This window comes from Corynebacterium limaceinasi (genome assembly GCF_046717465.1).
In the GTDB taxonomy this organism is placed as follows: Bacteria; Actinomycetota; Actinomycetes; order Mycobacteriales; family Mycobacteriaceae; genus Corynebacterium.
This window is the reverse complement of record NZ_CP177100.1, coordinates 1-228109: the sequence shown is the minus strand read 5'-3', so window position 1 is coordinate 228109 and position 228109 is coordinate 1. Positions and strand designations below refer to the sequence as shown.

Genomic DNA, 228109 nt, shown 5'->3' with positions numbered 1-228109 from the left:
CTGCTGCTAAGCCAGCTTCTCACCCTCGGCGCGCAGATCATCTCCGCCCCGCTCATCGTGCTGATGTACCTGCCGGTCATGCTGGTGGGCTTTGTGTGGGCGCGCGAGGGCGTGCTTGCCGATGTCCCCTCTCACCGCCCCCAACTCCTGCGCTGGGTGGCCATCGCCGCAGCCGTAACGCTGGTCATTGGCACGCTGTGGTCTTTGGGCACCCTCGGGGTCATAGATCAGCGCTGGGCGAACGCCGCCAGTAGCGCCAATTCCACCCTCGGCGTGCTAACCGGGCCGGGGATCCTTGCCGGGCTCGCGCTTATCCTGCAGCCCGTGCAAGAACGGATAGCGGCCGGTGCCTCCGTGCCCGTGCTCTTGTGGCCCTTCGTCGCGCTGGGGAAGCGATCCATGAGCGGTTATGTGGGCCAGTCGATACTGTTTTTCCTTATCGTGCACCCCTTCACGCTGGACTACGGCCACGAGCTAGGCGCCTTCGGCCAAGCCGCCCTCGCCTGCGGCGTGTGGCTGGTGACCGTAATTGGTGCCTGCGTGCTCGAGGCGCTGGGCCTGCGCGGGCCCCTCGAGGTGGTGCACCGCCGGCTATCTTATGGGCCGAGCATGCAGCCGGAGCGGAGCTTACCTCGTCAGGGCCTTACCTAGTCAGGGCATCGACTAGCAGGAAGTGCCCCAGGGCAAAGGCGCCGGCCTCCGCCGCGCCCACCGCCCGGGCCACCTTCGTGGGCTTGGGATGTTTCTTGTTTTTCTTCAGTATCCGCGTCTTCTGCTGAGACTCAGCAAAAGACAGCCGCGCCCGCAGCGCCGTCAAGCCTTCCGCCGCAACCAAGAGGTTCGCGCCGTGGCTCAAGCCCTTCGTCGCATCGGTGCGCAGGCACGGATCGCCCGCCAGCGCCGAGGTCGTGAGCACCGCCGCGCCGCCGACCGCTACCGCGGTCCGGGTGGGCTGCTTGCGCGCAGCGACGATCGCCGCTACCCAAGCGATGGCGCGCAGGCCCCACCCGCGGGCATCGTTGCGCGCGCCGCGCCGATAAAGCACCCACGAATACGCCGCGTGGCTAGCGCTAACGCCAGCTACCCCGAGGAGGGAGGGGCGGTGCAAGCGGCGCGACTTTTCCGCCTGCCCCACCGCGCCGGCCAGCAGGGCGGGGCTCAGGGTAGGGTCCTGCGCCTCCGCTGCCAATAGCGGCAGAAGCGGCGCGCTCGTGGCGGCATGGGCCTTCTTCCAGCCAAAGAGGCGGGCCCACACCGTGGACTCGCCTAGCGTTAGGTACGCAAAACGCCGCCAGCCCCGCGGCGTGCGCCGGGCTGGGTCGGTGACATCAGCAAAAGTTTCGGACACCGCGCGGGTCAAGGCCGCGGTGCCCTCCTCGGTGCGGGCAAGAAAATCATTCATGCCCGCCACCTTACTTATTTCTACACTTATTTCTTGCGCGAGCCGGCCTTCACCACGTTCTTCGTGCCGGGCGAAGGCTTCGAGCTGGATTTCTTAGAAGCCTTCTTAGAAGCCTTCTTAGTGGCCTTCTTAGTGGCCTTCTTCGTCGATTTCTTCGTCGACTTCTTTGTGCTCTTCTTAGAAGACTTCTTCGTGGACTTCTTCTTCGTCTCCCCAGAGGCCTCTTTGGCGCGGCGCTCGGAAAGGAGCTCGTTGGCGCGGGCATCGGTAAGCTGCTCCGGATCGTCGCCGCGGCGCAGGGACGCATTGGTGGTGCCGTCCGTGACGTACGGGCCGAAGCGGCCATCCTTAACGGTCATAGGCTTGCCCGAAACGTCATTATCGCCGAGCTGCTTCAGCGGCGGCTGTGCGGCTGCGCGGCCTCGACGCTTCGGCTCCGCATAGATGCGGCGGGCCTCATCCAAGGTGATGCTAAAGATCTGCTCTTCCTTAGCCAGCGAGCGCGAATCCGTGCCCTTCTTCAGGTATGGGCCGTAACGGCCGTTTTGGGCGGTGATCATCTCCCCGTCGTCCACGCCCACCTCGCGCGGCAGGGATAGCAGCTCAAGGGCCTGTTCCAGCGTGACGGTCAGCGGCTCCATCGAGCTAAAGAGCGAGGCTGTGCCAGGCTTCAGCTTCTCATCAATGTAGTCATTGATGCGCTTTTCCTTCTGCTTCGCGGCCGTCTTAGTCTCCCAATTCTTGGCGCGCTTGCCTTCCTCGGCGCGCTGCTTATCCTCTTCGGCGCGCTCCTTGGCGACGATCTCCAAGGCCTCTGCCTCGGCCTTCTCCCGCTCATCATCGCGGACGACCTCGGTGACATAGGGGCCAAAGCGGCCTTCCTTCGCCACCACCATGCGGCCGTTTTCGGGATTCTCGCCCAACTGACGCCCGCCCTGCGAGGTAGCAAAGAGCTTTTCCGCCAGCTGTTCATTCAGCCCATCCGGGGTCACGGTTTCTGAGAGGTTGGCGCGCTGGTATTCCACGCTGCCGTCCTCATTGGTGCCGATCGCGCGCTCGATATAGGGCCCGTAGCGGCCGACGCGCACGAAGACCTCGCGGCCCTCAGAATCGGTATAGAGCTTGAGCGAGTTGACCTTGCGGGCATCGATGGCCTCGAGGTTGACATCGATAAGCGATTTCAGCCCGCCATGCCGCGCGATGGAGGCCGCCTTGTGCTCGTTGGCCTCAGCGTTGCCAAAGTAAAAGCCGTTGAGCCAGTCCGTGCCATCCTCCGTGCCGGTGGCAATCGAGTCCAGCTCATCTTCCATGGACGAGGTGAAGTCATAATCCACCAGCTCGGTGAAGTTCTCTTCCAATAGGCCCACCACGGCGAAGGCCACCCACGAAGGCACCAAGGCGTTGCCGCGCGAGACGACGTAGCCGCGGTCCTGGATGGTCTTGATGATGGAGGCATACGTCGAGGGGCGCCCGATGCCCAAATCTTCCATCTTTTTCACCAGGCTGGCCTCTGTATAGCGCGCCGGCGGGTTGGTGGAGTGACCTTCTGCCGAAACCTCTTCGGCCTGAAGATCGCGGCCCTCCTCCAGGTGCGGCAGGCGGTTTTCACTCTTCTTGCTCGTATCCTCGTCGGCGCCGTAAGCCTTCAAGAAACCCGGGAAGGTAATGGTGCGGCCGGTTGCAGAGAACTCGACGTCATAGGTGCCGTTATCCGTGTTCGCGGTGCCAGCGACCGCCACCTTCATGGAAGTGCCCTTGGCATCGGCCATCTGCGAGGCCACGGTTCGCTTCCAAATTAGGTCATAGAGCTTAAATTCCTCCGCATCCAGCTGGCTAGAAAGCTGGCCCGGGGTGGCAAAGGACTCACCGGCGGGGCGGATAGCCTCGTGCGCCTCCTGCGAGTTCTTCACGCGGCGGTCATAGACGCGCGGGGAATCCGAGACGTATTCTTCGCCATAAATGCTGGTCGCGGAGCTGCGCGCGGCGTTCAAGCCCTGCTGGGACAGCGAAGAGGAGTCCGTACGCATATACGTAATGTGGCCGTTTTCATAGAGGCGCTGCGCAATACGCATCGTGCGCTCCGAGGTAAAGTGCAGGCGCCGGCCCGCCTCCTGCTGCAGCGTCGAGGTCATAAACGGCGCATAAGGCTTGCGGGTATAGGGCTTGTGCTCTACCCCGGCTACACTCATGCCCGCGCCCTGCAGGGCCTTTTCCAAGGCCTCCGCCTGCGGCTGGGTAATGACGATGACGTCCTTGGTTTTCACATTTCCGCGATCATCGAAATCGCGGCCCAAAGCCACGCGCTTGCCATTAACCGCGGTCAGGCGCGCGTCAAAGGCCGACGGGCCCTCGCCGCTGCCAGCGCCCGCGTCCAAGGTGGCGAGCAAATCCCAGTAATCGGCGGAGATAAACGCCATGCGCTCGCGCTCGCGCTCGACGATGACCCGCGTGGCCACCGACTGCACGCGCCCGGCCGAAAGCCGCGGCATAACCTTCTTCCACAACACCGGGGAGACTTCGTAGCCGTAGAGGCGGTCGAGGATGCGACGGGTTTCTTGGGCATCGATAAGGTCATAGTCCAAGTCGCGGGTGTTTTCCGCCGCCTCCAGAATTGCGGACTTGGTGATCTCATTAAAGACCATGCGGCGCACCGGCACCTTGGGCTTTAAAACCTCCAATAGGTGCCAAGCAATGGCCTCGCCCTCGCGGTCCGGGTCTGTTGCCAGCAAGAGGTTATCGCACTGCTTCAGCTTGGATTTGAGGTCAGCGACCTTTTTCTTTTTATCCGGGCTGACGACGTAAAGCGGGGCGAAATCATCTTCCGGGTTAACACCCAAGCGGGCCCAAGATTCTTTCTTGAACTTCGCCGGCACGTCGGCAGCGCCCCGCGGGAGATCGCGGATATGCCCCACGGAGGCCTCCACGATGTAGTTATCTCCCAGGTACGGCTGGATCTTCTTCGCCTTAGTCGCCGACTCCACAATCACTAAAGTTTTGCCCGGCTCGGCCGCTTCTGCCACTTCGACTTCATCCCTTTCGATGATGCGAACATTAAAATTTGTGCGCTTTCAGCAATCGCCCCTAGCGTACACAGGTGGTTTATACCGTTCTTCGCACCATATACTTGGTACTACCAAAAGGCTTTGTAGGGGGCACTTCGCACCCCCACCGAACCGGTCTATACTGACCTTTTTAGAAAGTCCAGCAGCTGTGAAAGCATTGTTGGGGACGATAGCACACCCACAACACACCCCGTGGAGGATTAGATGGTTGACACAGTAACGATGTGGATTGAAGCCATCATGGGCACGGAGTGGGTGTATCCGATCGTGGGCCTGCTCATTTTCGGGGACTGTTTCTTTCCAGTGCTCCCCTCTGAAATCCCGCTGAATATGGCCGGCGCCTGGGCCGGATCGCAGGGATTTCCGCACCTGCCCACCATGTTCTTTGCGGCGCTCGTAGCCGCCATGTTGGGCGATAACCTGTGCTTTTTGCTGGGCACGCGGTTCATGCCGCTGCTCAATCGCATTCAAAAAGGTACGAAGGCCTACGAGGCCCTCACCTGGGTAAAACGCAATATGCGCCGCGGCGGTGGCGCGGCCATTATCATTGCGCGCTTTATCCCCTCAGCCAGGCTCTTTATGACCATTTTGCTGGGGTCAATGCGCTTTCCCTGGCCGGTCTTCCTTTTCTTCGACACCATTGGCGTGATGCTCTGGGCATTCCAGGCCTTGGCCATTGGTTATGTGGGCGGCTTAGCGTTCTCCGATACCCCACTGTTTGCGATGGTTATCAGCATTATCGCCGCCGTATTCATCGGCTTGGGACTGCAAAAGGCCCAAAACAACATCATGGAGTGGTGGGATACCCGCCGCGGCTACGCCGAAACGCCCTAGGGCGCTTAAAACCCTAAAGGCGTTAGAGGATGGAAACGGCCTGCGCCTGGTCGCCCTTCGGGCCGGATCCAACCTCGAAGCTTACCTTCTGGTTTTCTTCCAAGGTGCGGAAGCCGCTGCCCTGAATTTCGGAGTAGTGCACGAAGATGTCTCCGCCGCCGTCCTCGCGCTCGATGAAGCCGTATCCCTTTTCGGAGTTAAACCACTTAACGGTTCCTTGAGTCATGGTGAACTGAGTTCCTTTTCTTAAAGAGGTAGCGCGGACAACCGCGCCGGTAGTTATTCGGTAAATGGGTCCTCGAGCAGTACCGTGAAGTATAAAACCGCACCAAGACAACATTGGCCTGTCAACAGTGTGACACGTTCCACGCCAAAGCGATAGATTTAACTCACAAGGGGGTAAAAATTGTCTCACCCGGCTGGCGATAACCCCATTGGTGAAGAGCTCCTAGACCTCATCCAGCGGCGCCTTTCTGAGTCCACCCTGACGTTTCACACCACGCTCCCGGCGCAACGGGCCCGCTACGCCGATTGGCCGGAGTGGGTGCTGCCGGGGTTGAAGGAGAAGGTGGTAGATGGGGGCATCGGCAAGCTCTATGCGCACCAGGCCGAGCTCGCCGAATGCGCGTGGCAGGGCCGCGACGCGGTAATTTCCACCGGTACCTCGTCCGGAAAATCCCTGGGCTATCAGCTGCCCATCCTCACCCGGCTGGCAGAGGATCAGACCGCGTGCGCGCTCTACCTCACCCCCACCAAGGCCCTCGGATCGGACCAGCTGCAGTCCACGCTCGAGCTGTGCCGCGGGATTCCGGAGCTCAAGAACGTGGTGCCCGCGCCCTATGACGGCGATACGCCCCAGGAGTCGCGGGCGGGCGTGCGCGAGCATTCGCGCCTGGTGTTTTCCAATCCCGATATGGTGCACATGTCCATGCTGGCCGCGCACGCGCGGTGGGCGCGGGTGCTGCGCCACCTGGAGTTCATTGTCATCGATGAATGCCATTCCTACCGGGGCGTATTCGGCGCCAATGTGGCCCTGGTGGTGCGCCGCCTGCTCCGTCTGTGCCGGCATTATGGATCGCGGCCCACCATCATTTATGCCTCCGCAACCATGAATGATCCGGCGCGGCATGCCGAGCGCCTCACCGGCCGCCCGGCGCATGCGATTACTGAGGATTCCGCCCCCACCGGCGCGCGCACGGTCGCGCTCTGGGAGCCTGGATTCCTGGAGGGTGCGGAAGGCGAGCACGGCGCCCCCGTCCGGCGCGCGGCCACGACTGAGGCCGCCGAGATGATGGCGACCTTCATCGCGGAAGGCGCCCGGACCATGACCTTTGTGCGCTCCCGCCGCTCCGCCGAGGTCGTGGCGATGGTAGCCGCCGAGACTCTCTCCGGCAGTTTGGGCCGGCCGGATTTCGCGCAGCGCATCGCCGCCTACCGCGCCGGTTACTTGGCCGAGGACCGCCGCCGGTTGGAGCAGGCGCTTGACGATGCCTCCCTATTAGGCGTCGCCACCACCTCCGCCCTCGAGCTGGGCATCGACGTCGGCGGCCTCGATGCCGTGGTCACCGCCGGGTTTCCGGGCACCGTGGCCAGTTTTTGGCAGCAAGCCGGGCGCGCAGGCCGCCGCGGTCAAGGCTCGCTCGTAGTGCTCGTCGCCCGCGATGAACCCATGGATACCTACCTGGTGCACCACCCCGATGCGCTACTGGGAAAACCGGTAGAAGCAAGCGTCTTTAACCCCACGAATCCCTACATCCTCTTTGGACACCTCTACTGCGCGGCGGTGGAAAAACCGCTGGATGATGCCACCATTGCTGAGTGGGGTGCACGCGATGTCATCCACCAGCTTGCGGAGCAAGGCCTCGTGCGCCGCCGCGAGCGCGGGTGGTTCGCCGTGCCGATTCCCGCTTCCAGCGCAGAAGAGCTCTCGCCGGAAACCGCCCACTCGGCGGTATCGCTGCGCGGCGGGGCGGGCGAGGAGGTCATGATCGTGGATGCCTCTGATGGACGGCTCTTGGGAACCATCGATGCAGCCCGCGCGACCAGCCAAGTCCACCCCGGCGCGGTCTACCTGCACCAGGGCGAAAGTTTTGTCATCGAGGAGCTCCTCCTGGCCGATTATGTGGCACTCGCCCGCCCGGAGACTCCCGAGTATTCGACTACCCCGCGCTCCACGACGGATATTCGCATCGTGCGCGAGGCCGATAACCTGGTCAATTATTCCCCGGGCTTGTGGGTGGCGGACGTGGAGGTCGAGGTCACCGACCGCGTCACCGGCTACCAGGTGCGGCTTGCCGATGGCACCATCGGCGACGATATCCCCCTCGATCTCCCCGAACAGCGGCTGACCACCCGCGCCGTGGCCTATACCATCGACCCGCTGGCGCTTTCTGCGATGGGCATTACCGCCGCCGATATCCCCGGCACCCTGCATGCGGCCGAACATGCCGCCATTGGCCTGCTGCCGCTTATCGCCACCTGCGACCGCTGGGATATCGGCGGCGTATCCACCGCCCTGCACGCGGATACACAGCTTCCCACCGTCTTTGTTTACGACGGCCACCCCGGTGGTGCCGGGTTTGCCGAAGAGGGATTCCGCCGCTTCCCCGAGTGGATCGCGGCCACCTTTGAGGCGGTGCGCTCCTGCCCGTGCGAGGCCGGGTGCCCATCGTGCGTGCAATCGCCCAAGTGCGGCAACGGCAATAACCCTCTGAGCAAGGACGGCGCCATCAAGCTGCTCGGCGCGCTCGTCACCATGACGCAGGATGCCGCGGTTTAGACTGGGCCCGCCTTGGCCTTGGCGCTCTGGCCGCGCACCGCGGCAACGGCGATGATATCGGGTACATTTTCTGTGCATTCCTCGAGGCTCGCGCCGTTATCCCGCGCGGTGCTTTCTGCGGCCGCACATGCATCCTTGCCGGTGGCTAAGGCCCACGCGCCGGCCACGGCGGCAAGGTCCGCGGCCACTTGCGCTTCATGGCGCGCGGTCACACGAGATCCCACCGCCACGATGACCAGCAATAAGCTGACAATGGCGACGATGATTCCGGTGGCTGCGATGGTGGCGTATCCATCCTCGCCGCGGAGCCTGCTAGTCATTGCCGGCCACCTCGGCGGGAAAGACCGCTTCCGCGCTCATGGTGCCAATGGGAGCATCGACGCTTACCGATGCCCTGATAAGCCCCGCACTTTCCTGCACGTTCACCCGGGCATCCTCGCGCGCCGGTTGGTACTCGACGCCGATGGCGTGCGACCTAGCCGCCGCGCCCGCCATATCCACCGCCGCGATATAGGACGCCATCGTCGCGATCGCACCGATGATGCCCGCCGCCACGAGGACGAGGGAGCTTAATGCCAGGGCGGCCTCGATGGTCACGGAACCATCGTCATCGACTACCGTGCGCATGATTCCTCCTTTCTGTTTCTCTAGTGCGCCCGGCTAGCTTGGAGTATTCGATAGCGCATCGGTGATAATTCCCTCGATGGCATCGACCACGCCGCCGCCGTTGATGACCATGTACAGCACGCCGGCAAGCGCTGCGGCCGCGAGCGATCCCATGGCGTATTCAATCGTGCTCATCCCCTCATCGTTGCGGACGAGGGCGCGGGTGAGCTGGGAGTACTTAATAAATAGTGCAGACATTTTAGGAGTCCTTTCTTAAAAGGTGTGGTGGTTGAGTAGAAGTGAAAGGTGGTGTATCTAGAAAAGCTGCGCACCCAAGCTGATCACTACGGGCGCGAGGCCTAGAACGATGAATGCTGGCAGGAAGCACACCGCCAGCGGGAGGGCAATGAATACTCCTGCACGCTCTGCTTTAGCCGTAGCGTGAGCAGATGCTTCGGCGCGCAAAGAAGTACAGATTCGCGTGCATCCGGCGGCTATGGTGGCGCCGGATTGGCCCGATAAGATGACAAGCCCCGCCACGTCCTCTAGTCCCGCATGGCCTTTCATGTGGTCCCATGCAGATTCCGTGGGTACGCCAACCCCTAGGAGCGCGGATACCGTCTCCCACAGGTGCTGGGAATCGGCCTCTGCCGTGCGCGCGACTGCCGTAGCAGCCGCGTGCACCGTCAGGCCCGCACTCAGGCAAGCTGCGAAAAGTTCGATATCCCCGGCCACGAGGAGTGGATCCACGGTGGTAGAGGGCTGGAGTTTGCTCATCAATCCCCCGCGCGCTGTTGCGCCATCGCGCTTTCTTGGGCCGGCGCGCGGGGTCTTCGCCGTGTGCTGCGCTGCGTTTTGTGCCGTAGCAGGTCCCAGCCGCCCTTTGGTGGCCGGCAACCCGACGAGCACAGCCAGCGCTAAGCAGATAAAGGCCATCATGGTGCCGCCTTCCTGATAATGACGCGGGACCAGGCAAAGCCGCCGCAGGCAAGCCCCACCCCGATGACCAGCAGGATTCCGCCTAATCCCCCGCCGAGCAAGAAGCCCAGCGAATTGGCCCCCATCGCCCCACCCATGGCGATGCCCGCAATGGGCAGGCAGGCCAAGACCGTGGCCGTAGCTTGGGGCCCTTGCAGGCCGGCCGCGGTGGATTGGTGGTGGCGGCGCAGCGCATCCATCCGGCTTTGGGCCTGCTCAAAGAGGCTGGCCACCGCGATGCCGTGCTGTGTCGATAATTCGAGCAGGTGTCCCAGCCGGGTAAGTTCTGCATCCGCATGGGCGCCAGAGAGCGCCACGTGTGGGGGCGCACCGCGCGCAGCGGCGGTAGCGGTGGATTCTAAGGCTGCGATCATATCCCGCGGCGTCGTCGCGGGAAGGGACTCCGCCCCGCGCGATAGCGCGCTTGCAAGGGTTGCCCCGGCGCGCAGGTCAGCGGTGACGACCCCAAAGTATCCGGCTAGGGCTTCGCGGCCGCGCCGGCGCGCGCGGGCGGCCATGATGTCCTTGATATACCACGACACGCACCAGGCGATGATCGCTGCCGCAACCGCAATGCTCATCCGCCCGACCGAGAAGAAGACCAAGCTGCCACAGAATACGGCGCCCAAAATGACTAAGGAGCTGGCCTTTATCCGGCTGCCCTTGCCAGCAATGCGGGCCGCGCTCGAGGGCGCAGACAGCAAGAGAGCTGCGGCGAGCAATAAGAAGCTAAGCATCCGTCTGACCCCCTGCTTCTTCGTGCGGTTCATCCAGCAACGCAGCCGAGAATTCCGCGAAGCCAGGCGCGGGGCCCTCGGTTGCGCTCCAGACAATGCGCGGGGTGACCGGATTGCCCTCTAAGACGCCGATATGGGCCAGGCGCCGGCCATGTGGCGTGCGCTCCATGGTCAGCACCACGTTGACGGCGGCCGCTAATTGCGAGTGCAGGGCGCTGCGGTCCAGGCCGCCGAGCGCGCCGAGGGCCTCCATGCGGGCGGGTACCTCAAAGAGGGAATTGGCGTGCAAGGTGCCCGCGCCACCATCGTGTCCCGTATTCAGCGCGGCGAGGAGATCGACTACCTCTGGGCCGCGAATTTCACCGACGACGATGCGGTCCGGGCGCATGCGCAGCGCCTGCCGCAGCAATTGCGCCATGGTGATTTCCCCGCTGCCTTCCGCGTTTGCCCGACGCGAGACGATGCTCACGCAATGCGGGTGGTGGGGTGAAAGCTCCGCCGTATCTTCGATGACCACGATGCGCTCGCGCTCAGATACGGTCCCTAAAAGCGCCGAGAGCAGCGTCGTCTTGCCGGAACCGGTGCCGCCAATGACGAGGAAGGACACCCGCTTGTCCACCATCGCGGCAAGCAGCTGGCGAATGTCTTCGGGCACGGTGCCATTGGCCACCAACTGTGGCAGGGTGGTCTGTGCCTGGCGCAATACACGCAGGCTAATGCACGTTCCGCCCACGGCGGGTGGGCTTAAAAGGGCGTGCACGCGGAGCACGACGCCATCGGGGCGCGTGACGCGGCCATCGGCAAAAGGCTGGGCATCATCAAGCCGCGTGCCCGAGGCCGCCGCCAACCGGGAAGCGAGCTGGCGCACCTCCCCATCGTTGCGAAAGGTGATATCGCTGCGCTCTAGCCCCTCGCCGCGGTCCATAAAGACGTCTTCGGGCCCGTTGACCACGACATCGGTCACGCCCTGCCGGGCCAATAAGGCATCCAGTGGCCCCATGCCGGTGGCGTCCTGGCGCAGGCGCCGAAGCAGATCCACTACGGCAACGTCACTGATAACCCCCGCTTCCTCGCGGATCCGCCGGGCCAAGCTAGAGGCGTCGTGCACCAGACCTGGTTCGGCAGCAATGAGCCGCTGCATCTTCTCCATGGTCTTTTCCATGGTTTCGGTCGAACTATCCATCGCTGCGCTCATACCCCTACCTCCTCGCGCACCGCAGTGGCGGTTTTGGCCAAAGCCGCGGGAAGTCGGGCCGGGAGTCCGCCGATCTCGATGCTGCGGGTTAGCCCGCGCACGGTAGGCAATTGGGCACTGACCCGGTGGTGGATAATGTCTTCTACCTCCGGCGCGCTCAGCGCCGCCCACTGCCGTTGGCGCAGCACCACCACGATGTCGCGCCGGGCCTCATCCATGCGCAGGATGAGTTGTGCGGCCGCCGCTGCCGATCGCACCTCCGCAGCCACCACCAACACCACGTGCGTGCAGGCAGCCGGGATATTTTCCGCCGTGCAATCCACAACGCACAGGCCCTCGCCTGCGTGCGCCGCAGACGTCGCCGCCGCCAGAAGCGTGGCATCTAGTGTGAAGGTGTCTTTCACCGTGCTGCGCGCTGCGGATAGCACCGCTATGCCATCGGCGGTAGAAGGCAAGGCGCGGTAAAGGTCGGCGGCATCGATGCTGCCATCGCCAATGTTGAGCTCCGGCCAGCGGGCACCTGGCGCGGTTTCCACGCCGAGGAGGAGATCGAGGCCGCCGGAGTGCGCGGTGGCATCGATAAGCAGCGCCCGCGCCTGCTCACTCGCCGTGCAGTGGGAACGCGAAAGGGCTGCGGCAAAGGTGGAGGTGCCTACCCCACCGCTGGCGCCCACCACCGCGATGGTAGCGCTACCGGGGCGATCTTCCGGCGGGTGCGCTGCCTGGGCAATAGCCGCCAGCAGCTCTTTAATCTCCGCGGGGATAATAAAGGCGCGGTCCGCATGGCAGGCAAGCGCTGCCTCATAATCGATGGGCCCCGGGTCCGCGGCGAGGAAAAGCACCGGAGCGGGAGCGGTCTGCGCGGCTTGGGCCGAGGCTATAACGCGCGCCATGAGCGCGTCGACCAAGACCGTATAGGCTCCGGGGAGGCTGCGCGGGATATCGCGGGGATCGGTTGCCGTGATGACCTCGTGGCTGGTCGCGGCGGCGGCATGAACCGCCTCAGCGCGCAAGGCTTCCTCACCTATGGCAACGACGATGGTGGAGCGAGAGTGTGCTGTGTTCATGCTCCCTAGCCTGAAGCACCCGCGCCACCTGCACTAGGGACGGGACTTCCCGCCTGTGGATAAGCGGGCGAAAGCCACCACTTAGCGCTCAGTTAGTTGAATTTCCAACAAATCCTTGTGGATAACCGTAGATATAGGTGACGGCCCGCGCATCGGGGGGTGCGCGCGGGCCGTCAGTAACCCGGCCTCGGGGGGCGAGCCGGGGCAGGCCACACAGTATATCGGGGCCTTGCACCGATTATTATGACACGTTCATTACCCGATCACAACAGCTAAGAAAAATAATCTACCTGCACGGCGCTGACCTGCGCCGAATGGATGTTCACCGCCTACCGAATACGAGGATACGGCTAGGCCGCGCGGGCGATGGCATCGGCTTCTTTACCGCCTGCCGCCCAGGCTGAGAGGTGAAAAAGCACCACCTCACCGGGCCTGTCGCGGTAGTTCGCGCGGCACTCGCGGTAGTCCTTGGAATGGCGGTGGAAATACACCTCTGGCACGGCGAACCCGCGGGGATCAAAGCCGGTATGAATAGCGGCAAGGCGGGCCGCAACGCGCGCTACGACACCGCTGCGCGGGCCGAAGAATTCGCCTGCCGCGATTTCGGCATGCACGACGCTTGGTAAGAGATCGCGGAATGCGGGGCCACTGCCCTGCGCAATCAGGCGCGCCAAGCCCTGCAAGCGCGCACTATCGCCGCTGGGAATCCCAGTTCCACCAGCGGCGACGTCGATGCGTGCGAGCACCTGCAGCGGCGCGCGGGCAAAGGAGCGGACGGTAGAATCCACCACCTCAGGTGCCGCCACGGAATACGCGCTGACCGCGCCGGCGAGCGGACCGCTTTCCACATCGCCCGGGCCAGGGTGCGGGGGGATGGCATGCCCATCCAAGGCCACGCTGGCGCGCGCGCCCCGCATCAAGGACTCCGCCGAGATGACCTCATACCTGCGCAGCCCAGCCGGCCTGCGGTGGGCGCGCGCGATGGAGCCCGCGGCTTTTTCCGCACCTTCTTTCACCCCCGGGAGGCGAAATAGCGGGGATAACGCGTCATTTTCTGGCATATACATTAGGATAGCCCTAGACGCCCCGAGCCCCGAACGCCCCCTGTGACTGGCGCGGCACCATAAAACCGCGCTGTATCTATTATCATTGGGGCCGTTACAAGGTTTAGATGAAAACGAGGAGAATTAATCGTGAGCAACGATGGATTATTTACTGACGGCACCGATCAATTCGCACCAAAGGTTAATTCGATTCCTTTGAGCGATGTTGATGCATCGTCCTCCGAAACCTCCATCGGCAAGTTGGTCTCCAATGCCACCGAGCAGATGTCCCAGCTCGTGCGCTCTGAGGTAGAGCTGGCCAAGACGGAGCTGGCGGAGTCCGCCAAGAAGGGCGGCATCGGCGCCGGCTTCTTCGGCGCGGCGGGCACCATCGCGCTGTACAGCTCCTTCTTCTTTTTCTTCTTCCTCGCTGAGCTCCTCGCCCTCTGGCTGGACCGCTGGGCTGCCTTCCTGATCGTCTTCCTCGTGATGATCGTCGCGGCCGGTGCCCTCGCCCTGCTCGGCGTCAAGAATGTCAAGAAGGTCAAGGCACCGCAAAAGACCATAGATTCCACCAAGGAACTCAAGAACCTGATTCCGGGCAAGGCGCAGAAGTCGCTGGACCGCAAGGACACTCACGGCCTGTACACCTAAACCGCACGCACCATTAGATCCGCCTCAGCCTTTCCTGGGGCGGATTTTCTGTACACATAGAAAGGCGCCTTGCCCTCCATGGCCTTAGCACCACTTCCCCCCTCCACGGTTGAGCTGGAAGGACCCTTTGCGCACGAGTTTGTCCACACTCGGGGCATCCGCCTGCACGTGGCCATAGCGGGCGATAGCGCCGATCCCCTCGTCGTTTTTATTCACGGAGCTTTTGGCGGCTGGTTCGATTTTCAGGAGGTCATCGGGCCCCTCGCCCAGTGCGGGTACCACGTCGCCGCGGTGGATATGCGCGGCTTTGGCATGTCCGATAAGCCGCCCATCGATCCCGGCCAGGATATCCGCACCTTGGTCGGGGATCTGGATGGCCTCATTCAGGCATTGGGCCACGATGATGCCTATATCGTCGGCGCCGATACTGGTGGCGCGGTGGCGTGGTGCCTGGCCGCCGAGCGCCCCAATCGCGTGCGCGGCTTGGTCTCGGTCTCGGCCGCGCACCCCGTGGATATCCGCCGCGCCATCGCCGCGCGCCCCTGGGATTTTGGGTGGATGATCCTGCGTTCCCTGCTCTGCCACCTGCCAAAGGTCACCCGCGCGAATACCTTGCTGCTCAGTCCCCGGGCCTACCGCAAGGAGCTCAGCCTGGATACGGGGCCCGCGCTTGCCGATGCCACCCTAGAGTCCATCCTTGCCCTGCGCCTGCGCGCCTCCCAGATTGGCAAGGTACGCCGCGGCATCCTGTGGAATCATCGGATGCGCACCGCCGTGGTGCCCTTGAACTGGTCCGAATTAAGCGTAAAACGCCCCGTCCTTTTCATCCACGCCCAGCAGCGCTTGTGGAACCCCGTCATCCAGCGGGCCTCCCTGCGCGCCCGCGCTGGTTTTAGCGCCACTTCGATTCCAGGGGCCAAGAACCTGCCCTTCCTCGAGGCCCCTGAACAGTTCGTCGACGAGCTGCGCCGCTGGCTCGACGCGTAGGGCGCGTAGGGCGGCGTGTGGGGCGCGTAGGGCGGATTGCCCTACGCGGATCTCTAGTACGAAAGCTAGTGCGCCACGCACTCGCCCGTTTCTACCGGGCGCTTCAATTGGGTGACATCCCCAATGTGGCCGATGACCTCGTCTGCGGTCAACGCGTATCCGGTCTCAGAATCATCCACTGAGGCACCGAAGATAACGCCCAAGACCTCACCCGCGGTATTGACCAAGGGGCCGCCAGAGTTGCCCTGTTGGATATTGCCGCGCACCGTATAGGAATCGCGCTCTACCCTGCCTTGGGAGTAGATATCTGGCCCGGCGATGGTGATGCGATCGCGCACGCGTGCCATTTCCGCATTAAAGGGGCCGGAGTGTGGGAAGCCCATGACCATGGCATCGTCGCCGGTCTGGGCCGGCTGCTGCGCCCACGGCAGGGGTTGGATGCCCAAATCCGGCGCGTGCAAGACGGCGATGTCGACCTCTGGGTTGTAGTAGACCACCGTGGCGTCTTTCAGCCCCAGCTTCGTATCCAACCTCACCGTTTGGGTGCCGGCCACCACGTGGGCATTGGTGACCACATAGTCATTGTCCACCACAAAACCGGAACCCATGAGGCGGCGGGAGCACTCTTCGGCATCGCCAAGCACGTGAATGATGGACGGGCGGATGCTGCGCACCAGCTCCGGATCCTGCACGTCTGGGGCGGGGTCCTCAACGTCCTTGCCGCTGATGGAATTTTCCCACGGCGAGACCAAGGGCGGAAGCCCCGATTCATTGAGCAACGCCGCCACGCCATTGGGAAGGGAAGCCAGGCGCGTCGGGGCGGCCGCGTTGAGGTTGCTCAGGATGCGGGAATCGCGCAGCCCCTGCCCCGCGGATCCGCCCAAATTGGTGGCCACGGGAATGGAAATCATCCAGATGACGATGAGCGCGATGAAGGACTGAAAGACCGCGCCGAATAGCGAATCTATCCGCTGGGTGGTGCGCGCCTTCATGCGATCGCGCATGCTGGTGCCCAAGGAGGAACCAATGATCTGCCCAATACCCACCAGCAAAACTAGGATGCCCACGAGCAGGAGCAGGCGCAGCGAAGGCTCCTCCACTGTGCGCAATACGCTGGGTGCTACGGCGATGCCCACCACGAGGCCCGCGCCCACGCCAATGGCGGAGAGCACCGCGGCGAGCGCGCCATTGCGCCAACCACTTAGCAATGCTGCTAATACGGCAAGCACGATCAGGCCGTCAACAACGAGCGCAGCAGTCATGGCTTTGGTTCTTTCTCGATCGAAATCTCGTGCGTCCTCCGGCACCTTAAGCGCGCGGGCAATTAGGACATCTTCTCATTATTGCGGGACTTTTTGAGGGTGTCACGCAGGTCTATGACCGAATTGTTATCCCACGGTACGCTCCACCCAGAATGCTCCAATAATGCTGACAGAACTCCGGCAGTAAAGCCCCAAATCACGTAGTCATTGGCATAAAACGCCGGGCCTTGCCACTGCTTAAATCCCACCAGCAGGCGGTTGCGGGGGTCAATGAGCTCCCCGAGCGGGACGAAGAACACATCATCGGTCTCCGCCGGGCTAGCGGGATAGACTTCGCCCGGCTGGTTCCAATGGGCCAGGATGGGGCTTACCGGATTCCCCGTGGCGCGAATGTGCAGCTGTTCCCACTGCTCTAAGGGCGTGACCGTGTGGCGCTGCAGATCGGTTTCCTCCCACGCCTCCCGCAGGGCGGTATCTACCAGCGAGGTATCGCCCGGATCCCGCCGGCCGCCAGGAAAGGCAATCTGACCGGAATGCGAGCGCAGGGACGGCGAGCGGTGCGTAAGCAAAATTTCGCCATCCTCCACACTGTTCCCGCTAAGCAGCATCAGCACCGCGGCTTCCCGCTTGGTTGGCACCTCTTCCTCTGAGCCATTGAGCTGCGATGCTTGCCGCTGCCCAATAAGTTCCTGCACCTGACTCGGATCGACGCCCAGCGCGGGTTTTATCCACTCGGGTGCGTACTCGGGCCATAATTCACTCATCCGGCGAGCGCCTCCTCAACCGTTTTTTCGATTTCGGCCGCCGAGGTAAACGGCTGGGCTGCCTGCTTAACCACTTCCCCATCGCGGAGAATCACGGTCACGGGAACCACGCCCGGCAGGCCCAGCGTGCCCGCGAAGCTATTATCCGGATCCTGGAAGCTCGGCAGGTCTACCCCCACGTCATTGAGGAACGCGGCCCCGTTGGCGGCGTTTTTATCCGCGTGCACCCCAACGACCTTCCAGTCAGGGTGGGACTTTGCCACCTCGTCCAGGTGGGGCAATTCCGCGCGGCACGGCTCGCACCACCACGCCCACACATTGGCGATGGTAATGCCTTCATCCGCCTTGTCCCCTTCGCGTGCATCATCGCCGCCCAAGCATTCCAGATCCACTCCGGCGATGGGCCCTGCGGGGCAATCTGGGCGTTCGGCCACGTCCTGGTCACCCGCCGAGCCCGATTCCGATCCCGCGCCAGGGGCCTGCGCCGAATCGCCCGTGCTGTTGTCATCCCCACGCAGCTGCATGACCCCCACCACCACGAGGGCTGCGATGACAATGGCCGCAATGACGGTGCCGAAGACGTATTTTTTCATACCGCTAGCTTAATGCAGCCGGGCACAGATCCCGCACCACACAATTCCCACACTCCGGGTTCCGGGCATGGCAGATCCGCCGGCCGTGAAAAATGACGCGGTGGGAAAACATCGTCCACTGTTCCTCTGCAATGAGCTTGGCGATGTCCCTTTCTATCTTCACCGGCGTCTTCTCCCCCGTCAGCTCCAGGCGCTGCATCAAGCGGCTAAAGTGTGTATCCACGGTAAGGCCCGGTACCCCGAAGGCATCGCCCAGCACCACCAGCGCCGTCTTGCGGCCCACCCCAGGCAGGGAGGTCAGTTCCTTTACGGTCTGTGGCACCTCGCCATCGAACTCAGAAACTAGGCGCTCGCCGATACCCATGAGATGCCCCGCCTTCGCCCGCTGAAACCCCAGCGGCCGCAGGATCGCCTCCAGATCCTCCCGGCTGGCTGCCGCAAAATCGGCCGCGGTGGGATAGGCGCGAAACAGCTCAGGGGTTACCGAGTTCACGCGCGCATCCGTGCACTGCGCGGAAAGCACCGTGGCCACCAAAAGCTGGAGGGGAGAATCGAAATCGAGCTCGCACCGCGCATCGGGGTGTTCGCTTGCCAATCGCTCGTTAATGATGGGCGCTCTCTTACTCGGGGCCGCGGTGGCCGACAGTGATGAACTCATGCCGCCAAGCTTAGTAGGATAGGAATACATGATTTCACTTGTTATTTTTGTACCGCTTGGCATCGCCCTTTTCGCCCTCCTCATGGAAAAATTGGAAGCAGTTGTCTTCGCCGATTAGCCGGAAACCCGCTGGCTGTAACGCTAGGGGCGTAAGTGAACCCATTTCTGTCGTGTGACCATTATGGGGACAGTGCCCAAAAGTGACTAACTGCACTGTAAAATGGGGTACGCTAAAAATTGACCCCGCTTGTTCCGCATTAGCGTGCCTCCCTGGAGCCCGCAAAAGGATGTGGCCCAAGCACTTTAGTGACTTTTCGCAGTCGACATCCAAGGAGTAAAACGTGGAAGGCGTACAGGACACCCTCTCCCGCGCCGGAATCTTCCAAGGCGTTGATCCCGTAGCAGTGCAGAATCTTCTCGAGCAGATGGAGACAGTGCGCTTCCCGCGCGGTACCACCATCTTCGATGAAGGCGAGCCCGGTGACCGTTTGTATATCATCACCTCCGGCAAGATTAAGCTGGCCCGCCACGCCCCGGATGGACGCGAAAACCTCCTGACCGTGATGGGCCCCTCCGATATGTTCGGTGAGCTCTCCATCTTCGATCCGGGCCCTCGCACCTCGTCTGCCGTCTGCGTGACCGAGGTCCAAGCCGCCACCATGAACTCCGAGCTGCTGGATAAGTGGGTCAGCGATCACCCCGCCATCGCCCAGCAGCTGCTGCGCGTGCTGGCCCGCCGCCTGCGCCGCACCAACGCCAACCTGGCGGACCTCATCTTCACCGACGTGCCTGGCCGCGTTGCCAAGACCCTGCTGCAGCTGGCTAACCGCTTCGGTGTCCAGGAAGGCAGCGCGCTGCGCGTCAACCACGATCTCACCCAGGAAGAGATTGCCCAGTTGGTGGGCGCTTCCCGCGAGACCGTCAACAAGGCCCTAGCCACCTTCGCCCACCGCGGCTGGATTCGCCTCGAGGGCAAGTCCGTGCTCATCGTCGATACCGAGCACCTCGCCCGCCGCGCGCGCTAAAGCCAAACAATTCCCTCCGTCCCCCGTGCATAAGCACTAGGGGTGGAGGGAATAAACGTTTTAAGCCGGCTGCCTGCCGCGCAGCGCGTTAGTTATCCGTACCGTCGAGGTACTTCAACGCGGTGCGCGTGGACTGCTCTGCGGCATGGCGCAGCACCGGATCCACATCGTCATACATTTCATTGACCAAGGTGGTCAGATCCACGTCATCGCCCAGCCGGGAGCGAATTTCCCGGATCTGGTCTAGGCGGTAGTGGCGGCGGTCAATGTACTTGCGCGCCACCTGCGAGGTATCTTCCAAATCCGGCCCGTGGCCTGGGAAGAGCGGAACATCCTTGCCGCGAGATTCCAGCACATCCAGGGTATGCAGGTAATCGGCCAAATCACCGTCCGTTTCTGAAAGCAAAACGGTGTGGCGCCCCGCGATGGTATCGCCGGTGATAATGCCTTCTAGCCGGGAATTTTCTACCTCACCGCTCCACACGAAGAAGGACGTGGAGTCCGCGGTGTGGCCCGGCGTGTGCAGGACCTCCAATTGCGGGGTGATGCCTTCCAAAGTCAGAATTTCACCATTCTGCAATGCCTCCGCGCCATTGCAATAGCTGGGATCGAAGGCGCGGATGGGCGCGCCGGTCATCTGCCGAAGCCGTTGCGCGCCCGAAGCGTGGTCATCGTGGCGGTGGGTAAGCAGAATTAAAGCCACCTCACCGGCATGGCGATGCACAACGTTGAGATGGCCTTCATCTTCCGGCCCCGGGTCTACGACGATCGACCGAGAGTCTTCAGCGGCACTGATAATCCAGGTATTCGTGCCCTCGAGGGCGGTATAGCTGGGATTATCACAAAGAACTACGCCAACGGATTGGCTTACGGGACGCAATTGACTGTATGCGGGGTGCTCCATGCCTACCAGCCTAACCGATCACTCAGCGATCTCTACGATCAATTCGATCTCCACCGGGGCATTCTTTGGCAAGGCAGCTACGCCGACTGCAGAACGCGCGTGCGTGCCAGCCTCGCCGAATACCTCCCCGATGAAATCCGATGCCCCGTTAACCACCGCGGGCTGGTCCTCGTAGCCAGGGTCCGAGGCCACAAAGCCAACGATCTTGATCACGCGGGAGATATTATCCAGTCCGATCTCCGCATCAACGGCCGCCAAGGCGTTGAGCACGGCGGTGCGGGCCTGGTCCTGGGCCTGCTCCGTGGTGACTTCAGCACCAACCTTGCCGGTCACCGGCAGGGAGCCTTCCACTAAGGGAAGCTGGCCAGAGGTCCATACCTGGTTGCCCACGCGCAGTGCGGGCACATAGGAAGCCAGCGGCTTAGCGACGCCCGGCAGCTCCACCCCTAGCTCTTTCAAGCGAGCGGAAAAGCTCATTTACTCTGCCACCTCGCGCTTGAAGTAGGCCACCACGTTCTCCGGGTTTGGGCCAGGGGTGATGGAGACCAATTCCCATCCGTCTTCGCCCCAAGAGTCAAGAATCTGCTTGGTGGCGTGGGTCAGTACTGGTGCGGTTGCGTATTCCCATTTAGTCATGGGGTTCATTCTAGCGATTTAATACGACTTATGCCGCCCCTATTTCGCAGCGCTGTCGCCGCTGCAAGGACAGTCACACCCCTGACCGCCTTAAATGCCGACGAGTTCGCCACCCTTAGCCAGGTAATTGGCCCAGTCCGTGATGTGGGGGTTCTTGCGCAGGAGCGCGCGGCGCTGGCGCTCGGTCAACCCGCCCCACACACCAAATTCCACGCGGTTATCAAGGGCGTCTGCACGGCATTCCGTTAATACGGGGCAGTGGCGGCAAATGACGGCGGCTTTGCGCTGTTCAGCGCCGCGCACGAATAATGCGTCTGGGTCCTCATTGCGGCACTTTGCTTGAGTGACCCACTCACCACGCTCGGGATTTCGGGCTGTATTGGACATCCCCGCAGTCTTCACTCGAACGGTCATGGGTGAGTGTTCTCCTTCCCAGACGGAATACTATGTACCGAGGCCTGAGTCTATTCACTAGAACGCGAGATTGTCTACGAGGTCACACTTTAGGGGGTGCAGGTCACCTTCCCCATTGCTAGGCAGACCACGTAGGGTATTGGGCGTGACTGTCTTCAAATCTTTGTCCAAGATAGCCCTGTCCACGGTCTTGGTAGCCGCGCTCATCGCGCTCGCGCTCGCCCCCTTTGCGGGCATTTCCGGCGTGGCGATCGCCCGCACCAACCAGACCATGCAATCAGACCTGCAAGACCTAACAGCGGGCAATATCCCTGGTGTTACCACGGTGCAGGATGCCTCGGGCAAAGATATGGCCTATGTCTATAGCCAACGCCGCCACCCCGTAGATGGTGACGAGATTTCGGATGCGATGAAAAACGCCATCGTCTCCATTGAAGACGAGCGCTTTTACGAGCACGGCGGCGTTGATCTCCAAGGCAATTTCCGCGCTCTGTGGACCAACCTGACCTCCGGCGGGGTATCTCAGGGCGCATCCACCATTGACCAGCAATACGTCAAGAACTACCTCCTGCTCGTCTCCGCACAAAACGATGAAGAACGGGCTGCTGCGACAGAGCAGTCCGCCACCCGCAAGCTGCGCGAAATGCGCATGGCAACGCAGATGAATGAGGAGTTGGATAAGCAGGAAATCCTCACCAATTACCTCAATCTGGTCTCCTTTGGTAACCATGCCTACGGTGTGGAAGCCGCCGCGCGGACCTACTTTGATAGCCACGCCGCGGACCTCACGGTGCCGCAGGCGGCGATGCTGGCGGGTATGGTGCAGTCTTCAGAGCGCCTCAACCCTTATACCAATGAGGAAGAGGTGCTTGACCGCCGCAACGTCGTGCTCCAATCCATGGTGGATAACGGCTATCTGGAGCAGGCGGATGCGGATGAGTATAAGGGGGAAGAATTGGGCGTCGGCAAGCAGCCCAATACCCTGGCCAATGGCTGCATCGGCGCAGATGATCGCGGTTTTTTCTGCGATTATGTGCTGCAGTACCTCGAGGAAAAGGGCATAGACCAAGACCAGCTCGCCCACGGTGGATATACCGTAAAGACCACGCTGGACCCGCAGGTGCAGGATACGGCGCTATCTGCGGTGCAGTCGCGTACCAACCCGGATGCCCAGGGCGTCGCTGAGGTGATGGACGTTATCGAACCGGGCACGTCGGACCGCAAGGTCCTGGCCATGGTCTCGTCCCGTGCGTACGGGCTGGACCAGGACAATAATGAAACCCTGCTGCCGCAGACCAACTCCTTGGTGGGCAATGGCGCGGGCTCGGTTTTTAAGGCCTTTACCGCCGCGGCCGCCCTCGAATCTGGCTACGGCATTAAGAATACGGTGGATGTGCCCACCCGCTACGAGGCCGAAGGCCTTGGCCACGGCGGCGCCGATAACTGCCCCGCCAACCGCTACTGTGTGGAAAACGCGGGCAATTATAAGGCCACGATGACGCTGCAAGAGGCCTTGGCCCACTCGCCCAATACGCCATTTATCAAGCTCACCGAGCAGGTTGGCGTGGCACCCATCGTAGATATGGCGGTGCGCCTTGGCCTGCGCTCCTATGACGAAAAGGGCACCTTTGATAAGGACACCTCCATCGCGCAGCGCACGAAGGACGCCAATTCCGGTTCCTTTACCTTGGGCCCCAACCCGGTAAATCCGCTGGAGCTATCCAATGTCGGCGCAACGATTGCCTCCAATGGCCGGTGGTGCGAGCCCAACCCCATTGACAAGGTCCTGGATAAGGACGGCAATGAGGTCTACCTCAAGGAGACCCCGTGTGAGCAGGCGGTAGACCAGGATGTGGCCCACGCCCTGGCCAATGCGCTATCTGAAGATGCCAAGCAGGGCACCGCTAAGGATGCCGCCCAGGCCGCTGGCTTTAGCTCCCCCATCGCCGCCAAGACCGGTACCACCGAGTCCAACCAGTCCTCGGCATTTTTGGGATTCAACGACGGGCTCGCCGCCGCTCCTTATATTTATAACGACGGCACCGATACCCAGCCTCTGTGTACCTCCCCCGTGCGCCAGTGCACCGGTGCTGGCAACCTCTTTGGTGGCTTAGAGCCCGCGCAGACATTTTTCACCATGGCATCGCAGCTACCGCAGGCTACTCAGAGCGGTCTGCCCAATTACAATAAGAAATACGATGACGGCACCACCGGGGATAAGTTGCTCGATAGCTTGCGCGGCAAAAACGAGTCACAGGCCCGCAGCACCCTTGAAGCCAAGGGCTATGTGGTAAAAACCTCCCGCGTCGTCGGCGGGGATGTCCCCTACGGCCGAGTGGTCCGCGCGATTACCGGGAAGGATGGCAAGAAGGACGGCGCCGAGATTACCCTGCAGCTTTCCGATGGCACCTCTGCCACCCAATCCCCCTCCAGCGGCGTGGGCAGTGCGAATACGACCGGCGCACAAAATAACACCGGCAGCGCGAACACTACCGGTGTGAGCAACTGGGGAGGAAATAACGGCGGCGGATTAAACCTCAGCCCAGAGGACTTTGGAATCCGCCAAGAAGATATCGATAACTTCCGCAACGATATCCGCAATCTCCTCGGCCGCTAAAGATTAGTTAAGCTGGCCTTTTACCTCTGCGGAAAGGCGCTTGCCGTCGGCCTGGCCGGCGGCTTTTGCATTGGCCACTTTCATGACCGCACCCATCTGCTTCATGGTGGGTGCTTCACCGTTTTCCTTTTCTACCTCAGCAATTGCTTCTTCTACCAATGCCTTAAGCTCCGCATCATCGAGCTGGCGCGGCTGGTAGGCCTCGAAGAAGGGGACATCGACAAGCTCAGCCTCTGCCAATTCCGGGCGGCCATTTTCTTCATAGACCTCCGCAGACTCGCGGCGCTTTTTAATCTCGCGCGCGATGACCTTGAGGATGTCTTCATCCTCCAGCTCATGGCGGGAGCCAGTGGTTTCCTCGGCCTGGATTGCCGCGAGCAGCGCGCGAATGGCGCTGGTGCGCTGCTTTTCCTTGGCCTTCATCGACGTTTTCAGATCTGCTCGGATAGTATCTTTTAGCTCGCTCATGCCTTTCAATATACGTCCATTTAAGGCAGGTAGTGTAGAAGCTGTGAAACTTCAACGGATTCTTGGCGGCGTCGCCGCAGGCCTAAGTGTTGCTGCTTGGGGCTTTAGCGAGCTCACGAAATTCGAGCTCAAGGAATATACTCTTCCGCTCCTTCCCAAGGGCACCCTGCGCGGCGAAGAAGAGTTCCGCCTGCTGCACATTTCTGACCTGCACATGATCCCGGGGCAACAGACCAAGATCGATTGGGTCTCCGCCCTCGATGCACTGGAGCCAGACCTCGTGGTCAATACTGGCGATAACCTCTCCGATAAGCAGGCCGTGCCCGATACCCTGCGCGCGCTCGGCCCGCTGCTCGCCCGACCCGGCGTGTTCGTGTTTGGCACCAATGATTATTGGGCGCCGCGCCCGGTCAACCCCTTTAAGTACCTGCTGGGCAAAAAGCGCGAACCCTCCTACGTTGACCTGCCTTGGCGCGGCATGCGCGCGGCCTTCGTGGAGCACGGCTGGTACGACGGCAACCAAGCCCGCCACGAGTTCAAGGTGGGCAATGTCCGCCTCGCCGTGGCCGGTGTGGACGATCCGCACCACGACTTGGATGATTATTCCGAAATCGCCGGCCCGCCCCACGAGGATGCCGATCTATCGCTCGCCCTGCTCCACGCCCCCGAGCCGCGAGTGCTCGAAAAATTCGCCGCCGATGGCTACCAGCTTTCCCTTTCCGGTCATACCCACGGTGGGCAAATTTGCCTACCTGGGTCGCGCGCCATCGTGACCAACTGCGGCATCGATCGCCCGCGCGCACAGGGCCTGCATGATTTCGGCCCTATGAAGATGCACGTCTCCAATGGCTTGGGCACGTCCAAATTCGCCCCAGTGCGTTTATTCTGCCGCCCCTCGGCCACCCTGCTGAGCATCACTGAGGCGGACTAGACCTGCCGTTTTGTCGATCTCATTCACCATGCGTTAAAGTATCTCAGTACTGCTTTTAAGCAGTAGACCGGGATATGGCGCAGGTTGGTAGCGCGCTTCGTTCGGGACGAAGAGGTCGCAGGTTCAAATCCTGTTATCCCGACAATAGCCCGCAGGAAACTGCGGGCTTTTTCCATGTCTGCAGGGCCCTTGGATTCCAGGGCCCGCGACTTAGGCCAGCATTCCGGTAAAGAATGCGATGGCGACGAGGATGATGGAAAATACCCATGCGACGGGGAAGGCTATCTTCAAGTACTTGCCCATCTGACCGTCCGCCAGTCCCAGCGCCAGCCACAGCGCCGGCGAAAATGGGGAGACGAAGGTTCCCACCACGTTGCCAATAATGAGGGCGCTCGCAGCGCCCATCCCGCTGACGCCGAAGGACTCCACCGTGCCCTGCACGATGGGCAGTACCGAGAAGTAATACGCATCCGTGGAGGTCAACAGGTCTAGCGGAACCCCAAAGAATCCCACGATGAGGTGCAAATACGGTGCCACTCCTTCTGGGAGAACATTCACCAGGCTCAGCGCGATTTCTTCTAGCATCTTGGTCTCATTGAGCACGCCCAAAAACATCGCGGCCGCGATGATCACTCCGGCCATGGACAAGGCGTTGGGGGCGTGACGCCGCAAGGCATCGCCCTGCTCCATCGCGCCGTCGAAGTTCACCACCAAGGCAATGGTGGTAGCAATGAGGAACGCGGGCGCCGGCGGCAGCAGGCCCGAAAGCAGGGCGGCGAGCACAGCCAAAGCGATGACGATATTCGCGATGGTAACCCACCGGGATTTCCGGTACCTAAACCCGAGTTTCTGCTGTTCCTCGGCCTGCTTGGCGGAAAAATCATCCGCCAACGAATTCACGTCCACAGAGATGGTGCCCTTAATCTCGCCGCTTTCCTGTAGCTTGGCCAAGCGGCGGTTTTCGCGCCAGCCCAACAGGGTGGCAGTAGCAAAGATGAGGACCACTGCCACACCCTGAATGGGCAATAAGTGCAGCCAAATATCGTTCGGGTCTTGCTCAACCACCGCACCGGCACGCCCCAGTGGCCCGCCCCACGGGACCATATTCATCACCGAAGCGGCTAGGGCCACGATGGTAATTAGGACATAGCGCGACATGTGCAGCGCCCGGTACAGCGGCAGCAATGCGGGAATCGTAATAAGGAAGGTCGTGGAACCCGATCCATCGAGGTGTGCCACGATGCCGATGGCGGCCGTGCCTATGGTCACGGCCATGACATTGCCGCGGGTCGCCTTGATGAGGCTGCGGATCACCGGGGTAAAAAGCCCCACATCCTGCAAAATGCCGAAGAAAATGATGGCGAAGATGAACATCACCACGACGTTGATGACAGAACTTAAGCCTTCACCAAAGAAATCCGCGATATCTTCTACGCCGAAACCGGTTATCACAGCGCCGATGACAGGCACCAGGGTCATGGGGATGATGGGATTAACGCGGCCGCGGATGAGGATGCCCACCGTCACAAAGATGATGGCCAGTCCCATCAGGGTCAGCCCCAGGGAGGTCTGCATTGCGCTCCTTCAAAAGTCACTGGCGCCCGCCTGGCGCACGCCATTAGCCAATGGACGTATAGCTAATGTTAAACACTGCTGTGTGGTAGCGCACATTCCTGCCGTGAGCCGCACATATCCCCCTGGGCCGACCTGGATAAATAGCTTTGGGCAAAACGGGAAACGACGCGGCGCCCCTACAGCACCGCGTCGCCCCTATTCCCTATCACTCACAACGGCGCAAGCCGTTCGCCTACCCCCTAAGTAGACGGTGTGAGCACTAGCAAGAATAACACTCCTCGCATTCCAACCATAGCGATGGCAAATATTGCCAGCTTCATACAAGCTTTTGCCTATTTAAGTACACAATTTCATACTTTAGCGCCTGTTTTTGGGTTCTTCCTGGCAGGCACGATCCATTTCACTGCACTCAGACCTACAAGAGTGATAGCGCCCAATACGGCAAGGCCGGTCCACAGCACCACTGCCTCACCATCGTTGCCCGCCACGGTGACAGCCGCCGTTGTCCAGTTGAGCGGCAAAAGGTTAGCTACTACCTGCCACACCTTGTCCACCCCGGCGATGGCCGCGGATTTCCACAGCCACCCCACCAATGCGGTCTGCCCAATGCCAAAGATCGCGGCGAGGATGGATCCTACGGTCATGCCACACAGTTCGAGCAGGCCACGCACGATAAGAGCGGAGGACAGGGCACCCAAGAACAGCGCCCCTCCGGCGGCCACCGCGGCGATGGGGGTAAGGCCGATGGACAAGACGAAGAGCAGGATCTCCCCGATAGCCACCGCTGCCAGCGATCCGCCGAGAACCATCAGCCACGGGCGGAATCCCAATTTCCACGCCACTCCGGCCGCGGATCCAGCCAGCAGGACGAGCGCGGAAATGAGCATGGCGATGACCGGGCTCAGCTGGCGCGCATCTTCCTCCGCGGCCACGTGCGCGGGAGGCAGGGCGCGCTGCACCGCGCCCAGGTTCGATTGGTTTTGTTCCGCCATGCCGGTGAGCTTGCCGGCGCCATCGTCAAGCTGGCCCACCCCATCGAGAGCCTCATCCACACGGCTATTGAGCTCCGCTATGGACTGGTTGAGCTGTTGCGCACCTGCCACGGCCTGGTTGATGCCATCGTGGTAGGCATAACCGCTTACCGCCAGCTGATTGGAGAGATCGCGCGAGCCATCCTTCAGCTTCTTCAGCTCCCCAGTCAGGGATTCATCGAGGCGGAAGTTTTCCACCTGCTTGCGCAAATCCCCCAGCTGGGAACGAACTTGTTTCGCTTCCTTGGAATCATTTCCTTTCAGGTCGCGCACCGTACCGTCGATGGCTTCTAGGATTTGGCCTTGGACGGCTCCCAGGCCCACGACCTGGTCAACGGCCCCTCCGACGGTATTGGCCAGTTCCGTCGCCCCACCGCCGAGGGTATTGGTCCCTGACTGCAACTGGTTAAGCCCCGACACCAGCTCTTGCGAACCACCGGCGAGCTTTTCGACGCCCTCGCCTAATTCCCCAGCACCCTTATCCAGCTCACTGGTGCCCTTGTTTAACCGATCCGCGCCAGATTTCAGGATGCTAGCCTGCGCTTGGGCGTGGCTGGCGGCCTCGGCGGCTTCCTTAAGCTCTGGCGAGGTCGAATTCGCCTGCGGCGCGCCATAAGGCTGCGCGGCGCTCGACCACGCATGCGCCGGTTCCCACTGCGACCAGGCCGCCACTGCGGTACCAACGATAAGCGGTACGGCGAGCAATACGAGCAGTAAGAGTGTGCGCCACCGCGAGGAACTCGCGGACGCGGTGGGCGCGGTCGAGGCAAGGCGTTTGGTCATGCTAGTAACCTATCGCTGCAGGTCATTCCCTTTCTGCAGGCGCGCCGATCCCCACGCATTACAAAGAGAATCTACTATTAAGACATGTCTAATCCTCTAAAACTCTCTCACTCCCGCGCCTTGGCGTGCGTAGCCGCGTTTCCGCTGTGCATGGCATTGGTCTCCTGCACCGATGATGCCGATAACTCTGGCGATTCCAGTGAGCCCCAGTTTTCTGATGCCGTGGCGCAATCCAGCTCCAGCTCCAGCACTACAAGTTCCACGGAGCAAACGGCGACTACGACGGACTCGCCCACAACCTCCCCGGTAGAAACGGTAGAAACTACTGCACAGCCACCTGCACCACAGGAGACAACAGTCACTACCACTACCACGCAGGCCAAAGGTGATTGTTCCCCAAGTACCTTCTCGTCTCTAGAGCCCGATATGGGCAAAATTGTGGTGTCGGATTGCGACGGGGAATGGGCTCATTTTGGCAAAGACAGTACAGATTGGACCGCTTGGGCACGTTTTAGCGATGGCGCATGGACAACTATTGAACCCATCGGTGAAACAAATAGTGGTTTGACCGCACCGTGCTATGACGTAGACAAATGGATCAATCAGGGCGCGCCGAGCTTTGTTGCAGACAATATGCGCCGCTGCGATTAATCCCGCCTAACGCACAAGCCGCCTTCGACCAATTACTCCACCCAACTCACAGCAGCTCACTGTGGGGTGAGGACGCAGGGATGGTCGAAGGCGGCTTTGCTTTACGCCTCTAAGAAGCAGTACACCGCAGTAGTGGGCTACTTCTTTTCAGCGAAGACCTCGCGCACGCGCTGACCCAAGTCCGGGTGGACGTTGGTCCAGTACTGGTACACGCGCTCTTCGGTTTCTTCGGACACGCCGGCCATCGCGTTGGTGATATTGGTGACCAAGCGCTCCTTGGCGGCATCGTCATAGACGTTTTCGTACAGGTCGCGTGCTTGGACGAAGTCATCGTCTTCCGCGTGGCGCACGTATGGCGCGCGGACCAAGTCCTGACCGTGGGGGTCTGGGTTCACGTAGAGGTCCGCCGCGGTGGTGGTCTCGAGGTCCTCGCGGTTGTTGACGGAGGCATCGTCAAGCACACCCGCGCCCTTCGCATGGCGGTTGGGCGAGTACACCGGATCCTCTGGAGCATTGTAGAAATACTGCATGGGACCCTCGTGCTCGTAGGTATTGACCTTCTCCGCATTGCGCGGCTGGTTGACCGGCAGCTGCTTGTAGTTCGGCCCGATGCGGTAGCGCTGCTGGTCAGCATAGGCAAAGACGCGAGCCTGCAGCATCTTATCCGGGGACAGGCCAACGCCCGGCACAATATTGGAGGGATCCAGCGCAACCTGCTCGATCTGGGCGAAGAAGTTGCGCGGGTTGCGGTTGAGCTCAAAATAGCCCACATCGTGCAGCGGGTAGTCCTTCTTGGACCAGACCTTGGTCAGATCGAAGGGGTTGAAGCGGTAGTCCTCTGCCTCCGCAAGCGGCATGATCTGCACCTTGACGTCCCAGATGGGGTAGTTGCCCTCTTCGATGGCATTGTAGAGGTCCGCGCGGTGGCTATCCGGGTTCTTACCGGCTTCCACGGTGGCCTCTTCATCGGTGAAGTTCTCTACGCCCTGGCGGGAGATGAAGTGGTACTTCACCCAGAAGGCCTCGCCATCTTCGTTGACCCACTGGAAGGTGTGGGAACCGTAGCCGTTTTGGTGACGGGTGGTCTTCGGGGTGCCGCGGTCACCCATCAGGTAGGTCACCTGGTGGGCGGATTCAGGGTTGCGGGTCCAGAAATCCCACTGCATATCGGCATCGCGCAGGCCGTTGGAGCCCAGGCGCTTTTGGGAGTGGATGAAGTCTGGAAACTTCATGCCATCGCGCAGGAAGAATACCGGGGTGTTATTGCCCACGATGTCGAAGTTGCCGTCTTCGGTGTAGAAGCGCAGGGCAAAGCCGTGCACGTCGCGCCAGGTATCCGGGGATCCCTGCTCGCCGGCGACGGTGGAAAAGCGGCCCATCATCGGGGTGACGGTGCCCTTCTGAAAGACCTTGGCCTTGGTGTAGGCGGACACGTCTTCGGTGATGTGCAGCTCACCGTAAGCACCGTGACCCTTGGCGTGCGGGGTACGCTCGGGCACGCGCTCACGGTTGAAGTGGGCGAGCTTTTCAATGAGATGAGTATCGTTGAGCGCGACCGGACCCTGGGGACCGGCGGTCACGGACGTGTTCTCGGAAGGCACGGGCTGGCCGGACGGGCGGGTAGTATTGCCCTTACCTGCGGGACGTTGTCCCTTGTTCAGGATGTCATCAGCGGTGGAATCAGTCATGGTAAGTCTTTGCCTCCTGGCAATCAGTCGATAATTTGGGGTCAATTATCAATCACGGACAACCCATAGCTTACTACGTATAACGGCACTGCGCTACCTTTTCCGCACATATGCCGCTTGCCGATGCCCCGGCCACCGCAACCTTGGATAAGAAATGCAGGAGCTACTGGTAGATTCATTCAGGTGACACACCACTCCGCAGCAGACGACGCCCGCGTCACCGAGCTCGCCCTCCGGGCTGGGCGCGGCGACCGAGCAGCGCTTACGGAGTTCATCAAGGCCACCCAGGATGATGTCTGGCGCCTGCTCGCCCACCTGGGCGGCCCCGAAATCGCCGACGATCTCACCCAAGAGACCTACCTGCGCGTCATCGGCGCCTTGCCGCGCTTTGCCGCCCGCTCTTCTGCACGCACGTGGTTGCTCTCGCTGGCCCGGCGCGTCTGGGTGGATAATATCCGCCACGACATGGCCCGACCCCGCAAATCCGCCACGCAATACGAGGACGCCATGGGCTCCGCCGCGGAAAACTCCGGTTCCTGGAGCGATTGGATCGATGCCCGTGCGCTTATCGATGCCCTGCCCGCCGACCGCCGCGAAGCCCTTATCCTCACCCAGGTACTGGGCTATACCTATGAGGAAGCGGCCAAGATCGCCGGTGTGCGCGTTGGCACCATCCGCTCCCGCGTGGCGCGCGCCCGCAAGGACCTCATCGAGGGCGCAAATTAATACCCCCGAATGTTCGAGCGCTTGGACACATACTTTCGCCGCAATACTTATCAAAGTGCAGGTACTTAGGGCAGTGCAGCGGGCGCATGCGGCCTGAGGGCGGGGTAGAAAAATACTAAAGTGACACGATTTCAGCTGTGAAGTCACGGGTGAAATGTGATTCTATTAGATACACACACGTGATAAATCGACCGTCGATCCGGGCCCGCGCGTTCCCAAAGCCGGGCCCGGCGAGTGTGAGTAAGAGAGTTTCTCCCCTCATGATTAAACGCGCAATCGGAATCTCCATGGCGTTTATTGGCATCGTTGTGGGCGCAGGCTTTGCTTCGGGCCAAGAAGCCATGCAGTACTTCGTAGCTTTCGGTGAATGGGGCCTGTGGGGCATCGCCCTCGCCGCCGCCCTCATGATGGTCACCGGCGTGTCCATCCTGCAGCTGGGCTCCTATTTCCAAGCGGTGGAACACACCGCTGTTTATAACAAGATCGCTTCGCCAATCACCGCCAAGATCTTGGACTGGTCCACGCTTATTACGCTGTTTTCCATCGGTTTCGTCATGTTCGCCGGTGGTGGCTCCAATATCAACCAGCAATTCCCCAGCATCCCCGTGTGGGTCGGCGGCACCGTCATGCTGATCCTCGTGCTGCTGGTGGGCCTTATGGATGTGGACCGCGTTACCCGCGTCATCGGTACCATCACCCCATTCATCATCTTCTTCGTGGTGCTGGCCACCGGCTATACCATCCTCACGGCCGATGTTGACTTTGCGTCCCTGAATACCTGGGCCATCGATAACGTCAATACCTCGCTGCCTAACTGGTGGCTTTCTGCCCTGAACTACACCGGCCTGAACGTCATGACGGCCGTGTCCATGTCCATCGTCATCGGCGGTAACTTCCTGGATAACCGCGCCGTGGGCATCGGCGGCCTCATCGGTGGTTTCCTTTACCTCATCTTGCTTGCCCTGCTCGTCTTCGCCCTCTTCTTCGAGGCCAAGGACGTCAACGGCGAGGACATGCCGGTGTTGAAGCTGATTACCGGCATCCACCCAGTTCTCGGCATCTTGATGACCTTCGTCATCTACGGCATGGTCTTTAACACGGCCATCGGTATGTTCTACGCCCTGGGCAAGCGCCTGACCCGCAATAATCCACAGCGCTTCTACCCCGTCTATGCAGCATCCTGCATCATCGGCTTCATCCTGTCCTTCATCGGCTTCCAGTCCCTGGTCAGCAACGTCTACCCCATCCTGGGTTACCTCGGCCTGCTGATGATTGTCGTGATGGTTTATAACCGCATTAAAAACCGCGGCATGCTTGCCGATGAATCCGATCGCCGCATGCGCGCCCACGATCTCGTCGCCCGCAAGCTGGACCCGCGCGAGCGCTTTACCAAGAAGAACGAGCGCGAGCTGCGCATGCTAGCCGCGGCCTCTAATATGCACACGCAAGAATTCATCGATCACCTCGCCGAGGATATCCACGAGGAGCTCGAAGAGGACGATGAACTCGACTACGACCGTTCAGAGCCCGCGCCTTCCGTCACCTACGTCCAGCACACGAAGCCGGAAGTACCTTCCGTTGATAGTGACTTGGACTTTGGCAAGAAAGACGAAGACTAAGGTTTAAGCGCCACTAAACGCAATTCGGCTCCTCGCTTCCCATTACAGGAAGGAGGAGCCGAATTTTTATGCGCCGGGCAAAGCTTTGCGGCTATACCAACAGTTCTGCGATCTGAATGGTATTAAGCGCAGCGCCCTTGCGCAGGTTATCGCCGGAGACGACGAGCACGAGGCCCTTATTGTCATCTACCGTCTGGTCCTGGCGGATGCGCCCGACCAAGGAATCGTCCTTGCCGGCGGCGGCGAGGGGGGTGGGGACATCGGCAAGCGTCACGCCTGGGGCATCGCTTAGAAGCTCGGTGGCCTGCTCGGGGGTGATGGGCTTGTCGAACTCCGCGTGGATGGTCAGGGTGTGGCCGGTGAAGACGGGAATGCGCACGCAGGTGCCGGCGACCTTGAGGTCCGACATGCCGAGAATCTTGCGGGATTCATTGCGCAGCTTCTGCTCTTCGTTGGTCTCATTGCTGCCATCATCGACGAGGTTGCCGGCAAAGGGCAGTGCGTTATAGGCGATGGGCGCAACGAAGGGACCCAGGTCCTCATCATCGAGCGCAGAACCATCGTGGACCAGATCCACGTTGTGATCACCCACGCTGTAAACCTGCGCGGCCAGCGTCTGTACGCCCGCCAGGCCGGATCCGGATACCGCCTGGTAGGACGATACGTGCAGCTTGTTAAGCCCGGCGGCATCGTGCAGGACCTTGAGCACCGGCATGGCGGCCATGGTAGTGCAGTTCGGGTTGGCGATGATGCCCTTCGGCGGGTTCTTCGCCTCCTCGGGGTTTACCTCCGATACCACGAGCGGGACCTCCGGGTCCTTGCGGTAGGCCGAAGAATTATCCACCACGGTAGCGCCCGCGGCGGCAAAGACCGGGGCCCACTTCTCAGAGGTGGACCCGCCCGCGGAAAATACCGCGATATCGACATCGGCCACGGATTCTTCGGTGACCTCGGCCAAGTCCTCTACTTCGATCTGCTCGCCGCGGAATTCCAGCTCGGTTCCGGCGGAGCGGGCGGAGGCGAAAAAGCGCACCTTATCCGCCGGGAAATTGCGTTCTTCCAAAATGGAGCGCATCACACGGCCGACCTGGCCGGTAGCGCCGACGACTGCAACGGTAGTCATTGTCTTCCTTTTTTATTGCTCTGTAGTGCTCTGATTTAGCGTCCGGTTCCAGCATAGACGGTGGCTTCTTCCTCGCCGCCGAGCTGGAATTTATCGTGCAGGGCGCGCGCCGCCTTCTCTAGGTCTGCCTCGCGCGTCAGCATGGAGATGCGGATTTCGGAGGTGGAAATAAGCTCCATGTTCACTCCCACATCGCGCAGGGCCTCGGTAAAGTCCGCCGTCACGCCGGGGTGGGACTTCATGCCGGCGCCGACGAGGGAGACCTTGCCCACCTGGTCATCGTAAAGCACATTGGACCAGCCGCCCTCAGACTGCAGCTTGCTCAATAGCTCCATCGCGCGGGGGCCATCGGCGCGCGGGCAGGTGAAGGTGATGTCGGTGGTGCCGTCCTCCAAGGAGGAGACGTTTTGCAGCACCATGTCAATATTGATCTCCGCATCGGCGATGACGCGGAATAGCTTCGCGGCCTCGCCCGGGCGATCTGGGATGCCCAGCACGGTTACCTTCGCCTCGGATTTATCAGTTGCTACACCAGTAAGTACTGCTTCTTCCACGGGGATATCCTCCATCGAGCCGGTCACCAACGTGCCGGGGTCATTTGAATAAGACGAGCGAACTCGCAACGGAACATTGAAAGCGCGGGCGTATTCCACGCTGCGCAGGACCAGAATCTTGGACCCTACGGCGGCCATTTCCAGCATCTCTTCAAAAGAGAGCTTTTCTAGCTTTTGCGCATCCGGAACGATGCGCGGATCGGCGGTATAGACGCCATCGACATCGGAGTAAATCTCGCACACATCCGCCTTCAGCGCCGCAGCCAGGGCGACCGCGGTGGTATCGGACCCGCCGCGACCCAGGGTGGTCACATCGCGCGAGTCCTTATTCACGCCCTGGAATCCGGCGACGATGCAGATCTGTCCATCCTCTAGGGCCTCGGTCAGGCGGCCGGGGGTTACGTCAACGATGCGCGCATTGCCGTGGCGCTCGGTGGTGAGCACGCCCGCCTGGGAGCCGGTAAAGGATTGGGCCTTCGCGCCCAGGGACTCCACCGCCATGGCCACTAGCGCATTGGAGATGCGCTCGCCGGCGGTAAGGAGCATATCCATTTCGCGCTGCGGGGGAACGGGATTGACTTGCGCTGCAAGGTCGAGAAGCTCATCGGTGGTATCCCCCATTGCGGAGCACACCACGACGACATCATTGCCCTGCTTTTTAGTGGCCACAATCCGCTCCGCTACCGCGCGGATGCGATCTGCGGATTCGAGGGAGGAGCCGCCGTATTTTTGAACGATCAGGGCCACGGTGTGGTTGCCACCTTTCGTTTTAAAAGGCACTCCTGAGCGCAGGCACGCCACAGAAATACCTGTCGGACACTAGTCAAATTCCTATGCTACCCCGCAAGGCGCTACACCTCATCATAATTCCGAAACAATACTTTTATTTTATTCACACCCACCCCCGTGCGCACGAGGCGGCGGGGCGGGGGCGGCATCGCTAAGCAAAATGCATCTCCGGGACTTTTTTACTAGCGTTGAGCGGGTGTTAAGCAACTTCCTGGCCGTATTCTTCGCGCTCGCCTCCGCGCTTACGGTTGCTTGGGGCACGGTGGTTCGCCACCGCATTGCCCTTGAAGCAGACGATTCAGTCATGCGCTCCGCCATGACCAACCCACTGTGGTGGGTCGGCACCGGCGCGGCCATACTCGCCTACGGCCTCCAAGTCGTCGCCCTGGGCTTTGGTACCTTGCTGGTGGTCCAGCCCATTTTGGTGCTCTCGCTCATGTTTACCCTGCCGCTTTCGGCCTGGTACGCCAAGCGCCCCATGCCCGTGCACGAAACGTTCTGGTCCATTGCACTCACGATTGCGGTCGGCGTGATGGTGGTCTACGGCCGCCCCGTCGCCGGCAATCCCCGGCCCGAATGGAGCCAGTGGTGGCCCGCGCTACTATTGGGCCTGGCCACCCTGGTCGCGTTGGGCGTGGCCGGCCATAAATTCCGCGAGCAGCGCCCGCTCGCCCTGGGCACCGCCTGCGGCGTCATCTATGGCTTCGTCGCCCTGCTATCGAAGGCCGTGGTCGATATCTTCACCCACGAGGGCCTGAGCGTCCTGGTGGGCAGCTGGCAGTTCTACGGCCTCATCGGCCTCGCCCTGACCGGCACCGTGGTGCAGCAGTACTCCTTCAACGCCGGCCCGCTGGCGCAGTCGTTGCCGGCCATGACCATCTTCGAGCCCATCGTCGCCTTCGGCTTGGGCTATATGGTCTTGGGCGAAAAATTCCTCATCGATTCCACCGCCGGCTGGCTCGTCATGATGGCCGCGCTCGGCGTCATGATCGCCGCGACCATCATTTTGTCGCGCAATCCTGTCAGCCAGCGCAGTTAGATGGCCCACTCGAATACGGTCAGCATATAGGCCGAAAACCAGGCCCCGAAGAGCACCCAGGCACTCACGCTTGCCGATGCCCCCTTCTTGCCCACCCACGGCAGCAAGATCACCGCTGCGGGCAGTAAGAGGCGGGGGCGGGAGTGCATGATGCCATCGGAAAGCAGCACATTGGCCATCAGCACCGCGGCAAACAGCCAGGCAGGAAGCGGCAGGCGCCCCCAGGCCAGCAGCAGGCAGATGGGGGCGGCGATGATGACTGCGGCGCTGAGCAGATACCCACCATTCGTGGCGCTAGACAGCGTCTCCGCCACCCAGGACACCGTCGCCCGGCCGCCGTCGAAACCGGAATTCCAGTGCTTTTCCTGCAGGCCGAAGTACCCGCCGGCGCCGGATAAATGGCGATTGGCCCACCAGATATAGCCGGCTAAGGGCAGCGCCGATACCGCCACGCTCAGCCAGGCCCACCAGGTGCGCCGCGCCTTGAAGAGCACCATGAGCGCGAAGACCACGATGAGATCCACCGCGGTGAGGCGGACGAAGGAGGCAAGGAAAATGAGCACCCCAGCCGCGATCCAGCGCTTATCATGCAACATCACCACGGCCCAGATCGCGAGCGCGCCGAAGAGCGCCTCCGTATAGGGCATGACAAAAACGATGCTCATAGGCGCGCTGGTGACCACCGTCGCGCCGAGCACCTGGCCGCGCGTGCCCAGCCCCATCTGCCTAGCCAGCGCCATAACGCCCGCCGCCAAGGCGATGGTGAAAAAGAGGTTGAGGACCATTGCCGTGCCCGCAATATCCGCGCCCAGCAGGTTACTGACCGCCCGCACCGCCAGTGGGAAGCCGGGAAAGAACGCGAGGGCGGTTTCCCCGCCATAGCCCGCGCGGGCGATGTCGACATAGTAGTGGGCGTCCCATTTATTCAGCAGCCCCCAGAGGGAATCGCCCTGCGCCGCGGCCAGCGCCGCGAGCACGCTGAGGCGAATCGCCGTTCCCGCAACCGCCACCAGTGCAGCATAAAACCAGCAGCGCAGCGCGGGCGCGGCTGCGGGGCGGCGGGTGGTAGGAACAGTAGGCACATCAGCATGGTACGCCACGCGCCCGGGTGTCCCGCTGAATGAAATATGTTGCCACACCGTGAGATCCTCTGTAGTGTGACCGGTATGACATTGCGGAACGACCTACTCCTTATCTGCCGCGGCGGGATTTCGGCCTGAACCTACGGCCAGCGCCCCGTCGCGGAGTCTGGCAATCCTTACCCCAGCTGGCCGTCGCACTTCCCGACACCAAACATATTAAGGACACCGCACCCCATGTCTCCCAACGATTCCTTCATTAGCGCACCCCGCGAAATCACCACCCCTGCAGGCCCTCCCCGCGAGGGACAGCCCGCTTGGAATAAACAGCGCGGCTCCTCCATGCCCTTCGACCGCTACCAGCCCTTCGCAGTAGAGGTCGAGGACATCGACCTGCCGGACCGCACCTGGCCGGGCAAGAAGATCACCCACGCCCCGCAGTGGTGCGCCGTAGACCTGCGCGATGGCAACCAGGCGCTGATCGACCCCATGAGCCCCGAGCGCAAGCACCGCATGTTCGACCTGCTGGTGCAGATGGGCTACAAGGAAATCGAGGTGGGCTTCCCTTCCGCCTCCCAGACGGACTTCAACTTCGTCCGCGAAATCATCGAGGGTGATAAGATTCCAGAAGACGTCACCATCCAGGTCCTCGTCCAGGCCCGCGAGCACCTGATCCGCCGCACCTTCGAGGCCTGCGCCGGCGCAAAAAACGTCATCGTGCACTTTTATAACTCCACCTCGAAGCTGCAGCGCCGCGTGGTCTTCCGCAAGGACAAACCGGCCATCAAGAAGCTGGCTACCGATGCCGCCGAGCTCATCAAATCCATTGCCGCCGACTACCCCGATACCAACTGGCGCTGGGAATACTCCCCCGAGTCCTTCACCGGCACCGAGCTGGATTTCGCCCGCGAGGTCTGCGATGACGTGGTCGCCATCATGGATCCCAGCCCCGAGAACCCGATGATCATCAACCTGCCGTCCACGGTGGAGATGATTTCGCCGAATGTCTACGCCGATTCCATCGAGTGGATGGACCGCAACCTGGCCCGGCGCGATTCCATCTTGATTTCGCTGCACCCCCACAATGACCGCGGCGAGGGCGTTGCCGCAGCCGAGCTGGGCTATATGGCCGGCGCCGACCGCATCGAGGGCTGCCTGTTTGGCAATGGCGAGCGCACCGGCAACGTGGACCTAGTGACCTTGGGTCTGAACATGCTCACCCAGGGCGTTGACCCCCAGATCGACTTCACCGATCTGCCCAAGATCCGCGAAACCGTGGAGTACTGCAACCAGCTGCGCGTTCCGGAGCGCCACCCCTACGGCGGCGAACTGGTCTTTACCGCGTTCTCCGGCTCGCACCAGGACGCGATTAATAAGGGCTTGGACGCGCTGGCTGCAACGGTGCGCCCAGAGGCCAATTCCACCGACGTCAGCTGGGAAGAGCTGCGCGATGCCATCTGGGAGGTGCCTTACCTGCCCATCGACCCGAAGGACGTGGGCCGCGATTACCAGGCCGTTATCCGCGTCAATTCCCAGTCCGGCAAGGGCGGCGTTGCCTACATCATGAAGACCGACCACGGCATCAATATGCCCCGCGCCATGCAGGCAGAATTCTCCACCGTCGTGCAGGAAATCACCGATACCGAAGGCGGCGAGGTCAATTCCAAGAATATGTGGGACATCTTCGCCACCGAATTCCTGGACCGCACCACCCCGCTGCAGCTGGAATCGTTCGAAATCGACAATATTTCCGCCGAAGATACCGATGCCACCGTCACCGCCACCGTGACCTACAACGGCAAGGAATCCGAGGTCACCGGCACCGGCAATGGTCCCATCGCCGCCTACGCCAATGCGCTGGAGTCCTTGGGCATCGATTTCGATGTCATCGACTACTCCCAGCAATCGCGCTCGGCCGGCGATGATGCCGAGGCCGCCTGCTACATTGCCGCCGACGTCAACCAGAACAAGGTCTGGGGCGCGGGCATCGCCGCTTCCACGACCCGCGCCTCCATCAACGCGATTACCTCCGCAGTAAACCGCGCGTTGGCATAACGCGGGCGCGGCCGGGCATGGTAGAAGATCGACTATGCCTTCTTCTACCTACCTCATCCCCCACCGCGGCCTCGGCGCGGTGCAGACCTTGCCCATTCACGGCGCATCGGTGAAGGGCACGGAGGAATTTACCGTCACCCTGGCTCCCAGCCAGGAGGGCGGTTTAAGCGTGGAAGCACAGGGCCAGATCGGCACCATCAGCGCCGCGGACCGCGCGGAATACCCTGAGATCGACCTGCTTTTCCGCGCCGGTCTCACCCCGGCCGCCACGGCCCAGCCGCATGCCGATGGCCACGTCACCCTCCTGCTTCCCCGCCCCGGGCTCTGCCTGCCGGCGAATAATCCGCCCGGCGGGCCCTATACGATGCTGGGCTACGCCCCGCCCATCGATATCACCGATCTCCCCGCGGATCTCGATATCCCTGCCCAAGCCCGGATGCACGTGCTGGTCAACCTGGTGCCTTCTACCGACGCCGTCGATGTCTTCTTCGGCCCCACATTCCTCACCACCCTATCCCCGGGCCCCTCGCTGCCCCCGCTTGCCGATGCCCCCATCCTCGCCCACGCCTACCATGCCCCGCGCGGCAACGATCGCGTGCTGAGTATCTACGCCGGCGATCCGCGGCCCGCTTCCAACGAGGATTCCGTGGCCGTTGCCACCCCGACCACGCAGGCGGCGACCGAGACCTTCGAAACCAGCAGCTTTCGCGCCGTAACGGCTACCCCGGAACCCACGCGCCACACTGGGTGGTGGGTCACGGCCATAGCCGTGGTCGCCGTCGTGGCGCTGGTGACCGTACTCATCGTCGCGGTTTAGTTTCCACTAAACCGGATTAGGCACCGAAAAGGCACGGCGCGCCCTGTCCCGCCACAGGAATTCCGGGATACTAGACTAAGGTTGATGAATAACACACCTGGCCCCTCCCCACGGTCGCCGCAGGCTCCCTCGCCGGCGACTATGGCGTCCCAGCATGCGGCTAGGACCCACGCCCAGGCGTCCCCTCACTCCGCAGCCGACTCCGCCAATCCTGACGCCGACCCCGCGCAGCCGGGCCCGCGCCGGTCTCGGCCGCGCCGCGCCGTCCGCCCCTCCGGCGGGCCGGCGAAGCCGAAAACCCCGGCCGATACAGCTGCTTCGGCCGCTCCAAGCCCCACAGCATCCGAGGCCTCCGCATCCAGCGCGGACAGCGCGCCGCAAAAGCAGCCGGACAAAACCGAGACCGTCACCAAGCACCCCTACGTGGCCCTCACGCTGCAGACCACGGGCATCCACCCCTCGACCGGGCGCATCGTCACCATCGATGCGGTGGCCTTTGATAATGCCGGCGATATTGGCCAGCGCTTCCACGCCGTGCTCAAGCCGGATATCGACGCCGGCCCGCACCACCTCCACGGGCTGACCGTCGCGGATATCGAGCAGGCACCGGCCTTTAGCAGAGTCCTCAAGTCGCTGGATAAGCTTATCGATGGCCGCACCCTCGTCGTCCACGATATCCCCTATACCTGGGGCTTTATCGTCGCCGAGGCCCGCCGCGCGATGATGACCGCCGCCCGCCAAAACCGCGCGCGCAACCGCGGGCGCAATAAGGGCAAGCGGCGCCGCCAGAAGGTGGGCCACATGCCCGCGCCCGTGCGCATCATCGATACCTTGGCCACCTCGTATGCGCAGGGGGTGCGGTCGAATGATGTGCGGCTGAGGGGCGTCGCTAAGCAGAATGGCCTGGATGCCGATCCAAAGGCAACAGTGGAACGCGCCCGCCGCCCGGAGCAGGAGACCTCGCGCGAGGAGACGGAGCTGCTCATCCAGCTCTACCAGCACCAGCAGCGCGGCCCGGTGCGCAGCTATGCCCCGGACGAGGTCCGCGCCGACCGCTTTGGCCTACAGCGCTCGCACGTGCGCGTCGATGCCGCCGAAGCTCCCGTGCAGCACCACAACCCCGGCAAGTACGAGCCCGGCAAGGAACTGCGCCGCGGCATGGAAATCGTCGTGGCCCCCGAAATCCTGGAGGACCCGGATACCATCATCTCCGCCCTCATGCGCGAGGAGCTGAACTATTCGGAAAAGCTCACCCGCGAGGCATCGCTTGTCGTGTGCAACGTCACCACGGATCTCGTGGGCAAGGCCATGCACGCCCAGCGCAAGGGCATCCCGCTGATGTCTGATGCCGCGTTTCTCGATGCCCTCACCCGCATCGAAGACCCCACTACCGCCCAGCCGCCGGCGCGGCGCCAGCCCCCGCAAAAGAGCGGCGGAAATAACCAGAGCAAGAGCCAGAAACGGCGGCGCAGGCGCGGCGGGCGCGGCCGGGGCCGGCGAAATTCTGGCGGCTCGGCGCCCAAGAACAACGCCTAGGCCACTTCCCCGGCTACCCTAGAGGGCATGAGTTTTTCAGTCCCGGGTGCCTTTAAGAAGTTGCGCACCACCGCCGCGACATCCGCCGCGAAGCTGGCCACCACCGCTTCCCGCGCCACCGGCCGGGGCGCCGGCGGAATGATCGGCGGCCTTATCGCCAATGCCATTGATCCCTCCATCATGACCAACCTCGGCGGCGGGCGCCCAGCCGTGCTGGTCACCGGCACCAACGGCAAGTCCACCACCACCCGCATGCTCGCCGCCGCGGTCCGCGCCGAGCACCGCGTCGCCACCAACGACGGCGGCGATAACATGGACGCCGGCATCATCTCCGCGCTCATGGCGGGCAAGGACGCCTCGCACCTGGTCCTCGAGGTCGACGAGCTGCACGTGCCGCACGTTGCCGATAACCTCAACCCGCAGGCGCTCGTCCTGCTCAACCTCACCCGCGATCAGCTCGACCGCGTCGGCGAGATCAACAAGATCGAGCGCGCCCTCCGCGGCGCCGTGGAGGCCCACCCGGACATGCTGGTCATCGCCAATTGCGATGACGTGCTCATGACCTCGGTGGCCTATGACGCCAAGAACGTCATTTGGGTCTCCGCCGGCGCCGGCTGGCTCGGCGATTCCGTCACCTGCCCGCGCACCGGCGGCCACGTCGTGCGCACCGAGGATGACTGGTACGCGGTCAAGCCGCTTGCCGATGGCCGCGAGTTCCGCCGCCCGCAGCCGACGTGGGGCATCGACAAGCATGGCGTTATCACCCCCACCGCGAAGCGCCCGCTCAACCTCGCGCTGCCGGGCCGCGCCAATCGCGGTAACGCGGCACAGGCCATCGCCGCGGCCGTCGAGGGCTTCGGCGTGGACTTGGACCGCGCTATTGCCGCGGCGGAAAGCATCGATGACGTCGCCGGCCGGTATTCCACCATCCACTGGAAGGGCCGCGAGATTCGCCTGCTGTTGGCCAAGAACCCCGCCGGCTGGCAAGAGGCCCTGTCCATGGTGGACCGCAGCGCCGATGGGTTGGTCATCGCCACCAACGGGCAGGTTGCCGATGGCATCGACATGTCCTGGCTCTGGGACGTGAAATTCGAGGGCTTTAACGGGCTCAGCGTCAAGGCCGCCGGCGAGCGCGGCACCGACCTTGCCGTCCGCCTCGTCTACGCGGATATCACCCACGAGCTCATCCCGGACCCCATGGATGCGCTCGCCGCCTGCCCCGAGGGCCGCATCGAGGTCCTTGCCAATTACACCGCCTTCCGCGATCTGAAAAAGGCCCTGTCCAAGGAGGCTAATAATGCTTAATATCGGCCTAGTGCTTCCCGATGTCCTCGGCACCTACGGCGATGACGGCAACGCCCTCGTGCTGCGCCAGCGCGCCCGCATGCGCGGCCTCGACGCCGAGATCCACCCCATCCGGCTGGGCGAGCCGGTGCCCGAAACGCTGGATATTTATACTATCGGCGGCGGCGAAGACACCGCACAGATTCTTGCCGCAGAACACCTCATTGCCGATGGCGGGCTGACCCGCGCCGCCACCGCTGGCCGCCCCATCTTGGCCATTTGCGCCGGCTTGCAGGTCCTCGGCGAATCCTTCCGCGCTTCCGGCCGGGTTATCGATGGCGTCGGGCTTATCGATGCCACCACCGCCGGCATGCAAGACCGCGCCATCGGCGAGGTATCCTCCACCCCTACCGGCGCCGGCGTGACCGCAGACCTCACCGAGCCGCTCACCGGCTTCGAAAACCACTTAGGCGCGACCATCCTCGGCCCATCCGCCCAACCGCTGGGAACCCTCACCCGCGGAAACGGCAACGCCGACCAAGCCGCCACCGCGGATCTCGCCGACGGCTCCAGCCAGCGCACCTACGAAGGCGCCGTGCAGGGCAGCGTCATCGCCACCTATATGCACGGCCCGGCGCTTGCCCGCAACCCGCAGCTCGCGGATCTGCTCCTCGCCCAAGCCATGGGCGTCTCGCTCGCGGATCACGATCCGCTGGACATTCCCGCGGTCGACCGCCTGCGCACCGAGCGCTTCAACGCCGCCGAGCCGCCGCGCTCCCAGCGCTAAATCTGTGGATAACTTCCCCAATTCGCGGCCTTCACAACCAAAAAGAGCCGAATTGAGCCAAGTTATCCACAGGCTGGCCGCGGTCGCCTTGTAGCTCCCCGGCCCCAACCCTAGGCTGCGGGGCATGACGTTATTGGAGCAGCTGGGGGACATCGCCAAGCGCGGCGTAGACCTGATCGAAGAGGCCTACGCCGCCGCTGACCTGCCCCTGCCTGCGGACCAAGCGCGCGAGCTGCGCCGCACCGCCGAGGCTTTCCTCGCGCCCACAAGCCACTCGCGCTATCAACGCCGCGCCCTTGCCGCCGCGCGCCGCAACCAGCACAGTCTGGCCACGCTCGCGCTCATCGCGCGCCGCTCCCGGCGGGTGAAGAATCCCACCGAGCGCTGGCGCTTCCGCGAAACCCTGTGTGCTACCGCCGGGACCACCGCCGAAGTGTCCCGGGCCGCCACCCGCCTGCTGCGCGAAATCGCCCCGCCGCCCGAGCGCGAAGACGGCGGGCGCCGCATCCTGCACGGCGAGAAAACCACGCTGAGCTTTACCGGCCCCGCCGCCGAAATGGCCGATATCTGGGCCACCGCGAAGGATAATCCCCTCGCCTGGCTCACCGGTTCCCGCGCCGTCGCGCCGGCCAGCGTGACCACCAATGTCATCATCGAGCTGCCGGATTACCTGAAAGTTCTGCGCGGCGAGGGCTCCGAAGTCCGCCTCGCCATGACTAACGGTGCCACCATCACTGGCGCCGACCTCATCCGCCGCACGCTCGCCGGCGCCGGCCTTTTCACCCTCATCCACCCCGAAGAAGGCCCCGTCAATCTCTACCGCGCCCGCCACGCCTCCGCCAAGCAGCGCCGCATGCTCGAGGCCGAAGGCGCGCGCTGCGCGTGGCCCGCTTGCCGACGTCCCGCCGCCGAATGCCAAGCCCACCACATCTTCGAATATGCCCGCGGTGGCCACACCCATCCGGCGAATATGTGCCTCTTGTGTCCATACCACAATTCCATCAACGGCCTTCCGGGGCGCGGGCGGATGGCGCGCATCAACGGGCGCATCGCCTGGCTGCCGCCGCATCCTCGCCACGCGAATCAACCAGCCGCCCCGCCGAATTCAGCGTCACCGCCGCACTCTGCCTCGCCGCCGGAGCCGAATTCGCCTCCCCCAGTCTTCACTGGCCGCGCCCCACGCGGGCCAACCGCCGACGTGCCCTAAACGCCTAAATGGTCAAGCGCCCCGAAAGCGCACGGGACAAGGTCAGCTCGTCCACGAACTCCAAATCGCCTCCGAGCGGCATGCCGGAGGCCAATCTGGTGATCTTTAAATCGGGAAAGTCCCGCAATAACCGCACCAGGTACGCCGCGGTGGCCTCGCCCTCCGTATTTGGATCGGTGGCGAGGATGACTTCGCGGATGGTGGGGGTGTCGTCGTAAAGCGGGACCTCTGGCGTGGAATCCGCCAACTCCCTATCCGGTAGCACCCCGCCGAGGCGCTGGAGGAGCGTGGAAATATTCAAATCCTTCGGCCCAACATTGGCCAGCGGATCCAGCGCACCGCCGAGCACGTGGTAGCGGCCCTCGTACTCACCCGTGCGCTCGATAACCTGGATGTCCTTCGGCTCCTCCACGACGCAAATGGTGGAGGCGTCGCGCTGCGAATTGATGCAAATCCGGCAGACGTCCTCGCGCGAAATATTGCAACAAATGCGGCAAAAAGTAACGCCGTCCCGCACCCCGCCTAAGGCATTTTGCAGGCGCTCAATATCCTCCGGTTCCATGTGCAACACATGAAACGCGATACGCTGCGCCGACTTCGGGCCGATGCCCGGCAGGCGCGAAAACTCATCAATGAGGTCCTGCAGAGGTCCTTCAAACACCACAACTCCCAAAATTACGTCAAGGCCGCGGCCCCACTATCGGGACAACGGCCTTTTTAGAATATCGCGCAGCTAGAAATTGCCGCCGAACATGTCATCCATCGACGGTCCACCCTGGCCGCCCATGCCCTGCGAGAGGGGACCAATCTTTTCCTGTGCCAGCTTGCCCGCAGCGGCGTGGGCATCCTTAAACGCGCCCATGACCAGGTCTTGCAGCGTGTCGATGTCCTCAGGATCAACCACAGACTTATCAATCTGCAGGTCTACTAGCTCGGCGCCGCCGGTCATGGTCACCTTAACCAGGCCATTGCCCGCGCTGCCCTCAACGTTGGTAGCCAGGATCTCTTCCTGCGCCTTCTGCAGCTCGGCCTGCACCTGCGCGGCCTGCGCGATGAGGTCGTTCATGTCATTGGGTTGTGGGGTGGAATCTTGTTCAGCCATAGCTTTCGTCCTTTCTCAATAGCTTTGCTACCGCCCGAGTCTACCGTGCCACAGTCCTATACACGGCGTGCGCCTAGTTCCTTTTCCACGAGCTCTATCGCAATCTCGGTGGCGCTGCGATGGTCCATTTCGCCTGCGGACTGCGCGGCTTCGACCATGTCGCGTTCTTCGTCATCGCGCGTATAGGCCGGTTCCGGCGGCGGCTCGTCCGCGGGGCCCTCCGGCTCGGGCGGCAGCGGCACCCCGTTGCTAAATTGCGGCGTGCGCGCGAATTCTTCATCGCGTTGCTTCGCCACCTCGCTTGCCTTGGCAATGCGCGAGCGCCACCCGGGCTTACTCTCCGCCTCCTTGTCGTCGCTCGGCTCCCGCTCGGGCGCGTTGGGGTTCCATTCGGGTTTGGCCTGCGGAGCCCGCGGCGCATCGAACCCGGCGCTCTTAGGATCCGTGCCCACCACGCAGTTGACCTGAATATCGCGCTGGAATTCCTCCCGCAGCACGTCCACAATGACGGAATTATTCGCCGGCGCATTGATGCGTTCTGCCAGCGCACCGGTGGTATGCCCCAGCGTCAGCGTATTATCGCGGAATCCGAGCACGCGGGCTTCGGCAAGCATGATTTCGGCGACCTTATTACGCTTGCCGACGCTCCCCCTCAGCTCCACCCATTTCCTCTTCACCGCATCCACGAAGTCATCACCGCTTACCGATGCCCCCTGCGCAGGCGCCGCCGGCACCGGCTTCTCCAGCGGTTCCGCCTGGCCGTTGCCGCGGGCTGGCGCATTCTGTGGAATCTGCCGCTCCTGGCCCCATGGATCCGCGCCATCGTCAGTTTCTACGTCGCCGCCTGCCGCGGTAGCCGAAGCATCCTTTTCAGGCACATCGCTAGACTGCGAATCCGTGGACTGCTGCTCAGGCTGCCCAGCCTGTTGCTGCTGCCCCGACTGCGCATATTCCGCGCTCGGTTGCGCAGGCTGCGACGCAGATCGCTCCTGATTCTCAGCTGCTGCCGGCCCCGTTTGTGCCGGCTGTGCCGACTGCGCTGAACCCTCATGCTCGCCACGCGATTGCTGCGCAGTTGTCTCCGGTTGCTCAGGCCGAGACAATGGTGATGTCGATTGCGTCCCCTGTGCCTCGGTGCCCGCGGCCGCTTGATTCCGTTGTTGTCCAGGCGCCTCTGATGCAGTAGGGCCCGTGGCGGCCTGGTTTTGCTGGGCCTGGGACTTTGCGCGGCGCCGCGCGATGATGGCGGCCGCTGCCGACTGCGGGTCTTGGGCACCCGAAAAGGCTGGCCCGTTTCCCGCAGAGGGTGCCGCCTGCCCCGATTGTCCTGGCTGCCCTGCCTGCGCTGCCTGCGCCAGTTGTGCCCCTTGGCCGGCCTGGTTGTGCTGGCCAGACTGTGCGGATTGCGGTGCGCCGCTGGGTTGGGTGGCCTGAGGCAACTGCCCCGGCTGGCTCACGGCGCCGACAGCTGCACCCGGCGCCGCGCCGGCCGAGGTACCGATGAGCAGGTGCGCGCACATGATTTCGAGCAGCAGGCGCGGCGAGGTGGCCCCGGTCAGATCGCTGATGCGGTCATTGACGGTGGAGGCAAGGTAGGTCAGCTGCGGTCCGGAAAAGCGCTGCGCTTGGGCGGTGAGCACCTCGGCGCGGTCGGTAGGCGCGGAGACCAAGCCGGCATCGATGGCGCCCGGCACGGCCTGCAGGATCATCAGGTCGCGCAAGCGGTCGAGCAGATCCACGGCAAAGCGGCGCGGGTCGTGGCCAGCCTCGATGACGTTGTCGATCTGCGCGAAGAGGCCGGCCTTGTCGTTCTCGGCGAGGGTGGCGATGGTGTCATCGAGAAGCGTGACGTCCGTAACCCCCAGCAGCGGGCGCGCAAGGTTATAGGTCAGGCCATCGGGACCCGCACCGGCCAAAAGCTGGTCCAGTAGCGACAAGGTATCGCGCGGGGAACCGCCGCCGGCCTCGATGACCATGGGATAGACGGAGTCTTCAACCTGCACGCCCTCAGAGGCGACGGTCCTTTGCAGCAGCCCCTTCATCGCGGGCGGGGTAAGCAGGCGGAAGGGATAGTGGTGCGTCCGGGAGCGAATGGTGCCGATGATCTTTTCCGGCTCCGTCGTCGCAAAGATGAAAATCACGTGCTCCGGCGGCTCCTCAACCACCTTGAGCAACGCATTGGCACCGGACGGGGAAATCATATGCGCCTCATCGATGATGAAGATGCGATAGCGCGATTCCGCCGGCGCATAGTAGGCGCGGTCGCGCAGCTCGCGCATGTCCTCCACGCCATTGTGCGAGGCGGCGTCGAGCTCCGTCACGTCCAGGTTGCCCGGGCCGCCGGGCGCGAGCGACACGCACGAATCGCACTTGCCGCACGGCGTCGAGGTGGGCCCGTGCTCGCAGTTGAGCGAGCGGGCCATAATCCGCGCCGAAGACGTCTTACCGCAGCCGCGCGGGCCGGAAAAGAGGTAGGCGTGGTTGATGCGCCCCGCGTCGAGGGCGGCAGATAGCGGCGTGGTGACCTGCTCTTGCCCCACGACCTCGGCAAACGTTGCTGGACGGTATTTCCGGTATAAAGCCACGGTTAGCCAGTTTACCGGCTAACCCTCGCGCGACCAGTCCAGCAGGTCAATGCCCTGCTCGGCCACAGCTTCCTGCAGCTTGCCGACGCCCTCTTCCACCCCAAACGCATATTCCGCATCCGTCAGCATGACCAGCTGCAGCACGAGCGTCAGGCGGTCATCCTCGCGGTACTGCGGTGTCTGCCCGCCCCAGAGGTACGGGGCAATAAGCAGCCCGTGGTGCACGGTCGGCTCGCCGGGCAGATCAAGAAGCGATGGCAGCAAGACGCCGGGTTGCGCGGGCAAGAGGCCGCCCGCCTTCTCGAGCTTCGCGGCGGCGGCCCCCACAGCGGCGGCGACTTCGGGCTGGCCCACGCGCGCCACCGTCACCAGTTCGCAGCGCACATCCAGACCTTCGGCATCGCTGCGCAGGCCGGTATCGACGGCGTTGAAGGTGGTGGTGAGGGCGAGGGATTGGGCATCGGCAAGCGTGGCTAAACCCAGCCTGCGCCCGTCGACGTACCGGAACTCCAGCGGGGCCGGGATGACCTCGCTGAGCCACACGGCGGATTCGGCGGCGTTGATTTTAGCCCTCCGCCTTTTCGATGGCCGCCAGGAGCACGCAGGTGGCAACGCCGTCGATGGCTTCCTCGATTTCCTCCTGCGGCGGCAGCGACACCGCAAGTCGGATATTGCGGTCATTCTCATCGCGGCCGTGGGGGTAGGCCGCGCCCGCCTTGGTGAGCACGATGCCGGCGTCCTTGGCCAGCTCCCACACGCGGGTGGCGGTGCCGTCCACGACGTCCATGGAAATGAAGTAACCGCCCTCCGGGTCGGTCCATTCCGCGACGCCGTACTCGCCCAGGCGCTCGTCCAAGATGCGGCGAGCGGCGGCGAACTTCGGCGCCAGCAGCTCGGCGTGGCGGCGCATCAGCTCACGCACGCCGTCCGCGGACCCGAAGAACTCGGCGTGGGCGAACTGGTTGATCTTATTGGGCCCAATGCCGCGGATGCCTGCGTGCTCCAGGTACCAATCGAGGTTCTCCGCCGAGGAGCCGAAGAAGCTCACGCCGGAGCCCGCGAAGGTGACCTTGGAGCTCGAGGACATGGCCCAGAAGCGGTTGGGGTGCCCGCCCTGCTTGGCGATGTCCAGCACTGGCAAGACTTCCGGAAATTCGTCTGTCAGCGTGTGCACGGCATAGGCGTTATCCCACACGATGCGGAAGTCGGGCGCCGCGGTATCCATTTCCGCCAGGCGGCGGGTCTTTTCCTCCGAGATGAGTACGCCGGTGGGGTTGGAGAACATGGGAATGAGCCACATGCCCTTGACCTGTGGGTCCTGGGCGAGCTTAGCGATGGCCTCGACATCCGGGCCGTCGTCTTCCATCGACACCGTCACCAACTCGAATCCGAAGAGCTCCGTGATGGCGAAGTGGCGGTCATAGCCGGGCACGGGGCAGATCCACTTGACGGTTTCTTCCTCGCTCCACGGGCGCGGCGAATCATTGGTGCCAAAGGTATAAGCCCAAGAAATGAGGTCGAACATGATGTTGAGCGAGGAGCTATCGCCGGCCAGCAAGAGCTCTGGGTCAATATTGGTAAGCTCGCCCCACAGCTCGCGCAGCTTCTTGACGCCCTTCAGGTTGCCGTAGTTGCGCAGGTCAGCGCCTTCAGAATCGGTGTAGTTTCCCTCACCCGGCAGCGACAACAGCGCATTGGAGAGATCGAGCTGCGCCTTCGAAGGCTTGCCACGGGTCAAATCCAGCTTGAGGCCCTTTGCTTTCAGGTCTGCGTATTCTTCGCGGACTTTCGCGGCAAGTTCTGCCAAGGCGGACGATTCCAGAGTGAGAAGCGACATTAGTATGTCTTACCTTCCATAGTGTGGTGCGACGTTTAGCCACCAATACTAACGCACCCTGCACAAAAAAGGGACCCCGCGCACCCGTCAGAGCCTCCTGACCCTTGCTGCATTCCTGCCCTGGGGGAGTTCAGAGGATGGACGCCACGCGGAATCCTGCCCTTACTTTAACGCCCGCAACCCGCATTAGCCAAATACGCGTCTCTCGGGGCGAGACGGAAGGCTACGGGGGCATCGGCAAGCGGCGGCAGCACAGCGATCGCCGGCCCCTGCCCCACCGAAACCCAATAATTGCCCAGAAATTACGTCTGAACAGGCGATTGGCATTCTAATTGCTACGGCTGCTAATGTTTCTTCTCGGAGGATTCGACTAGCGGCCTATGTCACACGCCTGGAACGCGTGCGGGGTTCACGCCCCTCGTGGGTTCAAATCCCACATCCTCCGCCATTGTCATGAGTCGCGACATACTTGACAGGTCAGTCGCGACATCGTTGACGAACCGGCATCTCAGTTGTTTTTGTTCTGGGGTGCCGGTTTTTCGTGTTTTGGGTCTAGGGGTGGGGCTCCTTTTTCCAGTAGGGTTTTGGTAGTCGCGGGCTGTGTCGATGTAGTGCTCGGTGATGATTTCTCCGGTCGCAGCTAGTGATGTGGTGATGTGGTTGTCGGCGATGACCATGAGGATTTTTTGTTTCTTGAATGCGCGCCCGATGCCTAGGTGGAAGAGTTTGCCGGCGTAGCGGACGGTGACTTTGCCGTTGTCCCAGACGATGTCTTTTCTGGTGCGCCATTCTTGTGTGGGATTGTCGTTGGGGCTGGCTTTTGTGCCGGTGGTGTAGCTGTGGTGTGGGGTATGTCGTCCTAGTGCGCGGTGTGGGCGTTAGGGTTGCCCGCAAATCGTGGACACGTAGTAGAGCTACCTAGTGGTTAGGCAGCTAATTCTTTTCTGCTGGTGGTTAGGCTGGTGTGGTTCTCGAAATCGACGGGGCTGACCATCCCGAGGGCGGAGTGCCGACGTCGACGGTTGTAGACCACTTCAATCCAGCAAGCCACAGCCTGACGCGCAGCATCGCGGGTGGCCCAGCGCTTCCGGTCGTAGAACTCGGTCTTAAGCGTCGACCAGAACGACTCAGCCATCGCGTTATCGAAACACACTCCGGTACGCCCCACGGATTGAGCAATGCCCAAATTGCGGCACACCTCCCAGAGCTGCTCGCTGGTAAATTGTGTCCCACGGGAGAGTGTCCGATTCTTTGTGTGCGGGGGCTTGGTTTACAAGTAATCCGCGAATCGGTTGGGGTAGGCCACAGCTAGTTGGTTGATGGCTTGTTTCCACCCGGTGGCTTTCGCTCCTTCAATATAGCCGTTGCATTCAACGTCGCGTTTTGTTTTCTTCGCTCGCTGGGCAGCGCGCTTGTCTTCGATGTCGCAGATCATCAGCCACAGCGTCTTCAGTGCGGCAGTATCGTTCGGGAATTGCCCCCGGTTACGGGTAGCTTTACGCAGTTGGGCGTTGAGCGATTCGATCGAGTTGGTGGTGTAGAGCACTCGCCGCGCCGCTGGCGGGAACTGCAGAAACGGCACGAACCGCTCCCATGCATCACGCCAGACTTTGACCGACTAGGGGTATTTCCGGCCAAGTTCACTGGCCTCGAAGGCATCGAGGCTGGCACGTGCAGTGTCCTCGTTAGCGGCTGTGTAGACCTCACGCAGTACGCGGGAGACTGCTTTACGGTCCTGGTAGGACACCCACCGGTTCGCAGCCCGAATCAGGTGCACAATACAGGTCTGCACCATGGAATTCGGCCAGGTTGCCTCCACGGCTTCCGGCAGGCCTTTTAAGCCCGTCGCAGCACACGATGAACACGTCTTGGACACCGCGGTTAGCCAGATCCGCACACACCGATGCCCAGAATGCGGCGCCTTCATTGTCCGCGATCCACAATCCCAGGATGTGCTTGATGCCGTCCATGTCGACACCAACCGCCATGTAGCAAGCCTTGTTGACCACGCGGTGGCCATCGCGGATTTTAACGCGTAGCGCGTCGAGGAAGATCACCGGATAGAACTCGTCGAGCTGGCGGTTTTGCCAGATCATGACCTCTTCCAAGACCGCGTCGGTAATGGTGCTGATCGTATCCGGGCTCATATCCACACCGAGGGTGGTTGCGAGATGGTGGCAAATATCGCGCACGGTCATCCCGCCGGCGTACAGCGAGATAATCATGTCGTCGAGCTCTGTGAGCCGACGTGTGCCCTTGGGCATCATCCGGGGAGTAAACGTGCCGGCGCGATCCCTGGGCACGGTCACTTCCACCGCGCCGTAGCCAGAATTGACGGTCTTGGTGTACGACCCGTTACGGTGATTGCTGCTCTGTGCGGTATCCACCTGCGCTTTGGCCTTGCGGTCGCAGTGGCTATAGCCCAAATGCGCATCCATCTCTGCCTGGAGACCAGCGTTAATCGAAGCCTGCAACAGGCCTTTGACCAGCTCGCTGGCGTCATCGGTGGACGTCGACAGCTCGCCGATCAAGCTGGCGAGCTTAAGGATTTTCCATCAGCTTCTTACTGATCTCGTTGACCCTCGCCGGGTCATGGCTTTTCTTCGGTGACACCGTAGTCATTATCGGTGAAACTCCTTCTAGATCAGAGCCTCACACACAAACTTCCTGACACTCTCGGGTTGGCGGCAGGTGGTGCTACCTCTATCGGGCGATCACCGCCGGTGGCCAGACCTTGGGCTTTTACCTCTCTTCGAATCGGAACGTGGCCGCAGCGAAGTGTTTCCTGGCCAAGGCCGTCAGATCCAATGCGTCAGCCGGGTATCCCAGAGTGATCAACGCCGATAAAGCATCCTCCCTAGCCAGGGCAATCGCCGAGTTGAAGTCAGAGGGAATCTGCCCGCCAACAGTGGAACACCGGCAGGTGAAATACCTCAACAACATCCTGGAAGGCGACCATGGTCGGCTGAAGCGGATCCTCGGGCCAAAAGGCGCGTTTAAGAACCGGATATCTGCATATCGGACGTTGAAAGGGATGGAGGCGATGCACTCATTGCGGAAAGGGCTAGGCGCGATGTTTGCCTACGGGCAACCGAACCCGGACGCGGTGATCGTCAACCAGGTCTTCGAGACGGCCTAACAACGCCCACACGCAGCGGCCGTCAGGGAATGAGAAACTGAGTCTTCGCTGCTCTCCGCCCAACTTTGCAACAGTACCGCTAAAACAATCGGGAAGCCTACACGGACCTGACCCCTTCGTGGTCCTACTGCTAGTCGGCATAGGCCTGTTTATGGTGACTAGTACAACAAAGTTTCCCATATTTGTCCCTCTTTTTATGGGACTTGTATGCACAATCGCAATTCTCACCTCTGGGAAGCCCGATCCTGCTGAATGTAGTAAGCCCGATCCTGCTGAATGTAGTGACGTAAACATCACGAAACAGGCGGAGTCCGAACAAAAAGGGGTCGGTTGGATTATGAGGCTAACCTCCGTTCAGGTCGTTAACTTGGTCATAGCGTGGCGGGCTTCGGGAAAAATAAAAAGCACTTGGAAAAGGGGTGACTAGGAGATCTGGGGGAATGGTTGACATTATTCATGAAGCTCAGGACGCACACCTGTGCGCCCTATTCATCAAAGCCCACGGACACGGTGGAGACTACGAGTACGCGCGAGACGGCTCCAACAGCGCAGTCAAACACCTGCAAGCAATACTGGCAGAACTGCCCGCTACTTCCCCACTGGCCCGCGATGCCGGCATACTCGCTAAGTTCGTGCGTGCAGCACAGAGGAATTTGTCTCGGCAACGCCCTGACACAAACCGGTAGTATCACACCAAAATAACCATCATCGTTGCAACGACCCCTAGAATCCGCCCTGCTTGTTTAATCCATGAAAAGCCGTCAAAATAGAGATAGCCCTTTTCCCATAAACTATCTCCCTAGGACGCTCCCCATGGACTATGTCTTGGCTCTCGGCGAAAACCCCGATTTTCCTTTGTGGCTTCGCGCGACGCACCTCATCAACTTTGTACTCATCGGCATGCTCTTGCGCTCCGGGCTGGAAATGCTTTCTTCCATGCCGCGCCTGTGGTGGCGCAATGACTGCGCGCCTGGCACCGAATGGCTGCGTTTTACCAAGCGCAAGCTGCCCAAGGAAGAGGGCGTATATACCTCTTTGATGGACGAGCTTTCGTGGTCACCGGTCGTGGCGCTGCCGGGCCGCGAAAACATTGGCCTGGGCCGCCACTGGCACGGCCTTTCGGTCATGCTGTGGGTCCTCAATGGCCTGGTGTACGTCGTGCTGCTCTTTGCCACCGGCCTGTGGCAGCGCCTCATCCCCACCTCCTGGGACATCATCCCGGAGGCGTGGGATACCTTCAAGGTCTATATCAGCCTCAGCGCGCCCGGCATCGAGCACTTCACGCCATACGATGCCCTCCAGCAACTCGCCTACGCCTTCGTCATCTTCATCGTTGCGCCCTTCATGATGGTGACCGGCCTGGGGATGTCGCCGGCCATCCGCGTGCGCTTCCCGTGGTTTGTAAAGATGCTGGGCGGCCACCAAGGTGCGCGGTCGCTGCACTTTATCGGCATGGTCTTGATGTCCGCGTTCATCCTGGTCCACGTGGTGCTGGTCTTCTTCGTGCACCGCGAGTACAACATGGTCCACATCGTCTTCGGTGACGTCTCCACCGAGCGCTATGTGCAGGCCTTTACCACCGTCGTCATCACCATCGTGGCGGTCATCATCTTCTGGATTGCCCTGTCCTATTGGACCTTGGCGGACCGCGCCCGGGCGCATAATTTCTTGGTCTCGTTCACCGAAATCGGCCGCAAGCTTTCGCTGAACCACTTCCACCCGCGCAAGCCCAAGGAGACCAAGGACTCGCCGATGCCCATTTCCTCCTTCCACTGGACCAACGGCCTGCCGCCGACGGAGAAGGAATCCCCTGAGTGGACCGAGTACAAGCGCAATGGCTGGGAGAACTACGCCATTACCGTGGCCGATGATGTCAACGGCACCGAAAAGACCGTCACCCTTGAGCAGTTGCGCGAGCTGCCGCAAACGTCCTACATCGCCACGCATACCTGCATGCAGGGGTGGTCTGCGACCTCCAAGTGGGGAGGGCCCAAGCTTGCCGATGTCCTCGAGCTACTCTGCCCCCGCCCCGAAGGCGCCAATTACGTGCTCATCGAGTCTTATGGCTTGGCGCAAAAGATGTACGATAACCGCCCGCGCGAGCCTTTCTACGCGGCCTTCGATATCGAGACCGCCATGGAGAATCAGTCCATTTTGGCGATTTCGCGCAATGACCAGGACATCGATCTGCACTTGGGCGCCCCAGTGCGCGCCCGCGTGGAATCGAACCACGGGTATAAGGCCGTGAAGTGGGTATCGCGGATTGCCTGGATTGGTGATTACGCCGACTACGGCGATGGCCGCGGCGGCACCCGCGAGGATTCCGCGCTCCAGGCCTTCAACGGCCGCATCTAGCACCGAAGGATTAGAATCTGTTTCTATGACTGATAAATCTTCTGTCACCGAAACCCGCATCGCCATCGATGGCATCCGCAATGACAATGACGTGCGCAAGTGCCTGCAAAAGCTCTACGGCATCTTTGCTGATACGGGAATGGGCCAAGCCACCTTCGAGATGACCGGGGATGCCACCGCGGATGTCGTCATCAAGCACGCTGAGTCCGTCACAGTAGATCCGGAGGTCATTGATGCGGCGGTGCGCAAGGCGGGGCCGTACCGCCTGGCCTAATCGATGCGCGGCGGCTCGTAGCCGTCCTCTTTAAGCCACGCGATATGCGGTGGGGTATTCATGCCCCACTCGCTGCGCGCCCACGCGAAGGTCTGGCGCACCTCGGCCTCGGAATAACCGCCATCGCGCAGGTACTGCCGGAAGCCATTCGGCCCGGGATCCTTGATCCAGAGCCAGGCGTAGTCGTCGAGGGAGTCATCGGCAAGCAAGCTTTCTAAGCCCGCCGGAACGAACTCGCGCTCGGCGCGCACGCGGTCCGCCAAGTCCTCGTCGAGGAAATCGTAGAGGTAGTCCATCGCGTCCTCGAGCTCGGCATAGTGTTGTGGATCCATGGGCTAAATCTCCCGGTGCTTAGTGCCGATGACCATGCGGTCGATCTCTTCCAGTATCTCATCCACGATGGCCGGATTGAAGGCCCGATCCTTGCGCAGGACTAGGAGCTCGCTCTGCGCGGCGTTAAGCGCGGTGCGCCGGGCCTCCAGCGCGACGCGGCGGGCCTCCTCGGCGCGCTGCTTGCGCTCGTCGTTATTCTCGGCGGGGTTTTCGCCATCACCCAGGCGGTCCTCGAACCACTGGATGACGTTGGCGGAAATTTCCGGATCGACCGTTTCGGCCTCGCCGGTGGCATCGTCTTCGGGGCGGAATTGCGATAGCGCATCGATGCTGGCGGCGCGCGCCCGCGAAACCACCGCGGCTCGCATCTTATCGTTGGCGGCCTGCGAAGCCTCCGTGAGATCGAGCTGCCTCATCAGCCACGGCAGCAGCAGGCCGGGCAGCACCATGGTGACCAGCAAGACGGTCAGGGCGATAACGGCCAGCTCGTGGTGGAAGGCGAAGACGCCGGTGGGGATGGACAGCACCAGCGCCAGCGTCACCAGGCCGCGCATGCCGGACCAAGTCATCAGCAGCACCTCCTGCATCCGCAGCGGGGCAACGTGCGGGCGCCCGCGCGAGACGTTGAGGCGGTAGTAGAAGAACATCCACACAAAACGCACCACGAAGGCCACGAGCGATAGGATCACGCCGACCATAACGGAGTGCCACAAATCCGAGCCCACCTCCGCGATGGCGGTATTAACCGTCAGCCCGATAAGGCCGAAGGCGACACCGGTAAACAGCAGCTCCATGGTCTCCCAGAAAGACTGGCCGGAAAGCCGGTCCTCGGCCTGGATATCGGCGCGCGAGTTGAGCTCGACGGCGGCGATGACCACGGCGATAACGCCAGAGGCCTCCAGCTCCTCAGCCACGAGGAAGGTGGCGAAGGGAACCACCCAGGTCAGGGCGTTGCGCGCTACCACATCGTGGACGTGGGTAATAAACAGCGCTGTCAGCCGCCCGATGAGCCAGCCAATGGCAAGCGCGACGACGGAAGAATAGAGGAAGCTCAGCACGCCGCTGCCAAAGGAAATATCGCCGCCCTGGGTCACGGCGGCGAGCGCGAGGTGGAAGGCGACGATGGAGGCGGCATCGTTAAACAGCCCCTCTGTTTGCAGGGTGGTGATGATGCGGCGCGGGATGCCGGCGGGCTCGGCCACCGCATCCACGGCCACGGGGTCTGGCGGGGCGATGGCCGCGCCGATGAGGATGGCGGCGGCGATGCTAATTCCCGGCAGGAATGCGTAAGCGGTCGCGCCCACGGCGAGGGTGGTGGCGACGACGAGGAGCACGGACAGGCTCAGGATGGTCACCCACTGCCCGCGAATCACGCCCCAGGACGTGCGCCGCGCCAGCGCCCACAGCAGCGGCGGCAAGAAGATGGGAAGGATGAGCTCGGTGGGGATGTCGAATTGCGGCAGCCCCGGCACGAAAACGGCGCAGGCGGTAATAATCGTCAGCAGCGCGGGCCACGGCAGCCCGACCCTATCGCCGATCGCAACGACGAAGACGGTCAGCAGCATGAGCCCGATGAGAACCAGTAAAACTTCCATGGGCTCGATAGTATTACGCGCGCCAAATATACGGCTCGCGGCTCAATTCCTCTGGCCGGAATTGCGCCAAGAGCTCGGCGGCGGTTTCCGCCTCATAGCCCAAAGACTGCGCCAGCTGCTTGACGATGCCCCTCTGCTCCCCCATATCCCGCATCGTCACCGCGCCATCGCGCTTGGCCAGTCGCTTGCCCGCGGAATTCAGGACCAGCGGCACGTGCACGTAGGTCGGCGGTGTGGTCCCCAAAAGGGAAGCCAGGTAGGCCTGGCGCGGGGCGGAGGATAAGAGATCGTCGCCGCGGACGACTTGGTCGATGCCCTGGTAGGCATCATCCACAACCACCGCCAGGTTATAGGCCCAGCCACCATCCTGCCCGCCGCGGCGGAGGATGAAATCATCGACGTCGCCGGTGTAGTCGCCGTGCAGGGCGTCGTGGATGGTGAAGGTGGAGACATCGGCGCGCAGGCGCAGCGCCGGCTGGCGGTTATCGGCGGCGAGCTGGGCGCGTTTGGTGGCACGTTGGGCATCGGATAGCGCACGGCAGGTGCCCGGATACTGGCCGGGGATGGCGTGCGGGGCGCGGGAGGCTTCGCGGATATCCTTGCGCGAGCAGTAACACTCGTAGACCGGCAGCTTCTCGAGCGCCGCGGCGTAGGCGGCCTCGCGATCCTGCTGGTAGATGACCTCGCCGTCCCACTCCAGCCCCAGGGCTGCAAGGTCCGCGAGCTGTCGCTCGGCCGCCGCGCGGGAGGAGCGCTGCTTATCGATGTCCTCCACCCGCACCACAAACCTGCGCCCCGTCGAGCGCGCGTAGAGCCACGCGAGAAGCGCCGTGCGGAGGTTGCCAAAGTGCAGATCGCCGGAAGGGCTCGGGGCGTAGCGGCCCGCCCCGGTGGTCGCGGAATTCATATTCCCAGCATACGGTTTGGCACAATGGTGGGCATGGAAAAATCCCCCTCCTCTCAAGTGCGCTTTATCCCCGTTCATTCCACTCTGTATCCGTGGCTCGTCACGATCTTCGTCGTGACGTTTTTGATTTCTAATATCAACGCCACCAAGGGCGTCCAGCTTGGGCCGCTCGTGACCGACGGCGCCTTCTTCCTCTTCCCGCTGGCCTATATCGTCGGCGACGTTTTATCCGAGTGCTACGGCTTCAAGTCCACCCGGCGCGCCATCTACATCGGCTTTGCGATGGCCCTGCTCGCCGTCGTGTGTTTCTATATCGCCATCTGGCTGCCTGCGGCGGATTTCTATGAGGGCCAAGAGGCCTTCGCCGCCACGCTGGGCCTGGTGCCCCGCATCGTTTTGGCTTCCCTGGCCGGTTACTTGGTGGGCCAGCTGCTCAACGCGTGGACGCTGACTGCGATGAAGAAGCGCAGCGGCGAAAAGGGCCTTTTCTCCCGGCTGATCGCCTCCACCGTGGTGGGCGAGTTTGGCGATACCTTGCTGTTTTGCGCCATCGCCGCGCCCGTCATCGGCATCGACACCACGAGCGGATTCATCAACTACGTGGTGGTGGGCTTTGTGTGGAAGACACTGATTGAGGTCGTCCTCTTGCCCATTACCTCCGCGGTTATCAAGCTGGTGAAAAAGCGCGAGGATTACCGCGCCTTCGACGCCGCGTAGTAACGGCCCAGGAACTCATCGCGGTAGTCCTCGTAGTAGCCGCCATTGATGGCGGCGCGGATATTGTCCACTAACCGCACCATGAATTCCACGTTGTGGATGGTGCACAGCGTGCCGGCCAAAAATTCCTTCGCCTTGAGCAGGTGGTGCAGGTAGGCGCGCGAGTAATTCTCCGTGACGTAGCCGCCGAACTCCTCGTCTACACCCTTAAAGTCCCGCTTGAACCGCGCATTGGTGAGGTTCAGGCGGCCATCGAGCGTGTAGACGCCGCCGCGGCGGGCTAGGCGGGTTGGCGCGACGCAGTCGAAGGTATCGGCGCCGGCCTCGACCGCGGTAAAGATGTCATCTGGCTCGGAGATGCCGAGCAGGTGGCGCGGTTTATCGTCCGGCAGTTCATCGCAGACCCAGCCCACGATGGTGCCGAGGTTCTGCTTTTCCAGCGCACCGCCGATGCCGAAGCCGCCGAAACCGCGCTGGCCCTTCTCCCGCGCGGCGCGGTCCAGGTCCAAGAGGCCGCGGGTGGCCTGGCGGCGCAAGTCCTCGTATTGCGCGCCCTGCACCACGCCCCACAGCGATTGCTTCGGGCGGTGGTAGCGCTCGCGGGTAAGCCGGTCGTGTTCTTCCAGGCAGCGCTGCGCCCACCGGTGCGTGCGGGCGACGGATTCTTCCTGGTAAGTGCGCGAATCAATGAGCGTGGTCAGCTCGTCGAAGGCGAACATGATATCCGCGCCCAGCCCGTGCTGAATCTGCATGGACTTTTCGGGCGTAAAGCGGTGCTTGGAGCCATCGATAATCGAGCGGAAGTCCACGCCTTCCTCATCCACCTTGGCCATGCGCTCCCTTTTCGCGGCGCGAATATCCTTTTCGGTGAGATCCGCCAAGTCCATGGCGATGACCTTTTTAAAGCCCACGCCCAAAGACATCACCTGGAATCCGCCGGAATCGGTGTAGGTCGGCCCGTGCCAGTTCTCAAATTTCGCCACGCCGCCGGCCTCGTCCACGATGTCGTGGCCCGGCTGCAGGTAGAGGTGATAGGCATTGGACAAAATCGCCTGCGTTCCAGTCGCGCGAATCTGCTCCGGCGTCAGGGTCTTTACCGTGGCCTTGGTCGCCACCGGGATAAACGCCGGCGTGGCGATATCGCCGTGCGGAGTGTGGATAACACCACTGCGGCCATGCTTGCCGGGGCCTTCGGGCAGGCGCTTATCGATGTCGAAACTTAAGTCCTTCATTCCTTATCTTCCTCTTCCCTGGTCTTCTGGCCATCATCCGCGTGTTGTGCTTCCCATTCTTCCTCAAGCGCGGTGCCTTCGATGTCTACGGTAGGCAGGATCTTATCCAGCCACTTGGGCATCCACCACGTAGCGCGGCCCATGAGGAACATGGAGGCGGGGACGAGGGTCATGCGGACAAAGAAGGCATCGAAAAGCACGCCCGCCGCCAAGGCAAAGCCGAAGATCTGGATGAACGGCAGCGGCTGGTTGATAAAGGCCACGAAGACCGAAATCATGATGATCGCCGCGGCCGTCACCACGCGCGCGCCCTGGGTAAAGCCAGTGATGGTGGCCTCGTCGACGGCATTATAGGGCCCCGACGTGCCCTTCGGATGCCGCGCGATGTGCTCGCGCATGCGGGTGACCAGGAAGACCTGGTAGTCCATGGCCAGGCCGAAAGTCACGCCGATGAGGAAGATCGGCATGAACGACAGCAGCGGGCCGGGGCCCGGGACGAGGCCCCACAGGCCGTCTTGCCATACCAGCACCGTCAGGCCGAAGGCGCCGCCAACCGAAAGCAGGAAGCCCAGGCCCGCCACCAGTGGCACCAGGAGGGAGCGGAAGACAACGAGCAGTAGCACGATCGCCAGCCCCACAACGATGCTGAGGTACGGTGCCATGGCATCGCGGAGGCGCTCGGTGATGTCCAGCTGCACGGCGGTCAGGCCCGTCAGGCCGATCTCGGTGCCGGTGGTGCCTTCGATCTGCTTTGTGGCAGAGCGCAGGGCGTGCGCGACATTAATGGTTGCGGCTTCCGTTGGCGAGGTTTCCGGGGTCACCATAATTTGTGCCGCGCGCTGGTCTTCGCTGACCGAAACAATTTGCGCGTGCTTTACTCCGCCAAGCGTCTTCAGTTGATCCGCGGTGTAGAGGAAGGACGCCAGTGCCGCCTTGTCCTCGGCGCTGGTCGGCGCAGCGGCCTCTTCCTTGTCCTCGACCTCTGCGACGGGGGCGATATCCGGCTCAGCAGGTTGCTCGCTGGGCTGGTCAGCAGGGTGTTCTGCCAGTTGTTCGCCGGGCTGGTCCGCTGGCTGCTCACCTGGCTGGTCGGGGGCGTCGTTGGGCGCGGGCTCAGGCGCAGGGCCAGTTGCGTCGCCGGGCGAGTCAGCGGGCGAATCGGCGGGTGCTTCGCCGGAGCCTTCTTCGGCGTCGTCGTTTCCGTCCTGGGCCGCCACCAATGGGGCGAGAGCGGCGGAATTGGCGTTGATGGTGTGGGCATCGACAACCGCGAGGAATGGCCCGTTGACGCCGGGGCCGAAGCCCTCGGCCATCAGGTCGGCGGCCTTGCGCTGAGTGGTATCGGGATTCGAGGTGGTATCGGCAGGCAGCGCCAAATCCATGTGGAGCACGGGGGCGGTCATGGCGCCGAGGGAGAGGACGACGAGGGCCATCGCCAAGCCGGGCACCTTTTGTACCAGCCGTACCCAGCGATTGCCCATGGTCGGGCCGCGGCGCACCTTGCCCTTGCGGGAGGGGTTGCCGGCCACGCCGGGGATGCGGCCGGCAAATGCCTTGTCCCCCAGAAGCCCCAGCATCGCGGGGATGAGCGTGAGGGAGACGAGGACGGCGATGGCCACGGTTGCGGCGGCGGAAAGCCCCATGGCGGTGAGGAATTCGATGCGCGCAATGAGCAGGGCAAACAGCGCGGTAAAGACGGTGGTGCCGGCAAAGACCACGGACGAGCCCGCCGTTCCTGCCGCCATGCCGGCGGCTTCTGGGGCGGACATGCGGGCGCGCTCGGCTCGGTAGCGGGACAGGATAAACAGCGCATAGTCGATGCCCACCGCCAGGCCAATCATGATGGCCAGCACCGGCGTCATGTTGTTGAGCTCTATCCAGTGCGTGGTAATCAGCATGCCGCAAGCGCCCAGGCCGACCCCGATGACGGCCGAAATCAGCGGCATTCCAGAAGCGACCAGGGAGCCGAAGGTAAAGATGAGCACGAGGAAGGCCACGCCAAGGCCGATAACCTCGGAGGTGGAATTGACCCGAATCTCATCGCCAAACCCGGCGCCGCCGGCCTCAACGGTAAGCCCCTGCTGCCTGCCGATGTCCATCGCTTCCGTCACGATGTCCTTATCGTCCTGGTCCACGCTATAGGGCGATTCGGCGTCGAAGTCGAAGGTGGTATAGGCAATGGTCTCATCCTCATTGACCATCGCGAGGTTATCGGCATCGGCACGCGCGGACGATGCCGGCAGCCCCATCTCCGTGAACTGGTGGATAACCTCATCTTGTAGCCGCGGCGAGACCTCAAGCGGATTGCCAAAGCGCATGGTATCGCCCATCTCCAGGTTGTCCTCGAGGTGGGAAATGACCGCGTTGATGGCCTTTTCATTGGCGGGATCCGAGAGCTTTTGGCCTTCCGGGGCCTGGAAGACCAGGTTCACTGACGGCGAGTTGGCGGGATTGCCGCCTTCCGGGAAGAGGTCCATCGTCTTGTAGGTGGCATCGATGGATGGGGTGCCTTTGATAGCGAACTCGCTCGTCATCGGTTTCATCAACAAGGCGGTAGCGCCGCCGGCGGCAGCAAGCAGGACCACCCAGGTAACGATGACTTTCCATTTATTAAGGAAAGACCAACGTCCGAGCCGGTAGAGGAGTTTAGCCACGGGAAATGTACCTTCGCATTCGCGTAGTCGGACGGATTTAACTTCGCCCTAGTGTAGTTGCCGTGCCCCTTATTCCCTATTACTTAGCCACCGTGCGGCCCTTATTCACAGACGATGCCAAGGCGGCGGGCCAAAAAGAACCGTGGCCGCCCAATGCAGTCAAAGACTAGATCGGGTGGCCACGGCGGAGCGGCTTAGACGATGCAGCCGCGAGAGAGCGCGCGCTATTTAAACGAACTTCGACAAGCTCAGGCCGGGAAGAACGAGGTCAGAGAAGAAGGCGCTGATTTTCTTTACCCGCGCGATAATAGCAGCGATGGTCTCGCCTAGGTTGCCTGAGGAAGAACCGTGGAAAGAAGAGCCGTCGTCTGCAGCGTCGTCGCCCGAAGGCTTCTTTTCTGGGGTTACCTGGTCAGATGGTTTAGGGTTTTCGGAGGCGCCGTCGAATGCCACGGTGAGATCCGTGTTGGCATCGTCAAGCGGTTGCCCCACCGGGTACTTGCCCAAAAAGATGTCGGAGCCCGTCTGGGTCAGCGAGGTGGGGGCATCAGTTGTGGCGTGAGTCTTGCCGGTTTCCGGTACCAAGGGCTCAGTGAGCGTGAAGGTAGAGATTGCGGCGTCATCACCGGACATTTCAACCGGCTCGTTCTTCAGCGGGCCCGAGGCGCCCGTAAGCTTATAGTCCGCAGTGATAGTGGCGTTGTGGCCTTCTACCTCCACCTTGATATCTGAGAACGTGAGGTCGACGCCGTAGGAACCATTAGGCCCAAAGCCTGGATAGCCTTGAATCTGCACGGATCCCTGAGTGCCTATAGTGCCGTTTCCCTCTGCATCCACCGTGGTGTGGGCCGCATCGACGGGGAAGGTGAAGTCCTTTCCTACCTTCTCCGCACCTCCGGTGGTATTGACTACGCCTTTGGCGAGAGGGCTGGTGTCCACGTGGTGAATGAAGGATTCCTTGATGGGCCAGTTCAATTGGCCGGATTCCACGGCGGGGACAGTGGCTGGAGCCTCATCGGCAGAGGCTACTGGGGCGGTGACGGCGCCGAGCGCAACCGCGCCAATAGCGATGACGGATGTTGTTTTCATGAATTTCTCCTCTTGAGAGCAGTGGTAAAGCTTCGCCTTAGTGAATTAGGCGAGCCTTACCTTAATTAATAAATTGGAAAAAGTAAATCAGTGGCGTTTATCAAGCTCGGCGAATATCCCCGAGTTGAAGGCGAATGCGCGCTGCGCCTCCGAGAGCAAAGACTCGCGCTGTTCCTCGGTTAGCATGAGGCTGTCAAGGCGTTCGCGGTAGCCCTTGCGGTACGGCGGAATCTTGCCAATGGCGCTGAAGTCATAAAAGTTCAGCGCATCCGGTTCGATGTCATAGAGGGTGCCGAGGCGCGCGGCAATCACCTGGCCGCCGGAGACGTCACCGAGATACCGGACATAGTGATGGGCCACCACTTCTACCGCACTGCCGGATACTTCTTCTAGGCGGGCAACGTAGGATGCTGTGGCCGGCAGGATCCGGATCTTTTCGCGCCAGTCGCCGCCGACGAGCGCCGCCAAATCCGCCTCTAGAGCGAAGCGCCGCTCCAAGCGTGGATCGGCCACCGCACCGGCGATTGAAGTTTGCGCCACGCCGCGGACGGCGCGCTCCAAAGACTCATAGACAAACCACAATTGGCCACTCAGATCGGCAGCGGCCTCAGCGCTCAGCCGACCTGACATAAGTCGCTGCATAAACGCCGAGCCCTCCGCGTTCTCATGGGCGTGAGCGGTCTCCTCGCGCAATGCGACGGATAATGGTTTCTTGAGTGTCACAGTCACTGACTTCCTCCAAAGTAACGCTTACCTAACTTCTAAATATAAATTTAAGGTTAGGCAACCCTTATTTACAAGACTTGTGGGGAGAAATCAACCAAAAGGACTAACTCCCTACCCCACCGCCTGCGGTACGCACGGCGCGGCACCGTCCTTAAAAGGGTTTTGCGCGCGGCGTTAAGATGGCTGCCGGCACAGCGTGCTTAGCTGACCCCCTATTCCTGGATCAGCGGTGCTTTTATCGGTGGAGAAGGGCACGCACGCTATCAAGGGCGCCCGACTTTATAAACGCCTGCCCAAGGATGGCAAACATGCTGCCAATGGTTACCACGCCCAAGATGTAGTTCCACACCTTGGCAAAGCTAGAACCTGAGGGAGCGTCCTCCTCTGGTTGCTGGGTTCCCGGCTTCTTAGACTCCGAAGTCTCGGGGCTCTTTGGGGTCTCCGGCTTCTTCGGCGGTGCCGGGATCTGCGAGGTCGCTGGTGACTGCGGAGCTGGATTGCCCTTCGGTGGCTGACTCTGTGGCTTCTCTTCCTTTTCCGGCGCAGCTACCGGCGGCTGCGGAGCAGGTTCGTTCTGCGGAGTTTCTTCCTTCTTCTGGCCACAGCCCGGGGAAACCCTGAGGGTTAAGTGGGCATCATCAAGCTCAGGCTTGCTCTCTGAGCTATACATGCCCATGAAAAGTTGGTCTACGCCCTCGATTTTTCCATCTTTTGTTCCCTGCTGCTCCTTGTACCGCACATCGCTGGCGGAAAGGGTGAGTGTATCGCCCTCCTTGGTCCATTGCGCCGTGCCGTGGCCAAAGATCCCGTCCCCGGTGCGCTTATTGGCGTCGATGCGGTCGTCCTCGGTGTATTGAAACATATTCTTACCCTCTACGTGATAGACCTCGTAGCCGGAACCGAGCTGGGCTTCATTTCCGGAGGTCTTGATGAAAGGTGCCACTACCGTGGAATGTAGAGCGCCGTGGTGACCGGTGAACGTGATCGAAGAGTCTTTGCTCTCGATGTTGGACGACACCACATTGCCGTCCTCATCTACCGTTACCGTAGAGGTTGCAGGATCGACGTCGAAGCCGAAAGAGAAATCCTTCCCCTTAGGATCACCGGTTTGCGTCACTGGACCACTAGTGGACCAATCACCAGCAGCGAAACCGGATTTGAGGTAGGAACGCCACGAGTGCTTAATGCCCCAATTCAAGGAACCGGATTCGATGGTGCAGGTTTCTTCCGCAGAAGCGTGTGGCACGGTAAGGGCGGTCGCCGCGAGAGCGGTGACCAGTGCTTTTTTAAACATGGAAATCCTCCAATTTATGTGAAAAGAGTGGGTTGATGGTGGGCGTGGCACGCTGTGGATGTACCCGCAGTCCATCGACGGATATTGGCCAGCCATACACTTGAGACAATGTGGGACTGGTAAAGACCTCATCTACGCGCCCTTGGGCTGCTAATCCCCCGCACGACAGGCATACGACGCGATCGCAATATGCAGCTGCAGCGTTGAGGTCATGGAGCACCACGAGGACGGCAACACCGGCCTCGCGGGCGAGGGCTTTGACTGAACCCAGCAGTTGTTCTTGGTGCCGAATATCGAGCGCGGCCGTTGGCTCATCGAGCAAGATAACCGGGGTATTTTGGGCAAGCACGCGTGCGAAGGCCGCGCGGGCGCGCTCACCGCCAGACAACGTGCTGATGTCTCGGCCAGCTAGGTGCGCAACGCCGGCGGCATCGAGGGCGGCGTGAATAAAGTCATCGTCAAGGTCTGCATAGGCAGTTCCTTCCCACGGGCGGCGCCCCATCGCAACGACATCGCGGACGAGGAATTCAAACGACACCGAGACATCCTGGAGCATCACCGCACGCGTGCGGGCGAGCTCTCGCGCTGGTGCCTTGGGCGAAAGCCCACCCACGGTGATCTCACCGGAATAATCAATGTCTCCGGCCACGGCGGCAAGTACCGTGGATTTACCGGCACCGTTCGGACCGATAAGCCCGGTAACTTCGCCCGCTTGGGCAGCAAAGGACACTTGATCCACAAGGGTATGTTCCCCCACCCGGACGGTTAAGTCTTTGACGTTTATCATCAGTGCACTCCTTTGCGCATCATGCGGCGCAGCAAGATGAAAAACGTTGGACCGCCCACCAGAGCGGTAAAAATTCCGATGGGAAGATCCGCAAAAGGAATCATCGTGCGCGCTGCCACGTCGGCGAAACCAATAAGCACAGCGCCGCCCAGGGCGGAGGCGGGCAGTAGGATGCGGTTTTCTGGCCCGACGATGCTGCGCAGCAGGTGGGGAACGATGAGCCCCACAAAGCCAATGAGGCCGGCGAAGGAGACGGCCGCTGCAGTCAGCACTGCCGATGCCACGATCGCCACGATGCGCAGACGCGGCACGTTCACGCCGGTATGCGCGGCGGCGCGCTCGCCGAGCGCGAGGACGTCTAGCTGCTTGCCTAAGCGCAGGGCCACTGCGAGGCCTACCACCACGATGGGAAGTACCGCCCACACGTGTTTCCACTGCGAGCCGTTGAGGGAGCCCATCTGCCAGAAGACGATCGCTTCGCGGTTGGCGGTCGGCGCCAGGTACACCATGAAGGAGATGATGGCGTTGCATACCGCATTGATGGCGATGCCGGTGAGAATCAGGTGCACTACGGCCACGCGCCCGTTGTACCGCGCCAGCTGATAAATAATGAAGGTAACCAGTAACGCGGTCAGGAAGGCTGCCGCGGGAACAGTAAAGGTACCGAAGAACTCGATATTGAAGACAATGACCACGGCCGCACCAACGCCCGCACCAGAGGTAACGCCGATGATGGAAGGTTCTGCAAGGGGGTTGGCAAATACCGCCTGCATCAGCGTGCCGGCCACCCCCAAGGCCGCGCCCACCACGAGCCCTAAGACCAAGCGTGGCAGGCGGATGTCCCACACCACGCTTGCGGTCAAGGAATCCTGCGCGTGCCCGGCTGCCAAAATGGGGAAGAGATCAGACAGGGGTACGTAGTATTGCCCCAGCACGACGGAAATGAGCGCCGCGAGAACGGTGAGGATCCCCAGCAGTACGAATACCCAGGCGCGCTGAGTGCGGCGGCGCGCGAAGGTATCCGTCTCCTTACTCATTGTCTGGGTCATACACAGCCTTTGCTAGCTTCACCAGCGTCTGACCGGTCATGGGACCGAATGCCAGCGATTGACCGTCCGGAATGGTCACGATGCGCTTCTTCTGGCCGGCGGTGGTCTGAGCAACACCAGGCCTCTCCAGCAAGCCATCAATTCCGCCGGTGGATTCCAGGCCATTGGTCATCATGATGATCACCTCCGGGTTGATGCGCGCCAATGCCTCCGCGTTAGCGGGTTCTGCATGAGAAAGGTTGTTTTCTGCCGCCAGATCCACGCCGCCGATGCCTTCAATCAGGTCTTGTGCACCGGTGCCGTCACCCATGATGAAGAAGACGCCGCCGTTTCCGCGCGCATAGAGGAACGCCATCCGCATCGGATCATCGGGAACGAGTTCCTTGATGGCTTCCTTTGCCTCGTCGATTTCTTTGGTGGAACGATCCGCCAGCTCGCGTGCTTCGTCGGGCAAGCCGAGGGCATCGCCAAGCGCGGTGATGTCCTCGCCCACGGAATCAATGGTGCGCTCAGGTTCCATCACCACGGTGGTGACGCCCGCCGCGCGGATTTGATCGATGGCATCGCGCGGGCCAATGGAATGATCCACAATGACGAGCGTCGGCTGGAGCTCCAGCACCGCCTCCACGTTGATGTTGTGGCCGCCTTCGGTCACTACTGGGAGATCCGCCAAGTTGGGCTCGGTAGAAGAAATCGTGCGGCCGACGATATTATCCGCAAGCCCCAAGCCGCTCAGGGTCTTGGTATAGGTGCCATAGATATCCAACGCGAGGATGCGGGAAGTATCGGTGACGGTGACGTCATTACCATCGGCATCGGTAAGTTCCACCGGAAGCGCCGGCTCTGCTTTTTCAGTAACCGGCTCGATATCGTCAAAATCTTTGACGTCACTGACACCTTCAAAGGACCTGGGATCGGAGACATCTGCAGGATCCGGTAGCTGATCGGTATAGCTTCCCTGCACACCGCACGCGGTAAGGCTGAAGATGCACAGGAGTGGTACGAGGAAACGAAGAACGAGTTTCACGGCGATCCTTCTAAGAGTTGTTCATGACAAGGCGGCTGGTGGAACCGCCGGCAATGATCAATCCGACGATGAATAGCAGGAGATAGGTAGTCGGGTTATCCATGTTTCCGCTGGGAGAAGTCGCGGACTTGACCTTGAACTTGTTCGAGCCGTCCTCGTATCCCTGCGAGGAATCACCAGCATGCGCTGGGTCCCCGGCTGCGGCATGAGCTCCGCCCTTGGAAGCAGAGCCGCCCTTTCCGTTTCCGCCCGCGCCGGCGCCACCAGATCCAGAACCGGAGCTTGCTCCGCCGCCACCGGATACGGCGCCGCAATCAGCGCTTCCGCCCAAGGTGGCGTGGAAGCTCAATGGATCCAGCTGGGTGCCCGGTTCATAGAACTCAGCGAGGGCTTGGGAGCCGGTTTCAGAAAGCGATACCTCAGCTTCACCGGACACGGCGTCCGTGCCGACGTCGAGAGAAGTAAAGCTCAAGGTGCCAATAACAGCGTGCCCAAAGTCTTTCTTCTTTCCTTCCATATTGGAAGATCGCACGTCAGCGATAAGCTCGCCGGAATTGCCGTTGAAGGTGATTTCCAGGTTGGAGATGTTGAGGTCCAACTTGCCGTGGTGCCCGGTGAACTGCATGCTCCCGCCATACTGCACGGAGCCCGCGCCATCTTTTACGGCACCAGAGTTACCAGTGAATTGGAAACGGCCATTGTCATAGCCAACACCAGAGAGATCCCACCGGCCTTGGGCAATGGATCCGGTGATATAGGATTGGAAGGATTTCTTTAAGCCCCACTGAGCGGTGGCTTGCGTAACCCCAGTAGCCTCACAGACGGCATCGCCCCCGCCAGGTGCTCCCGCGCCCGAATTACCTGAGCCCGGGGCGCCGGAGTTCGCAGATTCGGAGTGCGCAGGACCAGTTCCCGCTGCTTTGCCAGCTCCTGAGGCGCCGCCGCCTCCGCCCGAACCAGAGTTGCTCGGTGATGAATTTCCCGCTGCAGAGTTAGTAGAAGCCGAGTTTCCTCCAGCGGAGTTCGACGTACCCGAAGCAGAACCATCCGAATTCGAGTTTGATCCACCCCGGTTGTTGAAAGACTCCAACTCATCCAGAAACGCCTGGGTATTGCCCATGAACGTAGTAATCCCGTTCATCGTGTCATTGGTTTCAGACAGGATGTCCATGGCTTCCTTGTTAAAGCCCGTGAAGGAACCTGTAATGGACGTCAATGGACGCTTCTCACCCGAACCGGAACCGGAGCCAGATCCGGATCCAGAGCATGATCCGTCGAGAGCAATGCTGCCGGAGGACGGATCTAAGGCTTCACCTGGCTGGTAGAAGCCGGTGAAAAGCTTGGCCCCGCCGGAAGTCAGAGTGGTAGATCCAGACAAATCAACCTTCCCGGCACCATCGTTGACGGGGTTGGCCAGATTAATGGTGGCGATTACCTCATCATTGCCTTGGATCTTTTTACCGCGGCTGAGGTCTTGGCGGTTCATCTCATAGGAGACGTAGTCCACGGAAATCTGCGCCTGCTTACCAGAGGCCTTGACCTTGAAGTCAGACATAGTCATATCCAAGATCCCATCGTGGCCAGTAAAATTCAGCGTTCCATTGAACGGAATCGTGATGTTTCCACCGGATGCATCGGGCTTTCCTGCAGTAAAGACAAACGCGCCTTCGCCCCGTTCATCGCCCGTGAAGCCAATGCCGTTGGCCCCCCAACCACCGTGGGCGATATTGCCTTTGACGTAGCTGCGGAATGACTGCTTGATGCCCCATTTCCATGTGCAGGATTCATCTGCGTGGGCAACCGGGGCAGAAGACAAAAGTGGGGCGAATGCTGCGACGAGGAAAGCCGCGACGATGATGCCGAACGCCGACTTCCACAGTTTTCCAATCATATTGAGAACCTTGTTTTCGTGCCTAAAAATGATATAGGCTAAGCTTGCCTTAGTGAAGTAAGTGTATCCTGACCTAACTTCTTTTGATTGTCAATAAACCACCCCCTATAAGAAACAAAAATGCACAACGATCCCCGCAAAGACATCTTCAACAGCATCTATCCAGATGTCGATCCCACACAGAACTTCCCACTCACGATCGGTGAACGCTTATCCTTAGCGCTTTCCGTCGGCGTATTCATGTTCGGCGGCGTAAGCGGCAGCCTGCTCATCGCCGGCATTGGCCTGACCTTTGTGGTCGCCTGTTCCTTCGCCCTATCTCAAAAGACCCCGCGCCGCATCCGTGCGGAGGCGCGCAGCCGGTTCCCCCGGGAACCGTGGGCCGAACGGCCCAGTCTCCTCGTCCCCGCAGTATGGGCAGTCATCGCAGTAATCGCGGCCCTGGCGTGGTGGTTCACCCCCGTGAAATACCTCGCGTGGAGCGCGGGCACCATAGCCGTCATCGCCGCCGTTGCGACGTGGTTCCTCCCCACCGTGCAGCGCCGCCGCGCCCGGGCTGAACGCACAAAGCAGGACGCTTAAGTCACCCCAACACTCCTTGCCAGAGAAAACAAAAATAGGCCCCGACCTGCATTAACAGTTCGGGGCCTTGCGCGGTGGCGGCGGGATTTGAACCCGCGGTTGGGGGTTACCCAACAATCGCTTTCGAGGCGATCACCTTCGGCCGCTCGGACACGCCACCGCTTTCCAGACTACGGGAGGACCCCCGATGCAACAAAATCGCTGCGCCGGCACTAAGCCAGCGCAGCGATTTCGCTATGAAGGGACTCTAAAATTAGTCCTTCTTCAGGCCACCGATGATGTCGTTGGCCTTGTCCTTGATGCTGTCAGCAGCGTCGGACAGCTTGTCCTTAGCCTCGGAAGCGACCTGGTCGGCCTTGCCCTCGTTGGCTACGTCTTCGTTACCGGTTGCCTCACCAACAGCTTCCTTTGCCTTGCCTGCGAGGTCGTCCTTCTTGTTTTCCAAATCGCCCATTTTCTCTCTCCTTAAATGAGTCGCTTACAGTGTGACAGCTACTATACCCACTTTTCGCGCAGTGTGGTGAAGAATTTTTCTAGCAACGCCACACAGTCCTCTTCAAGCACGCCGCCGCGGACCTGTGGGGTAAAGGGGGCGGTGGGGGCACGCAGGACATCGATAAGCGAGCCGCACGCACCCGTCTTTGGCTCAAACGCGCCAAATACCAGCGAACTTATCCGCGCGGCTTGCAGGGCGCCGGCGCACATGGCGCAGGGCTCCAAGGTGACCACGAGCTCGCAGCCGGTCAGGCGCCAGCCATCGCCGTGGACGCGCACCGCCTGGCGGATGGCCTCGACCTCGGCGTGGGCGGTGGGATCGCGCAATTGCTCGCGACGGTTGACGCCGGTAGCGAGCTCGCGGCCGGTGGCATCATAAAGCACCGCCCCAACCGGCACGTCGCCGGCGGGGGTCTGGCGCGCCACCGCGAGGGCGCGCTGCATGCGTTCCTGCGCGCGCTGCAGGGGCCTAGGCGTTATCAATGACGTCTTCTAGCTCATCCCCAAAGCCCAGGTCGCCGGCAATGCGCAGGAGCATATCGGAGGGCCAATCGTCCTCATCATCGATGATGTAGCCCACCTGATCCTCGGATAGGCCCAGGTCAGCGAAGATATCGAAGTCGCCCTCGCCGTAGGGCTCGGCCTCTTCCGGGTCCACGTCTGGAATCTCATAGTCATTGAGCTCCATGAAGTCCGCGGCAAAGTCATCGTCAACGCCGTAGGTGGCATCCGAAATTAGCAATTTCACCCCGCCGGGCACGGGCCGCACGGCAATGAAGTAGGCGTCCTCGACGCAGAGAAGGGCGAAAGCTGCGCCTTCAGCGCGCAGGGCGCGCACCGCGGTGATGGAGGTTTGCGGGTCCTCAAAGTCATCATCGAAGCTGCGCACGACCCATTGTCCCTCGTTGCGGGCGACGGTAACCGCGAAAGAGTAATTTTCGTTGCTCATACCTCGTGAGATTAGTCGTGTTGTGCCACAATTGTCACCGTGAGTTCTCAAGATGTTCAACGCCCCATCTGCATTATCGGCCTCGGCCTCATCGGTGGTTCCTTGCTACGCGATCTCGCGGGCTATAACCACGACGTATTTGGATACAACCACTCGACGTCCGCCGCCCGCACCGCAGTCAAACAGGGTTTTGACGTCAATGATGATTTGCCGGCGGTGCTTAACCGCGCCGAGGTTGAAGAGGCGCTCATTGTGATCGCCGTTCCCATGACCGCGGTGGGCAGCGTCTTGGATGCCATTCAGGAACACGCCCCTAGCTGCGGCATTACGGACGTGGTCTCTGTGAAGACCCCCGTGCGTCAGCAGGTCTGTGACCGCGGCATGGAGGATCGCTACGTGGGCGGGCACCCCATGGCGGGTACCTCGAAATCGGGGTGGGATCACTCCCAGGCGGGGCTTTTCCGCCGCGCCGCGTGGGGCATTACCTACGATTACGCCGCCGAGTATGAGGCGCGCGGGGAAAAGGTTCCTAAGAAATGGATTGAGACTTTTACGGACGTCGTGCGCATGACCCAGATGGTGCATGCAGAGGCCGTGCCCATCCGCGTGGCCAACCACGATGCGGCGGTCGCCCGCATTTCCCACCTGCCGCATATCTTTGCGGAGACCCTGGCCACGGTGGGCGATAATGGCGGCATTTTGGCGCAGTCCTTGGCCGCCGGTTCCTTCAAGGATGCGACCCGGGTGGCAAGCACCCGCCCGGATCTCGTGCGGCAGATGTGCGAGACCAATGCCCCGGCCTTGGTGGAGGCCTTGGATGAGGCGCTGGAGCTGCTTCACGATGCCCGGGAGAAGCTCGCCGCCCCCAAGCCTTCCATCGCTGAGCTTGCCGATGCCGGCTACCGCGCCCGCACCCGCATCGAAGCTAGGTCGGGCGCGCGCAAGGAATCGGTCTCCCCGGTCAAGATTTCCTCCCGCCCGGTGCTGCGCCTGCACCCCGGCGGCCCGAAGTGGGTGGCGCAGCTGCGCCAGACCGAATCCTTGGGCGGGCGCATCGAGATTTTTTAGCGGCGCGACGTGCGGGCGACACCGTTGCCAGCACCGCTAGCGAAGGTGCGCGCGGCCGCCGCGGCACCGATAAGGCCAATGGCCGCTACCGTGAAGTAGATCCACGGGCGGTCGCCGCTGGTCTGTGGCGTTGCCTGCGGAGTAGGCGTGGTCTCCGCGGTCAAGATGGCGTCCTTATCCTTGCCGCTGATTACGCCGTCTACCCAGTCCTTGGCGCCTGCGAGCGTGGTGATAGCCGCGCTTGGGGAGGGCAGATCCGGGTCCGCATTGGAGGTACCCGCGGTAGCAAGGCCCGCAAGCTTTCCGCCCACGAAGAACGGTCCGCCAGAATCGCCACCCTGCATGCCGGCATTACCGGTGGAGTGGACATCGAGGATTGGGCTGCTGATCATCGGGGCCATGCCGCCTTGGCTAGGCTGCATTACTTCCCCACCGTTGCCGTCAGGCTTGACAATCTGCGGCTGCTCGGCGCCCGGCTTGGTGGCACCTGGCGAGACCACCTTGGGCTTATCCGATCCCGAACCAGATCCTGGCATCTTGACGCCCGGCATGGCTTCCTCAGCGGGCACGGACTCGTAGCCTTCTGGGGCTTCCTTGTCGGCGCCTGGCTTCTGTGCGGAGTCATCGCTTGGCCCGCCGCCCAGGATTTCGGAGACCTTCATCTCTGCCATCGGCAGCTGGCCCTTGCGCGCCATGGAGGAGCTGCTGCTCCAGCCATACAGGGTGCCAAGGTCGCCGGTCTCTGGAATATCGGTGGAGATCTTGGCTGGTTTGATATCGGTGACGGGCTCGGTGAGGTGGAGGAGTCCGGCATCGGAAAGCGGGGATAGCGCCCACGAATCCGCGTCATAGACCTTGCCTCCCAGGCGGGCCTGGGTGCCTTCGTTATTGACAGACTGCAGGCAGTGGCGGGCGGTAAGCACCCACTGCTTATCCACCAGCGTGCCGGTGCAGTCGCCGAAGTTGCCTATGCGGCCCATCTTGAGCGCAGCGACGGTCTGGGACTCGGCGTTATCGGGGGCGGGTTCGCCGTGCTCAAGGGCGCTGGCGGGGGCCGCCAGCATCCCGATGATGCCAGCGGTGGTCAAGGCGGTAGCAAATTTACGCGACATGTTAGTCCTTCTTTCCAGCAGGAACGGCGAGTTTAACGGCGATGGAGACGGCCTTTTCAAGCGGGCCTTGGCCCAGGAATTTCCGCCAGATGGTGGCAAGCACGAGGAATAGGCCAATAAATGCCCACGCCCACGCGGTGTTGTGCAGTGAGATGTGGCTTTGCCAGTAATAAGCGGAAAGCACGTGCAAGACATAGACGGTCAGGGACATCGTGCCCATTGCGGCCAAGGGGTAGACGAGCTTGGGTACTGCGCTGCCGATGAGCAGACACAGGTGCAGCACCACGGCTGCCACTGCAACGGAGAGCAGGATTTCGCCCGCGACACCGGTGTGGCCGGTAAAGCGCAGCCAGCTGGGAATATCCGGCTCGAAGCGGAAGTAGGTGCCAACCGCGGCAATCACCGCGCTGACCGCGGTAACAATCCACTGCAGCACCGTCCGGAAGCTACCTGGGCGGATGTAGACCTCAAAGAGCAGCATGCCGGCGATGAAATACGCGATCCATGCCAGCAGCGGATAGACCTGCGGCAGGGTAAACGGCGCGTAGTGCACGGTTGAGGCGATGGCGGCGACGAAGAAGAGGGCCAGCTTCCACCACACGTTCAGCGGTGGCACCCAGGAGACCACCATCATGGTGATACCCATGGCAACGAGCACGACCTGAATCTGCCCGCCAACCGGCAGCAGCGCCAGTCCGATAAGCGTAATGATGGCGCCACGGGCAATCAGGCGCAGCAGCGTCTGTACGGAATAGTTCTTGCCGATGAGCATCATCGTCACGCCGGCGACAATGGCAAATAGGGCGGCCGGAAGGCCCGACAATATGACCTTGGTGCTCCATACCAACGAGGCCATGTGCAAAATAATCATGCCAATAATGGCAAGTGAACGAGCCAAATCCAGCCCAACGATGCGCGATGATGTACTCACCTAGCACTCTCCTTCACGATGTGATGGGACGCAGCGGTCTTCACTACGGCCCATGTTTTTAACGACTCTCTTTTTCTACAACGCGAGTCTGGTAGGTTGCTGTATCAACACTTTACATGCCCTGTACCTTATAAATGCCGTTATTGGCCTGGTCAATCCTGCAATCCCACTTTCCCGCAACCGCACACGATCGCACCCAATTTCGCGGCGGCAACACACTCCGGAGAGCCCACCGCAGCGCGCATCATTGCCAACTGCGCGCATTTAATTCACCCCAGAAACCCGCACCTACCTGCCATTTTGCTATAGATAGCCTATTGCCCTCTCCATACCTAAACCCTGATAATTTCTTTCCTGCCAGAACGCTTCCTGACACCTATGAAAAGCGCTCAAACTGCCTGGCAAATGGTCACGAAGTTGGGTCACTCTTCGTTTCTCCTCCCTAAATCAGCCGAGGTTGCGTCCACTAGTGTGGTGTATCTGTAACCCGTGGTAGGGCCTGACCCCAGAAAGTGGAGACACCACGCTTTCGGACGCAACCTACAGGGAGAGGAGCTTGAGGTTTGGAAAATTAAGACCTCAAAAATCGGGCCCCCAATAAACAACCGAGCCAAAAACAACTAACCGGATTACTCTCGCTTACGGAAGTTATGGGCCCTGCGCCAGACTGCGTAAGTTCCCGCAAGAAAAATAACCGCAAAAACTCCGGCAACCTTAAAATAAAATAAGCCGTTTTCTAGCCTGCGGAAGATGTCTGACGATGAGGTAGAATCCGTCTCGGCCAAGGTCTTAGCAACATATATCGCATTCAACCCGCCGATAACATAACCGAGACAGAGCAACAGTGATACACAAATCGCAATCTTTAACAGAACCCCTAAGGATGAATTGCGTGACACTGTTCTCCTTTATATTCTCCCATTACAAATAGACGTGCACATTCGGCATTGCCCTTAACTTCAAAATTTGAAATCCTCCATCGTGCGCATGACCGAAGGAGCAATCGTTGTGAGTTTTACCTTTGCGCGTCACATGGATCCCGTTTTCGTCCCTGTTTTGGCAGTTTCCACCAAAGACGGTTTTGAGCCCTTCTTGTCCCCCTATACTGTTTCCGCTTGAGCCATTCCGGACGAGGCAGGAAGTAGCAGCCGAGAAGACAAAAGAGAAGCGGCAGTTTTTAATGTTTTGTTTATAACTTTCCTTTCCGTACGCGACGACTTACTTAAAGTAACATAAATTGACACTCTTGGTAACGATTGTCATCATCCCGATCCTGGCACCCATTACTGGTGTTAGCAGTTCGGGCCCGACCCCAGATGATGGACACTGCGAGACTCGGGCCTTTTGCCGTTTAACCCGCCTCTTGAGTTCAGAGGGTCGTTGCAACACTTTCCCTTAGGAGGGTGTTGTTGTGCCTGGAGTTGTTGGCCCGTTTCATTCGTTGTCTGAGTCGGATCGTCGTAGCTTGGTGGCCATGGTTGGCAGTGGACGTAGCGTTCGCTCGGCTGCTGGTGAGCTTGGTGTTAGCGGACATGAAAAACTGACCGGAGGCGGACATGAAAAAGTCCGCCTATGGCCATGAGAAACTGACCAGTGGCGGACACGACGGGGGTGGGGCGTGTTCGAAGGGTTGTCTTAGCCGGACGGGGTGTGTATGCGAACTATGCCCTATGGGTTAGCGCTTTGTTGTGGCGTCGATGTAGCGCTGGGATTCTCCTTCGGTTTGGATGACGATGGCGTGGTGCATTAGCCGGTCGATGGCGGCGTTGATCTGTGTGGGGCGTACCTGCGGCATGAGGTCGGCGAACCGTGACGGATGCGAGTTCGAGGTAATCGCCAGCGAGGTGTGCTGGTAGGTCGCTTCAATAAGCGCGAGGAATCCGTTGGCTTCAGCGACGGTAACGTCGAAGTATCCCACGTCGTCAAGGATGACTAAGTCCAGTTTGGCGAGTTTCGAAAAGCCTTTATGCGGGTCCAAGTCCGCAGCGTGCCGGTTAATGAGCTGGCCGAGGTTCTTCATTGTGAGCCACTTGACCTTCTTGCCGCGTTTAATCAGCTCGACTGCAAGTGCTTCGGTGAGCATGGATTTGCCAGTGCCTTGTGGCCCGCACAAAACGAGGTTGTCGTGGCGGTCCACCCAGTCTAGGGCTTTGAGGTGTTCTTGGCGTTCTACTGGGATGGTAGACCTGGCTGGGTCCCACGCGGCGAAACTTACCCCGGTAGGAAGTCCAGCATTTTTACGCCTGGTGACTAGCGCTGACTTGGCCCTGCTGAGTGCTTCTGCTTCGACAATGGTGCCTAGAAATTCTTCCAGGCGCCGGCGGTGAGCGTCATTGTCACATGATTGAAGGTAGTCAATGGCGGCACTTTTAAGCCCGGGTACTCGAAGCCTGGTTAGTTGTGCGGCAAGCCCTGTGGGAAGCTGGTAGTTGGGTGCGCTCATTTAGAACCATGCCTCCTCGTGCTCGTCGGCCTCGTGGTGTGAGGTCTCAGGTGGTGTGGGTGTGTAGAACCCGTCCCAGGAGTTCGAGGCATGTTCGATGGTTTCAGGTTCTGGGCCCTCGATATTAAAGGCCGTGCCGATTTTGGCAGCTAGGGCGTTGACTGGGTAGTTATCTGCCATGGCTTCGATATCGGTGCTGGTGATAAGGCCCGCGTCGATCGCGGCGCGAGCGATGTCATCAGCGAACCACTTCCCGCGCGTAGCGGCCAGCGTGACGAACAAACTCATGGTGTGTTTGATTTGCGGTGCGTGGTGGGCAACCCCGAAGCGCAGCCACGCTTCGGCACCGGGTCCGATGGCAAGGAAGTCTTTTTCTAGTTTCGAGCGAGGATTGACCTTGTAGTGGCCAGGCTCAGGCCGCTGGAAGGAGAAATGGTTCGGGTCAATCCGGCTGTCGCCGCGGACTCCTTTGACATGGCGTGCGACTTCTTCCACCCCGTCGATGTCGTGGAAGTAGATTACGACCTCATTGACGTCTGGGCTGGATTGTTCTGTGATGTAGACTTGCCGGCCCATGAGTTCTTCAGGCACTGAGTACACCGCGTGCTGGTAGGTGATCATGGGCGTATTCGCCGGCACTTTCCGCAGTTCACCGAAGACACTAGGATGCGTGTCCACAGGCAGTGGGCCGAGGTGTTTAGCTTCGACTTCACGCAGTACTTCTGCAGGAACAAGCCCGGTTGTACGGTGTGGTCGGGCGTTGATCTTGTCCATAAATGCCTGGCATGCTGCTTCGAGCTGGCCGAAGGTCTCGTAGGCGTCCACGAGATTCGTATCGCGGGGAAGGATGTCGTCTTTGGCTAGGCGTACGGCGTATTCGACTCCGCCTTTCGTGGCAGGGTCTGCCGGTGCACAGAATTGGATACTAACGCGGTAGTGCGACATGAACGATTCCATTGTCGGATTGAACTCCGGCAGGCTTGCGTGACGGCCTACAACTACGGTTTTCTCATTATCCGTGAGCACAAAGTCGGGTACTCCGCCGATAGCCCGAAAGCACCGGTCTAAGGCAGCGAGTACGGTAGTCATCTTTCGGTTACGCAGGGCAAAGACGACGCGGAATCGCGAGTAGGCAACCCAGGCAACAAACAGCACGGTCTTCTTGCCATCGACTACTGGGCCGTCGCCGAAGTCGTACTGGAGCCATTTGCCTGGTGCGGTTACCCAAGGCTGGTGTGCGCGCCGCGATGACGAGAGGCGGTATTCCTGTTTGAGTGTCGCGACGATGCGACGCGTGGTGCGCTGGCTTCCTTCAAAACCACGGTCCAGCAAAGCCTCGTGGACCACGTCGGCGCGGATCTTTCCGCCCGAGTTGGTGATCAGTTCCTTGATGAATCCACGGTGCGCATCCGTAATCGACGGACGTGGCCCACGCGCTGGCGGTGCGTCAGCGTGAGCGCGCACCACGCGTAGAACCGTGTTGTGCGAGACGTTGAGCTCGTCGGCGACAGCACGCGCATTTTTTAAAATGGCGTAGCGAGCCAGAATTTTCTGGCTTCTTCTGGAAGACTGCATAAAGGGTCTTCATCCTTTCGATAGATATGTCCGGCTAGACACTTCTATCGAACACTGGATGAAGACCCCCTTTGTTTTCTACCCCCGGATAAAAACTCCCCAAACCCCTAAATCCCGTGTCCGCCACTGGTCAACTTTTCATGTCCGCCAACACTTGGCTGTCATTACGTGCATGCTTTGAATTTTTGCCATGCTCACGGAGTGCCAGTCATATATAAAGCCAAACGAGTTGATCGCCGCGGTAGCCAGGCTTTACAGCTTGTAGAACTAGTTCAAGGCGGACTTTCGGTACACCAAGCCGCCAAAACGTGTGGAATGCATCCCACCGCTGCGTATGCTGTTGCTATAGAAGCCGGGTGCATATCCGGCAGTGTGGCGGAGTTTGAGCGTTCGATTATTCGTGAGCGTCAGGCCGAAGGTATTGCCAAGGCGAAAGCCCGCGGTGTCTATAAGGGGTGTGCGAAAGTCCTCGACGAGGAACAAGTAGCGCTGGCGCGCACGTGGGTGAGGGAGGGGATTCCGAAAGCAGAGGTTGCCCGCCGCCTCGACATTGGGCGCACCACACTGTATAAGTACCTCAACCAGTAAGGCCTGACGCACCCCGCAATACCGGTTGCTATAGGTATTGCTATGCCGGTTGCTATTTGTAGGGAACGGCCTACGACGTCAGGGAGGTGACCGATGGGTAGACACTCATTGGATACGTCCGGTCGCAAAAGAAAAGACCTTGACGTCACGAAGCTTAAGCGGCTCGATGTGGCAATCAAGGTCATAGCACTTGTGACCGTAACGGTGAAGCTAGTTAACGCCTTGCTTCACTTGGGTCTTTAGGTCCGATAACCTCAACCAACTTGGACCTTGGTTGGGGTTATTTTATTGTCCCAGACCGACCGTGTACGCGACAATCAGGCTGACTATACCTATCCTAGATATTCTTGAGCATTAGCAGGAAACAACTCCATCAAACCTTGCTCTGTGGTTCAACCAGCTGCCGAAGTGATGATCGTGCGTTGCGTGAGGTTCGAGATATACGCATTCAGAATCTTTGCCGAAAGCGATTAAGACTTTTGAGGTTACCCTCGTTTAGTGGACACCCGATTAGTGCGGATCTTGTGTCCGTAAGAGAGGATGTTCATTGTGAGTCAACAACGCCAGAAATACACACCTGAGTATCGACGCGAAGCCGCGAACCTGGTAATCGAATCGCAGCGCCCAATTGCTCATGTAGCGAAAGAAATTGGTGTCGCACCTGGTCTTTTAGGCCGATGGGTAAAAAATGAGCGTCAACGCCTAAGGATCTTCCGATGGATTAAGCGAGGCTGATCTTCGTGCGGAGAATGCTCGTCTGCGTCGTGAGCTGGCAGAAGCCAAGATGGATAATGAGTTTTTGTCAAAAGCGACAGCCTTCTTCGCTTTAAGGCAACGCGAAGAGAAAAGTTCGAATTAATGCAGCAGGAGAAGGCTAACTACAGCATCAAGCGCATGGCACGCTTGTTGAAGGTATCTCGGTCTGGATACTACAAATGGACCCATATACAGCAGCAACGCTTAACCGGTAAGGATGATCGTGCATCATTTTACGATGATGTTGATCGCAAGATTCATCAGATTTGGAAAGACTCCGATGAGGTCTATGGTGCTCCGCGGATCACCGCAGAGCTAGGTGAGCGCTACCAGATCAGTGTGAATCGCAAGACTGTGGCCAAGCGGATGCGTCTGATGGGCATTGAAGGGATTTCACCGCGTGCTTTTGTGCCGGTGACAACGATTCAATCTAAGCGTAAATCTGCTCTTCCTGACCTGGTAAAGCGCATGTTTGATACCGGCGAGCTCAATCGAGTATGGATGTCAGACATTACCTACCTGCGCACCGGCGAGGGCTGGTTGTACTTATGCGCAGTTCGCGACGGTCATTCCCGCAGGGTACTGGGCTGGGCTATGGATAGCGTGCAAGATACATACCTGGTCGAACGAGCGCTGCGGATGGCACATACACTGCGTAGTGATGTTCCTGAGGGGCTGGTGTTTCACGCTGACCGGGGAACACAATTTACCAGCGAGCAGCTCTGGGACGTGTGCCGCAACCTAGGGGTTGCTCAGTCGGTAGGGCGCACTGGGGTGTGTTTCGATAACGCGATGGCCGAGTCGTTCTGGTCGACGCTTAAGACCGAGTTCTACGACCGGAAACGCTGGGCAACCCGCGATACTGCGCGTCAGGCTGTGGCTTACTGGATTGAAGTAGTCTACAACCGTCGGCGCCGGCACTCCGCCCTTGGGATGGTCAGCCCTGTCGATTTCGAAAATCACATCACCCAAACCAGAAACGAAGAAAAAATCGCTGCCTAACCGCTAGGTAGCTCTACTACGTGTCCACGATTTGCGGGCAACCCCACTTTGATTCCCTGTTTCCCTGGGCAGTTATTTGTTACTTTTACGTTGTCAGCACTTGGCTGGACGTTAACGCAGGTAGCAACCGGGGACGAAGCGGAAAAGAAACTAATTCCGCCCTTAGTTGCGTCGGGGAGAAAACCGTCTGGGTCGACAGAGAGTGGCACGGTGTCCCCAGGTTGATACTGATTATTTTCAGATGCGTGGGCGGTGACAGGGAACACTGCAGTTAGTAAAGTGCAGCCCATTAAAATGAGACCCTTTTCCATGTCATTGACAATCATCCTTTCTGGATATATTCCATAGAATTGAATTTATCCTTTTCGGGAGTTGAGGTAAGGAACATCTCTACGAAACCAGAGCCCTGAAGTATTTCATCCCACTCGATAGATTCTTCATTTCTACTTAAATCAGGGAATCTTCCCCAAAGGCGAACGACTTTTCCTTCGTGAAGTCTAGGGTTAAAGAGGTCGAAGTGGTACCAGAGCTGATTTTCGGGGGAGCCGCTGTTTCTTCCCGCTTGGATGCCGACTCCGGCTAAAATTGTTTCCTCTGGAAGTATGGTGTCTTGAAACATTTGGGTGGATATATTTTTCAAAAACTTGATTTCATCAGTCGTGATAGAAACAAATTGATTGATGACTATTCTCCTAGCGGTAGAAAGCAGTGATTATTCCGACAGGTCGGCCGTCTCCGCTTGCGGGATCTACTCGTTCTGTGGCAACAACCGTCATAACTCTTCCATTGATTGGGTAAGAGCATTTTTTCTTGCCATTTCCTGCATTTAAGCCGCCTTTGCAGTCGGGGGCGTTATGTAAAACTGTGTCAATCTCTGTAGTGGCTGGAACGAAACCGTCGTGACTGTCTTTGATGTGAGAAAGCCCAAAACCAACACTGCCGGGTTCATCTCCTTGTCCTACGCGGAGTGGAAGATCTCGCCTTTCGGGCCAATGATTGTTTGGCTGATGGTCCAGTCAATTGGCTGAGCGGCCACTGCAGTGGGGGAAACAAGTAATCCGATAAATGCCGCCAAAGTGGCGGATAAAAATTTCTTTACTTTCACGGCAACGCCATTCAAATGTGTTTGGAAGATTTGCGACGGGAGAGAATGAAACCTTTGGTGCTGATGTTGGTGTCAAGTGAGGCATGAACCAAAAAGGAAACCCTGTCTCATTAATTATGATGGTCTAACTCTCCGTTTCCCGCAAGACCTTTTTGTGAATGCATAAATTAATTTATGCATTGCTTCAATCGGGCTGCTACTCGAACGCGTCAGCCGATTTGTTGTCCTTGGCCACCTGCCAGGCAGGCACACCAGCAAAGAAGTATTCACAGCCCTGCACAAGGCTGTCGCTGGAATCGATAAAGCACTCTGGTCATCAATTACCTGGGACCAAGGAAGCGAAATGGCAGGCCATAAAGCCTTTACCATGGCCACTGACATTCCCATCTACTTCTGCCATCCAGGATCACCGTGGGAACGCGGCAGCAACGAAAACACCAACGGCAGGCTCAGGAGAAACCTTCCCAAAAACAGCGACCTGTCCATCTACAGCGCCGAGGACCTGGAGATGATCGCCAACATACACAACCACAAACCACGCAAAGCGCTCAACTGGCGCACCCCAGCCGAAGTCATGACCAACGCCCTGACACAAACCGGTAGTATCACACCAAAGTAACCATCATCGTTGCAACGACCCCTAGAATCCAAGCCTCCGACACTCCTCGCCCACTCCGAGAATAAGCCCGGAAATAAAAAATCTCGAGACACCGTCTTGGAGATGATGTCTCGAGATTCGAAATTTTGTGCGCCCGGAGGGATTCGAACCCCCAACCTTCTGATCCGTAGTCAGATGCTCTATCCGTTGAGCTACGGGCGCAGTCCGTTGTGAAGCAGCGCGTATGCTCTGCTGTGCAACGAGAATTTACTATACCCACGGACCTGAAAACTAACAAATCGCCTGTACAGAGCCGTGTTCGGCGGGATAGCCAGCGGTGTATTGTTCACCCGCCGTTCACGCTTGAGCTCGGTGTGGAGGGCGAGGGGAGGCTATACAAGGGCGGAGGCTTCGGCATCGGAAAGCAGGGCGTCTTGAAAGGCCTGCAGGGTGGATTCATGATCGAAGTCGACGCCGATGAGCACGAGCTCCGCGCCGGGGGTTACACCATTGGCGGCCCATAAAGAAGCGGGCATAATCTGCAGGTTTGGCCCGGCCTGCTGCCACGCGTGGGCCACGCGCAGATCGGTATCGATCCAGCAATACCCCTTGGACCGCACGAGGCCCGTGCTTGCCCGGAGGGCGGCGATGAGGCGCTCGCGGTTAAAGGGGCGGTCGGCGCGAAAGACGACTGAGGAGATGCCGTATTCCTCGGTTTCTGGAGTGTGTGGGTTCGCAAGCTCTTCGGCATAGCCGTGATAGGCGGCAGCGGTGGCGGTATTGAACAAATGCGCATCGAGAACTAGCCCCGGTTCGATGACCCCGTGGGTCACCGGCACCACGCGAGCCCGTGGATTCATGGCGCGGACTGCGGCGATGACGCGCTCGGTTTCGGCGGCATCGACAAGATCGGTCTTGGTAATGAGGATAAGGTCGGCGAATTCGACTTGGTCCACTAAGAGATCAGAAATGGTGCGGTCATCTTGGGGCGTAGCCTCGATGCTTTCGGAGACGAGGCTGCGGCCGCGGCGCAATTGGTTTAAGAAGGTGGAGGCATCGACGAGGGAGACCATGGTGTCGATGGGGGCGGCATCGGCAAGCGTGGTGCCATCGGCAAATTCCCACTCAAAGGTGGCAGCCACGGGCATGGGCTCAGAAATGCCGGTGGATTCGATGACGATCTGATCAAAGCGGCCGGAGCGCGCCAGCTTGCCCACGGACTCGATGAGGTCTTCACGCAGGGTGCAGCAGATGCAGCCATTCGACAGCTCCACGAAGCGATCCTCGCCGCGTTCGAGGTGGCCTTCGCCGGCGACGAGGGCGGCATCGATATTGACCTCAGAAAAATCGTTGACGATGACCGCCAGCTTGCGCCCCTCCCGGTTCGCGAGCAGGTGGTTAAGTAGCGTGGTCTTTCCGCTGCCTAAAAATCCGGACAGCACGGTAACAGGTGTAGCCATCCTTTAATGGTAACGTGTTTCATTAAAGGATGGCTACTGAGGTGCTTAATGTCTAGACCGTCAGCCCGAAGATCGGTACCGCCAGCAGGAAGACGGTAAGGGTGATGAGGAAGATACCGATGACGTTGAGTCCAACGCCGCCCTTGATCATCTCGCCAATCTTGACGTAGCCGGAACCATAAGCAATGGCGTTCGGCGGGGTTGCCACCGGCAGCATGAAGGCACAGGTTGCGGCCAAGGCGACCGGGATGGTGAGCAGCAGGACGTTGATATCGCCTTCGGTGGTCAGGCCCACGCCCACGGCGACGCCGCCCATGATGGGAATGAAGGTGGCCGCGGTGGCGGTATTGGAGGTGATCTCCGTCAGGAAGAGGACCAGGGCGGCCACGGCTGCGACGATGAGCACGATGGGCAGGGAGCTGAGCCCCTTGGCCATCTCACCGATCCACAGGGACAAACCGGAGGAGTTGAAGGCCGAGGACAAGGAGAGGCCACCGCCGAAGAGGAGGAGGACGTCCCATGGCATTTCATTGGCCGTCTTCCAATCCAGCAGGCGGATGCGGCGCTCCGAATCGGCCGGCAGGATGAACAGGAGGATACCTGCGGCGATGCCGACGATGGCATCGTCATAATTATCAAAATCGCCAAGGACGATGGGCAGGGTTACCCAGGCCAGGGCGGCTAGGACGAAGATGATGCCGGTCATGATCTGCGGGCGGGTCCATGAGCCCAGCGCCTTGATTTCCTCGTTGATGAGCTCGCGGCCGCCGGGGATTTCGGTCATTTCCGGCTTGAAGATGGTAATCAACAGCGCCCATGCGATGAGTAGGAAGACAAGCGCCAGCGGCACGCCGACGGCCATCCAACGACCAAAGCCGAGGGTGACGTCCCAGGTATCGGCCATGTACGCATTCAAGAAGGCATTCGGCGGTGTACCAATCAGGGTACCCAGCGAGCCGATGGAGGCGGAGTACGCGATGCCCAGCATGAGGGCGGTGGCGAATTTCTTCTGCTTATCCCAACCGCCAACGGTCTCTGCGGTAAGCGCCAGCACGGACGTACCAATCGGCAGCATGACGACGGCCGTTGCGGTATTCGATACCCACATGGACAAAAAGCCGGTGGCCAGCATGAAGCCCAAAATGAGGCGGCGCGGCGAGGTGCCGATGAGCTTTACCACATAAAGCGCAAGGCGGCGATGCAGGTTCCAGCGCTGCAGCGAAAGCGCGATAAGGAAGCCACCCATGAACAAGAAAATGGTGGCAGAGGCATACGGCGCGCCGACTTCCTTAATGGTGCCCACGCTTGCGAGCGGGAAGATGACCAGCGGAATCAGCGCGGTGGCAGCCAGCGGGATGGCCTCAGTCATCCACCACACACCCATGAGGATGGTGACCGCCGCAACGGTGCGGATGGCGCTTAGCGTGTAATCGGCTTCCTCGTCCACGCCGGTGGACTGCTGGACCGTATCGATGGCATTTGAAGGGAAGATGAAAAATACGAGGATGGCCAGGGCGAGGCCGATGAAAAGGCCAATGAACTGGCGGCGCCATTCATTGCGTGGGGCACCCGGATCCTCAGCGCCCTCTGATTGGGCGGTAGATTCGTGAGTATGCGGGGTGGTCATGCCGCGAACTCCTTTGCTAGAGAGACTTTTAGCAGGGCGGGGGTGTGATAGCTCTGTCAATTACCAGCAATCGAGCCGGATCCTTGGTGCATCCCGAACATCATTCAGTCCGTGCAGAGCATGCTAAGACCCTACAAAACATTTGCACCAGAAACCACAAACTTTACTGAATTCACCCCCACCGCATTTAAAATTCACACACCGCAGCTACTCACAATGTGAAATTTTCCCCACCGGTTCGCTACCCCCGCCCGGCGCGCCAGGCCCCGTGTGCCAGGGGGCCTTTATAGCCCGAGCACGGACTTGGCGATGAGGAAATAAATAATCAGACCCGTGGCATCGCAGAACGTGGAGATAAACGGATTGGAAAATACGGCAGGGTCCGCGCCAATGGTCTTTGCAACGATGGGCATCAGCCCGCCCACCGTGGCGGATATGGAGCAGATTAAAAACAGCGTCGAGCCAATGACTAGGCCAATATCTACGCCATAGACCACCGTTGCCAGGCCGAACCCTGCCAAGCCCAATACTGCACCAAGCAGCATGCCTACCCGGAGCTCGCGCCAGAGAACGGCAAGGAGGTCGCGCCCGCGGACATCGCCAAGCGCCAGCGCACGGGTGACCGTCGTTGCTGCCTGGTTTCCCGTATTGCCGCCGGTACCGGTCAGCAGCGGGATAAACAGGGAAAGCACCACGGCCTGCGCCAAGGTGTCCTCGAAGGCGTCCAGGACCCGCACGGTCAACAGCGCGGACACCGCCAGAACCAGCAGCCACACGATGCGGGACTTCACCAATTTTAATAGCGGCGTGGACAGGTACGGCTGCTGCAGGGCCTCGGTACCGCCGGCGCGCGCTGAGTCCTCGCTATCTTCTGCTTCGACGATGTCAATGGCATCATCCCAGGTCAAAAGGCCTACCAGGCGGTCCGAATCATCCACGATGGGCAATGCCAAAATATCGAGCGGCAGGAACCACCTAGCTGTGGCTTCCGCATCATCATTGGCGTTGGCATAGATGGGGCTTTGCATGATCTCCCCAATCGTGGTGCCCTCCTCCGCGGTAAAAATCTCCCGCAGCGTCACCACGCCCACTAGGCGGCGGTCCGCGCGGGTGATGGGCACCGCATAGATGGTTTCCAGCTCATCGGCCTTCGCACGCAGGGTCCGCAGCGCTTCCTCCACGCTCATTTCGGGATGGATGCCGGGGACCTCGGGCGACATGCGGCGGCCCACCGAGCCCTTGGTATAGCCCAGGACAACCCCGGTGACATCCCGCTTTGATTTGGTAAGCGAGCGCAGCAGCCGATCCGCGATTTCCGCCGGCAGCTCATCCAAAAGGGCCACGCGGTCTTCTGGCTCGAGTTCATCGAAGAACTCATAAACATCAGCATTTCCCAGCTCATCGATGATATCTGCCTGGTGCTTGGCATCCAGGGCATCAAATACCACGATGGATTTACGCCGCGGCAACAAGCGCAGGGCCAGCGCGGCGCGGATGGCATTTTGCCGCTCGACGATGGCGATGAGCTCTTGCAGTGGCACCTCATCAAGCAACGCCTGCAAGCGGGGCGCTTTTTGCGGGTCAATGGCAGAATCCTGCTTCAACCATGCCTCGACCGTATCGCTGGCCTGCTCAGTAGTATCCGCCATCGCCGTCACCTTGCCCTTCTCGCCCCTCATACCGCGGCACCGGTGGCCACCGTAATTGATATAGCCCCACATAGATTACGCGTATCTCCCATCAGCACACAGCGCTGCGGGGAAAAATCTGCCTTTAGGCAAAAACACCCCACAAGGCAAAGGCCGCAAGCAGGGAGACCAGCCCCGCGCTACTGGCCAAGACGGCGGCGCTGGGGAGGTGGCGGTGGGTGCGCAGGGAGGCATCGACAAGCGATGCCCGCTTCCTCACCGCCAAGATCAGCACCAGCACGCCCGCCGCGAGCGCCAGCAACGGGAGAAACACACTAACGCTGACCACCCGCATGACCCCTAGGAGTATCACCGCCAGCGCGAGGATGGTGCGCTGCCACGATAGGCGGGTGCGCTCGGGCTGCAAGCCGGGGTCAAAGAGCTCCCCATGCGGCTGCGGGCTAGGCAAGTAACTCTCCTACCAGCAGCACGGCCGCGATAACGACGATGGTGCCCACCAGCACCGGGATGGCGATGCTAAAGGGCAGCGGGCGCTGTTGCCGCAAGGCACGCTCAGCCCGCTTCCATTGCACCCACGCGACTATCGGCAGCACAATCGCCACCACCAGCATGAATGCGGAAACCACCGCGCGCAGGGTCGCCGGTAGCGGCACATCGAAAGCCTCCAAGGCCACTCCCCCGGCAATCAGCGCGAGCGAGGTGCGAATCCATGCGAGGAAGGTGCGCTCATTCGCCAGCGTAAAACGCGGATCAGGGTCACTTCCTACCCCAAATACCGAGCGGGGAAACCTCGAATCGCTCATGCCTTCCTACCTTATATTCAATGCACGTCCTTAGCGCGATAAGGCCGCGAGCCTGTTCGCCGGTCACCTCGTTATGATCGGGGCCATGATTGAAGTCGCAGCCATCGTTTTCCGCAATTCCTTTGGCCACGTGCTTGGCGTACGCAAGGCCTCATCCACAAAGTTTCAGCTGCCGGGCGGCAAGCTAGAAGAAGGCGAAAGCCCTGTCCAGGCCGCTGCGCGCGAGGCGGAAGAAGAAATCGGCGTGCAGGTACGCCTACCTGAACTCACTGAGCTCGGCACCTTCACTGCCCCGGCCGCCAATGAACCGGGCCAGACCGTCCGCGGGCATATCTTTACCTACCCGCGCCCCGTCATCGCCCACGCCGCGGCCGAAATCGCCGAAACCGCCTGGATCGATCCCGCCGACCCGCAGTGCGAGCTTGCCGATCTCCTGCGTAGCAAGGTTTTTCCGGCGCTGTAAAGTGGTCAAGCTCGCGTATCAACAGAGAGCCACGCCTACACCCCGTCACCTGCGGCGGGAAGAATCGTGGACCAGCGATGACGTAACAGCCGCTCTGGGGTCAACAAGGTGTGGTTTACTACTTATTTAGACTGACGCCCTGCATTCTCCGCCCACACGCGCACTCCGACAGAAGCAGCAGTCAGAACAACAATGAAGATGGTCACTAAGCCGATGCCTATTACATCGGTCAGCCACAAAACAAATATCACCAAAGAGGCGACTGCTAAAGCGAGCAAAACTCCGTTTTTGTCTTCTGCGCTTTATCCATGTCTCCATTATTCACGATAAAAACTCACCACGCGACGAGTTCATCCTTCTGAAAAATCTCCTTGAGCACCAAAAGCGCCCTCGGAGAACTACATTTCCATTTCATGCCCGTAGCGGGGGAATACTCGTATTACGCTTGCAGAATAGGGGGCCTGGCTCCTGATTGGTGGCCACCGCATTTTGTCATTTAACCCCGTTTAGGCCTGTCGTTTAAGCTGGCAAAACAACAAAATCCCAAGCGCATTCGCCCGGGATTTGTGTGGCGGAGATGAGAGGATTCGAACCTCCGGACCCCAGAAGGGTCAACTCCTTAGCAGGGAGCCCCATTCGGCCGCTCTGGCACATCTCCAAGTTCAGAAAGAACCGTAAAAGACAATACCTGCCGCATGCGCCACGGCCAAACTAACCCCCTGGTTTTGTCCCCGGTTTTCTTCCACGCGCGCAGGAGAGACGACCTAGAGTGGTAGCCATGATTCGCTCCGACTTACGCGCCATTCCGGGCTATGTGCCCGGCGCGCGCCACGATGATGCCCTCAAGCTCTCTTCTAATGAGGCCACGCAGCCACCGCTGCCTGAGGCCGCAGAGGCTATGGCCCGCGCCACCGCCGAGGCCAATCGCTATCCGGATATCGCGGCCACCGAGTTGCGTGAGGATCTGGCCGAGCACTTAGGCGTGAGCTTCGACCAGGTTGCGGTAGGCACGGGTTCTTCCGCGCTGTGCCAGCAATTGGTACAGATCACCACCACGCCCGGTGAGGAAGTGATTTTTCCGTGGCGTTCCTTCGAGGCTTATCCCATCTTTGCCCAGGTTGTGGGCGCACGCCCCATTCCAGTTCCACTCGATGCGGACCAGCGCGTGGATTTGGCCGCGATGGCGGAGAAGATTACCGCGGATACGCGCCTAATTTTCGTCTGCAATCCGAATAATCCTTCCGGCACCACCGTGACTAAGGCGGAGTTCGCCGAATTTATGGACGCGGTGCCAAGCGATGTCCTCGTTGCCCTCGATGAGGCCTATATCGAATACAACCGGAATTCCGATACCCCGCTGGGCACCGAGCTTTTTGGCACTTATCCCAACGTGGTTTTCCTGCGGACCTTCTCCAAGGCCTATGGTTTGGCCGGCGTGCGCGTGGGCTATGCCTATGGCCCAGAAGATGTCATCGCGGCGCTGAATAAAGTAGCGATTCCGTTTTCCATCAACGCCGTGGCCCAGGCCGGTGCCCGCGCCGCGCTAGCAGCGCAGGATTCGCTGCGCGAGCGCACCGAAGAGACCTGTGACCAGCGCCAACGGGTGGAAAAGGAACTGGCAGAATGGGGCGTTCCCCACTCGGAAGCCAACCACGTATGGCTGCCGGCGGCGAATATTGAAAGGCTAGGAACGCCGCAGGAATTAGCCGCACGCCTAGCCACACGCGGCGTGCTCGTTCGCGCCTTTAGCGAAGGCATACGCATTACTATTACAACCGAGGAAGAAACTAACGCCCTGCTGCAGGCGTGGAACGATACCGTAGGAGGCTAAATGCGTTCGTTGACCAATTTTGCCCTCAATGTAGTCGCCATCGCGATTGCGCTCTGGGTCGTAGTGGGCATTATCCCCGGGATTTATATCACCCCGGATAAGCTGGGCAATTTCATTGCTGTGGCCATTGTTTTCATCATCATTAATGCGGTGGTCATGCCCGTGCTGCGTTTTATCGGCGCCCCGCTGACCTGCCTTACCCTAGGGCTATTCGCGCTCGTCATCAACGGCGCCGCCCTGCTGATCGTGGAGTGGACGCTCAATACCTTTGACTTAGGAATTGGCCACCTTGTGGTCAATTCCTGGGGCTCTGCAATCTTCGGCGCCATCGTCTTGTCCTTAGTCAGCAGCTTGGTCAATTTCTTTACCAGCCCGCTGCGCGAGCCGGTCTAAAGGAACGGGTTATCCCCCGGCGAAGGGCGGCAGCACGTCAACGCGGGTCACGCCCATGAGCGGCGAGTCCGCCTGAGTGTTGCCGGCGCCATCGATAAGAAAGTTGCAGCGCCCCAGCACCTCTTTCATGCTCATACCGGCCTCCGTAGTGCCGGTGTGGTCCTTGCCCAGCTGCTCTATGAGCTGGCCTAAGGTGGTGGGCGCTTTTACCTGCTCCGAAGCTACGCCAGCCGCGGCACGAGCGGCGGCGAAATAGTGAACGGTCAACATGCTTCCTACTATGCCCGCAGGCTTCGAACGTGTCGAACTCGCGGGTAAACTTGACGCCATGCGCACTCCCGAAACCCACGCGCACGAGGTCGCGGCTGCCCTCGGCCCGCGCGAAGTCATATCCCGGTCCTTGGGCCAGGCACAGGAGATGGTCCTTGCCTCCGATGTCTATACCACCTTCCCCTCGCCGCGCTTTAGCAATTCCCAAATGGATGGCTACGCGCTGCCTGCTACCGAAGCCGGTGCGTATGAGGTGGGCCCCACCATCGCCGCAGGCGCGGATCCCGCCGAGCTGCTGGATGGCCCTTTGCGCGCCGCCAGCCCCATCATGACCGGAGCCAAGGTTCCGGAGGGCACGGCAGCCATCGTGCCGATTGAAAAGTGCCAGCCGCAGGAGTTCCTCCAGCCGGGCGAGACCATTACAGTTCCGGCCACTGAAAAGGGCCAATTCATCCGCGGGACGGGCACGGACCTCGAGCAGGGCGCTCTCCTGGCCGCCAAGGGCGATAAGCTCACCCCGGTGCGCTTGGCCGCGCTGGCCTCCCAGGGCATCGAGGAGGTCACCGTTTACCGCCCCGCCCGCATCCTCGTGTGCACCGGCGGCGCGGAAATTGGTACGGGTATAGCTGCTATTCCCGATGCCAATGCACCGCTCATCTCTGCTATGGCCCACCGCGCCGGCATTGAGGTCGCCGGTTATGTCACCACCGATGATGATCCGGAGGTGCTCACCCGCGCGCTGGAGGAGGCCACTAAGCTCCACCGCCCCGATGCCATCGTCACCTCCGGCGGTATTTCTGCGGGCAAATACGAGGTCATCCGGCAGGTGCTCACCGGCTGGTTTGGCCACGTGGATCAGCAGCCCGGCGGGCCGCAGGGCATCGCCAGTTTCCATGGCACCCCGGTCATCTGCTTGCCCGGCAATCCGATTTCCACCATGGTGAGCTTCCGCCTCTTTGTCGCCCCCACCCTGGGCTGGGCACCCGCGGCATATCGCGTACCAATCGCGCACGCCATCGAGGGGCTGCCCCACAAGGATCAATTCCGCCGCGGGTACGCCGATGCGCAAGCCCACGTTACTGGCGGTGCTAGCTCTCACCTGCTGGCCCAAGCCGCCAATGCCACCCACCTCATCCGCATTCCTGCCGGTAAGAGCCTCAGCGCAGGAGAAAAAGTAAAGGTCTATCCCCTATGAGTTCTGCTCGCACCGCCATTGTTTTGGTCGCCTCCACCCGCGCCGCCGCCGGGGTCTACGAGGATCGCTCGGGCCCCATCGCAGTAGATTTCCTGCGCCGCAAGGGTTTCGACTGCCCTGATGCCCGCGTGGTGCCCGATGCCGATATCGCCGCAGCGGTGGACCAGGCCTTCGCCGAAAAGCCCGCGGTTATCCTTACCTCCGGCGGAACGGGCCTGACCCCGGACGATCTCACCGTCGATGCCGTACAGCCCCATCTCACGCGGGAGCTTCCCGGCATCGCCATGGCCTTTTGGAATAAAGGCTTGGAGACTATCCCCACCGCAGTGGCCTCGCGCGCGGTCGCAGGCGTCAATGACACCACCTTTGCCATGACCCTGCCCGGTTCTACCGGCGGAGTCAAAGATAGTTGCGCCGTGCTAGAGGATTTAATCGTCCACATCGTCGATATGTTAGAAGGAAAACATGAGCACTGATCCTTCTTATGTCGCCGCGCAGACTGGGCTCACTGTCGGCGCCATACTGACCGAGCAGCCCCTCGAGCCCCTCCTTGCCGCCGCCAAAGCAGAGGTCACCACCTCAGCCATGGGCGCGGTGGTCACGTTCGAGGGCATCGTGCGCGATCACGATGGCGGCCGGCCCGATGTCACTCAGCTGTCTTACTCCGCACACCCTAGCGCCCCAGAAAAGCTGCGCGAGATTGTCGATGAAGTAGCAGGCCAGCACCCCGTGCGCTTGTGGTCGGCCCACCGCACCGGCGATCTACAGGTGGGCGATTTGGCCTTTACCGTCGTCGCCGCCTCTGCCCACCGCGGCGATGCCTTCCGCGCCGCGGAGTCCTGTGCCGATCGAGTCAAGGCCGAGGTGCCCATTTGGAAGGAACAAAGCCACGGCGATGGCTCCATCAACTGGGTGGGCCTCGAATGAGCACACGCTATGCCCGCCAGGAGGCCCTGTGGGGTGATAAGGGCCAGCAGAAATTGGCTGACTCCCACGTCGCGGTCATCGGCGCGGGCGGGCTTGGCTCACCGGCGCTGCTCTACCTGGCAGGAGCCGGGGTGGGCCGCATCTCGCTTTTCGATGACGACCTCGTCTCCCCCTCCAACCTCCACCGGCAGGTCATTCACACCACCGCCTCCATTGGCACCGTAAAGACCGAATCGGCCGCAACGGCGGTGCGGGCCCTCAACCCTGAGGTGGAGCTCATCTGCCACGGCCGCCTAGAATCCGCCACCGCCCTCGAGCAGCTGCGCGGCTGCGACGTGATCCTCGATGGGACGGATAATTTCGACGCCCGCTACCTGTGCTCATGGGCCGCCCACAGCCTGGGCATTCCCCACATTTGGGCTTCTATCCTGGGCTTTGATGCGCAGATGAGCGTCTTTTGGTCCGGCAAGGGCCCTGTGTACGAGGATGTTTTCCCCACCGCTCCTGCCCCGGGCGAGGTTCCGTCGTGTTCCCAAGCCGGCGTCCTGGGCCCCATCGTTGGCACGGTGGGTTCTGCGATGGCCTTGGAGGCTTTGAAGATCATTACCGGCGTCGGTGCCCCACTTATTGGCACGCTCGGTTACTTTGAGGCGCTATCTGGGACCTGGGAGTATATCCCCATCCGCCCCACCGGCGCGCAGCCTACCCAGCCAGCCGATGCCCCCGAGGTTCGCGAGATCCCCGCGCACGCCCCGCTTATCGATGTCCGCACCGACGCCGAGCGCGCCCGCTCTGCCATTCCTCATTCAACGCATCTGCCCCTCGACCGCATCCTCGCCGGCGAAAACCCGGACATCGGCCAGGGCGATGCCGCTGTTATCTACTGCGCTAGCGGCATCCGCTCCGCGCAAGCCGTCCACGCATTGCGCGGCCGCGGCTACGAGCACGTTGTTTCACTGCGCGGCGGCATTAACGCGTGGTTGGAACAGCACGATTTGTCCTAGCCTCGCCAAACAGTGTGGGGTGCCTATGGCCTTCCGTATTTGTCTTCCTTGCCGCGAACAAAGACGAACCAGATCAGCGGCCCCAAGAAAGGAAGGGCGAAGGTAGCGGCGATAAAGAGTATCTTGGCCGCAATCGTGTACCCAGAAGCGATAATAGAAATAACCGCCGCAATCCAGAACGCGACGAGCAAAATAATGGGAAGGAACCCAAGGAACCACCACGTGTCATTAGAGTTAGTAGATTCCGCTGCTGCTACATAAAGTTCCGAGGTATTCATGACGTCCTTTCGTCGAGCATTTTTATCTCTGGGACAAAGCCAGCACCGCATCGATACCTGACTTGCCCTGTACATTTCCAAGATTAAGTCTGCGCCGCACTAGGCGCGTCATCCCCCGGTATGAAATGCCACAGCAGAATCCCACTGATCTAAGAGGTCTTCCGGTGCCCTGTCATCTCTAGGTTCGCTTTGTCGCCATCTAAGGTGAGGTTTCCCGTCAGTTCCTGCGTGGCCACAGCACCCGATTCGCCTTCCCCATAGGCACGCCACGTTACTGTCACGGTATCGTCGGTCCACTCCAGCTGATTAATATGCCTGCGTGCTGGCTCCATGCCATTACGGGTCCAGTCTTCTACCTGGGTAATGTAATTCAGGTCATTGTCATAAATGAGCAAGTTATCCGGCCAGGCCACGCCGCCTTGATCGCAGACATAGGTAATAACGGCTTCATCTTTGCCATCACCGTTGATATCGGCGTAAGCACCCTTAGGGGTTCCATCCTTGTTGAGCTTTAGCCCGGCGGCAGCATTGGGATATCCAGTCTTTAAGTGCTCGGGCAAAGTCCCATCCACCAACGTGCCGGCGTCATGCTCACACAACGCTGGTACCCACAAGGAGTACAAGTCTTCCACTGGGATGATCTTATTTTCCCCTGAAGTCGCAGATTTCTGGGCCTTTTCCGTCACTGTCGCAGTGCTCGGCTCCGTCGCGGAATCTGAGGCTCCAGCACCTTCATCATCCGTGTTTGAACTGGAGGATTCTTCGCTGACCTCGGAGGTCGCGCTAGATCCGGTGAAATTCGGCTCGCTATCGGCCTTATTAGGTTCATCGGAATTAGAGCAACCGGAAACAAAAGCGACAGCGGTCACGGCCAGGATCGCGCAAGGAGAGGTGAGAGAATTAGGCATAAGCGCAGCATACAGTGCTAGGGCGGCTGGATTCGCGCCAATGGAGGTAAAAATGAGAATTCGGCAACCTGGCGGGAACCAGAAGCTAGCCAACTATCATCTTGTTGTGGGTCACTTTTGGAAAGGAAGTAGGGGGCTCCGTTCTGATTCCAGACAAATTTCTAATGCATATCAGGTTTACCATCATCGCTAGAAATCAGGATGGGTCAGCGCATGAATAAACCCCGAGACCAAATGGCCTCGGGGATTTATTTTCTCGCTTCTTAAATCTTAGAAGCCGAGGATGGAGCGGTTAAACTCGTTAACAGCGTCCGGAACCAGGTAAGGCACCTGACGGAAGAACAGGCTTGCCTGCTCAAGAGCGTCCCAGCCGGTGGAGACTGCGGAGTGTGCTGCTTCCTGTACGTTGGATACAAGATCAAGAATCATTTCAGAATTCCTTTCGAGGTTGGAAAATTCTTATACGCGTTTCCGCGCGCACTGATCATTGTATGTGGTTAGGTGCGGTGATGTGCAACTTTCGAGTAGGCAGTTTATAGATTTGTTAGAAAACAATCGTCCTGGGGTTTAAACGATCTGCATTACATTTTCTTTCTATCTAAAACTTTCGCGCAATAAATTTTAGTTTCAAAGATGATCAAGGGAAGTAGGGAAAGGTTCCACGTTTTCCCGTCCGAGGAAAGGATGAGCCGTACAGACAAGACAAAACCCCTAGTCAGCTGGGACTAGGGGAAATGCTCTCTGCGGAGACGGCGGGATTTGAACCCGCGGAGGAATAAACCTCGCCGGTTTTCAAGACCGGTGCATTCGGCCGCTCTGCCACGTCTCCATCGTGCCGAAGAGGCAACTTGGTTAGCTTACTAAACGGTCCCGCGCGAATCACATTGCCCCACAAGGAAATGGACGTGGCGCACACCACACCCCCTCCATTACATTGGCCGTATGAGTGCTACACAGATGAAGGCAATCGTCCAAACCGATCCTGATACCCCACGGTCGCTAGAGCTACAGGACGTAGACGTTCCTGAGCTGCGTTCCGGCGAGGTACTGGTGAAGGTGAAGGCCGCGGGTGTCAACCGCGGCGATATTCTGCAGACGATGGGCGCGTACCCGCCGCCGCCAGGGGCATCGGACATCATTGGGCTGGAGGCCGCCGGCGTGATTGAGGATGCCGGCGATACGGACTGGGAAGCCGACACCGAGGTCGGATGCCTACTCGCAGGCGGCGGCTATGCGGAATACGTCGCCGTCCCGCAGGGCCAGCTGCTTCCGCTGCCCAAGGGATTTAGCCTGGAAGAAACCGCGGCCGTGGTTGAGGTCGGCTGCACCGTGTGGTCCAACCTGGGCATCGAAGCGGGCCTGCACGAGGGCCAGCGCGTGCTCATCCACGGCGGTGGCGGCGGCATCGGCACCTTTGCCATCCAGGTAGCCAAGGCGTTGGGCGCCGAGGTAGCTGTCACCGCCGGATCACAGGAAAAGCTAGACCGTTGCCGCGAGCTCGGCGCGGATATTCTCATCAACTACAAGGAGCAGGATTTCGTCGATAAGCTCAAGGGCAGCTGCGATGTCATCCTGGATATCATCGGCGCGAAGTACCTGGAAAAGAACATGAAGTGCCTGGCCAAGGACGGCAAGCTCATCATCATTGGCATGCAGGGCGGCACCAAGGCGGATATCAACCTGGCCCCCATGCTGCCGAAGCGCCTGACCATTCAGGGCACGACGCTGCGCGCGCGTGATTTGGACGATAAGGCGGAGATCGTCGCCGGCACCATCAAGAATGTGTGGCCCATGCTGGAAGATGGCCGCGTGAAGCACGCGCTGCACGGCACGTACCCGCTTGCCGATGCCGCCAAAGCCCACGCCGCCCTCGACAGCGGCGAGGTCACCGGCACGCTGGTGCTTACGGTGTAGTTTCCCAGCGCGCCTTCCTTAGGCGAGCGAGGCAACGACGCGCACGAGGTGCTCGATATCGTGGTGGGTATTAAACGGGCCCAATGCTACGGTGACGGCACCGCCGATTTCTTCCACGCCCATTTCCGTGAGCAGCGGCGTTTGTGGGGCCAGCGTGGTGACGAGCCCATTATCAAAGAGGCGCTTGTACACCGTCTCCGCGGGCACGCCCTGGACCGCAAAGGTAAGGCGCGGCAAGCGATTATCGGATGCGCCCGCTGCCGCCTCGCCGGTAACACCCAGGATGTGTACGGCGGGAAGCGTGCTCAAAAATGAGTACAGATCCGCGCGCAAGTCCTCGAGGTAGGCGCTCAAGGCGGTCATGGACTTATTAAGCCGCACCCGGCGCGATCCCTTATCCCCACCGGCCAGGGCCGCGAGGTGATCTACCAGTGGGCCCACTCCGCCGGCTAAGCCGGAGGAGACGGGGGTTTCTAGCTTGCGGCCGTCTTCCTTGGAATAGATGGGATTTAGGGCATCCAGGCGGCGGAGCATGCGCGTATCGCGGAAGACCAAGGCAGCCATTTGCGGCCCGCCCAGCAGCCCGATGTCGATGCCCACGATATCCGCGCCCAGCTCATCGAAGCGGATGGGGCGGTAGGGCGCGATTGCGGAGACATCGAGAAGCGTCCAGGCACGCGAACGCCCCCGCACCGTGTCAATGATCTCCTCAGCTGGGGATACCGTGCCCAAAAGCTCATGCGCGGCGGAAAAGGAAACGAGCCTTGTAGAGCCATCGACAAGCTCTGCGAACTGGAATCCCGGCAATTCGCCGGTGCCAAGGTCCGGCTGCGCCCAGCGGATATCGGCGCGCACGTCAGAAAAAGCGGAATACAGCGTGGGAGGATCCAGCTTGGACAGCACCACCGAGGAATTGCTGCCCAATAGTGGGCGTGCCGCACGCGACAGGGATTGGTACAGCACGGGCAGGGATGGGCCAAGGACCACACGGTCTGCCTTGGAAGCGGTGAGATCCGCAATGGCCATGCGCGCTGCTGCATAGTTGCCATCGCCTGCCAACCGGCCCGGCTCGGGCGCGGCCGAGTGGGCGCCGCCTGGTCCCTCTTGCGTCGCTACCGCCGTCGCCATCCGGAAAGACCGGGCAACGCCGGAGGTCACGCGCTCCGAAATTTGGGGCACCGCGTGCGCATTGAGGTATGTCCAGCCATCAGATAGTCCGGTGTACAAACCTCGCGCACTAAAGACGTCATAGTGTGCCGAAGCTGCTGGCATTAGGTCCCCTTCTTCATCGCACTGAACAACTGCCACCACGTGGCGGTCGATTCCCTACTGTATACGCGTTTGCTCTCAGTTTCCCAAATCTGAATTTTCCCTGGGCATCACTGTTTTCCCAGGCTAGCGGCGTGTAGTTCCCGTTTGCCCAGCACGCGCGCTAGGGTGTTGGGCGTGCAAGATAACAATCAACTGCGCGCTGATATCGCCCGCATGACCTCCCAGCCAGAAGGCGAGGCTATCCCAGCGTCCCAGTCCATGACCCTCAAAGCTGCTTTCGCAGACCTTATGCGGGGTGCACAGCAGCGTGAGCTGTGGTTCAAGCTGGGCCTGCAAGATATCAAGCAGCGCTACCGCCGCTCCGTCCTCGGCCCATTCTGGATCACCATCGCCACCGGTGTGATGGCGCTTGCCTTGGGCCTCTTGTATTCCATGCTTTTTCAGATTCCCGTCGCGGAATTCCTTCCCCACGTCACCGTGGGCCTTATTATGTGGACCTTTATTTCGGGCTGCATTAAGGAAGGGTCCACGGTCTTTATTGATAATGAGGGACTGATTAAGCAGCTTCCCGCCCCGCTTTCGGTGCACGTGTACCGGCTGGTGTGGCGCCAAACCCTGTTTTTGGGCCATAACCTCATCATCTGGCTCTTGCTAATCATGATCTTCCCGCGCAACTTGGGCTGGGAATTCTTCCTCTTTATCCCCGGGCTACTGCTCCTGCTCATTAACGGCGTGTGGGTCACCATGTTCTTTGGCATCATCGCCACGCGCTTCCGCGATGTCGCCCCGCTGCTTGATGCCCTGACGCAGCTACTGTTCTACGTCACCCCAATCGTCTGGATGACCAATACGCTCAAGGACCAAGGCGGTGCGGTGGCGGACCGCGCCCGCATCGCGGAAATCAACCCGCTGTATCACTACTTGGAAATCGTGCGCGCCCCAATGATTGGTGAGCCCGTTGCCGCCTACCACTGGTGGATCGTCATCGGCTGCACCGCAATCGGCTTGTTCATCGCTGGGCTAGTCATGCGCAAGTGGCGCTTCCGCGTGAGCTACTGGGTATAGCTTCCCTTCCTTTACTCCCACCCCACCATGAGGCTCGTTGAAAGGATAAAAACTGATGGTCTCAATTGATACGTATAACGCGTGCGTGGACTTTCCCATCTTTGATGCCAAATCCCGCTCCCTAAAAAAGGCCATGCTTTCTACCGCGGGTGGTGCCATTGGGAAAAATGACCACAACACCGTGGTGGTTGAGGCGCTGCGAGATATTAACCTGCACCTGCGGGAAGGCGATCGCGTCGGGCTCGTTGGCCACAATGGCGCCGGCAAGTCCACGCTGTTGCGCCTGCTCTCCGGTATCTACGAGCCCACGCGCGGTACCGCCGATGTCCGCGGGCGCGTCGCCCCCGTCTTTGACTTGGGCGTGGGCATGGACCCGGAGGTATCCGGCTACGACAACATCATCATCCGCGGGCTTTTTTTGGGCCAATCCATCAAGCAGATGAAGAAAAAGATGGATGAAATCGCGGAGTTCTCCGAGCTGGGCGATTACTTGTCCATGCCCCTGCGCACCTACTCCACCGGTATGCGCGTGCGCCTAGCACTTGGCGTGGTGACCTCCATTGAGCCGGAAATCCTGCTGCTGGATGAGGGCATCGGCGCCGTCGACGCAGCCTTTATGGCCAAGGCCCGCGTGCGCCTGCAAGAGCTGGTCAAGCGCTCCGGCATCTTGGTCTTTGCCTCCCACTCCAATGACTTTTTGGCGCAGCTGTGCAATACCGCGCTGTGGATCGACCACGGCGAAATCCGCTCCGTGGGCGAGGTATCTGAAGTCGTGGGCCAGTACGAGGGCCCAGAAGTAGGCGAATACGTCCGCGATCTGCGCCAGCGCTTTGAGGGCGAAGAGGCGGCTGGGTAGAAGCTAGCGCAGCATCCCCAGCAGCTGCTGGCTCAGCCCGGAAACCTCCACGTGCAGGTCATCCGGGCGCTTGTAATTGGGGGCCTCCACGCGCGCAGTCACGTGCCGCTGCGGACTATTCTCCGGCCCCGCCTTTTCTTCTCCTTCAGAAACCACCTGGTAGCCCAGCTTCTGGCTCACCCGCGCCGAGGCCTCATTCTGTGCCACCCAGCTCGTGGTCATCGCCTGCGCGCCTAGGTAATCCAGCCCAAAGGCCACTACCGCGTGCCGGATGAGCGTGCCCACACCCTGGCCTTGGAACCGGTGAAAGACCCAGGAGCCCGTCGCAATTTCTCGCGTTGCAGCAAAGTCCTCCGCCCGCGCATCGATGGTGCCCAGGATTTCTCCCGAATCTGCGTCGCGCACGATGAAATCCAAGGACCATTTCTCTGGGCGCAGCTGCGCCCGGTTGCTCCACCGGAACTGGGCCGCCGCTGACGGAGTATTCATCCTGGGATTAAAGAGCCACGGAAAGGCGTAATCCGGAATGTCTGCGCCGTAGATATCCTCTGCCGCCACACCGGCGATTGCCGCAATATCCTCATCGCGCATTACGCGCAACTCCACGCCAGGGTGGGTTGTATTGCCCGCGCGTATCGTCAGCCCGAACGGTGGCCACATGCTTTCCATAGGCAGTCAGCTTAGCCCACGCGGAGTGTTTATCCGCGGCAGATCCATTCCCCGGTGGCAAGATGGAACGCATGACTGCCACCCTTGATTCCACCGGTACCACCGCTGCCGTCATTGTCACCCACCAGCGCGCGGACTTGCTGCGTGCCTCGCTCGAAAAGGTAGTCAACCAAACCCACCCCGTGCAGTGGGTCATCGTAGTGGATAATGGCGCCGAGGATGCGGTCCGTGACGCGGTGGAATCCCTGGCAGGCGATCGCGCGGTCTACGTGCCGTCCAAGACCAACCTAGGTGGTGCGGGCGGATTCGCCCTCGGTTTCCTTACCGCGCTATCACTCGGCGCCGACGCCGTGTGGTGCGCCGATGATGATGGCCGCCCCGCCGATTACGGCGTATTAGAAGAGCTCTACCGCGTGGCAGGGAATAATAACCTGCACGAGGTCTCACCTGCCGTGTGCAATATCGACGATCCCGGCAGCTTGGCCTTCCCGCTGCGCCAAGGGCTGGTGTGGCGCCGCCGCATGGAGGAACTCGAGGGAGACTTCCTGCCTGGCATCGCTTCTTTGTTTAATGGCGCTCTGATTTCCGCCGCGGCGATGCAGACCATTGGCGTTCCGGATTATCGCCTCTTCATCCGCGGCGATGAGGTGGAATACCACCGCCGCCTGGTCAATTCCGGGCTGTCTTTCGGCACCGCCTTGACCACCAGCTACCTGCACCCGGACGGTTCGGATGAGTTCAAGCCCATCCTGGGCGGCAAGATGCATACCCAGTACCCGGAAGGCGAGTTCAAGCGCTTTTTTACCTACCGCAACCGCGGCTACCTGCTGTGGCAGCGCGGCATGCGCAAGCTTTTGCCCCAGGAATTTGCTCGCTTTGGCTGGTTCTTCTTGGTCCAACGCCACGATCCGGCCGGCTTCCTGGAGTGGCTCAGGCTGCACAACCGCGGGCGCCGCGAGGATTTCCGCCGCCCCCGGTAATCGCTCCTAAGGCGTGCCGCTGGCCTATTTTTCCTTAAAGATAAAGACCCGCTGGATGGCAAAGTTGGTCACCGTCGCCACGCCTTGGGCAATGACGAAGGCGATGGTGTCTTTCACCGCGCCCTCAAAGCCTAGGGAAATCAGCGGCTCATTGAGTACCCAGTACAAGAAATTCTGCACGGCAAAGGTGGATACGTATAACACGCCCACCGTTGCGGCCGTGCGTCCGGACACCTTTGTGCCAAAGGTCCAGCGCGCATTGGCCAGATAGGCAGCGATGGTGCCAAAGACCCAACCAATCGCCTTCGCCCCAGAGCGGTGCAGACCTAAGTGGGTCAATAGCAGCGTCAACCCATAGTCAATGACGGCGGCAAAAACACCCACCGCAATAAATCGCACCAGCTGCTGCTTCAAAGAGCTGGAGGGGCGCTTTACTTCTGCAGCATCTTCAAGTGGATTAGTCACAGGCAGTTAGCTTACCCGCGCAGCAGCGCTCGGTACATGTCTAGGCGGTACACCGGCGCGGCGGCGTCCTTGCCGTAGGCACCAATCTGGGATAGCTGGTGCAAGGAGGCATCGCACAGCGCGCGAATCTCCGCACCTTTCAAGGTGTTGCCATCATCGTTGACCCAGCCTAAGGCATCCATGGTGGTTTCCACCACGGAATCGGTCAGCTCGTCACCGCCCATGCAGGATAGCGCCAAGGCCATGGACCAAAAGGCATCTTTTCCCTCATTGGTGACTTCACGCGGCAGGCTAGCCAGCGCCTCAGCCGTGGCCGCCGGCAGATCACTTCCGCGGTTTAAGTCCATGGCCTGTAAGAGCGGAACAAAGTCATAGAGCTTGGTGCGCTCGATGAGCGCCCTTACCTGGGGTTTAACCTGTGCCAGAACTTCATCGGTGATTTTTTCACCGGTCAATTCCCGGTTCACCGCAGTAAGTTCAAAGGGCGCGAAGAGGTTGCCCGAGCCGCCCACGCACAGCGCGCTGGGGGTGCCATTATCGCGGGGATAGATTTCTGCGACCACCAGCTCAAAGTCCCAGAGGCCCCACACAAAATCGATCTGGTCGCCCTCGCGCCAAAGGAATTCGGAGGCTTGACGCTCTGGGTCAAGGCGCGGGCCGCGGGCATCACTGTGCTCGTAAAAGTGCCACGGGGAGTTTTCATCCGGCAGACCAAAGCAGATGTGTAGTACTTTCTGCAGCTCATGTAAGGTAAGCGCATCGCTAAAGCCGATTTGACGGTGGACTTCCCCATCCGCACGGATATTGGAGGCTTGGCAGATGACGGTGAGCGGTTCCCGCTTTAGCGACAGCAGCGGGTCGGCACGGCGAGCCCGCGCCTGTGCAATATCGGTGACCCCTGCATTCATGGGCCCCACCATACGCAAATTTTAAGAAGCCAGTTTTTCTATATCGCGCGCTTCGAGCTCGCTGATGATAAACGTCGCCGCCGCGCCAATTGCTCCCAACAGCGTCCACGGGCGCTTAACGCCGCGCTTGCGCAGGAAAGACACCACCTTGCGGGATACGGCTACATCGGCCCACAAAGCAAGGCCCACCAAGATGAGCACCGCCGCCAAAATAGCCCAAAGTTTCAGGCCCTTATCCGCAAATTCCTGCGGTGAGCGCGGTTCATCGCCGTCCTCTTCGGCCTGGGCGTTGGTATAGGCCACCAATGCGCCAAAACCAATCGTGGACAAAACGTAGGCGGTAATAAGGCCCTTTGTGGATTTAATCCAGTCCGGGTAAGAGGTGACGATGCCCTGTGCGGCCGCTTGGGTGATGCGACCGGCCAAGGTGTCATCGAGGGCGTAATTATCGCGGGATTCTTCTGCTGCTTCGCGGTTGTTTGTCATAGCGACCACTCTAAGCGGCGGTAAGCTATTGCGCATGTACTCGGAAAAGACAGAGCATATGACACCCGCCCAGCAAGCCGCTCAGGATGAGCGGGCCGAGGACGATAAGCGCAACGGGCATTTTGAGGCAACAGAGCACACCAATCTGCCGCTTAGCCCCTTTATGACGCGCCTGATGGCAGAGGAAATGCCGATTTTGGATTCTACTTCGCGCCGCCGCGTGTACGAGATTTTGGACAGCTATGAAGGGCCCACCATTGAGTCCCAAGCGGACCTGCCGGAAGAAATCCGCGAGATCATGGATCTCTAAAGCGCCGCATTCGGGGCAGTCTGTGTGCCCCAAGCTGTTTTAAATATCACGAACGTCACTCCAGCCACCGCACTATGAGCTAGGTAGGCTGGTACATCGATACAATCCGTCGAGCAAAGAGTAAGAGATGGAACTACATACCACCGAAAAGTCCCTGCACGGCTGGGGCCGCACCGCCCCCACGACCGCCCATGTGCTGTCCACGGAAGACGTGGACGTCATCAAGAATGCAGTGGCACAGGTCGCGGACGATAACTCGGACAAGCCCGCCCACCTGCGCCGCGGCGTCATCGCGCGCGGCATGGGACGCTCCTATGGTGACCCCGCCCAAAATGGCGGCGGCCTGGTCATCGACATGCAAAAGCTGAACAAGATCCACTCCATTGACCCGGAGTCCGCGCTTGTTGATGTCGATGGTGGCGTCACCCTTGACCAGCTCATGAAGGCCGCGCTGCCCTATGGCCTGTGGGTTCCGGTCCTGCCGGGCACCCGCCAGGTCACCATCGGCGGCGCCATCGGCCCCGATATCCACGGCAAGAACCACCACTCCGCCGGTTCCTTTGGCAACCACGTGGTCTCCATCGAGCTGCTGGTTGCTGATGGCCGCGTTCTCCACCTCACCCCAGAGGGCAGCGAGGATGACCCGAGCGGTGACCTCTTCTGGGCCACCATCGGCGGCATGGGCCTTACCGGCATCATCCTGCGCGCTACCATCCGCATGACCAAGACGGAGACCGCCTACTTCATCGCGGATACGGATCGCACCGATAACCTGGAAGAAACCATTGCCTTCCACTCGGATGGTTCGGAGCACAACTACACGTATTCCTCCGCCTGGTTCGATGTCATCTCCCCAGAGCCGAAGCTGGGCCGCTCCACCATTTCCCGCGGCTCCCTGGCCACCTTGGCGCAGCTCGAGGAATTGGCCCCCAAGCTGGCGAAGGATCCGCTCAAGTTCAACGCTCCGCAGCTGATGACCGTGCCGGATATCTTCCCGTCTTGGACGCTGAATAAGCTCAGCCTGTCCGCTGTGGGCTTGGCCTACTACACCATGGGCGCGCCGGCGAAGAACCAGGTAAAGAACTTGACGCAGTTCTACCAGCCGCTCGATCTCATTGGCGAGTGGAACCGCGGCTACGGTTCCAAGGGCTTTTTGCAGTACCAGTTCGTCGTTCCCACGGAGGCCGTGGAGCCATTCAAGGAGATCATCCGCGATATCCAGCGCTCCGGCCACTACTCCGCGCTGAACGTATTCAAGCTCTTCGGCGAAGGAAACCGCGCGCCGCTGTCGTACCCGATGCCTGGCTGGAACGTCTGCGTGGACTTCCCCATCCGCCCGGGCTTGGGCGAGCTTCTCGATGACCTGGATCGCCGCGTCATGGAGTTTGGCGGCCGCCTGTACTTGGCAAAGGAATCGCGCACCTCTGCCGAGAACTTCCACCAGATGTACCCGGGCCTAGAAGGCTGGCTCAAGACCCGCAATGACATCGACCCCACCGGGGTCTTTGCCTCCGATATGTCCCGCCGCCTCGAGCTGCACTAATCACTGGACTCATCACCACCCCTCATGAAGGAGATTTTTTAAACCATGCTTAATGCAGTAGGCCAAGCCCAGCACATCCTGCTTTTGGGCGGTACCTCTGAAATCGGCCTCGGCGTCGTCGCCGAATTCCTCGAGCGCGGACCCGCCAAGGTCACCCTGGCCGCCCGCGCCCAGTCCCCGCGCATCGAGAAGGCACAGGCTGACCTGGAGGCCCGCGGCGCGGAAGTCGAGGTCGTGGACTTTGATGCCACCGACTTTGACTCGCACCCGGCGGTCATCGATAAGACTTGGGAGCGCGGCGATGTCGATATCGCCATCGTGGCCTTTGGCACCCTAGGTGACCAGGAAGAGCTGTGGCAAAACCACGACAAGGCCGTGGCTTCTGCCCAGACCAACTACACCGCGCCCGTCTCCGTCGGCGTGCTGTTGGGTGAAAAGTTCAGGCACCAGGGCCACGGCACCATCGTGGCGATGTCCTCGGTGGCCGGCATGCGCGTGCGCCGCTCCAACTTTGTCTACGGTGCTTCCAAGGCCGGCGTGGATGGCTTCTACATCAACTTGGATGAAGCACTGCGCGGCTCTGGCGCCAACGTGCTCGTCGTCCGCCCGGGCCAGGTTCGCACCAAGATGTCCGCTGAGGCCGGCGATGCCCCGCTGACCGTCAATGTCTCTGACGTGGCCAAGGCCACCGTGCAGGCGGTACTGGATGGCAAGCAGTCCATCTACGTCCACCCGCTGTTCAAGTACGTATCGCTGGCATTCAAGTTCATCCCGCAGCCCATCTTCCGCAAGCTGCCGTTCTAACCAGTTCCTGCGCGCAGGGTATGCCGGGCTCCTCAAGGCCCGCGGCCCTGCGCGCTTTGCTAGTTAATAAGCCAGCTCACACCGCGCCTAATCCCAGAAGAGTGATTAAGGTATGCGAAACTAAAGGGCATGACAAGCCCAGCTACGCCTTCCCAAGCAGTTCCCGTGAGCGAGGAGAAACGCACCACCGCCTACCACGCCGATGCCATGTCGCACCGCAGCACCCTGCTGGGCATTATTTTCGCAGCGCTGGGCGGCGGGGCAATTACGCTTTTCGGCTGGTATGCCTTCAAAACCGTCTCCCTGCCCTCCTTTAATACCTCCATGGTCACCCGCGCGCTGTGTACGGTCGGCGTGATCTTGACGTTGGCCTTGGCAGGTGGCTTTAGCGCGTGGTGGCTCTATGACCACTACAAGGAGAATTTCTCTCGCCCGCGCTGGCGCACGTGGGTGACCTACGCCATCACGTATCTCTCCCCCGCCTTATTGACCCTTGCCACCGTGGGCCTGCCGCTGTCTGCCTCGCGCTTATGGCTCGATGGCGTGCAGGTGGACCAGGCATTCCGCACCCAGTTCCTTACCCGGTCAGTAGATCAAATGGGCTATGCGGACATGAACTACCTAGACATGCCCACGTTTTACCCGCTGGGCTGGTTCTGGCTAGGCGGACGGCTCGGCTCCATATTGGGTATTCCCGGCTGGGAGGTTTATCAGCCGTGGGGCCTGATTTCCATCGCGGTTGCAGGCTGTATCCTCGTTCCCATTTGGCAACACCTCACTAAATCCCTGCCGGTGGGAACAGCTATTGCGCTTACCACCACCGCCATTACCTTGACCATCGCGGCGGAAGAGCCTTATTCCGCGGTCATCGCCATGGGCATGCCCGCCATCGCGGTGTTAAGCGCGCGCGCATTCAAAGGATCGTCGTTGTCTACCGCCGCGGTCGCTATCTACCTCGGAATCTCCGCTACCTTCTATACCTTGTTCACCGGCGCGGCAGCGCTGACCGTGGTCAGTCTGATCGCCGTTTTCACCGCGCTGTACGACCGGGCGTGGCGACCCATCGTGCGCCTAGTCATCATCGCGGTGGGATCGCTGGCCATCGCAGCCATCGCTTGGGCCCCATACCTCTGGCAGGTTCTGCATTCGACCGCACCCCTGCAAGCCACCGCGCAGCACTACTTGCCGGAAGAAGGCACGCAAATTCCGGTGCCGTTCCTTTCCTTGAGCATCGTGGGATTCCTCTGTCTTGCCGGTCTAATCTTTATTATCATCCGGTTGCGAGATGCGGAAGTCCGCGCGCTGGGGTTGTCCATCATAGGCATTTATGTATGGACGGTGCTGTCCATGGTGATGACCTTGGTCGGCACCACCCTACTGAGCTTCCGCCTTGAGGTCATCGTGGTGCTGTTGTTCGCGACGGCGGGTATCCTTGCCCTTGCGGAAGTCCGCACAGCCGGTATTCACCGCCTGTACCCCGCTAGTTTCTCCCACACGGCCAATAAGCGGATTACGGCGGTTTTTGGCATTTTCCTCGCCTTGGCTGGAGTCCATTATGCCCAGCAGATTCCCGAGGCAAACGAAGATGCCATCGACCACGCCTACAGTGATACCGATGGTTACGGCGAGCGCGCGGATCGCTTTACCAGCGATTCCGCTCATTATTATCTGGATATCCACAACTTCATCCAGGATCAGGGCTATACGGCCAACGAAACGGTAGTCCTCACGGATGAAAAAACCTTCATGGCTTACTACCCATACTGGGGCTTTAACGCCTTTACCAGCCACTATGCAAATCCCCTCGGGGAATTCAAACACCGCAATGACCAGATTGAAGCCTGGGCGGATGAGTCATGGGACTCTACTCCTGCAGAGTTCCAAAAATCCCTCGATTCCGCACCGTGGCGCGGGCCGGATGCCATCATCTTCCGCGGCGACCTCGACAATAAAGATGATGGGTTCAAGGTGCACTTGGCTGAGGATATCTATCCTAACCAGCCAAATATTCGCTACCGCGCAGTCTTCTTCAACCCCGAGGTCTTTGCGGAAGGCTGGGAGCTGGAGCAAACGGGTCCATTCGTAACGGCGGTGCGAACCAAGTAAGTTCACCCACACTTCCCCGGGGTTATCGGGGCGTGCACACGGGAACTTGGGCCAGACTGACGTACACTAATCGCCGTGTCAGATAGCCTTAAAACGAAATCGAAAGAAGCACGCCCCTCCGGGCTAAGTATCGCCACAGCCCCTGCCGGGTTGCGCTGGACCGCGATCATCGCCGGGTTAATTGGTTTCCTGTGTTTTATAGCCACCCCGCTATTGCCAGTGAACCAAACCCAGTCTTCCTTTGATTGGCCGCAGAATGATTCGCTGCAATCTATCAATGCACCACTTATCTCCGTGGCGCCGGAAAACTTGGAGGCCACCATCCCCATGTCCGCGGTGGATGAGCTCCGCGATGGCCAAAACATGGTCTACAGCACCGTCCCACCCGAGTCCAAGAAGGCATCGAACCGCGGCCTATTTGTCCGTTCCGGCGATGACGGCTTGTCTGTGGTCTCGCTCGATGAGGTCCTACTGACCTTAAGCGCTAAAGAAGTAGCGCAGCTTTCCGATGACGCCCAGCTGCACATCTCCGCCACCGGTGACGGCACCACCGTCAGCGTCGGCAAACACAAAAAGACCACCGAAGATGACCTGCGCCCGCAGGTCACCGGTGTGTATACCGAGCTTAAAGATGATGCCAATGTGCAGAACTTGGTCGATGACGGGCTGAATATCCACGTCGATATCAACTCGCGGTTTACTTCTTCTCCCTCGCTGATTAAGTCCATCGCGATGTGGCTCGGCGTCGCTATGGTGATTGTCTCGCTGTTCTGCCTGTGGCGCATTGACCGCCTTGATGGGCAAAAGTTGCGCTTCATGCCAGAAACGTGGAAGAAGATTCGCCCCCTCGATGGCGTCGTCGCCGCCGTCTTGGGCCTCTGGTACATCTTCGGTGCCAATACCTCTGACGATGGCTTCATCTTCTCTATGAGCCGCGTCTTCGATAACGCCACGTACATGGCCAACTACTACCGGTGGTACGGCGTGCCCGAGGCACCATTCGGCTCACCGTACTATGACCTCGTCGCGCTACTATCGCAGATTTCCACGGCGTCGGTCTTCGTCCGCCTGCCCGGACTAATTTCGGGGCTCATTATCTGGTTCATTCTTTCGCGGGAAATGCTGCCGCGCTTTGGGGACATCGTCGATGCCCGCCGCGTCAGCCACTGGACCGCCGCACTAATGTTCCTAGCCTTCTGGCTGCCGTATAACAACGGCACCCGCCCAGAACCGATCGTGGCCCTAGGCGTGATGGTGACGTGGGCATCCTTTGAGCGCGCCATTGCCACCCACCGGTTGCTGCCGGCAGCCGTAGGCACCATCGCTGCCACGATTACGCTCGCCGCCGGCCCCACTGGCCTTTTTGCGGTTGGTGTATTCCTCGTGAGCCTGCCGCACCTTTTCCGTGCGATGGCCGCGCGCGTGCCCGCCATGGGCGGTGGCGCTACCGGTTGGCTTAGCTTGGTTGCCCCATTTTTGGCTTCCGGCACTGCCATCATCGTCGCTGCCTTTGGAGATCAGACCTTGGCCAGCGTCGCTGAATCCACCCGGGTGCGCTCGGAGGTCGGCCCGTCGCTGCCGTGGTATGCCGAATACGCCCGTTATTCCACGCTCTTCCAAGAATCCGTGGATGGTTCGCTGACCCGCCGCTTCGCCGTACTCACCATGCTGTTTTGCTTGGTGCTCATCCTGGCTGCGTTTATCAAGGACCGCCGCGTTATTGGTGCCGCAGTCGGCCCCACCCAGCGTCTGCTCATCATCGTGGCGCTGTCGATGTTCTTCCTCATGTTCACCCCGACCAAGTGGACGCACCACTTTGGTATCTATGCCGGTGTCGCCGGGGTGATCGCTGCGCTGGCTGCCGTAGTGCTATCCAGGTTTGCGTTGCGCTCCCCGCGCGCCCGCACCTTTAGCATCGCCGCGGTGCTCTTCTTGCTCTCCATCTCCTTCGCGGGTTGGAATGCTTGGTGGTACGTATCCTCCTTCGGCATCCCATGGTGGGACCGCACGGTGCAGTTCAAGGGTATTGAGGCCAACTCGATCCTGCTCGCCATCTCCTTGGTCGTCCTCGCGGTCGGCGTGGTGCAATCCTTGCGCCACAGCCATCACAAATTGCAGGCCCAAGAGGAAGGCACGGAAAAAGAATTCAAGCAAGAAGCCGCCGCGAAGGTATCGCGCTCGGCCGGCATCATGTCCGCGCCCATCGCGGTAGCCTGCGCCATTGTGGTGGCTTTTTCGATGGCTTCTTTTGCCAAGGCCACCGTCGCCCAGGCGGATTCCTACTCAGTGGGCAAGGGCAACCTAGCATCCTTGCGCGGTGATACCTGCTCGCTAGCCAATGAAACCTTGGTAGAAACCAATACCAATGACTCCTTCCTCACCCCGGTGGATGGGGACTTGGGCGATTCCTTGGTAGACAAGGATGAAACCAGCAACGGATTCGGGCCGAATAATATCCCCGAATCCATCGAGCCTGAGGATCAGGATTCTGCTTCTGTGGGTGCCATTGGAGATAGCTCCCAAGATTCCGACTCCACCAGCCAAGACGATGCCACCGCTGGGACGGATAAGGAATCGGGCGGGGATTCTTCTGATGATTCGCAGGAGACCCGCCGCGCTGGGAAGAAGGCTTCAGAAAGCACCGATACGTCTGAAGGCGGTGTCCGCGGCACGAAGGGCGTCAATGGCTCGACCATGCACCTGCCCTTCAACTTGGACTACACCAGCGTGCCAGTCTTGGGCTCCTACACCGAAAGCCAAGAGTCGCTGTCCCAGGTAACCACGAAGTGGTATCACCTGCCGGAGACTACGGAAAATACCCCGGTTCTGGCTGTCAGCGCCGCGGGCAAGATTTATCACCACGATGTCAATGATGTGGAACAAGAGGGCATGGAGCTCACCTTGGAATACGGCACCATTGATGAGGATGGCAAGGTCACCGATAAGGGAGAAAAAGAGCTTTCCGATGTCGGCGCCACCCCCAAGTGGCGCAACCTGCGCCTGCCCATGGATGAATTGCCGGAAGAAGCCAATGTCGTGCGCCTAGTGGCCGAGGACGATTCCACCGATGAAGATGACTGGCTAGCCTTCACCCCGCCGCGCGTGCCGGAACTAGACAGCATCAATAACCAGTTCCCTGCGGAAAAGCCCGCGCTCTTGGACTGGGCGGTGGCTCTGCAGTTCCCCTGCCAGCGCACCTTTGACCACTACGCCGGCGTAACCGAGATTCCGGAGTATCGCATCCTCCCAGATGCGGCGGCGCAAACCTCCCTGACGGATTTCCAATCCTTCTCCGGCGGCGGTGCCATGTCCACTGCGGAAGCGGTGAACTACTCCTACGAAATCCCGAGCTACCTCAATAACGATTGGGCGCGCGACTGGGGCGCCATTGAAAAGTACGAATTGCGTACCGATTCACAGGGCAATACCCCGGCCAAGGCAGAGATCGATTATGAGGACGTTACTCGTTCTGGACTGTGGAAAGAGTCCGAGATGAAGATCCGGCCAGAGGGCGAGCAATAGCGACCGCCCCTAGCTGTGCAGCCAGCCGCAGCCGGTTTTATTGCGTCAGCTCACCGCGCAAAAATTCGGCTGCATCCTGCACCCGCTGGCGCGCCACGGCCGGGGTGGACACGCGGTGGGTCGAGACATAATCGCGCTCTTTAGCTTGGGGAATGTGGACACGATCGGCTATCTCATCCTCGGTCGCGGTCTGCACGAAGGTCTCAGGGAATTGTTTAGGCAGCTCATAGCCCACGCGGTAGTCCTCCGGCAGGTTGGCTAGGGCGCCGAAGTCGGGGAAGGTGAGCAAGAGGGCATCGGCAGGCGCGAGCGCTGCCAATGCACCGCCGGAAGAATATCCCCACGTGGTGACGTGGGAGGCGCCCTGCTCGCGGGCATAATCAATGGCGCGGTTGACCGCCGCGACCATGTCTTTGACCGTATGCTCCGGCGCGAGCGGATAATCCACGTCAATGATCGTGGTGCCGGAAAGCTGCGCGGCGGCGGCAACCTCGGGGCGCCACTGCATTTCCAGCGCCTTCCCATCGCCGCGCCACCAGCCGCCGGAGTGCAACGATACCGCCCACCGGCCAGTGGGCTCAGAGGGGCGAAAAATGGCGCCGACCTCGGCGGAGTCTACGGTAATGCCGTCCGTAAACGCCGTACCCGGAAGCGCATGATTAACGCCGGTGCCCAACACCATCATGGCGGCGTGGGTGATGCGGTCTGGCAGTAGGGCGCAATACTGGTCCGCCTCCGGCGAGCCACCGCCGACCCAAGGCGGGCGGAAATCCGGCGCCTCATAATGGGCGTCGATATAAGAAACCAGCTGCTCTAGCTGTTCTTCCTCGCTCATCTGGCGGTCTTGCCCGCCGATGCGCCATTGTTGGCCGGGCTCTAGCGGCCGGTGCGGATCTTTATCGTGTGCATCAGTCATATTTCCGAGCCTACGCGTGCACATGATGCGCACAAGGCAGGCTCGGGGAAGAACTAATTTACCAGATGGTGACGCGGTCCGCCGGGGCCAGGTACATCGAGGAGTCTTTGTCTACGTCGAAGGCCTCGTAGAATTCGGCGATATTCGCGGCGATGAGGTTGCAGCGGAACTCCGCGGGCGAGTGCGGATCAATGGCCAGGTACTGGGTCGCCATCTCCGGGCGGATGGCCGTGCGCCAGACGCGGGCCCAGGACAAGAAGAAGCGCTGCAGACCGTTGTAGGTGTGCTCGGCCAATTCCGGCTCGGCGCCGTCGACCACAAATTCTTCTTCTTGGCCCAGCAGGTCAATGCCCTTATCGGCGCAGTAATTCTTGTAGGCCACCACGGAAATGCCCAGTCCGCCTAGGTCACCAATGTTTTCACCCAAGGTGAATTTGCCGTTGACGCCGGAAGATTCGGTGCCAGCATCCTTTAGCACCGTAGGCACCTGGCCATCGAATTGCTCCACCAGCTTTGCCGTGAGCGCCTCAAAGTCCGCGCGGTCTTCATCGGACCACCAGGAGTTCAGGTTGCCCTGGCCATCGAATTGCGAGCCCTGGTCATCAAAGCCATGGCCGATTTCGTGCCCGATGACAGAACCAATGGCGCCGAAGTTCTCAGCGGCATCCGCATCCGGGTTATAGAACGGCGGGCGCAGGATGGCGGCCGGGAAGGTGATGTCATTGACCACCGGGTTATAGAAGGCGTTGACGGTCTGCGGGGTGGTGACCCACTCGTCGCGGTTGGCGGGCTTGCCAATCTTTGTCAGTTCATAGTCGTGGGAAAAGGCGGACCCGGCGCGGGCATTGGCAATCAGTTCCGCGCCCTGGTCAGAAATCTCCAGCCCGGAGTAGTCGCGCCAGGTATCGGGGAAACCAATCTTGGCCTTGAACTGGGAAAGCTTTTCTAGGGCGCGCTCGCGGGTCTGCGGGGTCATCCACTCCAGCTGGGAAATGCGCTCGCGGTAGGCAGCGATGAGATAATCCACCAGCTCATCCATCTCGCGCTTGGAGGATTCTGGGAAGTGCGCGTCCACGAACTCCTTGCCAATTTCCTCTCCTACCAGGCTTTCTGCCAGGCCCACCGCGCGCTTCCAGCGGTCGCGCTGCTGGGTCGCACCAGAGAGCCGGGTGCCGTAGAACTCGAAGTTCTTTGCGCCTACTTCTTCCGGCAAGAGGGCCGCGCGGGAGCGCAGGATGTGCCAGGTGGCCCACAGCTGCCAATCAGCCATGCGGTCAGCGGTAAAGAGCTTTTCCAGGTGCTCCAGGTAGGACGGCATCATATTGACCACGCGGTGCTCCGGCAGCTTTCCGCCGGCGAGCAAGGCTTGGGTGATGGAGGGCAGCTCAGAAAACTCGCACGGGTTATTGGTCTTTACCGCATCGCGGGTAGAAACCACGTCCCAGTGGCCCGCCGCCAGTTCTTTTTCCAAACCGACGATGCGCTCGGCGGCAACTTCGGTGCCGAGGCCAAATAGGCGGGTGGGCTCGATAAAGCCCAGCATCTCCGCCACGTGCTTCTCGTAGGCGGTCAGCGTTTCCGCGTGCGCTTCCTCGCGGTAGTAGGCCTCATCCGGCAGGCCTAGCCCGGATTGCACGATATAGGCAACGGCCTCTTCCGAGCCGGAGTCCTTTTCCACCCAGAACGTCGCCGGCGCCCCCACGCCCTCGCGCTCGAGCTCGCCCAAGCGGTGCGCCAATTCCGTGGGATCGGCGGCGCTCAAGCGGTCAAGGTCCGCATCCAATGGAGCCATGCCGGCATTGTTGACGCCCGCGGTATCCATGAAGGATGCATACAGCTTGCCGGGGCGAGCATCGTTGTCTTTGACGATGTCATGAACCAGTTCTTCTGCTTCATCGCGCAGCGCGTGGAAGGTGCCATCCACACCGCGATCATCTGGGACAACGTGATTTTCTACCCAAGGTCCGTTGACTAATTGATAAAGATCTTTCATGGTTGCCACTGTAGGCCAAACCTTCCAGTTAAGGTATGGACTATGGAAAAATTCCGCTTTCCACCAGCCCGGCCGCGCGTCCTCTTTATCGCCGTCCTTGCCTTCGTGACGGTGGTCCTCGCCTTGCCCGCCATCGTCCACGCGGTGCTACCGCCGCACCCCGCCGATGTGGAGCAAGTAACCCTGTCTGATCCCAGCCAGGACTGGGATATTACCGTGCCTGATCTGTACTGCGAGCGCGACTATACTTCGCTGGCTAGCGTTGGCTGGACCTGCGGTGACACCTCCGTGCAGGCGGTCATCGTGGAAGATACCGACGACGATGAACACACCCTGCGCCGCATGGTCCGGGCCTATGGCATGGCCCCAGGTCTTCCCGAGGGCGAGGTCTACGAAGGTAAAAATGGCGCCCTCGCGCTTGCCGATGCCCCCTCCTCCACCGCCGCCATCTCCATCAACGGCACCGGTGCGGACGAAAATAAGGACTGGGTGGTCACCGTCACCGGGGAATCCGCCGCAACGCGCACGACCACTCAACGCCTCTGGAAGGCCTTCGGGCAAGACGAACTACCAGAAGAAGTCACCGCTGATATCGAGGAGTTTTCTGGAAAGGCCTTGGTTTAAATGTCTAAGCTCTTTCGCACCGCGCTGTGGATTTTCTCCGGTCTGGGCCTTATCGGTTTTATCTCCCAGACGGTCATCACCCTATTGATCTCACCGCTGATGGGCATTATCAGCATCCTCATCGCGGCGATCCTCGTCGCGGTAGTCATCGCGCTATTGCGCCTGAGCCCTATGTGGGCGCGCCCGGCGCGCGTATGGGCACCGCTTGCCTTTTTATGGGGCTCCGGCATGGCCATTAGCTTGGCATCTATGAGCTCCCCGGCGGTCATGCAGCTCGCCATCAATTCAGGCTGGATCGATTCCTTCATGTCCTGGAGCGGCGCCTATCCCGAAGAGATTTCCAAGGCCACGGGCGTTTTATTCGTCCTGATGTCCTTCCGCCAACTCAACCGCCCCTGGCACGGGTGGATGGTCGGCGCCGTCATCGGCCTTGGATTTGAAGCCAACGAAAACATCCTTTACGGCTCCATGGGCGCTACCACCCACCCGGATAGCGATTTCACCGGGCTCATACAGATGTGGGGCCTGCGCCTTATCGCCGGCCCTGGCCTGCACGTTTTGCTCACGGCGCTGGCCGGTTGGGGCATCGGCTGGGCCCTCTACGCTGCCGCCAAGCCGCTCTGGTGGCGCATCAGCGTGGCACTCGGCTGCCTCGCGGTATCCTTCCTCCTCCACTTTGGTTGGAATTACCTGCACGATTCCGATATCGCGGCCGTTATCCAGGCCCTTGCCGTAGCTATTATCTTGTACCCGCTGAGCGTCTGGCTCATCCTGCGCGGCAATAAATACGCACACGACGATGACAGCTACAGCCACAGCACCGCAGAGGAGGCGCTATCCTTCACCCGCTAACCCCAAGCCGTGCTTGTTTCTCCCAAAATGTCCAAACCAACCGCATTCCGCCAAAACTTCTCCAGCTTTCAGAGAAACGCGGTTGCTTTAGACGCTCGAGCCTTCCGTAGATCCCCCCCGGCCGCAAAAATCTGTGGTTTAAGGCACATGCGGGTAGTGACTTTCGCTACACTCTCTACAAGGCGCTTTTGCCACCTATCCTCCACTTTAAGGACTGAGGACCTTCATGAATGCCCCAACCCACGAGTCCCGCACGGATGACAGCACGGAAAGTACCGAGGGGGCAGCTCCGACAAATTCCGCAGAGGAAGCCAACCGGCAGAAGGCGGTGGGCTCCGCCCTGTCTTGGGTCATCGCGCTTTTTGGCACCGGTGTTGGTGCCGGCATCCTCTTCTTGCCGCTCAACGCCGGCGCCTTCGGATTTTGGCCGCTCGTCTTCGCCACCGTGTTCATCTTCCCGCTGGTGTATTTTTCCCACCGGACCTACGCCCGCATAGTCAGCGGCGCACCACAAGAACAACACGGGAAAGACGTCCTAGAGCTGGTGCGCTACTACCTTGGCCGCAATAGCGGCCTTTTCATCGCCGTCTTGTATTGGCTGGCCATCGTGCCAACAGTGCTCATTTATGGCATCAGCATTACCAATGTGGTCGATAGCTTCATCGTCAACCAGCTCGGCGGGCCGAGCATCAACAGGTGGATACTATCCATTGCCTGCGTAGGCGTCATGACGGGCCTTTTTGCCATCGGCCGCCGCCCCATGCTGTGGCTGGCCCAGATGCTGGTCTACCCGCTCATCGTCGCCTTGGCGGCAACCTCCATTTATTTGATCCCCAAGTGGGATTTCGAAAGCTTCCTCAACGTTGAATACGAAGGCGGTATCTGGGGAATCCTTAAGGGCATCCTGCTTATTCTTCCGGTGCTGGTCTTTTCCTTTTCCCACATGGCCGCGCTATCGCAATTCTCCGTAGACGTGCAGCCGGCCTACGGCAAAAAGACGGAGAAGTTCGTCTCCCGCGTGGAGCTCTATACCGCCGCAATGCTCGTGGTATTTACCATGTTCTTCGTCTGGTCCTGCGTCCTCGCGCTCGGAGCGGACGGATTGAAGGAGGCAGCCGATCAAAACATCCCGGTGCTGTCTTATTTCGCCAACGTCACGGGCACGCCGTTCATTGGTTATATGGCACCGCTAATTACCATGTGCGCGATCATCTCTTCCTACTTCGGGCACATGCTTGGTTCCGAGGAAGGCACCGAGTACCTCCTGCGCATTGCCGTTCCCCGCATGGCCAATAAGCTTTCGCGCCGCGCGCTGCTCAACATCATTTATGTCATCGTATTCGTGGCAACGGCCCTCGTGGCCGTCTTCAACCCCTCCATCATGGACATGATTTCAGTGGTTGGCGGCATCTTCGTGGCATTCTTGGTCTATCTGGTGCCGGTCTACATGTTTAAAAAGGTCGATGACTATTCCCAGTTCAAAAACGACATCTGGAATTACTTCGTCTTTTGCATGGGACTTGTCATCATGGCCGTGACCGTCTGGAACCTGATCTAACGGCCAGTCCCTCGGCGCTTATTGGCACACCCGCACTTGGCTTACCTGCGCCAGGGCTTGATTAGCGTTCGCGCACGCTTGGCGCTCAAGATCGGCCGCGGTGCGGGTGGCATCGCGAAGCGCCTGCTGCGCAGGTTCTGGCAGGTTGAGGTCGTTTTCGATGCGCGCGCCGATGGCCTCACTGGACCCGCCGACCGGCGCATTGTCGATGCCGCGCATGACATCCGCGGTATGGGTCTGCGCATCGCCATACGTATTGGCGGCTACGGTAAACCCATGCCCGGTAGATACGGAGGCGTGGATGGTGCGGTCATCGGACCAACCGAATTTGGTGCCCCATACTCCGGGAATGTGGTCGGTGCCGAAATCCTGGCGGTACCCATCCGCAGCCACGGGAGCAGCAGTGGCCATTCCCGCAAAAATGGGTGCTGCGATGGGGTCGTGCTGGATCTCCGCGGTAAACCGCGCGATATCTTCGGTCGAGGTCTGCGTGGTTCCCCAGTAGCCGGTGTAGTGAGTTTCACTCAGCCCGAATTCTTGGATGATGCTGGGAATGGCCTGCGGGTAGCGGCGGTCCAGGTCGCTGGCCACATTATCGTCGCTATAGCGAATCATATTTTCCACTTGGGCCTTATCGGCGGCAGAACCATACTTGAGCACCCAATATCCCAGGTAGAGCTTGCTCAAGGATAGCGCCGGGCGGGACTCGTGACTATTGGCAGTCGAGACGGTGGCGCCGGAATCGTGCCTAACGGTGATCTGCGTACGATCAGGCACTGATTGGGGATCGAGGCTGACCGCTTGGGCAGCGGGAATGGTCACGAAGGAAAGTGCGGTAACGAGAGAACCAATAGCTAATTTTTTCATAACGCATATAGCGTAGCCGTGGATGTACATCGCCGCAGGCTATAAATGCAAAAAGTTTCCCTATTGTACTATCTATCGCAGCAATACTTCTAGGTCCCGCGCATCCATGCCGTGCTTATGCATGGCGACGCGCCCGTGGGAGTGCTCGATGCCCTCGCGGTTCCAGTATTCTTCCGCGCGAACGGGATCGTGGGAGGCACCATTGGCGCGGACCACGCGCCACCAGGCGGCGTTACCGCCGTGCCTATTCATCACGGTGCCGACATTGCGGGCCCCGCACCCGGCGAGTTTTGCCACCTCCCCGTAGGAGGACACATTGCCGGGCGGGATAACGGCCACGATGGCTAGCACGCGCTGTGCCAAATCAGAGGAGCCTGTCATCAACGCCTCTCTCCCCGCGCTTAGTCCCTGGTGGGGTTGAGCACGTCGTCGGATTCGGTGGGCTCATCCTCGGGGGCGTCTTCGACCTCAGTCAGGGTGACGGTCGCGCCGGTGGAATCCGCGAGCAGGCACATGCGCCCGAAGGGGGAATCCCACGGCTCGCGGATGATTTCACCGCCGAGCTCTACCGCTTTCTTGGCGGCTTCATCGATATCGCGCACCCCTAGGTAGGTCTGCCAGAAGCTCGGCACCTGGGGTGGGAACTGGCCTTCAGCATTCCACAGGCCCGCGAACGGGGCGCCGTCTTCTTCCACGGTGGCGTAAATGAAATTCTCGTCCTCAGACTCCATGGCGCGAATCTCCCAGTTGAATAGCTCGCCATAAAAGTCCATGGCCTGCTGGAATCGCGTCGTGGCGGTCAGCTCGTGCCATACCGGGGTGCCGGGTTCGCCACCGGCGACGAAGTGCTCTGGGCCAGAGGGCTGGATGAGGCCGAACATGCCACCGGCGGCATCGGCAAGCAGGGCCATGTGGCCCAGCTGCACGGGCTGGGGCGCGGCGAGGATCCTCCCGCCGAGGTTCTCCGTGCGCTGGCAATCGCCGTCGATGTCTTTGGAGAGGAAGTAGGTCACCCAGGTATCCGGCGTGGGGGCTTCCTCCGGCTGCGGGATGAGGCCGGCGATGGGCAGGCCCTGCAGGCGCGCCATCTGATAGGGGTTGTCCTCCTGGGTCTCGGCCGAAATTTCCCAGCCCAAGACCTGCTCATAAAAGTGGGCGGACTTGCGCGGATCCGAGGTGGTCAGATCGATCCAGTAGGGCATGCCTACTTCGGCTTCAAATGCGGGCATTTATAGATTCCTCCACTTTTCCGGATCAAAGTCATCGTCTGCGGTGGCTTCATCAAAATAGTCATCATCATCGTCGGGCTCGCCCACGCGCGCGCAGGTGCCTTCGATGCACACCTCATCGCCAATCTGCAGCGTAGCGCCGCGGCGGGTCTCGGTGTCACCGTTGACCGTGACCGCGCCTTCTGCGATAAGTTCCTTGGCTTCACCACCGGTTCCGACCAAGCTGGCCAGTTTAATAAACTGGCCCAATTTGATGGACTCGCCAGAAATTGCAACCTCAAGCATGCCGCCCAGCTTACCCAGAGCCCGTTGCCGCGCGGCTATGGGTGGGGGTGGACAGGCTTAGTCACGCGCGCGCAGGGAGACCGCCGTGCCCGTGGCGGTGACCAACAGCATGTCATTATTGGTGCCCATTGGGGAATAGTCGAAGGCGATGCCCACCACGCCATCAGCACCCAATTCCTGGCCGCGGCGCCACAATTCATCCAGCGCCGCCTCGCGGGCCTTGATGGCTTCGCTTTCATAGCCTGAGGCGCGTCCACCGGTAATATTGCGTATCGATGCCCCAAAGTCTTTGAGCATATTGATGCCGGTAACGGTCTCACCAGCGATGATGCGCAGGTATTTGGTGATTTCATAACCGTCGACGGTATTTGTGGTAGTAAAAATCATAAGTTCAGCCTACATCGCAATAAGCCCACGGATGCCTTCAAAGAGGATAACCACGCCGAGGAGCAGGAAGACGATGCCACTGACGATGTCCACCCACGCCGAGTTCTTGGCCATCCACTTCGATACCGCGCGCGTGCTCAAGCCGACGCCGACGAAGAGCACCAAGCTTTCCAGCACCAGTACCGCGGCGACGACGACGTTTCCGCCCACGCCCATTCCTGGGTCGATGAAATTGGCAAAGATGGCGCCAAAAAAGATGACCGCCTTGGGGTTGGAAAGATCGCAGACCAACCCCATGCGGTAGGCCGTCTTTGCCTTAATAATTCCGTCCGGGGTAAACCCTCGCGGTTGGGGTGCCTGCTTTTCCGTGCCCACGACGGTGGCGGGTGCGCGCCGTTCCCGCAGGCCGGAGGAAATCGCGCTATAGGCCATCCACAGCAGATAGCTGCCGCCGAGGACCTGCAGGAGCACCAGGATGCCCTCATGCGTAGAGATCAATGCCGAAAGCCCGGCGAGCGAAGCGATGGTCCACAGGGCAAGGCCCGTCGTGCTGCCAATGGCCACCCACACCGCCGCGCGGGTGGACCGCGCACCCAGGCGGATAATCTGCACCACATCCGGCCCCGGCGAAGCCATGGCCGCGAACCATACGCCCATCAGGGTCACAAGGGCACCTATAGCCACCTAACACCTCCACATTCGTATGCATTTTTACTAACGCATTCAACTGTAGGAAGTGTCTCACCTGCAGCGAAACAGGTAACTACTGTGATTTCAGCAGCGCGGTGGCACCCTCCCCGGCCATCACCACACCGAGCAGGCCAAAGACGAGGCCTGAGACCATATCGATGCCGGCGGAATACCGCGCCGTCCACCGCGCGGCCGCGCGCACGAGCAGCGCAAAGGCGGAAAACCACACAAAGGACATGGCCGCGAGGATTAACGCCACCGCGATAGTCCACCCCACGGACATATCCGGGCGGATGAATTGGGCGAATACCGCACCGAAAAACACCAATGCCTTGGGGTTCGACAGGTTAGTCACCAGCCCCAGCTTGAAGGCCCGCCAGTTGGTCATGTCTTCGACGTCGGCATCGCCAGCCGCCCGTGCCTGGTCCGCATAGTCTTCCGTGTCCACCTCGTGAGCGGGCGCGCGCCGCGCGGCTAACCCGCTGCGCAGGGACGATACACCCATGTACAGCAAGAAAAGCCCACCGAGCAATTGCAAGATGCTCAGCACGCCCGGCCGCGCCGTAATTAGCGCCGATAAACCGGCCAGGGAGGCGACAATCCAAAAGACCGTCCCGCTAAATACCCCCACCGCGCACAATAGCCCGGCGCATGTGGATCGTGGGGCCACGCGAATGACCTGCACGATATCCGGGCCCGGAGACACCAAAGCCGCGAGCCAAATTCCCATCAAGGTAAGAAGAGAGGAAATGGTCACGGCTTTGTCTCCTTAATGTAAGCGGGCGTTAGTAAGCACCCTTCGGTGCCTCTTTGTGGTCACGGATTGCCTCGCCTTCGGCGTAGAGCGGCATATCCTCGTGTGCCTTGTACCACGGAGTGTAGTTGGGCTCGAGCGGCGTGCGGCCGGCAATGAGGTCAGCAGCCTTCTCGCCCACCATCATAGTCGGGGAGTAGATATTGCCGTTGGGAACCGAGGGGAATACGGAAGCATCGGCAATATACAGGCCATCGATGCCCCATACTCCCATGGTTTCTGGGTTCACCACGGCCATGGGATCGGACTCATCGCCCATCTTGGCGGTGCAGGATGGGTGCAGTGCGGTTTCGCCGTCATTGCGGACCCACTCCAAGATTTCCTCATCGCTCTGGACCTCTGGGCCCGGGCTGAACTCGCGGGCGCCAACTTCCTCCATTGCCTTGGTATCCAGCAAGGAGCGGGCGACGCGGACGGCTTCTACCCATTCGCGGCGGTCCTGCTCAGTGCGCAGGTAGTTAAAGAGGATGGAGGGCTTTTGCCGGATATCGGAGCTCTTGATGTGCACGTGGCCCTTGGTATCGGAGAACATCGGGCCGACGTGCCACTGGAAGCCGTGCTTAACGTCGGCCTTTTGGCCGTCATAGCGCACCGCCATGGGCAGGAAGTGGAACATCAAGTTCGGGTAGGCCTCATCCTCGTTGGAGCGCACGAAACCGCCGCCCTCAAAGTGCGAGGTGGCCACTGGACCCTTCTTCGTCAGCAGCCACTGCAGGCCCATGAACGGCCAGCGCCACTTATCCAGGTAGGGCTGGGAGGAAGCGGTGGACTTGGTGGTCTCGTACTGGATGTAGACCTCGAGGTGGTCCTGCAGGTTCTCACCCACGCCGGGCAGGTGCTTGACGACGTCGATGCCGTGCTTTTCCAAGATCTCGCGGTCACCCACGCCAGAGACCTCAAGCAGCTGCGGGGTATTGATGGCACCGGCAGACAAGACGATCTTTTCTGCGAAGACGCGGTGGGTGCCACCCTGCCACTCGTATTCCACGCCCACTGCCTTGGTGCCTTCAAAGAGGATCTTGGTGGTAAATGCGCGGGTCCGCACCTCGAGGTTGTCGCGGTCCTGGTTAGGGTACAGGTAGGCGCGGGCAGCGGACCAGCGCTTGCCGTGCTTGATATTGCGATCGAAGGGGGCAAAACCTTCTTGGCGGTAACCGTTGACGTCATTGGTCAGGTTATAGCCAGCCTCTTGTACCGACTTAAATAGCGCCTGGAACAGCGGCGAGGTAGCAGGACCGCGGGACAGGTAGAGCGGGCCATCGTGGCCGCGGCGCGGATCATCGTCTTCTGCGGCAGCGGTGGTTTCCATGCGGTTGAAATACGGCAAGCAGTGGGCAAAATCCCAGTTATCCATGCCCGGGTTCTGGCCCCACTTTTCGTAGTCCATGGGGTTGCCGCGCTGGTAGATCATGCCGTTGATGGAAGAGGAACCGCCAAGCACCTTGCCGCGCGCATGGTAGATGCGGCGACCATTCATCTCCGGTTCCGGATCGGATTCATACATCCAGTCATAGTTCTTTGCCCCGATGGGGAAAGAGAAACCGGAAGGCATGTGGATGAATAGGTCCCACAGGGAATCCGGGCGGCCGGCCTCAAGAACGAGCACGCGGGTGTCTTTATCCTCGGTCAGGCGAGCGGCGATGACGGAGCCGGCAGAGCCACCGCCGACGACGACCACATCGCTGACCTCATCCGTCGCCCTCTTTGTCGAGCGCTTCTTAGTCAACTTGTCCACAATACCCATAAATCCCCTTCCTTCTGTGAGCCATCTCACGCGTAGTTCTCGCCGTATTTCGGGCGGATCCATTGTATCCTGCGCAAAAAATCTATACTTTTCCGCTTTCATTTATGCGCAATAGCGCCCCCAGAATACACATCTGGTGGACGTTTTCCCAGATTAATGTATATTTACGGTGTTCGGGTATGCATCTGAGTAGATGAAATCCGGGGTCTTTACGCATAGATTGCTCGCATATGATTTATGCCACCAACCTATCTCTTACCCCTCTTTTCGGGGAATTGCGGGGCAGTCTTGCGAAAGATTCGACACTTAATCGATCAAGACTAGGAGAAGTAGATGGCAAACCGTGGTCCGCACGACCATGAAGAGTCCCACACAGGGGATTCCGACACCTCTCTCGCTCACTCCACTGGGGAAACTCACCCAACTGGGGACAAGGGCCATAAACCGCGCAACCAAGTCCGCGCCATCGTCGGCAGCTACAAGGCCGAAACCGGCGACGATGTCGGCGCAGACGAGGTGGCCGCGCCCAAGCCCAATTGGCCGGTCTTTATCATTTCCGGTGTCCTGATTATCGCCATGGCCCTGTATGCGGGCTTTGGCAAAGAATCCGCGGCGAATACCCTCGCCAGCGTCACCGGATGGATCGGCACGAACCTGGGATGGTTCTACGTCCTGACCGCCACCATCGCCGTGGTCTTCGTCCTCTACATCGCCTTTTCCAATACCGGCAGCATCCGCATGGGCCCGGACCACTCCCGGCCCAAATTCAATACCTTCTCGTGGGTATCCATGCTCTTTGCCGCCGGCATCGGCGTGGACCTCATGTTCTTCGCCGTGGCCGAGCCGGTCACGATGTACATGGACCCGCCGGTGGGCGATGGCGAAACCATGGAGGCCGCAAAAGAAGCCGTGGTCTATGCCATGTTCCACTACGGCCTTACCGGCTGGGCGCTCTATGCGCTAATGGGCATGGCCTTTGGTTACTTCGCCTACCGCCTGAATATGCCGTTGGCTATCCGCTCGGCGCTGTACCCGCTCATCGGCAAGCGCGTGCATGGGCCCATTGGTTCGGCGGTGGACATTGCCGCCATGCTGGGCACCGTCTTTGGCGTTACCGCATCCCTGGGCATCGGCGTGGTGCAGCTGTCCTACGGGTTCCACCTCATCTTCGGCATCGAGCAAGGACTGGGGCTGCAATCAGGGCTCATCATTATCGCGGTCGCCATTGCGACGTTGTCTGCCGTATCCGGTGTGGATAAAGGCATTCGCTTCCTCTCCGAGCTCAATGTCTACCTGGCCATCGCGCTGATGATCTACGTCGTGGTCTTTGGCAAGACCGCCTACCTTTTCGACGCCATCGTCACCAATATCGGTGACTACGTCTCCAAGTTCCCCTCCTGGACGCTGGAGACCTTCGCCTTTGCTGAGGACCAAGCCAGCGTGGATACCTGGATGCAGTCCTGGACCCTCTTCTTCTGGGCCTGGTGGATTGCCTGGGCAACCTTCGTCGGCCTATTCCTGGCCCGCATTTCCCGCGGCCGCACGCTGCGCCAGTTCATCCTGGGCACGCTGACCTTCCCCTTCCTGTTCATCTTGATGTGGATGTCCTTCTTTGGCAATACCGCCCTGGACATGGTGCGCTCCGGTGACTATCCGGAATTTGCAGAAAACGCCATCAACGTTCCGGAGCAGGGTTTCTACGACATGCTCCAGGAATTCCCTGGCTCCGCCATCGTCATCTTCCTGACCACCTTCATCGGCCTGCTGCTGTATATCACCTCGGCCGACTCCGGTGCGCTGGTCATGTCGAACTTCACTTCCCGCATCACGGATAACCGGCAAGATGGCGCCCGGTGGCTGCGCATTTTCTGGTCCATCACCGTCGGCGCGCTCACCTTGGCGTTGCTACAGCTCGATGGCATTGCCACCGTGCAGTCTGCAACCGTGGTCATGGGCCTACCCTTCGCGTTCGTGGTCTACCTCATCATGTTCTCGCTCTGGAAGTCGCTGCGCCTGGAAATCCTCCAGCGTGAGGCCCGGAAAACCGCGTTGCACGGCGCCATCAGCAGCCGCACCGAGCGCGAGCCGAGCGATTCCAACCTGTGGAAGAACCGCCTGGACCGCGCCAATTCCTTCCCCACCAAACAGGACATGGATGACTACCTGCGGGGAACCGCCACCTACGCCCTCGAGCAGGTGGCCACGCAAATGCGCACCCGCGGCTATGACGCCATCTTGCTCACCAGTGAGCTTCCCGATGCCGAATTGCCCCAGCTCGATCTCGAAGTCCGGCTGCACAACGAGCGCCAATTCCGCTACCAGCTCTTCCCTGTTTCCGCGGAGCGCCCGGACTTCTGCGAGGGCGACGGCGAGTACTACCGCCTTGAGGTCTACGACATGACCGGTTCGCTGGGCTATGACGTCTACGGCTACTCCGAAAACCAGATCATCAATAACGTGCTGGACCTGTACGAGCGCCACCTGGCATTCCTCTACATGCAGCAAAGCCAGCCGGGCGATTCCGATGTCTCCGATGGCGCCGAGCCGGAACGCACCTGGCGCGAAGATAGTTAAACTGGCGGGCGATACCGCCGCAATTAGAGAAAGGTTGCTTGCACTTTGAGCACCCAGAACACCTTGTTCGATCCCACGACCACCGAATTGCTCCAGGGCGTGCACTCCGGTGATGCCCCGAAGTCGCTCTTCATCAACGGCCAGTGGGAGGCCGCCCAGGATGGCGAGACCCGCACCATTGTCTGCCCTGCCGATGGCTCTACCGTCGGCGTCGTCTCCGAGGCATCCGAGGCAGATACCCTGCGTGCCATCCAGGTTGCACGTGAAACATTCGATAAGGGCGAGTGGGCCGCAACGCCGTCCGCCGAGCGCGGCAAGATTGTCATCCGCCTGGCGGATTTCATCCGGGAACACAAGGAACTTTTTGCCCAAGCCGAATCCGCGGATACCGGCAAGCGCTACGAGGAATCCCTGGGCGATATGGACGATATTGCCAATGCTTTCGAGTACTTCGGCACCTTGGCCCAGCACCAAGCCGGCCGCGTGGTCGACCCGCAAGATCCCAACCTGCGCTCGCGCATCGACGCCGAGCCGGTGGGCGTCTGCGGCCTGATTACCCCGTGGAACTACCCGCTGCTGCAGGTGTCCTGGAAGGTGGGCCCAGCCCTTGCTGCCGGCAATACCTTCGTGCTCAAGCAGGCGGAGCTGACTCCGCACACCGCCATGCTGCTCATGGCGGCGCTGAAGGAATGCGGCCTGCCGGATGGCGTGGGCAACCTCATCACCGGCGCCGGCGCCAACTGCGGCAATCCGCTCTCCCAGCACCCCGACGTGGACATGGTCTCCTTCACCGGCGGCCTTATCACCGGCAAGCTGATTGCAAAGAACGCGGCAGAGACCGTCAAGCGCACCGCGCTGGAGCTCGGCGGCAAGAACCCGAACGTCATCTTCGCCGATGCCAACTTCGACGTCGCCGTGGATAACGCGCTCAACGGCGCCTTCTTCCACTCCGGCCAGGTCTGCTCCGCTGGCTCGCGCATCGTAGTGGAAGAGTCCCTGCACGATAAATTCGTTGCCGCACTGGTCGAGCGCGCCGAGAAGATCAAGATCGGTGGCCCCACCGATGAGAAGGCCGAGACCGGCCCGCTCATTTCGGCCGATCACCGCGAGAAGGTAGCAGCCTACGTGGACAAGGCCCGCGAACAAGGCGCCAAGATCCTCACCGGCGGCCGCGCCGCCACCAGCGAGGACACCAACGGCCAGCACGGCACCGGCACCACGGATCTGGGCCAGGGCGTGTACTACCTGCCCACGATTATCGATGGCGCTACCCGCGAGATGGACTGCGTCCACGACGAGGCCTTCGGTCCGACCGTGACCATCGAGACCTTCACCACTGAGGAGGAGGCCATCGAGATCGCAAACGATACCGAGTATGGCCTGGCCGGCGCGGTGTACACCTCCGATGCCGGCCGCGCCGAGCGCGTTGCCCGCGCCCTGCGCCACGGCACCATTTGGATCAATGATTTCCACCCGTACCTGCCGCAGGCGGAATGGGGCGGCTACAAGCAGTCCGGTAATGGCCGCGAGCTGGGCCCCACCGGCCTTGCCGAATACCAAGAGCACAAGCACGTGTACCAGAACCTGGCCCCTGCCGCATGGGATCAGTTCGGTCTGCAATAAGGCGCAAAAAATTATAAAGCCTAAGGCCCCTCGCTCATTGATGAGCCTGCGGGGCCTTAAAAACTATTCATTAACCCATTTTGCTGCTGTGTAATTCATCTCGATCACCGCGTTGGCAACTATAATCATGGCCTGTACTTGGCCAAATCTATTTTTTAGGATCTCTAATGAAAGATCTCAGCACCCTCGAATTAGAAATAGAGAACCCCAAAACACGAGCACTCCTCTCCGAAGTTATTAATTGCTATCATGCAGGCGCCCACCGTGCCTCACTAGTTTCGCTGTGGATCACAGTTGCCGTAGACCTTATCCATAAACTTCGATATCTGGCAGATACTGGCGATAATGAAGTGCGCAAGCACTTGGAAGGCTATGACACTGCTATTAGAGATAAAAACGTCACCCGAGCTCAAGAGTTCGAAAGGACACTCCTCAAGAAGTGCGAAGAAGAATTTAATCTTCTAACCCACCGGGAAAGAGAGGAACTCCAAAGGCTTAAGACAGATCGAGATTTGTGCGCTCATCCTGGCTTCATCGAGAATGATAAACTGTTTGAACCCGACGGAGAACTAGTACGCTCTCATATTATCGCCGCACATCGTGCAACATTCTCTCATCCACCGATAGCGGGTAAGGCTCAACTCGAACTATTCAAAAAAGAAATCTTAAGCGACGGTTGGCCCGACGATGAAGACTACTTTGTTGACCGTTTCTACCGGCATTCCACAAAATCGACACAACTGAATCTTTGCAAGCTCTTGATCAAGTGGAGCTTAAAATCCACTGCGGAGCTACCAGAGAAAGATCCGAGGGTAGGTTCACGGGCACGGTCATCAGCTTGTAGCCTGAGCACTGCAGCACCCGGTGATTTCGAAAGAGCTCTTAACAGCGTTCTTGCTAACTGGGAGAAAAGCGGAAAGCTAGATGACGCCACTCTTATTCGTGCTGTCGGGGCATACGGCTCACAGCAGACTTTTTGGGATACTATCCCCGGAACCGCCGAAAAACGTCTATCAACGGTAATCTCCGCAGCTAAAGACTCCGATCTCTTTTCAAAAGGTTACTTAGCTGGCGACCCTCCGCTCAAACAGAAATTTAGGGACCGCAGATCTCAACTAATCGACAATCTGGAAGCAAAGCAACTAGCTACATTACATAATTTAACTTCCGATCGTGAATCTTTAATTCAACGGGCTTTAGTGCTGGTCAGGGAATCTTGCAGTTTTCGTGATGCCGAGGCGAATCTTCGCGCTTTGGAACTTTTTGCTAAAGATTTAAAAAAGGATCATATAGAGACACTATTTCAGGCAATAAAGAACAATAAATACGATCAGGTTCGTCTAGCGGCGAGAACCGAAACAATTCTTATCAGCATCATTAAACAACAAGAAAATATAGATGCGTCACTGGATAATTGGAAGTCAATTGTCAACTGGCTTAGCGAACGTGGCTCAGAAGATTCAAATGATGACTACTTGTACTTAGATCTGTCAAAAGCCCTCAAGGATTTGAGTCACTAGTGACCGAGCATAACAGGCAGAGTAGTTTTGAAGTGAAACTCATCTAAACTCAGAAAACTTCACAAGCTTAATCATCCAAGCTTGGTTCCATGTACTAAGTAAAATTTGAGGCTTCGTAATTTATTTGAAAATCGCGAGCGCTTAATCCGTTTTCGCGATGTTCATCCTCGCATGTCACTCCAAGTCGACGGAACACATCAGCTAAGTAATTTTCGTTGTTCAAATCCTATTTGACTGCTTCTCGTGCAAGTTTGCACTGCTACTTAAACGCTCCAAACCTTTGGTGAACTTTCAAGAAAATTTTCAAAACTCTATAAATATTTGTCGCACAATATCGAGAACTCAGGTTCCTTTTCTCTCTTCTTCTAACTTACTTGTCGTTACAAAGGGATCGTCATTTACACTCCGGAGTATCAAAGGTTCGATGCTCGAAAGCAAGGCAGCCTAGCTTTGCGTGCGCGGCTTGATGGTCATCGTATCCACGTTGACGTGGGCCGGTTGGGCAGCAACCCAGCGGATGGCCTCGGCAATATCCTCTGCCACGAGGTTGAGCTGGCCGTCATACACCTTGGCCGCGCGTTTCTCATCGCCCTTGAAGCGCACCAAGGAAAAGTCCGTGGCCACGCGGCCAGGATCGATCTCGGTAACGCGCACATCGTGGTTTTCTAGGCGCAGCGCGCGAGAAATCACGCGCACGCCGTGCTTCGCGGTGTTATAGCCTGAACCGCCTTCGTACACCGTCCAGCCGGCAATGGAACCGACATTAATAATCAGCCCGGAAAGATCCGGCACCCGCTCTAACTTGGGCATGAGCGCCTGAATCATGCGCACGGTGCCGAGCACGTTGGTCTCGTACATCCACTGCCAGTCCTCAATGGAGGTATCGACAAGCGGCTCCAAGCCCTTGGCACCGCCGGCGTTATTGACCAAAAGATCTACGCGGTCGAGGTGGGAGACGAACTTGGAAACAGAAACATCGGAGGTAACGTCCAGCTCATAGGCCTCGCCACCGATTTCATTGGCAAGCTGCTGCAGGCGGTCTGTGCGGCGAGCTCCCACCACGACGTGCCAACCGTCCTTGGCCAAAGAGCGCGCGGTGGCCTCCCCAATACCAGAGGAGGCACCGGTTACTACTGCTACTTTCTTTTCAGTCATGCACCCCATGCTACGCAGCGCGCAGCACGGTGCAGGGCTTTTTCTACTGGAGTGCGTCCTCGAGCTCAGAAAGCAGGGAATTTGCGCGCTCGTAGGAGTCATCGCTGGGGCGGAATTCGCCGTCGTTCCAATCGGTAAAGATATTAAAGTCCAGCTGGTTGCGCAGCTGTGGCATGGAGAAGTTAGCCACGACATTGCGCCATGCCTCGACCGCGCGCACGCCGCCGACGGAACCATAGCCCACGAAGGCCACCGGCTTGCCCGCCCATTCCGCGCCGAGCGAGTCGTAAGCATTCTTGAACGCACCGGGCACGGAGTGGTTGTACTCCGGGGTCACGAAGACGAAGCCATCGCAGGCATCGACGGCCTTGGACCATTCCTGCACGTTGGCGTCATCGTACTGCTTATTCGCCGCACCCGGAACAACCTCGCTGGTGAGGATGGGGATATTGAACTTCTTGAGCTCCAACAGCTGGTACTCCACGCCATTCTCACGGCCTTGGGCGAGGTCGTTGACCCACTCGCCTACTGCCTGGCCTGCCGCCTTATCGCGGGTGGAACCGATGATGATGCCAATTCGGGACATAAGAAAAACCTCTTTTCTTCAACCTTTATGTAACCCGCCCTAGCCTACCGCGCTCGCCGAAACTTGTCTGATGGTGATATTGATTCTGCCTTCTTGCAGCCCGCATCCCTCCGGCAGCGTGCCATCATTTACCCGCACCACCCCGTGGTAGGCAAAGCGCTTCGGCCCGCCAAAGACCACCAAATCACCCGAGCACAGGGTCACATCGTCCCAGGGCTTGGTGCGATTTTCGGTATGGCCTATGCGGAAGAGGGCCTCATCCCCAATCGAAAGCGAAATCACGGGCGCGGGCGATTCCTCAGAGTCATCTACGTGCATGCCCATCGCCGAGCCGGGCGGATAATAATTCACCAGCGCCATCTCCGGCACGAAGTTATCCACCCATGGTTCCAGCTCCGGGGCAATCTGGGCCGCCTGTCGCAGCGCCGCCGGGGCCAATTCCCGCAGGCTATCCGGTACCGGCGGCACCCGCGTGCCTTCCATATTGTCCACGTACCGGTAGCTGGGATAATGCCAATACCGGCCAAGATGCAGCTGAAATACGCTCATCTGCCCACCCGATTTCAGCCGCGGCTGCACCATCGCCATCGGCGTATGCGCATACGCGCGAGCGATCTCCCGTGTCTCTTCTACCAGGGCCTTTTGCTTGCCGATGCCCACCCATCCCGGCACGTGCCCCACGCCCGGCGCGACGTACGCATTCGGCCGCGGCAGCGAATCAAAAAGCATGCCTCCACCCTAACCGCTAATCGGTTAGGCCACGCGCCCTCTACAATGGCCACCATGGATGAACAGAAGCTGCACGACCTGCAACGCTACGGCACTTGGGAGCGAATGACCGGTGGGCAGTGGCATCTGCCGGGCATGGGGGACATCGATAAGGAGCACCAGCGCACCTTTGGGTTGATTGGGCAGTTCAACGATCTGCACAACACCGATAAGGAGCAGGCGCAGGCAATCTTGCGGGAGATCTTGCCGGAGGAATCACACGTGCCGGGGGCGCACGCGCCGCTGAATATGGAATACGGTTGCAATATCGTCTGTGGGGAAGGCGTCTTCATCAACTTTGGCAGCAGCATATTGGCCCAGGCCAAGGTCACATTCGGGGACCGCGTGCTGATTGGGCCCAATTGCTCGTTTATTACGGTGGGCCACCCCGTTAACGATCACGCGATGCGCGAGGGCGGGTGGGAAATCGCCCACCCCATCACCGTGGGGCGCAATACGTGGTTTGGGGCCAATGCCACCGTCATGCCGGGGGTTACCATTGGTGAAAACTGCGTTATTGGTGCCGGCACGCTGGTGACCAAGGATATCCCGGATAATTCGCTGGTCCTGGGCACGCCCGGCCGCGTGGTGCGCACGCTGGACGGCGATGAGGATTCGTGGGAGCGCAAGGATTTGGACGGCCCCGTGGAAGGTTTTGGGGCCGCCAACTAAATGTTCGATCTCGCCAGCATCGGCGCGGGGCTGCCCGTAGCCGAGACCATCGATTCGCTGCCTCGCACCGGAAACGTCGTCATTCAGGCACCGCCCGGCACGGGTAAAACCACGCTCGTGCCACCAGCACTAGCCAATCATTCCGCAGGGCGCGGCAAGGTCATCGTCACCGCCCCGCGCCGCGTGGCCGTGCGCGCGGCCGCCCAGCGCTTGAGCACCCTCAGCGGCACCCCGGAGAAGGTCGGTTTCGCCATCCGCGGCGAATCCCGCACGGGAAGCGAGGTCGAATTCGTCACCCCGGGCGTGCTGCTGCGCCGCCTGCTAAAGGATCCGGAGCTCGAGGGCGTGGCCGCCGTAGCCATCGATGAGGTCCACGAGCGCCAGCTGGATACGGATCTGGTGCTCGGCATGTGCCTAGAACTGGCCGAGCTGCGCGAGGACTTCCGCGTCATCGCCATGTCCGCCACGGTAGACGCACAGCGCTTTTCCCAGCTCATGGGCGCGCCCGTCCACACCACCGAGGCGGTGACCTATCCCCTGGATATCCAGTACGCGCCGCAGCCGGGGCGCGCGGCGGGATCGCGGGAGTTTTACGGGGGCATCGCCAAGCAAGCGGCCCGCCAACACGAATCCACGCTGGTCTTCGTGCCCGGCGTGCGCGAGGTCAACCTGGTGTGCGAGGAGCTGCAGGGCCATAATGTTTTCCCGCTGCACGGCAAGCAGACCACCGCGGAGCAGGATGCCGCGCTTTATACCGATGAGCAGCGCATTGTGGTGGCGACATCCATCGCAGAGTCTTCGCTGACGGTGCCTGGCGTGCGCGTGGTGGTAGATGCGGGGCTGGCCCGCGTTCCCCGGCGCGATGCGCAGCGCGGTATGTCCGGTTTGGTAACGGTCTCCACGTCGAAGTCGAGCGCGGACCAGCGCGCGGGCCGTGCCGGGCGTGAGGCGCCAGGTACGGTCATTCGTTGCTATTCCCAGGACGATTACCAACACTTTTCCCCGCACACCACTCCGGAGATCCTGTCCGCGGATCTCACGCAGGCTGCGCTGTTTTTGGATTGTTGGGGCGCGGGCCCGGATTTCCCGCTGCTCGATCCGCCGCCCGCCCAGGCCCTTGCGGCCGCGCGCGCCACCCTCGAGCGCATTGGCGCGACGCAGGAGCTCGCCCTCCTGCCCACCGATCCCCGCCTCGGCGCGGCCCTTATCCGGCACGGCAGCCAGGCGGCGCCCACCATCGCCGCGCTTGCCGATGCCCCCACCAATACCACCGATCTCACCCGCCGCCCCGCACCGCAGAAGGAAGTCAAGCGCCTGTCCCGCCTGGTGGAGGATCTCGGCCCCGCAGACCCCGGCGAGGTCGTCGCCACCGCCTATCCCGAGCAGGTGGCCAAGCGCGTGGGTGAAGACTATCTGCTGGCCAGCGGCACTCGCGCCCGGCTGCTGGATAACTCCGGGCTGGCAGGCTCGCCGTGGCTCGCCATCGCGGAGGTCACCCTCTCCAATGCCGGAAACCCCATCATCCGCACCGCCGCGCGCATCGCAGAATCCGCCGCGCTGGATGCCATCGGCGTGACCGAAGAAACTCGCGCCTTCCTGCGTGGGGGCCGCGTGCGCGGGGTCAAGGTCCGGGCGGCCGGGGCGATTGTGTTGTCCGAAACCCCGGTCAAGGTCACTGGCGATGCCGCTGCGCAAGCCCTAGCCGCCGGCATCCGCGAAGAGGGCCTGGGCTTATTTACCTTCAGCGAGAAGGCCCAGAGCTTAAAAGATAGGCTCCGCCACCTGCACGCGCACTACGGCGATCCGTGGCCGGATGTCGATACCGCCGATCCCGCCGAGTGGCTCGGGCCCGAGCTGCACCAGATTGCCGCGGGAACCCCCACCGCCAAGATAGACATGTACCCCGCCCTGCAGCGCCTGCTCCCCTGGCCCGAAGCCACCCGCTTAGACGAGCTCGCACCTCAGCGCCTCCCAGTGCCCTCCGGCCGCGATGCCAAAATCGACTGGTCGGGCGAGCGCCCCGTGGTCCACATCAAGTTGCAGGAGTGCTTCGGCCTGGCCGAATCTCCGGAGTACTGCGGCAACCGCGTGCAATTTCACTTGCTCTCCCCCGCCGGCCGCCCGCTGGCGGTCACCGATGATCTTGCTAGCTTCTGGTCCGGCCCCTACGCCGGGGTGCGCGCCGATATGCGCGGACGCTACCCCAAGCACCCGTGGCCCGAGGATCCGTGGAATGCCATCGCCACCGCGCGGACCAAGAACCGGATGTAGCCTAACCCCACTGCTGCCAGGATAAATAGCAGCTCATGACCACTACCAAGGTAAGCAGGGCATAGCGGATAAACTTCGTCCCGCCGCTGAGCACCGTCCGCGCGCCCACCTGGGCGCCGAGGATATTGGCGGCGGCCAACGCGATACCAAGGGTCCACCACACGTGGCCGCCAAGGATAAAGGTCACCAGCGCGCCAAGGTTCGTGGCGGTATTGACCACCTTGGCCATCGCCGCGGATTTTAAGAAGTTCTGGGAGAAGATAAAGGTAAAGGCCATGATCAGGAACATGCCGGTTCCCGGGCCAAAGATGCCGTCATAAAAGGAGATGGCCGCGACCGCCACAAGCCCCGCCCAGGTGCGCCATCCGCCGCGGATGCCGGGTGACTCGGTGGTGCCGAAGCTCGGCTTAAAGGTCACGAAGACGCCCACCACCACTAACAGCACGATAATGAGCGGGCGCATGATGTCGCTATTTAGATTCGCCGCCACACTCGCGCCCAGCCCGGCGCACACGAGGGCGATGAGGGCGTAGCGAACGAGCTCTCCTGCCGGCGGGCCCACCCTGCGCGCCAAGGTCACGGCCGCCGATGCCGTGCCCGATACCGCCGCGAGCTTGTTGGTGGCCAGCGCCGTTGCCGGTGCCAGCCCCGGCACGACGGCAAGCAATAGCGGAATAAGCACGAGGCCTCCCCCGCCAATGACCGCGTCGATCCAGCCTGCCCCCGCCGCTCCCATAAGGAGCACCGCCCACTGCGCCACGTCGATATCCATGAGGAGATCATAAACCCCGCGGCGGGGAGGTCTAGACTCGATCGAGGACGAGCAGAAGATGGGAGAATACGTGGCTAAACGGCACTGGGGAATAAGCGTAGACACCCACACCATCCTGCGGTGGGGCATCGTCGTCCCCGTCTCCATCCTCTTGGGCTGGCTTTTTAGCATGTGGCACGTGCCGGCCGCGTGGATTTTGGCCGCGATCATCGCCTCTGGAGCCATGGCCCTTATCACCGGCGAAGACCTCAAGGTCAACCGCAAATTTTATGGTCTATCGCGCGGATTCATCGGCATCATGGCCGCGCTGCCGCTAACGGTGGTCTCCTTTGGCCAATTGGTGGGATACCTGCCGGCGGCCATAACCATGTCCTTTGTCACCATCGCGCTGGGCATCTTCTGCGGCGTCATGCTGCACCGCCAGCAGCCACGGGACGTCTCCTCCGAAACCGGCATCCTGTCCATGCTCCCCGGGGGTGCCTCGCTCATGCCCGCGCTTGCCGATGAACTCGGTGCCGACTACCGCTACGTCGCGCTCACCCAATACCTGCGGTTATTGATCGTTTCCGTATCCCTTCCCGCCGTCGTGACCTTCCTCGATACGCCTGCAGGAAGGGGCGGTGACTTAAGGCTGGAGGCGGAAACCACCTGGTGGATCATCGCACTAGTGCTCGTTATCGCGCTGGTCGGCGAAAGCCTTGGCAAATTCCTGCACCTGCCCGCCGCTGCGGTCCTCGGCCCGCTGATCTTGACGGTGCTGGCCTCGTTCTTCCTGCCGGAGGGCCATACGTTAGAGCCGATCTATGCCTTTAAGGTCATCGCCTTTTTATCCATCGGTTGGGTCTGCGGCGGCGGGCTGTCTCTCCCATCGCTCAAGGCCTTTGCTAAGCAGCTTCCCGCGACGATTCTTTTTATCGCCGCGGTCCTCGGCCTGTGTGCGGCCACGGCGTGGCCGCTGATGCACTGGCTCAATATCAGCTACTTCGAGGCCTACCTAGCTACTAGCCCCGGCGCGCTAGAGACCGTGCTCGCGCTCTCCGCGGAAGGCGGGGCTGGCCCCGTGGTTATCGCGGTGCAGCTTACCCGCCTCATCGCGGTGCTGGTCATTGCGGGGTACCTGCCGCAGCTCATTAGGGCCGTCGGCAAGTTTGCTAAAAGGCGCTAGCCGGCGCGTTTAGTTATTTAGCACGGCCTCGCGCAGCACCGACATGGGCACCGAGCCAAGAGCCAAGGCCTCGGAGTGGAATTCGCGGGCGCTCATGTCCTGCTCCTCGGCGGCGGCGCGGGTTTCTTGCCACAGGCGCTGGCCCAAGGCATAGGACGGGGCCTGGCCCGGCCAACCCAGGTAGCGGTTGACCTCAAAGTTGAGGTTCGCATCATCCATGGCGGTGTTTTCGCGCATGTAGGTCTTCACGTGGGCCTTATCCCACGCGCCGGATACGGTGCAGTCCGGTAGCTTCTTGCCCAGGTGCAATCCGATGTCCACCACGACGCGGGCCGCGCGCAGGCGCTGGGCATCGAGCAGCCCCATCCGCACGCCAGGATCGTCCATGTAACCCAGCTCGGCCATGAGCTGCTCGGCGTATAGGGCCCAGCCCTCGCCGTGGCCGGAGTTCCAGGTCACCGCGCGGCGCCACAGGTTCAGATCCTCTTGTACCAGGGCAGAACCCAGCTGCAGGTGGTGGCCCGGTACGCCCTCATGGTGCACGGTGGTCAGCTCCTGCCAGGTGTGGAAGGTGTCTTGGCCCTCCGGCACGGACCACCACATGCGGCCCGGGCGCGAGAAGTCATCGCTCGGCGGGGTGTAGAAGATGCCACCGGTACCCGCTGGGTCGATGCGGCACTCGATCTCTTCGACTTCTTCCGGAATGTCGAATTCCTTGCCGTTGAGCTCGGCGATGACCGCATCGGCCTTGCTCTGTATCCACTCCACCAAGGCATCAGTACCGCGCAGGGTATAGCGCTCCTCGTGGTTCAGCTTGCGCATGGCAGAGCGCACCGAGCACTCCGGGCCATAAAGCTCGTGCGCGATCTTTTCCTGTTCCCCGCGCAGGTAGCGCGCCTGGTCAAGGCCCCATTCATAGGCCTCGTCCAAGTCCACGGAATCGCCAACGAAAAGCTTGGAAAAGCGCTCGTAGCGCTCGCGGCCCACCGCGTCCTTATTAGAGGACTGCGGCTGCAGATCATTAGACAGCCAATCCGAGAACTCGCCAAAGGCCTCCTTGGCATTCTTCACCTCGGCGGAGTCGGGGGCGAGGCCGAGGCCCTCGAGCATGGAATCGGCATCGGCAAGCCGCTCGCACTGCACAATGACCTCAGAGATCTGGCGGTGCGGTGCCACCATGCCGTGGGAGGCCGCTTCCTTCAGGGACTCGCGGTAGCCATCGAGGGAGCCCTTGACCTTGGACAGACGGGAGCGAATGGCCTCGCGGTCCTCCTGGGTCTCCTGCGGCATAAGCAGCAGGGAATCCCGGATGGTCTGCACGGGCGAGGCAATATTATTAAGGCTGCGAATATCCTCGCCGTGGTGGTGCAAATCCAGATCTAAGCAGAGACGATCCCGCAAGACGGCGGCGGTGACATAATCCACGTCATCAAAGTCATCCTCATCATCGGATTCATCGGTGGTGTCATCCAAGGCATCCAGATCCGCAACCATATCGCGGGTGCGATCAGCGACAGCCTCAAAATAATCGGGGGAAAAATCCTGCAATTCGCCTTCAAAACCGTCAATGCCCCACGCGGTTGCATCTGTTGGGGATAGTTCGGCTAGGTCGTGAACGAAGTTATCGCACGAAGCGTCCAGTAGAGAGGGCTGGCGCTTAGCGGTCTGCTCAGAACTCATAAGAGGGAAGTCTAACCCTTTATCTTGTTGATAGGCCACCCAGCCCCACCCAAATGTTGCAAACTTGTTAGCTAATCGTTGTTCCACTTCGTGCCTGGGTAGTGCCACTGGGCAAAACCATCCAGCACGGCCGCGGGATTTTCCTCTATGAACAGCGCTTTTACAAAGCGGGGCAGGATGAAGCCCGCCTCGGCCATGGCGGCATACATGTCATAAAAGGGCTGCCAAAAGCCCTCCACGTCAACCAAGCCAACGGGCCCGCGAATGCTGCCCAGCTGTTGTTGGGTCAGTACCTCTGTTACTTCCTCCAACGTGCCCACGCCGCCGGGCAAACAGATAAAGGCGTCCGCCAGCTGCTCCATCCGGGTTTTCCGCTCGGCCATAGAATCCACTACCTCGAGGCGGGTCAAACCTGGATGGGAAATCTCTAAATCCACCAAGGATTGCGGCATGACGCCAGTGACGGTGCCGCCAGCCTGCAGGCAGGAATTGGCCACCTCGCGCATGAGGCCGATATTTCCGCCGCCATAGACCAAGTTCAGCCCGCGACGGGCAAGCTCGCCGCCCAAGTGTTGTGCCGCTGCGCTATAGCGCGGGCGAATTGCCCACGGCAGAGCCGCAATAAACCGCTACTGATCTCATGCGCCCCAGCATAGGGAATTTTTGGCCTACCTCCACCTTTAGACCATTCGGTACATACACCTATGAATATATTAGACAAAGCAGTCTGTGACACATATACTTTCTTTCATGATCAAACCTGGCCCCGTGTTCACCCGCCCCCGTACACCGGCTGCTAAGTGCCTTCACCTGGTGCGCCTGAACCCGATCATTACCCGTAGTGAGCTGGTAGAAGCCACCGGACTCTCCCAGCCCACCATTACCCGCGCTACCACCGCGCTCCTCAACGCAGGACTCATCCAAGAGCGCACCGACCTCACCCAATCCCAGGGCCGAGGCCGCCCTACGGTCCCCCTCGAGGCCGCGGATAATAACTGGGTGCTCGGCGGCATCGCCGTCGGCACCTCCGAGACCTATATCGGCCTCTATGACATCAAGGGCCGCACCATTTCGGAGGAAGAGATTGCCACTCCTGTCGCCCGCCTGACGGAGGAAGACTTTCTTGAACACATCATGGCCGGCATCAACCGCATGATGACGGGCCTGGATCGCCGCCTCGTGGCCTTGGGGATTACCACCTCGGGCACTGTGGACGAAGAGGGCCTGGTCACGGCGGATAATCTGGGATGGCACGGCGTGGATATCGCGGAGCGCTTGCGCTTCCAATTTAGCGTTCCCGTGGTGGTTACCTCCGCCATTTCCGCCATTTTGGGCTCGGAGACGCAGGCCGCCGAGATTGGTACGAACGAGCGCGTGCTCCTGCTCTTCGCGGATGATTCTTTAGGATCGGCGCTATCCGCCGATGACGAGGTAAATTCCATCATCCCACTGCCACAAACCCGCTCTGACCTACTGGGGCACGGCGCTTCCGAACACCTCTTGGCCACCCAGTCCATCCTGGAGGCCGTGCGCCGGCACGGCATCGAGGTCAACACCCTGCCCGAGGTCGCGACCATCGCCGAATCCAATTCAGCCGTGCGCGCCATTTTGGATGAGCGCGCCCGCCAGCTGGGCCAGATTACGGCGGAGATGGTCCGCGAATACTCGCCGAAAACCGTGGTCATTGCCGGCGGGGCCTTTACCGGCGATTCCCGCGCGCCCCAGCTTTTTGCCTCCACCGTCCGCGATTCCACCTCGGATGAACTGGAACTGCGCATGATCCCAAGCCACAAAGAAATCGTGCGCGCCGTCGCCCGTACCGTGGCTACCGATCAGCTATTGCGCGAACCATTGGAGCTGGGCCGCTCACTCCAGACCGCGTAAAACCTCGCGCGCGGAGTCGATCCCGGTAAACAGGTGGGCTTGCAACCCGCAATAAGTGGCGCCCTCGATGTAGTCGATGCGGTCATCGAAAAAATGCGTGTCCTTGGGCTGCGCCGCTAGCGCGTCTACCGCCACTCGGTAGGCCTCTGGGTGCGGCTTGGCCACCCCGATATCGCAGCTCAACGTTACCGCCGCGCACTCTGCCAACCACGGGTGCTGCGCGCGCACCTGTTTCGCCAAGGTCGTGGGGATATTGGATAAAATCCCCACGCTAAAGCCCTCCCCGATGAGCCCTCTGACCAGCGCTACCACCTCTGGGTCCGCCTCAAGCAGGTACTGGTTCTCGCAGGCCACGGCCCCAGCGCAGTCAATGGGCCCCATTCCCGCGCGGGCGGCTATCTCATTCCAGTAGTGACTATCACTAAAAATTCCGGCATCGTAATCCGGCCGGAAATAGTTATAGGCCTCCCAGAAGGCCTCCGGGTTCGCAGGCTCGAGGAAGCGCTCTAGTTCAGCGTGCGCTTCCGGCGTGGCGGGGCGCAGCAGCACGCCGTATAGATCAAACAGCAACTTCGGCATAATGCGTCCAGTTTATGCGCGCCTAGTAGCTTGGGTCTGCACGGCCACAATCCCTACCGCGGTGCCGGCGATAAAAATCACCAGCGCCAGCGTCGCCTGCGCCATCGGCAAAACGATGAGCACGGCCAGCGAAGCCAAAATCAGCATTCCACTCAGGGAATATAGGGAGCGGTTGACCAGCCCGCGCTTACCGATGACCCCACACGCCAGCATCACCACCCCCGCAAACGGGCTCAGCATAAGCGCTGCGGTGGTCAAAAAGATGCCGAGGGTGACGTGGCTTGAGATGACCGCAGCCCCAATGATGAGGCTTAATGCCAATACCGCCAGGGTGGCGGAGAGGGTTGTTTTGAGGTGTCCAGACATACGTCAATCCTCCCACAGCAGCGCAGTGCCATGGGAGGATTGATTTAAATCTTGATGTGTTTGTTATTCACAACTTAGGAGTTGCGGTTAGCCAAACGGGAATCGATGCGCAGCAGGCCAGCGCCATCGTTGCCCACCAGCTTGATCTGGTCGATGATCTCAGAAACGGTGTCCTCTTCCTCGATCTGCTCAGCCAAGAACCAGTCAATGAGCTGACGGGAGTCCAGGTCCTGGATGTCAAGGGCAACGCGGGCGATCTCGCGGATCTGCTCGGAGACCTTCTGCTCGTGTGCCAAGGAAGCCTCGAACGCATCCAGCGGGGTGGCAGCCTTGATGGAGCCAACCGGGATATCGTTGAGCTCTACGCGGTAGCCGCGTGCCAAGAGGTGATCCGCAAGCTTCTGTGCGTGAACGCGCTCTTCGCCAGCCTGAGCCATGAACCAATCGCGCATGCCCGGGAAGGACAGGTTGTCCATCTCGTAGGCCAGCTGGGTGTAGACCATAGCGGCGCCGTGCTCGTTAATGACCTGATTGTTTAGCAGGGTTTGCAGCTTCTCATCCATTGCTAAATCCTTTCTGTAGGAATCAATTAATTGGTTGTAGGCACTACAATACCCAAATAAAATCTCCCGTCTAGCAAGGCATGCTTAATCAAACCCGCACCTCAGGGGCATTTTTCAGATTGGATCACCTAAGTTAGTTAAGACAAAGCTGCTCCACGGCCCGAAGTTAATATCGCCTAATAGTTCGAGGTCATCGCCCTAAACGGCCAACCTCGCCGCGCTAGCCCACTCCATCCGACCCCCTACAGCCAGTACGCCCCCGCATATCAGATTTGCAATGTGATATTAATCACCCAGTTGCCCACTCAGGCGTTCTAGGCGCTGCGCGCTCGCCCCATCGAGGCCCCGAAACTCCACCTCAATGCCGCGATCCGCGTACTTTTTCTGCACCGCATCCAGCGTCGCCACCGTCGAGGCATCCCAGACCTCGGCATCGGAAAGGTCCACCACCACGAAGTCCGTATCGAGCGTGTAATCGAAGGCGTAGACCAAATCATTCGAGGAGGCGAAGAAGAGCTGGCCATGCACCACGTAGGTATATCCATCTACCAACTCAACCTCCACGAGGTGTGCCACCCGGCGGGCAAAGCCAACCGATGCCGCCACCACGCCTAATACCACACCCACCGCGAGGTTATGCGTAGCCAGCGTGCCCGCGACCGTCAGCAGCATGACGAGGATTTCAGAAAGCGGCATCAACTTCAGCGTGCGCGGGCGGATGGAATGCCAATTCACCGTCGTCGCCGCCACGAGGATCATCACCGCGACCAGCGCGGCCATCGGAATGCGGCCTACGGCCTCGCCAAAAAGCAGGCACAGCACGAGGAGGAAGGCGCCGGCGAGGAACGTCGACAAGCGCGTGCGCGCCTGGGATACCTTGACGCCGATCATCGTCTGGCCAATCATCGCGCACACGCCCATACCGCCAATGGCTGCGGCCAATATATTGCCAATGCCCTGGCCAAAGGACTCGCGGGTCTTATCGGAATGGGTATCCGTGATGTCATCGACAAGCTTTGCCGTTAGCAGCGATTCCATCAGGCCCACCAGCGCCATCCCAAAGGCGTAGGGCGCAATTACCTGCAGGGTCTCCAGGTTCCACGGAATATCCGGAATGAAAAGGCCCGGCAGCGTCGTGGGCAGCTCGCCCTGGTCCGCCACATCCGGCACCTTCCACCCCGCCGCGACGGCGATGAGGCTTACCACCACGATGGTCACTAGCGGCGCCGGAATTACCTGGGTAAACCGCGGCAAAACGATCATGATGGCTAGGCCTATAGCCACCAGCACGTAGACCATCCAGGGGACATCGATAAGGTGCGGCAGCTGCGCGGTAAACATCATAATTCCCAGCGCATTGACGAATCCGGTCATCACCGAACGCGGGATAAAGCGCATGAGCTTGGCGATGCCCACCCACGCCAACAGCACCTGGATGATACCGGCCGCAAGCACCGCCGCCACCACGTAATCATGCCCATATTCGTGCGCGAGCGGGGCCACCACCAGGGCTACCGCGCCCGCCGCCGCGGAAATCATGGCGGGCCGCCCGCCGGTAAAGGCGATGGCCATCGCCATAATCACCGAAGAATACAGCCCCACCCGCGGGTCGAGGCCGGCGAGAATGGAAAAGCTTAAAACTTCCGGGATCAAAGCAAGCGCCACCGCCAGTCCGCCAAGGACCTCCTTGCGCAAACGCGCAGGTGAGGAAAATGCAAAGCGGAAACTGGCGATGACGCCGGTGGGTGCAGGCTGCTCGTTAATCACGCCTGCACATATTAGTAGCTACTACGAGCCTTCCTGAAAGGAGCCATCCGCCGTGATCACCGGCAGCACCGACCAGGCAAAGTTGATCCACTTATCCGTCTTCTTCCACGAATAATCCGGCTCAAAGATGGTCTTCGGCTTGGTATAGACCACAGCGGAACGCACCTCATCGGCGGTTTCTTCCAAAAAGTTCACCACTAGATCCAGGGTCTTGCCGGAATCGGCCACGTCATCAACGACGAGCACCTTCTTACCCTTAAGGGAATCCGTATCCAACTGCGGGGACAAGATGATCGGCTCATCCAAGGTCTGGCCAATATCGGTGTAGAACTCCACGTTGATAGCGCCCATGGCCTTGACCCCGATGGCATAACCAATGGCACCGGCTGGGATCAGTCCGCCGCGGGCAACACCCACGATCAAGTCAGGAAACCAACCGGATTCCACGATTTGCTCCGAAAGATTCCGGCTCGCTTCGCCGAAGACTTCCCAGGTGAGGTTCTCCCGGTCCGGGTGGATCCAATTCTCAGTCACGATTGCGCGGCTCCTTTTGCGTCATGGGCTTTCTTTGTAGTTTAACTAGCGATACCTACCAAGGGAAAGCAGCTACCGGAAAGGAACCTCTCCCAACGTGCGCCGCAGCTTGCGCGTGCGCAGGCGCTCCGGGTTTTCTGCCAACTGTTCCACCGCGCGCACCGCGCACATGACGTGGGCTTCCTTGGAGTTGGAATAAAACGCCTGGGCCTGCGCCGGCAGCTTCGGCACGGCGTGCAGTGGCAGATCCGATACGGATAGCAGCGTGCCATAGGGCACGCGGTAGCGGTACCCATTTGCCGCCAAGGCGCACGATTCCATGTCCACCGCCACCGCGGTAGAAGTGCGCAACCACTCCCACAGATCCCGGCTGGTGCGCCACTCCCAATCGCGGTCATCGGTCGATAGCACCGTGCCGGTGCGCATGAGCGAATTATCGCTGCCGTAGACCTCATCCACGGCCGCCTCCAGCATGCGCTGAACCTCTGGAATAGCCGGAATTGGCGTGGAAGAAACCACCTGCCGGTCCAAAATGTGGTCGTGGCGCTCGTAGGCATTGCCCAAGATCAGGTCACCGATGCGCATGCGCCCATCCATGCCGGCGCAGTGACCAATCATGATCCAGGCCTCCGGCCGCAGCACGGCCAAGCAGTCTGTAATGGTCTTCGCATTCGAAGGCCCCACCCCGATATTGATCATCGTGATTCCATCGCCACCTGCGGTAATGAGATCGAACCGGGGCATCTGAAAGCGCGAGGTCAGCGTCAGCCCATCCAGGTCGAGGTCCACCGCATCATTGGGGTGAATGGTCTCCCCATTGGGCAATACGAGCGCCGTATATCGCGAATCTTCCTTGGTCAGCTCGCGCAGGCCAAATTTCACGAATTCCGTGGTGTGCATCGCGTAATTGGTAAACAGGATGTATTTCTGCACCGTATCGACCTCGATGCCGGTGTAGTGCTCAATGCGCGCACAGGCAATATCGAAACGCTGCGCCCCGAAGTGAAAGAGCGGCTTTTCCCCGCCGTGAAAGGCGTCCCACTCGCCATCAATAATCGCATCGTTGACCTCATCCAAGGTCGGGCGCGGGATGGGACCGCGCTCCTGCGGCGCCGCCGGGGCATCCTTGATGTATTCCGGCGGGATGCGCTCATCCGATTGGCCGACGAAGATATCGCACGGATAGTTATTAGTCAGCCGCGTCAGCTGCTCGTGCAAGTACTCCCGGATGATGTGCGGCTTGGAGACGACCGCAGAATACTTGCCAGCCTCGTCCACATAGCCAAAGGGCTCGGAGCGGTCAATCGGCTGCCATTTACGAATCTCCACTGTCACCTTGGGATAGACCACGTGGCGATAATCATCGAGGGTGCCGGAGGCAAGGGCCTCGCGCCCCAACACACACGAGGTTTCATAATGTTCAATTAAGCGAGTCACCGCTTCATCTACGGAGTGGACATGCTGCAGATCGGTCATACCGGCGAGTTTAGCGGGGACCGAGCAGCACGGCAGCGGAGTCTTTTCTACCCTGAATCCTAAACGCCCACTTGGTATCGTTAGCTCTATGCCTGCCACTAATATTGGGGTGGAGCTTTTTGCCGCCACCCGTGAATTTCCCGTTGATCTTCCCATTCCCCCGCATGAGGATGAAGCACCCGCCGCCTGCTTCGACGACTAACCCTCCCGAGGCATAAACGAAGGCCCGCCGACTGCGCATCGGCGGGCCCTCTCCCCATGACTAATCTCTGGCACTTAGCGGCAAGGAGTGGAGCGCCCTACGCCGTAAGCACCGCCCGTGATTAGGCAAGCCTAAGTTTACAAAGATTGTGGCGTGAGGTCAAGGGCTTGCCCATAAATTTCTTCAACTTTTCCAAAGAGGCCATTTACCTGCATTAACGCGTATGATTGGAAGGCATGGCTGTCGAATCTCTTGCAGAGTTGAAAAGCATTATTTCTGAACAACTCCTCAAGTTCGGGCGCGTGAACGAGGAAGATACACCCGAAGAAAAAGATTCGCCTCGCCTTGGCATCGCCTCCCCGGCCGCGGCCAGTGCTTTGCAGGATGACGTTGCCGATGAGATCGTTGACCGCCTCAAGGCCGAAAAGGATAAGTCCAGTCCCGGCGATTCCGCCCTCGACGCCGATGCCGCTAGGACGCTCCCTCTCGGCGCACGCACGAAGCCGCGCGGCGTTTTCGAAGACGATTGGGGCGCCCGCCCGAGCGACGAGCGCCCCTGGCCGGTCATCCTGGTCCACGGCACCTGCGATACCAAGGGCGTCTGGCAGATTATGGGCAATATCTTGCGCCAAGACGGTTGGGCGGTCTTTGCCCCTGACTACGGTCACCGCGCCACGCAGACCATCCCGGAATCATCCCAGCAGCTTGGCGCGTATATCGATACCGTGCTCGCCGTCACCGGGGCAGAAAAGGTCATCTTAGTAGGCCACTCCCAGGGCGGACTGCTCGCGCGGTACTGGATGCGCATGGACGGCGGCGCCGAAAAGGTCATCCACCTCATGAGCATCAGCGCGCCTAATCATGGGACGACCCACGGGGGCATCGCCAGTCGCCTCATTCGCACCCAACGCCAAGAGGCGGTGATCCGCTCCATTATCGATGGCTGGTTTGGCCCCGCCGGCATGGACCAGGTGGTAGGCAGCGAGGTGCTTCGCGATGTCAACCGCGACGGCGACCTCGAATCCGGCGTGAGCTACACCTGCATCGCCACGCGTTCCGATGCCGTCGTCGTCCCGCCCGAGACCTGCTTCCTCGACCCCGAGGGCGCGCCCGAAGGTGCGGTGCGCAATATCTATATCCAAGATTTTGACCGCCACGCCGTGGTCATGCACGAAGATATGCCCATGGATAAGCGCGTGCACGCCATCGTGCGCACGCTGCTCAGGATGGTCGAGCACACGCCGCGATAATTAAATCTCCAGCTCATCGAGCAGGGCATCAAAGGCCGGGCCCACCTGCGTGCGCCACAGCGTATCCACCTTCTTGTCCCCGCGGCCAGGCCCACCGTTAATAACGGCCACGCGCTTGCCCTGCTTCTTTGCCTCAAGCACAAAGCGATATCCACTCATCACCGCCAGCGAAGAACCGGCCACCAGCAGCGAATTAGCCTCGTTCAAGAGCGCAAAGGCCGCATCCCGCCGCGTGGCTGGCACGGGCTCGCCAAAATACACCACGTCAGGCTTGAGCAACTCCGATCCGCAACGCTCGCAGCCAGCCATTCGAAACGCCGCGACGTCTTTCTCATCCAGCGTCACGTCACCATCCGGGTTAACTTGGTCCCTTTCCACCACTAGGCACTCCAGGTAGCCCGGGTTCGCGGCAGCCAATCGCGCATCGAAGTGCCCGCGATCCTCATAGTGACCACACAACAGGCAGACCACGGTTTCCATATCGCCGTGCAGCGTGACCAGCCTGTCCGTACCCGCCCGTTTATGCAGACCATCCACGTTCTGGGTCACCACACCATTGACCAGCCCGGCGCGCTCCAACTCCACGAGCGCATAATGCGTGCGATTGGGTGCCGCGGAATCCATCACGCGCCAGCCCACGAAACTGCGCGCCCAATACCTATGGCTAGCGGCCGGGTCGTGGCGAAATTCCTGATACGTCATCGGCCGGTGCCTGCTCAGCGAGCCCCGCGGTCCGCGATAATCCGGCACCCCCGATTCCGTCGATACCCCCGCCCCGGTCAGTACCATCACCGGCCCTTCTCGCAGCTGCTTGGCGATGTCCCCCAAAGCCTGCCCCGCCTCCGTATGCGGAGCTGTCTCCTCCACGACGCGCGCAATCGATCGCAGCGCAGACTGATGTGCGTGGGCTACGGCGGGATCCATACCCACCAATCTAATCAAGCGATTGCGAGTTTTTACCAAATTTCGCAAGTAAGACGTACCAAATCTCTAAAGTAGAGCGCACAAAATTTCGCAAGTAGATTTACCTATCCCCAGCTCACGGGTATTTTTTAATAGGAAAAGGAGCCGCCTGCCTTGCGGCAGCGGCTCCTTATCTTGGTAGTGCTAGCTCTCTGGTAGCTGCTCTACGTATAACCACTCAGAATCTAGCTCCCCGTGGCGCGAGCACTTGGTATGCCAGCCATCGGGGCGCACCTGGGCCACCATGCGGCGGCCGCAGATCTGGCAGTAGCGCGGCACGTCGAGGCCGGCAGCTGCAGCAGGGTGCAGCGTGAAGACCTCTTCGATCGGCTTGCCGGTATTGGGGTGGAAAATTGGCTCGTCCCCGGCCAGGACGGCGGTTGCCAACTCAGAGTTCGGCTCGGACACTACAGAGCCTTGATCGGGAGATCGATGCGGCCCAGCATGTCCACATCCTTTTCGATTTCCTGACCCAGGGTGGTCAAGTAATTGCCGGCAATGATGGCGTTGATGCCGCCGAGCAGACCGCGCTCGGTGCCGTCATCGCCAAGCGAAAGCTCGCGGCCGCCAGCGAAGCGGAGGGTGGTGGAGGGCATCGCCAAGCGGAATGCAGCAACGGCGCGCAGGCCCTCACCCAGCGGAACCAGCGGGCGATCAGCGAATGGGGTGCCCGGGCGAGGGTCGAGGAAGTTCATCGGAACCTCGCACGGATCGATCTCTGCCAGCTGGGCTGCGAACTCGGCGCGCTGCTCCAGGGACTCGCCCATGCCGATGATGCCGCCACAGCAGACTTCCATGCCTACCTCGCGCACGTAGTCCAGGGTCTTCTTGCGCTCTTCCCAGGTGTGGGTGGTGACCACGTTGGGGAAGTAGGAGCGGGAGGTCTCCAGGTTGTGGTTGTAGCGCTGTGCGCCCATGTCCTTCAGGCGCTGTGCCTGCTCGCGGGTCAGGGTGCCCAGGGAGCAGGAAATCTCGATGTCAACGGCATCATTAATGGCGGCGATGGCCTCGCCCACCTGGTCCAGCAGGCGGTCATCCGGGGACTTCACCGCAGCGACGATGCAGAACTCGGTAGCGCCGGTCTTGGCGGTCTTCTGCGCCGCCTCCACCAGCTCAGGGATGTTCAGGCGCACTGCGCGCACTGGGGACTCGAAGAGGCCGGACTGGGAGCAGAAGTGGCAATCTTCTGGGCAACCACCAGTCTTGATGGAGATAATGCCTTCCACCGATACGTCCGGGCCGCACCACTTCAGGCGGGTCTGGTGGGCGATATCAGCAATTTCTTCCAGCTGGGAATCTGGAACCTGCAGTACTTGTAGTAGTTCTTCCTGGTTAAGGCCTTTGCCTTGCTCCAGAGCTTTCTCACGGGCGATGTCGATGATGCTCATGCAGTGAACCATACTTGAACGCCGTTCAACTTTGGCCAAAATCACAAAATTTTTTTCGCGGGATTACCCTAAGGGGCATGACGCTTTACAATGACACCCTCGAACTCCTCCAAGAACTCATCCGCAATGCTTGCGTGAACGACCTCACCCCGGATTCCGGCTTTGAGGTGCGCAATGCCGATACGCTAGAGAACTTTTTTGCCGGCGAAGACGTCTCCATCGAGCGCTTTGAATCCCACCCGGGCCGCGTCTCCATCGTGGTGACCGTCCCCGGCGATCCCGCCAAGGAACCACTCACTCTTATGGGGCATACCGATGTCGTGCCCGTCGACGAACCCAAGTGGACCAAGCCGCCCTTCGAGGCACTCATTGAAGACGGCAAGCTATACGGCCGCGGTTCCGTAGATATGCTCTTTATTACCGCCACCATGGCCGCCGTCACCCGCGAGGTAGCGCGCGCCGGCAACCCCGGCGGAACGCTTGCCTTCGTGGGCATGGCCGATGAAGAGGCCCGCGGTGGCCTGGGCGTGCGGTGGATGGCAGAAAACCACCCCGATGCCTTCTCCTGGAAGAACTGCCTCTCCGAGACCGGCGGTAGCCACCTGCCCGGCGCGGTGGGCTTCAACGTGGGAGAAAAGGGCGCTGGCCAGCGCCGCCTCCACGTCACTGGCGATGCCGGACACGGCTCGACGCCCTACGGCAAGGACTTTGCCATCGTAAAGATTGGCGAGGTCGCCCGCCGCATCGCCGAGGCCGAGCCACCCACAGCCTCCAACGAGATCTGGGAGGGCTTCGTCCGCACCTTCAAGTTCGATCCTGAGACCGAAAAAGAGCTTATCGATGGCACCGGTGACTACACCAAGTTCGGCAACCTCGATGCCTACGCCCACGCCTTTAGCCACACCACCATCGCCGAGACCGTCCTGCGTGCCGGCGGGGCCATCAATGTGCTGCCTTCCCACGCCTACCTTGAGATGGATATCCGCCCCTTCCCTGGGCAAACCCAGGAAGACTTGGACGATTTCCTCCGCAGCGCACTGGGCGATCTTGCCGATGAGGTAGAAATCGAACACCTCATTACCGAAAACGCCACCCAGTCCTCCACCGATACCGAGCTCTGGCGCACCATTGAGGCCACCGCCAAAGAGTTCTTCCCCAATAAAGACGTCGTCCCCGTCCACGCCACCGGTGGTTCCGACCTCCGCTTCGCCCGCCGCAAGGGCGGCAATGCCTATGGCTTTGCGATGCACGCCGAGGGCCGCGATATGGCCAGCGCCAACTCGCAATTACACAGCCACGATGAGCACCTCTACCTCGAGGACCTAGATCTCACCGTGCGCGCCTACCACAGCTTGGTCAACCGCTTTTTGGGTCTGAACCAGTAGCACTCTCCCCTCGCTTTTACGCGGTGACCTGAAAATAGATCCCGGCATGCGCACTGCAGCCGGGATTAAACATATGCCCACACTTCGGGCATGCCTCGACAGAGGAATACAGCCGGTAATCCATCTCGAGGCCACAGGAACCGCAGAGGGCAGCGGGGGCATCGACAAGCATGGGCCCAAACTCATGATCCGTCAGCTCCGCATGGCACAGCGCGCACGCGAAGTACTCGCCGCAGGTCGCGCACTTATTGGCCACCACGTCGAGCGGGGAATGCCAATGCTTGCACCGGCCCTCCGCATCAATCGCGCCGCGAATCTTCATGGTTCTGCCACTCCTTCTTCTTCGCCTCCGACTTCTTTGCATTGCGCACCGCCATCACCCCAAAGGCAATGGCAATAACTATAGGCATCCACACCCTGCTGTAATCCATAAGGAAAACCACCCATTCCGGAGGTACAAAGTGCACCGCAAACTGCGGCGCGGGCAAGGTAATCTGCGGTGGCTCCGGCAGGTTCGGCAAATTTGGCAGCGGAAGGTAAATCTCTGGGAAATCTACATCTGGCAGCTCCCAATCCGGCAGCAAGCGCGAGAGGATGCGGCTAATAATAGGAGCCAAAACAATCATCGCGATGGCCCACCCGGACTTCCCCAGCCCACCGAGCAGTGGATACAGCACGCGCTTGAAGGGGCTTTCTTCCATTGCCCGGCGCCGCTTTTCACCCAAGGAGCCCGGCGGCGGATCAAAGGCCACGGCCTCCTCCCCATCGCGGTAGTAGACATCCTGTATCTCCCCGAAGGGCGTGGCTTGGATATCTACATAAGGCTTAGTCAGCGGCGCACTATTCTCACTGAATGAGAGATCGTTTTCCAGATTCTTCTGCAATGAATAACGGCCGCCACGCGGCTTGTCGTGCCGGCTGCGAACCTCGCCATTGACCACGATCTGCATGCGGGGTGCAGGATTCTTGCGCCAGAGCTGGATGCGGTGGATAAAGGGGGCATCGCCAAGCACCGGCGTAAATTCCTTCGGCTCCTTGGGCCATTCGCCCTGCTCAGCGAACTCGGCATCGTAGCCGCGCTCAACCTCGAGCAGGCCAGCCTCAGGGTGGTCCAACCGCCAGATTTCCATCAGCGCTTCCTCAACTTGGCGCCCAATTTGCTAGCACCCAACGCCAAAAGGACCACTACCGGCAGGTAAATCCATGTCCCCTCGTTGAAGTACATCTCCATGGCCGCGAAATAGGCGATGCCCGCAACCCAGAAGATGGTCCATGAGTAGCGGAATGTGGCGGCATCGATAAGAGCAATAAGCACGGTAAGCCCACCCATGATGCCGAGCAGCGTCGTTCCGGAAACCGCCTGGTAAATCGCCGGCGGGAGCACCAGGAAGTTAGCGATCATCGCCAAAGGCGCCCACCACTGCCACCACGCGCGGCCGGGTTCTTCCTGCGTTTCCTGCTCCTGGCTCATACCCTCCTCAAGCTAGCACATAATTTTGTTTTTTGAGCCGGTTATCCTGACGGAAGAATATGCATTCCTACCTGCGAAAACGCGTTAAAACAGGCGAATGTCCGGCGGGTGTTCTATAGTGTTTTTCGTACACACGTTCACAACACAAATTTAGGTTTTAAGCGCCATGGAAGATCCATACTTTTCCACGACCAACACCAAAGACCCCACTACACGCTTAGCTTTTGAGATGCGAAAATCTGAATACGAGTTCTGGACTGAACAGATCCCCGATCTCGATTCTGATTTCGAATTAGTCACCCAATCCCTTTACCGCACCACCGGAGTTAATCAGGGGCGAATCGGCCATATTCTGATGGCCCTGTATCGCCTAGAAGAGCTCCCGCAGCTGAAAGAGCTGCAGCACCAGCTTTACCACTTAGATTTAGACCGCCTCATTGCCATCAATAAATCCCTTAACCGCCTGGGCAACCCGGCCCCGGAGGTAGTCGCGCGCATCGATGAGCAGCTCACCGCCTACCTCACCCCCACCCGCGCCAACCAGGCCATGCGGACGCAAGCGCAGATTAAAAGGAAGATCAACGAGCTCATCAACCTCGAAGATGACACCCTTGCGGTCAAGAAGGGGCCGACCCAGCCGCGCTACACCATGGAGAATTGGGGAAACAATACCGCAGCAATGACGCTGAGCGCGGATCCCTCGGTGATGGCGTGCGTAGATAAGTGCATCAAGGAGACTGCGCTCAAGCTGGATTGCTCGCTTGCCGATGCCGCCATTTCCCTCCTCACCGGCAATACCGAAGCACCCCAGGTCATCCTGAATGCCTACAAGGCAACCGATGTCCCCAACTCCCCCGCATTCATTGAATCCGTTGGGTGGCTCGACCCGGCGCGCTCCAACGCCCTGCCCTACTCCAAGATCCGGGAACTGAACCCGGATAAAGAGGTAAAGGGATATGTCACCCCGCCGGATATGGCAGCCTACCTCGAAGGATTCGACGGCACCTGCCGCTACCCTGGCTGCAACCGCCCTGCCACGGTGTGCCAGAAGGATCACCGCATCAACCACGCGGATGGCGGGCCGACGACTCCCGCAAACCTTGCGTGCCTGTGCCAACACCACCACAACATAAAGACCGATGGCCGGGCCTTTTACGTCATGGATCCGCACACCCGGGACATTATTTGGTTCTTCGAGGACGGCACCTGGACCGTCACCGAGCCCTCCGGCCCGCTGGCGGAAAAGAATAAGAATTGGGTGCAGACTTTTGCACAAACCATGACCGCCCACCGCGCACGGGCCTACGAAGAGGCCCACGAAGCACAGGAAAAAGAAAAAACCATCCCAAGGAAGGAGGATTAAAAACGCCCACTGCCATACATTGGTTGGCATGATGCAAAAATTATTCACGCTCGACGAGCTGATCATTTCCCAGACCAAGTCCCTCCTCAAGGATCGATTCATGATTTCTGATGTCAACGGGACCCCAGTGGGCACCATCGTGCAATCCACCAGCCTTAAGGAGATGGTGTTTAAACCCTCCCGTAGCTTGGAGGTCGCACTCACGGATGCCGAAGGCAACCCCCAACAAACAGTCATGACGATCTCGGATCCGCCGAATTTTTTGCGGGATACCTACGAGGTACACCTACCGGGAATTGAACAGCCCATGGCCGTTATCACCAAGCGCTTCTCCATGTTCAAAACCAAGATGGAATTAACAATGGGGGGCTTTGCCGACGTCGAAGTGCACGGCGATTTCTGGGATTGGAACCTCACCATCACCTCCCAGGATCGCCAGCTTGCCGATGTCTCCAATAAATGGACCGGCATGGGCAACTACTTCATGGGTAAAAACACGTATCTCCTGCGGATCGCGCCAGGCCTCAACGAGCAACAGCACGCCGCCATCATCGGCGCCGTAATGAGCATGGACATGCTGCGCACGAAGAAAAAGAAAAACAGCAACTAGGTGCGCGCATGGAAATCATTGCAAACGGTGTTTCAGGACTGGCCCTACTGTAAGCACCGAGGTTCCAATTCCGGATACGGCAAGTGCCGCTGCCGGGCCGATGGCACTTACGATAGGCGCCCCGATAATGTATCCGATAAGCATCGCAGAGCTATTTATCGATCCCATCGTAGAAAGGGCTTTGGGCTTCACCCCATCAGGTACGGTTCCCACCACGATGATTCGCAGTGCGGCCACCTGAATGGCATTGCATACTCCGCCAAGGAATGAAGTGCCCCGAGTTTTGTTCCTAGGCATTTGCCTTGATTTCTATTATTGCCTGTGGCGGGTTCTGCTTCCAAAACTCGGTTTCCACCTCGGCTGGGGTTCGGTATCCCAAGCTTTGGTGGAGCCTTACCTCGTTCCACCATGACACCCACTCGAACGTCGCAATTTCTACCTCGATAACATCATTCCACCTGCGAGTATGGATGAGTTCGTTCTTATGAGGGGCCGTTAACGTTTTCAGCCAGTACATTGTCATATAAGTCACCACACTTCCGGTGGAAGCAGTGATCCCGTGTTGGGCAAGTCGCTGGTTGTAGACCACGCTGACATACTGCGATCCGTGATCCGAATGGTGAATGAGACCTGTTGTTTCCTCAGCACACACGATTGCCTGGTTGAGAGCTTGCAGCGGCAGTGCTTCGGTGCGCATCGAGTCTGATAACGCCCACCCAACGATCCGTCGGGAGTAAACGTCGGTGACAAACGCGGCATACACAAAGCCTTTCTTCGTGCGCACGTAGGTAATGTCGGCCACCCACAGCTTATTCGGGCCCCGGGCTTTAAATTCACGCTCGACCAAATCCGGGCGCAGATCCGGCACGTTGAGGTGTACGCGTTGTGATTGGTGATCCGCCTGTGCCTGTGCCAGAAACACCAGCCAGGCGCATCAGCCGAGCGGTTTGTTCACGACCGATATCGATTCCGTCACGGTGAAGCGCATGCCACATTTTCCGCACGCCGTAAACACCGTCATTATCCCGATGAACAGCACTAATGCGTTCAACCAACGCAGCATCGCGAAGTCGACGAGCACTTAACCCACGGGCCTTGGACTGGCGATACCCACGCGAGGTGATAAACCCACCAGCCCGGTTATTTTTCAACGTCTTACAAATGAACTCGACAGAGAAATAATTCCGGTATTCATCGATGAACCGGATCATAACCGAGGCTTGGGGCCTGGTCATGAGGCGAAAAAGCTGAGGCAGCCTTCAGCAGCTCATTAGTGTCGCGTAGCTGGTGATTTTCACGGCGCAGCCTCGCGTTTTCGGCGGCCAAATCTTCACACACAGGTTCTGGGATGTTTCCCGAACGGCGGGCCTGCTGGGTCCATTGACGAGCCGTGTGCCATGAAACCCCCAACTTTGGAGCTACTGCCTGGCACGCGGGGTGCATCGACATATTTTCCGCCACGATGCGATCTTCCACGAGACGGACCACACGATCCTTTGCATCCTGGTCAAATTTTCTCGGCACGTTCCAGATTTTCCCATCTACTCAAACGGAACAAAACCTGGGACACTTCACACCAACGCCGTGTCCACTACTCGGGGGACACCCCCGCCCACCTCGGCACTCAACCCTGCTGTGGGGGTTACTCGTAGCGAAGCGAGCTGAACATCCCGGTTTCCAGGTGATAGGCGTTATGGCAGTGAAATGCCCACTCACCGGGGTTGTCAGCGATCAGGTCGGCGATCATGGTTTCACCGTGGCGGAGAAGGACGGTGTCCTTGCGTAGCCCGCCGCTGCCGGGCAGCGCCCACGTGTGGCCGTGGATGTGCATGGGATGGGGCATCATGGTTCTGTTGCGCATGACCATCCGCAGGCGCTGGCCCTCCTGCACGGTCGCGGAGGAGGATTGGCCGTCGGTGAGAATGCTCCATTCATACGGCATCATCTGCCCGCCCAGGTCGATACTGACTTCTCGGTCTGGTGTGTCCTCGGGCAGGAGTGCACGGTCTGCTGGCTTCAGGGAGGACAGAAGCAGTCCGGTGGACGACAACTCGGGGAAGTCGACATCGGGGTGGGGGGCCTGGCCGCCGGCGGTGCGGATGACGGCGAAGGCGCGGTCGTCCTTACCCACCGCCAAAGCCGTGAGCGGGAAGATGCCGTCGCCGAGGATGACCTCGACGTCGACACGCTCGCCCATCGACAGGTAGATCGATTCGGTCTCCCGAGGCTGGACGGGGAAGCCGTCGGTGTGGGTGACGGTCATGCGGTGACCACCGAGGGCCACCTTGAAGATGGTGTCACCGCCGGAGTTGATAAACCGCAGGCGGGCCTTGTCGCCCGGGCGAGCCTCGAAGGTCCGGTGAGCACGGGGGATACGTCCGTTGATGAGGTAGTGCGGATACATCACATCGCCAGCATCCCCGCCCAGTACCCGGTCCGGGGTGCCGTGCATCATCTGGCCGTGACCTCCCATTCCCTTCTTCCCGTTATGGTCGCCTGAACCCATTCCGGTGAGCTTGTCGAGCTCATCGTCGGGAGTGCCCTGAATGCCATCGACCCAGTCGTCGAGCACGATGGTCCACTCGACGTCCTGGTCCTCAGCGTCTTGCGGGTCACGGACGATCAGTGGGGCGTGGAGGCCGCGATCAAGCTGCAGGCCGGAGTGGGAATGGTAGAAGTAGGTGCCACTGTGGGGGACTTCAAAAACATAGGAGAAAGACTCGCCAGGTTCAATGGGGTCCTGGGTCATGCCGGGCACACCGTCGGCTGCGTTGTGGAGTGCGATACCATGCCAGTGGATGGAGGTGCTCTCAGGAAGTTCATTGGTGATATCGACCTGGAGGACGTCGCCGGCGGTGGCCTCAATGGCCGCATCCCCGGTGTCAGAGACGTACCCCCACGTCTTGGCTTCGATGCCGCCGATATCCAGAGAGAGGGGCCGGGCGGTCAGTGTCCGGCGCACCGTCGGCTCACCGAGCGCAGTGGGGGTGGGAGTGGGGCGAAGAGAGGAACCTGGTGCCGAGGCAGCGGGTCCAGGGTCGCTGGTGCAGGCGGCCACGGCCCCGGTGCCGGCGAGGACGAGCCCGCCGAGCAGAAACTGTCGTCGGGAAAATCCGTTCATCATGATTTAACCTTCCTTGGTGTTAGATTTCAGTGACACGGGAGACAGGCGCAGGTGAGGACCCTGCTGAGCCATCACGTCAGGTGCAGGTCTGTGACACAGGTGGCACCATCGTCGGCGGTGGAAAACTCCGCGGTGCCGGTACGCCCCTGGTAGCTGACCTCAATCAGGCCGGTGGCATCATCGGGAAGCCAGAAGCCAATAAACCCGTTGTCGAAGGTGGTTGTCGCCTCGTCCACCAGCACCTCACCGGTCGCCTCATCGGTGATCGTGATCTGGATATCCTCATTGTCGAGTTCCCCCAGGCAGGTCGTGAGGCTGTGGTAGAAGCAGTCGTGGGTGGAGGTGAGATAGGGCGCGATCGAGACATACGTCTGATTGTCGGGAAGATCGACCACGACTTCCTGGTCATCGCTCGAGAGCAGCAGTTCATCGGCACGCACTGAAGCGATCAGATCCGTGGGACGCTCAGTGACCTTCTGCCGGTCGAGGTGATCAATGATCTCCACCGCGTCCATGGCGGCCAGGCCATGGGTAGTCAGGAATGTATCCCGGGACACCGTCCCGTCGGCGGTGGGTTCCGGGTCGGCGGCCGAACACCCCGTGAGGGCGAGGGCAAGGGCGGCGGCTGCGATCGCTGCTCGTTTCACGTCAATCTCCTTGGATCGTGGTAAGACCGTGAGAAGACACCGCCTCAAGGTCGATGTCATACCTTTATCTAGCACGGGTGCCTGACGGACTAGAAATCAAAAGCCCTGCTCACAGCCTTATAACAGGGCGAAAAGGGGGTGGATTCGGTGGGCTGGGTCACCACCGGGACACCACCCCACAGCCGTGGGCGATGTCCTTCTACCCGCCCCGGGTATGCGGTGCAGGCAGTGAAATCCCTGGTGGCGCCTGCTGAACCGACCAGGGGAGGCGATGCCGCCGGCCCGGGGTGGGGCACAAGGGTGACGGCAGTCGAAGGGTGATGTTTGAAGATTTGATGAAGATTGCCCCGCCGGGCACTGAGCGAGGGTGGTATTCCCCCCTGACCGGAGCAATACTGGGGCCTATGGCTGACCGCACACCGACCACCGCCACGCCCCCGGGGCGGGTGCTGGTCGTCGATGATGAACAACCCCTGGCTCAGATGGTGGCCTCCTACCTCATCAGGGCCGGCTTCGATACCCGCCAGGCTCACACCGGCACCCAGGCCGTGGACGAGGCTCGTCGCTTTTCCCCTGATGTTGTGGTGCTGGATCTGGGGCTGCCCGAACTCGACGGCCTGGAGGTGTGCCGACGGATCCGCACCTTCTCGGACTGCTACATCCTCATGCTCACCGCGCGTGGCAGCGAGGACGACAAGATCAGCGGTTTGACCTTGGGGGCGGATGACTACATCACCAAACCTTTTAGCATCCGGGAACTGGTGACCCGGGTGCATGCGGTGCTGCGCCGCCCGCGCACCAGCACCACCCCACCGCAGGTGACCACCCCCTTGATCGTTGGTGACCTCATCCTTGACCCCGTCGCCCATCAGGTGCGGGTGGGGGAGACGACCGTGGAGCTCACCCGCACGGAGTTCGAGCTGCTGGTTGCCCTGGCCCTGCGCCCCAGCCAGGTGCTGACCCGCCACGACCTGGTCACCGAGGTCTGGGACACCACCTGGGTCGGTGATGAACGCATCGTCGATGTCCACATCGGCAACTTGCGTCGCAAGCTCGGCACCGACACCCGGGGCCGGGGGTTTATCGACACCGTGCGTGGCGTGGGCTACCGGGTGGGGCAACCATGAATCACGGACCCGGCCTGACCTTCCGCTTCCTGGCCGCCCAGGTGTTGGTCGTGGTGATTAGCCTGCTGGTGGCCGCGGCCGTGGCCACGACGGTGGGTCCGACCCTGTTCCATGATCATATGTTGATGACCGGCCAGGAGGACCCCTCGCTGGAGCTGTTCCATGCCGAGCAGGCCTACCGGGGCGCCAACCTGATCACCCTGGCCGTCGCCCTGCCCACCGCCTTGATCAGCGCCCTGCTGGCCAGCCTGTGGTTATCGCGTCGTCTGCGCACCCCCCTGCAGGATCTCACCCGCGCCGCTACCAGCCTGACGGCCGGCAACTCCCGTATCCGCGTGCCCGCCGGAAAAGCAGGCCCCGAGGTCACCACCCTGGCGCATGCCTTCAACACCATGGCCGATCGGCTGGAACACACCGAACAGGTCCGCCGCCAGATGCTCTCTGATCTGGCCCACGAAATGGGCACCCCCTTATCGGTGCTCACGGTCTACCTCGATGGTCTCCAGGACGGGGTCGTGGACTGGAATAATGCCACCCACACGATCATGGCTGACCAACTCACCCGCCTGACCCGGTTGATGGAAGACATCGACGATGTCTCCCGGGCCCAGGAACACCGGATCGATTTGGACCTGGCGGAGGAAGGGCTCGGGGATCTGCTCCATACCGCCGCTGCTGCCGCGGGGGAAGCTTATGCTGACAAAGGCGTCGATTTACAGATCGAGACCATTACACACACCGCCCGGGCGCTCGTGGACCGGCAACGCTTCGGCCAGGTGATGAGCAATCTCCTGTCGAACGCGCTACGACACACCCCGGCCGGCGGGCAGGTCCGGATCAGCGTCCACCGACAGGGGGCGTCCACCGCACTCATCCACGTCGCCGATGACGGCGAGGGCATCCCGCCTGACCAGCTCAGATACATCTTCGAACGCTTCTACCGGGGGGATGCCGCCCGCAGCCGGGACGACGGCGGGGCCGGTATCGGTCTGACCATCTCCAAGGCATTGATCGAGGCCCACGGCGGCACTCTCACCGCCACCTCCCCCGGACCCGGTCGCGGAGCGGTGTTTGCCCTCCGCCTCCCGCTGTCCCCTCCCGACAGTGAGGAGGCTGCTCGGTGACCACACCCTGCCCCGCATGAGAGCCGCGCCCTCCACCCATTGAAATTATACCCCTGGGGGGTATATGCTAGAGAGTGGCATCGCCGCATCCCACCGACTCGTAGGAGCTTTCCCATGATCACCTCCCCGCCCCGCCTCTTGCCGATGGCCTCCCACGGCTGCAGCTGTTGCGGACCTGCCTCACGTGCCGACACCGCCTCCACCCCTGCCACCAGCGACTCGTCAGCAGGAGGGTCCTCCCCTAGCTACCAGGTCACCGGCCTGACCTGCGGGCACTGCGCGAAAAGCGTGACCCAGGCCCTTCAGGCCCTCCCCCAGGTCGACGACGTCCAGATTGATCTCGCTGCTGGTGGAGTTTCCACCATCACGGTCACCGGTGCCGTACCTCCGGAGATGGTTCGCCGGGCCATCGAGGAGGTCGGCTACACCGTCTTATCCTGATCAGTTTTACCCATCATCTCGACCCCGACCGGGTTGAGCGAAAGGAACGTCATGAGCACTCCCCACCATTCGGGTGATCACCATGGTGATCACCCCGCTCCGGAAACAGACCACACCCACCACCCGGATCATGCCAGCCACGAACACCACGCAGATGCCGACCCCCACGGCCAGGCAATGCCCCACGATCACCCGCATTCCGCCCCGGACGAAGACCACCACGTTCATGGTCACGGCGAACACGCCGGACACAGCACCGCAATGTTTCGGGACCGCTTCTGGTGGTCGCTGATTTTGTCCATTCCCGTCGTTATTTTCAGCCCCATGGTCGCCCACCTGCTTGGCTACCACCTCCCGGCATTCCCCGGATCCACCTGGATCCCCCCGGTGCTGGGCACGATCATCTTCGTCTACGGCGGAACGCCTTTCCTCAAGGGCGCATGGAAAGAACTGAAATCCCGCCAACCCGGGATGATGCTCCTGATCGCCATGGCCATCACCGTGGCGTTTGTCGCCTCCTGGGTCACCACTCTGGGGCTGGGTGGTTTTGACCTGGACTTCTGGTGGGAGCTGGCCCTGCTGGTGACCATCATGCTGCTGGGCCACTGGCTGGAGATGCGCGCTCTCGGGGCCGCGTCCTCCGCGCTTGACGCGCTGGCTGCCCTGCTGCCGGATGAGGCCGAGAAAGTCATCGACGGGACCACCCGCACCGTGGCCATCTCCGAGCTGGTCGTCGACGACGTCGTTCTGGTGAGGGCCGGTGCCCGGGTGCCGGCCGACGGAACCATCCTCGACGGAGCCGCCGAATTCGATGAGGCGATGATCACCGGCGAATCCCGTCCCGTCTTCCGCGACACCGGTGACAAGGTGGTCGCCGGTACTGTGGCCACCGACAACACCGTCCGCATCCGGGTGGAGGCTACCGGCGGGGACACCGCCCTGGCTGGGATCCAACGCATGGTTGCCGACGCCCAGGAGTCCTCCTCCCGGGCCCAGGCCCTGGCGGATCGGGCGGCGGCGTTGTTGTTCTGGTTCGCGCTGATCTCCGCTCTGATCACCGCGGTGGTGTGGACCATCATCGGCAGCCCGGACGATGCCGTGGTGCGCACGGTTACGGTGCTGGTCATCGCCTGTCCGCACGCCCTGGGCCTGGCGATTCCGCTGGTCATTGCGATCTCCAGCGAGCGGGCCGCGAAATCCGGGGTGCTCATCAAGGACCGGATGGCGCTCGAGCGGATGCGCACCATCGACGTGGTGCTCTTCGACAAAACCGGCACCCTGACCGAGGGTGCGCACGCGGTCACCGGTGTCGCGGCAGCTGTCGGCGTCACCGAGGACGAGCTACTGGCCCTGGCCGCCGCTGCGGAGGCCGACAGCGAGCACCCCGTGGCCCGCGCCATCGTGGCGGCCGCGGCCGCCCATCCCGAGGCCTCCCGTCGGCAAATCCGTGCAACTGGTTTCAACGCCGCCTCCGGCCGGGGAGTCCGGGCCACTGTCGATGGCGCTGAGATCCTCGTGGGCGGGCCGAACATGCTGCGCGAGTTCAACCTCACCACCCCGGCCGAGCTCACCGACACCACCAGTGCCTGGACCGGGCGTGGGGCCGGTGTGCTCCATATTGTCCGCGACGGTCAGATCATCGGTGCGGTGGCCGTCGAGGACAAGATCCGCCCCGAATCCCGCGCCGCTGTGAAAGCCCTGCAGGAACGCGGGGTGAAGGTCGCGATGATCACCGGCGACGCGCAACAGGTGGCCCAGGCGGTTGGTCAGGACCTAGGCATTGATGAGGTCTTCGCCGAGGTCCTGCCCCAGGACAAAGACACCAAGGTCACGCAGCTGCAGGACCGGGGTTTGAGCGTGGCCATGGTCGGTGACGGTGTCAATGACGCCCCCGCTCTGACCCGCGCGGACGTCGGTATCGCCATTGGTGCCGGCACGGATGTGGCCATGGAATCTGCCGGGGTGGTCCTAGCCAGTGATGACCCGCGGGCAGTGCTGTCGATGATTGAGCTGTCCCAGACCAGCTACCGCAAGATGATCCAGAACCTGATCTGGGCCTCTGGCTACAACATCCTCGCCGTGCCGCTGGCTGCCGGAGTGCTCGCCTCGATCGGGTTCGTGCTGTCCCCGGCCGTGGGCGCGATCTTGATGTCTGCCTCGACCATCGTGGTGGCCCTGAACGCCCAGCTGTTGCGCCGCATTGATCTGGAGCCGGCTCACCTGGCTCCGACCGACGGGAAGGAGGAACACAGTAGGTCGATATCCCCCGTAACCGTTACTGACTGACCTTGTCTCTCGACCCCTAACTCACACCACCTTTGAAAGGAACGCTCATGAAACGCAGCATTACCCTCGCCGCCTTGGTACTGACCTCCACCCTGGCGCTGACCGCCTGCAGCGACGCCACCGACAACTCCGACGATGCCGACACCACCAGCACCACGACGGCAACCGCAGAGACCAACGAGACCCACCAGGAAGACACCACCACTGCCGACGAAGAGCACGGCGGGCACGACCACCCTGCCGACGGCGGGGCACCGCCGGCAGGCATTGAAGAGGCCGAGGATCCCACGTACCCGGTGGGCACCGAGGTCATCCTCACCGCTGACCACACGCCCGGCATGGACGGGGCCACCGCCACCATTTCCGGGGCGTTTGACACCACGACCTATTCGGTCAGCTACACCCCCGCCGAGGGTGGGGCCCCGGTTACCGACCACCGCTGGGTCGTCCATGAGGAGCTCGTCGATCCGGGTCAGGCCCCCCTGCCCGACGGGGCGAGCGTTGTCCTGGATGCCGAGCACATGTCCGGCATGAAGGGTGCTGAGGCCACCATCGATTACTCCACCGAGGAGACGGTCTACATGGTTGATCTCACCGTCGACGGGATGACGATGACCAACCACAAGTGGGTCACCGAGAGCGAGATCCAACCCGCCGAATAGTCCACCCACCCTGAACCGCGAGACCAGACAAGGCACCCGCTCCAGAGTCGGTCATCAATCGCTGCCGACCATGCCGCAGCACACCAGCCACACACGGAACCTGCACGCCCACAGGGCCCACGCTGAGGTAGACCTTCTGTGTCACTGCTTCTCTTAGTCAGGGAAATATGCCCTGGAATGACCCTGGTGACAGGAGTTCATTCCAGGGCTTTGGGTGCTGTTGCAAAGTTGGGGCAGTAGGAAGAGCGACGTGAAATAATCACAGCCATGGGTATCTTCTCCGGTCGTCATTTCCCCCGTGACGTCATTCTGTGGGCAGTGCGGTGGTACTGCCGCTAGGGGTGAGCTACCGAGACTTGGAGGAAATGATGACTTCAGCGGGGTGTGCCGGTTGATCAACCACGATCTACCGCTGGGTCCAGAAATACGCCCCTGAGCTGGACAAGCAAACACGGTGGTACCGGCAGGTACCTGACTGGCAGGCCAGTTCCTGGCGGGTGGTGAGACCTATATCCGGATCGGCGGCAGGTGGTGCTACCTCTATCGGGCGATCCCCGCCGGTGGCCAGACCCTGGACTTTTACCTCTCTCCGAAGCAGAACGTGGCCGCAGCGAAACGTTTTCTGGCCAAGGCTCTCAGATACAATGCGTCAGCCGGGTATCCCAGAGTGATCAACACCGATAAAGCATCCTCCCTAGCCAGGGCAATCGCCGAGTTGAAGTCAGGGGGAACCTGCCCGCCAACAGTGGAACACCGACAGGTGAAATACCTCAACAACATCCTAGAAGGCGACCATGGTCGACTGAAGCGGATCCTCGGGCCGAAAGGTACGTTTAAGAACCGGACATCTGCATATCGGACGTTGAAAGGGATGGAGGCGATGCACTCATTGCGGAAAGGGCAAGGCACTGTGTTTGACCTCACGGGCAACCGAACCCGGACGCGGTGATCGTCAACAGGGTCTTCGAGACGGCCTAACAACGCCCACACGCAGCGGCCATCAGGGAATGAGAAACTGAGTCTTCGCTACTCTCCGCCCAACTTTGCAACAGCACCAATCAAAAGGAGTCCAAATTGTGCAGCCACCCGACGATGACGTCTTCGGCCGCACCTTCGTAGTTGCCGACCCTGATGGAAACCTGTTCCGCGTCAGCCCAGTCGTTTAATTCTTAAATTGGGATTCAACAACTAGGAAATCCTCCAACAGCCCAAGGAAAACATCTCAGTTGGAGGATTCCAATTGCCCCGAAGCGGGAGCTAAAGCCAGAACGTCAGATCAAAATAACAAGCAAAATGACTTGTTGACACCATCGAAAACAAGAGTTCGACAGAAGAGAGCGGGAGTTAGGATGTAAATTCCCACACTTGCAATCCTCAACCGCCAAAGTTCAGAAAAACAAAGAAACCGAAGGTCACGAACCCTTTCGAGTTTGTTACCTCCGGTGTCGCAGTTTGTTCAACTGCTCTTTGTGCCCGGGGCGGGACTTGAACCCGCACGTCCTTATCGAACACTGGCACCTGAAGCCAGCGCGTCTGCCAATTCCGCCACCCGGGCAGGGTGTGGTTGTCAGTGCGACTAGATAAAGATAGCACAGGGAGTGCATACAATTACAAATCAGCAGGAAAAGCGGATTATTTTGCGCATTTAATGGCGAAAAACTAGGAACTTTCGCGCCGCCGTCTACGTTTGAAAGGGGTATACAAACTATAATGGCTACTACTGATCACTACTGATCGCTGTATAGCGGAAAGGAGCAAAATTCGTGGCGTTTTTAGAAAGGCTGGCGAAGCTCGATTCCGCTATGCAACGCGGCCTTGATAACGGCATGGCTTTTGTCTTCGGCGGCAAGGTCGTTCCTGCAGAGATTGATGAGCTTTTGAAGCAAGAAGCCCAGGACAATCTCGGCCACGGGGACGATGACAAACTCTATAGTCCCAATGTCATGACTGTAGGTGTCTCCTCCAAGGATTTGGAGAACTTGTCGCAAGACCCCGATTTGCCTGCCGATTGCGCAGACCAATTATCTCGCTTTATCCGCAATAACGGATGGTCCCTCGCTGGTCCCGTCATTGTGCGGATAGCGGAGGAATCGGGCCTGCGCACGGGCCAGCTTCGTGTGTCCTCGTTTATAGATCACGAGCCCACAGAAGAGACCGGTTTCGAGGCGATTTTCCACGACTTTGATGGTCAGGAGGACCAGATGACCAACCCGCACGAAAATAATGCGGATGACGCAGCTACTACCGCTTTCATTGCGCAAGATGACCAACCCGCGCCGCAAACGCAGGGCCCCGCTGTCAATTTGATGTTGCAGGATGGCTCTTCCCGCGTCTACCACGTGCAGGAAGGGTCAAATATTATTGGCCGCAGCAATGATGCGGATTTGCGCCTGCCGGATACGGGCGTGTCCCGCCAGCATGCGGAAATCACGTGGAACGGTGAAGATGCCGTATTGGTGGATTTGCAGTCCACCAATGGCACCACGGTCAATGACACTCCTATTGATAACTGGCTGCTTGCCGATGGCGATGTGATCACCATGGGCCATTCCCACGTCGAGGTCCGCATTACGGGCCTTGATTCGCATAGTTACTAATTCACACTGAGGAAGGGAGGCCGCCATGGATGCAGTCATCATGCTGGCGCTTCGCATCGGCTTATTGGCTCTTTTGTGGGTATTTGTCCTGGTGGCCTTGAATGCCATGCGGCGGGATACCAATAAATCCGCAGGTGCTATGCCACAGTCGTCAAAAATGGGTGCGTCCCCGCGCAGTCACGCTGCGGTAAAGCAGCTTTCTATTGTGGAGGGCCCCTTGCAGGGATCCCACATGGATTTGGGCACGCTCGAGGAATGTACCTTGGGACGTGCCGCCGACTGTGATTTTGTCACTGGGGATGATTACTCCTCCGGCCATCATGCACGCCTATTTCGCCGCGGCAGCGAGTGGGTAGTGGAGGATTTGGAATCGCGCAACGGAACCCTCGTCAATGGTGTGCGCATCGACCAACCTGAGGTAGTCGGCGCGAACTCCGAAATTAAGCTAGGCCGCACTACCGTGAGGTTGAACGCATGACACTGAAGCTAAACTTTTTTGCCAAGTCGGACCGCGGGCTTATCCGCGGAAATAATGAGGACTCCGGATACGCCGGATCCCACCTGCTGATTTTGGCCGATGGCATGGGCGGGCATGCCGCGGGTGAGGTCGCCTCCCAACTCATGGTCAACCACCTCGAAATCTTGGATCAGGATCCGGGTAAGGAGGACACGGAGGCGCTCCTTGCGGCTGCTGCCGATGACGCCAATGAGGCCATCAGCGAGCACGTCACCGCCCACCCTGAGACCGAAGGCATGGGCACGACGCTGTCCACGATGCTGTTCAATGGCACCACCTTTGGTGTTTGCCATGTGGGCGATTCGCGCGCTTATTTGCTGCGCGATGGCAAGCTCGAGCAAATCACCAAGGACGATACCTATGTGCAGTCCTTGGTGGATAAGGGCGAGCTGGCTGCAGAAGATGTTTCTTCCCACCCACAAAAGTCCCTCATCTTGAAGGCCTATACCGGCCGTGCGGTGGAGCCGACGCTCTTCACGTTCGAAGCCAAGGCGGGAGACCGCATCCTGCTGTGCTCGGATGGGCTTTCGGACCCGGTTACGGCTTCCACGATTGAGACTGCCCTTGGCCAGGGAAGCATCGAACAAGCGGGCTCCACCCTCGTGGATCTCGCCATACGTTCGGGCGGACCGGACAATGTCACGGTCGTCATCGGTGAGGTTACGGAAGAAAAACCCGCCACCCACGAACCATTCCGCGTCGGTGCGTTGGCAGGTTCGGTAGAAGAACCCACGCACCCGGATTCTTCTGCATCACGCGCCGCCAAACTCACCCGTAAACCCCAGGTGATTCCGCCGGCCGTCATGGCCGATGAAGACAATGCGGCTAAGGACTCCGATGAAGAAGAGGCAGAGGACGAGCCTTCTCGACGAAAAGTCGGGTGGAAGGTCCTCATCGCGCTCATCATCATCTTGGCGCTCGTTATCGGCGCGGGGCTGTGGGTCAAGAACTTCTTGTCCAATAATTACTACGCCGAGACCAACGATGCCCAGGAAATCACCATCCTGAAGGGCGCGGATTATTCCGTATTTGGCAAGGATTTAAGCTCCACGCACCAATACGTGTGCATTAATGACAAGAACTCCTTGCTGTTTTCTGCACAGAAGTGCAAGGGAGACTTCACCCCGCTGAAGGTCTCTGACCTGCCCGAGTCTGAGCGCGGCGCGGTCAACCACATTTCCGCCGGTGATCTGAGCGAGGTTCAGGATCAGATTAATGACCTGGGTGAAAAGGCACTCAAGCCATGTATCACTGCGCCGAGCCAAAAAGATAATAAAGACACCAAGGAAAACAAACCTGGGGTCACTTGTAGGGAGGTGTAGCTGATGCAGAAGTTTTTTAGCCGAAGAATCGAACTCGGCCTCCTTATTCTCGCCGCGGCTGTCTTTGCCATTACCTTGGTCAGTTTGGAGCTGTCGCAAGATAATGCGCTCACGACGGACCTGATCTACCTCATCGGTGGATTCATTGGTGTCTTTACCATTGCCCACTTGGCAATGTGCTTCTTGGCGCCCTACGCGGACCAGATCATGTTGCCTATCGTTGCCATCCTTAATGGCATTGGGCTTATCGTTTTGGCCCGCCTGGATTTGGTCAATGATCGGGGTCTCGCGGTCCGCCAGGTCATGTGGACCGTCGTTGGCCTCGTGCTCTTTGTGCTGGTCCTGGCGGTTGTCAAGGACCATCGGTCACTCACCCGCTATTCCTATATCTTGGGCGCGGCTGGCCTCGTACTGTTGGCGCTGCCGTTGGTGTGGCCACAACCTGATGACGTTGAAGCTCGCATTTGGCTGAATTTCGGGCCCTTTTCCATCCAGCCGGGTGAGTTCTCCAAGATCATGCTGATCTTATTCTTTGCCATGCTGCTGACGCAGAAGCGGTCCCTCTTTACTGTGGCTGGGTATCGCTTCCTAGGGATTTCCCTGCCCCGCTTGCGCGACCTCGCCCCCATTCTCATCGTGTGGGCCATCGCCATCATCATCATGGGAATTTCCAATGACTTTGGTCCGGCGCTGCTGCTCTTCAGCACGGTGCTGGGCATGCTATTTATGGCTACCGGCCGGGTCAGTTGGCTATTTATCGGCCTCATCCTCGTCGGTATCGGCGGCTTTGGCATTTACCAAGTTTCTGAAAAGATCCAGCAGCGTTTCTCCAACTTCTTGGATCCGCTAGCAAATTATGATGTCACTGGCTTCCAACTGTCCCAGTCCCTCTTTGGCTTATCATCCGGCGGCATTTCCGGCAGCGGCTTGGGCCAAGGACACCCCGAATTGGTGCCGGTGGCACACTCAGATTTCATCCTCGCCGCCATCGGTGAGGAATTGGGGTTGATTGGTCTAGCTGCCGTTTTGATCCTCTTTGGCATGTTGGTGACCCGCGGATTCAATACCGCGTTGCGTACCCGCGATACGTACGGCAAACTGGTCGCTTCAGGCCTTTCTCTTACTTTGGCGGTACAGGTCTTCGTCGTCACCGGTGGCATTTCCGCCCTGCTGCCGATGACCGGCTTGACCACTCCTTTCATGTCCGCCGGTGGTTCCTCTCTCATGGCTAATTATGTACTGTTGGCGATTTTGCTGCGGATCTCTAACGCAGCTCGCCGACCCATGCAGGAGAACTCGAGCAATGCTCCGAGTGACACCTCCATGTTCCCGTCGGTTCAGGAGGCTTACCGATGAACAAATCCATCCGCCTAGTATCCCTATTTGCCATCATCTTGACCGCGGTTCTGTTGGTGAACCTGACGGTCATTCAGGCATTTTCGGACGATAAATACGCGCATAATGCTAAGAACTCGCGCGGGTTTATTGAGCTGCAGAACACCCCGCGCGGCCAGATCTATTCCGGGAATACGGTGCTGGCGCAATCCACGGAAAATCCTGATGAGACCTACTCCCGGTCTTATCCCATCGATTCGCCCGCTTTTGGCAATATCACTGGCTACTTGTCCAGCCAATTTGGTGCTTCGGAATTGGAATCTTCGCAAAATGAAATTCTCAATGGCACGGATGATTCCCTGTTCAAGCAGCATTGGCTCGATACCATCGCGAATAAGCCCACCAAGGGAGCCAATGTAGAAGTCACCATCGATCCGGCATTGCAGCAGGCCGCGTATGACCAGTTGGCGGGTCCCGGATACGAAGGTTCGGCTGTGGCCATCCAGCCGTCGACGGGCAAGATCTTGGCCATGGCCTCCAACCCAGGCTTTAACCCTAATTCACTGGTGGGCGAGTCCGCTGATGAGGCCTGGACAGGTTTGCAGGAACAGGCCGGTCAGCCACTGGTCAATCACGCAGCGGCGGATACCTTGCCACCGGGATCTATTTTCAAGATCATTACGACTGCAGCCGGATTGAATAATGGATACAACCCTTCGTCGAGCCTCACCGGTTCCAACGTGATTACCTTGCCGGATACCGTCACGGAGCTGACGAACTACGGCAATGAAAAGTGCAACGGTCAGGATTCCGTGACTCTGCAGACCGCCTTCGCACTCTCGTGTAATACCGCATTTGTGCAGATGTCTGAGCAGATCGGCGCGGATGAGCTGCGCAAGTACGCGGAGGCTTTCGGCATCGGCAAGAAGTACGACTTGGGTGTCTCTTCTTCCGCGGGTACCTTGGGTGACCTTCCGGATGGTGCGGCGACGGCGCAATCGGCCATCGGCCAGCGCGATGTCACCATGAGCGCGTTGCAGGCGGCAGTCATGGCCGGCACCGTGGCCAATAAGGGCACGCGCATGGAGCCTTACCTAGTCAATCGCATTACCGATGCCCAGATGAAGGAAATCCGCACTACGAAGCCCAAGAAGGCCGATGAGGCCGTCACGGAAGAGACTGCATCGACCATTAAGGACTTGATGTTTGCCTCCGAGCGTTCTTCGTGGGGCTACGACGGCAATGGCTTCGCATCCAAGACCGGTACCGCCGAGCACGGCGAAGGCTTGGCTCCGCACGTGTGGTACGTGGCCTTTGATCCGGACCGCGATATTGCCGTCGGGGTCGTCGTCAAGAACGGCGGTAACTTGGGCGAATCCGCAACGGGCGGCAGAGTCTCTGGCCCAATTGGTCGTGCCATCCTGAGCGCATACCAGGGGGAACAGTAATGAAGAATACCGAGAACAAAGACCATCTCCAGGAACTCATCGGCAGCGACTACGAACTGCAGTGGATCATTGGCCACGGTGGCATGTCCACGGTGTGGCTTGCCGATGACACTCGTAATGACCGCGAAGTAGCCATCAAGGTTTTGCGGCCGGAGTTTTCTGATAACCAGGAATTCCTCTCCCGCTTCCGCAATGAAGCGGAATCCGCTGAATCTATCCAGTCCGATAACGTGGTGGCCACGTATGACTACCGCGAGCTGGAAGATAATGGCCGCAAGTTCTGCTTCATGGCCTTGGAATACGTGCGGGGCGAATCCCTCGCGGATCTGCTCGCGCGCGAGAACACCTTGCAAGAAGAACTCGCGCTGGACGTGCTTGAGCAGGCGGGCCATGGCCTATCCATTATCCACCGGATGGGCTTGGTGCACCGCGATATTAAGCCCGGCAACCTGATGATTACCCAGAATGGGCAGGTAAAGATCACGGACTTTGGCATCGCCAAGGCGGCTGCCTCGGTACCGCTCACGCGCACCGGCATGGTGGTAGGTACCGCCCAGTACGTTTCGCCTGAGCAAGCGCAGGGCAAGGAGGTCACCCCTGCCTCGGATATCTATTCGCTCGGCGTCGTAGGCTACGAGATGCTCGGCGGCAAGCGCCCCTTTTCGGGCGATTCCTCCGTGTCCATTGCTCTTGCCCACATCAACCAAGAGCCTGAACCGCTGTCGACCACGATCAGTGCCCCGGCGCGCGAGCTCATCCGCATCGCTCTGCGCAAGGATCCCAATACCCGCTATGCCGATGGCAATGAGTTCACGGTCGCGGTATCCGATGTGCGCCTGGGCAAGCGCCCGCCGCAGCCCAAGTCCATTCCGCCCCACCAGCAGGCCCCAGAGCCTTCGCCTTCGGCGTCGACCGAGATGCTTGCCGATGTCGCCCAGCCCACCACCATTCATCCGGCGGCGGGGACGGCGGCGAGTGCTTCCGCGCCGCAACGCAAGGCAGCACCAGCTCCGGTCAATGATTCGAAGGGCGGGAAGTCTTTCCTCAAGGGTCTGGGTATCGTCGCGGCCATCGCCCTGCTTGCCGCGGCCGGCTACGCCATCATGAACCTCATGAGTAGCGAGGGTGGCGACAGCGAGCCTTCGTCTACCCAGGAAACTTCCGTGGTCACCGAATACCGGGATCCCACAACCACGCAGGTAGAAACCCTGGAAGAGGACGAAGGTACGAACGAGACGCCGCAAGAAGTGACGGTAACGGAGACAGAACCCACGGATCAGGAAGGCAATCAGGCGCCGCGTGATAATCGCCGGCAGCAGCAGACCCCGAACCAGCAGGCTCCGACGCGAAACCAGCAGCGTCCGAATGCTCCGACGCAGCAGCGTCAGCCCCAGCAGCGCCAGCCGCAGGAGACGCACGTCGAAAATACACCTGAGCAGAAAAACACAGTAAACTCACAGCCCGATGAACTTCCTGGGGATTTATCTGATTTATTAAGACAGGATGGTGACTAAGCCATGGTCAATGACCGGTACCGGCTCGGTGAGATCATCGGCTCCGGCGGCATGTCCGAGGTATTTGCCGCAGAAGACACCACTTTAGGCCGGCAAGTAGCGGTAAAAATGCTGCGCACGGAGATGGCTCGCGATATCAACTTCCGCGAGCGCTTCTACCGCGAGGCACAGAACTCAGGCAAATTAAACCATCCCAATATCGTGGCGGTGTATGACACCGGTGAGACCGAGATGGATGGCATGACCATCCCATATATCGTCATGGAAAGGGTCAACGGGGCCACGCTGCGCGATATTATTCGCGAAGATGGCCCGCTGCCCGCCCAAGAGGCGGCGGAAATCCTCAAGCCGGTTGCTGAGGCTCTGCAGGCATCCCATGAGGCGGGAATCATTCACCGCGATATCAAACCGGCGAATATCATGCTCACCAACACCGGCCAGGTGAAGGTGATGGACTTTGGCATCGCTCGTGCATTGGACGATTCAACTTCAGCGATGACCCAGACTTCTGCCGTTATCGGTACCGCTCAGTACCTCTCCCCGGAGCAGGCGCGCGGCAAACACGCCGATGCGCGTTCCGATGTCTATGCGCTGGGCTGCGTCATGTACGAGGTGCTCACCGGCCGCACCCCATTCGAAGGCGAAACCCCCTTTGCCGTGGCCTACCAGCACGTGCAGGAGGAACCGACCCCGCCTTCGGAGCTTATCGATGATCCCTCGTTGACCCCCACCCAGCGGGTCAATATCGATGCGGTGGTACTGACCGCGATGGCCAAGCACCCCGCGGACCGCTACCAGTCCGCCTGGGAGATGGCCGGCGATTTGGACCGCCTGCGGGGTGGCCAGGTCACCAATGCTGCTCGCATGCACGTAAACGAAGATGATGCCACGACGGCGATGCCCGCACCGGCCACTTCTACTGCCCCTGCGGCTGCGTCCCACCGGGCACCGATCGAATCGACGCGTCCTACCGAAGAGGACGAAAGCGGCGGCTGGATGAAGTGGCTCGCGCTGCTTCTCGTCGCGCTGTTGATCGCCATCTTGGGCTATTTTGCCTGGGATTTCTGGAGTAGCGACGATGACGATAACCGGAACGGTCGAAACCAAACCGAGGTGGCGGAGCACAATAGCGTCATCGTGCCGGAGGTAGAAAACCGCCCGCGCAATGAAGTGGTCAAGGAGCTCGAGGACTTGGGACTTCTCGTCACCGTGAACGAGGAAGCTAACCCCGATATCGATCGCAATAATGCGATTCGCATTAATCCGGCCCCTGGTTCGGAATTGCAGAAGAATGCCTCGGTGACCTTGACCGTTTCTTCCGGCAAGGAAATCATCGATGTCCCAGATATCACCGGCATGAACTTGGATCAGGCCGCGCAGGTTTTGGGAGAGGCAGGCTTGGAGCTGAACTCGGATATTTCTGAGCGCAATGATGAGGCCCCCGCCGGCGAGGTAATTCAGCAGAACCCCGCGGGTGGTACCCAATTGTCCAAGGGATCAAAGGTCCGGGTGACGGTGTCTAAGGGCATCGAAAAGAAGCGCGTTCCTGATGTCGCTGGCTTGAACGAGGAGGATGCGCGCAGCCGCCTCGAAGCCAATGACTTCGACGTCAATGTCCGGGAAGTCGATTCCTTAGAGCCGGAAGGCACCGTGCTTAACGTCTCCAACCAGGGCGCTCAGCTGGAAAAGGGCCAGACTGTCACCATTGAGGTATCCAATGGGATGCTCATGAAGGCACCAGAGATCATGCACAAGAACCAAGGACAAGCCGAGAATGCCCTGCGTCAGGCGGGCTGGGATGGCGAGCTGCGCGTGGGCGAGCCAATTCCCACCGGCGCGTTGGTCGATAGCAATAAGATCGGTTGGGCGTCCACTAATCCCGGCGATACCATCCGCAAGGATCAGGACGTGGAGGTTCGCATCTGGAAATTCGAAGCCTCGGCGCTCCTGCCGCAGCCATAGCTGCTGGTATCGTAATTCATCAGTAAGCACTGAGATAAGAACTGAAATCTAGAGAAGGTCTCTTATGCCAAAGTCAAAGATCACCCAGAGCTCTGCCACCCAGGTATCGAGCTCTTCTGGGGCAAACCGCACCCCGGTCAAAATCAACTCTGAAGGCACCCCGAAATGGTACGTGGCCATCATGCTTGGCCTGATGGTCATTGGCCTGCTGTGGCTCGTGGTCAATTACCTCGCCGGTAAATCCATCCCCTTCATGGCGGAGCTCAGCGGTTGGAACTACGGGATTGGCTTCGGCCTCGCCCTCATTGGCCTGCTCATGACCATGGGCTGGCGCTAGGCCGCTGGTCAAGTCTGTTTGAGTGGTGTTTCTGCCTTTCGTTGAAACAAGCAGTGTTATGGGCTCAGGGGGTCAGCACGTACCCGGTGCTCTAACTGGTTCACGCGACTTCCTTGGAGGTGTCAGCGTCAATGACGTTGACGGTGATCAACGCTTTGGTCTGTTCCAGGCTCGTTAGCGACATGTAGCGGTTTTGCTGAATCCAGTCATCATGTTGTTCAGCCAAGACCGCACAGACAAGGCGCACCACAGCGTCAAGATTGGGGAAGATGCCGACGACATCTGTACGTCACCAGATTTCACGATTGAGCCGTTCAGCGGGATTATTCGGCCAGTCTTTCTTCCACACTGATGCCAGCGCGTTTGTAAACGCCAATAGTTCGTCGAGGGCTTCTTCCAGGTAGTTAGCAACGTGTGGAACTTCTGCTGGCAAAACGCCACGACCTCTGTGGCTTGGGACCACACCGATTCCGAATCTTGCTGCTGGAGTACCGTATGAAACATCGCCGATAGGGTTGGCCACTGCGTCTTGGGCACCATCGACGATAGGTTTTTGGCGAAATGGGTTCGACATCGTTGCCAGGACGCATTCAGTAACACGTCACTAATCGCGTGCTGGATACCTAAATGGGCATCACTGGTAGTGAGGTAGACATCATCAAGTCCGCGGGTGGGCCAGGCTGGTTTTTAAGACCGGGCGGTTTGAGTGCCTTCCTGGGTTTGGTGCCATTGGTTGGCGTACTCAGTCGGCGGGATAAACCCTAGGCTCGAATGAGGATAATAGGTATTATAGCGCTTCGACCACAGTCGCAGGCAACGCGACGCATGGGCGGGGTCGTCGAACATCTCGTCCTCTCACAGCTCGTCGCGTAGCCGGTTGTGGAAGGACTCCACAAACCCGTTATGCCATGGCATCCCCAGTGGGATGAACGCCTCGACAGTGTCTTGCTTAGCAGCCCAACTAGCCAGCTCACGGCTGATGAACTCCGGGCCGTTATCCATACGTAACACCCGAGGCCTGCCACGCACAGCAGCTCACGTTCTACACAAAGCCTTTCTTCGTGCGCACGTAGGTAATGTCGGCCACCCACAGCTTATTCGGTCCTTGAGCTTTAAATTCACGCTCGACCAAATCTGGGCGCAAATCAGGCACGTTAGCTTTTCGGATTGTGATTGGTGATCCGCCTTTGCCTTTGCCAGAAACGCCAGCCAGGCGCATCAGTCGGGTAGCGTGTTCACGGCCGATATCGATTCCGTCACGGCGGAGAGCATGCCACATTTTCCGCACGCCGTAGACACCGTAATTATCTCTATGAACAGCACTAATGCGTTCAACCAACATAGTATCGCGAAGGCGACGAGCGCTTAATCCACGGGCCTTGAACTGGCGATAACCACGCGAGGTGATAAACCCACCAGCCCGGTTATTCTTCAACGTCTTACAAATGAACTCGACAGAGAAACTGCTCCGGTAGTCATCGATGAACCGGATCATTTCTTAACGTTTCGGGTCGAGTCATGAGGCGAAAAAGCTGACGCGGCCTTCAGCAGCTCATTAGTGTCGCGTAGCTGGTGATTTTCACGGCGCAGCCTCGCGTTTTCGGCGGCCACATTTTCAGGCACAGGTTCTGGGATGTTTCCCGCACGGCGGGCAGGCTTAAGTCCATTGACGAGCCGTGTGCCATGAAACCCCCAGCTTTGGGGCTACTGCCTGGCACGCGGGGTGCATCGACATATTTTCCGCCACGATGCGGTCCTCTACAAGACGGACCACTCGGTCCTTTGCATCCTGGTCAAATTTTCTCGGCATGTTCCAGATTTTCCCATCTACTCAAACGGAACAAAACCTGGGACACTTCAAACAGCGTGCCAGAAACTGCGCACTCTTCCCTATCCGGTGACACATGCTGGGACGCACTCGCTAAATTCATAGCATGCTTTCTAAAAATAACCTTCCAGTTGCTAACCCCGCTCTGACACGCGCACTCTGCAAGGCACTCGTGGCAGGAGGGGAGGGAATCTCAGCTACGGAGATGCATAATGTCTTCGCCGCGGCCGGTATCACGGTGCTCGAGGGTTTTTCCTCCAAGACTGATATCGCCTACCACGCCTTGATGAACGAGCAACAATCCGCTGAGTCGAGCGGGCCACTGGCACGTTTTGTTTCAGAGGCTCTAGCTCCAGCCCGGTTCTTGAAGGGGCCACAGAAGCGTCAACGGATCATCTCCAACGTCGACACAATCCTTCGCACCTATCGGTTCAGCGTCACCGCGGAGGGGCACATCGTCCCTACAGGTGAAGGCGTCATCGGCGCCGACGCCCTGACCAGGCGGATAAAAGAGAAGCTTGTCTTGCGCGGCACTCATCCCGAGGCGCTGAGATTTTGTGAAGAAGAACTGATTAATCAGTCGATGTTCCATGCTGTAACCGAAGCGACAAAGTCACTGATGGAACGTATCCGGCCCGCAGACTGCGCGCTTGACGGAGAGAAGCTCACTCAGTACGTGTTCGGTACACGCAATAACCCTGGGCCACGATTCATAAACGATTTCTCCAGCCCAGCAGATGAGGCCGAGCATTTCGGATTCATCCATCTACTCAACGGAATCTACGGACACCTTCGTAACGATCGCGCCCATCGCGCACGTCTGGGATCGGAAGAAAAGGGACAAGATTTTCTCGACGCCATGGCGATGATCTCCTATGCACACCGGGTCATCGACAGGAGTTGGCTGAAGGGCCAAGCCTAAGCTGCGGATGGTCGAATTACCGCCACCCCTAAGGCAATATGTCAGGGGTGGGAGGCGGTGGCGTCCCTGACAGCCGGCCAGTTACGCTTTCTTCTTGACGCTCGTGGGGGCAGCCCCGCGGATTGCTCCTTGTCCTTGTCCGGAACAGAGGCCTCGGCCGCCTGAGTGACCCTTGCGGCAGCCTGCTGTTCATAGACGAACGAATTCGACACAGACAGTACCGAAGGATGCTGGTGTCCCACACATCACCGTCGGGCCGACGTTCGCCCCTCGTTGCAACAGTTCAGCAGACGCTGTATAGTCCAGTACATGCTGACTATTGCTTCGCGCTTGGACGTGATGAACCGATTGGGTCGGGCGATGGCCGATCCCACCCGATCCCGTATTCTCCTGACCCTGCTGGGCGGCCCGGCCTACCCGGCCGCTCTCGCCCGGGAACTGGAACTGACGCGGTCAAATGTGTCGAACCACCTCACTTGCCTACGGGACTGCGGAATTGTGGTCGCAGAACCGCAGGGGAGGAAGACCCGCTACGAGATCGTCGACGCCCATCTTGTCCAAGCGTTGAACTCACTGCTAGATACCACTCTGGCTGCCGACGAAAATGCCCCGTGTATTGACTCGGCATGTGACGTGCCCGGGTGTGCCACCGGAGAGGGGAACAGGTAAGTGGTAACTGGTCTCCTGGGGGCGGTTGGTCTGTTTATCGCCACCAATATCGACGACATCATCGTGCTCTCGCTGTTCTTCGCCCGTGGGGCCGGCCAAGCAGGGACCACACTTCGGATCCTGGCCGGGCAGTATCTTGGTTTCGCGGGCATCCTCGCAGCCACGATTCTGGTCACCCTAGGGGCGGATGCCTTCCTGCCCACCGAGGCGATCCCCTACTTCGGGCTAATCCCCCTGGCCCTGGGGCTGTGGGCGGCCTGGCAAGCCTGGCGGGGAGACGATGACGACGATGACGCGAAAGTCAGCGGAAAGAACGTAAGCGTCTTGACCGTCGCCGGGGTGACCTTTGCCAACGGTGGCGACAATATCGGCGTCTATGTCCCGGTTTTTCTCAACGTGGATACCGCCACCGTTATCATCTACTGCGTTGTCTTTCTGATTCTGGTGGCGGGCCTGGTCCTGTTGGCGAAGTTCGTGGCCACCCGTCCGCCCATCGCGGAGATTCTCGAACGCTGGGAGCATGTGCTGTTCCCTATCGTCTTGATCGGCCTGGGTACCTTCATCCTCGTCAGCGGCGGCGCCTTCGGCCTTTAATAAACTCATCCCCCGTGCTGCTAGGGCCTCTCTAGGTTTCCGAGCGTGTCAAGTTGTTTGTGTGTGGGGCTAGGTTTATAGGTATTTGTCGAAGCGGTCGGGAAAAGCCACGGCCATCTGGTTGATGGCTTGTTTCCAGCCAGAAACTCGGGCTCCTTCCATGAGTCTGCCGGCTGTTCTTGAGACTCGTTTGCCCTGCTTGGCTCTCTTTACAGCTCGTTTGTCTTCAATATTGCAGATCATCAACCACAGCGTCTTGAGCGCGGATTCATCGTTGGTGAACTGCACCCTGTTGCGAGTAGCTTTACGCAATTGGTTGTTAAACGACTCAATGGAATTCGTCGTATAGATGACCTTCCTGGCTGCTGGTGGGAACTGCAGAAACGGTACGAAACGCGCCCACGCATCACGCCAGACCTTGACTGAGCGGGGATATTTCTCACCCAGCTCGGAGGCTTCAAATTCGTCTAAAGCAACCTGTGCTGTGGGCTCGTCCGTGGCAGTGTAAATCTTTTTCAACGCGGCTGATACGCCCCGGCGATCCCCGTAGGCTACCCACCGGTTAGCGGCGCGAATCAGGTGCACGATACAGGTTTGCACCATAGAGTTCGGCCAGGTTGCCTCAACTGCCTCTGGCAGGCCTTTCAGCCCGTCACAGCAGACGATAAAGACGTCCTTGACCCCACGGTTAGAAAAGTTGGCGCATACCTGCGCCCAGAATGAAGCGCCTTCTTCCTTGGCAATCCACAATCCTAAAATGTGCTTAATACCGTCGAGATCCACGCCGATTGCCATGTACGCAGATTTGTTGACTACTCGGCCGTCGTCGCGGACTTTAATGCGCAACGCGTCCAGGAAAACCACGGGGTAGAACTCGTCTAGCTGGCGGTTTTGCCAGACCATAACCTCATCGAGCACGGCGTCAGTAACCGCAGAAATCGTCTCATGGAAAATATCGACACGCATCGCCGTTGCCATATGATGCTGGATATCCCTAATTGTCATCCCACCGGCATACAAGCTGACGATCATGTCATCAAGATCAGTCAAGCGCCTAGAACCTTTAGGGACCATAGTCGGAAAGAATGTTCCAGCCCGATCCCGAGGGACATCAACGGTGACTGGCCCGCAGTTAGAATCCACGGTCTTTGGATACGACCCGTTGCGGTAATTGTCTGTTCTAGCTGCAGCTTTAGCGCTCCTGTCGCCAGACTCGTAGCCCAGGTGGGCATCCATTTCAGCGTTGAGTCCCCTGGTAATCGAGGCTTGTAACATGCCGCGAACTAGGTCGTTGGCATCCGTTGTGGACGTGCCTAGGTCATCAATCAGTTTCGCGATGTCAGGATTAGCAAGCAGCTTCTTTTCAATCGCATCAATCTTGGCCTTATCAGCCGGATCTCGTCTCGCCACAGTAGTCATTCTGGTCCATCTCCTCATGCAGGTTAGGTACCCACACACAAACCATCAGACACTCTCTGGTGTGCTTTCCGGGTGAGTAAAAACAGACCACGATGCCCGGTATGTGCTGGGCAAATGAAGAAAAACGGAACCACATCCAAAGGCACAACCAGGTGGCGGTGCAAAGACCCGAACTGCGGCAGCTCCACGACACGAACCCGCACCGATCTCACTCAGGCCTGCGACTTTAAAGCCTTCATCTCCTATGTCACCTCCACAGTGACGTTGTCTGAACTCGCCGGGCCACAAAGGGTGAGTCGTTGGACACTTGATCGCCGATTGAACCGTTTTGGCTCATCGACGTCCCCAACGACGGTGCCCCGCAGCGCGTCTACGAGCAGATCTTCATCGACGCCACCACGTCATTGCTTGGCACTGGACCAAACACGAAACTGTCCACGCATACACGCAGCTTCTTCGCAAAATCGCCGAGCCGCTCTGCGTCGTCATCGACGTCGGACAAGGCGCACTCACCGCGATTAAAGCCTGCTGGCCAAACGCGATGATTCAGCGTTGTCTCGTCCATGCGCAACGCGTCATCCGCCGCTACACCACCTCACGGCCGCGCACCGACGCCGGCAAAACCATCTACGCACTGGCGCTGAAACTAACCCGTGTCACCACACTCGAACAGGCACGGGAGTGGACGCTACGTCTGCACGACTTCGGTCAGGTATTCAAAAGGACCTGACCCCCAGATGGTGGACACCTTGAAACCAGCATCTCGCTGGGGAAGTGAGGTACCTTTCCACCATGCCACGCAAGACCTACACCGAGCAGTTCAAGCGCGACGCAGTCTCGTTGTACGAGTCGACCCCCGGAGCAACGCTCAACGCGATCGCCTCCGATCTCGGGGTCAACCGCAACTCCCTGCGCACCTGGCTCGACGCCTTCGGCACCGGCACCAAAACCAACGCCAACGGTGAAAAAGTCGCCAGCCCCATTGCCGCAGCCAACAGCGCACGCACGCCTGCTGAAGGACTCTCCGACGCCGAACGCATCCGCGTGCTGGAACGCGAAAACGCCAAGCTCCGGGAGGAACGAGAGATTCTCCGCAAGGCGGCCAAATATTTCGCGGAAGAGACGAACTGGTGAACCGCTTCCGGTTCGTTGATGACAACCGAGGCCTCTACGAGGTCAAGCGGTTATGTGAGGTTTTGAAGATCAACCGGTCCTCGTATTACAAATGGAAATCAGCTGCTCCTGCCCGCCGGCGACGCGTCCTTGACGACGCGGTGCTGGGAGCGAGGATCAAGGCCGTGTTCACGGCCGAGAACGGTTGTTACGGGGCGAAACGCGTGACGGCGGCCATCAATTCCGATCCAGCCAACGACGACCTTTTCAATCACAAGCGCACCGCCAGGTTGATGCGCCAGATGGGCCTGTTCGGCTACACCAAAAAACGCCGGGTGAAGACCACCGTGTCTGCGAAACGGGCTCCGAAGTTGCCCGACCTGCTGAAACGCCGGTTCACCGCGGAGAAACCGAACACCATCTACGTCGGCGATATCACGTACCTGCCGATCGCGGACGGGTCGAATATGTACCTGGCCACCGTCATCGACTGCTATTCGCGGCAGTTGACCGGTTTCGCGATCGCCGACCACATGCGCACGGAGTTGGTCGAAGAAGCTCTCACGATGGCCCACGGGGTCCGAGGCAACCTTGACGGGGCGATTTTTCACTCCGATCATGGCAGCGTCTATACCTCTGGGCAATACCGGAAGCTGTGTGAACGATTCGGTGTCACCCAGTCGATGGGAGCAATCGGGACGAGCGCGGACAACTCGTTGGCGGAGTCGTTCAACGCCACGCTGAAACGGGAAGTCCTCCAGGACGAGTCCGTTTTCCCAAGTCAGCTCGTATGTCGTCGGGACGTGTTCCGGTGGTGCACGCACTACAACACCAAGCGCTTGCACTCGTGGTGCGGCTATCGCTCGCCGAACGCCTTCGAAGCCGCCGGATCAGCTACACTTACTATCGCATCTTGATTAAATCCCCGTGTCCACTTTCCGGGGTTCGGGCCCAAACATTCCTCAACGAGAAAACACCCGTGCCAAAGGAACGCCGAACACTCAATAACCAGTTGGGGTTGCCCGCAAATCGTGGACACGTAGTGGAGCTACCTAGTGGTTAGGCAGCGATTTCTTTTCTGCTGGTGGTTAGGCTGGTGTGGTTTTCGAAATCGACGGGGCTGACCATCCCGAGAGCGGAGTGCCGGCGCCGACGGTTGTAGACTACTTCAATCCAGTAAGCCACAGCCTGACGCGCAGCATCGCGGGTTGGCCAGCGCTTCCGGTCGTAGAACTCGGTCTTAAGCGTCGACCAGAACGACTCAGCCATCGCATTATCGAAACACACCCCAGTACGCCCCACAGACTGAGCAACCCCTAGGTTGCGGCACACCTCCCAGAGCTGCTCGCTGGTAAATTGTGTTCCCCGGTCAGCGTGAAACACCAGCCCGTCAGGAACGTCACCACGCAGTGTATGTGCCATCCGCAGTGCTCGTTCGACCAGGAATGTATCTTGCACGCTATCCATAGCCCAGCCCAGCACCCTGCGGGAATGACCATCGCGAACTGCGCATAAGTACAACCAACCCTCGCCGGTTCGCAGGTAGGTAATGTCTGACATCCATACTCGATTGAGCTCGCCGGTATCAAACATGCGCTTTACCAGGTCAGGAAGACTCGACTTACGTTTAGATTGAATCGTTGTCACGGGCACAAAAGCACGCGGTGAAATCCCTTCAATGCCCATCAGACGCATCCGCTTAGCCACAGTCTTACGATTCACACTGATCTGGTAGCGATCGGCGAGTTCTGCGGTAATCCGCGGAGCACCATAGACCTCATCGGAGTCTTTCCAGATCTGATGAATCTTACGATCAACATCATCGTAAAAAGATGTCCGATCATCATTACCGGATAAGCGTTGCTGCTGCATATGGGCCCATTTGTAGTATCCAGACCGAGATACCTTCAACAAGCGCGCCATGCGCTTGATACTGAAATTCGCCTTCTCCTGCTGCATTAACTCGAACTTTTCTGATCGCGTTGCTTTGCGGCGAAGAAGGCTGTCGCTTTTGACAAAAACTCATTATCCATCTTGGCTTCTGCCAGCTCACGACGCAGACGAGCATTCTCCGCACGAAGATCAGCCTCGCTTAGCCCATCAGAGGATCCTCGGCGTTGACGCTCATTTTTTACCCACCGACCTAAAAGGCCAGGTGCGACACCAATTTCTTTCGCTACATGAGCAATTGGGCGCTGCGATTCGATTACTAGGTTCGCGGCTTCACGCCGGTACTCCGGCGTGTATTTCTGGCGTTGTTGACTCACAATGAACATCCTCTCCTACGGACACAAAATCCGCACTAATCGGGTGTCCACTAAACGAGGGTAACCTCACCTTTTTGGTTGTTCATGTTTCAGCTTCTCTACACATTCAAAGGACAACTGCACAATGACCTAAAGCAGGCCGACTTGGCCTCAGTGGCTGCGCTTACCGCCATCCATTTGCATTTAATTGTCAATAAGCGTCGACGGGGATAGGCTGAGTGCATGGCACACGAGCACCACGACCACGATCACTCCAGCACGCCGCTGCGCGCACTCTTGATTGCGCTAGGCATTACCGGCACCGTCTTCTTCGCGGAGCTGATCGGCGGCTGGTTGGCGGGTTCGATGGCGCTGATGGCGGATGCGATGCACATGCTTTCCGACGCTGCGGGGTTGATCATCGCGGTGTTAGCGGTGTTGGTTGGGCGCCGACAAGCATCGGCTCAGGCCACGTACGGCTACCGACGAGTGGAGGTGCTTGCTGCACTGGCGAACGCAGTGATGGTGCTGGCGATCTCGGTGTGGATTGTCGTCGAGGCGGTGCGCCGCCTGCAGAGCCCGGCCGAAGTGCAGGGAAAAACGATGCTGATCATCGCGGTGATCGGCCTGGTGGCGAATGCGCTATCGGCGTGGGTTCTGCACCGGCACCGCAAATCCTCGATCAACGTGGAGGGCGCGTTCTTGCACGTGTTAGTGGATATGCTCGGCTCTGTCGCAGTAATCGTGGCCGGCATCGTGGTACTGACCACGGGGTTTGTGGCGGCGGACGTGATCGCCTCCCTAGCGATCGCGGCGATGGTGCTGCCGCGCGCCTGGCAGCTCATGCGGCTTTCGACGAGCGTGCTGCTCGAGCAAGTCCCGGCGGACTTCGACGCCAGTGCGATCGAGCCCGCGCTGCGGCAGGTCGAGGGCGTTGCTGACATCCACGACCTGCACCTGTGGAGCCTGGACGGCGTGAACGTGCTCACGACCGTGCATATCGTGCGCGACGGCACCGTCGGCACCGGCCCGCTGTTGGATGCCGCCCAGCAGGCCCTGCGCGAACACGGTATCGAGCACTCCACCATCCAGATTGAGCACCCAGAGCACGAATCCCACGAGACGGTGTGCTGATTCCCTTCTAACCTGACTTAGGCCAATTTTGTGCGGAAGTTCGCGGCCGGTGATTACTTGGATGGTGGCAGTGAGGTCGGGCGGGAATGGTACGGCGGCGTGAATGGTTTCGCCGCCAACGACGAGTTGAAAGCTGCGGTATTTCTTGAGTGTTCTCACGAGGCGTTTGATGAAGTGACCACTGCGGGTCTCCATCAGGTGGGTCACGGCTAGTGCTGCCATCACAATATTGAGATGTGCTGTGATCGAGTTTTGTTTCCTCGCATAGATTGGGCGTGCTTTCAGGTCTGATTTCGACATCCGATACGACATTTTCAATGTGGAATAGCCTGCGGTAATGCCCGATAACCTCCTGGGCGGGAAGAGCGGTCAGGTCGGTTTCATAGCCTTTAATTCCGGCTAGGGCTCGGTGTTTGGCAGCGAGAGCGTAGTTGACCTTCTTGTTCGGGGTGGAAAGATCGAAATAGCGGTTGCGCTTAATGGCGATTGCGCCGTCAACAGCGCGTTTGGCTTTTGCGACTTGCTCTTTGATTCCGCGCAGGCCGCGTCTGGCCCGATCATAGGAGTACTGGAAGTGGGTCACCGTATTCGGGGTTGTGTGTTTGCGCGCATCGCTTGCCGAGGCTTGTGTCCAGATCTGGCCGTGGGCGTAGGCTTCACCAGGGATTTCCCGCCGCCAGGTTTCAATCACCTCAGGCACGGTGGGGTTTCACCGACAAAATGTAGTGCAGACCTGCATCTATCAATGCTTGCTTGTTCGGAGGGTGTCAAGTTGTTTGTGTGTGGGGCTAGGTTTATAGGTATTTGTCGAAGCTGTCGGGGTAGGCCACGGCCATTTGGTTAATGGCTTGTTTCCAGCCGGAAACTCGGGCTCCTTCCATGAGTCTGCCGGCTGTCGCTGAGACTCGTTTGCCTTGCTTTGCCCTCTTTGCGGCTCGTTTGTCTTCGATGTTGCAGATCATCAACCACAGCGTCTTTATCGCTGATTCATCGTTGGTGAACTGCACCCTGTTGCGGGTAGCTTTACGCAGCTGGTTGTTGAACGACTCAATGGAGTTCGTCGTATAGATGACCTTCCTGGCTGCTGGTGGGAACTGCAAAAATGGCACGAATCTATCCCATGCGTCCTGCCAGACCTTGACCGACTGAGGATACTTCACACCCAGCTCGGAGGCCTCGAATTCGTCTAAGGCCGCCTTAGCTGTGGGCTCGTCTGCGGCGGTGTAGACCTTTTTCAACGCGGCTGATACAGCGCGGCGATCCCCATAGGCCACCCATCGATTCGCAGCACGAATTAAGTGCACGATACAGGTTTGCACCATAGAGTTCGGCCAAGTTGCCTCCACTGCCTCTGGTAGGCCTTTCAGCCCGTCACAGCAGACGATAAAGACGTCTTTGACCCCACGATTGGCCAGGTTGGCGCATACCTGCGCCCAGAAGGAAGCACCTTCTTCTTTGGCAATCCACAATCCCAAAATATGCTTGATCCCGTCGAGGTCCACCCCGATTGCCATGTACGCAGACTTGTTAACTACCCGGCCGCCGTCGCGGACTTTAATGCGCAACGCATCCAGGAATATCACGGGGTAGAACTCGTCTAACTGGCGGTTTTGCCAGATCATGACCTCGTCGAGGACGGCGTCGGTGACTGCGGAGATCGTCTCATGGGAGATATCAACCCGCATCGCAGTTGCCATATGGTGCTGGATATCCCGAATGGTCATTCCGCCGGCATATAAGCTGACAATCATATCGTCAACATCTGTCAGCCGCCTGGAGCCTTTGGGCATCATAGTAGGAACAAACGTGCCGTTTCTGTCTCGTGGAACATCAATGTTTACTGGCCCGTAGTTAGAATCCACGGTTTTCGGGTAGGTGCCGTTGCGGTGATTGTCTGTTCCAGCAGTAGCTTTAGCTGCTCTATCGCCGGGCTCATAGCCTAGGTGGGCATCCATTTCAGCATTCAAACCCCGGGTAATTGAGGCTTGCAACATGCCCCGAACTAGGTCATTGGCATCCGTTGTCGACGTGCCTAGCTCATCAATCAGTTTCGCGATTTCTGGGTTAGCAAGCAGCTTCTTTTCAATCGCATCAATCTTGGCCTTATCAGCCGGATCTCGTCTCGCCATAGTAGTCATTCTGGTTCATCTCCTTATGCGGGTTAGGTTCCCACACACAAACCATTAGACACTCTCAGGTTTCCTTACCGGCATCAACTGAACCGCCCATGAAGTTGTGAAAAGCCGCTGCCGCAGGGACTCGACCACGTTAGCGCGACAGAAATTTGAAGTGCCCCGGGTTTTGTTCCTAGGACATTTCAGTGAGCTTTGTTCATCGGAGCCCACGGGGACACTGGAGACTACAAGTACACGTTAGACGCCGCCAGTAGTGCCGCCAAACACTTACGGCACTACTGGCGGAACTTCCTGCCGCTTCCCCACTAGCGCGCGGCGCCGGCACACTCTCAAAGTTCGTGCGCAAGGCGCAGCGAAATCTATCTCAACAGCGCCCCGCAGATAACCCGGACGAACTTCTAGACCTGGCCACCAGTCTCAAAGAAAAGCTGGAAGGGCAAATTCTAGTGGCCAGCCGGGCGCACACGGGCAACGGAGACGCTCTGGTCAGCGCGGCCCTCGTGTTCGATATCTACTCCAGCGATTTGCTTTGCCGTGGGGCAGACCACCGGGGTAATGAGGTTGATGCCGCGTTCGCGCAGCTTCTCAGACTCCACCGCGATGATGGGGGTGCCGGCGCGGACGACATCGCCCTTGTCCACGAGCTTAGTAAAGCCCTCGCCCTTCAATTCCACGGTATCGATGCCGATGTGAATGAGCAGGTCAAGACCTTCTTCAGTCCGCATGCCAAAGGCATGGCCGGTCTTGAAGACCATCGTGATGGTGCCATCTACTGGGGCACAGACATCGAAGGCATCGATCTCGGTAGGAATGACGGCGAAGCCTTCGCCCACCATGCCCTGAGCAAAGGACTCATCGGGGACCTCGGAGAGAGGCACGACGGTTCCCTCGAACGGGGCGCGGAGCTCCACATCGGTCCCGATTTTCTCTGCGGGGAGAGAATCTTCGCTAGGCTTCGCCGGCGCCGTAGCTACCGCTGCAGAGCCGGTGCGCAGCTGTTGGTTGACCTCGTCAAACATGAACTGCACGGAGGGGCCCACGATGACCTGCACGTTCTTTTCGGAGGGGTGGATGACGCCGGAAATCCCGGCGCGCTTGATAGTGGGGTCATCGACAAGCGCGCGATCCTTCACACCCACGCGCAGGCGGGTGGTGCAGTAGTCCAAGGAATCGATATTGTCCTTGCCGCCGAGACCCTCGATGATGCGGGAGGCGGAAGCGGCGGTCTTATCATCGCCTGCGGCGGCATCGTCGTCTTCAGGGGCGTCCTCGTCATCGCCGCGGCCCGGGGTCTTCAGGTTAAACCAGCCGATGAGGTAGTAGAATATAACGAAATACAGGGCGAAGAAAATAACGCCCATAATTAGGAGCATGTACCACTTATTCGCTAGCGGGTTTTGCGAGGACAACAGCATGTCCACGAAACCTGCGGAGAAGCCGAAGCCCGCGGTCCATTCCATCGTGGCGGCGATAAAGACGGAGAGGCCGGTCAGCAGCGCGTGCACCACATAAAGCAGCGGGGCGACGAACATAAAGGAGAACTCCAGTGGCTCAGTCACGCCGGTGAAGAAGGAAGCTAGGGCGCCTGCGGCCATGAGGGAGCCGATGACCTTGCGGCGGCCCTTGTCCGCGCGCAGGTACATGGCCAGGGCGGCACCTGGCAGGCCGAACATCATGATTGGGAAGAATCCGGCCTGGTAGCGCCCAACAACTCCGTCCACGGTGCATTGTCCGTTTTCCCAAATACCAGGGCACTCTGCGGCGGAGGTAGCCGCGGCGGCCGCGTCGATAGTGGATTGGCCGGATTGGAAGTTACCGATGTCGTTAATACCAATAACGTCGAACCAGAACACGGAGTTCAGTGCGTGGTGCAGACCCGTCGGAATGAGCAGGCGGTTGGCCACGCCGTAGATGCCCGCACCCGCAGCACCGAGGCCCTGGATGGAGGTACCGAAGTTGAAGAGCGCGTGGTAAATGAAGGGCCATACGAAGTAGAGGATGGCGGAAACCACGATGGCGAAAAGCGCAGTGAGGATGGGGACGAGGCGGCGGCCAGAGAAGAAGGCCAGGAAGTCCGGCAGCTTAGTGCCATGGAAGCGGTTATAGATCATCGCCGCCATGATGCCTGCAAGGATGCCGAAAAGAACGTTGCCGTCACCGACTGCATTCCAACCTTCAGCCGCCCATTCGACGGCTTCGTCGCCCGTAAGAGCCTCGGGATCTTCGATGCCGCGATAGCCGGCCACCGCGTCGGGGCCCAAGAGCTTCATGAAGGTGGCATACGCCAGGAAACCGGACAGTGCGGAGGCACCATTGGAGTCTTTGGCCAGGCCAAAGGCGATGGCTACGGCGAAGATCCAGCCCAGGTTATCCAGCACGGCACCACCGGAGCTGACGAGCAGCTGCGCGACCACGTTATCCTGGCCGGCAACGCTGGCTATCCAGTAGCCAACGCCGCCGAGGATCGCCGCGACAGGCAGTACTGCCACGGCGCCCATCAGCGCCTTTCCGAGCCGCTGCAGCGGCCCCATAATATTGAGTTTCACGGGAGGAGTCCTTTCAAAGGTGTAAAGAGGTAAAAGAGGGCTTTAGTGCGGGCGGTGCTCATCCACAAAGCGGTAGTACTCGTGATCTTCCAGCTGGGAAGCCGCGTCTTCATCGAGAATCACCGTGGCCCGCTGGTGTAGCTGGAGGACCGAGGCCGGGCAGTGCGCGGACAGCGGGCCCTCCACCATGTCGCGGACCGCGCTGGATTTTTCAGTCCCAGTGGCCAGCAGCAATAGGTGGCGGGCTTCGCTGATGGTGCCGAGCCCCTGGGTTAGCGCATAGCGAGGAACACTGTCCGTGTTCTCGAAGAAGCGGGCATTATCCTGCACCGTCCGCGGGTGCAGCGTTTCCAGGCGCGTGCGCGATTGCAAGGAGCTGGAGGGCTCATTAAAGCCGATGTGCCCATTGCCACCGATGCCAAGCAGCTGGATATCGATGCCGCCAGCATGGCGAATGGCCTGGTCATAGGCGGCTGCGGCGCGGTCCGAGTCCGCGGCATCGCCCTCGGGGCTCTGCACTAACTCATCGATGAAGTCGACGTGGCTGGTAAATACGCGGCGGATGGTGGAGTAATACGACTGCTCATGGGAGCGAGCCAGCCCCACGTATTCATCGAGGAGGAAGGCGCGGCTGCGAGCGAAACTCACCTCCTGGCGCTCGTAGCGGGCGGTGAGTTCTTGATACATCGCTACCGGAGTAGAACCCGTGGCCAGCCCCAAGGTGGCCCCGGCGTTGGCATAGCGGACGAAGATATCGGCGGCGGCAATAGCCACCTCTGCTGGTGTGGAACGAATGAGGATATCCATGCAGTGCTTTCCTAACGTAAATCAGTATCTGTCGCGGCGGCGATGTCGATACCATCAGCGATGACTCGCACAGGTTCGAATCGAGCATTCAGGCCCACGAGGTTGGCGCGCTTACCGGGAGCCAAACGGCCCACGTCCTTATCCCCCAACACGTCCGCAGCCGTGGTGGAAGTAAACCGAACCGCTTCCTCTGCGCCGTGGCGCGCGGCAAAACGCGCAAATTGCTGCGCCAAGGTGGAGGTTCCACCGGCGATGGCGCCGCTGTCCACCCGCGCCACGCCATCGGTCACGGTAACGGGCAGGGAGCCCAGCTCATAGGAGCCATCGGCCATGCCGGCAGCGGCCATCGCATCGGTGACCGCAAAGGAGCGGCGGTTATAGGCCATATCCACGGTGCCATCGGCAAGATGCACGCCATCGGCAATAAGCTCTACCCCCGCATCGCCCGCTTTCGAGCCGGTGAGTAGCGCGGCCACCGTGCCGGGTGCACGGTGGTGGATGGGCGGCATGGCGTTAAAAAGGTGGGTGCCGGTCACGGTGACGCCCAAGTCTTTCGCCTGCTCCATGATCCGCAGCGTGGTCTCATAATCGGCTTCGGTATGGCCCAAGCTGGCGATAATATCGTGTTCTGCACAAACCTCAAGGATCTCTGCAGCGGCCTGGGTTTCTGGGGCGAAAGTAATGGACCGCAGGTGGCCGCGGGCGGCGTCGATCACCGCGCGGAAAAAGTCTGGGTCTCCCGGCACGATGCGCGATGGATCCTGCGCGCCACATTTGGCCGCGGCGATAAACGGGCCTTCCATATGGATGCCGGCGATATCCCCCTCATCTGCCAGCGTGGCAAGCAACTCCGCCCGCGCGCACAGCTCCGCTTGCGTCCCAGAAACCATGCTGGCTATCAGCGTGGTGGTGCCGTGGGCGCGATGAAAGCGCGCGGCGGCGCGGCACTGGTCATAATCACCATTGGGAAAGCTTCCACCATTGCCGCCGTGATTGTGCAGGTCCACAAAACCTGGAACCCACAGCAAAACGTTTGGGTCACCGGCTTGCCAGTCCGCGTGCGCTGCGGGGACATCGCCAAGCGAGATGTCTTCAATGCGCCCGCCAAAGTTCAGCGCACCAGCGCGCAGCTCGACGTTCTCGTCGATGTACAGGCCTTCTACGCGGCCCTTCGTCTGTGTCTGCATATTTCGTTCACTTTTCTGTTGTGTGGGCAGGCACCATCCCATAAACGCGCCGATATCCCAGCGCAGCACTATGTTATAACCTATTGGTACCATACCCCAGTGTCAATGATGTCACTTTCACTTTTTTATGTGAGATTTTCGAGGACTATCGACTGTGATGCTCAACTTCGTTTAGGCATAGACCCGCACCAGCCACTGGACTACATTGATCTTTAGGAAGTATCGCTTGCCGATGCCACCTCTACCCTCGGCTTCTCTCTAGCAAGCGCGCTACCTACGCCAACCACCGCGTCACGTCAGGAGAACGTAAATATGGATTTAAAACCAGAAACTATTGTTTCTAATATTTTAAGCGATATTGCGGAAGTAAATGATTGGGCCAGCATTGCTGATGCCACCGGCGCTAATGACATAAACTCTTCCCACGCCACCCCTGACGAGGTTTTCACCATCCTCACTGCTGTTAAAAATAGTCCCGATTTGGCCCTCGGAACTGTCACAAATGAGTTCAAGGATTTCCCTGATAGCTGGTCGCCGCGTGATATAACAGACCGGATCTTTGCCTCGTCAGATCCCACCCTCTCGATGATGGATATCTTTATGCGCCCGACCAATGAATGACCTACGGAAGAATAGAGATGAAAACTGACCACGTATCTCCTTTAAGTTACGTAGCCCTTAGCACTGTGGTTGTTGCTTCATGACTAGCCCTATATGTGCATTTTGAGACATATCCATGCTCATTGCCTTGATAATCAGTCTGCTCAACTGGGCCCTCCGGTCTTGTCATCAAGCAGCTACCCTGCAAAAGCGCAGGGATAAATTGGGTGCGATCTACTGTCTAAATGACCACTAAGAGTGCTCTTCCGCGATATCGCGCATGCAATTATTATTATTGAAATTATAACCGTTTCATGTCCTTCACAAGTACTCGCCTCGGACATGGCGGGATCCTCATCTCAAGGAGCACACCATGACCAGTCGTTCACCCGCACCGCCGCGGCACCGGTCCCAGTACGTTCTCTTGGCCGGCTTAGCCGTCTCGGTGGCCTATGCCGTCGTCCATATCGCGTTTTCTGATCCGGCCCTGATCGAAGGCACCGCACCCGCGCGCCTTTCCTTACGCAATTACCTTGGCCCAGTGCTGGGCTCTGGCATGGTGTGGGCATTATTTGCCTACCTCATGGGCAAGGCGTGCGCCCACCGGTGGAGATCGGCCTTTTTCGCAGGAGCCGGCATACTCTTGTTCATGTTGGCAGTGCACTACGCGCTGCTTTTCACCTTTGGTATCTACGACTGGCAGACGGCTTTTTCCTCTAATGCCACGTGGTTCCTCTTCGCCCTTATCGCCGGGCCACTTTTCGGCGTGGCGGGGGCTTTGTCCCACAGGTTCGGCTGGCTAGATTACGTTGCCGTGCTCGGCTTCGTGCTGGAGCCACTGATTACTGGGCTTATCCCAGGCAATAGTATCGAACCGCAGACCACGACCACCCCCGGATATCTTGCCGCGGTAACGCTGTGGATGATCGGTGCGGTTTTCCTCTACTGCGAACGCCGGGCTCCTATTAAGGGGTAGCCACATCCCCAGCGGCCCACCATCCGGGCATGCCATGGACCCCGGCCCCGGGCGCAGTGGAACTCGATGCCATGAATATTCCCGGCGCGAGCCGGTGCGGGTGCGCGGAGAGGCGCGGGCGCAGCACGGTCTGCAGCCCGGTCATGGCGCCACCGGCAATATCGCCACCCAACAGGTTGGGATTCCAGCGCTCCAGGTCAGCTGGGCTCGTCGCGCGGGTGGCCAGGATGGTATCGCGAAAACCGGGTGCGAAACGCTCGATCTGCCGCGCAATGAGGCCGGTCACCTCCCCCGGATAACGCTCCTCATAGCCATGCGGCACGTGCGCATAGGTCCACAGCACCAGCCCGCGCGAGGGGTCGGCCACGTACTGTTGGCACACCATGACCAGGGGATTTTCGGGCATGCGGCGCTTGCCGATATCCCTTTCTGCCCCACCAATCTCCTCCACGCTGCCGCCCACGTGGACGGTGCCCGCTTGGCCCACGCGGGGATCGGCCCACGGCACGGGTTCGCTTAAGTGAAAGTCGACCTTGTACACCGCGCTGCCATAGCGCCACCGCCGCAGGGATCGCTGGGTCCGGGCAGGAAGATCGAGCCCGCCCAGCCTAAGGATCTGGCGCGGGGTGAGGTTGAGGATCAGGGCATCGGCGCGGGGCAGGCTACGCACATCGGTGATGTCGGCGCCGGTGTGGATGCGGGCTTTGTGAGAGCGGAGGAGGGAGACGAGGGCATCGGCAAGCGCCTGCGTACCACCTTCCACCACTGGCCAGCCGCGGGTCATGCCGAGCGCGCCAAAGAGCAGGCCGAATGCGGAGGTAAAAGCCCTGGTAGGCGAGGTAATGGCGTGCACCGCGCTACCGGCGAATAAGGCACGCGCCTGCGGGGAAGTAAATGCCGCCCGCGCGAGCGCGCTCGCCGGGAGCACGCCCGGCGCGCCAAATTGCACCAAGCGGACCGCGTGCTCGGGCCAGCGCACCAGCGGGGTGAGCGCGTTGTTCACGTGTGCGTCGATATTGCGCACCACGTGGCCGTGCAGGCGGGTCCACGCCCGGGCATCGGTGCCGAGCCCCGCGGCGGTCTCCTCGAGGGAGGTGTGAAGAATGCCCGCCGGCGCGCCCTCTAGTGGATGGGCCATGGGATAGCGCGCATGGCGCCAGCGCAGGCCGTGCGATTCCAGATCCAGCGCGCGGAAGGCCGGGCTCGCGATGCCGAAGGGGTGGCCGGCCGCGCCGAGATCGACGATGGTGCCCGGGAAGATCTCCGTCGACGATGCCGCCGCCCCACCGGGCTTGCTGGCGCGCTCATACACATCCACACGCCAGCCGGCCGTGGCGAGGCGGGCCGCAGCGGTAAGCCCATTGGGCCCTGCGCCGACGATCACAGCGTGCGGTTGTTTATCCACAATCCTCCTTGTGCAGGTCAGTGGCCCCAATCTACCTATTCGCCCACACGATGGGTACAAAGTTATCCACAGGCTGTGGAAGAAACCTGTGGAATATTAATTTCACAGACTTATCCCCACCCTGTGGATAAGTGTTTTCACGGGCTTCCACAGGTGATTTTGCGGCCGTCGATACCGCTATAACCTGTGTGATCAGGGAAAACTCCGGAAAAGCGTTCGGTAAATTACAAGAATGTGGTTATCCACAATGTGGATAACTATTGTGGATTTCTTTCGCACACCCATTCCGGTGATCAAATTCCACAGTTATCCCCAAACCCCAGCTCGCAGGGCTAATAACACAATGATGACCGCAGCGGTGAGAGCGACACCCGCCCAGCGCACAGAATTGTTTCGATGGAAGAGGAACAAGCTCAAGATGATGCCGGTGCACAAGCCACCAAGATGCCCCCACAGGGAGACCCCCTCTGCGACGAAGGTATAGCCCACATTGACCAATACGAGGACGATGGGCGCGCGCAGATCCATCCCGCGTTGCCGGAAGACGCCCACCAGCATGCCCATCAGCGCAAAGATCGCCCCGGAGGCACCTACCGTGGGCGTGCCAAAATCGAACCACAGCACCATGGCGGAAGCGCCCAGACAAGAAACCAGATACGCGGCAATGTATAACCCGGTATCGAGGGCGCGCTCTACTTCCCTACCAATGAGCAGGAGCATCACCATATTGACCGCGAGGTGCCCGCCGTCCAAGTGCATGAATTCCGAAGACAGCACCGTAAGTGGCGCATCGGCGTACTGCGGTCCCCACAGGGCCCAGTCTTGGCTCAGCGTGGAGAGAAAGAAGGTCTCGCCCAAAGTTCGAGCTTGTACCGCGGTAATTGACCACGCGATGATGCAGATCGCGGCGATGGCCGAGGTAACGGGGGCGGTTCGCAAATAATTTTTCACCATGGCGTAGAAGCTGACCCTTTGTTGGCATTCGGATAAAACTAAACGAACCCGGCACCACAGCAAGGTGTGTGGTGCCGGGCGCGGAGCGAGGAAAACGCTTAGGCGATATCGATGGACTCGATGACAACGTCCTCGTGCGGACGGTCCATGCGGTCGGTGTCGACCTTGCCAATCTTGGAAACGACTTCCTGCGAAGCCGGGTCCGTAACCTCACCGAAGATGGTGTGGTGGTTGTTCAGGTGCGGGGTCGGCGCCACGGTGATGAAGAACTGGGAGCCGTTGGTGCCTGGGCCGGCATTCGCCATGGCCAGCAGGAATGGGCGGTCGAACTGCAGCTCTGGGTGGAACTCGTCCTGGAACTGGTAGCCCGGGCCACCGCGGCCGGTGCCGGTGGGGTCGCCGCCCTGAATCATGAAGTTATCGATGATGCGGTGGAAGATGGCGCCATCGTAGAACGGGCCGGACTGCTCGCCCTTTGCGTTCTGGGTGGAGTAGTCCTTTTCGCCCTTGGCCAAACCGATGAAGTTTTCAACGGTTACCGGTGCGTGGTTACCGAAGAGATCGATAACAATATCGCCGTAGTTGGTATGCATCGTTGCAGTTGCGGTCTTCTGAGTCATGCCAGCCATTGTAAAGAATTTACTTCCTCTCCGCTGTGCAAGACATAACGCTCTCAGCGATCGCGCCACCGTTTTCCCCTAGTCGGCCGACAGGGCTTGTCCCCCAAATAGCCAGCTAACCACGAGGGCACCGGGATCGATGACTCCCTTGCTGCGATCGCCCAGATAGGACGCGCGCCCCTTCTTGGCGGCAATCTTTCCGGTTTCTTCCACGCCCTCGCGCGCGGCCTCGTACAGGGCCTGGAGCGTTTGCTCGTCTGGGCGTTCTGCGCCGATTTCTTGCGCCTTCTCCGCGGCCGGAATGAGCGCATCGAGCATGGTGCAATCACCGCGCTGCGCGCCGCCCAGTTCTTGAATAAACTCCGCCGCGCTGCTCAAACCTTCTGCTAAAGTCTCCGCGCGGGCCATGTCGTTGAAGAAGCTGCCGAAGACCGCGCCCGAGGTTCCGCCCGCCAGGACGAGGAAGCGCTTGGCCAGGCCGGTGAAAATCTCATCATCCGCGCCGCGCAGCGGCAGTTTAATGCTTTCAAGCGCCGCCTCCATATTGGTACCGAAGTCCCCATCGCCGGCCTTGCGGTCAAGCTCGGTCAGCTCCTCGATAGAAGATTGCACGCGGTCAACGAAGTCACTCAACCACTGGTTCTCTTCGCCCTCGGTAGGCAGTTCATCCTCGAAGGTAATCCGCGCCGATTCCACCTGCTTGGCACCGCCCAAGGTATGGGGCCAGGCGGGGGCTTGGGTTGGGGCATCGATAAGCTCAAGCAGCTCATCGTCGGCCTTGAGCAACGTGATGGATACGCCGTGCATATTGACCGCGGTAACGAAGTTGCCCACCATGGAGCGCACTACCGTAATTCCTTTCTCCGCCAGCTGTGCAGACGCCTCGCCGAATACCAGGCTCAGTTCCAAAGGCGTGGTGCCGCCCAAACCGTTGACCAGGCACACCACCTCGTCGCCGCTGCTGATGTCGAGGGCAGCACTCAGCTTTTCCAGCACGGTGGCGACGATGGCATGGGCATTATCGACCTTTTCCGTGTGCGTGCCGGGCTCGCCGTGGATGCCCACGCCGACTTCCATGTGCCCGTCGTCCAAATCAAAGGTCTCGCGCCCCGTGGTGGGCAAAAAGCCGGATCCCAGTGCCACGGACATGCTGCGGGATTGATCGGAGGTACGTTCCGCAAGCTCGGTGACCTTATCCAGGTCATCGCCGCGATACGCCGCGGCACCGGCCACCTTTTCCACCAGGATCGTGGCACCGGTACCGCGCCGGCCGGGGCCCTCGCCGGTGCCTTCGGTAGCAATATCATCGGCAACCAAGACGGAACGCGTATCCACGGCCTCTGCTGCGTTGCGCGCCACGGTGAAGTTCATGACATCGCCGGTGTAGTTCTTCACAATGTGCAGCACTCCCCTGCCCTGGTCGGCCCACTGCGTGGCTTCGCTGACCTGGACCGCATTCGGGGAGGTAAAAAGCAGGCCCGGGCAGGCTGCGGCGAGCATGCCTTGCCCAATGAAGCCGGCGTGCATGGGCTCGTGGCCGGATCCGCCACCGGAGATGACCGCGACCGCCGGTTTATCATCTGCCGTACGCAGCGGGGTGCTGCGCCCGATGAAGCCCGCATCGTGCCAGGTGGCATCGGGATGCTGGGCGATGAACCCGGCCAGGGAATCAGACAGGAAGGATTCTTGGCTATTGCGAAATGCTGAGTGCTTCATAGCGCCCACGGTAATCCGGATCCGGCCATAGCGTCGCGGGTGGGTACAAGATCACGAAAACGCTATGCAGACCGGCTGCATAGCGTTTCCTTTAAGAACCTAGAATTTCGCAGATTCTATTTAGAGGGCGTTGCGCACCACATCGCGAGCTTCCACCATGTTGCGCAGGGAGGTTTCGGTCTCCTCGTAACCGCGGGTCTTCAGGCCGCAGTCCGGGTTAACCCACAGGCGGTCCAGCGGCACGTTCTTGAGTGCGGCGCGGATAAGCTCTGCCATTTCCTCCACGGAAGGCACGCGCGGGGAGTGGATATCGTAGATGCCAGGTCCAATCTCAGAGTGGAAGGTCTCATCGATATCCTCCAGCAGCTCCATGCGGGAACGTGCAGCCTCAATGGAGGTGACGTCTGCGTCCAGGCCGGCGACGGCGTCGATGATCTGGCCGAACTCCGAGTAGCACAGGTGGGTGTGGATCTGGGTGGTGGGCTTGGCCTCGAGGGCTACCAGGCGGAAGGAGCGCACTGCCCAGTCCAGGTAGGCCTTGCGGTCCTGCTCGCGCAGCGGCAGCAGCTCGCGCAGGGCTGGCTCATCGATCTGGATGATGTCGATGCCGGCTTCCTCCAGGTCGCGAACCTCATCTGCCAAGGCCACGCCCAGCTGGTCCGCGGATACGGACTGGTGCACGTCATCGCGGACGAAGGACCACGCCAGGATGGTGACCGGGCCGGTCAGCATGCCCTTGACGTGCTTTTCCGAAAGCGACTGTGCAAACTTCGACCACTCGGTGGTCATAGCAGCCGGGCGGGAGATGTCACCCACAACGATCGGCGGACGGGTACAGCGGGAACCGTAGGACTGTACCCAGCCGTTTTCGGTGGTGACGAAGCCATCGAGCAGCTCCGCGAAGTACTGCACCATGTCATTGCGCTCTGGCTCGCCGTGGACCAAGACGTCCAGGCCGAGGCGCTCCTGCAGCTCGATGACGGACTTAACCTCGTCCTTGAGGGCGGAGTTGTAGTCGGCATCAGAAAGCTCGCCCTTGCGGTGCGCCGCACGCGCCTGGCGGATTTCCTTGGTCTGCGGGAAGGAACCGATGGTGGTAGTCGGCAGCTCAGACAGGCCGAGCTCCTTCTGTGCTTCCTTGCGCTCATCGAAGGCCGGCTCGCGCTTGACCTCGCCTTCCGGCAGCTGGGAGATGCGCTCTTGCACGGCGGCGTTGTTGATGCGCTCGGACTCGGCGCGGGTACGAACAGCGCGGTCGCTGACGCTGTAAGCCTCTTCGGCTGCCTCTGGGCCTTGTACCAGGGCGACGACTTCCTTGACCTTTTCATTGGCGAAGGAGAACCATGGGGCGACATCGGCAGGCAGCTTGGATTCTGCCTCGACGGAGTGCGGCACGTGCTGCAAGGACACGGAGGTGGATACGGACAGCTCATCGATGCTGCCGGCCAGGTCCTCGTACTTGGAGCGCAGGTCGCGCAGGTTGGCGGCCCAGACATTGCGGCCATCGACAAGGCCGGCAACAACGTGGGTGTTCAGGTTCTTCACGCGCTCGAGGTAGCCCTCATCCAGGGCCAGGGTGCCAACAGAAAGGTCAACCTGGACGGCCTCTGGCTTGAGCTCTGCGATGACATCGAGGCCCTTGCGTGCAGAGCCGTACGGAGTGGTCAGGTAGACCTTTGGGCGCTCTTCTGCACCCAGGATGGCGGAGTATGCCTGCTTGGTATATGCAGCCAAGTCCTCATCGCTGGCGTTGTTCAGATCCGCCACGAGGGCAGGCTCTGCCAACTGGATCCACTCCACGCCAGCCTTGTGCAGCTCCGCCAGGACCTCCTGGTAGGCGGCAACGGCATCATCTAGGCGCTCGAGCGGGGCCTTGGCTGCACCCTCGGCCTGCTTGGACAGGGCCAACAGGGTAACCGGGCCAACGAGGTACGGGCGCACGGTGTGGCCTGCTTCGCGGGCTTCTTCTACCAGCTTGATAATGCGCTGTGGGTGCGCCTTAAAGGCGTGGTCATCGGCAATTTCCGGAACGATGTAGTGGTAGTTGGTGTCGAACCACTTGGTCATCTCCAGCGGCGCGGTGTCCTTATTACCGCGGGCCAGGGTGAACTCATCATCTAGGGTTTCACCGGCAACGGCACCGACGGTCAGTGCGGTTTCGAGCACCTGGTCGTAGTAAGCGACGTCCGCCGGGATGGCGTAATCCTCGGTCAGGCCGAGGTCGCGCAGGCGGTTGTAGGTATCGAGGCGCAGCGAGTGTGCGGCGGACTCGAAGGTCTCCGCATCGATGCGGCCGGCCCAGTAGGACTCGAGCGCGCGCTTCAACTCGCGGTTGGCGCCAATGCGGGGATAGCCCTCAATTGTCGCCTTGGGGAAATTAGCGTTGGTCATTGTCTACTCCGATTCGGGTTAGTAGGTCGTGAGTATTGTCGGGGTTGTTGTGGGTATATATATGGAGCCCGCTCGCCCCGCCAGCCACGATGTCGCGGGCTAGTTCGGCGGTCAGTTCCATGCCGGTTTCGTATTCTTCTTCTGGGGTTGTCGCTGCCGCGAGCGCCGACCGCACCCTTTCGGGCACGGCGAGCCCGGACAGCTCTCCCATTCGCTCCACCCGGCGCAGGCTGGTCATGGGCATGATTCCCGGAATAAGGGGAATATGCACCCCGGCCAGTTGGGCCTTTTTGGTAAAGCGCAGGTAATCCTGGGAGTCGAAGAATAGCTGGGTAATGGCGAAGTCCGCGCCGAGGCGCTGCTTTTTGAGCAAGACGTCAAAATCTTCATCTTCGTTTTTAGATTCAACGTGCCCGCTGGGATAGCACGCGACTCCGACGGCCAGGCGGCCAGCGGCGAATCGCGCGGCTTGCTGCCTTTCTAGTTGCCGGATGAGGCTTATCAATTCATCGGCATGCTGCGGATAGTGCTCCGGCAAGCCTTCCTCTGGCAGGTCCCCGCGCAGGGCCAGCAGGCCGCGGACACCGGCATCGACCAAGCGGTTAATCCAGCCGATAAGTTCCGTGCGCGAACCAGCCGTGCAGGCCAGGTGCGCAAGCGGACGCATCGAGGTGGTGCGCGAAATCCGCTCGATAAAGGCCGTCGTCCCTTCGAGCCAACCGGACCGTTTGGAACTTGTCACCGCAATATAATCCGGGTGGTAGCTTTCCAAGGTTTCCAGCAAACGGTCGATTTTGGCTTCATCGGCGTCATGGCGCGGCGGAATTACCTCGAAAGATAGCGCCAAACGCTCCGGTACCATTAGCTCTTCTTCACTCATGGAATCCAATGGTGCTGACGCCGAAAATCGCGGGCTCATAGTCACCTCCTTTTCCCGATCTCAATTGCTGTCTGGAGGAAAACGTACCAAGCTGTTCAGTTTGCGGGGTAGCGCGCCGCTAATGGTATTACCTTTGCAGGCCCATAAACAGCGCGGTTAGCCAAAATCGGCGTGAATATTAATCCACCAATCTGAACCAAGCGGTCTATTTTATGGGTGATTCCACTCCCTGAATCACCCGCCAAAACAGTGGTGGGGTGTCAAGCTGGCCACTATGCTGGATGGGAAAGGACAGATAAATCTCATCTAAGGAGCACCTGCACTCATGAACCCCACCGCAGTGAATATGGCGTTGAAGACCGGTTCCAATCTGTGGAAGCAATTACGCGATTACCGGCAAGAAAAGTCCCGCGAAACGTATACCGCGCTCGAAGAGGCTGCCCAGCAGATGCAAAAGGAAGACAATAGCGCCTTCGATGAGGCCCGCAAGCAGGCAGGCGCAGTTACCCAGGCCGCGCATTCCCGCCTCGAGCGCGCCCTAGAGGAATTCAATAACTACCGCGAGGATGCCGTCGAGCGTTTCGATGAGGCCAAGAAGGACAAGAAGTCTTCCAGGTTCTGGACCGTTGCCGGAATCGTTGCCCTGCTCGCCGCGGCAACCGGTGCGATTTACTACTGGCTGCGCTCCAATGACAAGCCTTCCCAGACCCCACCGCGCGTGGATGACTACCGCGGTGGCACCCAAAACACCGCCCCAGAATCCACCTTGGTCTACACCTCCACCAGCGAAGCTAAGCACGAAGCCGATTCGGACCTCGCCGAAGAGGGCGCTGTGCGCGATGAGGAACTCTTGGGTTCCATCGATGAGCAGCTGGCCAAGCACCGCGAGGAAGAAGAGGCCGCCGCGGAGGAAGCGGATACCACCCGCATCACCGATGATCACCAGAGTGAGGGCAAGCACCGCCTGCAATCTGACGAGCAGTAGTTCCTTTCGCACCCGGACCTGACCCCCAGATGGTGGACACCTTGAAACCAGCATCTCGCTGGGGAAGTGAGGTACCTTTCCACCATGCCACGCAAGACCTACACCGAGCAGTTCAAGCGCGACGCAGTCTCGTTGTACGAGTCGACCCCCGGAGCAACGCTCAACGCGATCGCCTCCGATCTCGGGGTCAACCGCAACTCCCTGCGCACCTGGCTCGACGCCTTCGGCACCGGCACCAAAACCAACGCCAACGGTGAAAAAGTCGCCAGCCCCATTGCCGCAGCCAACAGCGCACGCACGCCTGCTGAAGGACTCTCCGACGCCGAACGCATCCGCGTGCTGGAACGCGAAAACGCCAAGCTCCGGGAGGAACGAGAGATTCTCCGCAAGGCGGCCAAATATTTCGCGGAAGAGACGAACTGGTGAACCGCTTCCGGTTCGTTGATGACAACCGAGGCCTCTACGAGGTCAAGCGGTTATGTGAGGTTTTGAAGATCAACCGGTCCTCGTATTACAAATGGAAATCAGCTGCTCCTGCCCGCCGGCGACGCGTCCTTGACGACGCGGTGCTGGGAGCGAGGATCAAGGCCGTGTTCACGGCCGAGAACGGTTGTTACGGGGCGAAACGCGTGACGGCGGCCATCAATTCCGATCCAGCCAACGACGACCTTTTCAATCACAAGCGCACCGCCAGGTTGATGCGCCAGATGGGCCTGTTCGGCTACACCAAAAAACGCCGGGTGAAGACCACCGTGTCTGCGAAACGGGCTCCGAAGTTGCCCGACCTGCTGAAACGCCGGTTCACCGCGGAGAAACCGAACACCATCTACGTCGGCGATATCACGTACCTGCCGATCGCGGACGGGTCGAATATGTACCTGGCCACCGTCATCGACTGCTATTCGCGGCAGTTGACCGGTTTCGCGATCGCCGACCACATGCGCACGGAGTTGGTCGAAGAAGCTCTCACGATGGCCCACGGGGTCCGAGGCAACCTTGACGGGGCGATTTTTCACTCCGATCATGGCAGCGTCTATACCTCTGGGCAATACCGGAAGCTGTGTGAACGATTCGGTGTCACCCAGTCGATGGGAGCAATCGGGACGAGCGCGGACAACTCGTTGGCGGAGTCGTTCAACGCCACGCTGAAACGGGAAGTCCTCCAGGACGAGTCCGTTTTCCCAAGTCAGCTCGTATGTCGTCGGGACGTGTTCCGGTGGTGCACGCACTACAACACCAAGCGCTTGCACTCGTGGTGCGGCTATCGCTCGCCGAACGCCTTCGAAGCCGCCGGATCAGCTACACTTACTATCGCATCTTGATTAAATCCCCGTGTCCACTTTCCGGGGTTCGGGCCCCCCGCGGTGGGGGTGCAGTAGGCGTTGCCTAGATCTCATTGCTTTGCCTAATCAAAAATCTCCTGCTTGAATTCACCCATTAAGGCTTTCTACAAGGAGATAAACAATGAGCTTTGAGTCTCTCACCGTCAAGCTCAAAGACGGTTCAACGTACTATTTCCCCGCAGGCCCAGTAACCGATGATCCCTCCCCGCGCGTGGATAACCTCCGCTTTGCCATCGATAACGGCGCTACCTTCCGCTCCGTTGACGAATCCGGTGAAATGCGCGAATTCAACGGCGCGGACGTGCATAACTACCACTTGGCTTAACTAGCCCGGCGGATTCTTCATATATCCTGGGGATTATGGAAATTCGCGCGACACAAGAATCTGATCGCACTTATATAGCTCGCCTCAACTTCCTGACCGATACCTTCGGCGATGAACGAGGCGAGCTTTCTTCCGGTTTTGCCGACGATTTTTCCTTCTACGTGGAAAATTGGGAGCCCAACCAGGGAGGTTTCATCGCTTGGGAGGACCTCGTGCCCGCCGGCGGTGTGTGGCTCAATTGGGGCACCGAGGACAATCACGGTTACGGGTTCGTGGAACCGGCCATCCCAGAATTTGCCATCGCGGTAGAAAGCCGCTTTGCGGGCCAGGGCATTGCCACCGCGCTTATCGATGCCGCCATTTCCCTCGCCCAGACCCTCAAAGCGCCCGGCATTTCCTTAGCCGTCCACCCCGATAATCCGCGTGCGCAGGGACTTTATGAACGCTTGGGATTCGAGCATGTAGGTGTGTACGCCGAGCATTACATCATGGTCAAGCGCTTTTTATAGCCCTATGCATGACTAAAGTCCGGATTCTTTAACCAGAATCCGGACTTTTCCTGTGGAGCATAGGAGAATCGAACTCCTGACCTTCTGCTTGCAAAGCAGATGCTCTACCAATTGAGCTAATGCCCCAGTGGCTTGTACTCTACTACTGCAGCCGCTCATTCCAAAAATGCCGAAGACACCGCGGCACAGTGATGTACTTCTATCACATTTATCACACGCGTTTAATCCATAATTCCCTTCGCAGTGGAGTAGGCTGGCTAATCGTGCCCATCTGTCCTCGTTCCTAGGAAAAGTATGCGTCGTCTTCTTACCTCCGCGCTCACCGTGCTTGCCACCGCTGCCCTTCCCGCCTGCGCCAATGCGCAATTCCTCGAAGGCACCCCAAAAGTAGCCGGGTCCTCAGAACCAAATATCCAGTCCGCGGTTTCTGAGATTCAGACCGATATTCAAAGCCGCATCGACAGCACCCGCGCGCAGGCACAAGATCTTGTTTCCTCGGTAGCACCACAAGACGAGCCGCAGAATGAGGCTGCACCCGCACCGGATCCCCAGGCTGGGGCCGCACCGCAACCAGCCCCGCAGCCACAGGCTAACGGCGTCGATTGCCCGAATTGCGTGGCCCTGACCTTTGACGATGGCCCAAGCCCTTATACCAACCAGCTCTTGGATACCTTTAAGGCGAAAAACGCCCACGCCAGCTTCATGGTGCTAGCGGATCACGCCTACCAGTACCCCCAAGCGCTCCAGCGCATGCAGGCAGAAGGTCATACCATTGGCAATCACACCAAGACCCATCGCCAGCTCAACCAGTTAGCTTACGGCGATATTGCCCAAGAAATCGACGCCGGCAATGCGGCGATCCGCAATGCCACCGGGCAGAATCCAAAGTGGCTGCGCCCGCCCTACGGTGCCACCAATGAAACGGTTGACCAGGTAGCCAGGGATAAGGGCTTGTCGCAGGCCCTATGGAACGTGGATACCTTGGACTGGAAGATCCGCGACTCGCAGCACGTCTGCAATGCCGCCGTCCAGGATGCTAACCCAGGCTCCATCGTCTTGATGCACGATATTCACCCGACCACCGTCAATGCGGCCGAGTGCATTATCGATGGCCTGCGCGCCAAGGGCTTGGAGCCGGTCAGCCTCGATGAGTTGCTGCGCACCCCGGTAGACGGAAAGCGCTACTACTCCCGTTAATGATTGATTTCTCCCACACTGCTGATGTCGTAGCCCCGCAGCTCCTTGGCTGCGTCATTACGCACGCCGGGGTGAGCATTCGCCTTACGGAAGTCGAGGCCTATTTGGGCACGGACGATGCCGCCGCCCATACCTTTCGTGGGAAAACCCCGCGCAATGCCGCCATGTTCGGCCCACCGGGCCGACTGTACGTGTATGCCTCTTACGGCATCCACCGCAATGTCAATATCGTGTGCGCGCCCGAAGGCGTGGGCCAAGGGTGCCTACTGCGCGGCGGTGAGGTGCTATCCGGGATCGATACCGCCTTTGCACGCCGCGGCACCAGCGATTTTCATAATCTAGCCCGCGGCCCTGGGAACCTCGGTAAAGCTCTTGGAGCAACGCTGGAGGATAACCACCTACCAGTGCAGCTTTCTGAGCGCGAGTCTGCACCGGAATGGGTGCGCGGCCCGCGCATTGGTATTTCCAAAAACCAGGAAGCGGCCCTGCGGTTTTGGATTCCCTTTGATAAGACCGTCTCCGGCCGCCGCGGCTATCCCAAAAATAATTAATAGCGCCCGCCGTAGCGCTCATCGGCTTCGATGGCTTTGATGATGCGCTCATTAATTTGGGTCATTTGATGGATCTGCGCGCGGGTCAGGTTATCGATAACGGATCGGCGGGCCTGCTTAGCGTGGCCCGGGGCGGTTTCTACTACCTTGTCCCAGCCGCTATCGGTAAGGTGCGCCATCGTCGTCCGCCCATCATTGGGACAAGGACGCCGCACGACCCAGCCCTGGCGCTCCAAACGGGTAACAACCTGGCTCAGACGGGACAAGGAGCCGTTTGCGGTGATGGCGAGGTCTCGCATGCGCATCTCATGGTTCTCGGCCTCTGATAGCCGTGAGAGCACCGTATATTCAAAGAAGCTTAGCTTGGCATCATCGCGCAGCTGCGCGTCTAGAATATTGGTGAGCCGGACATTCACGCTCATCAGGGACATGAATGCTGCTAGTTCATCCTCTTCCAGCCAAAAGTCGTCCCGCTCGGTCATGAGGATTATTTTAGCAACTGGACTTCAATTCTAAAATAATCCCAAGTAGCCGGAGCCCGTCCCACTTATTCGAACTTGGTCTCCTCCACCTAGTGGCTGGTGGGTGCCAAGCGAGCTGGGTCCAATTCAATCCGGCGCAGCAACTGCGCGTTGAATGCCACCACGATGGTCGATAGCGACATCAATACCGCGCCGGCCGCCGGGGAGAGCACGACACCGATGGGTGCGAGTACGCCTGCCGCCAAGGGCACGGCAATGATGTTGTAGCCAGATGCCCAAATAAGGTTCTGGATCATCTTGCGGTAGCTAGCGCGCGACAAGGTGATCATCGAAAGCACCGACCGCGGGTCGTCGCTGGCGAGCACCACCTCGGCGGATTCCATGGCGACATCGGTGCCGGCGCCAATGGCGATGCCGACTTCCGCGCGGGCCAAGGCTGGGGCGTCGTTGACGCCATCGCCAACCATGGCCACGGCTAGACCGCGCTCCTGTAATTCGGTGACCTTGGAGTCCTTGTCCTGCGGCAGGACTTCGGCAAAGACCTCGTCAATACCCAATTCTTCGCCAACGGCCTCGGCGACCTGCGTGGCATCGCCAGTGATCATCGCAACCTTGACGCCCTGCTCTTGGAGGGCCTGTACGGCCGCGCGGGATTCGGGACGAACCTTGTCTTCAACCGCGAGAGCGCCGATTATCTGACCATCGCGCACGACGTGCAGGACACCCGCGCCGCGTTGGGACCACTCTTCAACCTGCGCATCAAACACCCCAGGGGTGGCAAGCTCTAGCTCGCGCAGCATATTCGGTCCACCGACGAGGACCTCTGCCCCATCGACGGTGGCCTTGATTCCCCGGCCGGCGGCCGCACTGAAATCGGTGCTGTGCAGCTGCTCCTGAGATGCTTCCGCGTGGTCTTCGGCTGCCTTGACGATGGCGCGGGCCAATGGGTGTTCACTATCGGCCTCGGCCGCGGCGGCCACTGCTAGCAGCTGCCCCTCGCTGATGTCCTCAACGGTTGCAACACCGGTAACGGCATGAGCGCCTTCGGTCAGGGTACCGGTCTTATCGAAGAGGACGGCGTCGATGGTGCGCATGCGCTCCAACGCCAAACGTTCCTTGATGAGTACCCCAGACTGTGCGGCCTGCTCGGTAGAGATCGCAATGACCAGTGGGATAGCCAAACCGAGGGCGTGGGGGCAAGCGATGACGAGCACGGTAACGGTGCGCACCACGGCGTCGCTTGGGCTCCCGATAATGGCCCAGACCACCGCAGTAATGAGGGCTGCGATTAGCGCAAACCAGAAGAGCAACGCTGCGGCGCGATCGGCAAGGGCTTGGGCGCGGGAGGAGGATTCCTGCGCCTCGGCGACCATGCTTTGGATACCGCCCAGGGCCGTATCTCCTCCGATGGCTTCTACCTGGACGCGGACGGTGTTGTCGGTGGCCACCGTACCGGCGACCACGCGCTCACCTTTATCGCGGAAGACTGGGCGGGATTCACCGGTGATCATGGATTCATCGAATTCGGCTGAGCCTTTAACAATGGTGCCATCGGCAGGCGCCCGCGCTCCAGCGCGGACCAGTACTATGTCATCCACCGCCAGCTCAGAGACTGGCACGGTGTGGGCCTGCCCATCGATGATCTTCTCGGCTTCGTCAGGCAAAAGTTCTGCTAAGGCGTCCAAAGCGGAGGAGGCCGCGCCGAGTGCACGCATCTCCAACCAGTGGCCCAGCAGCATAATGACGACCAGGAGGGCCAGCTCCCACCAGAAATCTAGGTCGAATCCTCCAATCCCCAAGGTGGTGACCCATGAGGCGACGAACGCCACGGTAATAGCCATGGCGATAAGCAGCATCATCCCGGGCTGGCGGGATTTCAGTTCCGACCAGCCGCCTTGCAGGAACGGCGTGCCGCCATAAATGAAGATGATGGTGCCAAGCACCGGGGGAATCCAGGATGAACCATTGAATTCGGGTACGCCGTAGCCGAGCAATTCTGCGACCATAGGGCTGAAGATGACGACCGGTACCGATAGCAGCAGCGACCACCAGAAGCGGCTGCGGAACATCGCCGCGTGATCGCCGTGTCCGTGCCCATGGCCGTGGCCATGCCCGTGCTCGTGGCCATGACCTTGATGGTCACCGTGAGAGTGCCCTTCGTGGCCGCCATGATCTGTGTGTTGCGTATGATCCGCTCCCGCGGCCTGGTGAGCACCGGAATGCTCACTGTGTTGGTGGGAAGTACTCATGAAGTTCCTTTCTTCTCCTCCCTGCACCAAGAGGAGTTCTAGCGTCGGTGGAACACAGTGATGGTTACTCTCCCCACCATATACCCCGGGGAGGTATATTTACAGAACGGAAGGAGCCATTCTCGTATAAGAGGCGAAGTGGAGCTGCCGAGATGGCCACCCAGCTTAAACGGGCCTAGCCCCCGGAAAGTGGACACGGCGCGGTCAGCCCGACCCCATCAGCTCGGTTATTCTTCAACGTCATTGCAGATGAACTCGACAGAGAAACGGTCCCGGCATTTAGCGATGAACCGGATCATAACGGAGGCTTTGGGCCCAGTTCTGGGAAGTTTCCTGCACGATGGGCCTCCTGCGCCCATTGCCAGGCTGTGTGCCATGAAACGCCGAGCTTCGGGGCTTACTGCCTAACATGCTCTTCCAGCAAGATGCGATCTTCCACAAGTGGGACACTTCAGGTTTCACCTACCGTTTTCGCCTACTCAAAGTGGAAGAAAGAGGCAAAGAAACGACATATGGGGCACTCCATTTTAGTTGGAGTGCCCCATGTTGGCTTTAAAGAGGAACTTTAGTCCTCATCACCCGAAAACTTCTTTCTCATTGTCCAATCTATCCAGAACCAAATGCAGAACAAGATGAGACCGATCACCGTTCTAGGGACGACATCTAAGTCAAAAACGATTCCGAGAAATAGTCCCAGAAGGACCAATGAAGCAAAAAATACAGCCCACGATACTCGTGAATTATATTTTTTGGATTTTAGCTTCTGCATTCATGCCCTCCAACTGGATGCGGACGATCTCCCATGTATGGTGCAATCTTAAGCTGATAGCAGGTGTTGTGGTCGTATTCAGCGAATGCGGGTTAAGGGACAGAATGTGTGTCCGGATGTGCGTCGGTAGCTAGGTTGACCAGTCGCAACGAGGATTCCGCTCTAGGCGGTGAGGCGCAGCGCGGGGTCTGGGCGCGAAATCCACGTATCTGGCTGAGAATGTGGTACCCGACGGGGTAGGCAGCAAACTAACCCGCGTGGTTAATCAACACATCACGTGCCCCGTGTGCCTGGGGCCAGTAAAGAAAAATGGCACAACGTCCGCAGGCAAGACTCGTTGGCGCTGCAAAGACCGTTCATGCGGCCACAGCTTCACCAATACCAACGATGACCCCATCCAGACTGCCAGGTTCCGGATGTTCTACGAGTGGTTCTTGTCTTCATCAACCCTGTCGTCAATCGCCGCAGAGCACGGCTATAGCCGTCGGCAACTCACCCGGTGGTTCGAAAACTTCTGGCTCGTCCACGTTCCCGACAACACCGACTCCAATCGCATCTATGACCAGCTATTTGTCGACGGAACCTACTTCGGCCACCAGAACTGCCTACTGGTGGCATCAACGAAAGCCCACGTCGTGGCCTGGCATTGGTGCCGCCAAGAAGACACGTTCAACTACAACCGTCTCTTCGACAAGGTCGGGCATGCCCCACTGGTGGTCACCACCGATGGACACCAAGGCTCGCTAGAAGCCATCAAAACAACCTGGTCACAAGCACACATCCAACGCTGCCTCGTCCACGTCAAACGCAACATTCAACGCTACGTCGGCTTGTACCCCGTGCTGCCATCTGGCAAAGCACTGCGCGGCCTATCGTTGTCACTGCTGCGGGTAAGCAACCTGGATGAGGCCGCGGAATGGACCGCGAAGCTGCAGCAATTCCACGACGTGTACGGCAAGTGGCTCAGTGAGAAGACCTACATCAAAGACCTCAAACCGGAAGAGATTCCAAAGAAATTCCGTCGAAACAAGAAGTTCTTTTACATGCATTCCCGACACCGCAGTGCCTACGAACTGCTCGCCAAACTGGAACGGAACAAGCACCTATTTACGTTCCTGACCAGTCAGGAAGACGCAGTCGAAGGACAACTCGCTCGCGATACCAACAGCCTGGAAGGCGGCATAAACGCCGGAGTAAAAGCCCTTGCCAGGTACCACCGAGGAATGCCAGAGGAGCACCAGCGCACTGCCGTGGACTGGTGGCTGCATCTGCACACGCAATATCCCGGTGACCCTATTGAGATTGCCCGAAGTCAAAAATGGGGACGCAGCGCACTCGCCAAAGTACAAGCTGCGTCCACCAACAACACGGCTAACGACCTCGACGGCGCACCAGCACGGTACGACACCGGAATCGAAAGCACGCACACCAACGATATCGGTATCCGCAAAGGCTCCATGCGCTAACCCCTAAACCCCCAGCCCAAACCCCTAAACCGCGGGGCGGCAGACACACAAAATGTCCCACCCCGCGACACGCCGGCCTAGACACTCATTTTGTCCCTTAACCCGCGAATGCCTTTGCTGTTTTAACAATATCAAGCGCGTTGATGCCTGCTATCGGACAAACACCCCCAAAACCAGTTTGATAGGTGTGGGGAGCTTCGAGAGGGTACAAAAAGCAAAAAGTCCGACTCCCTTAAGGAAGCCGGACTGATGCTGTGGAGCATAGGAGAATCGAACTCCTGACCTTCTGCTTGCAAAGCAGATGCTCTACCAATTGAGCTAATGCCCCATTGTTCCGTGGTGGGCCTAGCTGGAATCGAACCAGCGACCTCATCGTTATCAGCGATGCGCTCTAACCGACTGAGCTATAGGCCCTTTAGCGGAACGAGATGTAACTTTACATACTACCCCGGAAAGAACACAAATCGGCAGCTCAAAGAGGTTTTCAGAGGCGCACTTCGTGGGTCTAATGAGGACGCTACTTCGCGCTTAAAACTAGAAAAATGCCGGCAACCGTAGCTGCCGGCATAGTCTCCCACTCACAGTGGTCTAGATGTCATCCAAGCTGACCTTTAGCCCACCGAAGACATCCACGATGGCGTTATAGATTACGGCCATCAGCGGTGCGAGCAAGGTGAACAGGACGGCGAAAATAACGCCAATCAGCGCGCTGGCTGCGATCACCACTCCAAAGGTGACCTCAAAGCCGCCGCCGACGCCACCAACGAGGCTATTGACTGACTCCCATATGCCCACCTGGTGCAAACCGATGTACAACAGGCACACGGCCAGCAACCACGCGATGAGTCCGACGAGTGACAGGGCCAGACCAACGCGAAACGCCGAGGTGGGCGAGATGTGGTGGATGGTTACGTCTCGTCGTTCCATGTCCTACTCCTCGTCCTTGGAGGCATCGCTTACCTTGTGGTGCTCTTGCTGGACCTCATCGACGGTCTTTTCGCCCTTGGCCACAGCCTGCGCGTCTTCCTCACCATCTTCTTCAACATTGCGGTCGATGGCAAGCAATTCGACGTCATCGGCAAGGTCAACCAGGCGCACGCCCATCGTGGCGCGCGAGGACGGACGAATCTGGTTTACTTCGGTGCGAATAACCCCACCGGCGGAGGTAATGGCGAAGATTTCATCGTCCTTGTCAATGGAAATGGCACCAATGAGCTTGCCGCGCTTCGGAGTGTACTTGAAGGTCATGACACCCAAGCCACCGCGGCCCTGCGGGGTGTATTCCTCAATGGCGGTGCGCTTGCCGTAACCACCCGAGGTAGCAACGAGTAGGAACTCGCCGTCGTGGACGACGGACATCGCCAGCAGCTGGTCATCGCCGCGGAAGCGCATGCCCTTCACGCCGGCGGTAGCGCGGCCCATGGGGCGCAGCTGGTCGTCATCGGCAGTAAAGCGAATGGCTTGGCCCTGCTCAGAGGTCAGCAGGATGTCATCGCCCTCAGAAACGAGCTGGGCGCCAATGAGCGCATCGCCCTCGTTCAGATTGATGGCGATAAGGCCTGCGGAACGAGCGGACTCGTAATCGGTCAGGCGCGATTTCTTCACGCGGCCCTGCTGGGTGGCCAGGACCAGGTATGGCGCATCCTCGTAGGACTGGATCTGAATGACCTGGGCAATCTTTTCCTCCGGCTGGAATTCCAGCAGGTTGGCCACGTGCTGGCCGCGGGCGGCGCGGCCGCTCTCTGGCAGCTCGTAGGCCTTCAGGCGGTAGACGCGGCCAAAGTTGGTAAAGAACAGGATCCAGTCGTGCGTGGAGCAGACGAAGAAGTTCTTCACAATGTCATCTTGCTTGAGCTCCGCACCGCGCACGCCCTTGCCGCCGCGCTTTTGTGACTTATAGGTATCGACCTTGGTGCGCTTGGCATAACCCGTGGCGGTAATGGTGACCACGACGTTTTCGCGGGCAATGAGGTCTTCATCGGTGACCTCGCCGGAGGCAGGCAGGATCTCGGTGCGGCGCTCATCGCCGTACTTTTCGACGATCGCCTCCAGCTCATCGTGGACGATCTGGCGCTGGCGTTCCTCGTGGGCGAGGATGTGCTTGAGGTCGGCGATCTCCTCTTCGATTTCTGCCAATTCATCGACGATCTTTTGGCGCTCCAGGGCAGCCAGGCGGCGCAGCTGCATCGCCAGGATGGCATCGGCCTGGATATCGTCGACATCGAGAAGTTCCTTCAATCCCTCGCGCGCCTCATCAACGGTGGGCGAACGACGGATCAGGGCGATGACCTCATCCAACATATCCAGCGCCTTGACCAAGCCACGCAAGATGTGCGCGCGCTTTTCCGCCTCATCCAGGCGGTACTGGGTACGGCGAACGATGACCTCGATCTGGTGCGCAACATAATTGCTCAGCATCTGATCCAGGCGCAGGGTGCGCGGCACGCCATCGACGATGGAGAGCATATTCGCACCGAAGGAGGTCTGCAGCTGGGAGTGCTTGTACAGGTTATTGAGCACCACGCGGGCGACGGCGTCGCGCTTCAGGGTCACAACAATGCGCATGCCCACGCGGTCAGAGGACTCATCTTCGATCTTGGAAATACCGGCGATCTTGCCGTTGGCTACGGACTCCGCGATATTGGAGATGAGGTTATCGGGGTTGACCTGGAACGGCAGCTCCGTAATCACGATGGTCTGCCGGGAACCGGATTCCTCGATGGAGGTCACACCGCGCATGCGGATGGAGCCGCGGCCGGTGGTATATGCATCCTTGATGCCCTGATCGCCCACGATGAGGCCGGCGGTGGGAAAATCCGGGCCCTTCACGCGTTCCATGCAGGCCGCGAGCGCGGCATCCTCGTCTGCGTCCGGGTTCTCCAGCAGCCAGTAAATGGCCGAGGCCAACTCATTGAGGTTATGCGGCGGGATATTGGTGGCCATGCCCACGGCAATGCCGCCGGAACCATTCATCAAAAGGTTAGGCACGCGGGACGGCAGGACGTCCGGCTCGCTGGTCTTGCCATCATAGTTGGGCGAGAAATCCACGGTATTTTCGCGGATATCGCGGACCATTTCCATGGCCAACGGGGTGAGCTTGCACTCGGTATAACGCATTGCGGCGGGGCCGTCGTTACCGCGGGAACCGAAGTTACCCTGGCCATCGACAAGCGGGTAGCGCATATTCCAAGACTGCGCCAAGCGCACCAAGGTGTCATAGATGGCCGAGTCACCGTGCGGGTGGAATTGACCCATGGTGTCAGAGACCGGGCGCGCGGACTTCACATATCCGCGCTCGGGGCGGTAACCCGAATCGAACATGGCGTAGAGAATGCGGCGGTGCACTGGTTTTAGGCCATCGCGCACCTCAGGCAGCGCGCGGCCCACAATGACGGACATGGCGTAGTCGATATAGCTCGACTCCATCTCCTCATTAATGTCAATGGGAAAAATCCGATCAAAAAGATCGTCGTTACTGTCACTCATAAGGCCAAATTCTACCTTCTCCGGGCTTTATCGGCCTTATTTGCCGCACCGGTGGTATCACTGTGGTATCACTGGGGCATGGCAATGACATTGCGGCTTACCGCAGAACAAGATCACGCCCTTACCCTCTTGGCCTCCGCGCAGGGAACCTCCAAGCACGAGGCGGTGGTGCGTGCCATCGTGGCGGCGGCCTCGCGCACGCTTGCCGATGCCCACGTGCAAGCCACCGCCCGCGAGCTCCTCCCCGGCCGCGCGGATCTAGAGGCCGAAATTCGCAGGGCGCGAAAGACACACGCATGAGCCCCGAACAGCTGTACCTATTGGCCCAAGAATTTTGCGCCCGCTTTAATCTCCGCATCATCAACTATTCCGCCTTAGTGTCTGCCGCCGCTGCCAGCACCGCGCGCCTAGAGGGCATCGCCATCCACGGCGATGAGCGGCAGGCCGCTCGAGCTATGGCGGAGGTTTTGGAAAAGGTGCCAGCGTTAAACGCTGGAAATCAGACCTTCGCGCAGTACTGTGCCCGCGTCTATATGGCCACTAAATTCGCGTAAAGTATGGCACCATGTCTCACCTTTCTACCTTGATGCACGGATCCACCCGCACCGAGTTCATCGCCGAATGCGGGGATCTCGTTGAAAAAGTCGCCTCCGCCAAATCCGGCATTTCCGGCATAGCCATTAAAGGCGGATTGGCGGCCGCCAAAAAAGCCGATGCCAATGTCGTCCCCAAGGCGCTGGAACGGATCCTGCCGGATGTCCTCGATGCCCTGGATCCACGGTGGCAAGACTTTGCGGAAAGCGGGAAGGATGATTTCGGCGCCTTCCTTGAACCGCACCAGGAAGAGGTCAGCGATGAGATTATGAACATCGCAGATAAGCACGTGGAAAAGGTAAACTCCGCCGCACTGCGCAAACCCTATAATTCCCTGCGCGGCAAGGCCACCAAGATCTTAAGCCCGGAAGTTCCTGCATTCGGCCGCGTCGTGCAAAAGCACATGTAAATAATTAATTTCCACCGGTTTTCCTGCGGTTGAAGGTTATCTGGACTGCGGAGTATAAGTGTGGAAGTGACTTTTTCCCCACATCATAAATCGTCGACATCAGAAGCAAACCGTACCGATTACCCCGCCGGCCAAGACCCCGCCCGCTGGCGGGTTCTTATTATTGTGCTGGTCACGGTGTTCATGTCACTGATTAGTGTGTCCATCGTGAACGTGGCACTGCCGTCGATCCAGTCTGGGCTTGGTGCCACGGATTCGGATGTGCAATGGGTGCTGTCTGGTTATGCGCTTACCTTCGGCGTGGTCCTCGTCGCCGCTGGGCGCGCCGGCGATCTCGTGGGGCGCGGGGGCATCTTCCTGCTCGGCATCGCCGTCTACACCATCAGCGCCGCCGTGGCGGGTTTCGCGCCGAATGCGCATTCTCTGAACATCGCGCGCTTTGTCCAGGGTGTTGGTGCCGGATTACTGAACCCCCAAGGCGTGGGAATGATTCAGCAATACTTCCGCGGGGAAGAACGCGGCCGCGCCTTCGGATACTTTGGCGCCACCGTGGGAATCGCCGTGGCCATCGGCCCGGTATTGGGCGGCTTCCTCATTAAGCTCGGTGGTCCTGACCACGGGTGGCGGCTGACCATGCTGGTCAACGCGCCTATCGGCCTGCTAGCCATCATCTTGGGCCTCATGTGGTTCCCACGCCCGCTGTTTTCCCGCGTCCGCGATGCCGCGGGCAATAAGCTGGGCATCTTCAAGGCACTGGCCACCCTGGATCCCATCGGCGCGCTCATCCTCGGCGCCGCGGTATGGTGCATCCTCTTCCCCTTCATGGACTCAACCGGCTCCCCGGCCGTGTGGTGGCTGCTTCTGGCGGGTGCCGTCCTCATTGGCGTGTGGGTGCTGTGGGAGCGCCACCACAAGGCCACCGGCCACCCGCCGATGGTGGATCTCAATATCTTTGCCACCTCGAGCTTCCGCAACGGCACCATCATCGCCACGTTGTGGTTTATGGGTATTACCAGCATCTGGGTGCTCGTTGCGTTGTATTTCCAAAATGGCCTGGGCTACTCCGCCCTAGCGGCCGGCTCGGTGGGCATTCCTTCCGCACTCCTCAACTCCATTACCGCCACCATCGCTGGCCGCAAGATCTCGCGGTATGGGCGCATGGTGGTCATCATCGGCATGCTAACCACCATCTTCGGTCTCATCGCCACGGTGGTCTTTATTTGGGGCACCACGCATTGGGGAATGAACGAATGGTGGCTCATCCTCTCCTTGGCATTTATCGGGCTTGGCCAGGGTGCCGTGGTCTCACCTAACCAAACCCTGACCTTGGCGCAGGTCCCAGATAACTACGCCGGTTCCTCCGGCGCGGTCCTACAAACCGGCCAGCGCATCGGCACCGCCATTGGCTTGGCCGTCATTACCGCCATCGTCTTTGCCATGCTCCAAAGCACCTCCGGAGATTGGCCCGTATCCATCATGACCGGCTTTGGCGTCATCATCGCCGTCTGCCTAGTGTCCTTGAGCTTTGGTTTTGCGGATCAGCGCGCTTCCCGCAGCTAATACCTCGCCCCATAGTTAAAGCCCACCGTGGAATTATCCACGGTGGGCTCTAGCTTTTTGCCTAGCCCCTGCACGCAGAAGGGCTAAGCCAACGGTTTAGATATCCAGGAAGCGGACATCCTTCGCGCGGCGGGTAATAAAGGAGCGGCGGGCGGCCACGTCATCACCCATGAGGATGGAAAACAGCTCATCGGCGCGCTGTGCGTCTTCCAGGTCCACGCGGCGCAACAGGCGCGTGGAGGGATCCAGGGTGGTCTCCCAGAGCTCGGAGGCGTTCATCTCGCCCAAGCCCTTGTAGCGCTGGATGCCGTCATCCTTGTTGATCTTACGGTTGTGCTCCAGGCCTTCCGCCAGCAGCTTATCGCGCTCGTCATCAGAGAAGGCGTAGCCCGGCGTGCCCTTGGACCACTTCAGCTTGTAGAGCGGCGGGTTAGCTAGGTACACGTGGCCATCCTCAACCAACTGCGGCATAAAGCGGAAGAGCAGGGTCAACAGCAGCGTGGCGATGTGCTGGCCGTCCACGTCGGCATCGGCCATCAGCACGATCTTGTCGTACCGCAGCTTCTTGATATCGAATTCCTCGTGGATGCCAGTACCCAACGCGGTGATGATGGCTTGGACCTCGGCATTTTTTAAGACCTTATCCATGCGGGCCTTTTCCACGTTCAGGATCTTGCCGCGCAAGGGCAAGATGGCCTGGAACATAGAGTCACGGCCGGCCTTCGCGGAACCGCCCGCGGAGTCACCCTCCACGATATAAAGCTCCGAACTCCGCGGATCCTTAGAACGGCAATCCGCAAGCTTGCCGGGCAGTCCACCCAGATCGGTGGCGGACTTGCGGCGCACCATCTCGCGCGCCTTACGCGCTGCCATGCGGGCATGCGCCGAGGAGACGGCCTTATTGATAATGGCCTTTGCCTCTGCCGGGTTGGCATCAAACCAGTCATTGACGTACTCGTTGACCGAGCGCTGCACAAAGCCTTTGATCTCGGAGTTGCCCAGCTTGGTCTTGGTCTGACCCTCGAACTGCGGGTCGCCCACCTTGACCGAAATAACGGCGGCCAAGCCTTCGCGGCAGTCATCGCCGGAAAGGTTGCCGTCCTTGTCCTTGATGAGCTTGTGCTCCTTGGCATAGCGGTTCATCAAGGAGGTCAGGGCTGCGCGGAAGCCCTCTTCGTGCGTGCCGCCCTCGTGGGTATTGATGGTATTGGCAAAGGTGTGCACGGACTGCTTATAGCCCTGGTTCCACTGCAAGGCCACCTCAACCTCGTGGTCCTCGCCTTTTGCCTCGAAGGACACGATGGTGGGGTGAATGGCGCTCTTGGACTTATTGAGGAATTTTACGTAGTCCGTCAGGCCCTCCGGATAGTGAAAGGTGATCTTCTTGCGGCGCTTCTTATCGGCCTTGGTGACGTTCTTGGAATCGGCTTCCTCGTTAAAGGTATCGCCGGCATCGGGGACATCATCAAAGGAGGTCTCATCCGCGCTCGCCTCACCGGATTCCGCATCCGCGATTTCCTCGAGCTCGATCTGCTCTTGAGTCACGCGTTCATCAATCAGCTCGATGGTCAGGCCCTTGTTCAGGAAGGCCATCTCCTGCAGGCGGCGCGCAATGGTGTCGTAGTCGAACTCGGTGGTTTCAAAGATCTCCGGGTCCGCCCAGAAGCGAATCTTGGTACCCGTGCCACGGGCGTTGCCGCCTTCTACAAGGTCATCCGGGATGGCGTTCTGGAAGTTTTGGTACCAGTGCTTGCCCTCACGCTTGATCTCCGCCTCCACGCGGGTGGACAGGGCGTTGACCACGGAAATGCCGACGCCGTGCAAGCCGCCGGAAACGGCATAGGAATCGGAGTCGAATTTACCGCCGGCGTGCAGCTGCGTCATGACCACCTGGACGGTCGGCGCACCGGAGGCGTGCATCTCCACCGGGATGCCGCGGCCATTATCGATGACCTCGACGCCGCCGTCTTCCAAGAGCTTGACGGTAACCTTGTCCGCGAAGCCTGCCATGGCCTCATCGACGGAGTTATCGACGATCTCCCAGATAAGGTGGTGCAAACCGCGCGATCCGGTAGAACCGATGTACATACCGGGGCGCTTGCGGACGGCCTCTAGACCTTCCAGGATCGTAATTGATCCAGCATCATATGCGTGTTCTTCAGCCACGGATTCGTGCTCTCCTTTTGGCTATAGCTAATTCTAAGACTTTCACTATTCTACACGCATACCCCCTACTGAATGACACCCCACACCGGCCAGAGGTAGCTATGTGGCGCGCTCTGTGGTTATTTATCTTTTAAAGGGCAGAGCTAACCTGCGCCTATCAGCCACTTATCAGCCGTAGGTATCTTGCGATCCCTGAGGTTTCACCCACTGCCGCCCCTCGTAATTGCGCTGCTGCCGCGGGCCGTGGATCCGCAGCTCAGCGATGACATCGGGGCCGAGCCGGTCCGCAATTTTGCGCAGGATTTCCCGCTGCAGGTAGCGCAGTTCCGTCGCCCAAGTGGAGTTATCGCAGGAAATATAGACGATCTTGTCCTTGATTTTTTGCGGCTGCGTATGGGCGGCAATGCGCTCACCCACCAGGTTTTCCCAATTTCCCATGACCCAGCCGTGCGCTAATTCATGCTCCCAGCCGCGGTGAGAAATCTCCTTTTTAATCTGTGCGCCCAGGCTCGGCACGTCGATCTGTCGCCGCGGCCTCCTGCCATCGGCGCCGGTAGGCCTACCCACCTGGTAGCCGCGATAGTTCTGCTGTTGGGCATCCGCCAAGGAGGGAACCGGCATCTTCGGCACCGGGCGCGTAAGTTTTGGCGGGTTCTTCGAGGTAGAGCGCACCAAGCGGAAGTATTGGGTGACGGGATCCGTGCGCTGCGTGCCGGTTTCCCCTTCTTCCTCACTCATGCTTCTTCCTCGCTATCCTCTCCTGCGGTGGCTTCCGTGTGCAGGGTGGAAATGCGCCCCTGGTCCGTATCTTCCACTCCTACCCGGTAACGCACGATGGGCTCTAGGTTATCCGGTAAGTCCTCATCCACCGCGGCGGTAATTAGCACCTGTTCTGCCGTGGCGGCGAGGTAAACCAGCTGAGTGCGGCGCTTGGCATCGAGCTCGGCAAAGACATCATCCAAGATGAGGACCGGATCGGATCCCCCATCCTCTCGCAGGAGCTCAAACTCCGCCAGGCGCAGGGCGATGGCATAAGACCAGGTTTCGCCGTGGCTGGCAAAACCCTTGGCCGGCTGATCCCCCAGGTGGAGCACGAGATCATCGCGGTGCGGGCCCACCAGAGAGATGCCGCGCTCGATCTCGCGCTGCCGGGCAGTGGCCAGCTCGGTCAGCATGACGGCCTCCAGCACCTCGCGGTCAGAGGTATCAATGGTGGATTTATACTCCACGTGCGCAGGCCGCGACTCCGGTGCGAGGCCGGCATAGGCGGCGGGAATGTGGTCCAAGAGGGCATCGACAAGCGCAAGGCGCGCCGCAATGACCTGTGCGCCTAAGCGCGCGAGCTGGGCATCCCACGTATCCAGCGTGGACAGGGCCGATGCGCCGTCGCTATCGCCGTAGCCGCGCCGCAAGCTTGCCGATGCCGACTTCAACAATGCATTGCGCTGCTTTAATACCTTGTCATAATCCGCCTTAACCCCAGCTAAGCGCGGGGTGCGCGAGGCGATGATGCTATCGAGATACGCGCGGCGCCCCGCGGGCTCACCGCGCACCAAGGCCAAATCTTCAGGGGAAAACAGCACCGTTTTCACCACGCCGAGCAGCTCGCGCGGGCTGCGCAACCTCGTGCGGTTAATCTGCGCCTGGTTGGCGGCATGGGGTTTTATCAGCAGGTGGGTGGTTAATTCGCGCCCCTGGTTCACGGCAGTAAGGGACACCCGCGCGCTCTGCGCGCCCTGGCGCACCAGCGGCGAATCATGGGAGACGCGGTGGGAAGACAGGTGGGCGGTATAGCCCACGGCTTCCACGATATTGGTCTTGCCAAAGCCATTGCGGCCCACAAACAGAGTGATCCCCGGGCCCAGCTCAAGCTTTAGTTCGGGCCATGAGCGAAAATCCCGAACATCGAGATCCCGTATAAACATTAACCTGGCAGGCGAACCGGCATTAAGAGGTAGGTGAAATTGGTCTGCGGCGTAGGGAAATTGCCATCCTCATCGGCTTCCGGCAGCTCTTCTGGCTCCGGGATCATGATGGCGGGGCGGGAAGGCTCCGTGAATCCGAAGACCACGCGGTCGGTGTTGATGACCGCTAGGCCGTCCTTCAGATAGCCCGGGTTGAAGGCGATGAGGAATTCATCGCGGCCGTGGAATGCGCATGGCAGGGTCTCGGTGGCATTACCGGCATCGGCGCCGGCGGACAGGGTGACCTGGCCATCGGCAAATTCCATGCGGATCTGCGCATTGCGGTCCGTCAGCAGGGAAACGCGACGAATGGCTTCTTGCAGCGGTGCCACCTCAACCGAGGCAATATTCGTGTGCGACTTGGGAAGCAAGGGCTGGACGTTTGGGAAGTCCGCATCCAGCATGCGCGTGGTGGTTTCGCGGTTATCCGCGTGCAGGCCAAAGAGGCCATCGGCGCCGATATTATCGCCGGAGCCCACCGCGATCTCGATGGGAATATTCAAATGCGGATCCAGGCTGCGCCCGGTATCTTGCAGGGTCTTTGCCGGGACTAGGAGCTTAGCCTCAACGTCCTCAGCCGCTGGCTCCCACTCCAGGGTGCGCATGGCCAAGCGGAAGCGGTCCGTAGCCGTCATCTCAATATCCTTGCCGTGGATATCCATGTGCACGCCAGTGAGCATGGGCAGGGTGTCATCCTTGCCGGCTGCGGATGCTACCTGCTGGATGGCCTCTGCGAAGAGCTGCGGCTGGATCGTGCCGGTGACCTCAGGCAATACCGGCAATTGCGGGTAATCATCGAGCGGGATAAGCGGTAGCTCGAAGCGGGAGGAACCACAGGCAACCAAAGCCTTGGAATCTACCTGGGAGATCTCCACTTCCTTATTGGGCAAGGTAGCCACGATATCGGAAAGCAACTTACCGGCAACAGCGATCTGGCCGGGCTCATCCACCATGCCGGCGATGCGCACCTTGGTAGAAACCTCGTAATCAAAGCCGGTGAACTCTAAGCCGTTGTCATCAGCGGTGATGAGCATCGCGCGCAGCACCGGCTGGGTGACCTTGGAAGGCAGGCTGCGGGCAACCCACGCTACGGCGTTGGCAAGGTCATCTTTGGCAACGCGAAATGACACGGCTTCATCCATGGTGCGAAGAGCTCCTCTTTGGCGGGGTAGGAATGTGTAACTTTCAAAAGCTGGCTTCCAACTTACCGCATCCGGTGAGCCTTGTAATTTTCCCTCCGCCCGTCCGAGCCAGCGCCGCGTGCTCGGCGCCGGGCACAATTCCACACATCCCCTTTCTACTTACAAGATCAGAGAAATAATTTAGTAGTAGTAATAAGCGTTGTGGGATCTGTGATCAACGGGGTAAATGACAAGTTCAGCGCGGCGATCCGGGGTGTGCCAATTCTTGTGATCTTGCTGTGATCAACCGGCCCGGAGTGTGGATAAATTGGCGGGTCATCGTTTTATCCACAGCCTGTACTAGTTTTCCACGGATCTGCACACAGTGTTGATCACAGGGGCGTCTGTGCTGGATAGGGCCTGTGGAATTTAAAACTGTGAGCAAAATCTACAAATTACATCCGTGAAATTACACAGGTGTGGATAACTCTGTGGATAGCTGTTCATACGGTCTTTACAGGGACATAACCGCAGGTAGGCGGTGGTGGAAGGTGGAGGGCACCGGGAAGCGCGGCGCCTGCTTACAAAAATGGCGCCTTCCTGTTATTTAAGGAAGACGCCACCGAGTGGTTCGTTTGATCTAGGCGCGACCGCGATTCTTGATGCGCTGGGTCAGGGACTGAATCTCGTCGTAGGTATTGCGCTTTTCCGTCATCTCTTTGCGGATCTTGCGATCGGCATAGATCACCGTGGTGTGGTCCTTGCCGCCGAATTGCTCGCCAATCTTGGGCAGCGATAGCTCGGTCAATTCGCGGCAGAGGTACATCGCCAGCTGGCGGGCATGAGCCACCGCGCGCTTCTTACCAGCACCGCGCAGGGTTTCTACATCAATATCGAAGTATTCCGCGGTGACCTCCATGATGGAGGCCGCGGTAATTTGCCTGTCAGCAGAATCCGGCGCGAGATCGCGCAATGCAATTTCTGCCATTTCCACGTTGATCGGCTCATTGACCAGGGAGGAGTAGGCGGAGACGCGAATGAGCGCGCCCTCGAGCTCGCGAATGGAAGACTCGAAGCGCGAGGCGATGAGCTCTAGGACGGAGCGATCCACCTCAGTGCCATCGGCGGCGGCCTTCTTCATCAAAATGGCAATGCGGGTTTCCAGATCAGGCGGTTGAATATCCGTAATCAGCCCGCCCTCAAAGCGCGTGCGCAGGCGGTCTTCCAGCGTGGTGAGCTGTTTTGGCGGGCGGTCCGAGGACAAAATGATCTGTTTATTGGCCTGGTGCAGCGCATTGAAAGTGTGGAAGAACTCCTCCTGCGTGGATTCCTTGCCCTCTAAGAACTGGATGTCATCCACCATCAAAATATCGAGGTTGCGGTAGCGCCGCTTGAAGGATTCCTGGCGGTCATCGCGCAAGGAATTAATATAATCATTCGTAAATTCTTCCGAGGACACGTACTTCACGCGCAGTCCCGGGTGTAGCACCTGTGCGTAGTTGCCGGCGGCATGCAAAAGGTGCGTTTTGCCCAGTCCAGAACCACCCCAAATAAATAGCGGGTTATAGGCGCGGGCGGGATTTTCCGCCACCGCCACCGCCGCACCATTGGCAAAACGATTCGATGAACCGATGACGAAGCTTTCAAAAGTGTGCTTCGGGTTCAGCGAGGTCTCCCGGTTGGGATCGTGCGCCGGGGCCTCGCGCGGAATGCGCGCGGCATTCGCAGATCCGCCAAAATCCGGTTGCTGGCGGTTATAGTCCTGCTGGCTGTAGTGCTCCGCCAATTCATCCAGGCTTGCCGGGGCATGGCTGGACCGCCAATTAGGCGGGGTCTGACCTGCGGTGGGGTTGTTATTTCCGCGGGCTGCCGCCGCATCCGTTTGCTGGGGGCGGGAGACGTAATTGTGCGCGGAGGAAGAATCGGTCTGCGCCGGTGGCATGTGCTGTGCCGGCGGGTTGGGTTGGGAGGAAGGAGCCTGCGTGCTTGCCGATGCCCCTCCTGGTGCCGGCTGCGAATTCGATGGGTCAGCCGGCGGTTGTGGTTCTTGCGGGGTAGCCAAAGTGACGGCGAAGGAACATGGGCGGCCGAGGTGGCGGGTAAGAGCCTTGGAAATATATCCGCCGAGCTCATTTTCTACGACTTCTTTGGCGTTGACATTTTCCGCTGCGACCAGCGTGTAGCCTTCCACCATCATGATCGGGCGAACCAGCTGCAGGTAGAGCCGTTGCGTATGCGAAAAGCTCGGGACCTCAGAGTTGGGCTGCTCGGATTGCGCGAGCAGATCATCGACGATCGCGCGCCAGACAGCTTCTAGGTTCGCTTGTGGTTCAGTCAC

General features: G+C 59.9%; 209 protein-coding genes, 10 tRNA genes, 1 other RNA gene and 11 pseudogenes (1 of these 231 cut by a window edge). 93 read left to right on the top strand and 138 right to left on the bottom strand.

The genetic code is table 11. From position 1 onward, the window contains the following. Positions 1-651 carry the 3' portion of a DUF418 domain-containing protein gene (locus ACLI1Q_RS01155; RefSeq protein ID WP_239275271.1) on the top strand. 558 nt of this gene lie to the left of the window's left edge, so only the last 651 of its 1209 coding nucleotides appear in the window; the start codon falls outside the window, past its left edge; the stop codon is at positions 649-651. Here the strand turns inward: ACLI1Q_RS01155 and ACLI1Q_RS01150 are convergent. Both ACLI1Q_RS01150 and topA read right to left on the bottom strand, forming a co-directional pair. Beyond that, a complete protein-coding gene (locus ACLI1Q_RS01150) occupies positions 644-1402 on the bottom strand; it encodes a hypothetical protein (RefSeq protein WP_239275269.1) in 759 nt (252 codons plus the stop codon). The genes ACLI1Q_RS01155 and ACLI1Q_RS01150 overlap by 8 nt on opposite strands. 26 nt (positions 1403-1428) lie before the next feature. Continuing rightward, positions 1429-4422 (bottom strand): type I DNA topoisomerase, encoded by a 2994-nt coding sequence (gene topA / locus ACLI1Q_RS01145; RefSeq protein WP_284869869.1) that lies wholly within the window; start codon positions 4420-4422, stop codon positions 1429-1431. Positions 4423-4668: 246 nt separating this feature from the next. Here topA and ACLI1Q_RS01140 point away from each other — a divergent pair, with 246 nt between their 5' ends. Beyond that, entirely contained in the window at positions 4669-5298 is a 630-nt protein-coding gene (locus ACLI1Q_RS01140) for a DedA family protein (RefSeq protein ID WP_284849727.1), read from the top strand. Between the two features lie 22 nt (positions 5299-5320). Here the strand turns inward: ACLI1Q_RS01140 and ACLI1Q_RS01135 are convergent, their stop codons facing one another. Further along, on the bottom strand, positions 5321-5524 hold the full coding sequence (locus ACLI1Q_RS01135) for a cold-shock protein (RefSeq protein ID WP_005276524.1): 204 nt from the start codon (positions 5522-5524) through the stop codon (positions 5321-5323). 180 nt (positions 5525-5704) lie between these two features. Between ACLI1Q_RS01135 and ACLI1Q_RS01130 the strand changes: the two genes are divergently transcribed. Beyond that, positions 5705-8077, top strand: coding sequence for a DEAD/DEAH box helicase (locus ACLI1Q_RS01130; RefSeq protein WP_284849728.1), 2373 nt, complete (start codon positions 5705-5707; stop codon positions 8075-8077). Here ACLI1Q_RS01130 and ACLI1Q_RS01125 read toward each other — a convergent pair. The 8 genes from ACLI1Q_RS01125 to ACLI1Q_RS01090 form a co-directional block, all read right to left on the bottom strand. Continuing rightward, positions 8074-8397: an Rv3654c family TadE-like protein gene (locus ACLI1Q_RS01125; protein ID WP_284849729.1), complete on the bottom strand. Its 324-nt coding sequence runs from the start codon at positions 8395-8397 to the stop codon at positions 8074-8076. The genes ACLI1Q_RS01130 and ACLI1Q_RS01125 overlap by 4 nt on opposite strands. Next, complete coding sequence (locus tag ACLI1Q_RS01120; RefSeq protein ID WP_284849730.1) at positions 8390-8704, bottom strand: hypothetical protein; 315 nt, start codon at positions 8702-8704, stop codon at positions 8390-8392. Before ACLI1Q_RS01120 ends, ACLI1Q_RS01125 begins: the two co-directional genes overlap by 8 nt. Before the next feature lie 33 nt (positions 8705-8737). After that, a complete protein-coding gene (locus ACLI1Q_RS01115) occupies positions 8738-8941 on the bottom strand; it encodes a DUF4244 domain-containing protein (protein WP_005276515.1) in 204 nt (67 codons plus the stop codon). A gap of 57 nt (positions 8942-8998) precedes the next feature. Next, positions 8999-9622, bottom strand: a complete 624-nt coding sequence (locus ACLI1Q_RS01110) for a type II secretion system F family protein (RefSeq protein WP_284849731.1) — start codon at positions 9620-9622, stop codon at positions 8999-9001. Then, the gene (locus tag ACLI1Q_RS01105; RefSeq protein WP_284849732.1) at positions 9619-10398 is read right to left on the bottom strand and encodes a type II secretion system F family protein; all 780 of its coding nucleotides are present in this window, start codon (positions 10396-10398) and stop codon (positions 9619-9621) included. The genes ACLI1Q_RS01110 and ACLI1Q_RS01105 overlap by 4 nt, the downstream gene beginning before the upstream one ends. Beyond that, positions 10391-11593 (bottom strand): TadA family conjugal transfer-associated ATPase, encoded by a 1203-nt coding sequence (locus tag ACLI1Q_RS01100; protein ID WP_284849733.1) that lies wholly within the window; start codon positions 11591-11593, stop codon positions 10391-10393. The genes ACLI1Q_RS01105 and ACLI1Q_RS01100 overlap by 8 nt, the downstream gene beginning before the upstream one ends. After that, on the bottom strand, positions 11590-12660 hold the full coding sequence (gene ssd, locus ACLI1Q_RS01095; protein ID WP_284849734.1) for a septum site-determining protein Ssd: 1071 nt from the start codon (positions 12658-12660) through the stop codon (positions 11590-11592). Before ssd ends, ACLI1Q_RS01100 begins: the two co-directional genes overlap by 4 nt. Before the next feature lie 350 nt (positions 12661-13010). Beyond that, positions 13011-13727, bottom strand: a complete 717-nt coding sequence (locus tag ACLI1Q_RS01090; protein WP_284849735.1) for an oxidoreductase — start codon at positions 13725-13727, stop codon at positions 13011-13013. Between the two features lie 126 nt (positions 13728-13853). Between ACLI1Q_RS01090 and ACLI1Q_RS01085 the strand changes: the two genes are divergently transcribed. Next, positions 13854-14357: a phage holin family protein gene (locus ACLI1Q_RS01085; protein ID WP_023025036.1), complete on the top strand. Its 504-nt coding sequence runs from the start codon at positions 13854-13856 to the stop codon at positions 14355-14357. A gap of 78 nt (positions 14358-14435) precedes the next feature. Further along, a complete protein-coding gene (locus ACLI1Q_RS01080) occupies positions 14436-15344 on the top strand; it encodes an alpha/beta fold hydrolase (RefSeq protein WP_284849736.1) in 909 nt (302 codons plus the stop codon). Positions 15345-15409: 65 nt separating this feature from the next. Here ACLI1Q_RS01080 and ACLI1Q_RS01075 read toward each other — a convergent pair whose 3' ends face one another. The 4 genes from ACLI1Q_RS01075 to nth all read right to left on the bottom strand — a co-directional run bounded on the left by ACLI1Q_RS01075 (position 15410) and on the right by nth (position 18621). After that, on the bottom strand, positions 15410-16606 hold the full coding sequence (locus tag ACLI1Q_RS01075; protein WP_239268932.1) for a MarP family serine protease: 1197 nt from the start codon (positions 16604-16606) through the stop codon (positions 15410-15412). Positions 16607-16668: 62 nt separating this feature from the next. Next, positions 16669-17370, bottom strand: a complete 702-nt coding sequence (locus ACLI1Q_RS01070) for an NUDIX hydrolase (protein ID WP_239268934.1) — start codon at positions 17368-17370, stop codon at positions 16669-16671. Beyond that, a complete protein-coding gene (locus ACLI1Q_RS01065) occupies positions 17367-17963 on the bottom strand; it encodes a TlpA family protein disulfide reductase (RefSeq protein ID WP_239268936.1) in 597 nt (198 codons plus the stop codon). Before ACLI1Q_RS01065 ends, ACLI1Q_RS01070 begins: the two co-directional genes overlap by 4 nt. 4 nt (positions 17964-17967) lie before the next feature. After that, a complete protein-coding gene (gene nth / locus ACLI1Q_RS01060) occupies positions 17968-18621 on the bottom strand; it encodes an endonuclease III (protein WP_239268938.1) in 654 nt (217 codons plus the stop codon). A 341-nt stretch (positions 18622-18962) separates the two neighbouring features. On the opposite strand from nth, the gene glxR reads away from it, so the two are divergent. Continuing rightward, complete coding sequence (gene glxR, locus ACLI1Q_RS01055; RefSeq protein WP_005276495.1) at positions 18963-19646, top strand: CRP-like cAMP-activated global transcriptional regulator GlxR; 684 nt, start codon at positions 18963-18965, stop codon at positions 19644-19646. A gap of 88 nt (positions 19647-19734) precedes the next feature. On the opposite strand, the gene ACLI1Q_RS01050 is transcribed toward glxR, so the two are convergent. The 4 genes from ACLI1Q_RS01050 to ACLI1Q_RS01035 form a co-directional block, all read right to left on the bottom strand. Beyond that, positions 19735-20550, bottom strand: coding sequence for an MBL fold metallo-hydrolase (locus tag ACLI1Q_RS01050; protein ID WP_239268940.1), 816 nt, complete (start codon positions 20548-20550; stop codon positions 19735-19737). An 18-nt stretch (positions 20551-20568) separates the two neighbouring features. Next, positions 20569-21027 (bottom strand): RidA family protein, encoded by a 459-nt coding sequence (locus ACLI1Q_RS01045; RefSeq protein ID WP_239268942.1) that lies wholly within the window; start codon positions 21025-21027, stop codon positions 20569-20571. Further along, a complete protein-coding gene (locus ACLI1Q_RS01040) occupies positions 21028-21186 on the bottom strand; it encodes a DUF4177 domain-containing protein (protein ID WP_126318073.1) in 159 nt (52 codons plus the stop codon). It lies immediately after the preceding gene. Positions 21187-21276: 90 nt separating this feature from the next. Next, a complete protein-coding gene (locus ACLI1Q_RS01035) occupies positions 21277-21600 on the bottom strand; it encodes a WhiB family transcriptional regulator (protein ID WP_005276491.1) in 324 nt (107 codons plus the stop codon). Between the two features lie 145 nt (positions 21601-21745). Between ACLI1Q_RS01035 and ACLI1Q_RS01030 the strand changes: the two genes are divergently transcribed. Beyond that, positions 21746-24217 (top strand): transglycosylase domain-containing protein, encoded by a 2472-nt coding sequence (locus ACLI1Q_RS01030; RefSeq protein ID WP_239275261.1) that lies wholly within the window; start codon positions 21746-21748, stop codon positions 24215-24217. A 3-nt stretch (positions 24218-24220) separates the two neighbouring features. Here ACLI1Q_RS01030 and ACLI1Q_RS01025 read toward each other — a convergent pair whose 3' ends face one another. After that, positions 24221-24685 (bottom strand): GatB/YqeY domain-containing protein, encoded by a 465-nt coding sequence (locus tag ACLI1Q_RS01025; RefSeq protein ID WP_005276488.1) that lies wholly within the window; start codon positions 24683-24685, stop codon positions 24221-24223. 43 nt (positions 24686-24728) lie between these two features. On the opposite strand from ACLI1Q_RS01025, the gene ACLI1Q_RS01020 reads away from it, so the two are divergent. Further along, positions 24729-25616, top strand: coding sequence for a metallophosphoesterase (locus tag ACLI1Q_RS01020; RefSeq protein ID WP_239268946.1), 888 nt, complete (start codon positions 24729-24731; stop codon positions 25614-25616). 68 nt (positions 25617-25684) lie between these two features. Beyond that, positions 25685-25758 (top strand) — tRNA-Pro (locus tag ACLI1Q_RS01015). Positions 25759-25826: 68 nt separating this feature from the next. On the opposite strand, the gene ACLI1Q_RS01010 is transcribed toward ACLI1Q_RS01015, so the two are convergent. The 4 genes from ACLI1Q_RS01010 to ACLI1Q_RS00995 all read right to left on the bottom strand — a co-directional run bounded on the left by ACLI1Q_RS01010 (position 25827) and on the right by ACLI1Q_RS00995 (position 31344). After that, complete coding sequence (locus ACLI1Q_RS01010; protein WP_239268948.1) at positions 25827-27191, bottom strand: CitMHS family transporter; 1365 nt, start codon at positions 27189-27191, stop codon at positions 25827-25829. A gap of 350 nt (positions 27192-27541) precedes the next feature. Beyond that, positions 27542-29005, bottom strand: coding sequence for a hypothetical protein (locus tag ACLI1Q_RS01005; protein ID WP_239268950.1), 1464 nt, complete (start codon positions 29003-29005; stop codon positions 27542-27544). Positions 29006-29112: 107 nt separating this feature from the next. Then, positions 29113-29367, bottom strand: coding sequence for a hypothetical protein (locus tag ACLI1Q_RS01000; RefSeq protein WP_239268952.1), 255 nt, complete (start codon positions 29365-29367; stop codon positions 29113-29115). A 426-nt stretch (positions 29368-29793) separates the two neighbouring features. Continuing rightward, complete coding sequence (locus ACLI1Q_RS00995; RefSeq protein WP_284849738.1) at positions 29794-31344, bottom strand: catalase; 1551 nt, start codon at positions 31342-31344, stop codon at positions 29794-29796. A 183-nt stretch (positions 31345-31527) separates the two neighbouring features. Here ACLI1Q_RS00995 and ACLI1Q_RS00990 point away from each other — a divergent pair, with 183 nt between their 5' ends. Next, complete coding sequence (locus ACLI1Q_RS00990) at positions 31528-32070, top strand: RNA polymerase sigma factor (protein ID WP_023025019.1); 543 nt, start codon at positions 31528-31530, stop codon at positions 32068-32070. A 260-nt stretch (positions 32071-32330) separates the two neighbouring features. After that, positions 32331-33689, top strand: coding sequence for a hypothetical protein (locus tag ACLI1Q_RS00985; protein ID WP_349819869.1), 1359 nt, complete (start codon positions 32331-32333; stop codon positions 33687-33689). A gap of 91 nt (positions 33690-33780) precedes the next feature. Here the strand turns inward: ACLI1Q_RS00985 and ACLI1Q_RS00980 are convergent, their stop codons facing one another. Both ACLI1Q_RS00980 and ACLI1Q_RS00975 read right to left on the bottom strand, forming a co-directional pair. Beyond that, positions 33781-34812, bottom strand: coding sequence for an aspartate-semialdehyde dehydrogenase (locus ACLI1Q_RS00980; RefSeq protein ID WP_239268957.1), 1032 nt, complete (start codon positions 34810-34812; stop codon positions 33781-33783). Between the two features lie 35 nt (positions 34813-34847). Further along, a complete protein-coding gene (locus ACLI1Q_RS00975) occupies positions 34848-36113 on the bottom strand; it encodes an aspartate kinase (RefSeq protein WP_023016575.1) in 1266 nt (421 codons plus the stop codon). Between the two features lie 238 nt (positions 36114-36351). On the opposite strand from ACLI1Q_RS00975, the gene ACLI1Q_RS00970 reads away from it, so the two are divergent. Beyond that, entirely contained in the window at positions 36352-37194 is an 843-nt protein-coding gene (locus tag ACLI1Q_RS00970; RefSeq protein ID WP_239268959.1) for a DMT family transporter, read from the top strand. Here ACLI1Q_RS00970 and ACLI1Q_RS00965 read toward each other — a convergent pair. After that, a complete protein-coding gene (locus tag ACLI1Q_RS00965; protein WP_411697025.1) occupies positions 37191-38276 on the bottom strand; it encodes a mannosyltransferase family protein in 1086 nt (361 codons plus the stop codon). The two genes, ACLI1Q_RS00970 and ACLI1Q_RS00965, sit on opposite strands and share 4 nt — an antisense overlap. Before the next feature lie 234 nt (positions 38277-38510). On the opposite strand from ACLI1Q_RS00965, the gene leuA reads away from it, so the two are divergent. The 6 genes from leuA to ACLI1Q_RS00935 all read left to right on the top strand — a co-directional run bounded on the left by leuA (position 38511) and on the right by ACLI1Q_RS00935 (position 45959). Next, positions 38511-40328: a 2-isopropylmalate synthase gene (leuA, locus tag ACLI1Q_RS00960; RefSeq protein ID WP_005276465.1), complete on the top strand. Its 1818-nt coding sequence runs from the start codon at positions 38511-38513 to the stop codon at positions 40326-40328. 34 nt (positions 40329-40362) lie between these two features. Then, complete coding sequence (locus tag ACLI1Q_RS00955; RefSeq protein WP_239268963.1) at positions 40363-41145, top strand: hypothetical protein; 783 nt, start codon at positions 40363-40365, stop codon at positions 41143-41145. A 423-nt stretch (positions 41146-41568) separates the two neighbouring features. After that, positions 41569-42681, top strand: a complete 1113-nt coding sequence (locus tag ACLI1Q_RS00950; RefSeq protein ID WP_370657788.1) for an exonuclease domain-containing protein — start codon at positions 41569-41571, stop codon at positions 42679-42681. Positions 42682-42708: 27 nt separating this feature from the next. After that, entirely contained in the window at positions 42709-43986 is a 1278-nt protein-coding gene (locus ACLI1Q_RS00945) for a Mur ligase family protein (protein ID WP_239268967.1), read from the top strand. After that, positions 43979-44752: a type 1 glutamine amidotransferase gene (locus tag ACLI1Q_RS00940; protein WP_284849740.1), complete on the top strand. Its 774-nt coding sequence runs from the start codon at positions 43979-43981 to the stop codon at positions 44750-44752. Before ACLI1Q_RS00945 ends, ACLI1Q_RS00940 begins: the two co-directional genes overlap by 8 nt. A 124-nt stretch (positions 44753-44876) precedes the next feature. Beyond that, positions 44877-45959, top strand: coding sequence for an HNH endonuclease signature motif containing protein (locus ACLI1Q_RS00935; protein WP_239268971.1), 1083 nt, complete (start codon positions 44877-44879; stop codon positions 45957-45959). A gap of 4 nt (positions 45960-45963) precedes the next feature. Here the strand turns inward: ACLI1Q_RS00935 and ACLI1Q_RS00930 are convergent, their stop codons facing one another. The 6 genes from ACLI1Q_RS00930 to ffs form a co-directional block, all read right to left on the bottom strand. Then, positions 45964-46620, bottom strand: coding sequence for a recombination mediator RecR (locus ACLI1Q_RS00930; protein ID WP_239268973.1), 657 nt, complete (start codon positions 46618-46620; stop codon positions 45964-45966). A 72-nt stretch (positions 46621-46692) separates the two neighbouring features. Beyond that, positions 46693-47061, bottom strand: coding sequence for a YbaB/EbfC family nucleoid-associated protein (locus tag ACLI1Q_RS00925; RefSeq protein ID WP_005276451.1), 369 nt, complete (start codon positions 47059-47061; stop codon positions 46693-46695). Between the two features lie 56 nt (positions 47062-47117). Beyond that, the gene (locus ACLI1Q_RS00920) at positions 47118-49646 is read right to left on the bottom strand and encodes a DNA polymerase III subunit gamma and tau (protein WP_239268975.1); all 2529 of its coding nucleotides are present in this window, start codon (positions 49644-49646) and stop codon (positions 47118-47120) included. 18 nt (positions 49647-49664) lie between these two features. Next, entirely contained in the window at positions 49665-50258 is a 594-nt protein-coding gene (locus ACLI1Q_RS00915; RefSeq protein ID WP_239268977.1) for a suppressor of fused domain protein, read from the bottom strand. Further along, the gene (locus tag ACLI1Q_RS00910; RefSeq protein WP_239268979.1) at positions 50212-51483 is read right to left on the bottom strand and encodes an aminotransferase class I/II-fold pyridoxal phosphate-dependent enzyme; all 1272 of its coding nucleotides are present in this window, start codon (positions 51481-51483) and stop codon (positions 50212-50214) included. Before ACLI1Q_RS00910 ends, ACLI1Q_RS00915 begins: the two co-directional genes overlap by 47 nt. A 64-nt stretch (positions 51484-51547) precedes the next feature. Next, positions 51548-51644: signal recognition particle sRNA small type (gene ffs, locus ACLI1Q_RS00905), an RNA gene on the bottom strand. 198 nt (positions 51645-51842) lie between these two features. Between ffs and ACLI1Q_RS00900 the strand changes: the two genes are divergently transcribed. After that, positions 51843-51931: transfer RNA gene (locus ACLI1Q_RS00900), tRNA-Ser, on the top strand. 106 nt (positions 51932-52037) lie between these two features. Here the strand turns inward: ACLI1Q_RS00900 and ACLI1Q_RS00895 are convergent. The 3 pseudogenes from ACLI1Q_RS00895 to ACLI1Q_RS00885 all read right to left on the bottom strand — a co-directional run. Further along, positions 52038-52361: pseudogene (locus tag ACLI1Q_RS00895) on the bottom strand (IS481 family transposase); the annotation flags it as partial. A gap of 92 nt (positions 52362-52453) precedes the next feature. Beyond that, a pseudogene (locus ACLI1Q_RS00890) lies at positions 52454-52717 on the bottom strand (integrase core domain-containing protein); the annotation flags it as partial. A gap of 36 nt (positions 52718-52753) precedes the next feature. After that, a pseudogene (locus ACLI1Q_RS00885) lies at positions 52754-54105 on the bottom strand (IS256 family transposase). Between the two features lie 55 nt (positions 54106-54160). Here ACLI1Q_RS00885 and ACLI1Q_RS00880 point away from each other — a divergent pair. The 3 genes and pseudogenes from ACLI1Q_RS00880 to ACLI1Q_RS00870 form a co-directional block, all read left to right on the top strand. Then, positions 54161-54622 (top strand): annotated as a pseudogene (locus tag ACLI1Q_RS00880) (IS6 family transposase); the annotation flags it as partial. Between the two features lie 813 nt (positions 54623-55435). Beyond that, positions 55436-56977 (top strand): molybdopterin-dependent oxidoreductase, encoded by a 1542-nt coding sequence (locus ACLI1Q_RS00875; RefSeq protein WP_239270014.1) that lies wholly within the window; start codon positions 55436-55438, stop codon positions 56975-56977. Between the two features lie 25 nt (positions 56978-57002). Further along, positions 57003-57251: a hypothetical protein gene (locus ACLI1Q_RS00870; RefSeq protein ID WP_239270015.1), complete on the top strand. Its 249-nt coding sequence runs from the start codon at positions 57003-57005 to the stop codon at positions 57249-57251. Here the strand turns inward: ACLI1Q_RS00870 and ACLI1Q_RS00865 are convergent. From ACLI1Q_RS00865 to gluQRS, 3 genes are read right to left on the bottom strand one after another with little or no spacing between them, the layout of a single operon-like run. Continuing rightward, positions 57248-57583, bottom strand: coding sequence for a hypothetical protein (locus ACLI1Q_RS00865; RefSeq protein ID WP_239270016.1), 336 nt, complete (start codon positions 57581-57583; stop codon positions 57248-57250). The genes ACLI1Q_RS00870 and ACLI1Q_RS00865 overlap by 4 nt on opposite strands. A gap of 3 nt (positions 57584-57586) precedes the next feature. After that, positions 57587-59179, bottom strand: coding sequence for a cation:proton antiporter (locus ACLI1Q_RS00860; RefSeq protein WP_126318035.1), 1593 nt, complete (start codon positions 59177-59179; stop codon positions 57587-57589). A gap of 13 nt (positions 59180-59192) precedes the next feature. Next, positions 59193-60086, bottom strand: coding sequence for a tRNA glutamyl-Q(34) synthetase GluQRS (gene gluQRS / locus ACLI1Q_RS00855; RefSeq protein ID WP_239270017.1), 894 nt, complete (start codon positions 60084-60086; stop codon positions 59193-59195). Positions 60087-60110: 24 nt separating this feature from the next. Between gluQRS and ACLI1Q_RS00850 the strand changes: the two genes are divergently transcribed. Then, a complete protein-coding gene (locus ACLI1Q_RS00850) occupies positions 60111-60803 on the top strand; it encodes a queuosine precursor transporter (protein WP_239270018.1) in 693 nt (230 codons plus the stop codon). Here ACLI1Q_RS00850 and tgt read toward each other — a convergent pair. From tgt to ACLI1Q_RS00805, 9 genes are all read right to left on the bottom strand, one after another. Then, complete coding sequence (gene tgt, locus ACLI1Q_RS00845; RefSeq protein WP_023029970.1) at positions 60779-62035, bottom strand: tRNA guanosine(34) transglycosylase Tgt; 1257 nt, start codon at positions 62033-62035, stop codon at positions 60779-60781. The two genes, ACLI1Q_RS00850 and tgt, sit on opposite strands and share 25 nt — an antisense overlap. Further along, a complete protein-coding gene (locus ACLI1Q_RS00840) occupies positions 62032-64689 on the bottom strand; it encodes an MMPL family transporter (RefSeq protein WP_411697024.1) in 2658 nt (885 codons plus the stop codon). Before ACLI1Q_RS00840 ends, tgt begins: the two co-directional genes overlap by 4 nt. Positions 64690-64917: 228 nt before the next feature. Beyond that, the gene (locus ACLI1Q_RS00835) at positions 64918-65778 is read right to left on the bottom strand and encodes an HtaA domain-containing protein (protein ID WP_239275837.1); all 861 of its coding nucleotides are present in this window, start codon (positions 65776-65778) and stop codon (positions 64918-64920) included. A gap of 87 nt (positions 65779-65865) precedes the next feature. Further along, positions 65866-66507, bottom strand: a complete 642-nt coding sequence (locus tag ACLI1Q_RS00830; RefSeq protein ID WP_239270021.1) for a heme oxygenase (biliverdin-producing) — start codon at positions 66505-66507, stop codon at positions 65866-65868. A gap of 232 nt (positions 66508-66739) precedes the next feature. Beyond that, positions 66740-67798, bottom strand: a complete 1059-nt coding sequence (locus ACLI1Q_RS00825; RefSeq protein WP_239270022.1) for an HtaA domain-containing protein — start codon at positions 67796-67798, stop codon at positions 66740-66742. Next, positions 67791-68585 (bottom strand): heme ABC transporter ATP-binding protein, encoded by a 795-nt coding sequence (locus ACLI1Q_RS00820; protein WP_239270023.1) that lies wholly within the window; start codon positions 68583-68585, stop codon positions 67791-67793. The genes ACLI1Q_RS00825 and ACLI1Q_RS00820 overlap by 8 nt, the downstream gene beginning before the upstream one ends. Beyond that, on the bottom strand, positions 68585-69634 hold the full coding sequence (locus ACLI1Q_RS00815) for a FecCD family ABC transporter permease (RefSeq protein WP_239270024.1): 1050 nt from the start codon (positions 69632-69634) through the stop codon (positions 68585-68587). The genes ACLI1Q_RS00820 and ACLI1Q_RS00815 overlap by 1 nt, the downstream gene beginning before the upstream one ends. Then, a complete protein-coding gene (locus tag ACLI1Q_RS00810) occupies positions 69615-70661 on the bottom strand; it encodes a hemin ABC transporter substrate-binding protein (protein ID WP_239270025.1) in 1047 nt (348 codons plus the stop codon). The genes ACLI1Q_RS00815 and ACLI1Q_RS00810 overlap by 20 nt, the downstream gene beginning before the upstream one ends. Positions 70662-70671: 10 nt before the next feature. Further along, on the bottom strand, positions 70672-72552 hold the full coding sequence (locus ACLI1Q_RS00805; RefSeq protein WP_239270026.1) for an HtaA domain-containing protein: 1881 nt from the start codon (positions 72550-72552) through the stop codon (positions 70672-70674). Positions 72553-72672: 120 nt separating this feature from the next. Between ACLI1Q_RS00805 and ACLI1Q_RS00800 the strand changes: the two genes are divergently transcribed. Then, on the top strand, positions 72673-73134 hold the full coding sequence (locus ACLI1Q_RS00800) for a hypothetical protein (RefSeq protein WP_239270027.1): 462 nt from the start codon (positions 72673-72675) through the stop codon (positions 73132-73134). 72 nt (positions 73135-73206) lie between these two features. On the opposite strand, the gene ACLI1Q_RS00795 is transcribed toward ACLI1Q_RS00800, so the two are convergent. The 4 genes from ACLI1Q_RS00795 to ACLI1Q_RS00780 form a co-directional block, all read right to left on the bottom strand. Beyond that, positions 73207-73294: transfer RNA gene (locus ACLI1Q_RS00795), tRNA-Ser, on the bottom strand. Between the two features lie 93 nt (positions 73295-73387). Then, positions 73388-73588, bottom strand: a complete 201-nt coding sequence (locus ACLI1Q_RS00790) for a CsbD family protein (RefSeq protein ID WP_239270028.1) — start codon at positions 73586-73588, stop codon at positions 73388-73390. 41 nt (positions 73589-73629) lie between these two features. After that, the gene (locus ACLI1Q_RS00785; RefSeq protein ID WP_370657800.1) at positions 73630-74094 is read right to left on the bottom strand and encodes a nucleoside deaminase; all 465 of its coding nucleotides are present in this window, start codon (positions 74092-74094) and stop codon (positions 73630-73632) included. 4 nt (positions 74095-74098) lie between these two features. Then, entirely contained in the window at positions 74099-74578 is a 480-nt protein-coding gene (locus ACLI1Q_RS00780) for a tRNA adenosine deaminase-associated protein (RefSeq protein ID WP_239270030.1), read from the bottom strand. 39 nt (positions 74579-74617) lie between these two features. Here ACLI1Q_RS00780 and ACLI1Q_RS00775 point away from each other — a divergent pair, with 39 nt between their 5' ends. Continuing rightward, positions 74618-75646 carry a prephenate dehydrogenase gene (locus tag ACLI1Q_RS00775; protein WP_239270031.1) on the top strand — a complete coding sequence of 343 codons (1029 nt, stop codon included), beginning with the start codon at positions 74618-74620 and terminating at the stop codon, positions 75644-75646. On the opposite strand, the gene ACLI1Q_RS00770 is transcribed toward ACLI1Q_RS00775, so the two are convergent. The 4 genes from ACLI1Q_RS00770 to istA form a co-directional block, all read right to left on the bottom strand. Further along, a complete protein-coding gene (locus tag ACLI1Q_RS00770; RefSeq protein WP_239270032.1) occupies positions 75643-76758 on the bottom strand; it encodes a trypsin-like serine protease in 1116 nt (371 codons plus the stop codon). The genes ACLI1Q_RS00775 and ACLI1Q_RS00770 overlap by 4 nt on opposite strands. Position 76759: 1 nt before the next feature. Then, positions 76760-77689, bottom strand: coding sequence for a DUF418 domain-containing protein (locus ACLI1Q_RS00765; protein WP_239270033.1), 930 nt, complete (start codon positions 77687-77689; stop codon positions 76760-76762). A 1675-nt stretch (positions 77690-79364) separates the two neighbouring features. Then, the gene (locus tag ACLI1Q_RS00760) at positions 79365-80132 is read right to left on the bottom strand and encodes an ATP-binding protein (RefSeq protein ID WP_411697023.1); all 768 of its coding nucleotides are present in this window, start codon (positions 80130-80132) and stop codon (positions 79365-79367) included. Next, entirely contained in the window at positions 80133-81707 is a 1575-nt protein-coding gene (gene istA / locus ACLI1Q_RS00755) for an IS21 family transposase (protein WP_239275835.1), read from the bottom strand. It abuts the gene before it with no gap. 168 nt (positions 81708-81875) lie between these two features. Between istA and ACLI1Q_RS00750 the strand changes: the two genes are divergently transcribed. Together ACLI1Q_RS00750 and ACLI1Q_RS00745 are read left to right on the top strand one after the other, a co-directional pair. Further along, positions 81876-82295, top strand: a complete 420-nt coding sequence (locus ACLI1Q_RS00750; protein ID WP_349819922.1) for a helix-turn-helix domain-containing protein — start codon at positions 81876-81878, stop codon at positions 82293-82295. Between the two features lie 540 nt (positions 82296-82835). Beyond that, positions 82836-84053 (top strand): annotated as a pseudogene (locus ACLI1Q_RS00745) (IS3 family transposase). A 322-nt stretch (positions 84054-84375) separates the two neighbouring features. On the opposite strand, the gene ACLI1Q_RS00740 reads toward ACLI1Q_RS00745, so the two are convergent. Together ACLI1Q_RS00740 and ACLI1Q_RS00735 are read right to left on the bottom strand one after the other, a co-directional pair. Next, positions 84376-84693: a hypothetical protein gene (locus ACLI1Q_RS00740; RefSeq protein ID WP_239275821.1), complete on the bottom strand. Its 318-nt coding sequence runs from the start codon at positions 84691-84693 to the stop codon at positions 84376-84378. Between the two features lie 318 nt (positions 84694-85011). Further along, positions 85012-85158, bottom strand: a complete 147-nt coding sequence (locus ACLI1Q_RS00735) for a hypothetical protein (RefSeq protein ID WP_239269632.1) — start codon at positions 85156-85158, stop codon at positions 85012-85014. 166 nt (positions 85159-85324) lie between these two features. Here ACLI1Q_RS00735 and ACLI1Q_RS00730 point away from each other — a divergent pair, with 166 nt between their 5' ends. After that, on the top strand, positions 85325-85777 hold the full coding sequence (locus ACLI1Q_RS00730; RefSeq protein ID WP_349883435.1) for an IS30 family transposase: 453 nt from the start codon (positions 85325-85327) through the stop codon (positions 85775-85777). 128 nt (positions 85778-85905) lie between these two features. Here ACLI1Q_RS00730 and ACLI1Q_RS00725 read toward each other — a convergent pair. From ACLI1Q_RS00725 to ACLI1Q_RS00700, 6 genes are all read right to left on the bottom strand, one after another. Beyond that, positions 85906-85978: transfer RNA gene (locus tag ACLI1Q_RS00725), tRNA-Arg, on the bottom strand. A gap of 170 nt (positions 85979-86148) precedes the next feature. Then, positions 86149-87216, bottom strand: coding sequence for a GTP-binding protein (locus tag ACLI1Q_RS00720; RefSeq protein WP_411697022.1), 1068 nt, complete (start codon positions 87214-87216; stop codon positions 86149-86151). 52 nt (positions 87217-87268) lie between these two features. Continuing rightward, positions 87269-88843, bottom strand: a complete 1575-nt coding sequence (locus tag ACLI1Q_RS00715) for an SLC13 family permease (RefSeq protein ID WP_239269634.1) — start codon at positions 88841-88843, stop codon at positions 87269-87271. Positions 88844-89127: 284 nt separating this feature from the next. Next, positions 89128-90492 carry a magnesium transporter gene (mgtE, locus tag ACLI1Q_RS00710; protein ID WP_239269635.1) on the bottom strand — a complete coding sequence of 455 codons (1365 nt, stop codon included), beginning with the start codon at positions 90490-90492 and terminating at the stop codon, positions 89128-89130. A gap of 124 nt (positions 90493-90616) precedes the next feature. Then, complete coding sequence (locus ACLI1Q_RS00705; protein WP_239269636.1) at positions 90617-90940, bottom strand: DUF202 domain-containing protein; 324 nt, start codon at positions 90938-90940, stop codon at positions 90617-90619. Then, positions 90933-91295, bottom strand: a complete 363-nt coding sequence (locus ACLI1Q_RS00700) for a YidH family protein (RefSeq protein WP_239269637.1) — start codon at positions 91293-91295, stop codon at positions 90933-90935. Before ACLI1Q_RS00700 ends, ACLI1Q_RS00705 begins: the two co-directional genes overlap by 8 nt. A gap of 85 nt (positions 91296-91380) precedes the next feature. Between ACLI1Q_RS00700 and ACLI1Q_RS00695 the strand changes: the two genes are divergently transcribed. Next, complete coding sequence (locus ACLI1Q_RS00695) at positions 91381-91758, top strand: NUDIX hydrolase (RefSeq protein ID WP_239269638.1); 378 nt, start codon at positions 91381-91383, stop codon at positions 91756-91758. Positions 91759-92327: 569 nt separating this feature from the next. On the opposite strand, the gene ACLI1Q_RS00690 is transcribed toward ACLI1Q_RS00695, so the two are convergent. Further along, positions 92328-92416, bottom strand: a tRNA-Ser gene (locus tag ACLI1Q_RS00690). 120 nt (positions 92417-92536) lie between these two features. Here ACLI1Q_RS00690 and hisC point away from each other — a divergent pair. Together hisC and ACLI1Q_RS00680 are read left to right on the top strand one after the other, a co-directional pair. Beyond that, a complete protein-coding gene (hisC, locus tag ACLI1Q_RS00685) occupies positions 92537-93589 on the top strand; it encodes a histidinol-phosphate transaminase (RefSeq protein WP_239269639.1) in 1053 nt (350 codons plus the stop codon). Continuing rightward, positions 93590-93982, top strand: a complete 393-nt coding sequence (locus tag ACLI1Q_RS00680) for a phage holin family protein (RefSeq protein ID WP_239269640.1) — start codon at positions 93590-93592, stop codon at positions 93980-93982. A gap of 9 nt (positions 93983-93991) precedes the next feature. Here the strand turns inward: ACLI1Q_RS00680 and ACLI1Q_RS00675 are convergent, their stop codons facing one another. Further along, positions 93992-94252 (bottom strand): MoaD/ThiS family protein, encoded by a 261-nt coding sequence (locus tag ACLI1Q_RS00675; RefSeq protein ID WP_023016533.1) that lies wholly within the window; start codon positions 94250-94252, stop codon positions 93992-93994. A 58-nt stretch (positions 94253-94310) separates the two neighbouring features. Here ACLI1Q_RS00675 and ACLI1Q_RS00670 point away from each other — a divergent pair, with 58 nt between their 5' ends. The 4 genes from ACLI1Q_RS00670 to ACLI1Q_RS00655 are packed head-to-tail and all read left to right on the top strand — an operon-like array spanning position 94311 to position 97378. After that, positions 94311-95447: a molybdopterin molybdotransferase MoeA gene (locus tag ACLI1Q_RS00670; RefSeq protein ID WP_239269641.1), complete on the top strand. Its 1137-nt coding sequence runs from the start codon at positions 94311-94313 to the stop codon at positions 95445-95447. Next, positions 95444-95923, top strand: a complete 480-nt coding sequence (locus ACLI1Q_RS00665; protein ID WP_239269642.1) for a MogA/MoaB family molybdenum cofactor biosynthesis protein — start codon at positions 95444-95446, stop codon at positions 95921-95923. Before ACLI1Q_RS00670 ends, ACLI1Q_RS00665 begins: the two co-directional genes overlap by 4 nt. Next, positions 95913-96374 carry a molybdenum cofactor biosynthesis protein MoaE gene (locus ACLI1Q_RS00660; protein WP_023024915.1) on the top strand — a complete coding sequence of 154 codons (462 nt, stop codon included), beginning with the start codon at positions 95913-95915 and terminating at the stop codon, positions 96372-96374. The genes ACLI1Q_RS00665 and ACLI1Q_RS00660 overlap by 11 nt, the downstream gene beginning before the upstream one ends. Continuing rightward, positions 96371-97378 carry a ThiF family adenylyltransferase gene (locus ACLI1Q_RS00655; protein ID WP_239269643.1) on the top strand — a complete coding sequence of 336 codons (1008 nt, stop codon included), beginning with the start codon at positions 96371-96373 and terminating at the stop codon, positions 97376-97378. The genes ACLI1Q_RS00660 and ACLI1Q_RS00655 overlap by 4 nt, the downstream gene beginning before the upstream one ends. 23 nt (positions 97379-97401) lie before the next feature. Here ACLI1Q_RS00655 and ACLI1Q_RS00650 read toward each other — a convergent pair whose 3' ends face one another. The 4 genes from ACLI1Q_RS00650 to ACLI1Q_RS00635 form a co-directional block, all read right to left on the bottom strand. Then, complete coding sequence (locus ACLI1Q_RS00650) at positions 97402-97656, bottom strand: hypothetical protein (RefSeq protein ID WP_023024910.1); 255 nt, start codon at positions 97654-97656, stop codon at positions 97402-97404. 149 nt (positions 97657-97805) lie between these two features. Further along, the gene (locus ACLI1Q_RS00645) at positions 97806-98564 is read right to left on the bottom strand and encodes a hypothetical protein (protein WP_239269644.1); all 759 of its coding nucleotides are present in this window, start codon (positions 98562-98564) and stop codon (positions 97806-97808) included. Positions 98565-98834: 270 nt separating this feature from the next. Continuing rightward, positions 98835-98993 (bottom strand): hypothetical protein, encoded by a 159-nt coding sequence (locus tag ACLI1Q_RS00640; RefSeq protein WP_023024906.1) that lies wholly within the window; start codon positions 98991-98993, stop codon positions 98835-98837. Positions 98994-99308: 315 nt separating this feature from the next. Further along, positions 99309-99393, bottom strand: a tRNA-Ser gene (locus tag ACLI1Q_RS00635). Positions 99394-99521: 128 nt separating this feature from the next. Here ACLI1Q_RS00635 and ACLI1Q_RS00630 point away from each other — a divergent pair. After that, positions 99522-100478 carry an NAD(P)H-quinone oxidoreductase gene (locus ACLI1Q_RS00630; protein WP_284772160.1) on the top strand — a complete coding sequence of 319 codons (957 nt, stop codon included), beginning with the start codon at positions 99522-99524 and terminating at the stop codon, positions 100476-100478. Between the two features lie 18 nt (positions 100479-100496). On the opposite strand, the gene ACLI1Q_RS00625 is transcribed toward ACLI1Q_RS00630, so the two are convergent. Then, on the bottom strand, positions 100497-101750 hold the full coding sequence (locus tag ACLI1Q_RS00625) for an aminotransferase class V-fold PLP-dependent enzyme (protein WP_284772158.1): 1254 nt from the start codon (positions 101748-101750) through the stop codon (positions 100497-100499). A gap of 213 nt (positions 101751-101963) precedes the next feature. Between ACLI1Q_RS00625 and ACLI1Q_RS00620 the strand changes: the two genes are divergently transcribed. Both ACLI1Q_RS00620 and ACLI1Q_RS00615 read left to right on the top strand, forming a co-directional pair. Beyond that, on the top strand, positions 101964-102815 hold the full coding sequence (locus tag ACLI1Q_RS00620) for an ABC transporter permease (RefSeq protein WP_051138399.1): 852 nt from the start codon (positions 101964-101966) through the stop codon (positions 102813-102815). Between the two features lie 55 nt (positions 102816-102870). Beyond that, a complete protein-coding gene (locus ACLI1Q_RS00615; RefSeq protein ID WP_237792304.1) occupies positions 102871-103671 on the top strand; it encodes an ABC transporter ATP-binding protein in 801 nt (266 codons plus the stop codon). Between the two features lie 3 nt (positions 103672-103674). Here the strand turns inward: ACLI1Q_RS00615 and ACLI1Q_RS00610 are convergent, their stop codons facing one another. After that, complete coding sequence (locus ACLI1Q_RS00610; RefSeq protein WP_284849672.1) at positions 103675-104277, bottom strand: GNAT family N-acetyltransferase; 603 nt, start codon at positions 104275-104277, stop codon at positions 103675-103677. A 125-nt stretch (positions 104278-104402) separates the two neighbouring features. Here ACLI1Q_RS00610 and ACLI1Q_RS00605 point away from each other — a divergent pair, with 125 nt between their 5' ends. Next, a complete protein-coding gene (locus ACLI1Q_RS00605; RefSeq protein ID WP_284772156.1) occupies positions 104403-105320 on the top strand; it encodes a glycosyltransferase in 918 nt (305 codons plus the stop codon). 24 nt (positions 105321-105344) lie between these two features. Here the strand turns inward: ACLI1Q_RS00605 and ACLI1Q_RS00600 are convergent, their stop codons facing one another. The 3 genes from ACLI1Q_RS00600 to ACLI1Q_RS00590 are packed head-to-tail and all read right to left on the bottom strand — an operon-like array spanning position 105345 to position 107179. Beyond that, positions 105345-105785: a GtrA family protein gene (locus tag ACLI1Q_RS00600; protein WP_005280656.1), complete on the bottom strand. Its 441-nt coding sequence runs from the start codon at positions 105783-105785 to the stop codon at positions 105345-105347. Between the two features lie 11 nt (positions 105786-105796). Next, entirely contained in the window at positions 105797-106705 is a 909-nt protein-coding gene (locus ACLI1Q_RS00595) for a hypothetical protein (RefSeq protein WP_284772155.1), read from the bottom strand. A gap of 9 nt (positions 106706-106714) precedes the next feature. Next, a complete protein-coding gene (locus ACLI1Q_RS00590) occupies positions 106715-107179 on the bottom strand; it encodes a hypothetical protein (protein WP_284772154.1) in 465 nt (154 codons plus the stop codon). A gap of 34 nt (positions 107180-107213) precedes the next feature. Between ACLI1Q_RS00590 and ACLI1Q_RS00585 the strand changes: the two genes are divergently transcribed. From ACLI1Q_RS00585 to ACLI1Q_RS00565, 5 genes are all read left to right on the top strand, one after another. After that, positions 107214-107489 (top strand): hypothetical protein, encoded by a 276-nt coding sequence (locus ACLI1Q_RS00585; protein ID WP_284772153.1) that lies wholly within the window; start codon positions 107214-107216, stop codon positions 107487-107489. Between the two features lie 127 nt (positions 107490-107616). Next, positions 107617-109032: an FAD-binding oxidoreductase gene (locus ACLI1Q_RS00580; RefSeq protein ID WP_239269651.1), complete on the top strand. Its 1416-nt coding sequence runs from the start codon at positions 107617-107619 to the stop codon at positions 109030-109032. Positions 109033-109077: 45 nt separating this feature from the next. Next, positions 109078-109836, top strand: coding sequence for a decaprenylphospho-beta-D-erythro-pentofuranosid-2-ulose 2-reductase (locus ACLI1Q_RS00575; RefSeq protein WP_239269652.1), 759 nt, complete (start codon positions 109078-109080; stop codon positions 109834-109836). 129 nt (positions 109837-109965) lie between these two features. Then, the gene (locus ACLI1Q_RS00570; RefSeq protein WP_239269653.1) at positions 109966-111942 is read left to right on the top strand and encodes a galactan 5-O-arabinofuranosyltransferase; all 1977 of its coding nucleotides are present in this window, start codon (positions 109966-109968) and stop codon (positions 111940-111942) included. A gap of 75 nt (positions 111943-112017) precedes the next feature. Next, positions 112018-115464 carry an arabinosyltransferase domain-containing protein gene (locus ACLI1Q_RS00565; RefSeq protein WP_239269654.1) on the top strand — a complete coding sequence of 1149 codons (3447 nt, stop codon included), beginning with the start codon at positions 112018-112020 and terminating at the stop codon, positions 115462-115464. A gap of 37 nt (positions 115465-115501) precedes the next feature. Here ACLI1Q_RS00565 and ACLI1Q_RS00560 read toward each other — a convergent pair whose 3' ends face one another. Together ACLI1Q_RS00560 and ACLI1Q_RS00555 are read right to left on the bottom strand one after the other, a co-directional pair. After that, positions 115502-116380 carry an alpha/beta hydrolase gene (locus ACLI1Q_RS00560; RefSeq protein WP_239269655.1) on the bottom strand — a complete coding sequence of 293 codons (879 nt, stop codon included), beginning with the start codon at positions 116378-116380 and terminating at the stop codon, positions 115502-115504. A 58-nt stretch (positions 116381-116438) separates the two neighbouring features. Then, on the bottom strand, positions 116439-118373 hold the full coding sequence (locus ACLI1Q_RS00555; protein ID WP_411697020.1) for a M13 family metallopeptidase: 1935 nt from the start codon (positions 118371-118373) through the stop codon (positions 116439-116441). Between the two features lie 42 nt (positions 118374-118415). Here ACLI1Q_RS00555 and ACLI1Q_RS00550 point away from each other — a divergent pair, with 42 nt between their 5' ends. The 3 genes from ACLI1Q_RS00550 to ACLI1Q_RS00540 all read left to right on the top strand — a co-directional run bounded on the left by ACLI1Q_RS00550 (position 118416) and on the right by ACLI1Q_RS00540 (position 121407). Then, the gene (locus tag ACLI1Q_RS00550; RefSeq protein WP_239269657.1) at positions 118416-118997 is read left to right on the top strand and encodes a hypothetical protein; all 582 of its coding nucleotides are present in this window, start codon (positions 118416-118418) and stop codon (positions 118995-118997) included. After that, positions 118998-119849: a PrsW family intramembrane metalloprotease gene (locus ACLI1Q_RS00545; protein WP_239269658.1), complete on the top strand. Its 852-nt coding sequence runs from the start codon at positions 118998-119000 to the stop codon at positions 119847-119849. It abuts the gene before it with no gap. A 226-nt stretch (positions 119850-120075) separates the two neighbouring features. Further along, entirely contained in the window at positions 120076-121407 is a 1332-nt protein-coding gene (locus ACLI1Q_RS00540; RefSeq protein WP_239302394.1) for a septum formation initiator, read from the top strand. Positions 121408-121425: 18 nt separating this feature from the next. On the opposite strand, the gene ACLI1Q_RS00535 is transcribed toward ACLI1Q_RS00540, so the two are convergent. From ACLI1Q_RS00535 to betA, 8 genes are all read right to left on the bottom strand, one after another. Then, positions 121426-122274, bottom strand: coding sequence for a hypothetical protein (locus ACLI1Q_RS00535; RefSeq protein WP_239269660.1), 849 nt, complete (start codon positions 122272-122274; stop codon positions 121426-121428). A gap of 72 nt (positions 122275-122346) precedes the next feature. Further along, entirely contained in the window at positions 122347-122655 is a 309-nt protein-coding gene (locus tag ACLI1Q_RS00530) for an MGMT family protein (RefSeq protein WP_239269661.1), read from the bottom strand. A 20-nt stretch (positions 122656-122675) separates the two neighbouring features. After that, positions 122676-123503 carry a VOC family protein gene (locus tag ACLI1Q_RS00525; protein WP_284772150.1) on the bottom strand — a complete coding sequence of 276 codons (828 nt, stop codon included), beginning with the start codon at positions 123501-123503 and terminating at the stop codon, positions 122676-122678. After that, positions 123504-123788 (bottom strand): RNA-binding S4 domain-containing protein, encoded by a 285-nt coding sequence (locus ACLI1Q_RS00520; RefSeq protein ID WP_023016489.1) that lies wholly within the window; start codon positions 123786-123788, stop codon positions 123504-123506. Between the two features lie 57 nt (positions 123789-123845). Beyond that, positions 123846-124175, bottom strand: a complete 330-nt coding sequence (locus ACLI1Q_RS00515; RefSeq protein ID WP_005276253.1) for a YbjQ family protein — start codon at positions 124173-124175, stop codon at positions 123846-123848. A gap of 9 nt (positions 124176-124184) precedes the next feature. After that, a complete protein-coding gene (locus ACLI1Q_RS00510; RefSeq protein ID WP_411697152.1) occupies positions 124185-124832 on the bottom strand; it encodes a LysE family translocator in 648 nt (215 codons plus the stop codon). A gap of 106 nt (positions 124833-124938) precedes the next feature. Continuing rightward, positions 124939-125622: a LysE family translocator gene (locus tag ACLI1Q_RS00505; RefSeq protein WP_239269663.1), complete on the bottom strand. Its 684-nt coding sequence runs from the start codon at positions 125620-125622 to the stop codon at positions 124939-124941. A 28-nt stretch (positions 125623-125650) separates the two neighbouring features. After that, entirely contained in the window at positions 125651-127423 is a 1773-nt protein-coding gene (betA, locus tag ACLI1Q_RS00500) for a choline dehydrogenase (protein ID WP_239269664.1), read from the bottom strand. Between the two features lie 333 nt (positions 127424-127756). Here betA and betT point away from each other — a divergent pair, with 333 nt between their 5' ends. From betT to ACLI1Q_RS00485, 3 genes are all read left to right on the top strand, one after another. Continuing rightward, complete coding sequence (gene betT, locus ACLI1Q_RS00495; RefSeq protein WP_239275737.1) at positions 127757-129997, top strand: choline BCCT transporter BetT; 2241 nt, start codon at positions 127757-127759, stop codon at positions 129995-129997. A 45-nt stretch (positions 129998-130042) separates the two neighbouring features. Then, complete coding sequence (locus tag ACLI1Q_RS00490; protein WP_239269666.1) at positions 130043-131620, top strand: aldehyde dehydrogenase family protein; 1578 nt, start codon at positions 130043-130045, stop codon at positions 131618-131620. A gap of 167 nt (positions 131621-131787) precedes the next feature. Beyond that, positions 131788-133140 (top strand): hypothetical protein, encoded by a 1353-nt coding sequence (locus tag ACLI1Q_RS00485; RefSeq protein ID WP_284772149.1) that lies wholly within the window; start codon positions 131788-131790, stop codon positions 133138-133140. A gap of 444 nt (positions 133141-133584) precedes the next feature. Here ACLI1Q_RS00485 and ACLI1Q_RS00480 read toward each other — a convergent pair whose 3' ends face one another. From ACLI1Q_RS00480 to ACLI1Q_RS00470, 3 genes are read right to left on the bottom strand one after another with little or no spacing between them, the layout of a single operon-like run. Beyond that, the gene (locus tag ACLI1Q_RS00480; protein WP_237792272.1) at positions 133585-134304 is read right to left on the bottom strand and encodes an SDR family oxidoreductase; all 720 of its coding nucleotides are present in this window, start codon (positions 134302-134304) and stop codon (positions 133585-133587) included. A gap of 34 nt (positions 134305-134338) precedes the next feature. Next, complete coding sequence (locus tag ACLI1Q_RS00475; protein ID WP_284772148.1) at positions 134339-134881, bottom strand: NADPH-dependent FMN reductase; 543 nt, start codon at positions 134879-134881, stop codon at positions 134339-134341. Between the two features lie 39 nt (positions 134882-134920). After that, the gene (locus ACLI1Q_RS00470; RefSeq protein WP_239269669.1) at positions 134921-135610 is read right to left on the bottom strand and encodes an alpha-ketoglutarate-dependent dioxygenase AlkB family protein; all 690 of its coding nucleotides are present in this window, start codon (positions 135608-135610) and stop codon (positions 134921-134923) included. Positions 135611-135655: 45 nt separating this feature from the next. Between ACLI1Q_RS00470 and ACLI1Q_RS00465 the strand changes: the two genes are divergently transcribed. Next, entirely contained in the window at positions 135656-136321 is a 666-nt protein-coding gene (locus tag ACLI1Q_RS00465; protein ID WP_239269670.1) for a sugar O-acetyltransferase, read from the top strand. Next, positions 136322-138592 (top strand): ATP-dependent RNA helicase, encoded by a 2271-nt coding sequence (locus ACLI1Q_RS00460; RefSeq protein ID WP_239269671.1) that lies wholly within the window; start codon positions 136322-136324, stop codon positions 138590-138592. It abuts the gene before it with no gap. Position 138593: 1 nt separating this feature from the next. On the opposite strand, the gene ACLI1Q_RS00455 is transcribed toward ACLI1Q_RS00460, so the two are convergent. Beyond that, positions 138594-139364 (bottom strand): TSUP family transporter, encoded by a 771-nt coding sequence (locus ACLI1Q_RS00455; RefSeq protein WP_239269672.1) that lies wholly within the window; start codon positions 139362-139364, stop codon positions 138594-138596. 58 nt (positions 139365-139422) lie between these two features. Between ACLI1Q_RS00455 and ACLI1Q_RS00450 the strand changes: the two genes are divergently transcribed. Beyond that, complete coding sequence (locus ACLI1Q_RS00450) at positions 139423-140529, top strand: AbrB family transcriptional regulator (protein ID WP_239269673.1); 1107 nt, start codon at positions 139423-139425, stop codon at positions 140527-140529. 9 nt (positions 140530-140538) lie between these two features. Here ACLI1Q_RS00450 and ACLI1Q_RS00445 read toward each other — a convergent pair whose 3' ends face one another. Together ACLI1Q_RS00445 and ACLI1Q_RS00440 are read right to left on the bottom strand one after the other, a co-directional pair. Beyond that, a complete protein-coding gene (locus tag ACLI1Q_RS00445) occupies positions 140539-142209 on the bottom strand; it encodes a DUF885 domain-containing protein (RefSeq protein WP_411697019.1) in 1671 nt (556 codons plus the stop codon). Positions 142210-142280: 71 nt separating this feature from the next. Continuing rightward, a pseudogene (locus ACLI1Q_RS00440) lies at positions 142281-142863 on the bottom strand (TIGR00730 family Rossman fold protein). Positions 142864-142959: 96 nt separating this feature from the next. On the opposite strand from ACLI1Q_RS00440, the gene ACLI1Q_RS00435 reads away from it, so the two are divergent. Next, positions 142960-144093, top strand: a complete 1134-nt coding sequence (locus ACLI1Q_RS00435) for an ROK family transcriptional regulator (RefSeq protein WP_239269676.1) — start codon at positions 142960-142962, stop codon at positions 144091-144093. Here the strand turns inward: ACLI1Q_RS00435 and ACLI1Q_RS00430 are convergent. From ACLI1Q_RS00430 to amn, 6 genes are all read right to left on the bottom strand, one after another. Beyond that, on the bottom strand, positions 144076-144672 hold the full coding sequence (locus tag ACLI1Q_RS00430) for an HAD-IA family hydrolase (protein WP_239269677.1): 597 nt from the start codon (positions 144670-144672) through the stop codon (positions 144076-144078). The genes ACLI1Q_RS00435 and ACLI1Q_RS00430 overlap by 18 nt on opposite strands. Positions 144673-144684: 12 nt before the next feature. After that, complete coding sequence (locus tag ACLI1Q_RS00425) at positions 144685-145038, bottom strand: hypothetical protein (RefSeq protein ID WP_239269678.1); 354 nt, start codon at positions 145036-145038, stop codon at positions 144685-144687. 74 nt (positions 145039-145112) lie between these two features. Next, a complete protein-coding gene (locus ACLI1Q_RS00420) occupies positions 145113-145601 on the bottom strand; it encodes a ferritin (protein ID WP_023016464.1) in 489 nt (162 codons plus the stop codon). A gap of 285 nt (positions 145602-145886) precedes the next feature. After that, positions 145887-147368 carry a SulP family inorganic anion transporter gene (locus tag ACLI1Q_RS00415; RefSeq protein ID WP_239275735.1) on the bottom strand — a complete coding sequence of 494 codons (1482 nt, stop codon included), beginning with the start codon at positions 147366-147368 and terminating at the stop codon, positions 145887-145889. A 21-nt stretch (positions 147369-147389) separates the two neighbouring features. After that, positions 147390-147902, bottom strand: coding sequence for a phosphoribosyltransferase (locus ACLI1Q_RS00410; protein ID WP_005276176.1), 513 nt, complete (start codon positions 147900-147902; stop codon positions 147390-147392). A gap of 72 nt (positions 147903-147974) precedes the next feature. Further along, entirely contained in the window at positions 147975-149378 is a 1404-nt protein-coding gene (amn, locus tag ACLI1Q_RS00405) for an AMP nucleosidase (protein WP_239269680.1), read from the bottom strand. Positions 149379-149816: 438 nt separating this feature from the next. Here amn and ACLI1Q_RS00400 point away from each other — a divergent pair, with 438 nt between their 5' ends. Next, positions 149817-150830: an esterase/lipase family protein gene (locus tag ACLI1Q_RS00400; RefSeq protein ID WP_239269681.1), complete on the top strand. Its 1014-nt coding sequence runs from the start codon at positions 149817-149819 to the stop codon at positions 150828-150830. Here the strand turns inward: ACLI1Q_RS00400 and ACLI1Q_RS00395 are convergent, their stop codons facing one another. From ACLI1Q_RS00395 to bioB, 3 genes are all read right to left on the bottom strand, one after another. Beyond that, entirely contained in the window at positions 150831-151754 is a 924-nt protein-coding gene (locus tag ACLI1Q_RS00395) for a Sir2 family NAD-dependent protein deacetylase (protein ID WP_411697018.1), read from the bottom strand. 183 nt (positions 151755-151937) lie between these two features. Continuing rightward, positions 151938-152201 (bottom strand): hypothetical protein, encoded by a 264-nt coding sequence (locus tag ACLI1Q_RS00390; protein ID WP_023024778.1) that lies wholly within the window; start codon positions 152199-152201, stop codon positions 151938-151940. Continuing rightward, positions 152201-153181 carry a biotin synthase BioB gene (gene bioB / locus ACLI1Q_RS00385; RefSeq protein ID WP_005276160.1) on the bottom strand — a complete coding sequence of 327 codons (981 nt, stop codon included), beginning with the start codon at positions 153179-153181 and terminating at the stop codon, positions 152201-152203. The genes ACLI1Q_RS00390 and bioB overlap by 1 nt, the downstream gene beginning before the upstream one ends. A 77-nt stretch (positions 153182-153258) precedes the next feature. On the opposite strand from bioB, the gene ACLI1Q_RS00380 reads away from it, so the two are divergent. Further along, the gene (locus ACLI1Q_RS00380) at positions 153259-154566 is read left to right on the top strand and encodes a M20/M25/M40 family metallo-hydrolase (protein ID WP_239269683.1); all 1308 of its coding nucleotides are present in this window, start codon (positions 153259-153261) and stop codon (positions 154564-154566) included. Positions 154567-154582: 16 nt separating this feature from the next. Here ACLI1Q_RS00380 and ACLI1Q_RS00375 read toward each other — a convergent pair whose 3' ends face one another. Genes ACLI1Q_RS00375 through ACLI1Q_RS00365 form a run of 3 tightly spaced genes read right to left on the bottom strand, consistent with a single transcriptional unit; the run spans position 154583 to position 156037 of the window. Further along, entirely contained in the window at positions 154583-154888 is a 306-nt protein-coding gene (locus tag ACLI1Q_RS00375; RefSeq protein WP_239269684.1) for a CHY zinc finger protein, read from the bottom strand. After that, positions 154866-155696 (bottom strand): hypothetical protein, encoded by an 831-nt coding sequence (locus tag ACLI1Q_RS00370; protein WP_239269685.1) that lies wholly within the window; start codon positions 155694-155696, stop codon positions 154866-154868. The genes ACLI1Q_RS00375 and ACLI1Q_RS00370 overlap by 23 nt, the downstream gene beginning before the upstream one ends. Further along, positions 155696-156037, bottom strand: coding sequence for a heme transporter (locus ACLI1Q_RS00365; RefSeq protein WP_239269686.1), 342 nt, complete (start codon positions 156035-156037; stop codon positions 155696-155698). The genes ACLI1Q_RS00370 and ACLI1Q_RS00365 overlap by 1 nt, the downstream gene beginning before the upstream one ends. A 229-nt stretch (positions 156038-156266) precedes the next feature. On the opposite strand from ACLI1Q_RS00365, the gene ACLI1Q_RS00360 reads away from it, so the two are divergent. Both ACLI1Q_RS00360 and ACLI1Q_RS00355 read left to right on the top strand, forming a co-directional pair. After that, a complete protein-coding gene (locus ACLI1Q_RS00360) occupies positions 156267-157400 on the top strand; it encodes an HNH endonuclease signature motif containing protein (protein WP_239269687.1) in 1134 nt (377 codons plus the stop codon). Between the two features lie 28 nt (positions 157401-157428). Continuing rightward, a complete protein-coding gene (locus tag ACLI1Q_RS00355; RefSeq protein WP_239269688.1) occupies positions 157429-158010 on the top strand; it encodes an LURP-one-related/scramblase family protein in 582 nt (193 codons plus the stop codon). Positions 158011-158299: 289 nt separating this feature from the next. On the opposite strand, the gene ACLI1Q_RS00350 is transcribed toward ACLI1Q_RS00355, so the two are convergent. The 5 genes and pseudogenes from ACLI1Q_RS00350 to ACLI1Q_RS00330 all read right to left on the bottom strand — a co-directional run bounded on the left by ACLI1Q_RS00350 (position 158300) and on the right by ACLI1Q_RS00330 (position 161781). After that, entirely contained in the window at positions 158300-158932 is a 633-nt protein-coding gene (locus tag ACLI1Q_RS00350) for an IS3 family transposase (protein WP_411697017.1), read from the bottom strand. Beyond that, positions 158844-159221: an IS3 family transposase gene (locus ACLI1Q_RS00345; protein ID WP_239275729.1), complete on the bottom strand. Its 378-nt coding sequence runs from the start codon at positions 159219-159221 to the stop codon at positions 158844-158846. Before ACLI1Q_RS00345 ends, ACLI1Q_RS00350 begins: the two co-directional genes overlap by 89 nt. Next, positions 159202-159559: pseudogene (locus tag ACLI1Q_RS00340) on the bottom strand (transposase). The gene ACLI1Q_RS00345 and the pseudogene ACLI1Q_RS00340 overlap by 20 nt, the downstream one beginning before the upstream one ends. 93 nt (positions 159560-159652) lie before the next feature. Then, complete coding sequence (locus ACLI1Q_RS00335) at positions 159653-161134, bottom strand: multicopper oxidase family protein (RefSeq protein WP_023028062.1); 1482 nt, start codon at positions 161132-161134, stop codon at positions 159653-159655. 71 nt (positions 161135-161205) lie between these two features. After that, complete coding sequence (locus ACLI1Q_RS00330; RefSeq protein ID WP_023016447.1) at positions 161206-161781, bottom strand: CueP family metal-binding protein; 576 nt, start codon at positions 161779-161781, stop codon at positions 161206-161208. A 404-nt stretch (positions 161782-162185) separates the two neighbouring features. Here ACLI1Q_RS00330 and ACLI1Q_RS00325 point away from each other — a divergent pair, with 404 nt between their 5' ends. The 7 genes and pseudogenes from ACLI1Q_RS00325 to ACLI1Q_RS00295 all read left to right on the top strand — a co-directional run bounded on the left by ACLI1Q_RS00325 (position 162186) and on the right by ACLI1Q_RS00295 (position 168587). Continuing rightward, positions 162186-162908, top strand: coding sequence for a response regulator transcription factor (locus tag ACLI1Q_RS00325; protein ID WP_239269691.1), 723 nt, complete (start codon positions 162186-162188; stop codon positions 162906-162908). Next, on the top strand, positions 162905-164032 hold the full coding sequence (locus ACLI1Q_RS00320) for a sensor histidine kinase (protein ID WP_239269692.1): 1128 nt from the start codon (positions 162905-162907) through the stop codon (positions 164030-164032). Before ACLI1Q_RS00325 ends, ACLI1Q_RS00320 begins: the two co-directional genes overlap by 4 nt. A 114-nt stretch (positions 164033-164146) precedes the next feature. Then, positions 164147-164473 (top strand): heavy-metal-associated domain-containing protein, encoded by a 327-nt coding sequence (locus tag ACLI1Q_RS00315; protein ID WP_239269693.1) that lies wholly within the window; start codon positions 164147-164149, stop codon positions 164471-164473. A 51-nt stretch (positions 164474-164524) separates the two neighbouring features. After that, positions 164525-166759, top strand: coding sequence for a copper-translocating P-type ATPase (locus ACLI1Q_RS00310; RefSeq protein ID WP_239269694.1), 2235 nt, complete (start codon positions 164525-164527; stop codon positions 166757-166759). Positions 166760-166806: 47 nt separating this feature from the next. After that, positions 166807-167421, top strand: a complete 615-nt coding sequence (locus tag ACLI1Q_RS00305) for a YdhK family protein (RefSeq protein ID WP_239269695.1) — start codon at positions 166807-166809, stop codon at positions 167419-167421. A 267-nt stretch (positions 167422-167688) separates the two neighbouring features. Then, positions 167689-168399: pseudogene (locus tag ACLI1Q_RS00300) on the top strand (IS6 family transposase). A gap of 65 nt (positions 168400-168464) precedes the next feature. Next, positions 168465-168587, top strand: coding sequence for a VOC family protein (locus ACLI1Q_RS00295; protein ID WP_005276107.1), 123 nt, complete (start codon positions 168465-168467; stop codon positions 168585-168587). Positions 168588-168891: 304 nt separating this feature from the next. Here the strand turns inward: ACLI1Q_RS00295 and ACLI1Q_RS00290 are convergent. Next, positions 168892-168976: transfer RNA gene (locus ACLI1Q_RS00290), tRNA-Leu, on the bottom strand. 208 nt (positions 168977-169184) lie between these two features. Here ACLI1Q_RS00290 and ACLI1Q_RS00285 point away from each other — a divergent pair. The 8 genes from ACLI1Q_RS00285 (at position 169185) to crgA (ending at position 178453) form a co-directional block, all read left to right on the top strand. Further along, on the top strand, positions 169185-170018 hold the full coding sequence (locus ACLI1Q_RS00285) for a DUF3662 and FHA domain-containing protein (protein ID WP_005276103.1): 834 nt from the start codon (positions 169185-169187) through the stop codon (positions 170016-170018). A 25-nt stretch (positions 170019-170043) separates the two neighbouring features. Continuing rightward, positions 170044-170496, top strand: a complete 453-nt coding sequence (locus tag ACLI1Q_RS00280) for an FHA domain-containing protein (protein WP_239269696.1) — start codon at positions 170044-170046, stop codon at positions 170494-170496. Beyond that, positions 170493-171857: a PP2C family protein-serine/threonine phosphatase gene (locus ACLI1Q_RS00275; protein ID WP_237801249.1), complete on the top strand. Its 1365-nt coding sequence runs from the start codon at positions 170493-170495 to the stop codon at positions 171855-171857. The genes ACLI1Q_RS00280 and ACLI1Q_RS00275 overlap by 4 nt, the downstream gene beginning before the upstream one ends. A 3-nt stretch (positions 171858-171860) precedes the next feature. Continuing rightward, positions 171861-173213 (top strand): FtsW/RodA/SpoVE family cell cycle protein, encoded by a 1353-nt coding sequence (locus ACLI1Q_RS00270; protein ID WP_239269698.1) that lies wholly within the window; start codon positions 171861-171863, stop codon positions 173211-173213. Continuing rightward, entirely contained in the window at positions 173210-174640 is a 1431-nt protein-coding gene (locus ACLI1Q_RS00265; protein ID WP_239269699.1) for a peptidoglycan D,D-transpeptidase FtsI family protein, read from the top strand. The genes ACLI1Q_RS00270 and ACLI1Q_RS00265 overlap by 4 nt, the downstream gene beginning before the upstream one ends. Further along, the gene (locus ACLI1Q_RS00260; RefSeq protein ID WP_239269700.1) at positions 174640-176154 is read left to right on the top strand and encodes a serine/threonine-protein kinase; all 1515 of its coding nucleotides are present in this window, start codon (positions 174640-174642) and stop codon (positions 176152-176154) included. Before ACLI1Q_RS00265 ends, ACLI1Q_RS00260 begins: the two co-directional genes overlap by 1 nt. A gap of 3 nt (positions 176155-176157) precedes the next feature. Then, a complete protein-coding gene (gene pknB, locus ACLI1Q_RS00255) occupies positions 176158-178116 on the top strand; it encodes a Stk1 family PASTA domain-containing Ser/Thr kinase (RefSeq protein WP_023024718.1) in 1959 nt (652 codons plus the stop codon). Positions 178117-178180: 64 nt separating this feature from the next. After that, entirely contained in the window at positions 178181-178453 is a 273-nt protein-coding gene (gene crgA / locus ACLI1Q_RS00250; RefSeq protein ID WP_411697015.1) for a cell division protein CrgA, read from the top strand. A gap of 100 nt (positions 178454-178553) precedes the next feature. Here crgA and ACLI1Q_RS00245 read toward each other — a convergent pair. The 4 genes and pseudogenes from ACLI1Q_RS00245 to ACLI1Q_RS00230 form a co-directional block, all read right to left on the bottom strand. Next, a pseudogene (locus ACLI1Q_RS00245) lies at positions 178554-179122 on the bottom strand (transposase); the annotation flags it as partial. Positions 179123-179308: 186 nt separating this feature from the next. After that, positions 179309-179455, bottom strand: a complete 147-nt coding sequence (locus ACLI1Q_RS00240; RefSeq protein ID WP_239269702.1) for an integrase core domain-containing protein — start codon at positions 179453-179455, stop codon at positions 179309-179311. A 40-nt stretch (positions 179456-179495) separates the two neighbouring features. Next, positions 179496-179948, bottom strand: coding sequence for an IS3 family transposase (locus ACLI1Q_RS00235; protein WP_239269703.1), 453 nt, complete (start codon positions 179946-179948; stop codon positions 179496-179498). Between the two features lie 162 nt (positions 179949-180110). Next, a pseudogene (locus ACLI1Q_RS00230) lies at positions 180111-180309 on the bottom strand (hypothetical protein). A gap of 78 nt (positions 180310-180387) precedes the next feature. Between ACLI1Q_RS00230 and ACLI1Q_RS00225 the strand changes: the two are divergent. The 3 genes from ACLI1Q_RS00225 to ACLI1Q_RS00215 all read left to right on the top strand — a co-directional run bounded on the left by ACLI1Q_RS00225 (position 180388) and on the right by ACLI1Q_RS00215 (position 182466). Beyond that, the gene (locus ACLI1Q_RS00225) at positions 180388-181203 is read left to right on the top strand and encodes a TIGR02391 family protein (RefSeq protein WP_411697014.1); all 816 of its coding nucleotides are present in this window, start codon (positions 180388-180390) and stop codon (positions 181201-181203) included. Positions 181204-181512: 309 nt separating this feature from the next. Next, the gene (gene cmtR, locus ACLI1Q_RS00220; protein WP_023024707.1) at positions 181513-181872 is read left to right on the top strand and encodes a Cd(II)/Pb(II)-sensing metalloregulatory transcriptional regulator CmtR; all 360 of its coding nucleotides are present in this window, start codon (positions 181513-181515) and stop codon (positions 181870-181872) included. Then, positions 181873-182466 (top strand): cadmium resistance transporter, encoded by a 594-nt coding sequence (locus ACLI1Q_RS00215; protein WP_239269705.1) that lies wholly within the window; start codon positions 181873-181875, stop codon positions 182464-182466. Positions 182467-182541: 75 nt separating this feature from the next. On the opposite strand, the gene ACLI1Q_RS00210 is transcribed toward ACLI1Q_RS00215, so the two are convergent. Then, a complete protein-coding gene (locus ACLI1Q_RS00210) occupies positions 182542-183885 on the bottom strand; it encodes an IS256 family transposase (protein ID WP_023024702.1) in 1344 nt (447 codons plus the stop codon). Positions 183886-183999: 114 nt separating this feature from the next. On the opposite strand from ACLI1Q_RS00210, the pseudogene ACLI1Q_RS00205 reads away from it, so the two are divergent. Continuing rightward, a pseudogene (locus tag ACLI1Q_RS00205) lies at positions 184000-184606 on the top strand (transposase); the annotation flags it as partial. Between the two features lie 71 nt (positions 184607-184677). After that, positions 184678-185915, top strand: a protein-coding gene (locus tag ACLI1Q_RS00200; protein WP_284853453.1) for an IS3 family transposase whose coding sequence is annotated in 2 segments (ribosomal slippage) — positions 184678-185005 and positions 185005-185915 — 1239 coding nt in all. Because the reading frame shifts where the segments join, the coding sequence is not laid out codon by codon here. Positions 185916-186057: 142 nt separating this feature from the next. On the opposite strand, the gene ACLI1Q_RS00195 is transcribed toward ACLI1Q_RS00200, so the two are convergent. Beyond that, positions 186058-187274, bottom strand: a protein-coding gene (locus ACLI1Q_RS00195) for an IS3 family transposase (RefSeq protein ID WP_411697013.1) whose coding sequence is annotated in 2 segments (ribosomal slippage) — positions 186058-187013 and positions 187013-187274 — 1218 coding nt in all. Because the reading frame shifts where the segments join, the coding sequence is not laid out codon by codon here. Positions 187275-187487: 213 nt separating this feature from the next. Between ACLI1Q_RS00195 and ACLI1Q_RS00190 the strand changes: the two genes are divergently transcribed. Then, positions 187488-188378, top strand: coding sequence for a cation diffusion facilitator family transporter (locus ACLI1Q_RS00190; protein ID WP_005276393.1), 891 nt, complete (start codon positions 187488-187490; stop codon positions 188376-188378). Positions 188379-188385: 7 nt separating this feature from the next. Here the strand turns inward: ACLI1Q_RS00190 and ACLI1Q_RS00185 are convergent, their stop codons facing one another. The 5 genes from ACLI1Q_RS00185 to ACLI1Q_RS00165 all read right to left on the bottom strand — a co-directional run bounded on the left by ACLI1Q_RS00185 (position 188386) and on the right by ACLI1Q_RS00165 (position 195053). Then, a complete protein-coding gene (locus ACLI1Q_RS00185; protein ID WP_239270168.1) occupies positions 188386-189069 on the bottom strand; it encodes a hypothetical protein in 684 nt (227 codons plus the stop codon). A 103-nt stretch (positions 189070-189172) separates the two neighbouring features. After that, on the bottom strand, positions 189173-190507 hold the full coding sequence (locus tag ACLI1Q_RS00180) for an IS256 family transposase (protein ID WP_298695070.1): 1335 nt from the start codon (positions 190505-190507) through the stop codon (positions 189173-189175). 449 nt (positions 190508-190956) lie between these two features. Continuing rightward, positions 190957-193044, bottom strand: a complete 2088-nt coding sequence (gene nagE / locus ACLI1Q_RS00175) for an N-acetylglucosamine-specific PTS transporter subunit IIBC (protein ID WP_034659479.1) — start codon at positions 193042-193044, stop codon at positions 190957-190959. Between the two features lie 57 nt (positions 193045-193101). Continuing rightward, the gene (gene nagB / locus ACLI1Q_RS00170) at positions 193102-193866 is read right to left on the bottom strand and encodes a glucosamine-6-phosphate deaminase (RefSeq protein ID WP_239270130.1); all 765 of its coding nucleotides are present in this window, start codon (positions 193864-193866) and stop codon (positions 193102-193104) included. An 11-nt stretch (positions 193867-193877) separates the two neighbouring features. Further along, positions 193878-195053, bottom strand: coding sequence for an N-acetylglucosamine-6-phosphate deacetylase (locus tag ACLI1Q_RS00165; protein ID WP_239270129.1), 1176 nt, complete (start codon positions 195051-195053; stop codon positions 193878-193880). Between the two features lie 312 nt (positions 195054-195365). Between ACLI1Q_RS00165 and ACLI1Q_RS00160 the strand changes: the two genes are divergently transcribed. Both ACLI1Q_RS00160 and ACLI1Q_RS00155 read left to right on the top strand, forming a co-directional pair. Further along, positions 195366-195674, top strand: coding sequence for a hypothetical protein (locus ACLI1Q_RS00160; protein ID WP_239270128.1), 309 nt, complete (start codon positions 195366-195368; stop codon positions 195672-195674). Positions 195675-196026: 352 nt separating this feature from the next. Then, a complete protein-coding gene (locus ACLI1Q_RS00155) occupies positions 196027-196629 on the top strand; it encodes a hypothetical protein (RefSeq protein WP_239270127.1) in 603 nt (200 codons plus the stop codon). On the opposite strand, the gene ACLI1Q_RS00150 is transcribed toward ACLI1Q_RS00155, so the two are convergent. The 6 genes from ACLI1Q_RS00150 to ACLI1Q_RS00125 form a co-directional block, all read right to left on the bottom strand. Beyond that, complete coding sequence (locus tag ACLI1Q_RS00150; protein ID WP_239270126.1) at positions 196619-198034, bottom strand: phytoene desaturase family protein; 1416 nt, start codon at positions 198032-198034, stop codon at positions 196619-196621. The two genes, ACLI1Q_RS00155 and ACLI1Q_RS00150, sit on opposite strands and share 11 nt — an antisense overlap. Positions 198035-198340: 306 nt before the next feature. Beyond that, positions 198341-198988 carry a rhomboid family intramembrane serine protease gene (locus ACLI1Q_RS00145; RefSeq protein ID WP_239270125.1) on the bottom strand — a complete coding sequence of 216 codons (648 nt, stop codon included), beginning with the start codon at positions 198986-198988 and terminating at the stop codon, positions 198341-198343. Between the two features lie 98 nt (positions 198989-199086). After that, positions 199087-199617, bottom strand: a complete 531-nt coding sequence (locus ACLI1Q_RS00140; RefSeq protein ID WP_005280498.1) for a peptidylprolyl isomerase — start codon at positions 199615-199617, stop codon at positions 199087-199089. Between the two features lie 69 nt (positions 199618-199686). After that, on the bottom strand, positions 199687-201324 hold the full coding sequence (locus ACLI1Q_RS00135; protein WP_239270124.1) for a dihydroxyacetone kinase family protein: 1638 nt from the start codon (positions 201322-201324) through the stop codon (positions 199687-199689). Positions 201325-201444: 120 nt separating this feature from the next. After that, complete coding sequence (metE, locus tag ACLI1Q_RS00130; protein ID WP_411697012.1) at positions 201445-203715, bottom strand: 5-methyltetrahydropteroyltriglutamate--homocysteine S-methyltransferase; 2271 nt, start codon at positions 203713-203715, stop codon at positions 201445-201447. Then, positions 203702-204634, bottom strand: coding sequence for a methylenetetrahydrofolate reductase (locus ACLI1Q_RS00125; protein ID WP_239270122.1), 933 nt, complete (start codon positions 204632-204634; stop codon positions 203702-203704). The genes metE and ACLI1Q_RS00125 overlap by 14 nt, the downstream gene beginning before the upstream one ends. A 286-nt stretch (positions 204635-204920) precedes the next feature. On the opposite strand from ACLI1Q_RS00125, the gene ACLI1Q_RS00120 reads away from it, so the two are divergent. The 4 genes from ACLI1Q_RS00120 (at position 204921) to ACLI1Q_RS00105 (ending at position 207757) form a co-directional block, all read left to right on the top strand. Continuing rightward, entirely contained in the window at positions 204921-205580 is a 660-nt protein-coding gene (locus ACLI1Q_RS00120) for a hypothetical protein (protein ID WP_411697011.1), read from the top strand. A gap of 84 nt (positions 205581-205664) precedes the next feature. Beyond that, positions 205665-206902 (top strand): IS3 family transposase gene (locus ACLI1Q_RS00115; protein ID WP_284853453.1). Its coding sequence is split into 2 segments (ribosomal slippage): positions 205665-205992 and positions 205992-206902, totalling 1239 coding nucleotides; the frame shifts between segments, so codons are not numbered across the junction. 142 nt (positions 206903-207044) lie between these two features. After that, positions 207045-207248 (top strand): hypothetical protein, encoded by a 204-nt coding sequence (locus ACLI1Q_RS00110; protein WP_005276046.1) that lies wholly within the window; start codon positions 207045-207047, stop codon positions 207246-207248. 35 nt (positions 207249-207283) lie between these two features. After that, positions 207284-207757, top strand: a complete 474-nt coding sequence (locus tag ACLI1Q_RS00105; RefSeq protein WP_005276043.1) for a GNAT family N-acetyltransferase — start codon at positions 207284-207286, stop codon at positions 207755-207757. Positions 207758-207810: 53 nt separating this feature from the next. Here ACLI1Q_RS00105 and ACLI1Q_RS00100 read toward each other — a convergent pair. Continuing rightward, positions 207811-207883, bottom strand: a tRNA-Ala gene (locus ACLI1Q_RS00100). Positions 207884-208051: 168 nt separating this feature from the next. Here ACLI1Q_RS00100 and ACLI1Q_RS00095 point away from each other — a divergent pair. Both ACLI1Q_RS00095 and ACLI1Q_RS00090 read left to right on the top strand, forming a co-directional pair. Then, positions 208052-208954, top strand: coding sequence for a polysaccharide deacetylase family protein (locus tag ACLI1Q_RS00095; RefSeq protein WP_239269551.1), 903 nt, complete (start codon positions 208052-208054; stop codon positions 208952-208954). Beyond that, complete coding sequence (locus ACLI1Q_RS00090) at positions 208954-209505, top strand: DNA-3-methyladenine glycosylase (protein WP_239269552.1); 552 nt, start codon at positions 208954-208956, stop codon at positions 209503-209505. Before ACLI1Q_RS00095 ends, ACLI1Q_RS00090 begins: the two co-directional genes overlap by 1 nt. On the opposite strand, the gene ACLI1Q_RS00085 is transcribed toward ACLI1Q_RS00090, so the two are convergent. After that, positions 209502-209987 (bottom strand): MarR family winged helix-turn-helix transcriptional regulator, encoded by a 486-nt coding sequence (locus tag ACLI1Q_RS00085; protein WP_005276035.1) that lies wholly within the window; start codon positions 209985-209987, stop codon positions 209502-209504. The two genes, ACLI1Q_RS00090 and ACLI1Q_RS00085, sit on opposite strands and share 4 nt — an antisense overlap. Positions 209988-210076: 89 nt before the next feature. Then, complete coding sequence (locus ACLI1Q_RS00080) at positions 210077-212056, bottom strand: copper-translocating P-type ATPase (RefSeq protein WP_349883441.1); 1980 nt, start codon at positions 212054-212056, stop codon at positions 210077-210079. 6 nt (positions 212057-212062) lie between these two features. Here ACLI1Q_RS00080 and ACLI1Q_RS00075 point away from each other — a divergent pair, with 6 nt between their 5' ends. After that, complete coding sequence (locus tag ACLI1Q_RS00075) at positions 212063-212278, top strand: hypothetical protein (protein ID WP_349819933.1); 216 nt, start codon at positions 212063-212065, stop codon at positions 212276-212278. 984 nt (positions 212279-213262) lie between these two features. After that, entirely contained in the window at positions 213263-214471 is a 1209-nt protein-coding gene (locus ACLI1Q_RS00070) for an IS1249 family transposase (protein ID WP_239269554.1), read from the top strand. A 255-nt stretch (positions 214472-214726) separates the two neighbouring features. On the opposite strand, the gene ACLI1Q_RS00065 is transcribed toward ACLI1Q_RS00070, so the two are convergent. The 4 genes from ACLI1Q_RS00065 to gyrA form a co-directional block, all read right to left on the bottom strand. Beyond that, positions 214727-214799 (bottom strand) — tRNA-Ala (locus tag ACLI1Q_RS00065). 9 nt (positions 214800-214808) lie between these two features. Next, positions 214809-214885: transfer RNA gene (locus tag ACLI1Q_RS00060), tRNA-Ile, on the bottom strand. A 174-nt stretch (positions 214886-215059) separates the two neighbouring features. Beyond that, positions 215060-215398, bottom strand: a complete 339-nt coding sequence (locus ACLI1Q_RS00055) for a DUF3566 domain-containing protein (RefSeq protein ID WP_005280482.1) — start codon at positions 215396-215398, stop codon at positions 215060-215062. A 3-nt stretch (positions 215399-215401) separates the two neighbouring features. Further along, positions 215402-217957, bottom strand: a complete 2556-nt coding sequence (gyrA, locus tag ACLI1Q_RS00050) for a DNA gyrase subunit A (RefSeq protein WP_239269555.1) — start codon at positions 217955-217957, stop codon at positions 215402-215404. Positions 217958-218035: 78 nt separating this feature from the next. Between gyrA and ACLI1Q_RS00045 the strand changes: the two genes are divergently transcribed. The 4 genes from ACLI1Q_RS00045 to ACLI1Q_RS00030 are packed head-to-tail and all read left to right on the top strand — an operon-like array spanning position 218036 to position 220520. Beyond that, entirely contained in the window at positions 218036-218257 is a 222-nt protein-coding gene (locus tag ACLI1Q_RS00045; RefSeq protein WP_005280480.1) for a hypothetical protein, read from the top strand. Next, positions 218254-218511: a cell filamentation protein Fic gene (locus ACLI1Q_RS00040; RefSeq protein ID WP_239269556.1), complete on the top strand. Its 258-nt coding sequence runs from the start codon at positions 218254-218256 to the stop codon at positions 218509-218511. Before ACLI1Q_RS00045 ends, ACLI1Q_RS00040 begins: the two co-directional genes overlap by 4 nt. Before the next feature lie 11 nt (positions 218512-218522). Further along, a complete protein-coding gene (locus tag ACLI1Q_RS00035; RefSeq protein ID WP_239269557.1) occupies positions 218523-218960 on the top strand; it encodes a DUF6918 family protein in 438 nt (145 codons plus the stop codon). Positions 218961-219020: 60 nt separating this feature from the next. Continuing rightward, positions 219021-220520, top strand: coding sequence for an MFS transporter (locus tag ACLI1Q_RS00030; protein WP_239275420.1), 1500 nt, complete (start codon positions 219021-219023; stop codon positions 220518-220520). A gap of 96 nt (positions 220521-220616) precedes the next feature. Here ACLI1Q_RS00030 and gyrB read toward each other — a convergent pair whose 3' ends face one another. The 5 genes from gyrB to dnaA form a co-directional block, all read right to left on the bottom strand. Next, positions 220617-222686, bottom strand: a complete 2070-nt coding sequence (gyrB, locus tag ACLI1Q_RS00025; protein WP_239269559.1) for a DNA topoisomerase (ATP-hydrolyzing) subunit B — start codon at positions 222684-222686, stop codon at positions 220617-220619. Between the two features lie 168 nt (positions 222687-222854). Further along, positions 222855-223424 (bottom strand): DciA family protein, encoded by a 570-nt coding sequence (locus ACLI1Q_RS00020; RefSeq protein ID WP_239269560.1) that lies wholly within the window; start codon positions 223422-223424, stop codon positions 222855-222857. Further along, entirely contained in the window at positions 223421-224611 is a 1191-nt protein-coding gene (gene recF / locus ACLI1Q_RS00015) for a DNA replication/repair protein RecF (RefSeq protein ID WP_239269561.1), read from the bottom strand. The genes ACLI1Q_RS00020 and recF overlap by 4 nt, the downstream gene beginning before the upstream one ends. Further along, positions 224611-225792 (bottom strand): DNA polymerase III subunit beta, encoded by a 1182-nt coding sequence (dnaN, locus tag ACLI1Q_RS00010; protein ID WP_239275422.1) that lies wholly within the window; start codon positions 225790-225792, stop codon positions 224611-224613. The genes recF and dnaN overlap by 1 nt, the downstream gene beginning before the upstream one ends. 619 nt (positions 225793-226411) lie before the next feature. After that, the gene (gene dnaA, locus ACLI1Q_RS00005) at positions 226412-228109 is read right to left on the bottom strand and encodes a chromosomal replication initiator protein DnaA (protein WP_284772014.1); all 1698 of its coding nucleotides are present in this window, start codon (positions 228107-228109) and stop codon (positions 226412-226414) included.

Excerpts from the sequence above, each read along its gene's own strand:
- ACLI1Q_RS01150 (WP_239275269.1), bottom strand. The coding sequence starts at position 1,402 with ATGAATGATTTTCTTGCCCGCACCGAGGAGGGCACCGCGGCCTTGACC.
- ACLI1Q_RS01140 (WP_284849727.1), top strand. The coding sequence starts at position 4,669 with ATGGTTGACACAGTAACGATGTGGATTGAAGCCATCATGGGCACGGAG.
- ACLI1Q_RS01135 (WP_005276524.1), bottom strand. The coding sequence starts at position 5,524 with ATGACTCAAGGAACCGTTAAGTGGTTTAACTCCGAAAAGGGATACGGC.
- ACLI1Q_RS01125 (WP_284849729.1), bottom strand. The coding sequence starts at position 8,397 with ATGACTAGCAGGCTCCGCGGCGAGGATGGATACGCCACCATCGCAGCC.
- ACLI1Q_RS01120 (WP_284849730.1), bottom strand. The coding sequence starts at position 8,704 with ATGCGCACGGTAGTCGATGACGATGGTTCCGTGACCATCGAGGCCGCC.
- ACLI1Q_RS01115 (WP_005276515.1), bottom strand. The coding sequence starts at position 8,941 with ATGTCTGCACTATTTATTAAGTACTCCCAGCTCACCCGCGCCCTCGTC.
- ACLI1Q_RS01110 (WP_284849731.1), bottom strand. The coding sequence starts at position 9,622 with ATGATGGCCTTTATCTGCTTAGCGCTGGCTGTGCTCGTCGGGTTGCCG.
- ACLI1Q_RS01105 (WP_284849732.1), bottom strand. The coding sequence starts at position 10,398 with ATGCTTAGCTTCTTATTGCTCGCCGCAGCTCTCTTGCTGTCTGCGCCC.
- ACLI1Q_RS01100 (WP_284849733.1), bottom strand. The coding sequence starts at position 11,593 with ATGAGCGCAGCGATGGATAGTTCGACCGAAACCATGGAAAAGACCATG.
- ssd (WP_284849734.1), bottom strand. The coding sequence starts at position 12,660 with ATGAACACAGCACACTCTCGCTCCACCATCGTCGTTGCCATAGGTGAG.
- ACLI1Q_RS01090 (WP_284849735.1), bottom strand. The coding sequence starts at position 13,727 with ATGTATATGCCAGAAAATGACGCGTTATCCCCGCTATTTCGCCTCCCG.
- ACLI1Q_RS01080 (WP_284849736.1), top strand. The coding sequence starts at position 14,436 with ATGGCCTTAGCACCACTTCCCCCCTCCACGGTTGAGCTGGAAGGACCC.
- ACLI1Q_RS01075 (WP_239268932.1), bottom strand. The coding sequence starts at position 16,606 with ATGACTGCTGCGCTCGTTGTTGACGGCCTGATCGTGCTTGCCGTATTA.
- ACLI1Q_RS01070 (WP_239268934.1), bottom strand. The coding sequence starts at position 17,370 with ATGAGTGAATTATGGCCCGAGTACGCACCCGAGTGGATAAAACCCGCG.
- ACLI1Q_RS01065 (WP_239268936.1), bottom strand. The coding sequence starts at position 17,963 with ATGAAAAAATACGTCTTCGGCACCGTCATTGCGGCCATTGTCATCGCA.
- nth (WP_239268938.1), bottom strand. The coding sequence starts at position 18,621 with ATGAGTTCATCACTGTCGGCCACCGCGGCCCCGAGTAAGAGAGCGCCC.
- ACLI1Q_RS01050 (WP_239268940.1), bottom strand. The coding sequence starts at position 20,550 with ATGGAGCACCCCGCATACAGTCAATTGCGTCCCGTAAGCCAATCCGTT.
- ACLI1Q_RS01045 (WP_239268942.1), bottom strand. The coding sequence starts at position 21,027 with ATGAGCTTTTCCGCTCGCTTGAAAGAGCTAGGGGTGGAGCTGCCGGGC.
- ACLI1Q_RS01040 (WP_126318073.1), bottom strand. The coding sequence starts at position 21,186 with ATGACTAAATGGGAATACGCAACCGCACCAGTACTGACCCACGCCACC.
- ACLI1Q_RS01035 (WP_005276491.1), bottom strand. The coding sequence starts at position 21,600 with ATGACCGTTCGAGTGAAGACTGCGGGGATGTCCAATACAGCCCGAAAT.
- ACLI1Q_RS01025 (WP_005276488.1), bottom strand. The coding sequence starts at position 24,685 with ATGAGCGAGCTAAAAGATACTATCCGAGCAGATCTGAAAACGTCGATG.
- ACLI1Q_RS01010 (WP_239268948.1), bottom strand. The coding sequence starts at position 27,191 with ATGCAGACCTCCCTGGGGCTGACCCTGATGGGACTGGCCATCATCTTT.
- ACLI1Q_RS01005 (WP_239268950.1), bottom strand. The coding sequence starts at position 29,005 with ATGACCAAACGCCTTGCCTCGACCGCGCCCACCGCGTCCGCGAGTTCC.
- ACLI1Q_RS00995 (WP_284849738.1), bottom strand. The coding sequence starts at position 31,344 with ATGACTGATTCCACCGCTGATGACATCCTGAACAAGGGACAACGTCCC.
- ACLI1Q_RS00985 (WP_349819869.1), top strand. The coding sequence starts at position 32,331 with ATGATTAAACGCGCAATCGGAATCTCCATGGCGTTTATTGGCATCGTT.
- ACLI1Q_RS00980 (WP_239268957.1), bottom strand. The coding sequence starts at position 34,812 with ATGACTACCGTTGCAGTCGTCGGCGCTACCGGCCAGGTCGGCCGTGTG.
- leuA (WP_005276465.1), top strand. The coding sequence starts at position 38,511 with ATGTCTCCCAACGATTCCTTCATTAGCGCACCCCGCGAAATCACCACC.
- ACLI1Q_RS00955 (WP_239268963.1), top strand. The coding sequence starts at position 40,363 with ATGCCTTCTTCTACCTACCTCATCCCCCACCGCGGCCTCGGCGCGGTG.
- ACLI1Q_RS00945 (WP_239268967.1), top strand. The coding sequence starts at position 42,709 with ATGAGTTTTTCAGTCCCGGGTGCCTTTAAGAAGTTGCGCACCACCGCC.
- ACLI1Q_RS00940 (WP_284849740.1), top strand. The coding sequence starts at position 43,979 with ATGCTTAATATCGGCCTAGTGCTTCCCGATGTCCTCGGCACCTACGGC.
- ACLI1Q_RS00935 (WP_239268971.1), top strand. The coding sequence starts at position 44,877 with ATGACGTTATTGGAGCAGCTGGGGGACATCGCCAAGCGCGGCGTAGAC.
- ACLI1Q_RS00925 (WP_005276451.1), bottom strand. The coding sequence starts at position 47,061 with ATGGCTGAACAAGATTCCACCCCACAACCCAATGACATGAACGACCTC.
- ACLI1Q_RS00910 (WP_239268979.1), bottom strand. The coding sequence starts at position 51,483 with ATGTCGCTTCTCACTCTGGAATCGTCCGCCTTGGCAGAACTTGCCGCG.
- ACLI1Q_RS00875 (WP_239270014.1), top strand. The coding sequence starts at position 55,436 with ATGGACTATGTCTTGGCTCTCGGCGAAAACCCCGATTTTCCTTTGTGG.
- ACLI1Q_RS00870 (WP_239270015.1), top strand. The coding sequence starts at position 57,003 with ATGACTGATAAATCTTCTGTCACCGAAACCCGCATCGCCATCGATGGC.
- ACLI1Q_RS00865 (WP_239270016.1), bottom strand. The coding sequence starts at position 57,583 with ATGGATCCACAACACTATGCCGAGCTCGAGGACGCGATGGACTACCTC.
- ACLI1Q_RS00860 (WP_126318035.1), bottom strand. The coding sequence starts at position 59,179 with ATGGAAGTTTTACTGGTTCTCATCGGGCTCATGCTGCTGACCGTCTTC.
- gluQRS (WP_239270017.1), bottom strand. The coding sequence starts at position 60,086 with ATGAATTCCGCGACCACCGGGGCGGGCCGCTACGCCCCGAGCCCTTCC.
- ACLI1Q_RS00850 (WP_239270018.1), top strand. The coding sequence starts at position 60,111 with ATGGTGGGCATGGAAAAATCCCCCTCCTCTCAAGTGCGCTTTATCCCC.
- tgt (WP_023029970.1), bottom strand. The coding sequence starts at position 62,035 with ATGAAGGACTTAAGTTTCGACATCGATAAGCGCCTGCCCGAAGGCCCC.
- ACLI1Q_RS00835 (WP_239275837.1), bottom strand. The coding sequence starts at position 65,778 with ATGAAAACAACATCCGTCATCGCTATTGGCGCGGTTGCGCTCGGCGCC.
- ACLI1Q_RS00825 (WP_239270022.1), bottom strand. The coding sequence starts at position 67,798 with ATGTTTAAAAAAGCACTGGTCACCGCTCTCGCGGCGACCGCCCTTACC.
- ACLI1Q_RS00820 (WP_239270023.1), bottom strand. The coding sequence starts at position 68,585 with ATGATAAACGTCAAAGACTTAACCGTCCGGGTGGGGGAACATACCCTT.
- ACLI1Q_RS00815 (WP_239270024.1), bottom strand. The coding sequence starts at position 69,634 with ATGACCCAGACAATGAGTAAGGAGACGGATACCTTCGCGCGCCGCCGC.
- ACLI1Q_RS00805 (WP_239270026.1), bottom strand. The coding sequence starts at position 72,552 with ATGATTGGAAAACTGTGGAAGTCGGCGTTCGGCATCATCGTCGCGGCT.
- ACLI1Q_RS00800 (WP_239270027.1), top strand. The coding sequence starts at position 72,673 with ATGCACAACGATCCCCGCAAAGACATCTTCAACAGCATCTATCCAGAT.
- ACLI1Q_RS00790 (WP_239270028.1), bottom strand. The coding sequence starts at position 73,588 with ATGGGCGATTTGGAAAACAAGAAGGACGACCTCGCAGGCAAGGCAAAG.
- ACLI1Q_RS00780 (WP_239270030.1), bottom strand. The coding sequence starts at position 74,578 with ATGAGCAACGAAAATTACTCTTTCGCGGTTACCGTCGCCCGCAACGAG.
- ACLI1Q_RS00770 (WP_239270032.1), bottom strand. The coding sequence starts at position 76,758 with ATGTCGCGTAAATTTGCTACCGCCTTGACCACCGCTGGCATCATCGGG.
- ACLI1Q_RS00760 (WP_411697023.1), bottom strand. The coding sequence starts at position 80,132 with ATGAGCGCACCCAACTACCAGCTTCCCACAGGGCTTGCCGCACAACTA.
- istA (WP_239275835.1), bottom strand. The coding sequence starts at position 81,707 with ATGCAGTCTTCCAGAAGAAGCCAGAAAATTCTGGCTCGCTACGCCATT.
- ACLI1Q_RS00720 (WP_411697022.1), bottom strand. The coding sequence starts at position 87,216 with ATGGCTACACCTGTTACCGTGCTGTCCGGATTTTTAGGCAGCGGAAAG.
- ACLI1Q_RS00715 (WP_239269634.1), bottom strand. The coding sequence starts at position 88,843 with ATGACCACCCCGCATACTCACGAATCTACCGCCCAATCAGAGGGCGCT.
- mgtE (WP_239269635.1), bottom strand. The coding sequence starts at position 90,492 with ATGGCGGATACTACTGAGCAGGCCAGCGATACGGTCGAGGCATGGTTG.
- ACLI1Q_RS00700 (WP_239269637.1), bottom strand. The coding sequence starts at position 91,295 with ATGAGCGATTCGAGGTTTCCCCGCTCGGTATTTGGGGTAGGAAGTGAC.
- ACLI1Q_RS00695 (WP_239269638.1), top strand. The coding sequence starts at position 91,381 with ATGATTGAAGTCGCAGCCATCGTTTTCCGCAATTCCTTTGGCCACGTG.
- hisC (WP_239269639.1), top strand. The coding sequence starts at position 92,537 with ATGATTCGCTCCGACTTACGCGCCATTCCGGGCTATGTGCCCGGCGCG.
- ACLI1Q_RS00680 (WP_239269640.1), top strand. The coding sequence starts at position 93,590 with ATGCGTTCGTTGACCAATTTTGCCCTCAATGTAGTCGCCATCGCGATT.
- ACLI1Q_RS00675 (WP_023016533.1), bottom strand. The coding sequence starts at position 94,252 with ATGTTGACCGTTCACTATTTCGCCGCCGCTCGTGCCGCGGCTGGCGTA.
- ACLI1Q_RS00670 (WP_239269641.1), top strand. The coding sequence starts at position 94,311 with ATGCGCACTCCCGAAACCCACGCGCACGAGGTCGCGGCTGCCCTCGGC.
- ACLI1Q_RS00665 (WP_239269642.1), top strand. The coding sequence starts at position 95,444 with ATGAGTTCTGCTCGCACCGCCATTGTTTTGGTCGCCTCCACCCGCGCC.
- ACLI1Q_RS00660 (WP_023024915.1), top strand. The coding sequence starts at position 95,913 with ATGAGCACTGATCCTTCTTATGTCGCCGCGCAGACTGGGCTCACTGTC.
- ACLI1Q_RS00655 (WP_239269643.1), top strand. The coding sequence starts at position 96,371 with ATGAGCACACGCTATGCCCGCCAGGAGGCCCTGTGGGGTGATAAGGGC.
- ACLI1Q_RS00650 (WP_023024910.1), bottom strand. The coding sequence starts at position 97,656 with ATGAATACCTCGGAACTTTATGTAGCAGCAGCGGAATCTACTAACTCT.
- ACLI1Q_RS00645 (WP_239269644.1), bottom strand. The coding sequence starts at position 98,564 with ATGCCTAATTCTCTCACCTCTCCTTGCGCGATCCTGGCCGTGACCGCT.
- ACLI1Q_RS00640 (WP_023024906.1), bottom strand. The coding sequence starts at position 98,993 with ATGATTCTTGATCTTGTATCCAACGTACAGGAAGCAGCACACTCCGCA.
- ACLI1Q_RS00630 (WP_284772160.1), top strand. The coding sequence starts at position 99,522 with ATGAAGGCAATCGTCCAAACCGATCCTGATACCCCACGGTCGCTAGAG.
- ACLI1Q_RS00625 (WP_284772158.1), bottom strand. The coding sequence starts at position 101,750 with ATGCCAGCAGCTTCGGCACACTATGACGTCTTTAGTGCGCGAGGTTTG.
- ACLI1Q_RS00620 (WP_051138399.1), top strand. The coding sequence starts at position 101,964 with ATGACCTCCCAGCCAGAAGGCGAGGCTATCCCAGCGTCCCAGTCCATG.
- ACLI1Q_RS00615 (WP_237792304.1), top strand. The coding sequence starts at position 102,871 with ATGGTCTCAATTGATACGTATAACGCGTGCGTGGACTTTCCCATCTTT.
- ACLI1Q_RS00605 (WP_284772156.1), top strand. The coding sequence starts at position 104,403 with ATGGAACGCATGACTGCCACCCTTGATTCCACCGGTACCACCGCTGCC.
- ACLI1Q_RS00595 (WP_284772155.1), bottom strand. The coding sequence starts at position 106,705 with ATGGTGGGGCCCATGAATGCAGGGGTCACCGATATTGCACAGGCGCGG.
- ACLI1Q_RS00590 (WP_284772154.1), bottom strand. The coding sequence starts at position 107,179 with ATGACAAACAACCGCGAAGCAGCAGAAGAATCCCGCGATAATTACGCC.
- ACLI1Q_RS00585 (WP_284772153.1), top strand. The coding sequence starts at position 107,214 with ATGTACTCGGAAAAGACAGAGCATATGACACCCGCCCAGCAAGCCGCT.
- ACLI1Q_RS00580 (WP_239269651.1), top strand. The coding sequence starts at position 107,617 with ATGGAACTACATACCACCGAAAAGTCCCTGCACGGCTGGGGCCGCACC.
- ACLI1Q_RS00575 (WP_239269652.1), top strand. The coding sequence starts at position 109,078 with ATGCTTAATGCAGTAGGCCAAGCCCAGCACATCCTGCTTTTGGGCGGT.
- ACLI1Q_RS00570 (WP_239269653.1), top strand. The coding sequence starts at position 109,966 with ATGACAAGCCCAGCTACGCCTTCCCAAGCAGTTCCCGTGAGCGAGGAG.
- ACLI1Q_RS00560 (WP_239269655.1), bottom strand. The coding sequence starts at position 116,380 with ATGACTGATGCACACGATAAAGATCCGCACCGGCCGCTAGAGCCCGGC.
- ACLI1Q_RS00555 (WP_411697020.1), bottom strand. The coding sequence starts at position 118,373 with ATGAAAGATCTTTATCAATTAGTCAACGGACCTTGGGTAGAAAATCAC.
- ACLI1Q_RS00550 (WP_239269657.1), top strand. The coding sequence starts at position 118,416 with ATGGAAAAATTCCGCTTTCCACCAGCCCGGCCGCGCGTCCTCTTTATC.
- ACLI1Q_RS00545 (WP_239269658.1), top strand. The coding sequence starts at position 118,998 with ATGTCTAAGCTCTTTCGCACCGCGCTGTGGATTTTCTCCGGTCTGGGC.
- ACLI1Q_RS00540 (WP_239302394.1), top strand. The coding sequence starts at position 120,076 with ATGAATGCCCCAACCCACGAGTCCCGCACGGATGACAGCACGGAAAGT.
- ACLI1Q_RS00535 (WP_239269660.1), bottom strand. The coding sequence starts at position 122,274 with ATGAAAAAATTAGCTATTGGTTCTCTCGTTACCGCACTTTCCTTCGTG.
- ACLI1Q_RS00530 (WP_239269661.1), bottom strand. The coding sequence starts at position 122,655 with ATGACAGGCTCCTCTGATTTGGCACAGCGCGTGCTAGCCATCGTGGCC.
- ACLI1Q_RS00525 (WP_284772150.1), bottom strand. The coding sequence starts at position 123,503 with ATGCCCGCATTTGAAGCCGAAGTAGGCATGCCCTACTGGATCGATCTG.
- ACLI1Q_RS00520 (WP_023016489.1), bottom strand. The coding sequence starts at position 123,788 with ATGCTTGAGGTTGCAATTTCTGGCGAGTCCATCAAATTGGGCCAGTTT.
- ACLI1Q_RS00515 (WP_005276253.1), bottom strand. The coding sequence starts at position 124,175 with ATGATTTTTACTACCACAAATACCGTCGACGGTTATGAAATCACCAAA.
- ACLI1Q_RS00510 (WP_411697152.1), bottom strand. The coding sequence starts at position 124,832 with ATGGGCGTATGGTTCGCGGCCATGGCTTCGCCGGGGCCGGATGTGGTG.
- betA (WP_239269664.1), bottom strand. The coding sequence starts at position 127,423 with ATGGGTATTGTGGACAAGTTGACTAAGAAGCGCTCGACAAAGAGGGCG.
- betT (WP_239275737.1), top strand. The coding sequence starts at position 127,757 with ATGGCAAACCGTGGTCCGCACGACCATGAAGAGTCCCACACAGGGGAT.
- ACLI1Q_RS00485 (WP_284772149.1), top strand. The coding sequence starts at position 131,788 with ATGAAAGATCTCAGCACCCTCGAATTAGAAATAGAGAACCCCAAAACA.
- ACLI1Q_RS00480 (WP_237792272.1), bottom strand. The coding sequence starts at position 134,304 with ATGGGGTGCATGACTGAAAAGAAAGTAGCAGTAGTAACCGGTGCCTCC.
- ACLI1Q_RS00475 (WP_284772148.1), bottom strand. The coding sequence starts at position 134,881 with ATGTCCCGAATTGGCATCATCATCGGTTCCACCCGCGATAAGGCGGCA.
- ACLI1Q_RS00470 (WP_239269669.1), bottom strand. The coding sequence starts at position 135,610 with ATGCTTTTTGATTCGCTGCCGCGGCCGAATGCGTACGTCGCGCCGGGC.
- ACLI1Q_RS00465 (WP_239269670.1), top strand. The coding sequence starts at position 135,656 with ATGGCCACCATGGATGAACAGAAGCTGCACGACCTGCAACGCTACGGC.
- ACLI1Q_RS00460 (WP_239269671.1), top strand. The coding sequence starts at position 136,322 with ATGTTCGATCTCGCCAGCATCGGCGCGGGGCTGCCCGTAGCCGAGACC.
- ACLI1Q_RS00455 (WP_239269672.1), bottom strand. The coding sequence starts at position 139,364 with ATGGATATCGACGTGGCGCAGTGGGCGGTGCTCCTTATGGGAGCGGCG.
- ACLI1Q_RS00450 (WP_239269673.1), top strand. The coding sequence starts at position 139,423 with ATGGGAGAATACGTGGCTAAACGGCACTGGGGAATAAGCGTAGACACC.
- ACLI1Q_RS00445 (WP_411697019.1), bottom strand. The coding sequence starts at position 142,209 with ATGAGTTCTGAGCAGACCGCTAAGCGCCAGCCCTCTCTACTGGACGCT.
- ACLI1Q_RS00435 (WP_239269676.1), top strand. The coding sequence starts at position 142,960 with ATGATCAAACCTGGCCCCGTGTTCACCCGCCCCCGTACACCGGCTGCT.
- ACLI1Q_RS00430 (WP_239269677.1), bottom strand. The coding sequence starts at position 144,672 with ATGCCGAAGTTGCTGTTTGATCTATACGGCGTGCTGCTGCGCCCCGCC.
- ACLI1Q_RS00425 (WP_239269678.1), bottom strand. The coding sequence starts at position 145,038 with ATGTCTGGACACCTCAAAACAACCCTCTCCGCCACCCTGGCGGTATTG.
- ACLI1Q_RS00420 (WP_023016464.1), bottom strand. The coding sequence starts at position 145,601 with ATGGATGAGAAGCTGCAAACCCTGCTAAACAATCAGGTCATTAACGAG.
- amn (WP_239269680.1), bottom strand. The coding sequence starts at position 149,378 with ATGACCGATCTGCAGCATGTCCACTCCGTAGATGAAGCGGTGACTCGC.
- ACLI1Q_RS00400 (WP_239269681.1), top strand. The coding sequence starts at position 149,817 with ATGGCTGTCGAATCTCTTGCAGAGTTGAAAAGCATTATTTCTGAACAA.
- ACLI1Q_RS00395 (WP_411697018.1), bottom strand. The coding sequence starts at position 151,754 with ATGGATCCCGCCGTAGCCCACGCACATCAGTCTGCGCTGCGATCGATT.
- bioB (WP_005276160.1), bottom strand. The coding sequence starts at position 153,181 with ATGAGCATCATCGACATCGCCCGTGAGAAAGCTCTGGAGCAAGGCAAA.
- ACLI1Q_RS00380 (WP_239269683.1), top strand. The coding sequence starts at position 153,259 with ATGACGCTTTACAATGACACCCTCGAACTCCTCCAAGAACTCATCCGC.
- ACLI1Q_RS00375 (WP_239269684.1), bottom strand. The coding sequence starts at position 154,888 with ATGAAGATTCGCGGCGCGATTGATGCGGAGGGCCGGTGCAAGCATTGG.
- ACLI1Q_RS00370 (WP_239269685.1), bottom strand. The coding sequence starts at position 155,696 with ATGGAAATCTGGCGGTTGGACCACCCTGAGGCTGGCCTGCTCGAGGTT.
- ACLI1Q_RS00365 (WP_239269686.1), bottom strand. The coding sequence starts at position 156,037 with ATGAGCCAGGAGCAGGAAACGCAGGAAGAACCCGGCCGCGCGTGGTGG.
- ACLI1Q_RS00360 (WP_239269687.1), top strand. The coding sequence starts at position 156,267 with ATGCGAAAATCTGAATACGAGTTCTGGACTGAACAGATCCCCGATCTC.
- ACLI1Q_RS00355 (WP_239269688.1), top strand. The coding sequence starts at position 157,429 with ATGATGCAAAAATTATTCACGCTCGACGAGCTGATCATTTCCCAGACC.
- ACLI1Q_RS00345 (WP_239275729.1), bottom strand. The coding sequence starts at position 159,221 with ATGATCCGGTTCATCGATGAATACCGGAATTATTTCTCTGTCGAGTTC.
- ACLI1Q_RS00335 (WP_023028062.1), bottom strand. The coding sequence starts at position 161,134 with ATGATGAACGGATTTTCCCGACGACAGTTTCTGCTCGGCGGGCTCGTC.
- ACLI1Q_RS00325 (WP_239269691.1), top strand. The coding sequence starts at position 162,186 with ATGGCTGACCGCACACCGACCACCGCCACGCCCCCGGGGCGGGTGCTG.
- ACLI1Q_RS00320 (WP_239269692.1), top strand. The coding sequence starts at position 162,905 with ATGAATCACGGACCCGGCCTGACCTTCCGCTTCCTGGCCGCCCAGGTG.
- ACLI1Q_RS00315 (WP_239269693.1), top strand. The coding sequence starts at position 164,147 with ATGATCACCTCCCCGCCCCGCCTCTTGCCGATGGCCTCCCACGGCTGC.
- ACLI1Q_RS00310 (WP_239269694.1), top strand. The coding sequence starts at position 164,525 with ATGAGCACTCCCCACCATTCGGGTGATCACCATGGTGATCACCCCGCT.
- ACLI1Q_RS00305 (WP_239269695.1), top strand. The coding sequence starts at position 166,807 with ATGAAACGCAGCATTACCCTCGCCGCCTTGGTACTGACCTCCACCCTG.
- ACLI1Q_RS00280 (WP_239269696.1), top strand. The coding sequence starts at position 170,044 with ATGGATGCAGTCATCATGCTGGCGCTTCGCATCGGCTTATTGGCTCTT.
- ACLI1Q_RS00275 (WP_237801249.1), top strand. The coding sequence starts at position 170,493 with ATGACACTGAAGCTAAACTTTTTTGCCAAGTCGGACCGCGGGCTTATC.
- ACLI1Q_RS00270 (WP_239269698.1), top strand. The coding sequence starts at position 171,861 with ATGCAGAAGTTTTTTAGCCGAAGAATCGAACTCGGCCTCCTTATTCTC.
- ACLI1Q_RS00265 (WP_239269699.1), top strand. The coding sequence starts at position 173,210 with ATGAACAAATCCATCCGCCTAGTATCCCTATTTGCCATCATCTTGACC.
- ACLI1Q_RS00260 (WP_239269700.1), top strand. The coding sequence starts at position 174,640 with ATGAAGAATACCGAGAACAAAGACCATCTCCAGGAACTCATCGGCAGC.
- pknB (WP_023024718.1), top strand. The coding sequence starts at position 176,158 with ATGGTCAATGACCGGTACCGGCTCGGTGAGATCATCGGCTCCGGCGGC.
- crgA (WP_411697015.1), top strand. The coding sequence starts at position 178,181 with ATGCCAAAGTCAAAGATCACCCAGAGCTCTGCCACCCAGGTATCGAGC.
- ACLI1Q_RS00240 (WP_239269702.1), bottom strand. The coding sequence starts at position 179,455 with ATGGATAACGGCCCGGAGTTCATCAGCCGTGAGCTGGCTAGTTGGGCT.
- ACLI1Q_RS00235 (WP_239269703.1), bottom strand. The coding sequence starts at position 179,948 with ATGATCCGGTTCATCGATGACTACCGGAGCAGTTTCTCTGTCGAGTTC.
- ACLI1Q_RS00225 (WP_411697014.1), top strand. The coding sequence starts at position 180,388 with ATGCTTTCTAAAAATAACCTTCCAGTTGCTAACCCCGCTCTGACACGC.
- cmtR (WP_023024707.1), top strand. The coding sequence starts at position 181,513 with ATGCTGACTATTGCTTCGCGCTTGGACGTGATGAACCGATTGGGTCGG.
- ACLI1Q_RS00210 (WP_023024702.1), bottom strand. The coding sequence starts at position 183,885 with ATGACTACTGTGGCGAGACGAGATCCGGCTGATAAGGCCAAGATTGAT.
- ACLI1Q_RS00190 (WP_005276393.1), top strand. The coding sequence starts at position 187,488 with ATGGCACACGAGCACCACGACCACGATCACTCCAGCACGCCGCTGCGC.
- ACLI1Q_RS00180 (WP_298695070.1), bottom strand. The coding sequence starts at position 190,507 with ATGGCGAGACGAGATCCGGCTGATAAGGCCAAGATTGATGCGATTGAA.
- nagE (WP_034659479.1), bottom strand. The coding sequence starts at position 193,044 with ATGGGGCCGCTGCAGCGGCTCGGAAAGGCGCTGATGGGCGCCGTGGCA.
- nagB (WP_239270130.1), bottom strand. The coding sequence starts at position 193,866 with ATGGATATCCTCATTCGTTCCACACCAGCAGAGGTGGCTATTGCCGCC.
- ACLI1Q_RS00165 (WP_239270129.1), bottom strand. The coding sequence starts at position 195,053 with ATGCAGACACAGACGAAGGGCCGCGTAGAAGGCCTGTACATCGACGAG.
- ACLI1Q_RS00160 (WP_239270128.1), top strand. The coding sequence starts at position 195,366 with ATGGATTTAAAACCAGAAACTATTGTTTCTAATATTTTAAGCGATATT.
- ACLI1Q_RS00155 (WP_239270127.1), top strand. The coding sequence starts at position 196,027 with ATGACCAGTCGTTCACCCGCACCGCCGCGGCACCGGTCCCAGTACGTT.
- ACLI1Q_RS00145 (WP_239270125.1), bottom strand. The coding sequence starts at position 198,988 with ATGGTGAAAAATTATTTGCGAACCGCCCCCGTTACCTCGGCCATCGCC.
- ACLI1Q_RS00140 (WP_005280498.1), bottom strand. The coding sequence starts at position 199,617 with ATGGCTGGCATGACTCAGAAGACCGCAACTGCAACGATGCATACCAAC.
- ACLI1Q_RS00135 (WP_239270124.1), bottom strand. The coding sequence starts at position 201,324 with ATGAAGCACTCAGCATTTCGCAATAGCCAAGAATCCTTCCTGTCTGAT.
- metE (WP_411697012.1), bottom strand. The coding sequence starts at position 203,715 with ATGACCAACGCTAATTTCCCCAAGGCGACAATTGAGGGCTATCCCCGC.
- ACLI1Q_RS00125 (WP_239270122.1), bottom strand. The coding sequence starts at position 204,634 with ATGAGCCCGCGATTTTCGGCGTCAGCACCATTGGATTCCATGAGTGAA.
- ACLI1Q_RS00120 (WP_411697011.1), top strand. The coding sequence starts at position 204,921 with ATGAACCCCACCGCAGTGAATATGGCGTTGAAGACCGGTTCCAATCTG.
- ACLI1Q_RS00110 (WP_005276046.1), top strand. The coding sequence starts at position 207,045 with ATGAGCTTTGAGTCTCTCACCGTCAAGCTCAAAGACGGTTCAACGTAC.
- ACLI1Q_RS00105 (WP_005276043.1), top strand. The coding sequence starts at position 207,284 with ATGGAAATTCGCGCGACACAAGAATCTGATCGCACTTATATAGCTCGC.
- ACLI1Q_RS00095 (WP_239269551.1), top strand. The coding sequence starts at position 208,052 with ATGCGTCGTCTTCTTACCTCCGCGCTCACCGTGCTTGCCACCGCTGCC.
- ACLI1Q_RS00090 (WP_239269552.1), top strand. The coding sequence starts at position 208,954 with ATGATTGATTTCTCCCACACTGCTGATGTCGTAGCCCCGCAGCTCCTT.
- ACLI1Q_RS00085 (WP_005276035.1), bottom strand. The coding sequence starts at position 209,987 with ATGACCGAGCGGGACGACTTTTGGCTGGAAGAGGATGAACTAGCAGCA.
- ACLI1Q_RS00080 (WP_349883441.1), bottom strand. The coding sequence starts at position 212,056 with ATGTTCCGCAGCCGCTTCTGGTGGTCGCTGCTGCTATCGGTACCGGTC.
- ACLI1Q_RS00055 (WP_005280482.1), bottom strand. The coding sequence starts at position 215,398 with ATGGAACGACGAGACGTAACCATCCACCACATCTCGCCCACCTCGGCG.
- gyrA (WP_239269555.1), bottom strand. The coding sequence starts at position 217,957 with ATGAGTGACAGTAACGACGATCTTTTTGATCGGATTTTTCCCATTGAC.
- ACLI1Q_RS00045 (WP_005280480.1), top strand. The coding sequence starts at position 218,036 with ATGGCAATGACATTGCGGCTTACCGCAGAACAAGATCACGCCCTTACC.
- ACLI1Q_RS00040 (WP_239269556.1), top strand. The coding sequence starts at position 218,254 with ATGAGCCCCGAACAGCTGTACCTATTGGCCCAAGAATTTTGCGCCCGC.
- ACLI1Q_RS00035 (WP_239269557.1), top strand. The coding sequence starts at position 218,523 with ATGTCTCACCTTTCTACCTTGATGCACGGATCCACCCGCACCGAGTTC.
- ACLI1Q_RS00020 (WP_239269560.1), bottom strand. The coding sequence starts at position 223,424 with ATGAGTGAGGAAGAAGGGGAAACCGGCACGCAGCGCACGGATCCCGTC.
- recF (WP_239269561.1), bottom strand. The coding sequence starts at position 224,611 with ATGTTTATACGGGATCTCGATGTTCGGGATTTTCGCTCATGGCCCGAA.
- dnaN (WP_239275422.1), bottom strand. The coding sequence starts at position 225,792 with ATGGATGAAGCCGTGTCATTTCGCGTTGCCAAAGATGACCTTGCCAAC.